This window comes from Butyricimonas faecalis (genome assembly GCF_003991565.1).
GTDB lineage: Bacteria > Bacteroidota > Bacteroidia > Bacteroidales > Marinifilaceae > Butyricimonas > Butyricimonas faecalis.
In genome coordinates this window covers 57,672-288,357 of the sequence record NZ_CP032819.1, presented here as the reverse complement: position 1 = coordinate 288,357, position 230,686 = coordinate 57,672, and the positions used below count along the sequence as shown (strand labels likewise).

The 230,686-nt window shown below is 41.9% G+C and carries 196 protein-coding genes, 1 tRNA gene, 3 rRNA genes and 1 pseudogene (1 of these 201 running past the window's edge); 99 read left to right on the top strand and 102 right to left on the bottom strand.

The window, feature by feature from the left end; genetic code table 11:
• The 9 genes in view from D8S85_RS01190 to D8S85_RS01155 are tightly spaced (at most 20 nt apart) and all read right to left on the bottom strand, a layout consistent with a single transcriptional unit that may run on beyond the window.
• Positions 1-234, bottom strand: the 5' end (the start) of a protein-coding gene (locus D8S85_RS01190; RefSeq protein ID WP_106624444.1) for a TolC family protein. The gene continues 1,233 nt to the left of window position 1, outside the view; 234 of the gene's 1,467 nt are visible here — the first part of the coding sequence; the start codon lies at positions 232-234; its stop codon lies off the left edge, out of view.
• 20 nt (positions 235-254) lie between these two features.
• Entirely contained in the window at positions 255-1,427 is a 1,173-nt protein-coding gene (locus tag D8S85_RS01185; protein ID WP_106624443.1) for an ABC transporter permease, read from the bottom strand.
• A complete protein-coding gene (locus D8S85_RS01180) occupies positions 1,424-2,647 on the bottom strand; it encodes an ABC transporter permease (protein ID WP_106624442.1) in 1,224 nt (407 codons plus the stop codon). The genes D8S85_RS01185 and D8S85_RS01180 overlap by 4 nt, the downstream gene beginning before the upstream one ends.
• Positions 2,635-2,766 carry a hypothetical protein gene (locus tag D8S85_RS22075; protein WP_262495456.1) on the bottom strand — a complete coding sequence of 44 codons (132 nt, stop codon included), beginning with the start codon at positions 2,764-2,766 and terminating at the stop codon, positions 2,635-2,637. The genes D8S85_RS01180 and D8S85_RS22075 overlap by 13 nt, the downstream gene beginning before the upstream one ends.
• A gap of 14 nt (positions 2,767-2,780) precedes the next feature.
• The gene (locus D8S85_RS01175; protein WP_106624441.1) at positions 2,781-3,950 is read right to left on the bottom strand and encodes an ABC transporter permease; all 1,170 of its coding nucleotides are present in this window, start codon (positions 3,948-3,950) and stop codon (positions 2,781-2,783) included.
• Positions 3,947-5,167, bottom strand: coding sequence for an ABC transporter permease (locus D8S85_RS01170; protein WP_127074720.1), 1,221 nt, complete (start codon positions 5,165-5,167; stop codon positions 3,947-3,949). The genes D8S85_RS01175 and D8S85_RS01170 overlap by 4 nt, the downstream gene beginning before the upstream one ends.
• 12 nt (positions 5,168-5,179) lie before the next feature.
• Positions 5,180-6,340 (bottom strand): ABC transporter permease, encoded by a 1,161-nt coding sequence (locus D8S85_RS01165; protein ID WP_158641677.1) that lies wholly within the window; start codon positions 6,338-6,340, stop codon positions 5,180-5,182.
• Positions 6,337-7,563, bottom strand: coding sequence for an ABC transporter permease (locus D8S85_RS01160; protein WP_127074719.1), 1,227 nt, complete (start codon positions 7,561-7,563; stop codon positions 6,337-6,339). The genes D8S85_RS01165 and D8S85_RS01160 overlap by 4 nt, the downstream gene beginning before the upstream one ends.
• Entirely contained in the window at positions 7,560-8,225 is a 666-nt protein-coding gene (locus D8S85_RS01155) for an ABC transporter ATP-binding protein (RefSeq protein WP_027201205.1), read from the bottom strand. The genes D8S85_RS01160 and D8S85_RS01155 overlap by 4 nt, the downstream gene beginning before the upstream one ends.
• 230 nt (positions 8,226-8,455) lie before the next feature.
• On the opposite strand from D8S85_RS01155, the gene D8S85_RS01150 reads away from it, so the two are divergent.
• Together D8S85_RS01150 and D8S85_RS01145 are read left to right on the top strand one after the other, a co-directional pair.
• Positions 8,456-9,658 (top strand): sensor histidine kinase, encoded by a 1,203-nt coding sequence (locus tag D8S85_RS01150; protein WP_106624436.1) that lies wholly within the window; start codon positions 8,456-8,458, stop codon positions 9,656-9,658.
• Positions 9,643-10,329 (top strand): response regulator transcription factor, encoded by a 687-nt coding sequence (locus D8S85_RS01145; protein WP_158641676.1) that lies wholly within the window; start codon positions 9,643-9,645, stop codon positions 10,327-10,329. Before D8S85_RS01150 ends, D8S85_RS01145 begins: the two co-directional genes overlap by 16 nt.
• Positions 10,330-10,545: 216 nt before the next feature.
• On the opposite strand, the gene D8S85_RS01140 is transcribed toward D8S85_RS01145, so the two are convergent.
• The 8 genes from D8S85_RS01140 to D8S85_RS01105 form a co-directional block, all read right to left on the bottom strand.
• A complete protein-coding gene (locus tag D8S85_RS01140) occupies positions 10,546-11,169 on the bottom strand; it encodes a hypothetical protein (protein WP_127074718.1) in 624 nt (207 codons plus the stop codon).
• 33 nt (positions 11,170-11,202) lie between these two features.
• Positions 11,203-12,135 carry a hypothetical protein gene (locus tag D8S85_RS01135; RefSeq protein WP_127074717.1) on the bottom strand — a complete coding sequence of 311 codons (933 nt, stop codon included), beginning with the start codon at positions 12,133-12,135 and terminating at the stop codon, positions 11,203-11,205.
• Between the two features lie 57 nt (positions 12,136-12,192).
• Positions 12,193-12,756, bottom strand: coding sequence for a hypothetical protein (locus tag D8S85_RS01130; RefSeq protein WP_106624432.1), 564 nt, complete (start codon positions 12,754-12,756; stop codon positions 12,193-12,195).
• A 33-nt stretch (positions 12,757-12,789) separates the two neighbouring features.
• Positions 12,790-14,619 carry an LPP20 family lipoprotein gene (locus D8S85_RS01125; RefSeq protein WP_106624431.1) on the bottom strand — a complete coding sequence of 610 codons (1,830 nt, stop codon included), beginning with the start codon at positions 14,617-14,619 and terminating at the stop codon, positions 12,790-12,792.
• A 15-nt stretch (positions 14,620-14,634) separates the two neighbouring features.
• Complete coding sequence (locus tag D8S85_RS01120; protein ID WP_106624430.1) at positions 14,635-15,891, bottom strand: DUF6175 family protein; 1,257 nt, start codon at positions 15,889-15,891, stop codon at positions 14,635-14,637.
• A 147-nt stretch (positions 15,892-16,038) separates the two neighbouring features.
• Positions 16,039-16,911, bottom strand: a complete 873-nt coding sequence (locus D8S85_RS01115; protein ID WP_127074716.1) for a hypothetical protein — start codon at positions 16,909-16,911, stop codon at positions 16,039-16,041.
• A gap of 52 nt (positions 16,912-16,963) precedes the next feature.
• A complete protein-coding gene (locus D8S85_RS01110; RefSeq protein WP_127074715.1) occupies positions 16,964-19,606 on the bottom strand; it encodes a hypothetical protein in 2,643 nt (880 codons plus the stop codon).
• Positions 19,607-19,635: 29 nt separating this feature from the next.
• Positions 19,636-19,950: a hypothetical protein gene (locus D8S85_RS01105; protein ID WP_106624427.1), complete on the bottom strand. Its 315-nt coding sequence runs from the start codon at positions 19,948-19,950 to the stop codon at positions 19,636-19,638.
• Positions 19,951-20,092: 142 nt separating this feature from the next.
• Between D8S85_RS01105 and D8S85_RS01100 the strand changes: the two genes are divergently transcribed.
• From D8S85_RS01100 to D8S85_RS01080, 5 genes are all read left to right on the top strand, one after another.
• On the top strand, positions 20,093-21,157 hold the full coding sequence (locus D8S85_RS01100) for an RNA polymerase sigma factor (RefSeq protein ID WP_106624426.1): 1,065 nt from the start codon (positions 20,093-20,095) through the stop codon (positions 21,155-21,157).
• Between the two features lie 4 nt (positions 21,158-21,161).
• Complete coding sequence (locus D8S85_RS01095) at positions 21,162-21,551, top strand: anti-sigma factor family protein (protein WP_127074714.1); 390 nt, start codon at positions 21,162-21,164, stop codon at positions 21,549-21,551.
• 357 nt (positions 21,552-21,908) lie between these two features.
• Positions 21,909-22,550, top strand: a complete 642-nt coding sequence (locus D8S85_RS01090; protein ID WP_106624424.1) for a DUF6266 family protein — start codon at positions 21,909-21,911, stop codon at positions 22,548-22,550.
• Between the two features lie 12 nt (positions 22,551-22,562).
• The gene (locus D8S85_RS01085; RefSeq protein ID WP_106624423.1) at positions 22,563-23,231 is read left to right on the top strand and encodes a hypothetical protein; all 669 of its coding nucleotides are present in this window, start codon (positions 22,563-22,565) and stop codon (positions 23,229-23,231) included.
• Between the two features lie 12 nt (positions 23,232-23,243).
• A complete protein-coding gene (locus tag D8S85_RS01080) occupies positions 23,244-24,626 on the top strand; it encodes a hypothetical protein (RefSeq protein WP_106624422.1) in 1,383 nt (460 codons plus the stop codon).
• On the opposite strand, the gene D8S85_RS01075 is transcribed toward D8S85_RS01080, so the two are convergent.
• From D8S85_RS01075 to htpG, 20 genes are all read right to left on the bottom strand, one after another.
• Positions 24,612-26,453, bottom strand: coding sequence for a Kelch repeat-containing protein (locus D8S85_RS01075; protein WP_106624421.1), 1,842 nt, complete (start codon positions 26,451-26,453; stop codon positions 24,612-24,614). The genes D8S85_RS01080 and D8S85_RS01075 overlap by 15 nt on opposite strands.
• 11 nt (positions 26,454-26,464) lie before the next feature.
• Positions 26,465-28,327: a Kelch repeat-containing protein gene (locus tag D8S85_RS01070; protein ID WP_127074713.1), complete on the bottom strand. Its 1,863-nt coding sequence runs from the start codon at positions 28,325-28,327 to the stop codon at positions 26,465-26,467.
• Positions 28,328-28,332: 5 nt separating this feature from the next.
• Positions 28,333-29,172 (bottom strand): hypothetical protein, encoded by an 840-nt coding sequence (locus tag D8S85_RS01065; protein ID WP_106624419.1) that lies wholly within the window; start codon positions 29,170-29,172, stop codon positions 28,333-28,335.
• Between the two features lie 3 nt (positions 29,173-29,175).
• Complete coding sequence (locus tag D8S85_RS01060) at positions 29,176-30,885, bottom strand: caspase family protein (protein WP_106624418.1); 1,710 nt, start codon at positions 30,883-30,885, stop codon at positions 29,176-29,178.
• Positions 30,886-30,896: 11 nt separating this feature from the next.
• On the bottom strand, positions 30,897-31,676 hold the full coding sequence (locus tag D8S85_RS01055; RefSeq protein WP_106624417.1) for a DUF4384 domain-containing protein: 780 nt from the start codon (positions 31,674-31,676) through the stop codon (positions 30,897-30,899).
• 4 nt (positions 31,677-31,680) lie between these two features.
• Positions 31,681-32,193: a hypothetical protein gene (locus tag D8S85_RS01050; protein WP_106624416.1), complete on the bottom strand. Its 513-nt coding sequence runs from the start codon at positions 32,191-32,193 to the stop codon at positions 31,681-31,683.
• Positions 32,194-32,266: 73 nt separating this feature from the next.
• Complete coding sequence (locus D8S85_RS01045; RefSeq protein ID WP_127074712.1) at positions 32,267-34,366, bottom strand: KamA family radical SAM protein; 2,100 nt, start codon at positions 34,364-34,366, stop codon at positions 32,267-32,269.
• 303 nt (positions 34,367-34,669) lie between these two features.
• Positions 34,670-36,760, bottom strand: coding sequence for a thioredoxin family protein (locus tag D8S85_RS01040; RefSeq protein WP_106624414.1), 2,091 nt, complete (start codon positions 36,758-36,760; stop codon positions 34,670-34,672).
• Positions 36,761-36,914: 154 nt separating this feature from the next.
• A complete protein-coding gene (locus tag D8S85_RS01035; RefSeq protein ID WP_106624413.1) occupies positions 36,915-37,868 on the bottom strand; it encodes a hypothetical protein in 954 nt (317 codons plus the stop codon).
• Positions 37,869-37,891: 23 nt separating this feature from the next.
• A complete protein-coding gene (locus D8S85_RS01030) occupies positions 37,892-39,451 on the bottom strand; it encodes a RagB/SusD family nutrient uptake outer membrane protein (RefSeq protein ID WP_127074711.1) in 1,560 nt (519 codons plus the stop codon).
• A gap of 10 nt (positions 39,452-39,461) precedes the next feature.
• Positions 39,462-43,094, bottom strand: a complete 3,633-nt coding sequence (locus tag D8S85_RS01025; protein WP_228423310.1) for a SusC/RagA family TonB-linked outer membrane protein — start codon at positions 43,092-43,094, stop codon at positions 39,462-39,464.
• A 131-nt stretch (positions 43,095-43,225) separates the two neighbouring features.
• On the bottom strand, positions 43,226-44,389 hold the full coding sequence (locus tag D8S85_RS01020) for a FecR family protein (protein ID WP_106624409.1): 1,164 nt from the start codon (positions 44,387-44,389) through the stop codon (positions 43,226-43,228).
• A 58-nt stretch (positions 44,390-44,447) separates the two neighbouring features.
• Positions 44,448-45,035, bottom strand: a complete 588-nt coding sequence (locus D8S85_RS01015; protein WP_228423309.1) for an RNA polymerase sigma-70 factor — start codon at positions 45,033-45,035, stop codon at positions 44,448-44,450.
• Positions 45,036-45,114: 79 nt separating this feature from the next.
• Positions 45,115-45,588: a nucleoside deaminase gene (locus D8S85_RS01010; RefSeq protein WP_106624408.1), complete on the bottom strand. Its 474-nt coding sequence runs from the start codon at positions 45,586-45,588 to the stop codon at positions 45,115-45,117.
• A gap of 79 nt (positions 45,589-45,667) precedes the next feature.
• Entirely contained in the window at positions 45,668-46,507 is an 840-nt protein-coding gene (gene lgt / locus D8S85_RS01005; RefSeq protein WP_106624407.1) for a prolipoprotein diacylglyceryl transferase, read from the bottom strand.
• A 78-nt stretch (positions 46,508-46,585) separates the two neighbouring features.
• Positions 46,586-49,876, bottom strand: coding sequence for a preprotein translocase subunit SecA (gene secA / locus D8S85_RS01000; protein WP_106624406.1), 3,291 nt, complete (start codon positions 49,874-49,876; stop codon positions 46,586-46,588).
• Between the two features lie 99 nt (positions 49,877-49,975).
• Complete coding sequence (locus D8S85_RS00995; RefSeq protein WP_106624405.1) at positions 49,976-50,302, bottom strand: hypothetical protein; 327 nt, start codon at positions 50,300-50,302, stop codon at positions 49,976-49,978.
• Positions 50,303-50,383: 81 nt separating this feature from the next.
• On the bottom strand, positions 50,384-51,040 hold the full coding sequence (gene upp / locus D8S85_RS00990) for a uracil phosphoribosyltransferase (RefSeq protein WP_106624404.1): 657 nt from the start codon (positions 51,038-51,040) through the stop codon (positions 50,384-50,386).
• A 97-nt stretch (positions 51,041-51,137) separates the two neighbouring features.
• Positions 51,138-51,752: an HdeD family acid-resistance protein gene (locus D8S85_RS00985; RefSeq protein WP_106624403.1), complete on the bottom strand. Its 615-nt coding sequence runs from the start codon at positions 51,750-51,752 to the stop codon at positions 51,138-51,140.
• Positions 51,753-51,845: 93 nt separating this feature from the next.
• Positions 51,846-53,897 (bottom strand): molecular chaperone HtpG, encoded by a 2,052-nt coding sequence (htpG, locus tag D8S85_RS00980; protein WP_106624402.1) that lies wholly within the window; start codon positions 53,895-53,897, stop codon positions 51,846-51,848.
• Positions 53,898-54,109: 212 nt separating this feature from the next.
• Here htpG and miaB point away from each other — a divergent pair, with 212 nt between their 5' ends.
• Positions 54,110-55,441: a tRNA (N6-isopentenyl adenosine(37)-C2)-methylthiotransferase MiaB gene (gene miaB / locus D8S85_RS00975; protein ID WP_106624401.1), complete on the top strand. Its 1,332-nt coding sequence runs from the start codon at positions 54,110-54,112 to the stop codon at positions 55,439-55,441.
• A gap of 16 nt (positions 55,442-55,457) precedes the next feature.
• Entirely contained in the window at positions 55,458-56,003 is a 546-nt protein-coding gene (locus D8S85_RS00970; RefSeq protein WP_106624400.1) for an RNA methyltransferase, read from the top strand.
• A gap of 1 nt (position 56,004) precedes the next feature.
• Here the strand turns inward: D8S85_RS00970 and folP are convergent, their stop codons facing one another.
• Entirely contained in the window at positions 56,005-56,841 is an 837-nt protein-coding gene (folP, locus tag D8S85_RS00965; protein WP_127074710.1) for a dihydropteroate synthase, read from the bottom strand.
• A 102-nt stretch (positions 56,842-56,943) separates the two neighbouring features.
• Between folP and D8S85_RS00960 the strand changes: the two genes are divergently transcribed.
• From D8S85_RS00960 to tpiA, 3 genes are read left to right on the top strand one after another with little or no spacing between them, the layout of a single operon-like run.
• Entirely contained in the window at positions 56,944-57,483 is a 540-nt protein-coding gene (locus D8S85_RS00960; protein ID WP_106624398.1) for a DUF1599 domain-containing protein, read from the top strand.
• A gap of 24 nt (positions 57,484-57,507) precedes the next feature.
• The gene (locus D8S85_RS00955; protein WP_106624397.1) at positions 57,508-58,752 is read left to right on the top strand and encodes a BT_3928 family protein; all 1,245 of its coding nucleotides are present in this window, start codon (positions 57,508-57,510) and stop codon (positions 58,750-58,752) included.
• Between the two features lie 26 nt (positions 58,753-58,778).
• Entirely contained in the window at positions 58,779-59,549 is a 771-nt protein-coding gene (gene tpiA / locus D8S85_RS00950; protein ID WP_106624396.1) for a triose-phosphate isomerase, read from the top strand.
• 80 nt (positions 59,550-59,629) lie between these two features.
• Here tpiA and D8S85_RS00945 read toward each other — a convergent pair whose 3' ends face one another.
• The 6 genes from D8S85_RS00945 to D8S85_RS00920 all read right to left on the bottom strand — a co-directional run bounded on the left by D8S85_RS00945 (position 59,630) and on the right by D8S85_RS00920 (position 64,554).
• Entirely contained in the window at positions 59,630-60,709 is a 1,080-nt protein-coding gene (locus tag D8S85_RS00945; protein WP_106624395.1) for an Mrp/NBP35 family ATP-binding protein, read from the bottom strand.
• Between the two features lie 133 nt (positions 60,710-60,842).
• Positions 60,843-61,379 (bottom strand): NUDIX domain-containing protein, encoded by a 537-nt coding sequence (locus D8S85_RS00940; RefSeq protein ID WP_106624394.1) that lies wholly within the window; start codon positions 61,377-61,379, stop codon positions 60,843-60,845.
• A gap of 244 nt (positions 61,380-61,623) precedes the next feature.
• Complete coding sequence (locus tag D8S85_RS00935) at positions 61,624-62,337, bottom strand: M48 family metallopeptidase (RefSeq protein ID WP_228423308.1); 714 nt, start codon at positions 62,335-62,337, stop codon at positions 61,624-61,626.
• A gap of 54 nt (positions 62,338-62,391) precedes the next feature.
• The gene (locus D8S85_RS00930) at positions 62,392-62,682 is read right to left on the bottom strand and encodes a hypothetical protein (protein WP_106624393.1); all 291 of its coding nucleotides are present in this window, start codon (positions 62,680-62,682) and stop codon (positions 62,392-62,394) included.
• 83 nt (positions 62,683-62,765) lie between these two features.
• Positions 62,766-63,845, bottom strand: a complete 1,080-nt coding sequence (aroC, locus tag D8S85_RS00925; protein ID WP_106624392.1) for a chorismate synthase — start codon at positions 63,843-63,845, stop codon at positions 62,766-62,768.
• A 160-nt stretch (positions 63,846-64,005) separates the two neighbouring features.
• Positions 64,006-64,554: an FKBP-type peptidyl-prolyl cis-trans isomerase gene (locus D8S85_RS00920; RefSeq protein ID WP_106624391.1), complete on the bottom strand. Its 549-nt coding sequence runs from the start codon at positions 64,552-64,554 to the stop codon at positions 64,006-64,008.
• 296 nt (positions 64,555-64,850) lie between these two features.
• Between D8S85_RS00920 and D8S85_RS21725 the strand changes: the two are divergent.
• Positions 64,851-65,408, top strand: a pseudogene (locus tag D8S85_RS21725) (plasmid pRiA4b ORF-3 family protein).
• Here the strand turns inward: D8S85_RS21725 and D8S85_RS00900 are convergent.
• Positions 65,397-66,662, bottom strand: coding sequence for an ATP-binding protein (locus D8S85_RS00900; protein WP_106624388.1), 1,266 nt, complete (start codon positions 66,660-66,662; stop codon positions 65,397-65,399). The pseudogene D8S85_RS21725 and the gene D8S85_RS00900 sit on opposite strands and share 12 nt — an antisense overlap.
• A gap of 210 nt (positions 66,663-66,872) precedes the next feature.
• Between D8S85_RS00900 and D8S85_RS21385 the strand changes: the two genes are divergently transcribed.
• Positions 66,873-67,043 (top strand): hypothetical protein, encoded by a 171-nt coding sequence (locus tag D8S85_RS21385; RefSeq protein WP_158641675.1) that lies wholly within the window; start codon positions 66,873-66,875, stop codon positions 67,041-67,043.
• A 79-nt stretch (positions 67,044-67,122) separates the two neighbouring features.
• Here the strand turns inward: D8S85_RS21385 and D8S85_RS00895 are convergent.
• Positions 67,123-67,195, bottom strand: a tRNA-Lys gene (locus D8S85_RS00895).
• 734 nt (positions 67,196-67,929) lie between these two features.
• On the opposite strand from D8S85_RS00895, the gene D8S85_RS00890 reads away from it, so the two are divergent.
• From D8S85_RS00890 to D8S85_RS00855, 8 genes are all read left to right on the top strand, one after another.
• Positions 67,930-68,424, top strand: a complete 495-nt coding sequence (locus D8S85_RS00890) for a ComEA family DNA-binding protein (RefSeq protein WP_228423307.1) — start codon at positions 67,930-67,932, stop codon at positions 68,422-68,424.
• A gap of 295 nt (positions 68,425-68,719) precedes the next feature.
• Entirely contained in the window at positions 68,720-69,247 is a 528-nt protein-coding gene (locus tag D8S85_RS00885; RefSeq protein ID WP_106624386.1) for a sigma-70 family RNA polymerase sigma factor, read from the top strand.
• 71 nt (positions 69,248-69,318) lie between these two features.
• Positions 69,319-70,368 (top strand): FecR family protein, encoded by a 1,050-nt coding sequence (locus tag D8S85_RS00880; protein ID WP_106624385.1) that lies wholly within the window; start codon positions 69,319-69,321, stop codon positions 70,366-70,368.
• A gap of 365 nt (positions 70,369-70,733) precedes the next feature.
• Positions 70,734-74,090, top strand: coding sequence for a SusC/RagA family TonB-linked outer membrane protein (locus D8S85_RS00875; RefSeq protein ID WP_127074709.1), 3,357 nt, complete (start codon positions 70,734-70,736; stop codon positions 74,088-74,090).
• 11 nt (positions 74,091-74,101) lie between these two features.
• Positions 74,102-75,571, top strand: a complete 1,470-nt coding sequence (locus tag D8S85_RS00870; RefSeq protein WP_106624383.1) for a RagB/SusD family nutrient uptake outer membrane protein — start codon at positions 74,102-74,104, stop codon at positions 75,569-75,571.
• 19 nt (positions 75,572-75,590) lie between these two features.
• A complete protein-coding gene (locus D8S85_RS00865; protein ID WP_106624382.1) occupies positions 75,591-76,289 on the top strand; it encodes a DUF4843 domain-containing protein in 699 nt (232 codons plus the stop codon).
• 25 nt (positions 76,290-76,314) lie between these two features.
• A complete protein-coding gene (locus tag D8S85_RS00860) occupies positions 76,315-77,916 on the top strand; it encodes a PKD-like family lipoprotein (protein WP_172726463.1) in 1,602 nt (533 codons plus the stop codon).
• Between the two features lie 446 nt (positions 77,917-78,362).
• Positions 78,363-80,867: an AsmA family protein gene (locus D8S85_RS00855; protein ID WP_106624380.1), complete on the top strand. Its 2,505-nt coding sequence runs from the start codon at positions 78,363-78,365 to the stop codon at positions 80,865-80,867.
• A 128-nt stretch (positions 80,868-80,995) separates the two neighbouring features.
• Here the strand turns inward: D8S85_RS00855 and D8S85_RS00850 are convergent, their stop codons facing one another.
• From D8S85_RS00850 to D8S85_RS00840, 3 genes are all read right to left on the bottom strand, one after another.
• Positions 80,996-81,802, bottom strand: a complete 807-nt coding sequence (locus D8S85_RS00850) for a hypothetical protein (protein WP_127074707.1) — start codon at positions 81,800-81,802, stop codon at positions 80,996-80,998.
• An 11-nt stretch (positions 81,803-81,813) separates the two neighbouring features.
• Positions 81,814-83,490, bottom strand: coding sequence for an energy-dependent translational throttle protein EttA (ettA, locus tag D8S85_RS00845; protein WP_106625216.1), 1,677 nt, complete (start codon positions 83,488-83,490; stop codon positions 81,814-81,816).
• 123 nt (positions 83,491-83,613) lie between these two features.
• Complete coding sequence (locus D8S85_RS00840; RefSeq protein ID WP_228423306.1) at positions 83,614-86,391, bottom strand: sensor histidine kinase; 2,778 nt, start codon at positions 86,389-86,391, stop codon at positions 83,614-83,616.
• Positions 86,392-86,638: 247 nt separating this feature from the next.
• On the opposite strand from D8S85_RS00840, the gene D8S85_RS00835 reads away from it, so the two are divergent.
• Positions 86,639-87,190, top strand: a complete 552-nt coding sequence (locus tag D8S85_RS00835; protein ID WP_106624377.1) for an RNA polymerase sigma factor — start codon at positions 86,639-86,641, stop codon at positions 87,188-87,190.
• Positions 87,191-87,220: 30 nt separating this feature from the next.
• On the opposite strand, the gene D8S85_RS00830 is transcribed toward D8S85_RS00835, so the two are convergent.
• The gene (locus D8S85_RS00830) at positions 87,221-87,634 is read right to left on the bottom strand and encodes a hypothetical protein (protein ID WP_106624376.1); all 414 of its coding nucleotides are present in this window, start codon (positions 87,632-87,634) and stop codon (positions 87,221-87,223) included.
• Between the two features lie 266 nt (positions 87,635-87,900).
• Here D8S85_RS00830 and mce point away from each other — a divergent pair, with 266 nt between their 5' ends.
• From mce to D8S85_RS00790, 8 genes are all read left to right on the top strand, one after another.
• Positions 87,901-88,305, top strand: coding sequence for a methylmalonyl-CoA epimerase (gene mce / locus D8S85_RS00825; RefSeq protein WP_106624375.1), 405 nt, complete (start codon positions 87,901-87,903; stop codon positions 88,303-88,305).
• 35 nt (positions 88,306-88,340) lie between these two features.
• Positions 88,341-89,900 carry an acyl-CoA carboxylase subunit beta gene (locus tag D8S85_RS00820; RefSeq protein ID WP_127074706.1) on the top strand — a complete coding sequence of 520 codons (1,560 nt, stop codon included), beginning with the start codon at positions 88,341-88,343 and terminating at the stop codon, positions 89,898-89,900.
• 5 nt (positions 89,901-89,905) lie between these two features.
• Positions 89,906-90,250, top strand: a complete 345-nt coding sequence (locus D8S85_RS00815; protein WP_106624373.1) for an OadG family protein — start codon at positions 89,906-89,908, stop codon at positions 90,248-90,250.
• Positions 90,251-90,262: 12 nt separating this feature from the next.
• Positions 90,263-90,697 (top strand): acetyl-CoA carboxylase biotin carboxyl carrier protein subunit, encoded by a 435-nt coding sequence (locus D8S85_RS00810; protein WP_106624372.1) that lies wholly within the window; start codon positions 90,263-90,265, stop codon positions 90,695-90,697.
• Positions 90,698-90,719: 22 nt separating this feature from the next.
• Positions 90,720-91,985, top strand: coding sequence for a sodium ion-translocating decarboxylase subunit beta (locus tag D8S85_RS00805; RefSeq protein WP_106625215.1), 1,266 nt, complete (start codon positions 90,720-90,722; stop codon positions 91,983-91,985).
• Between the two features lie 100 nt (positions 91,986-92,085).
• Positions 92,086-93,114 carry a threonine aldolase family protein gene (locus D8S85_RS00800; RefSeq protein WP_106624371.1) on the top strand — a complete coding sequence of 343 codons (1,029 nt, stop codon included), beginning with the start codon at positions 92,086-92,088 and terminating at the stop codon, positions 93,112-93,114.
• A gap of 3 nt (positions 93,115-93,117) precedes the next feature.
• On the top strand, positions 93,118-93,780 hold the full coding sequence (mnmD, locus tag D8S85_RS00795) for a tRNA (5-methylaminomethyl-2-thiouridine)(34)-methyltransferase MnmD (protein WP_106624370.1): 663 nt from the start codon (positions 93,118-93,120) through the stop codon (positions 93,778-93,780).
• A gap of 82 nt (positions 93,781-93,862) precedes the next feature.
• On the top strand, positions 93,863-94,645 hold the full coding sequence (locus D8S85_RS00790; RefSeq protein ID WP_106624369.1) for a TIGR02757 family protein: 783 nt from the start codon (positions 93,863-93,865) through the stop codon (positions 94,643-94,645).
• 27 nt (positions 94,646-94,672) lie between these two features.
• Here the strand turns inward: D8S85_RS00790 and D8S85_RS00785 are convergent, their stop codons facing one another.
• Positions 94,673-95,224, bottom strand: a complete 552-nt coding sequence (locus D8S85_RS00785) for a DJ-1 family glyoxalase III (protein ID WP_106624368.1) — start codon at positions 95,222-95,224, stop codon at positions 94,673-94,675.
• A 282-nt stretch (positions 95,225-95,506) separates the two neighbouring features.
• On the opposite strand from D8S85_RS00785, the gene D8S85_RS00780 reads away from it, so the two are divergent.
• A complete protein-coding gene (locus D8S85_RS00780) occupies positions 95,507-95,818 on the top strand; it encodes a hypothetical protein (protein ID WP_127074705.1) in 312 nt (103 codons plus the stop codon).
• A gap of 53 nt (positions 95,819-95,871) precedes the next feature.
• Here D8S85_RS00780 and D8S85_RS00775 read toward each other — a convergent pair whose 3' ends face one another.
• Together D8S85_RS00775 and D8S85_RS00770 are read right to left on the bottom strand one after the other, a co-directional pair.
• Complete coding sequence (locus tag D8S85_RS00775; RefSeq protein ID WP_026207779.1) at positions 95,872-96,732, bottom strand: sigma-70 family RNA polymerase sigma factor; 861 nt, start codon at positions 96,730-96,732, stop codon at positions 95,872-95,874.
• A 98-nt stretch (positions 96,733-96,830) separates the two neighbouring features.
• On the bottom strand, positions 96,831-98,300 hold the full coding sequence (locus D8S85_RS00770; protein WP_228423305.1) for a trypsin-like peptidase domain-containing protein: 1,470 nt from the start codon (positions 98,298-98,300) through the stop codon (positions 96,831-96,833).
• 271 nt (positions 98,301-98,571) lie between these two features.
• Between D8S85_RS00770 and D8S85_RS00765 the strand changes: the two genes are divergently transcribed.
• From D8S85_RS00765 to D8S85_RS00750, 4 genes are all read left to right on the top strand, one after another.
• Complete coding sequence (locus D8S85_RS00765) at positions 98,572-101,121, top strand: FtsK/SpoIIIE family DNA translocase (RefSeq protein ID WP_106624365.1); 2,550 nt, start codon at positions 98,572-98,574, stop codon at positions 101,119-101,121.
• 79 nt (positions 101,122-101,200) lie between these two features.
• A complete protein-coding gene (locus D8S85_RS00760; protein ID WP_172726461.1) occupies positions 101,201-102,136 on the top strand; it encodes a CPBP family intramembrane glutamic endopeptidase in 936 nt (311 codons plus the stop codon).
• Positions 102,137-102,263: 127 nt separating this feature from the next.
• A complete protein-coding gene (locus D8S85_RS00755; protein WP_106624363.1) occupies positions 102,264-103,469 on the top strand; it encodes a C1 family peptidase in 1,206 nt (401 codons plus the stop codon).
• A gap of 120 nt (positions 103,470-103,589) precedes the next feature.
• Positions 103,590-104,786: an FprA family A-type flavoprotein gene (locus D8S85_RS00750; RefSeq protein WP_106624362.1), complete on the top strand. Its 1,197-nt coding sequence runs from the start codon at positions 103,590-103,592 to the stop codon at positions 104,784-104,786.
• Positions 104,787-104,856: 70 nt separating this feature from the next.
• Here D8S85_RS00750 and D8S85_RS00745 read toward each other — a convergent pair whose 3' ends face one another.
• Positions 104,857-107,157, bottom strand: coding sequence for a bifunctional dihydroorotate dehydrogenase B NAD binding subunit/NADPH-dependent glutamate synthase (locus D8S85_RS00745; RefSeq protein WP_106624361.1), 2,301 nt, complete (start codon positions 107,155-107,157; stop codon positions 104,857-104,859).
• Positions 107,158-107,543: 386 nt separating this feature from the next.
• Between D8S85_RS00745 and D8S85_RS00740 the strand changes: the two genes are divergently transcribed.
• On the top strand, positions 107,544-107,882 hold the full coding sequence (locus tag D8S85_RS00740) for a translation initiation factor (protein ID WP_087422320.1): 339 nt from the start codon (positions 107,544-107,546) through the stop codon (positions 107,880-107,882).
• Positions 107,883-107,992: 110 nt separating this feature from the next.
• Here D8S85_RS00740 and glgP read toward each other — a convergent pair whose 3' ends face one another.
• The 5 genes from glgP to D8S85_RS00715 form a co-directional block, all read right to left on the bottom strand.
• Entirely contained in the window at positions 107,993-112,237 is a 4,245-nt protein-coding gene (gene glgP / locus D8S85_RS00735; protein WP_106624360.1) for an alpha-glucan family phosphorylase, read from the bottom strand.
• A gap of 44 nt (positions 112,238-112,281) precedes the next feature.
• Positions 112,282-113,586 (bottom strand): glycoside hydrolase family 57 protein, encoded by a 1,305-nt coding sequence (locus tag D8S85_RS00730; protein WP_106624359.1) that lies wholly within the window; start codon positions 113,584-113,586, stop codon positions 112,282-112,284.
• A 25-nt stretch (positions 113,587-113,611) separates the two neighbouring features.
• A complete protein-coding gene (locus D8S85_RS00725; protein WP_317128933.1) occupies positions 113,612-114,895 on the bottom strand; it encodes a glycosyltransferase family 4 protein in 1,284 nt (427 codons plus the stop codon).
• Between the two features lie 36 nt (positions 114,896-114,931).
• Positions 114,932-116,890 (bottom strand): amylo-alpha-1,6-glucosidase, encoded by a 1,959-nt coding sequence (locus tag D8S85_RS00720; RefSeq protein ID WP_240648782.1) that lies wholly within the window; start codon positions 116,888-116,890, stop codon positions 114,932-114,934.
• Between the two features lie 80 nt (positions 116,891-116,970).
• Complete coding sequence (locus D8S85_RS00715) at positions 116,971-118,953, bottom strand: alpha-amylase family glycosyl hydrolase (RefSeq protein ID WP_106624357.1); 1,983 nt, start codon at positions 118,951-118,953, stop codon at positions 116,971-116,973.
• Between the two features lie 328 nt (positions 118,954-119,281).
• Here D8S85_RS00715 and D8S85_RS00710 point away from each other — a divergent pair, with 328 nt between their 5' ends.
• The 5 genes from D8S85_RS00710 (at position 119,282) to D8S85_RS00695 (ending at position 121,657) form a co-directional block, all read left to right on the top strand.
• On the top strand, positions 119,282-119,899 hold the full coding sequence (locus tag D8S85_RS00710) for a WbqC family protein (protein ID WP_106624356.1): 618 nt from the start codon (positions 119,282-119,284) through the stop codon (positions 119,897-119,899).
• Between the two features lie 193 nt (positions 119,900-120,092).
• Positions 120,093-120,605 carry a hypothetical protein gene (locus D8S85_RS00705; protein WP_127074703.1) on the top strand — a complete coding sequence of 171 codons (513 nt, stop codon included), beginning with the start codon at positions 120,093-120,095 and terminating at the stop codon, positions 120,603-120,605.
• A 13-nt stretch (positions 120,606-120,618) separates the two neighbouring features.
• A complete protein-coding gene (locus D8S85_RS21380; RefSeq protein ID WP_172726454.1) occupies positions 120,619-120,933 on the top strand; it encodes a hypothetical protein in 315 nt (104 codons plus the stop codon).
• Positions 120,876-121,109 (top strand): DUF4253 domain-containing protein, encoded by a 234-nt coding sequence (locus D8S85_RS22195; protein WP_106624354.1) that lies wholly within the window; start codon positions 120,876-120,878, stop codon positions 121,107-121,109. Before D8S85_RS21380 ends, D8S85_RS22195 begins: the two co-directional genes overlap by 58 nt.
• Positions 121,088-121,657, top strand: coding sequence for a hypothetical protein (locus D8S85_RS00695; RefSeq protein ID WP_106624353.1), 570 nt, complete (start codon positions 121,088-121,090; stop codon positions 121,655-121,657). Before D8S85_RS22195 ends, D8S85_RS00695 begins: the two co-directional genes overlap by 22 nt.
• 97 nt (positions 121,658-121,754) lie before the next feature.
• On the opposite strand, the gene D8S85_RS00690 is transcribed toward D8S85_RS00695, so the two are convergent.
• The 3 genes from D8S85_RS00690 to D8S85_RS00680 all read right to left on the bottom strand — a co-directional run bounded on the left by D8S85_RS00690 (position 121,755) and on the right by D8S85_RS00680 (position 123,713).
• Positions 121,755-122,420 carry an SMI1/KNR4 family protein gene (locus D8S85_RS00690; protein WP_106624352.1) on the bottom strand — a complete coding sequence of 222 codons (666 nt, stop codon included), beginning with the start codon at positions 122,418-122,420 and terminating at the stop codon, positions 121,755-121,757.
• A gap of 91 nt (positions 122,421-122,511) precedes the next feature.
• Complete coding sequence (locus D8S85_RS00685) at positions 122,512-122,727, bottom strand: hypothetical protein (protein ID WP_106624351.1); 216 nt, start codon at positions 122,725-122,727, stop codon at positions 122,512-122,514.
• Positions 122,728-122,927: 200 nt separating this feature from the next.
• A complete protein-coding gene (locus D8S85_RS00680; RefSeq protein ID WP_127074702.1) occupies positions 122,928-123,713 on the bottom strand; it encodes a C40 family peptidase in 786 nt (261 codons plus the stop codon).
• A gap of 90 nt (positions 123,714-123,803) precedes the next feature.
• Between D8S85_RS00680 and D8S85_RS00675 the strand changes: the two genes are divergently transcribed.
• Positions 123,804-124,490 (top strand): SIR2 family NAD-dependent protein deacylase, encoded by a 687-nt coding sequence (locus D8S85_RS00675; RefSeq protein ID WP_106624349.1) that lies wholly within the window; start codon positions 123,804-123,806, stop codon positions 124,488-124,490.
• A gap of 133 nt (positions 124,491-124,623) precedes the next feature.
• On the top strand, positions 124,624-126,027 hold the full coding sequence (gene rlmD / locus D8S85_RS00670) for a 23S rRNA (uracil(1939)-C(5))-methyltransferase RlmD (RefSeq protein ID WP_106624348.1): 1,404 nt from the start codon (positions 124,624-124,626) through the stop codon (positions 126,025-126,027).
• Positions 126,028-126,171: 144 nt separating this feature from the next.
• On the opposite strand, the gene D8S85_RS00665 is transcribed toward rlmD, so the two are convergent.
• The 10 genes from D8S85_RS00665 to D8S85_RS00620 form a co-directional block, all read right to left on the bottom strand.
• Positions 126,172-127,548, bottom strand: coding sequence for a TlpA family protein disulfide reductase (locus tag D8S85_RS00665; protein WP_106624347.1), 1,377 nt, complete (start codon positions 127,546-127,548; stop codon positions 126,172-126,174).
• Positions 127,549-127,564: 16 nt separating this feature from the next.
• Positions 127,565-128,527: a hypothetical protein gene (locus tag D8S85_RS00660; protein ID WP_127074701.1), complete on the bottom strand. Its 963-nt coding sequence runs from the start codon at positions 128,525-128,527 to the stop codon at positions 127,565-127,567.
• 8 nt (positions 128,528-128,535) lie between these two features.
• On the bottom strand, positions 128,536-130,062 hold the full coding sequence (locus D8S85_RS00655) for a RagB/SusD family nutrient uptake outer membrane protein (RefSeq protein WP_127074700.1): 1,527 nt from the start codon (positions 130,060-130,062) through the stop codon (positions 128,536-128,538).
• Positions 130,063-130,073: 11 nt separating this feature from the next.
• On the bottom strand, positions 130,074-133,760 hold the full coding sequence (locus D8S85_RS00650; protein ID WP_228423303.1) for a SusC/RagA family TonB-linked outer membrane protein: 3,687 nt from the start codon (positions 133,758-133,760) through the stop codon (positions 130,074-130,076).
• A 91-nt stretch (positions 133,761-133,851) separates the two neighbouring features.
• Complete coding sequence (locus D8S85_RS00645; RefSeq protein ID WP_106624344.1) at positions 133,852-135,018, bottom strand: FecR family protein; 1,167 nt, start codon at positions 135,016-135,018, stop codon at positions 133,852-133,854.
• Positions 135,019-135,101: 83 nt separating this feature from the next.
• Positions 135,102-135,653 (bottom strand): RNA polymerase sigma factor, encoded by a 552-nt coding sequence (locus D8S85_RS00640; RefSeq protein ID WP_106624343.1) that lies wholly within the window; start codon positions 135,651-135,653, stop codon positions 135,102-135,104.
• Between the two features lie 70 nt (positions 135,654-135,723).
• Positions 135,724-137,301 carry a lytic transglycosylase domain-containing protein gene (locus D8S85_RS00635; RefSeq protein WP_106624342.1) on the bottom strand — a complete coding sequence of 526 codons (1,578 nt, stop codon included), beginning with the start codon at positions 137,299-137,301 and terminating at the stop codon, positions 135,724-135,726.
• Positions 137,302-137,311: 10 nt separating this feature from the next.
• Positions 137,312-138,031, bottom strand: coding sequence for a DUF5683 domain-containing protein (locus D8S85_RS00630; protein WP_228423302.1), 720 nt, complete (start codon positions 138,029-138,031; stop codon positions 137,312-137,314).
• 8 nt (positions 138,032-138,039) lie between these two features.
• A complete protein-coding gene (locus D8S85_RS00625; RefSeq protein WP_106624341.1) occupies positions 138,040-138,933 on the bottom strand; it encodes a ParB/RepB/Spo0J family partition protein in 894 nt (297 codons plus the stop codon).
• A gap of 98 nt (positions 138,934-139,031) precedes the next feature.
• Positions 139,032-139,799, bottom strand: a complete 768-nt coding sequence (locus D8S85_RS00620) for a ParA family protein (protein ID WP_106624340.1) — start codon at positions 139,797-139,799, stop codon at positions 139,032-139,034.
• Between the two features lie 143 nt (positions 139,800-139,942).
• On the opposite strand from D8S85_RS00620, the gene D8S85_RS00615 reads away from it, so the two are divergent.
• Positions 139,943-140,656 (top strand): DNA alkylation repair protein, encoded by a 714-nt coding sequence (locus D8S85_RS00615; RefSeq protein WP_106624339.1) that lies wholly within the window; start codon positions 139,943-139,945, stop codon positions 140,654-140,656.
• Between the two features lie 111 nt (positions 140,657-140,767).
• Positions 140,768-142,633: a ribosomal protection-like ABC-F family protein gene (gene abc-f, locus D8S85_RS00610; RefSeq protein ID WP_106624338.1), complete on the top strand. Its 1,866-nt coding sequence runs from the start codon at positions 140,768-140,770 to the stop codon at positions 142,631-142,633.
• A 191-nt stretch (positions 142,634-142,824) separates the two neighbouring features.
• Here abc-f and D8S85_RS00605 read toward each other — a convergent pair whose 3' ends face one another.
• Positions 142,825-143,214 carry a response regulator gene (locus tag D8S85_RS00605; RefSeq protein ID WP_228423301.1) on the bottom strand — a complete coding sequence of 130 codons (390 nt, stop codon included), beginning with the start codon at positions 143,212-143,214 and terminating at the stop codon, positions 142,825-142,827.
• Between the two features lie 164 nt (positions 143,215-143,378).
• On the opposite strand from D8S85_RS00605, the gene D8S85_RS00600 reads away from it, so the two are divergent.
• A complete protein-coding gene (locus D8S85_RS00600) occupies positions 143,379-145,163 on the top strand; it encodes an O-antigen ligase family protein (RefSeq protein WP_106624336.1) in 1,785 nt (594 codons plus the stop codon).
• Positions 145,164-145,307: 144 nt separating this feature from the next.
• On the opposite strand, the gene D8S85_RS00595 is transcribed toward D8S85_RS00600, so the two are convergent.
• Positions 145,308-146,015: a response regulator transcription factor gene (locus D8S85_RS00595; RefSeq protein ID WP_106624335.1), complete on the bottom strand. Its 708-nt coding sequence runs from the start codon at positions 146,013-146,015 to the stop codon at positions 145,308-145,310.
• Complete coding sequence (locus D8S85_RS00590) at positions 145,991-147,328, bottom strand: sensor histidine kinase (RefSeq protein WP_158641670.1); 1,338 nt, start codon at positions 147,326-147,328, stop codon at positions 145,991-145,993. The genes D8S85_RS00595 and D8S85_RS00590 overlap by 25 nt, the downstream gene beginning before the upstream one ends.
• Positions 147,329-147,481: 153 nt before the next feature.
• Here D8S85_RS00590 and D8S85_RS00585 point away from each other — a divergent pair, with 153 nt between their 5' ends.
• From D8S85_RS00585 to D8S85_RS00395, 41 genes are all read left to right on the top strand, one after another.
• Positions 147,482-147,712: a hypothetical protein gene (locus tag D8S85_RS00585; protein ID WP_106624333.1), complete on the top strand. Its 231-nt coding sequence runs from the start codon at positions 147,482-147,484 to the stop codon at positions 147,710-147,712.
• A gap of 7 nt (positions 147,713-147,719) precedes the next feature.
• Entirely contained in the window at positions 147,720-148,742 is a 1,023-nt protein-coding gene (locus D8S85_RS00580) for a BF3164 family lipoprotein (protein ID WP_106624332.1), read from the top strand.
• A gap of 10 nt (positions 148,743-148,752) precedes the next feature.
• Positions 148,753-149,172, top strand: coding sequence for a DUF1573 domain-containing protein (locus D8S85_RS00575; protein ID WP_106624331.1), 420 nt, complete (start codon positions 148,753-148,755; stop codon positions 149,170-149,172).
• 210 nt (positions 149,173-149,382) lie between these two features.
• Complete coding sequence (locus tag D8S85_RS00570; protein WP_127074699.1) at positions 149,383-149,682, top strand: NVEALA domain-containing protein; 300 nt, start codon at positions 149,383-149,385, stop codon at positions 149,680-149,682.
• 38 nt (positions 149,683-149,720) lie between these two features.
• A complete protein-coding gene (locus D8S85_RS00565) occupies positions 149,721-150,749 on the top strand; it encodes a BF3164 family lipoprotein (RefSeq protein ID WP_106624329.1) in 1,029 nt (342 codons plus the stop codon).
• Positions 150,727-151,287, top strand: a complete 561-nt coding sequence (locus tag D8S85_RS00560; protein ID WP_205702817.1) for a redoxin domain-containing protein — start codon at positions 150,727-150,729, stop codon at positions 151,285-151,287. Before D8S85_RS00565 ends, D8S85_RS00560 begins: the two co-directional genes overlap by 23 nt.
• An 11-nt stretch (positions 151,288-151,298) precedes the next feature.
• Complete coding sequence (locus D8S85_RS00555) at positions 151,299-151,577, top strand: hypothetical protein (RefSeq protein WP_106624327.1); 279 nt, start codon at positions 151,299-151,301, stop codon at positions 151,575-151,577.
• A 59-nt stretch (positions 151,578-151,636) separates the two neighbouring features.
• Positions 151,637-152,716: a 6-bladed beta-propeller gene (locus D8S85_RS00550; RefSeq protein ID WP_106624326.1), complete on the top strand. Its 1,080-nt coding sequence runs from the start codon at positions 151,637-151,639 to the stop codon at positions 152,714-152,716.
• A gap of 40 nt (positions 152,717-152,756) precedes the next feature.
• Positions 152,757-153,779 (top strand): BF3164 family lipoprotein, encoded by a 1,023-nt coding sequence (locus D8S85_RS00545; protein WP_106624325.1) that lies wholly within the window; start codon positions 152,757-152,759, stop codon positions 153,777-153,779.
• 66 nt (positions 153,780-153,845) lie between these two features.
• On the top strand, positions 153,846-154,877 hold the full coding sequence (locus tag D8S85_RS00540; protein WP_127074698.1) for a TolB-like 6-bladed beta-propeller domain-containing protein: 1,032 nt from the start codon (positions 153,846-153,848) through the stop codon (positions 154,875-154,877).
• Positions 154,878-154,952: 75 nt separating this feature from the next.
• Positions 154,953-156,017: a BF3164 family lipoprotein gene (locus D8S85_RS00535; RefSeq protein ID WP_106624323.1), complete on the top strand. Its 1,065-nt coding sequence runs from the start codon at positions 154,953-154,955 to the stop codon at positions 156,015-156,017.
• A 230-nt stretch (positions 156,018-156,247) separates the two neighbouring features.
• Positions 156,248-157,405 carry a 6-bladed beta-propeller gene (locus tag D8S85_RS00530; RefSeq protein WP_127074697.1) on the top strand — a complete coding sequence of 386 codons (1,158 nt, stop codon included), beginning with the start codon at positions 156,248-156,250 and terminating at the stop codon, positions 157,403-157,405.
• A gap of 126 nt (positions 157,406-157,531) precedes the next feature.
• Positions 157,532-158,563: a hypothetical protein gene (locus D8S85_RS00525; RefSeq protein ID WP_127074696.1), complete on the top strand. Its 1,032-nt coding sequence runs from the start codon at positions 157,532-157,534 to the stop codon at positions 158,561-158,563.
• A gap of 20 nt (positions 158,564-158,583) precedes the next feature.
• Positions 158,584-159,618, top strand: coding sequence for a BF3164 family lipoprotein (locus tag D8S85_RS00520; protein WP_127074695.1), 1,035 nt, complete (start codon positions 158,584-158,586; stop codon positions 159,616-159,618).
• 40 nt (positions 159,619-159,658) lie between these two features.
• A complete protein-coding gene (locus tag D8S85_RS00515; protein ID WP_127074694.1) occupies positions 159,659-160,660 on the top strand; it encodes a BF3164 family lipoprotein in 1,002 nt (333 codons plus the stop codon).
• A gap of 20 nt (positions 160,661-160,680) precedes the next feature.
• Entirely contained in the window at positions 160,681-161,817 is a 1,137-nt protein-coding gene (locus D8S85_RS00510) for a 6-bladed beta-propeller (RefSeq protein WP_127074693.1), read from the top strand.
• Positions 161,818-161,858: 41 nt separating this feature from the next.
• Positions 161,859-164,000 (top strand): hypothetical protein, encoded by a 2,142-nt coding sequence (locus D8S85_RS00505; RefSeq protein WP_127074692.1) that lies wholly within the window; start codon positions 161,859-161,861, stop codon positions 163,998-164,000.
• 195 nt (positions 164,001-164,195) lie between these two features.
• Positions 164,196-164,321 (top strand): hypothetical protein, encoded by a 126-nt coding sequence (locus tag D8S85_RS22070; RefSeq protein ID WP_262708592.1) that lies wholly within the window; start codon positions 164,196-164,198, stop codon positions 164,319-164,321.
• Positions 164,322-164,499: 178 nt separating this feature from the next.
• Positions 164,500-165,132: a DUF6266 family protein gene (locus D8S85_RS00500; RefSeq protein WP_127074691.1), complete on the top strand. Its 633-nt coding sequence runs from the start codon at positions 164,500-164,502 to the stop codon at positions 165,130-165,132.
• Positions 165,129-165,827 (top strand): hypothetical protein, encoded by a 699-nt coding sequence (locus D8S85_RS00495; protein ID WP_127074690.1) that lies wholly within the window; start codon positions 165,129-165,131, stop codon positions 165,825-165,827. The genes D8S85_RS00500 and D8S85_RS00495 overlap by 4 nt, the downstream gene beginning before the upstream one ends.
• Positions 165,824-166,129, top strand: coding sequence for a MerR family transcriptional regulator (locus D8S85_RS00490; RefSeq protein ID WP_127074689.1), 306 nt, complete (start codon positions 165,824-165,826; stop codon positions 166,127-166,129). The genes D8S85_RS00495 and D8S85_RS00490 overlap by 4 nt, the downstream gene beginning before the upstream one ends.
• Positions 166,126-166,497, top strand: coding sequence for a 3TM-type holin (locus tag D8S85_RS00485; protein WP_127074688.1), 372 nt, complete (start codon positions 166,126-166,128; stop codon positions 166,495-166,497). The genes D8S85_RS00490 and D8S85_RS00485 overlap by 4 nt, the downstream gene beginning before the upstream one ends.
• Before the next feature lie 55 nt (positions 166,498-166,552).
• Complete coding sequence (locus D8S85_RS00480) at positions 166,553-167,164, top strand: N-acetylmuramoyl-L-alanine amidase (protein WP_127074687.1); 612 nt, start codon at positions 166,553-166,555, stop codon at positions 167,162-167,164.
• A gap of 84 nt (positions 167,165-167,248) precedes the next feature.
• Complete coding sequence (locus D8S85_RS00475) at positions 167,249-167,884, top strand: DUF6266 family protein (protein WP_127074686.1); 636 nt, start codon at positions 167,249-167,251, stop codon at positions 167,882-167,884.
• A 104-nt stretch (positions 167,885-167,988) separates the two neighbouring features.
• Complete coding sequence (locus tag D8S85_RS21375; RefSeq protein WP_172726460.1) at positions 167,989-168,153, top strand: hypothetical protein; 165 nt, start codon at positions 167,989-167,991, stop codon at positions 168,151-168,153.
• A 535-nt stretch (positions 168,154-168,688) separates the two neighbouring features.
• Positions 168,689-169,831, top strand: a complete 1,143-nt coding sequence (locus tag D8S85_RS00470) for a 6-bladed beta-propeller (RefSeq protein WP_127074685.1) — start codon at positions 168,689-168,691, stop codon at positions 169,829-169,831.
• A 10-nt stretch (positions 169,832-169,841) separates the two neighbouring features.
• On the top strand, positions 169,842-170,981 hold the full coding sequence (locus tag D8S85_RS00465; protein WP_127074684.1) for a 6-bladed beta-propeller: 1,140 nt from the start codon (positions 169,842-169,844) through the stop codon (positions 170,979-170,981).
• Complete coding sequence (locus D8S85_RS00460; RefSeq protein ID WP_127074683.1) at positions 170,978-172,162, top strand: 6-bladed beta-propeller; 1,185 nt, start codon at positions 170,978-170,980, stop codon at positions 172,160-172,162. The genes D8S85_RS00465 and D8S85_RS00460 overlap by 4 nt, the downstream gene beginning before the upstream one ends.
• Position 172,163: 1 nt before the next feature.
• Entirely contained in the window at positions 172,164-172,757 is a 594-nt protein-coding gene (locus D8S85_RS00455; protein WP_127074682.1) for a hypothetical protein, read from the top strand.
• Between the two features lie 114 nt (positions 172,758-172,871).
• The gene (locus D8S85_RS00450) at positions 172,872-173,999 is read left to right on the top strand and encodes a 6-bladed beta-propeller (RefSeq protein WP_172726459.1); all 1,128 of its coding nucleotides are present in this window, start codon (positions 172,872-172,874) and stop codon (positions 173,997-173,999) included.
• A 13-nt stretch (positions 174,000-174,012) separates the two neighbouring features.
• Entirely contained in the window at positions 174,013-175,140 is a 1,128-nt protein-coding gene (locus D8S85_RS00445; protein ID WP_127074680.1) for a 6-bladed beta-propeller, read from the top strand.
• A gap of 128 nt (positions 175,141-175,268) precedes the next feature.
• The gene (locus tag D8S85_RS00440; protein WP_127074679.1) at positions 175,269-176,303 is read left to right on the top strand and encodes a BF3164 family lipoprotein; all 1,035 of its coding nucleotides are present in this window, start codon (positions 175,269-175,271) and stop codon (positions 176,301-176,303) included.
• On the top strand, positions 176,300-177,424 hold the full coding sequence (locus D8S85_RS00435; protein WP_127074678.1) for a 6-bladed beta-propeller: 1,125 nt from the start codon (positions 176,300-176,302) through the stop codon (positions 177,422-177,424). The genes D8S85_RS00440 and D8S85_RS00435 overlap by 4 nt, the downstream gene beginning before the upstream one ends.
• A gap of 496 nt (positions 177,425-177,920) precedes the next feature.
• Positions 177,921-178,175 (top strand): NVEALA domain-containing protein, encoded by a 255-nt coding sequence (locus D8S85_RS00430; RefSeq protein ID WP_127074677.1) that lies wholly within the window; start codon positions 177,921-177,923, stop codon positions 178,173-178,175.
• 62 nt (positions 178,176-178,237) lie between these two features.
• Positions 178,238-179,425, top strand: coding sequence for a 6-bladed beta-propeller (locus tag D8S85_RS00425; RefSeq protein ID WP_127074676.1), 1,188 nt, complete (start codon positions 178,238-178,240; stop codon positions 179,423-179,425).
• 4 nt (positions 179,426-179,429) lie between these two features.
• The gene (locus tag D8S85_RS00420; protein WP_127074675.1) at positions 179,430-179,990 is read left to right on the top strand and encodes a hypothetical protein; all 561 of its coding nucleotides are present in this window, start codon (positions 179,430-179,432) and stop codon (positions 179,988-179,990) included.
• 107 nt (positions 179,991-180,097) lie between these two features.
• The gene (locus D8S85_RS00415) at positions 180,098-181,162 is read left to right on the top strand and encodes an efflux RND transporter periplasmic adaptor subunit (RefSeq protein WP_127074674.1); all 1,065 of its coding nucleotides are present in this window, start codon (positions 180,098-180,100) and stop codon (positions 181,160-181,162) included.
• A 30-nt stretch (positions 181,163-181,192) separates the two neighbouring features.
• The gene (locus tag D8S85_RS00410) at positions 181,193-184,423 is read left to right on the top strand and encodes an efflux RND transporter permease subunit (RefSeq protein WP_127074673.1); all 3,231 of its coding nucleotides are present in this window, start codon (positions 181,193-181,195) and stop codon (positions 184,421-184,423) included.
• 9 nt (positions 184,424-184,432) lie between these two features.
• Entirely contained in the window at positions 184,433-187,474 is a 3,042-nt protein-coding gene (locus D8S85_RS00405) for an efflux RND transporter permease subunit (RefSeq protein WP_127074672.1), read from the top strand.
• Positions 187,471-188,325 (top strand): signal peptidase I, encoded by an 855-nt coding sequence (lepB, locus tag D8S85_RS00400; protein WP_127074671.1) that lies wholly within the window; start codon positions 187,471-187,473, stop codon positions 188,323-188,325. The genes D8S85_RS00405 and lepB overlap by 4 nt, the downstream gene beginning before the upstream one ends.
• Positions 188,326-188,533: 208 nt before the next feature.
• Positions 188,534-188,812 carry a DUF5684 domain-containing protein gene (locus tag D8S85_RS00395; protein WP_127074670.1) on the top strand — a complete coding sequence of 93 codons (279 nt, stop codon included), beginning with the start codon at positions 188,534-188,536 and terminating at the stop codon, positions 188,810-188,812.
• A gap of 113 nt (positions 188,813-188,925) precedes the next feature.
• Here D8S85_RS00395 and D8S85_RS00390 read toward each other — a convergent pair whose 3' ends face one another.
• Both D8S85_RS00390 and D8S85_RS00385 read right to left on the bottom strand, forming a co-directional pair.
• Positions 188,926-189,414 (bottom strand): low molecular weight protein-tyrosine-phosphatase, encoded by a 489-nt coding sequence (locus tag D8S85_RS00390; RefSeq protein WP_205702816.1) that lies wholly within the window; start codon positions 189,412-189,414, stop codon positions 188,926-188,928.
• Positions 189,415-189,546: 132 nt separating this feature from the next.
• Positions 189,547-191,085: a hypothetical protein gene (locus tag D8S85_RS00385; protein WP_127074668.1), complete on the bottom strand. Its 1,539-nt coding sequence runs from the start codon at positions 191,083-191,085 to the stop codon at positions 189,547-189,549.
• Between the two features lie 204 nt (positions 191,086-191,289).
• Between D8S85_RS00385 and D8S85_RS00380 the strand changes: the two genes are divergently transcribed.
• Positions 191,290-191,649 (top strand): NUMOD3 domain-containing DNA-binding protein, encoded by a 360-nt coding sequence (locus D8S85_RS00380; protein ID WP_127074667.1) that lies wholly within the window; start codon positions 191,290-191,292, stop codon positions 191,647-191,649.
• Here the strand turns inward: D8S85_RS00380 and D8S85_RS00375 are convergent.
• From D8S85_RS00375 to D8S85_RS00355, 6 genes are all read right to left on the bottom strand, one after another.
• The gene (locus D8S85_RS00375) at positions 191,605-192,240 is read right to left on the bottom strand and encodes a hypothetical protein (protein WP_127074666.1); all 636 of its coding nucleotides are present in this window, start codon (positions 192,238-192,240) and stop codon (positions 191,605-191,607) included. The two genes, D8S85_RS00380 and D8S85_RS00375, sit on opposite strands and share 45 nt — an antisense overlap.
• A gap of 114 nt (positions 192,241-192,354) precedes the next feature.
• Positions 192,355-192,975, bottom strand: coding sequence for a hypothetical protein (locus tag D8S85_RS00370; RefSeq protein ID WP_127074665.1), 621 nt, complete (start codon positions 192,973-192,975; stop codon positions 192,355-192,357).
• A 53-nt stretch (positions 192,976-193,028) separates the two neighbouring features.
• Positions 193,029-193,268 carry a helix-turn-helix domain-containing protein gene (locus D8S85_RS21720; protein ID WP_240648780.1) on the bottom strand — a complete coding sequence of 80 codons (240 nt, stop codon included), beginning with the start codon at positions 193,266-193,268 and terminating at the stop codon, positions 193,029-193,031.
• Positions 193,265-193,435: a hypothetical protein gene (locus tag D8S85_RS21715; protein ID WP_240648776.1), complete on the bottom strand. Its 171-nt coding sequence runs from the start codon at positions 193,433-193,435 to the stop codon at positions 193,265-193,267. Before D8S85_RS21715 ends, D8S85_RS21720 begins: the two co-directional genes overlap by 4 nt.
• A gap of 354 nt (positions 193,436-193,789) precedes the next feature.
• Positions 193,790-194,197: a hypothetical protein gene (locus D8S85_RS00360; RefSeq protein WP_127074664.1), complete on the bottom strand. Its 408-nt coding sequence runs from the start codon at positions 194,195-194,197 to the stop codon at positions 193,790-193,792.
• 170 nt (positions 194,198-194,367) lie between these two features.
• A complete protein-coding gene (locus D8S85_RS00355; RefSeq protein ID WP_127074663.1) occupies positions 194,368-194,601 on the bottom strand; it encodes a hypothetical protein in 234 nt (77 codons plus the stop codon).
• 131 nt (positions 194,602-194,732) lie between these two features.
• Here D8S85_RS00355 and D8S85_RS00350 point away from each other — a divergent pair, with 131 nt between their 5' ends.
• The 3 genes from D8S85_RS00350 (at position 194,733) to D8S85_RS00340 (ending at position 196,050) form a co-directional block, all read left to right on the top strand.
• A complete protein-coding gene (locus D8S85_RS00350) occupies positions 194,733-194,990 on the top strand; it encodes a hypothetical protein (protein ID WP_127074662.1) in 258 nt (85 codons plus the stop codon).
• A 25-nt stretch (positions 194,991-195,015) separates the two neighbouring features.
• Positions 195,016-195,351 carry an SH3 beta-barrel fold-containing protein gene (locus D8S85_RS00345; protein ID WP_127074661.1) on the top strand — a complete coding sequence of 112 codons (336 nt, stop codon included), beginning with the start codon at positions 195,016-195,018 and terminating at the stop codon, positions 195,349-195,351.
• A 111-nt stretch (positions 195,352-195,462) separates the two neighbouring features.
• Positions 195,463-196,050, top strand: coding sequence for a tyrosine-type recombinase/integrase (locus D8S85_RS00340; RefSeq protein ID WP_106624320.1), 588 nt, complete (start codon positions 195,463-195,465; stop codon positions 196,048-196,050).
• Between the two features lie 227 nt (positions 196,051-196,277).
• Here the strand turns inward: D8S85_RS00340 and D8S85_RS00335 are convergent, their stop codons facing one another.
• The 7 genes from D8S85_RS00335 to D8S85_RS00305 form a co-directional block, all read right to left on the bottom strand.
• The gene (locus D8S85_RS00335; protein ID WP_158641668.1) at positions 196,278-197,792 is read right to left on the bottom strand and encodes a site-specific integrase; all 1,515 of its coding nucleotides are present in this window, start codon (positions 197,790-197,792) and stop codon (positions 196,278-196,280) included.
• A 242-nt stretch (positions 197,793-198,034) separates the two neighbouring features.
• The gene (ftsY, locus tag D8S85_RS00330) at positions 198,035-198,985 is read right to left on the bottom strand and encodes a signal recognition particle-docking protein FtsY (protein WP_106624318.1); all 951 of its coding nucleotides are present in this window, start codon (positions 198,983-198,985) and stop codon (positions 198,035-198,037) included.
• Positions 198,986-199,101: 116 nt separating this feature from the next.
• Positions 199,102-199,212 (bottom strand): 5S ribosomal RNA (gene rrf, locus D8S85_RS00325).
• 193 nt (positions 199,213-199,405) lie between these two features.
• Positions 199,406-202,290 (bottom strand): 23S ribosomal RNA (locus D8S85_RS00320).
• A 306-nt stretch (positions 202,291-202,596) separates the two neighbouring features.
• Positions 202,597-204,121 (bottom strand): 16S ribosomal RNA (locus D8S85_RS00315).
• Together the 16S, 23S and 5S rRNA genes form the textbook arrangement of a ribosomal RNA operon.
• A gap of 700 nt (positions 204,122-204,821) precedes the next feature.
• Positions 204,822-205,610 carry a diadenylate cyclase CdaA gene (cdaA, locus tag D8S85_RS00310; RefSeq protein ID WP_106624317.1) on the bottom strand — a complete coding sequence of 263 codons (789 nt, stop codon included), beginning with the start codon at positions 205,608-205,610 and terminating at the stop codon, positions 204,822-204,824.
• Positions 205,611-205,692: 82 nt separating this feature from the next.
• A complete protein-coding gene (locus tag D8S85_RS00305; protein ID WP_106624316.1) occupies positions 205,693-206,559 on the bottom strand; it encodes a DMT family transporter in 867 nt (288 codons plus the stop codon).
• Between the two features lie 119 nt (positions 206,560-206,678).
• On the opposite strand from D8S85_RS00305, the gene D8S85_RS00300 reads away from it, so the two are divergent.
• Positions 206,679-207,314: a LolA family protein gene (locus D8S85_RS00300; protein WP_106624315.1), complete on the top strand. Its 636-nt coding sequence runs from the start codon at positions 206,679-206,681 to the stop codon at positions 207,312-207,314.
• Between the two features lie 15 nt (positions 207,315-207,329).
• On the opposite strand, the gene D8S85_RS00295 is transcribed toward D8S85_RS00300, so the two are convergent.
• On the bottom strand, positions 207,330-207,788 hold the full coding sequence (locus D8S85_RS00295; protein ID WP_106624314.1) for a hypothetical protein: 459 nt from the start codon (positions 207,786-207,788) through the stop codon (positions 207,330-207,332).
• A gap of 71 nt (positions 207,789-207,859) precedes the next feature.
• Here D8S85_RS00295 and D8S85_RS00290 point away from each other — a divergent pair, with 71 nt between their 5' ends.
• Both D8S85_RS00290 and D8S85_RS00285 read left to right on the top strand, forming a co-directional pair.
• Complete coding sequence (locus D8S85_RS00290; protein WP_106624313.1) at positions 207,860-208,369, top strand: calycin-like domain-containing protein; 510 nt, start codon at positions 207,860-207,862, stop codon at positions 208,367-208,369.
• A 78-nt stretch (positions 208,370-208,447) separates the two neighbouring features.
• Positions 208,448-210,538, top strand: a complete 2,091-nt coding sequence (locus tag D8S85_RS00285; RefSeq protein WP_228423300.1) for a M3 family metallopeptidase — start codon at positions 208,448-208,450, stop codon at positions 210,536-210,538.
• 186 nt (positions 210,539-210,724) lie between these two features.
• Here D8S85_RS00285 and D8S85_RS00280 read toward each other — a convergent pair whose 3' ends face one another.
• From D8S85_RS00280 to D8S85_RS00230, 11 genes are all read right to left on the bottom strand, one after another.
• A complete protein-coding gene (locus tag D8S85_RS00280; protein ID WP_106624312.1) occupies positions 210,725-212,068 on the bottom strand; it encodes a TlpA family protein disulfide reductase in 1,344 nt (447 codons plus the stop codon).
• Between the two features lie 32 nt (positions 212,069-212,100).
• The gene (locus tag D8S85_RS00275; RefSeq protein ID WP_106624311.1) at positions 212,101-213,465 is read right to left on the bottom strand and encodes a TlpA family protein disulfide reductase; all 1,365 of its coding nucleotides are present in this window, start codon (positions 213,463-213,465) and stop codon (positions 212,101-212,103) included.
• Positions 213,466-213,467: 2 nt separating this feature from the next.
• Positions 213,468-214,253, bottom strand: a complete 786-nt coding sequence (locus D8S85_RS00270) for a TlpA family protein disulfide reductase (protein WP_240648962.1) — start codon at positions 214,251-214,253, stop codon at positions 213,468-213,470.
• Positions 214,250-214,777, bottom strand: coding sequence for a hypothetical protein (locus D8S85_RS00265; protein ID WP_127074659.1), 528 nt, complete (start codon positions 214,775-214,777; stop codon positions 214,250-214,252). The genes D8S85_RS00270 and D8S85_RS00265 overlap by 4 nt, the downstream gene beginning before the upstream one ends.
• A gap of 81 nt (positions 214,778-214,858) precedes the next feature.
• On the bottom strand, positions 214,859-216,265 hold the full coding sequence (locus tag D8S85_RS00260) for a hypothetical protein (protein ID WP_127074658.1): 1,407 nt from the start codon (positions 216,263-216,265) through the stop codon (positions 214,859-214,861).
• 48 nt (positions 216,266-216,313) lie between these two features.
• The gene (locus tag D8S85_RS00255; RefSeq protein ID WP_106624308.1) at positions 216,314-217,210 is read right to left on the bottom strand and encodes a hypothetical protein; all 897 of its coding nucleotides are present in this window, start codon (positions 217,208-217,210) and stop codon (positions 216,314-216,316) included.
• A gap of 18 nt (positions 217,211-217,228) precedes the next feature.
• The gene (locus tag D8S85_RS00250; protein WP_127074657.1) at positions 217,229-218,689 is read right to left on the bottom strand and encodes a RagB/SusD family nutrient uptake outer membrane protein; all 1,461 of its coding nucleotides are present in this window, start codon (positions 218,687-218,689) and stop codon (positions 217,229-217,231) included.
• Positions 218,690-218,701: 12 nt separating this feature from the next.
• Positions 218,702-222,325, bottom strand: a complete 3,624-nt coding sequence (locus D8S85_RS00245) for a SusC/RagA family TonB-linked outer membrane protein (protein ID WP_172726457.1) — start codon at positions 222,323-222,325, stop codon at positions 218,702-218,704.
• 174 nt (positions 222,326-222,499) lie between these two features.
• Positions 222,500-222,853 carry a FecR family protein gene (locus D8S85_RS00240; protein ID WP_127074655.1) on the bottom strand — a complete coding sequence of 118 codons (354 nt, stop codon included), beginning with the start codon at positions 222,851-222,853 and terminating at the stop codon, positions 222,500-222,502.
• Positions 222,846-223,658 (bottom strand): FecR family protein, encoded by an 813-nt coding sequence (locus D8S85_RS00235; RefSeq protein ID WP_127074654.1) that lies wholly within the window; start codon positions 223,656-223,658, stop codon positions 222,846-222,848. The genes D8S85_RS00240 and D8S85_RS00235 overlap by 8 nt, the downstream gene beginning before the upstream one ends.
• 68 nt (positions 223,659-223,726) lie before the next feature.
• A complete protein-coding gene (locus D8S85_RS00230; protein ID WP_240648773.1) occupies positions 223,727-224,374 on the bottom strand; it encodes an RNA polymerase sigma factor in 648 nt (215 codons plus the stop codon).
• Positions 224,375-224,430: 56 nt separating this feature from the next.
• Between D8S85_RS00230 and crcB the strand changes: the two genes are divergently transcribed.
• The 4 genes from crcB to D8S85_RS00210 all read left to right on the top strand — a co-directional run bounded on the left by crcB (position 224,431) and on the right by D8S85_RS00210 (position 230,672).
• A complete protein-coding gene (crcB, locus tag D8S85_RS00225) occupies positions 224,431-224,808 on the top strand; it encodes a fluoride efflux transporter CrcB (protein WP_106624276.1) in 378 nt (125 codons plus the stop codon).
• A gap of 240 nt (positions 224,809-225,048) precedes the next feature.
• On the top strand, positions 225,049-226,188 hold the full coding sequence (locus tag D8S85_RS00220; RefSeq protein ID WP_106624275.1) for an efflux RND transporter periplasmic adaptor subunit: 1,140 nt from the start codon (positions 225,049-225,051) through the stop codon (positions 226,186-226,188).
• On the top strand, positions 226,185-229,283 hold the full coding sequence (locus tag D8S85_RS00215) for an efflux RND transporter permease subunit (protein WP_106624274.1): 3,099 nt from the start codon (positions 226,185-226,187) through the stop codon (positions 229,281-229,283). The genes D8S85_RS00220 and D8S85_RS00215 overlap by 4 nt, the downstream gene beginning before the upstream one ends.
• A 30-nt stretch (positions 229,284-229,313) precedes the next feature.
• Complete coding sequence (locus tag D8S85_RS00210; protein ID WP_106624273.1) at positions 229,314-230,672, top strand: efflux transporter outer membrane subunit; 1,359 nt, start codon at positions 229,314-229,316, stop codon at positions 230,670-230,672.
• Positions 230,673-230,686: the final 14 nt, after the last annotated feature.

The following is a 230,686-nucleotide window of genomic DNA, read 5'->3' as shown; positions in this document are numbered from 1 at the left end:
CGTCCTGTTAAAACTCGGTAATGTTCCCGTCAACGTCACGTTGGGTAACAAATCTGCCCTGTAATTTCGATATTGCCAATATGCCGACCGTAACTGACTCTTTGCCACCATCGCATCCAGCGACTGCTCCCGTGCCAGACGAATCGCTTCCCCCAAAGAAACAACCTTTTGCTCCTGTTGAGCCGCAACAGGTAAAACAATCAGTAAACACCACCACACGAACAATCCTTTCATAACACTTCCATTTTTACTGTTTACACTTCTCGCATCGCCTCCACGGGATTCACCCGTGCCACTTTATAAGCCGGCCACCAAGCACTAAACACCGAGAACAAAATCATCACCAAGCAAGCACACCCTAACGCTGACAAATGAACCGGGTCGAACGGATAAACAAAACAAAATAAAACCATCCCCGGCAGCAATGCCAACACTGAAAGCAACAGGCTCTCGCTTACCACAAAACAATATAACCCTCGGGGCGTGGAACCTACCACAATTCGTAAGGCAAACTCTTTCCGCCGCTTGGAAGAATAAAGCCAAAATAATCCCAAAGTCCCGATAAACGTAAATACTAGTAGAAACAACACGGGAATAATCATTGCTCCCATATTTACAATATCACTCAACATCGTGGTAACTTTCAAACTTTTCAAAGAAAACAAACTAATCTCTTGATTTGAGCCCATAAATAAACGAGCAAACTCTCTATCCAACAATTTACTGAAAGTTTTCTCTTTACCTTCCTGTACCCGAACCACAAATTCCGGCCACCCCGCATACCCACACTCCTCATAAGGTAAAATCAGTACCGGATGAGACTCTTCTCGAGCCTCCTGCTTCAATCCGGCAATCACCCCTACTATCGTATACACTCTCCCGTTAAGAGAAATACACCTTCCAAGTATTTCATGCCAACCAAACTGCTCTGACAACTGCCGGGTAATAACAGCCGAATATGTCCCATTTTCTAACATCCCGTTTGACAACCATTCTCCTTCCTCCATTTCGATTTTAAACAATTCCGCCGTATACTCATCTGCACCCTTCACGTAAATTTGTATTCTCTTTTCCCCGTATCCCAAAGAATCTTTCGGGTTCATTCCTTCCGGACGAACATAGGGAACAAAAAATGCACATTCACTAACCGCCTCCACAACAGAATGTTTTCTCAACCTCTCACACAAACCTCTCATCATCTTTTCCGTTTCTTCCGGTGTAAGTGAATCCCCATCCAATTTACTCTCCGTTCCAAAGCATAATACATTTTCCGTATCCAGCATTCCAGGGGTATAATATCGAGATAAAGTTTTACCCGAATTCACGAAACAAAACAACAAAACGATAAAAACCACAACTTGCTCCACAAACATCCCTCCGTATTTCCTTTTTTGATTCCAAAATAAAGTAAAAATATGAACCATCATTTCACGCCTCCTTTCAACATATCCGTTATCGGGTATTTCACAACCCAATAGGCCGGTAGGCCACCGGAAATAATAGAAAATAACAGAGATAAAGGCAGAACCTCTCCAAAGATCACACCGAGATTCATATCCGCCAAAATAGTCTGAGCCCCAAGAATCATGTTTTCAAAAAGTAATTTATCGAAAAATTGACACAAGGGAACAAACAAAATAATACCCAACAATGTTCCCCCAATTACCAATATGACATTCTCCACTAATATTTCAAAGAAAACTAAATTCTGTTGTGCCCCTAACGCCCGTTTTATACCAATTTCAACAACCTGTATATTTGTATTTGCCAAACTTAAAAGAATAATATTCAATATTGGAATTGCCAGCAACAACAAGATCACCCCCAACACGCCTATCACCCAAAAATCACCTCCCAAAAACTCGGATCGAACTTCCTGTACCGTACGTATAGGCTCAGCCAAGTTATTAACATTCACATGTTTCATCTCTGCAACACGATTTACGGCATGAGTCACCATCTTTTTAGCGTTTTCCATATCTGCCTCTTCCGGGAACAAAATAAAAGTATTCACCCAATCATTACCCGATACCCCCCGGTCAAAATGTTCGGGAAGCCACAAGGAAAGATTACCATCCTGTGCAAATAATGAAACATTAGCAACCACCCCGATAATCTGATACTCGTTTCCTTGAAAATATAACTTTTCTCCAATCACGCTCTCTTTCGTAAAGTACGTTTTTGCAATCCCTTCATTCACAACTACCCACCGATCACGTGCCTCCTGCTCTGTAAAAGGACGCCCTTGCACGAAATCAAACTGAAACACGTTCCAATAATTGTAATCCGTATAGACAGCCATGCTCATGCCAAACTGACCGTTAGTACGAATATTGCCCGCTTCATCATGATAACAAGTATAATTCTCGTATCCCTTCAATTGTCCCATTAATAATTGTACATCTTTTCGGTTCCATCGGTTCGTAAAATTATTCCCCCTTTCATCTAATATATAAGTTGGAACCTCTATGATTCTCTCGGCATGAAAAGCCGGGGGCATATTCCCACGTACGACATGAACAATTTGCAATAATATCGTGATAAATACAAACGTCAGCATCGTCCCGAACACGCAAAACCCAGCATACGCCTTATGACGTACGATATTATACCAGATTGGCTTGAAATATATTCTTATCCTTTCCATATGCTTTCCGAATTCTGCATAAACAAGCCAAACGTACCGACCACGCAAAACAAAGCGTACACCCTATTATGCCTGATACTACACAACGCTAATCTTAAATAATTCTTCCATTTATCCATAATCTTTTTATTTATTATTCCTCCCGCATCGCTTCCACGGGATTCACCCGTGCCACTTTATAAGCCGGCCACCAAGCACTAAACACCGAGAACAAAATCATCACCAAGCAAGCACACCCTAACGCAGACAAATGAACCAGGTCGAACGGATAAACAAAACAAAATAAAACCAATCCCGGCAGCAACGCTAACACCGAAAGCAACAGGCTCTCGCTTACCACAAAACAATATAACCCTCGGGGCGTGGAACCTACCACAATTCGCAAGGCAAACTCTTTCCGCCGCTTGGAAGAATAAAGCCAGAACAATCCAAAAGTCCCGATGAATGCGAATAAAAAAAGAAAAATCGTCGGAATCCCAATACCAAGTAAGGTAATAAAAACATCTCGCATATCATTCAATTTCCACTTTTCGATATTTCCAAAAGACAATCTTACATGCTCCTTTCCCATCATCAGATTAAATTCTTTGCTCATCAAATTCCGAAAAATATCCGTCTCACCCTCTTTTACACGAACCATATATTCAAACCACTGATCCGGCTGTACACGATTGGGTACGATCATCGTAGGCCGAGAAGCCTTTAATGGTTCCTGCTTAATTCCCGTCACTATGCCTACAACCGTAAACACTGTTCCTTTATAATGTATCCTCTTACCGATCCCTCGTGACCAACCAAGTTCCTGCATCAACTGACTGGTTATCACAGCCGGGCAGGTTCCATCTTCCAACAGTTCATCCGTCAACCACTCCCCCTCTTCCATTTGTAATTGAAAAACTTGATTCATATATTTATCCGCAAATTTCAAAAAAACATGCATTTTTCTCGTTCCTATTTGGATAGAATCACTCAAGTACATCTCTTCAGGACGAGTATAAGGAACCAACCATTTACTTTTTCCAAAAGCAATCACAGTAGGAGATTTTCGAACCTTTTCAACAACACGATCCATTTTTTGCTGCACTTCCGAAGGCGAAAGATATTCCGAGGGTGAAACGGGAAGTAGCATACAGTTAAACGTATTCTTCGTATTCAATACCCCCGGTGAAAAATATTGAGCAATCTTCTCTCCAACAACAACAAAACAAAATAATAATACAAAAAACACAAGCATCTGCTCCGCAAGCATTCCCCCATATCTCCTTTTTTGATTTAAAAACAACGTGAAAATATGTTTCATCATTTCATACCTCCTTTCAACATATCTATAATAGGACGTTTCACTGTCAAATATGCGGGAATTCCCCCTGACAGGAAAGAAAACAACAAAGCCAAAGGCAATACGCTGATGAAAATAATGGTCCAATTCAATCTCGGTAATAACATCATCTGCCCCTCGATACTATTCGAGAACACGATCCAGTCAATTCCGCGACACACGGGAACCGTCAACAGAATACCCAAAACAGTACCCGTAATAACCAGTAAAAGATTTTCTACCAGAATAAATAAAAAAGACGTTCTTTTACTGGCGCCTAACGCACGTTTAAGCCCTATTTCTCTTGTTTGTACATTTGTATTGGCCATACTCAACAAAACAATATTCAAAACGGGTACGACCAAAAGTATAAAAATCATCACCCCCACCCCGGAGAGAAATAAATCACCTCCGTACATTTTCCGAATAAACTGTTTCTCCGTGCTAATCTGCTTCACGGAGACACTCTTATCTATATTATAATATGTCTTAACAAAAAATTGATAGGCATTAGTTACACTTCGAACCATTGTTTCCGCCTCCATATTTTCCGGATAAAGAATATAAGTTTCCACCCAATCATTTGATTCATTTTTACTAAACTTCTCAGGGACCCATAAAGAAGCCTTTCCCTGTGGAGCAAAATAGGAAACATCTGCCACCACACCGGTAATCCTATACGTGTTACCTTCAATCTGAATTTCCTTGTTGATAACCGATTTATCCGGGAAAAAACTTCTCACGAAATTCTCATTCACGATCACACAAGGCATCTGCATCTCGCCTTCCGTGAAAAAATGGCCTTGCACAAACTCAAACTGGAACACGTTCCAATAATCGCGATCGACAAAATAAATACCATACTCCTCATATCGTCCATTCACCATAATATCTACCGCTTCATAATGATAAGACGTGTAACGGACATCCTCTCTCACATTATTCATCAACGTTCGAATATCCGACCTGTTCAGACCTTTCACGGCCTCTCCCTTGTTATCTCTCAACACGAAAGGAACACTTACAATTCGATCCGCCGCAATAGCCGGAGCCGTATCACACAATATAACGTACGCCACTTGCAACAATATCGTGATAAACACGAATGTCAGCATCGTCCCGAACACGCAAAACCCGGCATACGCCTTATGACGTACTATATTATACCAGATTGGCTTGAAATATATCCTTATCCTTTCCATACACTTCTCCTTTTACTTCAAAGTCACCGCCGGGTTTACCTTCGTCACCCGGTAAGCCGGATACCAAGTACTCAACATCGAAAACACAACCATAACAAGTATCGTTACGCACACTCCTATCCATTCCGGTAAAGTATAATCATAAATAAACACGGACAAAAGCCCCCCGGGCAAACAAGCCAGTAAAGTAACGACAACACTCTCCAGCATCACGAACACGAGTAACCTGCGGGGAGTCGCTCCCACGGCCAACCTCAAAGCATACTCACGTGCCCGCCTTTCCGAATTCTGCATAAACAAGCCAAACGTACCGATAAACGCAAAAACGAACAGGAATATCGTGGGAACGGACTGTAACATAATACTCACGAAAGTGATGTTACATGTACCTCTTTTCGCTAACTCCATATTTATCGCAAACGGCTGGGCCTCTTTATTAGGAATCAATCGTTGAAACTCCTTATAATAAGCCATAATAAACTCTTTCTCCCGCCCCGGCTCTACACGGGCACAAAGTTCCCGGAATGTATCATCATACTTTATCGCACGGCATGGTACAATAACTGCCGGTTCGGCAAACAAAAGTACCTTATGTTTTATTCCAGATACTACTCCCACCACCGTAAAATCATTTCCTCTCACGAAAAGTTTACGACCAAGAGGCTGCGTCCATTTCAATTCATCAACAAATTGTCGTGTAACGACACAAGTAAACGAACCATCCTCCAACTTATTATCCGAAAGCCATTCCCCCTCTACCATTTCCGGACGAAAAACCTTATAGGCCTCCTCGTCAGCACCCTTGTAATTCACTCTATACATCTTTCCCTCAATACGAACACTATCGCCATACCTAGCATAATTTCCCACATAAGGAGTCATCGCCATACTCCGTGTAATCTCAACCACATAGTCCAACTTTTTCAAATTATCCGCTACAACGTCAATCTGTTTACCGACCTTTTCTTTATTACAGACTTCATCCCCAAGCACGAAACCGAAACAAACAGTATTATCTGTATCTAGCAATCCCGGTGAATACATCTTACTCAAAGTTACAAAAACGGAAACTACCACCAGCATCAATACAACACAAACCACCATTTGCTCTATAAAAATCCCACAAAACGATTTCCATGAATTTCGAACAATTTTAAATACATGTCCTATCATTTGATACCTCCTTTCAGTACCTCCGCCAAATTTTTCTTTACGGCCACATAAGCCGAAAAACCTCCTGTCAGTAAAGTAAACACGAGCATCAATGGCAAAATACATCCTAGAATCACCCCGAAATTAATGCGTGTAACTAAAAATTCCATACCTCCAATTACTTCCTTGATACACACCTCTTCAATTACGTGAACCACCGGAAACAATAACAATAACCCCAAAAACACCCCTATCACCACAAGCATCAGATTCTCTATCATAATTTGAAAAAAAAGGGCTCGACGAGAGGCTCCAATCGCTCTTCTTATCGCAATCTCCTCGGATTGTTTATCTGAATTTGCCACGCTTAACGTCATGATATTAATCGACGGGACAAACAATAAAATCAAAAGTGCAACAGGTACCCCATACAACAACAACTGAACTCCTATCTGGTGAACCTGACTTTCTTTCATCGTGTATAATGTCTCTGCCGAAATGATGGCTATTTCTCCCCGACGGGCATAATATTCCTTTACCACCCGCACGATCTCCTGTTTTGCCGTGCTAACCGAAACCCCATCCGGAAACAAAACATAAATCTCATGATAACGACTCCCGCTAGGAGCAAAAGTATTATACTTATCCGACAACCAGACCTTTCCGGATATTCCTGTTGTAAAAACAGAAACATCTTTCACCACTCCTGTAATCGTGTAAACAACCTTCTGGCACTCGATATTCTTACCCACAGGACTCTCCCCTTTGAACAACATATCCGCCATACTTTCACTTATTACGGCAACAGGCTGCTTGTTCTCAAATTCCTCTCGCAAGAACGCACGTCCCTCCACGAATTCAAATCGGAAAACATGCCAATAATCTGCATTCACGTAATCTACTGAATTGGTCACAAACGTGTACTCACCAAAGACATCCGTAACCTCTGTGTGACTAACGGCACACAACTCACATCCCCGTATACTTTCCATAAAACTAGCCGTTTCCTCTGCGGGAATCTTATCTAATAGACACCCTTGTCCATCCCGAAATTCATCAACACAAACAATCCGGTCCGCATTAACCATCGGCGGCTCATTACCAACAACAGAATAAACGAGTTGCAGCACGATCGCAATAAACACGAACGCCAACGCCGTACCCAACACGTAAAAAATCGCGAACGATAAGTTGTGTCGGATATGGTAGAACGCCGGGATAATATAATTTTTCCACCGATTCATAACACTAATTTCCCGTCAAACAAACGAATAATCCGCCCGGTTTCCTCTGCCAATCTCTCATCATGCGTCACCATCACGATCGTCGTTCCCTCTCGGTTCAGTTGCACGAGCAAATCCATGATCTCCGCTCCCATCTTACTATCCAAATTTCCCGTCGGCTCGTCCGCCAGAATCACTTTTGGCTGCCCGATCAACGCTCTCGCTATCGCCACCCGCTGGCACTGTCCCCCGGACAACTGCGAGGGGAAATGTTTCAACCGATGTGTCAGCCCCACCTTTTCAATTAACTCCAGCGCCCTTTTCCTATTGGCCGATGCAGAACTTCCCCGGCGATACAACATCGGCAGCAACACGTTATCCAACACGTTCAACGACGGAATCAAATGAAAACTTTGGAAAATAAACCCCAGCTTCTGGTTACGAATCCTCGCCATATCCCTATCGTACAAAGAATCCGCCCGGACATCATCAATAATCACCCAACCACTCGTCGGCTTATCCAACAACCCCATAATATTCAACATCGTACTCTTTCCACACCCCGAAGGTCCCATGATAGCCACAAACTCACCTTTCTCCACCGTCAGGTTAATATCTTCCAATGCCCGTGTCTCCACCTCGCTCGTGTAAAACGTTTTATTAATATTCTCTAAAGTTATCATACGATTTAAGTATTAGTTGATTCATGATTTATTTTACCATTACAAACATAACGAACTCCATTCTAGAAAACCTCCCCGAATTATTGTAAAACTATTGTAAAATTTCACATCTTGCATATCGCTCGGATACAACTCCTTGTTAAATCAATTCTAAATACGTAATTTCGTCTCGTCCACATGACAGCAACCATTCAACAAACGTGCATGCTGGAAAGGCAAAAGGAAAGTGAATGAAACACGATTTAAGAATAATAGGCTACATCACGTTCACGATATTCATTTTATTGTGGATCAACCAATTATTCTCCGGAATTAAATTATACGAAACCGTCAAAACACGTTGGCAAATACACATGGATTCTATAATAGAATCCGTTATTCCCCCGTACATGGAACTCCTGCAAACAGATTCTGTCCAAAAACAAACCCATCTTTTATCGACACTGGACAGTGCGTTACGTGTCCAAACTCCCAATGCCGTCCATTTCGCCATCGCACAGTTAGACAGCACACGTCAAACGATTGCCAAGTTCCGGGGCAACCAAACACGCACATCCGACATAACACGGGGAAAAATTTACCCGATAAATAATTCTTCCCGCGAATCCTTGGCCATTTATTACAATTTTCCGATCTCCTTCTTTTTAGAGAGATCGTGGCAGGACCTTCTCACCATAGTTGCGCTAACCCTACTGCTCATTCTGGGCTTACTATACCTGTCCCACGCACAACAACATCTATCCCGCCTCCAGGAAGAAATGATCAAACAAGTCGTGCATGATTGGAAAACACCCCTCGCAAGCATCATAACCTTGACTGAACTTATTGAAAAGAAATCCATCGCCGAGGATGACGAAAAAGGACGAATGAAAATCCGGCTCATACAAGAAGAAGCCAGCCAACTGAAAACCAGTTCCCAGCAATTACTTAAAACGTTAAGCGGATTGGCCCACCTGAACATCAACCGGGACGAATTTAACTTGAAAAACGAGATCCTCTCGTTATTCGAGAAGCAACACCTCGCCAACCACGGACAAAAAAACATCCAGCTAAACTTGCGCTATCTCGTTGAATCCGAAACCATTTATGCGTCACATTTCTACCTACTCGGAGCCCTTCAAAATATTTTGGATAATGCCGTGAAATACAGCGGAGACACGCCACAGATCACCGTCATCTGTTATCAAAAAAGAGGAACCTTCGTTATCGAAATAAGGGACAACGGCCCCGGTATTCCCAAAAAACAACAAAAATATATTTTCAATAAATACTATCAGGCAAACAAAAACTCTACCGGCAAAAAAGGATACGGACTAGGCCTTAACTACGTCTACAACGTTATCAAAGCCCACAAGGGAAAAATCACGGTAGACAGCCCGCCGGGAAAAGGATGTACATTCACTATATACTTACGCAAATGGAAGAAAAAATAAACATACTCTATGCCGAGGACAACACCACGGCCGCCATGATATACATGGAAATCCTGGAAGAAGCCGGGTACGCGGTAACCCTTGCCAAGGAGGGGGATAAGGCATGGCAACTATACGAAACCGGCACGTGGGACCTCTTGTTGCTAGACATGGATTTGCCGGAAAAGGATGGTCATGAACTGATTCGCCTTGTGCGGGAAAAAGGAGACCAAATCCCGATCGTGATTCTTAGTTCCGTCAACCACAACCATGCCCTATACGAAGGTGCCGACGATTATCTCGTGAAAGGTTGTAGCGTGGACGACGTGAAGGCACGCTTGGATAAGGCTATCGCCAGAACCAAATGCCTAAACACGGAAAAAGTACAAGGCCTTTTCCGTATTTCTCCCGACACCACGTTCAACAAAAACAACCGGATACTCTCCATCTCCGGCAAAAAAGAAGAGCTGAAAAGCATGGAATCAAACATCTTATGGTTATTCTGCCTGCGGATCAACGAGGTGATTTCCACCGTGGAAATGTGCGAAACACTCTGGGGCATCTATACCTCGGACAAAGAAAAAGCCCTCACAAGATACGTCTGCCTGCTGAACAAAAAACTGAAAGCAGATAAAAGTATAGCCATTCAAAACGAATTTGCACGAGGTTACAAACTCGTGAACGGCTTGTAACACAAAATTTATTCCGGATTAAAAAACAAATAACAACCGAAAATCACTCTTCCAACAGAATAATTCACCAAAGCAGCAATTTCTATAACTTTACAAGCCTCATCCATAATTACGTCTTTCACACACCCCCGTTTACCACACAATTAACGTGAGCTCGATATAGCTCACGTCAATTTAACATTTCAACGTATTATTCAGCAAAGCCCGATTAGAACCTCATATGCGATAAAACTTATCACCTCTCCGTATATAGGTATTCCCAGCAGAATCGGAATACGTCCCATCCATATTTTCATGCAAATTCTTTTCCCTTGAAAAAAGCCCCGTGGTCTTGACCTTGACACTCCTTCCAAAAGCAATATTCAATGCAAAATAGATCACACAAAGAGCCAAAAACACATATATTGCGAGTATAGCCAAATATATTGAAATAGCAACAGCATAAATCGACAACACGGCATATATCATTTCCCACACGGCTTGACGTTTCGAAATCGCACGTTTACTCACCCGATAACGAACGTATAGATAAGCATAAACAAAAACACCTCCAAAATTAAGTACCATAAAAAGAATCCCCCAAATTGGAGATAGCTCATTTGTAGGTGTGTCTTTATTCACAAAAATAGCAGTCACTAACAAAGAAAACAAGGCAACAAGCAGCGAACTTCCTACTACGGCACCAACACCGTGAAGTAAAAGTTTATTCCAACGTTTCTCGGGAACAAAATCAACCTTGGCCCATTTATTAAACCATCGTACAATCAACTCGTACTTAAACACCCAAAAGATTGCGTATAACAATCCAACAATCCCCAATATGATAAAAAGAATTCCCATAAATTTAGTTTTATTGAAAAATTAATAAATCATCTAATTAAAACTACCTACCACACGCCAATCAATCCCCAAACGATTATCTCGAACATAACATCCATCCATAAATACGCGAACACAATCCTTCACGACCTCTCGCTTCAATTCCTTGATTTGCGAGCCATATATTTCCCCCGTATTTTTCACGTTGATAGCATCAAACACATGTTCTGACAAAACAAACAATAGCGACTCCAATTGCGCACACCAAAAACTATTTTGCATACACCTCCCTTTTTCTTGATCCTCCCCGGGTGGATAGCCTCTATAACGATAACAATCCTTAGGGAAATACAAAAACTCATCATTTATTCGAGACACAATCCGACACACATCAACATTCCCACTATTCAAAAAAAATGTACTGTCAACAACATCAAACATAGAAGCTTTCATATTTAGCAAAATTCGGTATCCCGTATCAAACTTATCATTTTCCTTCACCACCTGCATAAACTCACTAACGCCAGACAAACATCCGGTTCCAGAAGTGTCTTTCCTAACCGTGATTGCGACATAAACTTCCCCGTACCGGGAATTGTGCTGGTGTAACACCTCGTAAACAACCCCCTCGACCTTAAAATTCAAGGAAAAGAGTAACATTAATTTATTACTCTGCTTATCTATTCCGTAATCCGTCTCGGTCACTAGAAAATAATCCTGCAACATCCGAACCTCAACCCCTTCCCGCAAAGCGTACAAAAACAAGGCACGCTGCAAAGCTTGTTCTCTGGCAACATCCGGAACCAAATAAGGATCAGACACTCCCCAAAAGAACGAATCTTGACAACCAAACAACCATTCCGGCAAATCCTCCTGGTAATCCGATCTCCATTCATGCACTTGGGAATATGTCCTCCTTTCTTGAGCTTCCGACAAAGTCACCCCAGACAACAACAACGCACACGAGAAAAACTTGAAAAACTTCATATAAAACACGTTAACATCGGCGGAAAGAAAATTTCCTTCCGCCGACCACATTCAATCCTACTTCTGCTCCTTTTCCAAATTAGCCATCTCCTCGTCAAAAACTTTTTTAAATTTTTCATACTCATAGTCGATGCGCAACTTCTCATCACTCTTTATTCGCGAATCCATGGCCTTGGCAATCTCTTCTCCGGCAAGCTCTATCGCCACGTAAGCCTTGTACTTCCCGTCAGGAGTTTTCATCATTTTTTCGCAAATAACACGAGTCCCGGTTAATTTTTCATTAACAACAATTCTTGCCATGTCCTCAAAACGACCTTTCGCCTCTTCTTGTTCCCCAACCTGATATGAAGAGCCGTAATTATCCGTTACTCTCTTCACTGTAGCGTTCATCGCTGTCGCCAACTCTGCTCTAGCCTCAGCCAACGCTTTCTTCTTGGCCATCATCATATCCGTACTCAACGCGTAAGCATTCGCCCTAAAATACTCTTTTGAACTCTGATACTCCGGGCCGGAACAAGGAATATTAACCTCGGTTTCAGCCTCTTTAAGCAACTGTTTCTGACCTCCACATCCCACGGCAATCAATGCTGCCAACGACAACACATAATAAATTCTCTTCATAACATTTCGTTTTTAAATAATAATTATCTATGTTTATTTCAAATTTCTCAACTTTACAGTTCCTTTCGAATCCGATATTTGAATCAATTTAGCCGACTGTATCTTTTTCATTTCCAAAACCAATGACATCTCAACATCCGGAACAATCGTGGCCGATACCCGATGACTATCTTCAGAAGATCCCAACCTCATCCGCTCGATTTTCACCTCTTCCCCTTTTTCGTTAACAACCTTCACGTCATAACGAATCAAGTTCATGTTGTAATCATCCCCCAATCTGTTTATGACCTTCAAACTCAAAATTGTCTTATCCCCGTAATCCTTTTTTCCCACGTAACGCACGAACAAATTCGGGATCAACTCCCCCTCCGCGTACTCGGGTTCCTTACTTGCGGGCTTTTTCACCACGATGACAGGCTTTTTCTCGTCCGGCTTCGCATCAACCTTCACGTCCGGCTTCACATTCGCCACGGGCTTTTTCTTCAAACGATCGGGATTAGGATTAATATCTCCCAACATATCGATATTCATTCTTTTCAGTTCCTTCTCCAACTCCTGGCGCAAACGTTTTGAAACACTCGTCATCGCTGCATTTCTGGCTGCCGTCAACGAATTTTTAGCCGGAGCCAAACTCCTCATTTCATCAATCCCGTAATGCAAAATATCCGCGTTACTCCGGTTATTCACGATATCAATATTCACCGTCGTGTAATATGCCGTGAGATTATACATCTCCCCAGGGATTTCCTCCCCCTTACGGAATTCAGTCTTTACCAACACCAAAACATCCGCTTGAGAGGGTGATTCTGCCAAATCAAAATAACTATTCGTCAACAAACTGGAAACCACTCGTTTCAACACCTGATCCGCACCATCTTTTACTTCCAAAAAAGCTTTCACCGACATTTTCTTGACACTCACGTTCACCCGCCCTTGGGGCATAACCTCCTGCACGCTCTTCAACATCCCCTTGTACACGCTTTTCTCCAACGAGGCAAACAACGACTTGTTCAAAACAATAGCAATTTCTTGACCCGGTTCCTTGGAAGTTATATTTCGAATGTATAAATCCGCGTTACCGGACTCATCCGTCACCAGTTCTTTTGACAACACCCCGTCTCCTGAAACAAATTGGCAAGACAACGCCACGTTCCTCAAAGGAACACCCTCACGCTCCACGTGTACGGAAACCGGAGCGTCTACTCCTTGAAAAGCCCTTCCCTCCACCGTCCCGGGAGTCGTCCTGATAGTTATTCCTCGAAATAAATTCAACAAAGAATTATAAAGTTCGTGCCCGACATCCATATCCTTTCCCTCCACGCTGCAAATCAAATCTTCGTTAATTGCCGGGCGTATCGCCTCTAAACCTTTCAAATAACACGCTAACGCTATCGTCAAATCCCCCCTGTTTCGCGAAGATTCACCCTGCCACCAATAATCAAATCCTTCCCGCACCGCTTTTTCCCTGCGCTTCTCAACCATCTCCTCGTAATCGAACTTGTTCAATTCGTAATACACCCAATACTCTGTATCACTTTGCCAACTACCTCTCATCTTGAAGTTTTCCACGCTCTCTCTCGCCTCCACCCGAATACTTTCCTCGTACTCCGACCAGACTCGATCATTTTCCTCCAACGTATGCAACAAAGAAGTCGACGCCACGTTCACTTTGATTTCCGAGATCAAATCATTCAACGCCTGCTGTTTCGCCTTCTGCATGTAATCCTTCTCACTCTTCGACACACACGCTATCCCAATGTAGTGCATGGACGACACCGGACGCTGCTTCACCCAATCCGGACGCTCTTGAGCCTCCAAATTTCCAAGCAAACAAAATAATAACACCCCCAGCAAATACCTCATAGCCACAATTTCATTTTATTTAATAATCTTGATATATATCGTATTCCCTTCAACTTTTTTCTCGCAATTCACATTTTGCTTCTTTAAATAGAGAAAAAGACTCAAAGCAAAATCATTTGCATCCATTACTTCCTCACGATCCGAACGGTTAGGTACTTGCACCCTATCAAAAATCACACTCTCGGCCGTGGCTCCCTGTATATGATAACTACCACCTTTAGCATTTTTCTTTACCCACATCCGTAACACGTCACTCAACGGGAAACCCATATCTCCCACTTCTGTATCAAAATCTATCTCAGCCGTCCCGGACAAAGAAAAATCCAACACCACGGCATTCCCTTTGCTCTCCTTTTCCGCCAAAGCGGCTACGACCTGCTTTAAAAAACTATCTTCCACATCCTGAATCGCGTAATAACACAACTTATCCGTCGCGTTCGTCTTAAAACGATTGGATATATAGGTTTCAGAGGCCAAGGTTGCTCCCGAAGAAGTCTCGTATGCCTTTAAATTCATCGTAACGCGAGCACCTTCCGCCGTAATATCTTTAATAAGATCAACTTCCACGTAAACATCCGAACCTGAATTTTTCAACAATTCCGCGTCAGGAGAAGTTCGAGAGTCTGCCTGATGCAGAGCTCTACGCTCAATACTCCGGTACTTAGCTTCGAAATCATTCGTATTTACCCCCTTGTTAATAAAACTCTTTTGGATCACGGATACGGCCACCCGACGATCCGAATCACCTTGTAACAAATCGGCAAAAGTTTCATTTCCTTTCCGATAAGGAACCACCATAATCGACGGTAATTCTATCGTTTTCGGCACTACATCCGTCCGGGTCAACACGACCTGATTCATCTCCATATCCCGCAACAAAGCATCATTCGAGAATGTCAACCGGACAACTGCTTTATAAGCTTTCGAACGCAACCTCTCCGGCTCTTCCATCAACTCCTCCTTACGAACAAAATTAAAATACCTTCCCCCTTCAAAAAAACGGCTGAAATAATCTTTAAACTTCTCTTGTCCACCCTCTCCTATTAACGGAAGCCCGTTATTCAATCCCGATATACCCGAGAAAAAATAAGCATAAAAAGCCGACTTGATAGCCATCTCCGAAGCCTCCTTCTTCTTCTCGTGAATTCCGGTCGCACGCACGACAATCACCCCCTGAATATTACTCAAAAATTCCACATCTCCCGAATAAGATTGTCCTTTCATGCCATAAAACACAAACAAGAACAATAATGACAAATACCACTTTTTCATCTGAAACGCGATTTACCGTTTTTACCTACCAACAAAATTTCACTCGTACATAATTCAAGATTTCTGCTTCCCAAAGGGACAACTCGTGAATAAACACATCCTTTCCCTTTGAAAAACAAAAATCGACTGACGAGTATTAAAATAGTATCACTTAAGCCCCTCCTTAATAGAAGATCCAACCCCATCAAGAACAGATGGTTTATAAGTTACAACCATTTTTTTCTTATCTTGATCCGCTTTTTGAATCTCCACCCCACCTTTGGTTACTTTACACAAAGACATGTCATCCCCTTGAACTTCATCAACTTTAACCCTGCCGATTTCCGTGTAAAGCGTTTTTCCCGCCACCTGTTTCTCAACCCTCACGATAAACGTGTGACCTTTTTTCACCCCCATAGATTCACCGCAATCAATATAGAGAGATACAGCACCTTTCTTCTTATCCACATTCTCGATAGCAACAATACTTGCTTTCAAATCAAAATTATCATTCACGAATTTTTTCATGGATATCTTCACGTAATCGATGGTAGCTGTAATAGCGGCCTCCTTCGTGTCCCCGTATTTTGCGTTCAAACCTGCATAATTAAAAGGCTTGCTCACTTTCACCGTACCATCCTCCACGTTTACCAAAGTCAACGTGAAATTAATCAAACCGCTATACCACGTGGAACCGTCATCCTTCTTTTCCTGGGAAGCATCCATTTGCGTCACATGAATCTTCAACATGTAATTAGCCCCCAACTTTTTCATCTCGCTCCGACGAGCCGTCGCATCCCCCATCGCCTCTTCCGAATTACGTCGATCCTTCTCCAACTTCAAACCGGACTCTGCATCAGCATCAATAATCACCAAACGCCCGGTTGCCTGCAAGCCCCCAATGACAGCATGCCGCAAAGTCGTCGGATAAGAATCACCAATACTTTCCGTATACGTGAAATAATCAACTAAAATAACATCCTTACCCGATCCTTCTTGAGCAAACAAACCAAGGTACGCGCACATACACATGGCTAACATTACGATTTTTTCATCTCTTCCAAATTTTAAATTAAAATAACCATTTCATGTTCTATTGTAATATATCTCTCCCCAAATTAAACGTCTTCAACGTGTGATCCCGATCATAATCGAAAACCAAATCCCCTGTATCCCGATGCAACTTCACGCTATTCAATTTAAACCAGATAAACGCCTTTCCCACCGACATGCCATCCACGACCTCAACCAACACGTGCCCCTCCGGCAACTCGGAAAACCGAATCCTACTTCCGTTATTCAATCGCATTTTATCGATCGTGATCGATTTCCCGTCCGTGGTCTTTATATCCACGAATCCATGCTCACCCTTCACGAAATCAACGCGCTTGATATTTTTATAAATATTAGGACACTTACTCTTGAACGAAGAATTATATCGATCCAGGGCCCGTATGAACTCTTCACCCCGGATGATCTCGCTCCCGTCACTCATCAACGAAACAACAGCCAGCAAGCCGGCAATCGTCGAATGAACATTCTCCTGCACCAGAACATCGTTGATCGCCTTCAACCGATCAGCCATCTCCAACACGCCGCGCTCGTGCTTTGCCTCGATCCGATTCTCCTGCACCAACGGGCGAACAGGCGTGTACATCCCGCTAATCATCCACTTGTTATCGCGCACCACGCTGATCTCCTCTCCTCGCGCCTCCGGCATCATCGGGCGAAACTGGCTATCCAACACCTCTCCCCGATCATTAAATTTCATCATGTAAGAATACCCCTCGTCAACCAATTCACGAGGAACCGCCACGGTCGAAGTCCATTTCACGTTACCGCTCCTGCCCACGTTTACCACAAACATACCTTGTCCCTCTTCCGCCTGCAAAACCCGTCCCCCAACGCGTGCCGTCCCTTGAAAAGAACCGGAAAGAACCACATCCTCGTCATGCCTTGCCAGATGGCGGGGCAAATCATTTTCACCGCTACCGTCCAATGCCAACGCCCACGCGAACCGATCCGACTTGTCCAGTTTCGCCAAGAAAACCCGGTTCCCCTTCGAGGTATTTTTCAACACCTCACGCCCGGCACGAAAAACATCATCGAAAACCCCGGTCACGTAAACCTCCCCGTCTTTACCTTTCACCAACCCCGTGCTGACATTCAACACATTTCCCCCGGCCTCCTTCACCCTTGCCAACACACGATCCTCCCGCTCCCTGGATATGCCACACCCCTCCTCCTGCTTGATAACCACGGCCGACTGATTCGCGTAACGCGGCATCGACATCCCGATCGATGCCCCGATATACGTGGGATCGCATGACAAATAACGCTCCCCGTCAAGCAAAAGATAATTTCCGACATTCACGCTGTCCATTTTCACCGCCGCCGCGACGTGTCCCGGGTAACTCAATCCCACGCAGGGCAATCCCGCCACCAACGTCACCAACGAGGAAAAAAACGCCGCGCGATCCTCGCAATCACTATACGGGTAAAACAACACCTCCTCCGGGAAAAAATACTTCTCTTGACCGAATTGCTCTTCATCCGTCATGTAAGGGAACGACTCGTGCAAAAACGACAACAACTTGCTCACGCGTGTTTTCGAATCACACCCCTGCAACCCGGCATACAAACTTTCGGATAAACTCTCTTTCGCCACGTTGGAAAAAGGCGTGTTAAAATAAACACTCAATTCCGTAGAGGGATAATCCCCATAAAAATCAACCACATGCGCGTTATACAATAATTTCACCTCCCGGCCATCGAAAACAACCGATCTCGCCTGTACACGATCGACTGAAAAATTCAACGCCGTCTCGAACCCCAAATCCAACAACCGGTTACTCCCGGCAAAATTCTTCTCGTACGTTGCCAACCGCTTCAAATCCGCCATGATATAATAATGAAGTCCACCCCGCGAAATATACGACCGCCCGTATATCGCTTGCCGTGCCGGAAGTAAAATCGACACCTTTCCCTCCCCGAATCCCAAGCTTGCCATGTAACCGGACTTATTCATCAAAAACCAGCACAACAAATGTCTGGAATTATCTCCCTTCAAAAAATGATCGGCAAACGCCCTTACCAACATGTAATATCCCCAGTCATTCAACCCCAATGCACTCTTGTACGCGAACAAGCAGTCGAGCAACTCGTCATAATTCGACTGGCTTGCCCGCAACCAGTAAGAAGCGAAATACTCCTCGTTCACCTTTTCACACTCCAATTTCAAGGCCTCGTCAACAGGCAACACGACCTTATTCCCGTAAAAAACATAACAGACCTGCAACTCCCGCACCTGCTTCGAACCGCTTTTTTTCGTGCGAAGAACCGGACTGGCGTCCCGGACAACCAAACGCCCCTCGTCCGGATTCTCGACACGCAATAAAACTGTTTTCACGTCCTGCTTCGCCGATGCCACGGGAGACACTTTCGGCTTCGGCACCCCGGCATCCCGCTTCTTCCCGGCAAACATCTCGTACTCCTTCCACCTCTGCTTCAAAAACTCCGAAAACTCCTTGTCGCGAGCTTCCACGAAAGCATCATACTCCTTTTGGAGTTTCTGCAAACCGGCCTTCTCCTCCTTCGCGAACTTCTCCCTCTCGGCCCTCTCCCTCTTCAACCACGCCTCGTAATCCTGCCCGTACAAACACCCACCTGTAAACAAGACCACCAACAAAACAAAATACCCTTTCATTTTCATCTTTCCTACTTTATCATCATCCATCTATTTTCAATCACGATTACATCTCCCGCTCATTCGCGCTTCTCCAACAACTCCCCCAACACACCCCTCAATTCCATCTTCAAACGCCTCATCTCAACGATAGCCCGGGCTTCGAGCAACGCGACCCGCTTCTTCAAAACCACCCCCTTCAACTCCGGCTCACCCTTCAAAACAATCTCCTTGAACGACACCCCCCGGGCGTAATGCGCGACAATAGCCGTCACCAGCTCATGGTCCGTTATCTGCAAATACCCCCGCAAACTACTCTCCTCGTCATAGAGAACCACCGCCAACAACTTGGCCATCTCGTCGTCATCATTTATATCCAGTAATATACTTTCCATGTATATCGTTTTATATAATAGTGTCACAAAAACCTAAACGTGACACGAACCAGCCATTTTTTTCAAAAAATAATTATCGCTAACCGTCCGCATTCATCCATTTTAACTACATTTGCCCAAAATTATATACGGTTGCTAATACATGATACAAGACAAAGAATGCATCATTCGTGAGTTCTTGATGAAAGACAACGAAAACTATAATCTCACTTCGCTCGGCTTCATACAAGACTTCGAAAAAGAAATCTCGTTTCTTTTAGAACTAAGTCAAGACCTCCCGATGACGACATTCAGCGCGTGGAAACACCAACTTCTGAACACCTACTACGCGGAACGACAATTCCCCGCTTTCGTGCAATCCAACATAAATGTCCCGCTTTTCATCGAAAACATTTACAGCAAAGCACAAAACATGGTAGAAACCAAATACTGGAAGGAGTCGCCCGCCGAAGTCAACACTTACATCGCCGCGTTCAAAGACTCGCTCGCCTACCTGCTACCCCGCGACCTGTTTCTCAAATACTATCATTACTACTTTACAACCGATCTCCGGCTAAACACCCCGGAAGAACTATACTACTACTGCCAGCAAATCACGGACACCATATTTCCCCTCTCCAGCACCGAAATACTGGAACACGTCAAGAACGCGCACCCCGTATTCTGCACGGGTATCTCGAAATGGCTCAAAAAACTGATACGACAAGACCTGCCCGAGCGGGAAGACATTCACCATGAAACATACATCGCGTTCATCGAGGCCATCAAAAAAAACCGGCTGGCCGCCCCCGAACAACCGTTGTCCATCAGAAATTACGCCATCGGGATCATCAAAAACAAATTCATGGAATCCTATCGCCAACGGAAAACACTCGTGTTAAAAGAAGAAAACCAACTAATCACCTTGCTCGATCAGAAAAACCCCGAAACCGAGGAGTGGCTGGTAGAAAAAGAAAAAATATTAAACATCCTGCAAGACCCGGACAACCCCTTGCAGAAAGAACTGTTCCGGGGAATAGAAGACAAAATAGAAATATTCATACTCCATTTCGTGAAAGGCCTCTCCTACGAGGAGATCGCCATCCAGAAATACGGCAACCTCGCCCCGAAAGAATTGAAAAGGAAAACGGATAAATTTCGGCAAGACATTTGTCGGGTAAAAGCCCCGTTATGTTCCCACATCGAAAAAATCATCTCTAAACTATAGACCCATGCAAGAAAAAGAATGTACATACACGACCGCCCAAGTTGGACGCTACCTGATGAACAAAATGTCCCCGGAAGAAGAAACCCTTTTCCAGGAGCACCTTATTTCCTGCCCTGCCTGTTGTCGGAAACTGCAAGAAATGCGAAATCTTGCCGCCGCGTTATCCGCGAACCGCCCCCATTCACTCGCGAAGAGAGAATGCAAGAAACGCCACTTCGTGAAAATACTCGTCTCCATCGTTCTCTTTTTCTCCGGGAGCTACGGCATCTATTGGTGGCAATTCCACTCCACGGAAGAAGAAGTCTTTCCACCCGCATCACCCGACATTTTTCACCACGCGGACACGCTCAAAACTCCGGACACGCTTAACATCACGAGAGAAACCGTGAAGTAAACCTTCACCTCCCGCACCTGATTTTTCCACCCACTCCCCAAGCGAAAAACGGGATTGCCGGCCGGACAACCTGTTGTCGAATCCTACTATCGGCACGTACAGCAACAAACGATCAATATTCATTCCGATTTACTAGCTGAAAAAGCGATCAAAATGCTAATTTATTGCCATCAAAAAGCGAGCCGCTCCCATTCCGCTCCCATTCTCCTCCCATTCCGCTCCTAAAATAATTAAAAAATATAGGATTTAATTTGTAATAACAAATAAATAGATATACCTTTGATTCATATTTAAACGCTGCTAAGTAGCTACGCATTCAATTAACAGTGCTTTAATACCACCTTTAAAAAAACACAAATGGCAACAGTAAACAATTCCTCTCTCCAAGGTGCCTCCGGAAAAATCGACGGGCACGTGGCTTACACCGTGGGTAACAAAACTTACCTGCGCAAGCTTGCCGTAAGCATTAGTAACCCACGCACCGAAAAACAAACGGCACAACGAGTCAAGCTTACCGCCGCGCAAACCATGTACAGGGCCATCCGGGGAAGCCTCCTCGAAAAAGTCCACGCCATCGCGGCGAAAGAAGAAGAACGGAGGTCCGGCTACCACGGTTTTCTACACGCCAACATGAACATGTTCGGCCAGGACGATTACATCGATTACCCCCGGTTGGTCATATCCACCGGCAGCCTGCAATTACCCTTCGGCACGAAAGCCACGAGGTGTACCCCCGAGGAGTTGGAACTGGCGTGGCTCGACAACTCGTCAACCGTCACGGCTCAACCCTCTGACCGGCTACTCGTTGCCGCCATCTTCAACACCGAACCCTACCAACCCGAGGTGCTGGAAACGAACGTTTTTTGCCGGCAAAACGGCCAGGCCTCCGTTCTTTTGCCGGAAGGAGAATGGGAAACTGCCCATTTATACTGCTTTTTCAGCGCGGAGAACAGAAAACGGTTTTCCCCGTGCATGTATTTCACCGTTTCAAAACTTTAATACCAATTTATCATGGCTATTTTCAATCCAAGCATATACAAGGATATCTCCGGTTCAGTGGGAAACGTAACTTCCTACAAGATAGGCAAAACCCAGATTGCCCGGGCAAAAACGAGATTCATGAAAGACGCGAAAACCCCGAAACAGCTGCAGCAACGCGCCCGGTTAAGACTGATCACGAGATTGCGCCGCAATTTTATCGCGATTCTAAAAACAGGCTACTGCACCTCGTCCGGCAAAACATGTACCAACTGCTTCACCCGGGACAACATCGGCAAGGTGAACGCGGAGGACTGGGATCATCCCACCCTGGATTTGCTGACCCTCTCGCTATCCGACGGTAACTTGCGGCTTCCCCTGATGGAGGCGGAAGTGAACGCGGAAAAACGCTTGGTCGCGTTCCGGTGGAAAAAACAACCGCTGATGCCGTTCATGGCAAAGAGCGATCAGTTGGTGGGTGCGGTATACGAGCGGAAAGAAGAAAGAAGTCGTCTTGTAAAACTAGGCTCCCGGGGAGAAAGCGGGGAAAAGACATGGACCCCTCCCGCGGACTGGGACATGAGCCAACTGGTCGTGTACGGCTTCGCTGTCAGTGAGAACGGGCAGGACGCGTCGGGTACGCTGGGGCTTATTGAAACAGAAAAGACGGATACCTCGGTCTTTGATACGGAAAATATCTAAACAACAAGGGAAATGAGAGTAAAAATACTTACGGTGATAGTTTTGTTATTAATGTCCATGGTTTCTCGGGCACAAGAGGAAGAATTCGAACAATTTGTGGATAACATTTTACACGAAATACAAAACACTGACTCCACGTTTCACCTTAATTTTCATATCTTTAGAGATAGCATTGCGAAAGAATTTTCGAATTTCAGGGATAGTGTAAACCGGGAATTTGCCAAGTTTTTGGAACAATCCTGGGAAACGTTTCCCATCATCCCTCCCACCACTCCCGTTCGCTACAACCAAGTTCTCTTCTCCCGCAACCAAACCACCTCAAAAATATACTCCCCTGAAACAGACGAGAAAAATTTTTTTGGCATAGAAATCGATATCCATCTTCCCGAGAATATACCAACAGAAACCTCAGAAATATCAGAAAAATCCGTCGGGCAGATTTGGCTCGCCTTAGGGAACTCGGATTTTTCAACCTGCTTGGCTGAATGTTTGTTGCTATCATCCCACTTGAACTTAAACACGTGGGGATATTATCAATTAATCTGCCACATAACCCGTCAGCAATCCGTTTCGCCCGATATACGCATCATCATGCAATGTTTTCTCATGAACCATCGGGGATATAAATGCCGAATGGGAATTATCAATAATCGAGAACTCGTGTTATTACTCCCCTTTAACACAAAAGTCTACAGTTTCTATCACATTCTCATTAACGATATTCCCTATTACATCCCGGAAAAGAAAGAATTTGCAGTAAATAAGCTGAAAACATATTCCCGGGAAATCAAATTTGCCACGCAGACCCCGGATCTATTCCTACACGCCCCGCTGAAATTAGGACAAAACAAGTTTAACCGTAAAGAATTTATATTCAACAAGAAAAAAATCATTCTCCCGGTAAACGAACATCTCATCGACTTTTACGCGACTTATCCCGCTTGCGACCTCCGCGTGTACGCTTCCGCCCCCATAGACACAGCCTTGCTGGCCCCCTTACGGGAAATGTTGCGTAAAGACTCTTCCGAGTATACCCACACCTATGAAATATTACGTTTCATGCACACCTGTTTCAAACATCAATCGGATTCCATCGTATGGGGACGGGAACGCTATTTTTTCGCAGAAGAATCCCTATACTATCCATACCTAGATTGCGAAGACAGTGCCATCCTGTTCCGCCATCTCGTCAATCGCCTGACAGGGCTGAAAGCAATTCTGGTCGTTTATCCCGAACACGTTGCCGCAGCGGTAGACCTTCCCTGTCGGGGAATGGAAAAATGCGTGATACATCACGATAAAAAATACATGATCTGCGAACCCTCGTACATCGGAGCCCAACCGGGAAAACAAATACCCAGTATGGAAAAAACCAGGGAATTATTCTGCTACTAGTTCGCAGTCCACGTCCTCTTCCGGAAAATATTGCCAAATATGCCGCCCACAAAGGACATATCCTCCTTCTACCACGGAATATCCATCAGATCTGACATCCACTACACCCCCCTCTTCTATAGGGCAATCAGCAACACGAATCCATTTATTCATTTCCGGTTCATAATAAAAAGTAAGTGGTACCCCCTGTAAATCAAATGACTCATAAGGATACATACCTCCAAATAAATAAAATCGACTATCAATTTCTGTAACGAAAGGCGTCCACATAAAACTTTCAATAGGAAAATCAGGTAACCTATCCCAAGCATAAGAACGAAAAGGGAAACGGGCAAAATTGGATCCACTCCCCACGTACAACACATTATCTATAATAAACAAATATTGTCCCCCGTTAAACAACTGATTATAACCGAAAGGAATAATCGTGTTATCACTCACGTCAAATCTTCGTAAGGCTGAACCTCTTGATTTATAATAGATATACCCCTCATAAAACACTCCGGAATAAACTTCATCTTCTGCCAAAACATTCAATAATTTCTCCCAAGTATGCTTTTCAACATCATATTTCCACAATTCCGAGTAGCCGACAGTCCTTTGTGAACAATAAAAACAATTCCCCGCGGTGACAATCAAAGGAAAGAACACCTGCCCCAGTATCTCTTCACGACGTAACCATTCTCCGGAATCAAGATTGTATTCCCATAAAGCCTGACTCCCGAACAGGAATAAACTCCCGTTACAAGCAGCTAATGTTCCAACCTCCACCACCCGATCGGGCAAGGAAACAATCTTTTTCCAAGGCTGTTTTCCCAACTGACCTGATGGCCGGGTCTTAAACTTATAGGTTTCCCCATAAGCAATACCTCCAGCATTCTCGATAAAAGCACGGGCATAATAGGTGGTCGAAGGTCGTAGATCGTGCAAATATATCTGTTGATATTCCGTGATTTTACCCGTTACAAAACTTCCCGTTTCCCCAAGACTATCCAAACGCACCCGAGGGGAATCACCCCAACATATTCCCATTCGCTTAATATTCGTGGCACTCTTCTCCCGAATCATATACCCCGTCCTGGCCGAACGATCGGAAACCTCGCAAACCGGAGAAGTTGAAATTTTCCCAACACCGGCAACCTTCGTTTGGACACTTTTCACCTCACTATAATATACCTTTCCTTCTTTTTTCGCAAAAGAACGACAATAATAGGTCTGACCATACTCAAAATCATATAGATAAGTACTAAGATTATTTTTCGAACGAATCGCACAAATCGAAGGATAGTGACCGTTTAATCTAACGTAAGGATCAGTTCCCCAAACAAGTCCCACGGAATCAGGCTCTCCTTCCGTGTATTCATGCATAAAAATGTGTTGATACGTCTGGGCTGAAATAAATGATAGCATTCGTACACTCCCATCAGATGAAGGAGTATTGAATACAAACTCCGGAGAAACACCGGTAAATTCCGCATTTTGCACGATCGCTTGGCAATAATAAGACAAGTCAGGAATTAAATTAAACAACCTTACTCCATAGGTTGTATCGTTTGCCAAGGTCAACACGATTGTATCTCGATACTCTTCTCTTAAAAGGCTATCCATGCTGTAAACAAACAAAGCTTTCACTATTTTCCGTTCTCCTGTCGACTTTAAACATACCCGGAGATACACATCATTAGGTAAACAGGTATCCATTTCTATTTCCGAAACAGGAACTCCTGCCTGAGGTGAATAGGAACCACTTCCCAACGGAGAATTACTTTCCCGCACGCAAGCTTCCAAAACGAAAAACAGACAAATCGAAAAAAACAACACCTTCATATTATCTCCAATTAATCAACCGTTATTAATTGACAATCTATATCTTCTTCCGGGAAATATTGCCAAATACATCCCTCACACACCACATAGCCATCGTCTATTATCGCATCGCCACCGGAAAACATATTAATAAAACCTACACTTTCTACAGGACAATCTGCCTTACGCTGCCAGCTATCTCTGACCGCATCATAACGCAATAAAATCGGCAAATATCCTTGCGCACTTGTTTGATAAGCAAACATACCTCCACAACGATACAAATAACCGTCTTTCTGAAAAAGATAGGGAAGACTTCCCGCATAAGGCGCATCCGTACGTGATCTCCAAACCCCACTCGAAAGAGAATATTGAAGTATGCCACTACCTCGTCCCACATAAATACTAGAATCTACCGAAAATATGTAATAAGGCCACGGGAACACGTGACTCGACCCCAATATCTCATATTTTTCTTGCTGCACATCATACGCTATCAAACCAGACCTCGATCTCAGTATGTAATATATTGTCCCGTCACACAACACCCCTCCACGAAAATCACAGGAATTCAACGAATCAATTAATGAGCTCCATTCGTCCCTTGCAATATTATAACAGGCCAAACCATAATTATTCTCTTGGGAATTATAATTACAATAAAGGACACTATCCACGGAAGTCAATGCCAATCGTTCATGCTTAAGTCCTGGTAAATCCGCACATTTTTTCCAAGAGAGCGTGGATAAATTGTATTTCCACAAATTTTGCCAGGAATCCGCTAAAAAAAGGTTTTCGCCGGCTCGCACCAATATTGCATTCTCCGAAACTCGTTCTGGCAATCCCGTTACTTTCTTCCAAGGTTCATTGACTTTTTCCCCGGGAGTTTTTGTTGTAAAGGAATACTCCTCTGCATACGCAATTCCACTAGCATTTTCCACAAACGCTCGAAGATAATAAGTCGTTCGGGGAAGTAAACCGGTCAATTCAATTTGATTGTAATCCATAATGCTTTCCTCAATCACCCGATCGCTTTCCTCTCCTCGTTCTACCGTCGGATGTAACGAGGTCCCGAGACAAAAGCCCAAACGTTTTATCTTCGAAGAACTCCTACCCAATAGCATGAAACCGGTCTTTGCCGAGGATGAAGAAACATTCGTAACGGGAGATGTACTGATTTCCGCCAGAACCATCTTTGCCGTTTTGGCACTAAGCACTGAACTATAATATAATTCTTTTCCTTTAAAGACAAAAAAACGACAATAATAAGTGGTATCCAATTCATAATCCGTGATGTAGATTCCATACTGATGATTTTCTTGAAATTTCTCTATTTCCTCCGAATAGGAAGAATTTCTTCGCAAATAAGGATCTTTTCCATAAACAAAGCCGATAGAATCAAAACTACCATTTACTTGCGCATAAAAATCAACATAATCATAAGCCTGAAATTTCGCCCCTGTATAAAATTTAATCTCTGAATTTGCATTATCTTTTGTGGTAAACACGAACTTCTCCAAACAAGACTCCCATTCCTCATTTTTCACCGAAATACGACAATAATAGTCCTCTCCCGGTATCAATCCCGCCAATTTGGCTATATACACCGAATCTCCTTGCAATATCATAGGTATGGAGTCTCTATATTCGAGTCGTACCAAGGAATCCAAACTATAATAACAAATTCCTCCCACCACCTTCCGCCCTCCAGCAGATTTTAAATTCACCCGAACGGTTGCCCCATAACAAGTTATCGAGTCAACTGCAGAAAGTGCAATCTCGGGACGATAGGCTTCTTCAGCAAAAGAATTCTCTCCAACCGGGATACCGGTCTCCCGCACACAAGCCGTCAATATACCCAAGAGCCACAACAATATAGCAATCTTTTTTTTCATAGCCATTAAAAGATAATCCCTAACCCACCGGATAACTCCCAAAATTTACCATTAATACCCGACATCCCAGCTGACAGGCACAAACGGCGATAGCGGAATATCCCCCCTCCATCGAGTTCCACTCCGGAAAAAGAATCCGGTTCACATTGTAGCCATAAATCCCGCATTTTACTATCATCCACGTACTTATAAAGCGAAGCCCGCCATTGCACCCGGCGTTGCCCGTAACCTCCACCAACAAAGAAATAAAAACTATGCGAAAGCCGGTAAACGATTCCACCGGAGACTCCGAAACGGGATTTTCGCTCTTCGTCCTCCACCCGGTAATACGTCTCCCTGAGATCCCGGTTTATTATCCCGCTGCGGTTACACTCGTAATCGGAACCTCTACAGGAACGCACATCTGTTTTTAAACGCACGAACCATCCCCAACGACAAACCCGGGCAAACATAAGCCCCAAAGGAGCTGTTTCCGATAAACTGTACAACAGGATGTTCTCTCCACGCTCCTCCTTTTCTTCAACAGAGGCTCGTACTTCAAAAGCCAAAATGCCATTGATTTTTTCCAGCTCACTGAACACGTCCCACTCAACCCGTTTTTTGCCCCCGTATTCAACTCTTCCCACATCACCCGCAATCCTTTTGAGAGGGCCTTGCCAATTTTTCCCGTCATCAAGACTATAATATATCTCAATCCAAGTGTATTGCCGGGGAGGTAAATGTTGTAACCGATAGCAAATCTCGATCGTATTACCGACTCTCTTGAACGTCACATCCTGCACCTCTTGGGCATGAAGCGAGATACAAGCTAACAAACAAAAAAATATAATAACGACTTTCCTCATATACTAATTGTACTCGATTAATACTTTATCCGGACGTCCAAACAATTGGGGAGTCTGTTCCCCCCGAATCTTTCGGGAGACTTCCTCCACACGGGAAGAGATGTAATCGGACAATTCCCCGGTCGTGATTTTTCCGTCTCCATCCGCATCGGCAGCTCCCTTCAACCCCAATGCCAAATAATAAGTAAATAGTCCCGTACCGGACTGATCAAAGGCTAGGGAAGACTGGTCATTGCGCGAGGATGTGAACACAAAGAAATTCCGGTTCGTGTGCCACGGGGCTTGTCCTATCCGTCTGACAACCACCCCTTTGGTTCCCGAAATATTCCGCGAAACATAGCTTCTTGAATATTTCGTATCACCCATGAAGCAGGCATCCAGAAAGACCACCACGTTACGGGCCTTCAAGCTATCGAGGTCCCGGTAAAAGCGACTCAACCCGTAGCCACAAGAAGAGGCATTCATAATTTTTCCGTCTACGGGGAAAAGATAAGCCTCCTCTCCATTCTTTTCGGGTACGCCATGGCCGGAATAATAAACATAAACATCCGTCTTTCCTTTTTTTACCATTTTGCTCAACTTACCGTTTACCGGATCGAATAATTTTTCGAAGAAATCACCCCGCACTTCACTGTCATAAAAAGTCAACACACGATTTACGCCAAAAGTGTATTGCAGATACTTAGTCATGAGCATCGCATCCTTACAGGCATAGGGAGCAATCGGAAGATAGCGATAGTTTTCTACCCCAATCACGATGGCTATAGCCTCCTCGTTCGGTGTCTTTCCCCGGGGAATCCGAAGGATATCCTCACTCTTGGGCATCCCCCTATCTTGAAGAGTCTTCATCCGCAACACGTTTTCCAAAGTCGGATGCGACGGAAACACGGCATAACGCACTGGAGGTTCGTTGATCCCTAAAGGTATTCTCAATCTCCGGATCATAACATCGTTACTATAAACAGCCACGAAAACAGGCAAATCCTTGACAACACCCAACTGACGGTCGGAGGTAATTTGAAATTGCAAACTAACCGATTCTCCGATGGGCAACCGATCTTTCCCCTGTTCCGAGGTATATTTTATCAAAACATTCGCATCTGTTGACGAGACTCGATAGTTACACCCTTCCAAACTTCTACCCAAGTTGCGCAACACGACCTTTACATCTGCCGTCTCACCAGCCCGCAGTATTCCGGCATCATTCAACACCTCAACACCCATGCAAACGAGATCCGGCTCTAAACGCTCGACCGAATTAAAATACACAACGCTGGTATCCGGTTGTACCCCGAAATACTCCGATACGGAAAATCGCAACGAGTCGATTCCCGTACGCAAATCTTCACTGGCAAGAAGTGGGATGACAAGCATTCGTTCCGCCCCGGCTTTCAACTCCGAGAGGTAGATATTCTCCCGACAAATCAACGTGTTCCTAGAGGTATCTAATCTTTCAACCTTAATCCCGAAAGCACTTCCTTCCCCACTATTCTGAAAATACACGTACAGCTTCACCGGCTCTGCAGCCTCGATCAATCCATCCTCATTTCGATCCTGCAAACGCATGGATACCGATAACCTTGAAGGTTTCGAAAATTCGTACACGGGTTCTATCTTCACCCTTTTCCCTTCCGACTTTCCGGAAACGACACGCTGTCCGAAAAGTAGAGCGGGTAATAAACATATCCACAAAAGAATGACCACATACCTCATATATCAACACATTACTCGATTACAAAATTATGCCACACTTCAACACGATCCCGTAAAGGTATTTCGAACAACCATTCCAGAACAGACTCGTAATCCGCCTTCCCAGTATAAGGAATTTTCTCCCGCGTTGCCACAATAAGCATCACGTTATTCTCCCAATTATCCCGCCCGTTTTTTGTCAACACGTATTCCACATCACATTCACTGGGGAAATGGAACACATCGCCACTCCGAAAACAACGGTCATCTTCATAGCGATTCGGGTATACCCGAAAGCCACACGACGGGTCAAACACAAATATCTTCAAATAACAATCTTTAAACACCCGACAAGAAAACGAGAGTATCTCCCCCTGCCGATAAGTGTTATGTAATCCCTCCAATTCTATTTTAAATCCGGGATCCCGTTGCTGGGTCTTTTTTACTTTAGCCCGGATTCGCACCTCCACGAAGAGACGATCCGTAGCTTCTTCGTATATCTTTCTCACGGTTTTCTGGCTTACCTGCACGATTCCTTGAATCTCTCCACGCCCGATGTAATTGTACACCTGTTTATAAAACGAGGTATCTACTCCCTGTATTGCCAAAAAGGAATAGGCTATTTCATCCTCGACTCCCGCCTGTCGTAGGGCATCCCGCTTAGCCTCAAACAAGGCCTTTTCTTCCGCTTCTGCCAAGGAAATATCCTTTGTCACTTCCCATCGACCTGTGGCCTCCCGAACCTTTACCTGAGTATATCCCCCGATGTGACAGAACAATAAAAAAGTAAACACGAATATAAATTGCCGCATAATATTATTGTTTATATCCCAAAACCAATACAACTTCCGTTTCCCCACTTTTTAACACACGGAATAGTTCCATGATATAAACAAGATTTTTCAGAGAAGATGAACCGACAATTTTACTCTCTACGGTAGTTTGATGCTCTAATCTTTCCCCGTATTCTCCTTCATTCACAATCTCGGTATTGACTTTCGATAAAGTAGCAACCCGAGAAGCCAAACGCCCCGTCAATTCTATTTTCGCTTGATTTTCCGCCTGGAGCTTAGCGATGTTATAACTATTTCCTTTAGCTGTCACAGGAATTAATATACACGAAGTATCCCGTTCCCACCGTCTCAACATTGCGATCTGTTCCCGCATTTCAGACATTCCCGGTAATACCTGATATTTATTCCTAACGTAATCACGACATAACCGATCTATCGTATGTTGTTCTTCATTTTCTGAAGGGACACGTACCGCACAACCACCAAATAAAAATATACAATAAATACCAAGTAAAGTTATAAGGTTTTTATTCATAGCAACCAAGACCTTAATAATTCCACAAATCTAGTAATTATTTCAGAATTTTCACATTTTACAAGTAAACAAATTAAGAATCTATCCCCAGATTCGTGAAATCCCCCGTGATTTCAATTCTCGGCTCCGGGTATTCAAAAAGGGCAAAGCGGGATTCCGTGCGCCCTTCAGCATAATCCCACAACGAACTGTAATCCTCCACCCGTTCCCCCAACGCTTGCAATTGGCGCAAATAAGCCGCTATCGACTTGCTTTCCACGATATAAATACTCCCCTCGTGATCCACTTGGGGGCTATGTCGTCGTCCCACATCCAGAGAAAAATGTAAAATACGTTTTCCCTCCTTGGTCATTCCCACCGTCTGGTACGTCATGCTCTTCCCGATTCCCGGCAAGTTCATCACGTTTCTATCCGTGGCTAAAAACGGTTGCCGAAATTTATCCAATAAAAGCGGTAATTCGGCGGGAATCCTTTCCGGGTATTCGAGCAATTCCAAGACCTCCTTTTCCAACTCCATGGATAAATCCCCACCCGCTTTTTCCTCCGACATCTCTTGTACCGAACGACTATTCGGGGCAAACAAGGCATAATTTTCCTCGAATCCCTTCACGGAAAACGTGTAATACGTCAAAATACCGATTCGATTCAACACCTCTCTCAACCTCGCCGTATGCCCCCGTCGCGAAGCTGCCACGGTGAACACGGCCTGATTGGTGATCATCCACCCAGCCTCCAGCAGGCGTCGGGCAGCATGAATCGCCTCTTCCGTCACCTCCAAAGGCGACTCGAAATGAGTTTGTATGAAAAATTGTTGAATCCCGACCTGTTCCGCCTTCTCCCGGAATCTTTTCAACACCTCGATCAACCCGTCATTTACACGATTCGGCAGATAAGCCAATAATCTCGACCCCAATCTCACCCGTTGTATCTCGGCGTATTTTTTCCCTTTTCCTCGCCGCTTGTTCAATTCCCGCTTGCGCACGGCCATACGGAAAACGGCATCCAAGATTTTCTCCAACGTCTGGTTCTGACTCATCAGGGCATCGCCTCCCGTGATCAAAATATCCCGCAATTGAGAATCATGCTCGTAATACATCATCAGGCGTTCCATCTTGACTTCCCACCCGTCCGTCGGTTTCAGCCGATCCAAGTTAAAATTCAAGTGTCCTTTCTGAAAGTCGTACATGCGCTGGCATAAAGCACACAACCCGCCACAGGCCCGTCCCATCGAATCCGGGATAAAAATGGCCACCTCCGGGTAGCGACGATGAATATTCGTGGCATTGGGCAACAACCAACCGGCGGCATTCGGTTTTCCCGGCTCCACCACGTCCTCTTTCTCCCACGCCCGAATCTGCCCGAAATTTTCCACCAGCTCTTCGGAATAGATCACGTAACCGCGGATCGTGGAGTCATCGTACCCATCCGTCCGAATGCTTAACAAGGAAAGATAATACGGGGTCACGAAGAACGGGATTCCTTTCTGTTTCGCCCGGTGCAAAAGTTCCATCAATTCCGGCGATAACGTGTTACCCATGAACAGGTTCAACTCATCCGGATCCCGAACGGCCAGAGCCAAATGAAACTTGTAGTCCCCCCACCATTCACCCACTAACTCCCGTTTTCTTTCCGGGCTCATCTCCCCCTCGAAACGATAACGGGTATTCAATTTACCCCGCTTCTCTATTTTCCCGATTAACAAACCGCATATTCTCTCCCGGTTTTCCCAACGCTCCCGGGCAACATCTTCATCCATCCCGGTTTTCCAGCGTTCCCGCCATTGGTCACATCGCGCCCGATCGGGCAAAACGACTTCGTCTGTCCGGTATTTCTTGAATAGATAATACCAATCCAACAAAAAGTCCGGATGTATGCCATCCCCCTCTCCCCGTAAAGCTTGCCACAACCATTTGATCGGTTCGTAACGAATTTTCTGCCCCGTGGAAAAATCCCGAATATGCCGGGCCTCGTTCATGAACATCTTGAAAAATCGTTTTATAGACGAAGAAGTAGAATGCTTTGCCAAAGCAAGGCGCACGTACCCCCTCAAAAATTGTTCAAATTCTTTCCAATCCTTACTAAGGTTTGCACCTTGCACGATACTCGGGAACTCCCGCTCAAATAACGCCACCAATTCTATACACGAAAAACTCAATACATCTTTCTCCTTCACACTTTCTCTTTATCTTAGATTAAACAAATACGACAAACGGATATCGCCCAAACAAGTCCCCGGAAGTCAGGTTTTAGAATATTTATATAGGAAATAAATATCTGATGTTTACAAATATAAGGAAAAAAGAGAAAGTTCGCAACTAATAAACAAAAAACGCCAGAAGGTATTCGAAAAAAAGAGTCGTGTCAAAATTTTACATTTCAACACGACTTCCTTAATGAATGAGCTGATCTTGCTGTCTCTTAACGTGTATTCTTTCTCCACGAGAAAGCTTCCTTAAGATGTTGACCTTTTCCTATATTAAAAAGAAAAATATTTGCGCGTGTAATCCTCTACAGCTTTATCTTTCTTGGCTTTAAAATCCTGCAAACGCTCTAACGCCGCTTTGCTACCATATTTACTCATCACAGAATATAAAGCTGATAAGAAAGATAAATCATTCTCCTCCACGGTAGTAACATTTTTCAAATATTTCTCGATATCCACCACCTTTTTATCCAACATTTTCTCGGCCCAATCCATTTGTAATAACAGATTGTTCGGTTTTGTGAAATTACACGTTATCACTTCTTGACGAACTTTTTTCAACATATTTCTTGCCTGCTTCTCGTCTTTCAATTGTCCACACTTGTACGAGTAAAAGAAATGTTGCATCATACTCGTGTACTCTTTCAGCATAAATTTTTCCACCTCATTCCCCACATTCCTTTTCAAAACATCGATATGCTTCAAGATAAAATCATGATACTCGCATTGGTCCTTCGAGGAGAGCAATGGCCAGTATTGCGCTTGCACCCGTTCCTCGTCGGTTAGCATGTTGTATAATTCTAATCCCACTTTTTTTGCCAAGTTTTTATCGAACGAATCACCTACCGCCAACCAATAATCCAACATTTGCTCCTTGTTGCACTTTCCTGCATTATACTGATTTTGCAAATATGACAAACAAGTTTTTTCGGAAAGCCCTTGTTTCAATTTTACGATAAAATCCTCCGTTTCACTTGACCCAACTATTTTGTGTTGCAAACTCCCGTCCGGACGTATGATCAGAAAAGTCGGGAAAGCTCTCACGCCATATTTTGCCAAGGCCGTTTTTAATTCTTTTTTATCCATATCGTACTTGACGCACAGACAAACAGGGTTGAGTATATCTCCGACGGATTTTTCCGTCAACACGTTTGCAGCCATAAATTTACACGGACCACACCACGTCGTGTAGCAATCCACAAAGATCAACTTGTTCTCCGCTTTTGCTTGTTGCAAGGCCTGTTCGAATGGCATATCGCGAAACCGCACCTGGGCAAACTCTTTTTCCAATTCGTCCAATAAATTCGATGCGGGATCAAATTCTCCTTTTCCACCGATACGGTCTTTCAAAGAAAGCAATTGTTCTTTTTCCTTTTCCGTCCCATTGTTCAGAACCATTCGAACTCCCATAGAGCGAAAATACGTGCTATGCATATCATCTCCAAATTCATTCTCTCTCAAAAATTGAAGTACCTCTCCCATATTTTCATCCAATCCGCCCAATGCTAAACAAATATCCCGGTGTAATCTTAAAGAATCTGCCAATCCAGGGAGTGATTCAACATCCTTTTTCAACTCGAAAAGTTCACTTCTATACTTTTTTCTTACTTCCGGATTTTTCTCAACATACCTCCCTACCATTTGACTCGTCACGGCCAAAAATTTATAGAACAAAAAATGATACACTCTTTTTTCTCCTATCAACTTCACATACGTGTCTACATGGCGTATGAGAAATTGGAACTCTTCATCCGAGTATTTTACGTCACTTTGCAGATACCAATAATTGCGGGATAATTTATCTTTTTCTTTCCACTTTCCAGCCCACTCCGCGTATAATTTCTCTATCTCTTCCTTTTTGAAATTATCCTTCAACGCCAAAAGATAAGCTATCTGCTGAGAAGGTTTTAGCTTCCCTGCCGCATAACGTTTTTCCAAATTCGTCAACGAAGATTTTGGATCTAACCAACGCTGTATTTTCACTAAAAAATCCTCTACCTGCGCCCCTCCGAGAGCTCTATATTGTAAGCTTCCGTCCGGATTAAAAATCAAAAACGTAGGGAAAGATTTCACCCCGTATTTTTCCGCCAATATTTTTCCCTCCCCAACTTCCATATCAAATTTGATATTAACGCAACGGGTATTCAATATATCCCCGACTTCCTTGACCGGAAACACGTTATTAAGCATCGTCTTGCAAGGACCGCACCACGACGTATAACAATCGATGAAGACCCATTTTTTCTCGGCTTTTGCTTTCGCCAACGCTTTTTCAAAAGACAAATTTTCAAAATATACTCCCGTTTGGGCAAAAACGTTCATACATAGTATGACACATACTATACATATAATACTTTTTTTCATACAGTTACATACATTTCAATTAAAACTACCCCCTCCAACTCCCCCTTACACAGGGGGAGAGTTGATTAGCAAGTGATTTCCCCTCCCGAGTAAAGGGAAGTTAGGGGAGGTAGCCGTTAAAAAATAGACTTGTTAGATGGTCTCCTCTTTGTTTTTAATTCAGACTCTCTTCAAATTTCTCGACCAATTTTTTCATTATCTCGAATTTGCGGAGAATTTTGCTATACTCTCCGTATTTCGCGGTGAATATACTTTCCTTTCCCTGGTAAGCATACACTGCCGAGATAAACTCATGGAGATCTTCTGTTTTAGATAACGTTACTTTATACTCGTTATCTTCGCATCTCCATTTCAAAAATCCAAGGTTTTCACATGGATTTTGAGCCTCCGTGGAGGATGAAGCACAATTTTGGTCATAATACGTACCGGACTTTTTATCTTCGTCGGTTATAGCATAAAATTCATCCACCTCTGTCTGGTATTTCTCAGTATACATTTCGAGCGTTTTTGACGTGATAATACGTCCCGCCCACATGGACAACTCCTCATCATCCATATTTTGAAGAGATGATAGGTCTCCGCACATCACGCCTTTCAAGCTCCGGAAATAAACGGAATGAGTAAAAGGCAAAGGACGTTCCCCAAACCATCCTTTGGGTACATTGGCATGCATATAAACAGCCTGCACCAAAAGTAATGAATGAGGACGGTACTGCCCACTTTTCGGCAAGTAAGGAATCACCCTTTCTTCTATAACTTCCAGCGCTTTAAGCATATCTTCCTCGTTCACCGATAATCTGATACTATCAAAATCCGTATAAGTTCCAAAAACATAATACCCCGGATCAAATAACTCTGTATAGATAATCGGTTCTCCATAAGCATCAACCCCTCGTTCCTCCTGTCCTAAGGTATCATTAACGAAAATTGTCAATCCATAATCCTTATATATGCGATACAATGCTTGGTTCAACTCTCCCGGCTTATCTTTCACTTCAAACCAATCCGTGATATTTTCCGTCCCATGCACATCGTTATCCTCATCTTTGCTACACCCCGTGAAAAACAACGCACATGCAACAATTCCGTACAATATATATAATTTCATATTTCTATCATTTTACCTGTAAACTATTCTTTCTTTCTATCTTCCCGAACCGGGTTATCCACCATGGCACCTTGGTCAAATTCGATCTCGTAATCCGGTATCGGCAACATCCATGCATTATCCTCCCCGTAAGGCTTCAAGATATACGTTCCGTCATAAATACCTTGCTCCCTTGACATCGCGGAAGGGGAATATATTCTATGAGAAATCGATCTCTTTTCCGGGTATTTGGGCGATACAGCATAACGACGCAAATCGAACCAACGGTGCCCTTCAAAGCACAACTCCCGGCGACGCTCTTCCCGTATAAATTTCACGAGTTCTTCCCCTTGCAGATGATCAATGGCAGGTAATTTATCTCTCGTGTAACGGTGTTTCATGAATGTTTTCAGCGTGTTGATTGCCTCGCTTTTATCCAACATGGCTTCCGCTTCTGCTTTATTCAAATAAACTTCGGCACCGCGAATAATACAAGCATCGAATATTTCCACGTAACCTCCGACGGCTCCTTTTCTCACGCAATACAATCCGTTATCGATTTTTGAACTTGCCATAAATGCATTCAGCCGTAAATCTTCTGCTTCTTCATACTTGCTGTACAATCCGATCAGCTCATCCGAAACCCGATAACGTTGTGCTACAGCCGAAGCTTGATTCTCAAACAAGGGGTACCAAGAAGTCGAGCCTTGAGTAAAAAACATTTCCGGGGTAGTTTTCGTGTAAAAATAAGGTCCTCCTTCTGCCGATATGTTCGCCCCATTCAAATCAGTCAACGGGCACCCCAACTCGATGATCTTCTCGCATTCGGCCAAAGCCAATTCCCATTCGCCCATGTAGAGATACACCCGACTCAACAAGGTATGGGCAGCCTTTTCGTTGACCCGATAAATAGTCGGTTGCGTTATACCTTTCAAATTCTCGCAGGCATCCTTCAAATCTTTCACGATCTGCTTGTACACCACCCCGATCGCATCCCGACTATAATATTTGTCTTCGATATACTCGGTTATTTTCAAGGGTACCCCCAAATCTTCGTCGGCAGTTTCCTTCACGTAAGGTGCCGCATAAAGATTCACAAGCATATAATAACAAAAAGCTCTCAAGAATTGTGCTTCTCCCCGCACCCGACGTTGATCCTCTTCCGGATCATTCGGGAACTCGTCCACGTAAGCGTTAATCACGTTCAAATAACTGATACATTGGTAAAGGCGCTTCCAGTCCCAATCGTAAAGATCATCACCATTGATTTTTTTCCATGGTTCCTTTGCCCAAATATAAAAATTCCGCATAGCAGCTACACTAGCTTGGTAAGCATTTAAGTCGGTCTTACCGGTTAAATATTCCTCCGCATCGTCATCCATCAGATGAAGATACGGCCAATAGTGAGCCCCGGAAGAGTTAATAATTATAACTTGATTATTAACATCATTTTTCAAGTACCCATTTCCTATCAGTACTTCATTTAAATCTTCGCAGGAAGAGGCATATACTTTGTCATTTGAATACTCCTCCAAAAAATCTCCGCAAGAAGCAAGTATCAAGCTTCCCACACATAATACCATCGTGTATATTAACTTTTTCATCTCGTCAAAATTAGAAAGTTACGTTTAATTGAAGCGTGTATGTCGGTCGAACGGAAATATTGATCAGACTCGATGAACCCGATTGCGACGGATCCTGTCCCTTCAACTTTTTACTGCAAATCGTGAATAAATTCGAGCCGCTCACGCTCAAATAAGCCGATTGCATATACAATTTCCGACAAATTTTTTCCGGCACCACGTACCGCAAAGAACAACTTGACAATTTCAAGTAATCACCGGAAGCCACTCGCAAATTGGAATTATCATATACCTCCCACAAATTTCCTGCAAATTTAAATGCTGAATAATCAAACCACCACGGTCTATTTGCAGCCTCCCAGTCAGCCCCTTTCAATATTCCCGGGATATTCGTGTGTAACTCATCTCCCGGACGTTGCCAACGTTCTGTCAATTCCCTGCGCAGATTTTTCTCGGAACTCGTTACGCCACCCCCATTCGGGTACATCTTAAACAAACGGATTTTAGAACCGATGCTATACGCCAAATTGAAGGATAAACCCCAATTGCGCCATCCCAAGTAATTACTAATACTTCCCTGCAAGAAAGGCTCGCGGCAACCGGAATGTTCCATCACTTCCATCCATACATCCTCCCGATCCATCTCTTTATAGATATCTCCGAGACGTACACTCTCTCCATTCACTTCCACGTATTTATCCATACCATAAAATTCAGGGGCACCCGTGTCATGATTCAATCCCCTAAAGCGATAAGAATAGAATGTATTCACCGGACGCCCAGCGACTTGCACGTTTCCGCTCAAATAATCAGTATATTTAATCTCGTCCTGCAACACTTTATCTTTCGGTTTGATTTTATCGATCAATTGGTTAAATACCGAACCGAAATTAGGGTCGAAACGCCAGATAAATCCTCTACGTTCACCGCTCACGCTTGCACTGTTCAACATCGTGTTGATCGGCACGAAATTCAATGTCAACTCGTATCCTTGATTCCTTAAATTTCCTTGATTTACCGTGTAATTATCCCTTCCGTTCACGGGCGATATGGACTTGCTAAAGAATGCATCCTTCGTGTAGCGGTAATAATAACTGATGTTACCGTTAAATTTATTATTGAATAACGAGAAATCCAACCCGATATTGTAGGTCGATGTCCGTTCCCATTTCAAATTGGGATTAGGATAATTATCGATCAAAGAATAATTTTCTCCGAAGAAATTATTTCTCCCCTTCTTTTGGATCACCAAACGATGTGAACCTAATGCCGACATATTTCCTTGCCAACCGTAAGACATCTTCAAGGCCAAGGAATTCACCCAATACACGTTCTTCAATAAGTTCTCGTCCAAATTCCATCGGAAAGAAGCAGACCAAATCGGTAATAACCGATCGTTGCTGGCATCTCCGAAAGCATTGGATGCATCGATTCTTATATTACCATTCAAGATGTAAGAATTTTTATAGGCATACGAAACACTCCCAATCAAAGCCACCTTTCTCGTCAAATTATCCTTCAATGTTCCCAACGCCTCTTCCGTCTGTGTCCACATGAAATACTGCGTATATTGAGTATTTGATGAATACGACCATCCTACTGGGTTGAAAAAATTTCCTCTATCCGGCAAATAATTCCTTTTGGTGATCTTAAAACCGTTATAAGTCGATGAACTCAATTCTCCGATGACGTTAGCTGTAAAGGCATGCTCCTGTTCCTCATCCAAGAAACGATTATATGTTAATGTTGTACGGGCGGAATAATTCTCATTTTTCGTATTATCTAAGGTCAATTGACCGCCAAACGGTGCCAATGATGTAGGGATATTAACTTCCCCAGTTTCCATATACAAATTTTTCAATTTAAGTATATGCCAAGTATCCTCCCCGTAATACTCGTTGTTATCGGTATGGGAAATACCGTACGAGAACGTAAAATCCGCCTTCAAATCTTTCAATACCTGATACCCTAAAGTAATATTCAAAGAGATCTGATCGGTATTGATCTTGTTATAAGAATTCTTCATTTCGTTAAGTATATTGAAGCTCCGGTCATAAGCACCATGATAATCTCTTTGATAAAACCAAGGCGTCCCGTCTTCATTATAAGCTTTCAAACTACGAGCCGTATTGTAAGCATAATCAGCAACACCCACTTGCTCCGGCGTGTAATCCTTTTTCATGATTGAAGCATTCAAACCAAAATTCATGGAGAATTTATTATAGTTCAAGTTCAAGCGAGTCATAGCCGTATAGCGCTTATTCTCCTCCCCTTTGGTATTTCCATGCTCATCAGTATATCCCACGGAAGCATAATAACGAATATTTTCCGTTCCCCCGGAAATACTTAACGAGTGTGCATGCGAATACGTATCTTGCAAAAGAAGTCCCATCCAATCTGTATTCACCGTTTCCATTTCCCGTACTTGGCTAATAAACTCATCACGGGTAATCTTATTGCTCAAATAATCGGAATAAGCTGCTTCATATCCCACCCAACTACTCAGCGTGGGAACTTCCTGTTTTCCATCGACCACCTCTCGAGAATAATCGATACGTTCTTGAGAATTCATCACATTCACCGCACGGTCTGTATAACGGGGAGCTCTACGAAAAGTTCCCGACACGGAATAAGAAATCGATGGCTTGCCGATTTTCCCTTTTTTCGTAGTGATCACGATTACTCCGTTCGAAGCCTGCGGACCGTAAATTGCTGTGGCTGAAGCATCCTTCAATACGTCAATTTTATCTATATCATCGGGATTCAACCCGGAAATGGCATTACCCAATAAATTCACGAAATCCAAACTATTGATATCGGCAGGATCCACGTTTACCGGATCCGTCAAAATCATACCATCCAAGACCCACAACGGAGCCTGACTCCCTAATAAAGTTGTCGTACCTCGTATTTTGATCTTAGGAGTCGCACCCACTTGACCACTATTCTGCATGAATATCATACCCGGTACCTGTCCTTCCAACATTTGGTCCACCGTGCTTATTCCCGGTTGCATAATATCATCCATTTTCAAGGTTGTCACCGCACTCGTCAAATGACGTTTGTCAACGGAATAGTATCCCAGAGCAACGACTTCATCCATTACCTGCACATCCTCTTCCAAAACGACTGACAACGATTTTTCGCTATCCTTTACAAGCACGGAGCGTTGTTTGTATCCCACGAAAGAAAAAATCAACTCCAAGCTATCCCGTTTCGGCAAATCAAAGCTGAACTCTCCTTTCATATTCGTCGCGAATCCCAAGGCCGTTCCCTTCACCCGGATAGTCACTCCCGGTAACACTTCCCCTTTCTTATCTTTCACGACTCCTTTCACCGTGACTTTTTCTGGAACATTCTTTTCTGGTTCTGGACGAACGATAATCAACTTCCCGTCAAACTCGAACACCATTCCTGTATTCTCCAACACTTTGTTTAAAACGCTTTCCACGGTTTCATCTTTGGCCTTTACGGAAAACGTACCCAAACTTTTTGCCTGTTCCGTGTTAAAAACAAAGAACAAATTCGTCTGCTTTTGAATCTCGTCAAATAACACCTTAATTGAAACATTTTTCAGATCAAGATTCACTCGCTCTTGTTGTCCCAATGTCGATGCCGATAATCCTAACGTGAAAAACAGCATCAATGAAATACAAAGTTTCATCACTAGTAAGACTTTTCGTTTTCTATGCCCCCCTAAAAGTTGGCATAACCATTTTTTTCTCATATATTTGTAATTATTTTAAATTAATATTGGCGGCAGTATGTTTTCCTAGGACTCCTGCCGCTTCTTTTTTATTCTGTCACAACTATCGTTCTATCTTTTAATGCAAAACGCACATTTACCATTTTATTTATTGCTCTCAAAATCACTTCTACATCCTCATACTTCTCCATATACCCGGTGAAATGATATGCTTTCACTTTTTCACTACTGAAAAACACATCCACGTTATACCACCGCGACAACCTCTCCAATATCTCTTCCAAGCTCGCCTCCTCGAAAACGAAATACCCATCCTTCCAAGCAGTGTAAACCAAAGGATTTACCTCTCGAATTCCTTTAAATTGTCCATCATTACTAAACTCAGCCAATTGTGAAGGCTTCATGATATACTCCTCTTTCGAATTTTTTCCTTGCACCCCAACTTTACCCGACACCAATACCGTCTGAACTCCTTGCGGTCCATACGTATTCACGCTAAATTCCGTCCCGTAAACTTTCACTCGCATCGCGTCCGTTATCACGTAAAAGGGACAATTCGTGTCTTTCGCTACCTCGAAATAAGCCTCTCCCGACAGATATACCTCTCTCTTTTGATCGTCAAATGCCACGGGATATTTCATTTTCGATGAGGCATTCAAATACACCCGCGAACCATCTGACAACGTCACCGTGTATTCACCGCCCCTCGGAGTATGTAAAATATTATACTGCAATTCGGTCTTCGCACTTTTAGTTTCATTGTAAACAATTCCAGTTTCCCCGTTTGTTACTTTAATCCTTTCATCAATTTGAATATCAACCTGTTTCGTTGGAATCAACGATATAACATTTCCCGTTGCCGTGGTTAAAGTCGCTTTACATTCACCCGGCTCTATTTTCATACCAACAGCCATCGATGAAGCATTCTCTGCCGTCTGTTCCTTTTGCAACCAATAAATACTCACCAACAATGGTAATATCAAGATCGCCGCATATTTGTACACCCGATACAAGCGATGCCTCTTGTGTTTTGCGTGAATATATTCCACATAACGACACAGTTCCTTTTCTTCTCTCTCTTTGGAAGGAAACGGGCCGCTCATAAGATTCCATGCTTTTTTCAATTGATTGAAATAAATCTCATTCGCCGGATCCTCTTCCATCCACCGGGATAACATCAAAATCTCTTCCGGGGTAGCCACCCCATCCAAAACTTTTAATATTAATTCATCTTTATCAAAATTACAAGTCATTATTTTTCCGTTTTACACACTTATAACGACTAAAGACGAATTTACCCCCAAAGATTTTTTATAAATTTTGAAAAAAAATGATACACAATAACCATTCTAACTCTTTCCGTAAACGGGAAAAAGCTATTGTCATCTGGTTTTCAACCGTTTTCACGGAGATATCCAACTTTTCTGCGACTTGTTTATTGGATAACCCCTCCATTTTACTCAATTCAAATATTTCCCGACAACGTTCGGGCAATCGCTCTACTGCCTCTTGAATCGCCCCTATCAAATCCTCCTCTACTAACAACAATTCCGCCTCTGGGGTTTCCACCACTTTCGAGAAATAAAAGTCCAACAACTCTTGATTGATATAGTTACTCTCCACCTTACGATGCTTGATTGCATCCAAACAACTATTATATACCACCTTGTAAAGATAAGGCCGCAACAACATATTCCCTTTCAATTCCTTGCGTCTCTCAAACAATCCGCAAAAAGCCTCCTGCACTACATCATTCGCCAACTCCGTATCATGTAAAATACGCCCCGCATAATTCAATAATGGTGCATAATACGTACGAAATACCTTCACAAAAGCACATTCTTTTCCCTCCCGAAGTTCTATAATCAATTGTTCCGTACCATTATCCATTTCCATCATCGATCATCAAAATCTATCCGTTTTTTCTACCGGACAAATATACAATAATCTTTTATACCAAAAATTTCACTTTCTTTTTCTAGTATCTCGTTTTATTATTGGTCGCCTGCCAAAGCCTGAATTCCTCTCCCGCACCCTCTTCTCGTTTGTTCTCAAACGGGATGCAACGCATAGGGCCATCCAACACGATTTCTTTATAGATAAAAGAATCATCAAATCCCCCGGCAGCGGCATCTTCCTTGGTGCAAGCATAATACACTCGTGCCGGTCTTGCCCAGTATATCGCCCCCAAACACATGGGACAAGGTTCACAACTGGAATAGATCTCACAATCTTTCAACTGGAAAGAATCAAGTTGCTTGCAAGCCTTGCGAATAGCGTTCACTTCCGCGTGAGCCGTGGGATCATTATCGGGAACAACCGTATTTCCGGAAGTTGCAATAATTTTTCCGTCCCGCACAACGACTGCCCCAAACGGTCCTCCCGTCCCCTTCTCCACGTTCGCCACGGCAATACGAATTGCCTCCTTCATAAATTCAGGATTATATGCCATTTAAATTTTTGATTTATGATTCCTACCACACAACGGGGTACCCATTCTGTGATTCATTCTAAATTTTAAATTCTAAATTCTAAATTTTATATTTTGTCTGTTTCCCGCTTCTCCAAATCATGTAAATCCCGACCAGCACAAATGGAATACTCAACCATTGCCCCATATTCAAGGTCATGGTGTCTTCAAAGGCTTCCTGGTTCTCTTTCACAAATTCGATCACAAAACGAGCGGTAAAGATCAGTACCAAAAACATTCCGAAAAGAAATCCTTGACGGTCTTTCGCTTTTGTTTTCCAATACAAATGCATTAAAATAGCAAAACTGATCAAGTAACAGATGGCTTCGTACAACTGTGCCGGATGACGGGGAGTCATCGGATCTGACATCCCGGAATGTACAAAACGGAATCCCCAAGGCAAATCCGTCGGTAAACCGACAATCTCCGAGTTCATCAAATTTCCCATCCGGATAAAGAATCCTGCCAAAGCAATTGGAATTACGGCACGATCCAAAATCCAGAATATTGATTTCCTACTTACCTTCTTGGAATAGTACCACAACCCGGCAATAATACCGATTGCAGCCCCGTGGCTGGCCAATCCTTGGTATCCGGTAAAACGGAATTCCGGTTGAAACCGAACCGGCAGAATAATTTCAAACGGATGAGCGCTATAATATGCCCAATCATAAAAGAAACAATGGCCTAACCGAGCCCCGATTACCGTGGCAACCGCCACGTATATCCACAATTTGTCCAACCATTGCTGGCTTAATCCTTCCGACTTGAACATCTTCTCCTCCACTTTATACCCGCACACGAAAGCCAAGGCAAATAACAACCCGTAATAACGAATCGAGAAACCACCTAAACTAATTAATTCGGGACTGACATCCCAGTTGATAAATAATGAAACCATAATTATTTACGATTTAAAATTTATGATTGACGATTACAGAAAGAATCTAAAATCATCAATCATAAATCTAAAATTATTTTATTCTTCCCCCTTCCCGTGGCAATTCTTGTATTTTTTTCCGCTTCCGCAAGGGCATGGATCATTACGTCCTACTTTGGGACCCACTTTCACGGGTTCGGTTTTACGGGGAGCTTGATTGGTCTGAGTGGCAGGAGAATCACTACGTCCGGTACGCATCTTACTTAAATCAGTCCGTTTCTCTTCCGCCTGCTTTACTTCTTCAGGGGCATCAAAAGGAATTTGTCCTTTCATCAAGGTAGACACGACATTTTTGTTAATCTTGTCCACCATGCTCTTGAATAAGTTGAACGACTCGAATTTATAGATCAACAGAGGATCTTTTTGCTCGTAAGTTGCATTCTGCACGGATTGTTTCAAATCATCCATTTCACGCAAGTGTTCTTTCCACGCGTCGTCAATATGGGCCAACATGATGGACTTTTCGTAAGCCCGAATCAATTCCTCACCTTCAGATCTGTAAGTCTTCTCAAGATTAGCCACGACATTGTAAGCCCGTTTTCCATCGGTAAAGGGCACCACGATATTCTTGAACATTTCCCCTCTCTGTTCGAAAACATTCTTGATCACCGGGAAAGCCTGTTTAGCAATAGTTTCCGTTTTGCGACTGAATGTATCCCGTACTTCCTTGTACAATCTCTCGGTCAAGTCGTTGGCAGAAGTCTTCTGAAAATCTTCCTCCTTTATATCAAAATCAACGGCAAGATATTTCAACACATCCATGCGGAAGCCTTCCAAATCATTCGCCTCTTTGTGTTCTTCCACCAAAGCCTCACATACATCATACATGTTGTTGGCAATATCCACACCGATTCTCTCTCCCAGCAAGGCGTGACGTCTTTTCTTGTAGATTACCTCGCGTTGAGAGTTCATCACATCATCATATTCCAGCAAACGCTTACGGATACCGAAGTTATTTTCTTCCACCTTACGTTGTGCACGTTCGATGGATTTGGTAATCATGGAATGTTGGATCACATCACCTTCCTCGTGACCTAAACGGTCCATCACCCGGATGATTCTCTCAGAACTGAACAAACGCATCAAATCATCTTCCAATGACACGAAGAATTGAGAAGAACCCGGGTCACCCTGACGTCCGGCACGACCTCTCAACTGACGGTCGACACGACGAGAATCGTGACGTTCCGTACCGATAATGGCCAAACCACCTGCGGCACGTACTTCCGGACTCAACTTGATATCGGTACCACGACCGGCCATGTTGGTTGCAATTGTAACCACCTGTGATTTACCTGCCTCAGCCACGATATCCGCCTCCCGTTGATGCAACTTCGCATTCAATACGTTATGCTTGATACCCCTCAATTTCAACATACGGCTCAACAATTCGGAAACCTCGACGGAAGTTGTACCCACCAATACCGGTCGGCCTTCTCCAACCAATCGGGTAATCTCTTCGATCACCGCGTTGTATTTCTCACGTTTCGTTTTGTACACGTAGTCATTAGCATCCTTTCGGATCACCGGTTTGTTTGTCGGGATAACCACAACGTCCAACTTGTAAATATCCCAGAACTCACCCGCTTCCGTTTCTGCCGTACCGGTCATACCGGCCAGCTTATGGTACATACGGAAATAGTTCTGTAAGGTGATCGTGGCAAATGTTTGTGTGGCAGCCTCTACTTTCACGTTTTCCTTTGCCTCGATAGCCTGGTGCAAACCATCGGAATAACGACGTCCTTCCATGATACGTCCCGTTTGCTCGTCCACGATCTTCACCTTGTTGTCGATCACCACGTATTCAACATCCAATTCGAACAAGGTGTATGCTTTCAACAGCTGGTTCACCGTGTGTACACGCTCGGATTTGGCAGCATAATTTTGCACCATCTGATCTTTTTTCTCCAGCTTCTCCTCCTCGGTCAGGTTCATCTTATCGATCTCGGCCAATTCAGAACCCACATCCGGCAAGATGAAGAAATTCGGATCTTCACCCGCGGCCGTAATCGTATCATGCCCTTTATCCGTCAAATCGATAGAGTTTTGTTTCTCATCAATCACGAAATAAAGTTCATCCGTAATTTCCGGCATACGACGGTTATTCTCCTGCATATAAATATTCTCGGTTTTCACCAAGGTAGCCTTGTTGCCCTGTTCGCTCAAGAACTTGATCAATGGCTTATATTTAGGCAATCCCTTATACGCTCTCAACAACAATATAGCCCCTTGTTCCTCTTGTTTCCGATCACCGCTAGCCAACAACGTTTTAGCTTCCGTGAAAATCCGGGCAACCAATTCGCGCTGCATACGCACCAACTTTTCCACACGAGGTTTGTATTCATCAAACATTTGAATGTCTCCCTTCGGAACCGGACCGGAAATAATCAACGGGGTACGGGCATCGTCAATCAACACGGAGTCGACCTCATCGACAATCGCGTAATGATGCTTGCGTTGTACCAGGTCTTCCGGGTGAATAGCCATGTTATCTCTCAAGTAGTCGAAACCGAATTCATTGTTCGTTCCGAAAGTAATATCTGCTTGATAAGCTTTCCGTCTCTCTGGGGAGTTCGGTTCCGTCTTGTCAATACAATCAACCGACAAACCGTGGAACATGTAAAGAGGTCCCATCCACTCGGAGTCACGTTTTGCCAGGTAATCATTGACCGTAACCACGTGTACCCCGCGGCCTGTCAAGGCATTCAAGAATACGGGTAAGGTAGCTACTAACGTTTTACCTTCACCGGTAGCCATCTCGGCAATTTTACCTTGGTGTAACACGGAACCACCGATCAACTGCACGTCATAGTGAACCATATCCCATGTTACTTCATTTCCTCCGGCCATCCATGAATTGAAATAAACCGCATCCTCACCGTCAATCTCCACGAAATCTTTCGTTACGGCAAGATTACGGTCAAAATCATTAGCTTTCACGACGATCTCTTTGTTCTCCTTGAAACGTCTTGCCGTATCTTTCATCACGGCAAAAGCCAAAGGCAGTATCTCGTTTAAAACATCTTCCAGTTTTGTGTTAATCTGTTCTTCCAGCTTATCGATCCGGTTATAAATCTCCTCTCTTTCCTCGATCGAAGGTTTTTCATTTTCCACTTTTGCTTTCAACGCAGCAATTTCATCTTCTTCCGCTTTCACGTGAGCATGAATCTTTGCTTTCAGATCAGCCGAAATTTGCCTCAACTCATCATGGCTCACTCCCTTGATCTTCTCCCACTCCGCATTTACTTTTGAAACAATTGGTAACAACTCTTTCATATCCCGGTCAGCCTTGTTACCAAAAAGACGTTTTAATATATCGTTAAATCCCATAGTTTATACAATTGAAAATTGAAAATTAAAAATTGGAAATGACTAAGCACAAATTTCCTTTAGTCATTCAATCATATATCTAAAATCATACATCCGAAATCATTCCATTTCCCCAGGAGCCCGGATAGGATTGGCTGCAATTTCCGGTACTTTCCAACCCGGAAGAACAACAGATGAATATGTAGTACAAACTTTTACAGTATCCTCGTTTTTCGCGTGATTCTGATTGTAGAAATCGCCATAATCAAAATCCTCCGAGGATCTTTTCTCGGTAGAAACCGTAACTACCTTTTCGGTAGAAGAAACTAACAAACGATAACAATCCGTCTTCACGGATACATTTCCCCCACGCACATTTATCGGCAGGGTTGCCACGCATCCGGCGACAACATACAAGGCTGCTATCAAATATTTGTTCATTTCCATACCGCCAAAGATAATGCTTTTCTCCTAACTTTTTAATTTTTAGCTCTTATCTTTTATGTTTTAGTTTATAGTTTTTAGTTCTTACAGTTTTTCCCCGAAAGCCAAATCTCCGGCATCACCGATTCCCGGGTCAATGTAGCAACTTTCCGTCAAATGCTCATCCAATGCCCCCGTCCAAACCGTTACCGGTTCATCTTTCAAAGCTTCCGTAAGCTTCTCAATACCTTGACGACTGGAAACAATGGCTGCGATATGCGTGTGTGCAGGTCTTCCACCTTGTTTCAATAACTCATGATAAGCCACCACGATAGAGGCTCCCGTGGCTAACATCGGATCAACCAGTAACAGTTGTTTCCCTTCTAAACTTGGTGTATAAATCGAGTCGAAACGAATTTCAAAATCGATGTGATTTTCCTTGTATTTCCTTCTTGCCGAAATAAAAGCACTCCCGGAACGGTCAAAATAATTTAAAAAACCTTGATGGAAAGGTAATCCCGCACGCAACACGGATGCCACCACTACTCCCTCGTCTGCCAATCTGACATCAGCCACGTTAATCGGAGTCTGCACCTGCCGCGTTGCATAATGAAATGTCTTGCTGATTTCGTAAGCCATTACCTCTCCCACTCGTTCCAGATTCCGACGAAAACGCAACGGATCTTTTTGAATTTCTTTATCTCTAAGTTCTGCTAAAAAATGATTACAAACCGAATCCTCCTTGTTAATAATATGCACCATTTGATCTATTTCTTTTCTTAAACTTTTCTTTCACACACACACATCCTCTAATCTATAATTTTACAATCATAAATCACAAATCGTAAATCATAAATCCTTATTCTATTTCCTCATACTCCGCATCTTCAATTTCGCTACCTCCCAGTTTTTGTTGTTGCTCAGCCTCATGCGTCTCCTTACGCAACTGATTTACCTTGTAATGATTAATCAAATCCGTTATCCCGTAAAATATCGTAACAGCCCCGAAGAAAGTAATAATTCCTTCCTTTGCCGAGAAGGGGTTAGCAAAAACGATCAATCCGGCCAACAAAATAATTACCGGATACACGTAACTCAACGGAGCGATATACCCGAATTTTCTTGCTGAAGTCAACATCACCAATTGTCCGATACCCGCAACGATCAAGATAAATCCCAACAGGTACATCAACATATTGGTAAAGAAATCAGCCATCGACCACAACAGGATACCCAGGATGATACTCCCAATCCCGTTAAAAGAGGTCAATCCCCAGGCAGAACGTTCATCCTGATCCCGCATGGATACCAGGAAAGAAATAATCCCGGTAACGCAAAATACGGCACCGATAATTTTTACCGTGTAATTCAATACTTCTGTCGGCCACAGCACGAGCACAAGACCTAAAACAATCGCCACGATCGATTTAACGACGGTCCTTTTGTAATTTCCTGAAGTATAAATAATCTGCATAACTTGTATTTTTTAATTTATACGAAATTCGTCAACGAAAGTAGTGATTATTTTTGAAAAAATTAAGCCGGACGACCTGTCCGGCTTAATTTTTTATTTAATCAGTTCAACACTTCGCTTTACAAACCTGTTCAGCGCCTCGCCTTTCAGTAGCCCGTTTGCTAACAATGCCAAGTCAATCAATTGACCCACAACTTTATTACCTTTTCCGTACTCCTCTAGCAACGAGTTCTTTTGTTTATTCAGATCAGCAATGGTCTTATGGTACTCGCTCTTCCGATCTTTATCCACTTGAGGAATCTCCTCGTCTTTCTTACCCTTGTTCAACTCGTCCAGTTCTGCCTCTTTCTTTTCCGTTTCCTTGATCTCGAAATTAATCGGCTCCAACCGGGCGCTCATTTCCTTTTTCTCGTTCTCCAAGATCGTGTTCACTAACTTATGATCCGTGTTTACCACCAAAGTGTACTGATCACCCATAGCCCCGTAGAATCCCATACCCGGATTCATGGCTGCCATCTCTTTCATACGACGCATGAATTCAGAACGTGTCACGATCACCGGATCAGCATTTTCACCCATAGCTTCGAAATTAACCATGAACATTCCTTCTTCTTTCGGCAGTTGGGAAGTAAACACGGCACGTAATTCCTCTTGTTCTTCATGACTCAAAGAGACCTCTTTCGTCTCTTCTTTCGAAATCAACTTGTCGATCACATCCGAATCCACCCGAACAAACCGATGGTCGGAATTCTTTTGTTCCAAATGGTTGATAAAGTGCGTATCCAATTGTCCATCCATCAACAGCACATCATATCCTTTGCCCTTGACTGTCTCAATATACGTGTACTGCTCTTTTACATCCGTGGCATACAGGAATACCACCTTATTATCTTTATCCGTTTGGTTAGCTTTAATCAGGTTCTCGTACTCTTCATACGTGAAATATTTCCCTTCCGTGTTCTTGAACAAGAAGATGGTCTTGGCTCTCTCGGCAAATTTTTCATCCGTCAACATACCATATTGGATGAAAATCTTCAAATCATCCCACTTTTTCTCGTAATCTTCCCGTTTATTCGTGAAAATATCACTCAAGCTGTCAGCCACTTTCTTCGTGATATGACTTGAGATTTTCTTCACGTTACGATCGCTCTGTAAATAAGAACGGGATACGTTCAACGGGATATCCGGAGAATCGATCACACCATGCAACAATGTCAGGTATTCCGGCACAATTCCCTCCACGGAATCCGTCACGTACACCTGATTGCTATATAATTGAATCTTGTTTTTCTGAATCTCGAACTTGTTATCGATCTTCGGGAAATACAATATACCTGTCAAGTTAAAAGGATAATCCACGTTCAGGTGAATATGGAATAACGGGTCCTGAGCCATCGGGTACAACTCGTGATAGAATTTCCCGTAATCTTCCTCCGTCAAGTCGGCCGGTTTACGGGTCCACGCCGGATTCGTATCATTAATCACGTTATCTTCCGTCGTATCTTTGTATTCCCCGTCCTTCCACTCTTTCTTCTTTCCAAAAATAATCTCTATCGGCAAGAATTTGCAATACTTGGTCAGCAACTCGTTCACCTTAGCATCTTCCAGAAAATCTTTCTCTTCCTCACTGATATGCATGATAATATCCGTACCTCTCTCGGCCTTTTCCGTCTCCTCCAAGGTATATTCCGGATTTCCTTCACATGACCATTTTACAGCCTTCGCCCCCTCTTTATAAGATTTGGTCACGATTTCCACCCGATCACTCACCATGAACGAAGAATAGAAACCTAATCCGAAATGCCCGATAATGGCAGCAGCGTTATCCTTGTATTTGTTCATGAATTCCTCCGCACCGGAAAAAGCGATCTGGTTGATATACTTTTCCACTTCCTCCTGTGTCATACCGATACCGTTATCTGATACCGTCAATGTTCCTGCCGCTTTGTCAGCCTTCACTCTTACCTTCAACTCACCAAGTTCACCTTTAAACTCCCCGTTCGAAGCCAACACTTTCATTTTCTGAGAAGCGTCCACGGCATTCGAAACAATCTCTCTCAAAAAAATCTCGTGATCCGAGTATAAAAATTTCTTGATAATCGGGAACAAATTCCCTGTTGAAACTCCAATCTTTCCTGTTGACATAACTTTATATTTTTAATTTAATTATACTTCAAATTTCACGACAATTGAATGACAATAGTTATGCCAAACCCTACACCCTGCCGAATTGGCAGTAATTCCATACGACCTCCTCTATAAACGAGGATGCACCCCGAAGGAGGGAGTTGGTTTGCTGTAAAGTTGTATATAACTTTCAAATTCATTACCTTTGCCCCCTGCAAATAAAATTAGGAATGAAGGTAAAGAAATTTTATATAGAGACTTACGGCTGCCAAATGAACGTGACAGACAGTGAAGTAGTTGCGGCGATCTTGGAAGATAAAGGATATCAACGAACGCAAGAAAAAAGTGAAGCAGACGTCATTCTGGTGAACACGTGTTCCGTGCGTGAAAATGCAGAACAACGGGTTCGCGGACGGGTACAAGGGTTTTCCGAAGTAAAGAAAAAGAACCCGCACGTGCTGGTAGCCATCATGGGATGTATGGCGGAACGTTTGGGCGAGGCTCTCTTCGAACAGGAGAAAAATGTGAATATCGTGGTCGGTCCCGATGCCTACATGGATCTCCCGCTTTTAATAGAGAAAGCCGAAAAAGGTGAAAAAGCAATCAACATTGAACTTTCCACCACGGAAACCTACAAAGACATATGCCCTTCCCGTATCGACGAAACTGCCATTTCTGGTTTTGTTTCCATCATGCGGGGATGTAACAATTTTTGTACCTATTGTATTGTTCCGTACACCCGGGGCCGCGAGCGTAGCCGGAGTCCCAGGAGTATCGTAAATGAAGTCCTCGATCTCCAATCCAAAGGTTACAAGGAGGTGACGCTACTCGGTCAAAATGTAAATTCTTACCTTTGGCGGGGAGATAATCTGGAAGTAAATTTTCCGGCATTGCTTGCAATGGTTGCCAAAACGGTTCCCCACATGCGTATTCGTTTTGCCACATCACACCCGAAAGATATGAATGACGACATTCTACGTGCGATCGCCACCTATCCCAATATTTGCAAACATATCCACCTGCCTTTCCAATCCGGAAGTAATTCCGTACTGAAAGACATGAATCGAAAATATACCAGAGAATGGTACCTTGACCGGATTCATGCTATCCGAGAGATTGTCCCTGATTGTGGAATTTCCACGGACGTGTTCGTCGGCTTCCACAACGAAAGCGAGGAAGATTACCAGCAAACCCTTGCCTTGATGAAAGAGGTTATGTTTGACTCCGCCTTTATGTTCAAATACTCGGAACGTCCGGGTACCATGGCTTCTCGTAACTTGCCGGATAACGTGGACGAGGAAGTGAAAGGACGCCGTTTGCAGGAACTTATTGATATGCAGGTGGAGATTTCTCACCAAAGTAATTTGAAAGATGTGGGTAAAGTGTTCGAGGTTCTCGTGGAAGGTGTTTCCAAAAAGAAATCGGATGAACTTTTCGGTCGCAGTAGTCAAAATAAGGTGATCGTATTCCCAGATAACGGGGCTAAAGTCGGAGAACTCGTTCAAGTCCGTGTCACGGAATGTACTCCCGCAACTCTTATCGGTGAAGCCATTAAAAATTGAAAAATCAACTATTACCATGTCTCGCAAACTCCTCAATGAAGAACTGAACCGACTCACCACGGAAGAGTACAAAGATGCTGAAAAACTCCCCATCGTGGTCGTACTGGACAACGTGCGCAGTTTAAACAATATCGGTTCCGTGTTCCGCACGTCCGACGCCTTCCGGCTTTCCAAGATATACCTTTGCGGTATCACAGCGACACCACCCCACCGGGAAATACACAAAACAGCCCTCGGAGCGGAAGAAAGCGTGGCCTGGGAATATTTCGAGGAAACGACCGACGCCGTCCAGGCATTGAAAAACGAGGGGTACATGATCCTGTCTGTGGAACAAGTGGAAAATAGTATTTCCCTGGAGCAATTCGCCATCGAAAGTGGAAAAAAATACGCTTTTATCTTCGGGAACGAGGTGAAAGGCGTGCAACAGGAGGTCGTTGATCTTTCAGATGACTGCATCGAGATTCCCCAATTCGGGACAAAACATTCATTCAATATATCCGTCACCGCCGGAATCGTACTGTGGCAGGTCATTCACCCGCTATTCTATAAACAACTAAAATAGTTTACGAACTCATTTTCATAGCTTCCACGATTTTCACGGCTTCCACGGCCTCTCGCACATCATGAACCCGGAGAATGCGTGCTCCCTTCAACAGGGAAATCGTGTTCAACACGGTTGTTCCGTTTAATGCTTCTTGGGGTGTGATCTCCAACAAACGCCAGATCATCGATTTCCGGGAAATTCCCACTAACAAAGGATACCCCAAATCCAAGAAAGACTCCATCTTATCCATCAATTCGTAATTATGAGCCACGGTCTTTCCAAACCCAAATCCTTGGTCCAAAATAATATTATTGAATCCCAAGGTATTCAACCGGGCAATGCGTTCCATGAAAAACTCCCGAACCTCTCTCACGACATCATCATAATGCGGATTCACCTGCATATCCTGAGGTGTTCCCTGAATATGCATCATAATATAAGGAAATCCTAATTCCGCTACCGTTTCGAACATTTTCTCATCCATCGTTCCCCCGGAAATATCATTAATTATAATCGGTCCGAGACAATGACTAATTTCTCTCGCCACATCCGCCCGAAATGTATCGATAGACACTGGAAGATGCGGATGGTATTTACGAATCAACTCTACGGCAAAACTCAACCGGGACAACTCCTCTTGAGCATCCACGAACGCCGCTCCCGAACGGGTAGAATATGCCCCCACATCAATAATCGCTGCACCTTGTTCTACAATCTCATCCACCCGTTCCATAATTTTCAACTCGCTCGTGTATTTTCCCCCGTCATAAAAAGAATCCGGTGTCACATTCAATATACCCATTACCACGGGTTTCTCCAGACTCACCTTTTCCGCTCCAATCGTTATATGTGTCATAATTTTCAACTTTCAATTTCCAAAATTCAATTATTTGAGTACTTTTACGGGACAAATTAACAATTTATTTTTCAGATTTCATTATCAAATGATAAATAGAGTATGCCAAATACAGCACAAGAATATGATAAAGTGATAGATATATGTCAGGATATCTTCGTGAAAAAAATGCAGGACTATGGAACTGCCTGGAGAATACTTCGTCCGACCTCCATCACGGACCAGATATATATCAAAGCAAACCGCATACGCAGTATAGAAGAAAAGGGAGTTACCAAAGTTGGGGAAGGGATCGTTCCCGAATTTATAGGAATCATCAATTATTCCATTATGGGACTGATTCAACTTCAACTGGGAGCGGGTAACGACACTCCCCAGGATGAAGTTCTTCGTCTATATCAGAATTATTTCCAAAAAGCGAAGGAATTGATGCTTGCCAAGAATCACGATTACGATGAAGCTTGGCGGGAAATGCGGGTCAGCTCGTACACTGACTTGATACTGATGAAGATAAACCGCACAAAACAGATAGAAGATCACCAAGGTGCCACGATTATATCGGAGGGTATCGATGCCAATTATTTCGACATGGTAAATTACGCCGTTTTTGCGCTGATTCGCCTTGTTGTAGAACAAAAGTAAGGTCTAACCTGAAAATCAATAGCCATGAAACTCGTCAAAAACCTTTGCAGGATCATTGTCGGGATCGTATTTATCTATTCCGGATTCGTGAAGGGGATTGACCCGTTAGGATCTGATTACAAATTCACTGACTATTTCAATGCCTTCGGCATGGGCTGGATGAATGCAACCACGTTGTTTTTTTCCTTTGCACTCTCTCTGGCAGAATTTCTAATCGGAATTGCCTTGTTGTTTAATTTATGGGTGTCCCGCTTGGCGTGGGGTTCCTTGTTATTCATGGCTTTTTTCACCCCGCTGACCCTCGTGTTGGCACTGACGAATCCCGTGAGTGACTGCGGTTGTTTCGGGGACGCTATGGTACTGACTAATTGGCAAACCTTCTGGAAAAATATCATTTTGCTTCTGTTGACCATCATGGTCTTCGTGTACCGGAGGGAATATAAATCATCGCTCCCCTTGATGGGACAATTTTCGATTCTCGCCCTGACTGGAGCCGGGATGTTATGTCTTTCCATTTATTGCTATCATCACCTGCCCGTGCTGGATTTTCGTCCTTACGCTGTCGGCAAGAATATCACGGAAGAAATGAGACTTCCCGAAGGAGCCGAACAGGATCAATACGAAGTAACACTAAAGTACAGGAACAGGCAAACCGGAGAAATCCAATCTTTCACGGAAGAAAACTACCCGTGGCAAGACACGCTGAACTGGGAGTACGAAAGTAGTTCGGAGCGACTGGTAAAGAAAGGATATATCACACCGATTCATGACCTCGTGATCGAACACCCCACGCTCGGAAACATCACCGACGAGATTCTGGAAGACAATAATCATACCATCCTTGCCGTAGCATACCACCTTAACCAGAGTGACACGCAATGTCAACCCGTCATCAACCGACTGGCAGAATATGCCCGAGAAAAAGGGTTCCGCTTCTATGGTTTAACCTCATCCACAGAACAGGACATTCAAGCATATAAAAAGCGGTATCACGTTCCCTACGAATTTTGTACGGCAGACGAGATCCAGCTAAAAACCATGATTCGCTCCAACCCCGGCGTGATTGTTCTTCGGGAAGGTACAATTCTTGGCAAATGGGCCGGAAAAGATGTTCCTGATGTGAAAGAATTACAGAAAACTGACTTAACAGCTTATTGTGTGCATTCAAGGGAACAAATGCAACGAATTTATTTGGTTTACTCCATTATCCTTCTTTTCTTTGTAGTATATTTACTGGTTCCACGTAAAAAAAGGAAAAGAAACTATTAAGCATAAACAATTCAAAACATAAAGATATGAGAAAAAAGATTGTAGCAGGTAACTGGAAAATGAACAAAACCTTCGCAGAAGGAGTTGAATTGGCAAGAGAAGTGAATGACTACGTGAGATATAAAGAAGGTGGAGAAGGCGTTCTCGTGGTTCTCGGCACTCCCTTTATCCATTTGGCAAAAGTGGCTCATAATATCACGGAAACTTCCCTCATGGTTGCCGCACAAAACTGCGCAACGGAAAAAGCCGGAGCCTACACGGGTGAAGTCTCAGCTGACATGATCGCTTCCACAGGAGCAAAATGCGTGATACTGGGACATTCCGAAAGAAGAAGCTACTATGGCGAAACAAGCCCTATTCTCGTGAAGAAGGTGGCACAAGCTTTAGATAGCAAGTTGGAAATCATCTTCTGCGTGGGCGAAGTGTTAGAAGAAAGAGAAGCCGAGAAACACTTCGAGGTAGTGAAACAACAGTTGACCGACGGGCTCTTCAATCTTACCCCAGAACAATTTGCACACGTGGTAATTGCTTACGAACCCGTTTGGGCTATCGGAACCGGTAAAACCGCTACTCCCGCTCAGGCTCAAGAAATGCACGCCTTTATCCGTTCAGTTGTAGCAGAGAAATATGGACAAACCGTTGCCAATGAAACTTCAATCCTTTACGGAGGAAGTTGTAACCCCGGAAATGCCGATGCTATTTTCTCCAATCCCGACGTGGATGGTGGACTTATTGGTGGAGCCTCTCTAAAAGCGGCAGATTTCTTCGAGATCATCAAGGCAAGAGCTAAACACTAAGATAAGGGCTTTTAGTCTTTAGTTAGCATAATGCTTACGTGCAAAAAAATTGAAAGGGGCCTTCTCAAGCCCCTTTTTTCTTATCTCGTTACCCGAACTCGTTTCGCAGTCTCCCCTGTTTCATCAACAGCATGAGCTACATTACGAGCCAGTTCTATAAATGCTTGTCCGGTGACACTATCTTCATCCAAAGCTACCGGGCTACCGTTCTCGCCTCCTTCCATGATACTCTGCACGATTGGAATTTGTCCCAACAAACGCAATCCTTTCTCGGCCGCAAGCTTTTTGGCCCCCTCTTTACCGAAGATATAATATTTATTATTCGGTAGTTCGGCTGGAGTAAACCAAGACATATTTTCTACCAACCCTAATACAGGAACCTGTATTCCAGGAGATTCAAACATATTGATTCCCTTCACGGCGTCAGCCAATGCCACCTGTTGTGGTGTACTAACCACAATCGCACCGCTCAAAGCCACGGTCTGAACCAACGTCAAGTGAATATCACTCGTTCCCGGAGGAAGATCTATCAACATAAAGTCCAACTCATCCCAAAAACCACCTTCCACCATCTGTTTCAAAGCATTGGAAGCCATTGGTCCTCTCCAGACAGTTGCAGAATCCGGATCCACGAAAAAACCGATTGACAACAACTTCACCCCATATTTCACAACCGGTTCTATCAACTCCTTACCTCCTACTTCTACCATGTAAGGACTGGCCTCCTCACACCCGAACATTTTCGGCATAGAGGGACCATAAATATCAGCATCCACTAGCCCGACTTTATACCCCAATTTAGCCAAGGCTACCGCCAGATTTGAGGCTACCGTTGATTTACCAACTCCCCCCTTACCCGAAGACACTGCAACAATATGTTTCACCTTCTCCAAGGCTAGAGGCTTCTCCAAATCATGTACGAATACGGTTTCAATCTCTACGGTTGCATATCCTAATTTCTCTTTCAACAGAGATTCGCATTTCTTTTTCACCGCTCCCACAAACGGGTCATTGGACTTTTGAAATACCAAGCGAAAATCCACCTTACTGTCCTCGACCTTTATATTCTGCACCATATCCAGCGCAACGATACTTTTCGATGTGCCGGGATATTTCACTTCCGACAAAACGTCACGTATCTCTTTTACTACCTCTTGCATAATATTTATTTTTTATAAATCTTCCAGACAAAATTACTGTTTATAAATTAATTTCCCAACAAACATTCCATGACTTACCGACATTCGGTTGTTAATTGCATGTACAAATCATAAGCCCTACGATTTTCAATTCTTATATTTTATCAAGAATCAAAGCCTGCAAACGCTTCAAATCAAATTTCTTGAAATGTTCATCCGGTCTCTCAATCCCGTTCAACTGCAAATAAACTTTCAATGCCAGACGATGTAATGCCACCTGTAACACGTGATCATGATCAAAAGCCAAGCAAGGAACATCCGCCAAAGCAAACCAACGGGCATCTGCCGCATCGTCATACCCGGCCACTTTCATGTCCACGGGATTCACTAAAGCATAGTAAGCCACCGTGATCGTTCGTCCCCGGGGATCTCGATCCACATCGGAGAATGCCTGTAATTGCTCCACGAACACGTTTTTCAACCCCGTTTCTTCCTCTAATTCCCTCACGGCACATTCGTCCGTCGTTTCGTCCATATTCAAGAAGCCTCCGGGAAATGCCCAATAACCTTTATAAGGTTCACCTCCCCGTTCCACTAATAACACTTTTAATATCTCACCGTCAAACCCGAAAATTACGCAATCCGTGGTCACCGCCGGACGAGGATATTGATAACAATATTGTCCTTCCATTGTCTTCACTTATTAAAAAATAACTATCAAATATAACGAATAAACCTCAAGCTAGTTTTCCCTTTCCCCATATTTGTAATATATATCCATGAAAAATGCTCGGGAACGTAACATTTAGCCACGTTTCAGCATAAAACGTATATTAAAACTTGCATCATGAAAAGAGTCGAAATGTTATTATTTATGCTAGGGATTGTGTTCATCCTCACGTTCTGGCTGGCAAGCCGTGAAGAAAAAATACCGTTCAAATTCTGGTATTATACAGACGTAACCTACGACGCATTTGCATACACCCGGGACACACTTTTTCCATCAACGCCCAAAAACTATTGGAATGATTTTTTTCAACCGTATGACATAACTCGTGCAGAATCACGTAATCAATAATCTCATCCGGCAATTTCATCAATTTCACGTTCAAACTGATATTATTATCTGCCGAACAACTGCCCCAGTTTGATATATTATTCCGAAAAGACAATGCCCGGTAACGGAAACCGAACTGCTCTGCCAATTCCTTTACTCGTCCCGGCAAATAACGCTTGCTTTCCATGCGATAAATCTCTATCAAGAAATTCTCCACGTAGGGAGCAATCTTCGAGTATGCCGTACCACGAGGAATATATAGGCGAATTTCTTTCCCCTCAATCTTGTAATATGGACGAGGTTCATCACAAGCAAGCACTTTCAGCACGTGAAACTTTGTCTTCACTTCGGAATCCATACCTAACCCCACCCCTGTGTCCTGCTCGTAAACTTTGATCTTCGCTAAATTCTGCTCAATCCAATCTCGTTGTGTATGCACGAATTCTTCTACCTGCCGTCCGCTTACCCCGAAAGGAACGTTCACCCACACACCTCTGCCCGGTGCGATTCGCACTGAGAGAAAACGGATATTCTTTCCCCGTCTTACCTTTACCTTACCGATTCCCGGTAATATAATCTCGTCATTCATCATCAAAAAAAGCTACCACAGAATATGGTAGCTCAAACATTTGGGGGCAATCATCATTTAAGCGTGCTGTTTTACCAACTCGCTTAAACGGGTAAATTCTCCGTCTACTGTTTTCAATAAATCAATAGATATTCCTTTATAATAAGCTCTAACTTCTTTCTTATCGTTAAATGATTTACGGGCAGAAATTTTAGTTCTCGTTTCATTTCTGTATTCAACCATCTTTTTCACTATGTTAACAACTTCCGACTCGCTCTTTCCCACACTAGAATTGTAATTCATACAATCGGCGATTACCGCAAAAGTCAAATAATCAACATCTTTCTTCAATCTTCTAATACTTGCCATAACACTGATATTTAATTTCCAACAAAACTAATAAAGAATATTATCCTAAACAAACTTATTCTCAAAAAAAATATTTACTTCTTTTATACCCGAGTAGGTATTTTTCCCGCCTCCAGCATCATATCCAACACCAGCATGGCAGCCATCGCCTCTACCACAGGTACCGCACGAGGCACTACACAAGAATCATGACGTCCCTGGGCCACGAAAGTCACCTCTTCCCCAAAACGATTCACGGTTTGTTGCTCCCGTCCTATCGTTGCCACAGGTTTAAAAGCAACTCGGAAATAAATATCCTCCCCACTCGTGATTCCTCCCAAAATTCCCCCGGCATGATTTGCCAAAGTCCTCACTTGCCCGTTTTCCATCACGAATGTATCATTATGCTCGCTACCCCGCATACTTGCAGCATGGAATCCCTCTCCATACTCAAAACCTTTTGCCGCATTAATTCCCATCATGTAGTATCCCAACCGAGCCTGAAAACGATCAAACACGGGTTCTCCCACACCGACAGGAACACCTCGGATAACACAACTCACCACTCCTCCCACGCTATCGTGTTCCTCCTGTACTTTTCGAATAAACAATTCCATTTCCCTCGCTACCACCGAATCAGGACAACGAACCACGTTGTTTTCCGTTTCCTCCAAATTAAACTCGTGATAAGACTCTTTCAACGCAATCGGTCCCACCTGAGACGTGTATCCATAAATGGAAACCCCTAACCTCTTTAAAACCTGACGGGCTACCGCTCCCCCTACAACACGAACCACGTGTTCCCGGGCTGAGGAACGTCCTCCACCCCGGTAATCCCGAACACCATATTTCTCCTGCATCGTGTAGTCGGCATGAGACGGACGGAACAAATCCTTTATCGCATCATAATCCCGGCTCCGCTGATCCTTGTTCCGTACGATAAAACCGATAGGTGAGCCCGTCGTCACGCCTTCAAATATCCCTGAAAGTATTTCGACACGATCTTCCTCCGTTCTCGAAGTTGTCACGGAAGACTGTCCCGGTCTCCTTCGGTTCAGCTCATGTTGAATTTCTTCCTCGGACAAGGGAATTCCCGCCGGACAACCGTCAATCACACCCCCAAGCGCCTCCCCATGTGATTCGCCAAAAGAAGTTAACGTATATAACCTACCAATCGTGTTCATAACAATTGAAAATTGAAAATTGAAAATTGAAAATGAAGGAGAGCAACACTTCAATATTCAAAGATCAACGCGGATTAAACTTTTGGTCTGTATAAAAAATGGAAAATCAAGACTTGATCATCTTCATTTTCCATTTTCAATTCTGCATTTTCAATTTTGATTAGTGGCAACAACCGTCACCACAAGAATGCTCTGAACCGCAACCGCCATCAGATCCACAACCGTGACAACCGCCACATTTGTGTGAATGTAAGTTTTCTAATTCTTCGTCAGTAGCATCTCTTACCGCCAACACTTTACCCTTGAAGAATAAATCTTTTCCTGCCATCGGGTGATTGAAATCCATAGTTACCACATCATCGCCCACGGTAACGATTGTACCATTCAGGTGACGTCCCAGACTATCCTGCATGGGTAGCACATTTCCGGGAATCAACTCCTCAGCCTCAACTTCTGCGAATATATCTTTAGGTAACTCAACAATCATATCCTCATTCACCTCACCGTAAGCATTAGCAGCCGGAATATGGAAATCGAAAGAATTTCCCGTGTTCAAGTTCAACAGGTTCATCTCGAAATATTCCAGCGTTTGCCCTTGGCCGCAAATAAACTCCAAGGGAGTCTTCTCATCAGCTATCTCAATGGGTTCTGCATCCGCTGCCGTTCTCAACTCGTAACTCACGGTTACAAACTTATTCTTTGTTATCATTTTTCTGTTTTTTAATTATTCATCTGCAAAGATACAACTAATTAAGCGAAATGCTTAAAGCGAAAAGCTAAAAGTTCAGAAAAGCTTAAATGAAATCCCAATTATATATGTTCGTTAACCATATTTAGTTACGAACAGTAGATGGTGGCACCATTTCATTATCAAATGAACCAGTAATTTTATCCATCATTTTAATGACTATTTTTCAATATGAACGAAAATTTCACATTCTATATATCAACACATCAAATTAATATTATATTTTTGAACGTGTATATTAGTTCCACAAAAGTATCATGGTATATCAATTCAAGGTTCAACTTAAAAACATATCCAAGCCTCCGGTATGGAGAAAAATTATTATTCCGGCAGATTTTACATTTCAGAGGTTTCATGATGTGATACAAACCGTTTTCGGTTGAGAAGATTATCATTTATTCGAGTTCCAGGATAAGGAATATCAATGTACAATTCGGATCGCAGTCCCTTCTGAAGATGATTTTGATTTTGAAGCCAAGACTCTAGATGCTTCAAAAGTTAGGTTATCTGACCTATTCATAGGCAATTTTCGTAAACTTTTATATGTGTATGATTTTGGAGATAATTGAGTACATGAAATAACTCTGGAAAAAATTTTTGACGACAAACGGAAAGAGGCTTTTTGCCTTTCAGGCAAGGGCAATTGTCCTCCGGAAGATTGCGGCGGCCCCTATGGATACGAGGATATGAAAAATATTTTCCAGACAATGCCTGACAGTAAAGCCACTGATAAATATCGAGATTGGCTAGGATTGGACAAAGATGAAATCTGGGACTCCACCACCTTTAATATCGATAAAATATTACAAACTTAACAGCCATTTCCATACCGGAACGACTTCAATTGTTTTACCGTTCATTTCTACCACCCGTTCCGTATCACGGGTAATAATCAGCAGCTTCTTGCATTCTAATACTTCGGTAATTTTTAGCAAAGCTTTTACTTCCCTATCAAACGTGCCGTCGCTATTGTCGAGATTGTAGCATACCTGAATCGCTGTGTAATCATCAGGAATGTAGAAGTCTACTTCAATGCTTTGATTATAGAAATAAACAGCATCATTTCGCCCGTATTTACGCAATAGATTTACGGCTACCATGTTCTCCAACAAAGAAGTGTTTCCATCCAATAAAAAGAGGTTGAGAATACCGTTATCCGTGAAGTAGTACTTCGGTGAAGTTTCCTTATCGACCAATTTACCTGCTATGTTTTGCACGGGATTGATAAGCCAAGCATCTTTGGCGTATTCCATATAATTAATAACGGTCTGTGTTCCTACCTTTGCTCCGGTTGAAGATACGATATTCGCTATGCGGGTAAACGATAAGGGTTGTTTTACGCTTTCAGCCAGTTTCTTGAACATGATACGCAAAGCGAACGTATTATCTACTGTATGACGGGCTGCAATATCTCCCAAATAAATTTTCTGATAAACACTGGTCAGGTAATCCCGCTTGGCAGAAAACTCTGCTCCTTCCGGGAATCCACCAAAGTAGAAATAATCGTTGAATTTTCGTAATATTTCGGCTTTGCCTTCCGTAGATAGGAGATGATTAGCAGTTGCAGGAACATTGTTTGCTGTCAAAAATTCTTTGAAAGAATACGGATAAACATCTACTGGGATATAACGTCCTCCTAAAGTCGTTTGGATATCCTGACTTAACATTTTGGCATTACTTCCCGTGATGTAAACCCGATGTTTGGTGTCAGCCATTCGACGGGTAAATTTTTCCCATCCGGAAACGTTTTGTATCTCATCCAAAAACAGGATAGGCTTCTTTCCGTACATTTCCAGATGAACTTCTAACAGCAGATTCAAATCCTCCGCTTTCATTCCTGTAAGGCGTTCATCTTCAAAATTGATATAAAGTATTTCATCCCACGGCACACCTTGCGCCAGTAGTTGTTGCATCCGTTGATATAGCAGGTAAGACTTTCCCGCTCGCCGGATACCTACAAAAACGTAGTTCCCAAATTCCTCAAAAGTGAAATCGCGAGGAATTACCTTGTATCTTGGGACTTCCAGTTGATTGTCGGCTATAACCACTTTCAGAATATTCTTGTCCATATCTTCCCGTTTTTATTCTACTAACAGCACAAAGATAGCGTATTTTTATTTTGTGCGCAAAACAAAAATGACAATTTATCATTTTATTTGCAGAATAAAAAATCTTCTATTCTAAAGTTGGTATGTCTTAAAAAGAAGGATAGTGTTTCAAAAAGTGTGTAAATCCCAAATTTTTTATTTTTGTGATGCAACTTTCAAAAATGAATATTTATGGAATTTACACATGAACAAATCTCGGAAATAATTTCAGAAATTACAAACGGCGAATCAGGTCTTCAAGGCTTGGTATCACAAGCGATGTCACATTGGTATCACAAAAATGTATCTGCACAGATTTTCTTTGGAATCAAGTGGACTATTTATCGCTTTTTTTGGCGGTAACCCCACTGAGAGAAAGATATTTACAACGTAATATCCTGTTTATAAGAAAAAAGGGAGAACCTATAAATTCCCCCTCTAGTGATCCAGCTGGGACTCGAACCCAGGACCCCAACATTAAAAGTGTTGTGCTCTACCGGCTGAGCTACTGAATCCTTCAATCGTGTTTCACAATTGCGGTTGCAAAGGTACATCTTTTTGTTTCTCACACAAATTTATTTTGAATTATTTTCACGCATTTTCTACATGAAAAGAGTAAAAACCTCATTATGATTTAATTGAGTCTCTCATTCCCTCATCGTAAATTCGGACAAAAGATTGAAATGATCAGTATATGTTACTTGTTTTACCAAATAATTACAAAAAAATCATTCATGAACACACCTAAATAACGTGAGTTCGAAATAAATCAGCATAAAACAAGAAGAGCGCCCACACAAGGATTTGGAAAGAATTAGAAGAGATAGTTATGGAAAAATAATCCGGTATTTAGTCCGATTTAATACACGAAATCAAGATTGAAATATGATTACATCTGGATCACTACCGTGTAAAACGCTATTAGAACGCTATTAAAACCCTATTAAAACGCTATATAGAATAGCGTTTTAATAGCATTCTAATAGCTTACTAAAAATTTTATACACGGTAAAGATCTGCTAGTGACCATGATTTGTTATACTTTTGTTGTTTTAATAGGGGCTCTATATAGTTTGATCACTCTATGACGTCAAAAGCAACCGAATTATTCATACAAATAACCATCGCCATATAGCAATTATTCCGAAAAAACTTCATACATTGTGATGGCATTTATACAACTTAAATCACAACTATGTTTATCAGGAAATCGGAGAAAAAAGGAATCATCACCCTGGGCATCCTTATCATGGCATTATTCGTGCTGCCACAGGCTATTCATAAAAACGAATGCCCCGTTTTCTTGATTCCTTATTCACAATTTTCTGATACAACACACTCTCTTCCCCCAAAACGCCTTGCAATTGAACTCAATTCGGCAGATAGTGCGACATTGGTCAGCATTCGGGGCATTGGACCGTATTACGCAAAAAAGATCATGCGTTACCGGGAACAACTGGGTGGTTTTCACTCTACACGACAGCTCAAGGAAATTAAATTTCAACACCTGAATATAGATTCATTATTATCCTGTTTCTCCGCAAATCCCGCACTGATCAAGAAAAAGGATCTGGACACCATGAGTTTTAAATCCGTTCTGCATCATCCTTATTTAGTGTATGAAGATGTTCAACTCATCTTCAATGCCAAACGAAAATTCGGTAAAATCAACTACTCCATCCTAGAATCCCAAAAAATTTTACCATTATTTAAACTCAAAAAAATAAAACCTTACTTTAAATAATTTTTATTTCACGTCTGTAGTTTATTTATCTGTGCGAAAAATTATGAAGGAAGCGAATATTCCGATTGTCAAGAACCTCTAAACACGAAATTAAAAAGTTCCCATCAAGAAAACAATAAGTTTTGGGCAAAATTTTTCCAATGGTTTACGTAGAAAAGGAAAAATGGAAATCACCTCCCTCATAAATCAAATTATTCTTCAAATCTCACACAAAATCACAGACATACACTAAATGAAAATTATTGTTCATTAGAGAAAAAATTCTAATTTTGTCAAAAATATATCACACAAAAACATGGAGAAGGATCAAATCATACTACTAGAACAACTTTTCAATCGTTACTTTAGTCATCTGGTTCTTTATTCTAGAAAGCTAATTGGAGCACAAGAACCAGCGGAAGACATTGTTCAAGACGTATTTCTGCACTTGTTCGAGAGCAAACGTCTGAAGTATACGACTCCTTCATTTTTATTTACTTGTGTGAAAAACGCTTCTTTAAATTACATAAACTTCTCAAAAAAGAGAATGATTAGCCTCTCTCCCATTCAAGAATTCATCCCGGATAAAGATATACAAGATGAAATCATCCATATGCAACAACTGGAACGACTGGATACTGCCATTGAATCATTACCAACCAAATGCAAAGAGATATTCAAGCGGGTATATCTACAAGGTCAACGTTATGAAGATGTCTCCATGCAGTTAGGTATCTCTTATCATACCGTGAAAGCACACATGACATCTGCTTTTAAGCATTTACGTAAACACCTTCTGATATTACTTTTCTTTCTTCGAAATGTTAAATTCAAGAGAAAATGAAAAAAAGTTAAGGAAATGACTAGGTATATTCTGCATCATATTTGTTATTATTACAAACAATACACAGAACTATGCCAAACGAGCAAGAAAACAAAGATGAACAGATTATTCAAGAATGGATTGAAATTAAAAAACTTCAGCATCCCAAATATTGGATGCAAATGAAAGATAAACTTCAAATTGTCATTCATCAGAAACGTAAAATACGAATAATAAAGTGTGTTGCCATATTCACACTACCTGTTTTGGCATGTGGGTTTTATCTCTTACAGAATAATCTCTATCACACTCCTTTGCGAACCGAACAAATCTTGGCAAAGATATTACCGGGTGATAAAAAAGCTATTTTACATACATCAAATGGTAATTCACTTGTTCTTTCTGGAGATACATTCTCGTTGACTGAAATCAATGGGACCCAGATATCATCCACGCAAGACGAAGGAATCGTCTATACCCCACAAACAACGAACAACACAATAAAAATCTATAACACACTTGTAGTTCCTCTTAAAGGAGAATATAACATCACACTCTGCGATGGAACCCAAGTATGGCTAAACTCCTCTTCCTCATTGAGGTATCCCGTTATCTTTTCAGATTCCGTCCGGGAAGTACACTTGGAAGGTGAGGCTTTCTTCATCGTAACCGAGAATAAAGAAAAACCGTTTATCGTAACAACAAAAGATTACTCCATCAAAGTACTGGGAACAGCTTTTAACGTGATGGATTACAATGATGACAATTATTCTCACACGACGCTGGCAAAAGGAAAAATCGAAATATTACACGGGGACAAACGCCAAATATTAATCCCAGGCGAGCAGGCAGTTCTGAAAGACGGGAAAATATCCATAAAGAAAGTAGACCCGCACTATTATACCACGTGGATGAACGACCGTTTCTACTTTGACAGCGAATGCTTGGAAAACATCATGAAAAAATTATCTAGATGGTACGATGTACAAGTTACATTCAAGGATGAAGCAGCAAAACAATATCATTTTGAGGGAAGCGTACCTAAATACAGTAGCATCAAAGAAATTTGTAATATTATAGAATTAACGACACACGTGAGGTTTGAACTGGAAAAGAATAATATAATTGTTAAACTAAAGTAATAGAGAATGTAAATGTCATTTTTGTATCTTGATATCAATCTGAAATGACACGATAAACGAATCATTAAAAAACTCAATACCGAACTGAAAAGTATCGGTAAAGGGGAGGATCATACAATGAAGTATAACTATCTAAAACGAGAATGTATATCATTAATCCAACGTTTATTACTTGTTTAAAGGCACGCTTTAAAACGCCACGCAAATAATAAACTATCATCTATATATCAAGTGATTAATATTTTGTCGCAGTTCCATAAAAAGATTTTTCTCTCCTTTTTACGCTCATAAAACGTTCGTTTATTGAGTGTAACTTTTATGATAATTAATACTTAAAATAATTAACATAAACCATAACACAACTTATGAAAAGAAATATCAATAACCCACTAAAACGGTATCTGTTAATAACATTTACCCTATGCTTTGTCTCCCTCTCGTTTGCAGGGAACAGAACTCAAATTCAGGACAAGATCATCAGTGTCGATTTCAAAAATGAAACTTTGGCAAATGTCCTCAAAGAACTAAAAAACAAAACAGGTTACGAATTCCTGTATAACTTGGAAATAGTTAATAAAGCCCCGCTCGTCACCGTGAAAGTGGAAGAGAAACCTTTCACGCAAGTTTTAACACTCTGCCTTGAAAATACAGGTTTCACGTATCAGATTATCGACAATACAATCGTTATAAAATTAAAGGAAAAAAATGATAATACACCACAGAATAAAGAAATCAGCGGTGTCGTACTTGACGAGAATAACACCCCTTTACCCGGTACAACGATCATGATAAAGGGAACACAAATAGGTTCTGCCACGGGTAAAGATGGCAAATTCAAACTGACACTTCCGAATATCAAAAACATCACACTAGTGGTTAGTTTTCTTGGTTTTGAAACACAAAATATCGAACTATCAAACCAGAAAGAGCTCAAGATTATTCTCCAGGAGAAAAAAGAAAGCCTGAAAGATGTTGTGGTTACCGGTTACGCTAACGTAAAAAAATCCAGTTTCACGGGCTCAGCTATCCGGGTAGAGAAAAAAGAATTATTAAAGGTTGCTTCACGAAATGTCATATCGGCATTACAGGTCTTCGATCCTTCTTTACGCATCATGAAAAATAACGACATGGGGTCCGACCCGAATACAGTCCCCGAATTTTACATCCGCGGGCGCTCTGGTGTGGGCGTTATGGAACTCGACAAAAATTCCGTATCCAAAACAGCCTTACAGAATAACCCCAACTCACCCCTGTTTATCATGGACGGATATGAAGTCAAAATAGATAAAGTGTACGACTTCGACCCTAACCGGATAGCGAACATCACGATTCTGAAAGATGCTGCCGCAACAGCCTTGTATGGTTCCCGTGCCGCCAATGGTGTGATTGTGATTGAAACCGTGGCTCCGCAACCCGGCAAACTTCGTGTTTCCTACGATTTCATGGGAGAATTAACTGTACCGGATATCTCTGGCTACAACTTGATGAACGCAAGTGAGAAGTTGGAGGCTGAACGCTTGGCAGGCTTTTTTGACTCTGAAGCACCCGTAACATACCAAAGCTTGCAACAAGAATATACCGAAAAAAGAAACAACATCATGGCAGGCGTAAACACTGATTGGATTTCCTTACCATTGAGAAATCCCTTTAATCACAAACACAGTCTGTTTGTCGAAGGTGGTTCCAACAATTTTCGATTTGGTATCACCATGCGTTACGACGTACAAAACGGAGTAATGAAAGAGTCTGGGAGAACTCGTATCGGCTCTTCTTTTATGCTGGATTACCGGGTAAAGAACTTACAATTGCGCAACGAAGTCAATTATGATGTTACCAAAGGTACAAACTCTCCTTACGGGGATTTCAGTGAATATACTCGCCGCCTGCCTTACGTGTCTTACAAAGATATTGAAGGGAACTACGTGAACGACTTAAAATGGCATATTAACGATACACGTTTAAATCCTTATTACGAGGCAAAACTAATGAAGAATTTCAGCCACAATAATTATAGTTCATTGACTGATAATCTGGGGGTGAACTGGTATATCATGGATGGATTCCAAATGAAAGCCCAATTTTCGATCACGAAAACAAACGAATGGTCTTCCGTTTTCGTCGACCCGGAATCTGCCACGTTCAAAAGTAGTACAGAGGACTTAAGCGTACAAAAAGGGACGTTGGACAAAAGCGATTCCGAAACAATAAACTGGAACTTCAAAGCATTCGCCAATTACGTAAAGACCTTAGGCTATCACAATATCAATTTCTCAGTTGGAGTCGAATTAAACGAGAACAAATACAGCTACGAAAGTACCACTTTCCGCGGGTTCCCTTCTGGAGAGCTAAGTTCCCCCATGTACGCTGAAAAATCGGATGCTCCTACATTCTCCGATAATCATACCCGTTTATCCAGCGTGTATACCGCTTTAAACTATTCTTTTCAAGATATTTATCTACTGGATGCCTCCTATCGAATGGACGGTTCTTCCGAATTCGGGACAGATAATAAAACAGCTTCATTCTACGCTATCGGTGCAGGAGTCAATTTCCACAAATACGATTTTATACAGAAATTGGATAAAATCAGCCAACTAAGATTAACCGGCACTTACGGACAAACCGGTAAAGTAAACTTTCCCGCCTACGCCGCAAAACACACGTATAAAATCTCGGACAAGTATTATGGCACGGGTAACGGACTGATGCTATTCTACATGGGTAATGATAAATTAACATGGGAAAAGACAAATGAATTAAATCTTCGTCTGGTTCTGGGATTATTTAACGATAACATCACATTGGAAGTCGATTGGTATAACAAATTGACTAAAGATTTAATCACGGACGTAACTATTCCTGTATCCACGGGATTCGAGTCTTACAAGGATAATCTTGGAGAAGTACGAAACCGAGGATATGAAATAATCCTACGTGCCAACATATACAAAACGCAAAACTGGGATGTTATTCTATACGGGAACATGGCACATAACAAGAACCGGATCATGAAAATCTCCGAGTCATTAAAAGCATACAACACCCGTGTTGACGAGGAATTCGCCAAATTTGAACACGATAAAAAGAACTTAACCTATGCCAAACCGCTTATAAAATACGAGGAAGGCGGTTCGTTAACAGCTATTTGGGGTATGAAATCCTTGGGTATCAACCCAAGTGATGGAAAAGAGATATTTGTAAACCGGGACGGAACAATTTCTTATGATTATGTTTCCTCACAACAACAGATTCTCGGAGACAAGGAACCGGATGCACAAGGTAGTTTCGGGGTAAACCTGCGTTACAGGAATTTCTCATTGTTCGCTTCCTTCATGTATGAATTCGGCGCACAAGTATACAACACGACTCTCGTGGAAAAAGTGGAGTGCGTTGACCTGCGTTACCAAAACGCAGACAAACGCGTACTAACACAACGCTGGGAATCAGCCGGACAACGTACCACGTTAAAAGATATCAAGGATAGAAGCGAAACGACACGCCCGACATCCAGATTCGTGCAAGACTACAACGCAATAGATTTCACCTCATTGAGTTTCAGTTATGATTTTAATCGTGAATTAATCCATCGTTTCGGTTTGAGTATGCTCCGCCTGCAATTTCAAATGGGTGATGTCGCTCATATCTCGAATGTGAAACAAGAAAGAGGACTATCCTACCCTTTCAGTCGTACATTTAATTTCTCTTTAAATGCAACTTTCTAAATCATAATGCTATGAATAAAATAAAATACTATATCATTCTGGCAACCATCACTTTATTTACCTTGAATGGTTGTGGAAACTGGTTAGATGTTTCTCCTAAAAATCAAGTAACGGACGAAAAATTATTTGATGACTATTCTGGCTTTCGTAATGCATTGAACGGAATATACCGGGAACTTTCTCAACAAAGTCTATACGGGCGGGAACTCTCGTGGGGATTGATAAGCGTACTCGCACAGGATTACGATGCCGATAGGCTGAATAAAGCTTACCCGGAAGTCGCAACTTACAACTACGATCTGGCAGATACCAAAAAAATGATCGACAATCTATGGATACAGATGTATAATGCCATTGCAAACTGTAACAAATTAATTGAAGAGATTCAAAAAAAAGACGGAACATTCTTCCCGTTGGGAAAAGCAGAAAAAGACTTAATCGAGGGAGAAGCCCTTGCCTTGCGCGCATTCATTCACTTCGATTTATTACGTTTGTTCGCCCCGTCCCCAAAAGTGAATGCAACTGGTACGTACTTACCTTATTTTACGACTTACCCGTCAAAATATGAACCGAAACAAAAAACATCCGATTTCTTGCAACTCGTGATCGGTGATCTGTTGAAAGCTAAAGATCTGGTAGCCTATTTTGATTCTACTCATGTAACAGAAACTGGTTTGTATTCTGCAACATGGAGATACACCCCGCAAAATATAAATTTAGGTCGCTTTTTCCATTCACGTGGTATCCGACTAAATTACATGGCTATTCACGGTTTGCTCGCCCGGGTATACATGTATGCCGGAGATGAAACTAATGCTGAAAAAGAAGCTCGTTTCGTTCTGGAACATTTTGTAGCATCAGAAGGTGGTGAAGATGCGTTACGTTTTGCCACAACAAGTGAATTAACTTCAGGTAAAGGATTGCATACCAAGTACAAATCGGAAATTATGTTTGCCCTGTATGATGACAAATTAACGGACTTATACGACGAATTTAAAACCACAAACAACACACGTTTTGCACTAAAGGCATGGACGGACTTCTTCACGGAAGACGGGGACGATTCGAGAAAGAATCTGGGTGAATATAATTATGAAACAGGATTATACAACTTACTAAAGTGGCAATCTTTCGACACGGAAGTTCCTGATGTCACTCCGAATTTTAACCTGATTCCGGTATTGCGTCTATCTGAAATGTATTATATCATCAGCGAATGTCGCTATAATACCAGCGACGCAACGAACGCCCAACTATACTTACAAAAAGTCAGGGACGCATACAAAGCCGACAACCGGACAGTTGACATGAATCGTTACCAAAAGGAATTAACGCTGGAAATGAAAAAGGAATATTTAACGGAAGGTCAACTATTTTTCTTTTACAAACGCCTGAACATATCCATCGAAAATGGTGGAGAAACCGTAAACGTGGGAAATAAATTTATACTTCCCATCCCGGAGAAAGAAGATGTATTCTAAACAATAAAGGAGAACAACTATGAAAAGAATATTACTATTCGGTTTATTAGCAGGGTTATTGAACGCTTGCAGCAAAGAAAACATCCCTTTATATGACTCACAGCATTACGTGCAATTCGTGAATGATTACACAGATTCAATGGAGATATCGTTCTTCTTCTACGGTTCGGTACAACAAATAGAAATACCGTTGCCCGTAAAACTTGTGGGTATGCCCTTAACCGAGGCAAAAGAAATAGTATTAAAAGCAAACAGTCAATACACAACAGCATCATCCTCTCAATTTGCACTACCGGACAAAGCTTTGTTTAAAGCCGGTCAAACAATGGACACGCTTTACATCACGTTAAAACGGGAAGGCTTGAATCAAAAAGTACGGCTAGTTGTCGATATCGCTGACGGTACGGAAATACTTAGCGGGCAGAGCCTGTATTCCCGACAAATTATATGGTTCAGCACGGAGATATCCCGTCCAGCATGGTGGGATAATGACGTAGAAGATGTTTTCTTGGGAAAATATTCCATACCTAAATTCCAAAAATTAATTGATGTTACAGGTACCGGTAACTGGGAAAACAAAAACTATGACGAGCGTAGAGCCCTTGCTTTACAATTCAAACGGGAATTATTACGGTTACGTTATGCAGGAACACCTTATCCGGACGAAGAATTGGGATTAGACGATATGTCCACGGATATCCCTGTATTAGGTTATTAACCATCACATGAAAAGAAAGAATATTATGAGAAAATTAATGATATTATTTGGGGCATGGTTCATCTGCGGATTAGATGCATGTGTGAACGACGACGGGAATTACAATTATTTGCCTCAAGATTTAGTGACAATAGAATTACCGGGAAGCTCAAACTTTGGCTCATCCTGTATCGAAGGAACAGAATTCGTTCTCGAACCCAAAATTACTTGGAAAAATCCAGAAGATGAAGTCTATTTCACTTACACGTGGATCGTTGACAAGGACACAATTTCACATGATAAGGTGTTGAAATATATTTTCCCAGAAATCAAAGACTTCTACGTGTCATTATATTTGACAGACGAGAGAACAAATATTTCCTATAAGAACAGTGGAATATTTATTCTCCGCGTGGAAACTCGTTACAAGACAGGATTCATGGTACTTTATAAAGAAAGTAGCGGGACTTCCCGTCTTGGATTCATAAAAGTACCTGGTAACGGTGAAACACCAGATGGATTTAAATATTGGAATGAAAAAGAATTATACAAACAATTCCACGAGGGAGAAGACATGGGAAGCAATCCCGTGAGATTAATTCAACATTTTTCTTCAGGTATCAGTGCAAACGATCAAATTCTCGTTATTCAACGCGGTGGACAAGGCTCCTTAGAATTGGATGGGGTAACTCTAAAAAAAGTTATTTTAACGAAACATGAATTTGTAAATGAAGAACTTCCCACAATATTCGACCCGTTGGATGTTTGCTACAACGAGAGAATAAACCTGTTGTTAAACAGTGACGGAAGTCTATACAATCGCATGATTACCATTTCGGATGCATTTCAATCCAATGCTTATAGTAATATACCTATGAATATTGACGTGGATAACGGTGTCAGTGGTGGTAATATCACACTATTGGCACAACCGGCAAACTCCTCGATGACAAACACGATTTTAGCGTATGACGCTACACCGGAACACAAACGTTTTATTCTAGTTTCCATGGCAGGAAACAACCGTGCAGGAATGGCTGTCGTATCCTCAAGTGCAGGAGAATGGCCGGCAAACTATGTACCGCTGGACAATCTGGGGGATTACAATCTGGTATACGCTTGTCCTTATAAAGACGACCTGATGACCAGTTGGAACGATGCCTATTTTTACTTCATCTTAAAAGATGCAAACGGAAAACACTGGATACAATCTTGCTACATGCCATCTTCATCTATTGGGAAATTACAAATTAACCCCGTTAGTGATATATTAAAAGAATTACCTCAAGGAGATCAGATCACTGCTAAAACAAAGTTCTTATGTCATCGCTCCGGTGATTATCTGTTCTTCACTGGCGGTATAAATAACGACATACTATATTGTTATCAAGTGAATACAAACAAAACAACCGTATTTTTCAATGCAAAAGCTACAATCACGGCTTTAAGTTTCAATGAAGGATACACGATGTTCGGTTATACAGGAATTGCTATCGGAACCACAAACGGAAAAGTTCATTTTGTTGATGCTTCCAGAAATTCCATTATATCAGAGGGCAACCCGACTATATACAAAGAGTTTGAAGGATATGGCGAAGTTGTTGATATTATCTACAAACACACATCAGCCATGATGCAATATAATTAATTTAAATATACACATAGTGAAAAAGCTGGCTATAATCCAAAATAGTCAGCTATTTTTTATATTTATTCACTCATATCCGTGCTTCTACTACATCTAGGCCCCAAAATTTATTGGATACATTATTTCGACATCTGTGATGTTTCCTTCTTTATTTTACTAATCTATACTCAAGATTCTCTGAAGCGGCACACGAAACTATATTTCAAGCAATAAACGAACCATTTTTCCTTCAATATCAAATTGTCGAACACGGAAACATTATAACATAATATCTTTACACCATTAAATTATTCCCAAAAACACTTTTTTCATCCATTTCTATTCTGTTTTAGATTCTTCATGCTTAATTTTGTATAACTTTGTATAGAACAATACATGATAGTCTGTCGTAAATGATTTACGACACTATCATTTACGATGCAAACAACACACATAACTTATAGCGTATGAAAAAAGTATTTGTAACACTAGCAATTATTATCGTGCTAATTATTGTCACTCTGATGGTTATACCCACCTTTTTCAAAAGTGACATACTACGATTAATCGAGGAGAAGTCCTCAAAATACATCCAGGCCGAACTGGCTATCGAGGACGTGCATCTAAGCATGTTCAAGAACTTCCCGAACTTAAGCGTTTCACTAGAAAACGTGGTCATTTCCAAGCAAGAAACGGACACTCGGGACACTTTAATCAATATTCCTCTTTTCGAAGCATCCGTAAATTTACGTTCCTTAATTTCCGGTAAAGAGATCATAATCAATAATATTTTATTAAAAGATTGTAATTTTATGCCTAAAGTCAATGTCGATGGAAAAGCCAACTGGGACATCATGGTTCCCTCCGACACGACAGAGGTGAAAACAGAAGAAACACCCACGGAAACCACAGAAGAGTCCGGATCGGAAACCGCCATCGCTTTCAACAACATCGAAGTACGTAACTTGATGTTAAATTACCAAGACGAGCAAGCACAGATGTTTGCCCGGATTGATGCCGTAAACATGGCATTGCAAGGAAATTTTTCCGAAACGAACACCATACTAAACGTGTTATTGGAACTGAAAAACATATATTTACGTCAAGGAAAGAGCGTATGGGTTAACAACACCGATTTCAACTGGCAGGCTGAAATCGCTGCCAACTTGAAAGAACTCCAATTCGACATCAAGAAAAACGATATGTCATTGAATGACTTGAAATTAGATTTAACCGGAAATATCGATATTGATGACGATAAATACACGATGGACTTGAATCTAAATGCACCCGACACGAAATTCGAAAGCCTGTTAGCGTTAATTCCCAAAGACTTCCAGAAAGAAATCGAGGGTGTCAAAACTTCCGGAGAATTCCAACTTAGCCTATCTGCAAAAGGGGAATATTACGAGAACCACCTTCCCACTTTTGACTTGCGTTTCAACATTTTAAACGCGAATCTGAAGTACCCGGACCTTCCAGAATCGGTTGAAAAAATCAATCTAAAACTGGCTGTCACCAACCCCGGTGGACCCATTGCGCAAACCAGGGCTGATTTAAGCACTCTGACTTTCACGGTTGCCAACAACCCGTTCAACATGAACCTGCTTGTAGTAAACCCGGACGACCCGACATTAAAAGGGGGAATGAAAGGCATTATCAATTTCGAGAGTTTAAAAAAAGCTTTACCATTAAAAGATATCACTTTAAATGGAATTTTAACAACGGATCTCTCTTTTGATGGAAAATATCAATATATCGAGAAAGAACAATATGAAAAATTCACGGCAAACGGTAAGATCGCCTTACAAAACGTGTTATTCAAGAATGCAGACTATCCTGCCGGAATTTCCGTTCCATCCGGAGAGGTAACCATCACCCCTGCCCGGTTGAATTTGAAAGACCTGAAAGTAAAAATCAACTCTTCAGACTTCGCCTTGGCCGGTTATCTTGCCAACTACCTACCGTACATGTTCAAAGATCAGACTTTAAAAGGCAACTTCACTTTGAATTCAAACAAAATAGATTTGAATGAATTCATGGCAACCATGACGACTTCAGAGTCCGACACGACGCAGGCTACAACAACACAAAGTTCTGCCCCGGCAGAAGAAACTTCAAGCGTATTGGCTATTCCCAAAAATATCGAACTGGCCTTTGGTACGAATATCAAAGAAATCTTGTTTGACAGTCTCGTGATAAACTCCATCAAGGGAAATATCGAAACATCCGGTGGTATTGCCACGCTAAAAAACCTAAGCATGGACATGCTGAACGGCAACCTGATCATGAACGGGGCCTACAACACGGCAAACCCGGACAAACCCTCCGTGGACTTGAATTTGCGGGTTACCGACATGGATATTCACTCGGCATACAACGCCTTCTCTTTCATCAAGCAAAGCCTACCGATCGCCATGAACTGTAATGGTAAAATATCCGCTGCCATGAAATTCAGTTCGGAATTAGACAAGGAAATGAGCCCGATCATGACGACGGTCAATGGTGGAGGTAGCCTCTCAACCAAGGGATTTGTTCTGAATGATAATCCAGCTATGACCCAACTAGCCAGCCTGCTGAAAAATGACGAGTTAAGCCGTTTAAGCATTTCCAACTTGAAAATAGATTTCAAGATAGAGCAAGGAAATATTATCGTGGATCCATTTACTACTAATATCGCGGGTAATCCAACCACATTCTCTGGTAATCAAACCGCTGATGGCAAAATGGATTACACGATGTCTATGAACATTGCCCGCAAATATTTCGGAAAAGACATTGACAACGTACTGAAGTCCATCCCCGGAGCCAATAACATTCAATCCCTGGACGTTGATGTCAAACTTGGTGGTACATTGGATAAACCGACAATTACTCCCGATCTGTCCAAAGCATTGAAAAAAATAGAAAAAGAAGCTGGTAAAGAATTAAAAAACAACCTTTTGAAAGGATTGGATAAACTATTCAAATAAAAGAAATGGAGGAGCGTAAAACTATTCTAAAAGAATTACCACGCTCCTCCTATATATTTTCCATCAATATCTCCGGCATAATCATCAGACAAAACGGTATTTAAACATCAACGCCCCTCGTCAATTTATTAACAATCAAAACCGGGTCGCTTAAAATAACGGGCTTTCGGGAAAAAGTGATCAATCTCCAATCCCAACTGTTCCAAAACCACGATCAAATGAGATATACTCGTTTCAAAGTTTGACAAACACGTTCTCAAAACCATCCACGCATTTTGAGAAATCTCGACAGCCAATAATGCAACCTTTGCCGATCCATTATAATCATCCTCTTCCTGTGTGGCATTAATTTTATCCGAATAGATATAATACCCGTACAATGCTCTTCTAATCTTAGCGTGGATTAAATCCAAATACCAATTTACCTCTAACAATGCATCCTTGACTTCTTTCGTTCTGGGTGCATCACCCTCTTTTATATTGGCCTCATCAAACCATTGATAAATACTTTCCTGACACTTCTCTGCCAATGTCTTATAGATCCGATCACATTTCACAAGATCTTCCCGTTCTATCTGCCTACCCGCCTCTTCATCCTCATCTTCCAAATCCTCGTAATCCTCTCCCCAGAATCCCCGATCCACCTTCTCCGAGGAATAAATATCTTCTATCGCCATTCCTCTTTCTTCCGCCAACTCTCGCAACACGTCAAAAGTAGAATCAAAAATATTTTTCAGACGAGCCAACGCCGACTCGTCATCATCCGGCATCTCCTCACCCAAGTTTACTTTCGTCCGTTCCTTCAATTTCTTCCCCATCATGAAACTCATGCAACGAAGCTGCAATGGACAACGTTCACACCATCTGTCGCAATAATTATAGATACCCGGTACGAAACCAGTATCTATAATCTTTTTTTCTTTTTTCTTAGGCACGCTCTATAATCTTAACCGATTAATTTTTTATAACGTATGCGTTTCGGGGTAACATCTCCCAAACGTTTTCTCTTACTTTCCTCATATTCAGAGTAACTCCCCTCAAAATATACCACTTTAGAATCACCCTCGAAAGCCAAGATATGGGTTGCGATACGATCCAGAAACCAACGATCATGCGACACGACCACGGCACATCCCGCAAAGTTTTCCAATCCCTCCTCCAAAGCACGTAACGTGTTCACGTCAATATCATTCGTAGGCTCGTCCAGTAGCAGCACGTTAGCATCTTCTTTTAATGCTAAAGCCAAATGCAGGCGATTACGCTCTCCACCAGACAATACCCCGCATTTTTTTTCCTGATCTGTCCCGGAAAAATTAAATTTGGAAACATAAGCCCGGGCATTCACTTCTCGTCCTCCCAAATTTATCAAATCACTTCCTCCCGAAATTACCTGATAAACCGTCTTCTCCGGATCTATTGCTTTATGCTGTTGATCTACATACGCAATCTTCACGGTTGAACCAACTTCAAATGTTCCTTTATCCGGTTGCTCCATGCCCATAATCAAACGGAACAAAGTAGTCTTTCCCGCCCCATTTGGGCCAATTACCCCAACTATTCCGGCCGGCGGCAATTTAAATTCAAGATCATCGAACAACACCTTATCCCCAAAGGCCTTCGCTACATGCTCGGCTTCAATCACCTTGTTGCCCAAACGAGGACCGTTTGGAATAAATATTTCAAGTTTTTCTTCTTTCTCCTTCACATCCTCATCCATCATCTGATCATAAGCCTTCAAACGAGCTTTACTTTTTGCTTGACGAGCCTTAGGGGCCATACGCACCCATTCCAATTCCCGTTCCAGTGTTTTCCGGCGCTTACTTGCCTGTTTTTCCTCCTGTTCCAAACGCTTGGCTTTCTGTTCCAACCAAGAAGAATAATTTCCTTCCCATGGAATTCCCTCTCCCCGGTCTAATTCCAATATCCAGCCAGCCACATTATCCAGAAAGTAACGATCATGTGTCACGCAAATCACCGTACCGGGATATTGATGCAAATGTTGTTCCAACCATTCCACAGACTCGGCATCCAAATGGTTCGTCGGTTCATCCAATAACAAAATATCCGGTTCCTGCAACAACAAACGACACAAGGCGACCCGACGGCGTTCTCCCCCGGAAAGGAACTTCACTTCCGCATCCGGTTCCGGACAACGCAAGGCATCCATTGCCCTCTCCAACTTCTGGTCAATCTCCCACCCACCATGATGCTCAATTAATTCCGTCAACTCCCCCTGACGAGTCATCAACTTATCCATCTCCTCATCACTCATCGGTTCAGCAAACTTCATGTTCACCTCCTCGTACTCTTTCAACAAGTCCATCACCTTCTGGACACCCTCCTGCACGACCTCTTTCACGGTCTTGGAATCATCTAATTGAGGTTCCTGAGGCAAATAGCCGATAGAATGCTCCTTTGACCAGATTACTTTACCCTCGTAATTCGGATCCAATCCGGCAATAATTTTCAATAATGTCGATTTTCCAGAACCATTCAAACCGATCACCCCGATTTTCGCCCCGTAAAAAAAGGAGAGATAAATATCCTTTATAATTTTTCTTTGAGGTGGTATTGTTTTACTCACACCCATCATGGAAAAAATAATTTTCTTCTCGTCTGCCATACCCATTAACTTACATGATATTATGTTTCACTTCTAGCACACAACTGATTATCCTTAAAATGGATACAAAGATATATTATATCTTCAAATTTTAAAAATATACTTTATTTATTATACGAAGTTTCAAAACGGATGTGTGAACCAAAAGCGTGAACCATTCCCAAACTCCGAATTAACCCCGATATGTCCACCTATCTGCTCCACGATACTCTTACAAATAGATAACCCCAAACCTGTTCCATGAGCAAAACTATTCAATTTCACAAAACGATCAAAAATCTGTTTCTGCTTCCCTTTTTCAATACCCACACCCGTATCCGTCACAGATATTTCAACCTCCCCATCCCTCAACATATATCCCACGGTAATTCTCCCGGAAGGTGTAAACTTGAAAGCATTATTCACAAAATTGGAAATCACCTGACGTAATCGATTCTTATCGCTGTTTACCCAGCATTCCGGCAAATTTGGTACTATACACAAATCCACCCCGGACGGAACTTTCACTCGGAGTGACGTCACGATATCCTCACACAACTGACGCACATCTACCCGATCATACACGAAGTCAAAAGTTCCCGCCTCAATTTTCGACAAATCCAGTATATCCGAAATTAATTGCAACAACAATTCGTTATTCTCCTCCACGATACCGATATATTGCGCACGCTCTCCCTCCTCCTGGGCATAAGCCAATAAATTGGAAAAACCGACAATAGCATTCAACGGGGTCCGAATTTCATGGCTCATATTCGCCAAAAATGCCGACTTCAAACGATCCGACTCCTCCGCCTTATCCTTTGCCATGATCAACTTTGCCTCAGTCTCCTTCAATTCTGTAATATCATAATTAATGCAAATCATCTCGATCATGCCCTCCTGCGGACTATAATTCCTCACTAACACGTTTACCCGAGTCCACGTGTAATGTCCATCAGCCCGTCTAATACGCATATCGTTCCGTAAATGCGTCCGTTTCCCCGCAATTACATCTGAGAAAAAAGCAAGCATCAAATCTCGATCTTCCGGATGAAAATGCGAATACACCCCAATAATCTGTGACAATGGCGTCCCGATTTCTTCTCCCACGTTTTCATACCAACTATCCAGACCGTACCCTTCATAAGTCAAGGCGTTAAAATGCGCATACCCGACTTGTGCATAATCTCCCACCAACGTGAAAAAATTCTTGAATTCCTGGATTTGGTTATATGCCTCCGTGGCTTCCGTCCGGTCCAGACTAATCAATAAATAATTGATCAAATTATTCTGTGCATCGTACAACGTTGTCACCTTTGTCAATAAATTCAAACTCCCACTCTTTTTAGAAGTATAAAGGCCTTTTAATTTTGAAAAATCATATATCAGAGAAAAACTTACATCCTCTCTTTTCCTCATTTTTTCTCTCATTTTCTCCGGTATCAGATGATTTTCAAACATATTAATTCCCAAAACATCCTCTTTCTTTGCCACCCCGAACATCTCAAGATTTCGATCATTCAAGTCGACCAAATACCCGTCTTTATCATATAACTCTATCCCGACCGGAATATTTTGATATATATTACGCAACAAACGTTCACTCCGGTCCAACGCCTCATGAGCAGAGAACGTATCGGTCATATCTGAAAACATCAACACAACCTCATCCGCACAAGGAGAATACATCACGGCATGAAAATATCTATTCTTATCCTCCAGATAATAATTTACATTCCGTGCACCCCCATTCTGCATCACTCGTTCCAAATCCGGCAACCGCTCCAAAAAATGCGGATCGACCTCACTAGCATATTTCCCGATCCAACTATTTCCCCTCGTACTGTAAAGAAGTTGGGCCATTGCATTTGAATCCATGAAATAATAATCCTTCACATGTCCATCCTCAGTATAATACAATTTCATCCGCACATACCCCACCGGCATATGCTTAAACAAATCGGACAAGAACTTCTTCTCCTCTTGCGCCTTCTCTTCCGATTTCCGGAGTTCTATACAAATACTGATAATATTTACCATCGAGGCAAACCACTGGTAATCCTCATTTTTCCACACGTGAGACTTATCCAAAATATCGATACCGGCATACCCGGACACTCCATTTTTTGAAAACATCGGGATAACAATGAGCGATTTCACTCCCTGTTCCGTCAAGCGTCTTTTTTCCTCACTTGCCTCTTCCGGCAACTCGTCCAAACTCGTCAAAATAATCGGGGATGCCTTTCCTGCCAACTGCTTCGTCCACCAAGGAATATTACTCATCGGAAATTTTTCCATGTAACTCTTTTTCTTAAAAGACTTGTAATTTCCCGCTTCGTAACGACATATCTGTGTACGATCTTTCCAATCATACTCAATAATATAAGTACATCCCTCCGGATAATGCTGTATAATATCGCCCAAAATCTTATTGATAACACCGCTCACATCCCCGGAACGAAGCAATGAAAGCAACGATCGTGAGATACTATTTTGCTGGGCGAACAAATTATTCACACGCACCATTGCTGTTTCCTCCGTATCCACGTTCTCCGGAAGATCAAGACACTCCATGAATCCGTAGGTTTTCATGTTCCCCTCCGGATCCACCTCCTTGGAACACAATTTCACTCGTATCCACACTACTTTTCCTTCCACCTCAATCGGGTAAATTTGGTCATATATATTCTGGGTTTTTCCAAAACGAAATTCATTCACCGTTCGCAAACGATAGTCCTCTCGGATCAATTTACGAAAATCGACAAAACTAATTACCCCATCTTCCCCCAAATTTAACAACTCTCGAAGAAAATCAGAACAAACATACTGCTTTTGGGAGAAATCGGCTTCCCACCAACCCATTCGTGCCTTATTCAACAAATCTTGAACATGCCCACTATCGAATCGACCATTATTATCCACGACCTTACAATTTTGATTTACACTAACGCCTAATTTTACAAAAGTAGTAAAATATCATTCACCCTTGGTGCATTTTCAAATTAAAATAGGTTATTAAATTTTATTTTTCAATGCTTCTCATATTTTAGTACAAACTTCTTTTTTAATGCCACACTGATTTATTTGAAACCCCATCTCGTTCATTTCAACCAAGAAGATTTTCGCTTTTAAACTTTTCACCCTATATTTGTCTGTATAAATTTTCGATATGAGTGACTATATTAACGGTATCGATACATTTAAAGAATTGTACACGGATCACTTTCAAGCCGTGTGGGGATTTTGCAATTCCTACCTGAAAGATAAGGAACAAGCTATGGATGCCACGCAGGAGGCATTCTTCAAATTGTATGAACGTTTGAATGATTCGTACACCAAACAAAACGCAGTTGCATTCATTTACATCACGGCAAAAAACATCTGCATGGACATCCTGAGACGAAATAAATTCACGATCGAAGACGCCGAAAAACTAAAGGAAGAATTACCCTCTGAAGACTCGTTTCTAGAGGAAATCGCTACCCAAGAAATGATCCGTTGCGTACATGCCGCTATCAGCCAACTCTCCGGGCGTAGTCTCGAAATCGCCACCCTCGCATTAGAAGGCAAATCCAACCCGGAAATCGCAACCATATTGGGAATCTCCCTTAATTCCGTGAAATCTCTCAAAAAAGGAATGTACACCCAATTACGCAAGATCATCGGGCACAAATACATCATACTTTTCTTCGCTTGTATTTCCCTAAAAAAGTTCACTTAATCCGGCATTCAGAAAAATACAGATGGATTCTTACCTTCTTTTTCTATCGCGGAAAAGGAATGCTCCGAACGGCAAACAGATTCCGGCAATAACGACCTGGTAGGCCCCGTATAAAACACGCGTATCGTTAGCCAGGGCGTTGCCAACAACCGACATACTTCCTCCTTCCTGATCCAATCCGAGCGTGATGATCTGCCACAAGACCACGAAAGCAGCAAGCAGTGAAAAAAATGATCCGAGATACAATAAGCCCGTGGACATATCTTGCTTTACTCCTTTTCGCAAACCGAAAAGAAATACCAGTGCAAACATGACAAACGTAAACCACCCAACAGTCCGATACCCCATGATCATCCCTAAACTACCTATTTCATACCAAGGTAAAAATGTCGCGATCATACCAATGATAGCGATCAAAAAAATGACAAATCTTTGTTTACTCATAACATTCTATATTTTTATTTTTCATTCAAATTTCACTCCTTCTCGATAACGTTTACGAAACAAGTAATGATGAAGTTATCACCTCTTTATTTAAAACAAGTATAAACTTGTTTTTTTTGAAATTATTTACCGTTTTTACTTGAAAATCGCAAGAACAATGAGTAGTTTCGCGCTTTAATAATTAAACAAGGAAAATTCTCACAAATATTGCGTCTACATATGCTAAATGATTATAATATAATATTTAACTTTAATGTTTTTTTGTTATGAAACCGACACATATTGAACACATCGGCATCGCAGTTGCCAATTTGGAAGAAGCCATTCCATTTTACGAAAAAGTATTAGGATTGGAATGCTACGCTATTGAAGAAGTAAAAGATCAAAAAGTAAAAACAGCTTTCTTCAAAGTAGGACAAACGAAAATCGAATTATTGGAATCCACGGATCCAGAAGGACCTATTGGAAAATTCGTGGAAAAAACCGGTGGCGGTATGCACCACATGGCATTTGCCGTAGAAGACGTTCAAGCTGCATTGAATGACGCTAGTGCTGCTGGTTGTCAGTTAATCGACAAAGCTCCGCGTGGTGGCGCTGAAGGTTTAAGAATCGGATTCCTTCACCCGAAATCAACCTGCAGAGTATTGACCGAACTTTGTGGAACAAAATAATTCTCAGACAAATAGCCTATATAAATTATCATATTATGACAAATCAAGATAGAGTCAAGGAGTTAATCGAATTACGAGCTCAGGCAAAACTTGGAGGGGGAGAAAAGCGTATTGAATCTCAACACAAAAAAGGGAAATATACGGCTCGGGAAAGAATTGCCATGTTACTAGACGAAGATAGTTTCGAAGAGTTTGACATGTTCATCACACACCGTTGCTACAATTTCGGTATGGAGAAAACCAAATTTTTGGGAGATGGAGTAGTCACTGGTCAGGGAACAATCGATGGACGTCTCGTATTTGTTTTTGCTCAAGACTTCACCGTTTTCGGAGGAGCACTTTCCGAAATGTTAGCTCAGAAAATCTGCAAGGTAATGGATAAAGCCATGACCGTAGGAGCCCCCATTATCGGATTGAATGATTCAGGTGGTGCCCGTATTCAAGAAGGAGTTAACTCGTTAGCCGGATATGCCGAAATTTTCGAAAGAAACATCTTGGCCTCTGGAGTAATTCCTCAAATCTCAGCCATATTCGGTCCTTGCGCGGGAGGTGCCGTATATTCTCCTGCCCTAACGGACTTCATTCTGATGACCGACCAATCATCTTACATGTTTGTAACCGGCCCTAAAGTCGTGAAAACCGTAACGGGAGAAGATATCACAACCGAGGAATTGGGAGGTGCAGAAGTTCACTCCACGAAATCCGGTGTTTCTCATTTCTTGGCAGAAAACGAGGAAGAGGGTATCGCTATCATTCGCAATCTGCTTTCTTACTTACCTTCCAACAACTTGGAAGAGGCGCCGATTGAGGTATGCAATGACCCGATTGACCGTCTGGAAGACCAGTTAAACGAGATCATTCCTGATAATCCGAACTTGCCATATAACATGATGGATGTCATTGAAGCCATCGTGGATAATGGAAAATTCTTGGAAGTTCACAAACGTTATGCCCGTAACATTATTGTCGGTTTCTGCCGTATGGGTGGACGTTCTGTCGGTGTTATCGCTAACCAACCGAATTTCTATGCCGGAGTTCTTGACATTGAAGCATCTCGTAAAGCAGCACGTTTCGTTCGTTTCTGCGACTGTTTCAACATTCCGGTGTTGACGTTGGTTGATGTACCGGGATTCTTACCGGGACGTGTACAAGAATATGGTGGTATCATCACTCATGGAGCAAAATTAATGTTTGCTTACGGAGAAGCAACCGTTCCAAAAGTAACCGTTACTTTACGGAAATCTTACGGAGGTGCACATGATGTGATGTCATGTAAACAATTACGTGGAGACTTTAACTACGCATGGCCCACGGCACAAATTGCCGTTATGGGAGCCAAAGGAGCTATTGAAGTATTGTACGGTAAAGAATTAGCTGCAATCACTGATCCAGAGGAAAAAGCTAAATTCATTGCCACGAAAGAGGAAGAATACAACTCGGCATTCGCGAACCCGTACAAAGCCGCTTCGTATGGATACATTGATGATGTAATCGAACCGCGCAACACGCGTTTCCGCATTATCCGTGCCTTCCAGTCTTTGCAGACCAAGCGCGTTGTTAACCCGATGAAGAAACATTCAAATATACCGTTGTAAGCCATATGATCACATTAGCAATAAACTGGGGTTACGCACTCCTCGTTACAGGCGTAGGGATGCTGACAGTATTCCTGTTATTGATTCTTTTGATCTGGGTTATTAACTTACAGACCAAATTGACGAATCAAGTAGAAGATCATGCGGAAACAATTCAAGACGTGGAAAAAGCTGTAGTGACGACGGATGCTCATCCGACACCTCACGAACAAGCAGCCATCGCCATGGCTATGCATCTATATTTTAACTCTCATGATGAAGAACCTCACGTGATCACGATCGAAGAAGTTGAAAAACGTTATTCCCCGTGGAGTTCTAAAATTTACGGCATGAGAAACCTTAATAAGTAAAATAAACAGATTATGAATAAATTCAAAATCACCATAGACGACAATAACTTCGATGTAACTGTGAATATAACGGATCATGATAAGGCTACAGTTGAGGTGAACGGTATATCTTATGAAGTATCATACGAAAGCAAAAACACGGTTGCAACCACTGCTCCTCGTAAACCTGCTGCCATACCGACTTCAACCACTTATAAAAGTTCCACTCAAAATACATCTGCTACAAACAACAAGACGACCAGCATTAAAGCACCGCTTCCCGGAACTATTTCCGCTATTAGCACAAAAGTTGGCAGTCAAGTAAAACGCGGTGATTGTCTGGTAGTCATGGAAGCCATGAAAATGGAAAACAATATCGTGGCAAGTGTTGACGGTCAAGTGAAAGCAATACATGTAACAGTTGGTCAGAGTGTTTCTCAAGATGATCCGCTTGTTGATTTGGTTTAATTCTACTGTAAAACAATTGAAAATGAGACAAGTGGAAAAATACCTGTTAAAAATAAGCTTATTACTCGGAATATTTATCATGCCTTTTGCCGCTAGTGCAGAAGAAATTGATATGGGCGAAAAAGTATCTAAATTCTTAAACGATACAGGATTTGCTCATCTGTATTCTGGAAATTGGCTGTGTTTAGTCATGATAGTTGTGGCTTGCGTGCTATTTTATTTGGCTATTGTGAAAAAATTTGAGCCGTTGTTATTGTTACCTATAGCCTTCGGTATGTTATTGACGAACTTACCCGGAGCCGGATTATTTCACCCGGAATTATTTGACGGAGGACACGTTCATTGGGCCAACTTCACGGATTCCAATAACGTTGGTTTGCTAGACTATCTTTACCTGGGAGTAAAATTAGGAATCTATCCTTGTATTATCTTCATTGGTGTTGGAGCTATGACGGATTTCGGTCCATTATTAGCAAATCCTAAAAGTTTTCTTTTGGGAGCTGCAGCCCAACTCGGAATCTTCGCCACGTTCTTGGGAGCTCTTGCATTAGGCTTTACTTATGCTGAGGCAGGATCTATCGGAATCATCGGAGGTGCTGACGGACCGACAGCCATTTACCTGACGTCAAAATTAGCACCAAGTTTACTTGGTCCTATCGCAGTGGCAGCCTACTCATACATGGCTTTGGTTCCCGTGATCCAACCGCCTATCATGAAAGCGTTAACAACCCAGAAAGAACGGGAAATCGTAATGCAACAATTACGTAAAGTATCTAAAAAAGAGAAAATTGTATTCCCGATCGTTGTAACCATATTTGTATCTTTATTGTTACCTTCTGCAGCTCCTCTAATCGGGTGTTTGATGTTAGGTAATTTGATGCGTGAATGTGGTGTAGTTGAGCGTTTAAGCAAAACGGTTCAAAATGAGTTAATGAACATCTGTACGATTTTCCTAGGTATCTCCGTTGGAGCTACCACCACGGCAGCTGCATTCTTGAACTTCCAAACGCTAGCTATTTTGATTATCGGTGTTCTGGCGTTCAGTATTGGTAGTGCCGGTGGTGTATTACTGGCAAAATTCATGAACTTGTTCACCAAGAACAAGATCAATCCATTGATCGGTTCAGCGGGAGTTTCTGCAGTTCCGATGGCAGCCCGCGTATCACAAAACGTGGGACAAGAAGCAAATCCGGGAAACTTCTTGTTGATGCATGCCATGGGTCCGAATGTGGCAGGAGTTATCGGTTCTGCCGTTGCAGCCGGTATATTATTGTCATTCTTAGGATAACTAATATTTCAGACTACCTCAAAATTTACTTTGGGGTAGTCTTTTTTTCTTTCTATTTATACATCATTTTCCTTTAACTATTACCAATTCATTTCAATTCATGGGACTTAGAGGTTTCGGTAGCGACAATTTTTCCGGTGTTTTACCGGAAGTATTCAAAGCACTAGAAGAATCCGCCTTCGGACATCAACATTCTTACGGGGAAGACAAATACACGGCAAAAGCCATCGAGGATTTCAAACAACTATTTGGAGACAACATTGACGTGTACTTCGTTTATAATGGAACAGGAGCCAACATATTAAGTCTTTCAGCCTTTACGCATTCATATAACGCGATCATTTGCGCGGAAACAGCTCATATCAACGTGGACGAATGCGGGGCTATCGAGAAACAAACCGGCAGTAAATTGTTGACCGTTCCCACATTTGACGGAAAACTCACCCTAGGATTGATTCACAATCACATGCATGGATTTGGTGACCAACACCACGCCCAACCCAAAATCATTTCGTTAACGCAGTGTACGGAACTCGGAACAGTTTACACGCGTGATGAACTAAAAGAAATTTGTGACTTCGCTCACGCTCACGATATGTACGTCCACATGGATGGAGCCCGCTTGGCAAATGCTGTTGCATATTTGGGGTGCACTCCGGCCAGCATCACCAAAGAAGTGGGAATTGACGTTTTAAGCTTCGGGGGAACCAAAAATGGTATGATGTTCGGCGAAGCCGTTGTTTTCTTTAATACCACGATGTCGAAAGAAGTTAAATATATCCGGAAACAGCTGATGCAGTTACACTCTAAATCGCGGTTTATTGCTGCCCAGTTTTCGGCTGTTCTAAAAGACAATTTATGGTTGAAATCAGCCGCACACGCGAATGCCATGGCACAGAAGCTCGCTAACGCGGCAGAGCAAATTCCTTCCGTGAGTATCACGCAGAAAGTTGAGGCAAATGAAATTTTCGCCATCATTCCGCGAGAAAAGATTAGCAAACTTCAAGATGAATGCTTCTTTTATGTATGGGATGAAGATGCGGCCGAAGTTAGATGGGTTTGCTCGTTTGACACCACGGAAAATGATGTCATCGAATTCGCAAACCTATTGCGTCAGGAATTGTGTTAGAAGATGAATAGAGAAATTATTATCACAGAAGACGGAAGTACTACCCTGTATATACCGGAACTAAACGAACATTACCATTCTATTCACGGGGCCATACAGGAATCTACACATATATTTATAAAAGCAGGCATTGAATATTACGGGCAAAAAGATATCCGGATTCTGGAAGCCGGTTTCGGAACAGGACTGAATGCCTTCCTTACACTGCTTGAAGCCCGAGAGAATCAACGGAAAATAGTATTTCATACTTTCGAGAAATACCCGCTGACACCTCAGGAAGTGGAAAAGATTAATTATTCCGACCTTTTTACCCCGGAAGATGCACCCTTCTTTCAACAATTACACAACGCCCCCTGGGAAGAAGATGTTATCATTACCCCTTACTTCACGCTCCACAAGCACCAAGCAGATTTCGAAGAAGTCAATTTTCACGAATATTTCGATATCGTCTTTTTCGATGCTTTTGCCCCCGACGTACAGCCTCGCCTATGGACGGAAACTATGCTTTCCAAATTTTACAAAGCGCTTAAACCGGAAGGAATTCTCACGACTTATTGCGTGAAAGGAACCGTGAAACAAGCCCTCCGTAATATCGGTTTTAACTTGAAACGCCTTCCCGGTCCCCCGGGAAAACGGGAAATGTTGAGAGCGGTGAAACAATTTTAGATTTTAAATTTCAAATCCCAGCCGCACGGAACAAACGCTTTTTCAATCGTAAATCGGAATTCATAAATTGTAAATTATTCGAATGTTTTCCAAAGACTTAAAACAATTACTTGACGAGAAGTATTTAGAATACAATAAATCGGAATTCTTTATAGAAACCGATCCGATCCAGATACCAAAGTGTTTCGAGGAAAAAGAGGACATCGAAATTGCCGGATTCCTGGCAGCATCATTAGCATGGGGACAACGCCCCACGATTATCAAGAAATGCAAGGAGTTGATGCAATTAATGGATTATGCACCCCATGATTTCGTGATGCAGGCGGAAGATCAAGACTACGAACGTTTCTGTAATTTCAAACACCGCACATTTAATAGCTACGATTGTGTTTACTTTTTGAGATCCCTAGCGAATATTTATCGCCATCACGGAGGCTTGGAAACCGTTTTCACACGGGCTTACCAAAAACATCAAGATATGTTCGAAGTACTAAAAGAGTGGTATTCTGTTTTCACCTCTTTACCTGCCGAAGCAAGAGTACTGCGACATATTGCTAACGTGGAGAAGGGGTCAGCAGCGAAGAGGGTAAATATGTTTTTGCGCTGGATGGTGAGACACGACGGAGAGGTGGATTTCGGCCTGTGGAAAGATATTCCAACCTCTGCCCTATTGATTCCACTAGACCTACACACGGGTAACGTGAGTCGTCAACTAGGCCTGCTTACCCGTAACCAGAATGACCGGAAAGCCGTGGAAGAACTTACTGCACGTCTCCGGGAAATGGACCCTATCGATCCGATTCGCTATGATTTTTCACTTTTCGGGTTGGGGGCTTTCGAGAAATATAACCGTTCTAATCTTTAGATTCAGAGGGATATACAACTTCTCATGTTAATCCAGTAACATTCCGGCCGCCACCTCTTCAGCCACTTGCTTGGATGTTATTTGTTCCAGAATAGCCAACCCGAATTTAAAAGCGTATGCCGGACCTCTACCCGTGATCACGTTACCATCAACCACCACGCCATGAGGTTGCATATCGGCATCCGGTAAATATCCTTCAAATCCCGGATAGCAGGTCATTGTATGCCTTTTATTCATTTTTATTTTACTCAACACCAAAGCCGGTGCCGCACAAATAGCTGCCACGTAACCACCTTTGTCATAGTACTCTTGAATTAATTGCACCAATGCCGAGCAATCTCCCAAATTCTTGGCCCCCGGCATTCCTCCCGGACAAATCAAGAACTCTGCCTCCTCTTCTTTCACGTCATTCAACAAAAGGTCAGCCACCACAGAGATTCCATGTGCACCCGTAACCTCTTTTTTATCGGAAATAGAAACCGTTTTCACCTCAATCGTTCCCCGACGCAAAACATCCACTGTTCCGAGAGCTTCAACCTCTTCAAAACCATCTGCTAAAAATAAAAATGACTTCTTCATAATTCTTATAATTAAAATGATTCTTCAAAATTACGAAAAATATGGCAGGATTCAAATTCCCAATTGCGGATATCAGTTCCCGCAAATCCATCTCGCATCATGCACCTCATCCTATCAAGCTGCAAGAGCAAAGAAATCGTTATCCAATCCTTACACACAATTAATCTACGACAGAGCAGGGTATTAAAACTTTACAAAACTCGTCTGCCATTACAAAAATTTCCATAACTTTGTTTTCAATGAGCATAGCGATTCAATCAAACACACGTTAATATTATTATCATGAAATTCTTTGTCTTCTTATTATTTACATGTGCAACGATAGCTTGTAGCAATTCAAAAAGAATAGTCGAGAATTTAAGATGGGAAGAAACATCTGTATCTCACTTTATGGATGAAAGAGATGGATATAAAGGTGTTTCTTTACTATATTTATCATCTGTATTTTGGCTAGACATGGATGCAAAAGGATATAAAAAAACTTTATCTGTCTTGAATTATAGCCTCGAAAATTCAAAACCGATCAAAGTTGGTCTTAAAAAAGTTAATGATAAAATAGAAATCGTAGCAGCAAAGAAAATCAATACCAAATAAGGTGAAGTAATAATAACCTACAAACAAAAAAGCGCCGACCGGCGCTTTTTCATTTATCCTAGATAAGTTTTTAATAGCTTACTTCTGGAAGAGTGTCGCAGACGGCGAATAGCCTTTTCCTTGATCTGTCGAACACGTTCGCGGGTTAACCCAAACTTCTCACCGATTTCTTCCAATGTCATCTCTTGGCAATTAATCCCGAAGAACAGACGAATAATATCACGCTCTCTTTCGGTCAACGTGGCCAATGCCCTCTCCACTTCCGTCGACAAAGACTCGTTAATCAACGTCTTGTCCGCAACAGGAGAATCATCGTTTACCAACACGTCAAGCAAACTGTTATCCTCACCCTCAACGAAAGGTGCATCCACAGAAATATGACGGCCGGACACCCTCAACGTATCGGCAACCTTTTCTGCCGGTAAATCCAACGTCTCTGCCAGCTCTTCCGGAGACGGACGACGCTCATGCTCCTGTTCGAAACGAGAAAATGCTTTATTGATTTTATTCAAAGATCCAACTTGATTCAATGGCAAACGTACAATACGCGACTGCTCGGCCAATGCTTGCAGGATAGACTGACGAATCCACCATACAGCGTATGAAATGAACTTGAAACCCCTCGTTTCGTCAAACTTCTCTGCTGCCTTAATCAAACCCAAATTCCCCTCGTTGATAAGGTCCGGAAGACTCAAACCCTGATTCTGGTATTGTTTTGCAACAGATACCACGAAACGAAGGTTTGCCCGAGTCAGTTTCTCCAAAGCCCGCTGATCCCCTTTCCGGATTCGTTGGGCAAGCTCAACTTCCTCTTCAACCGTAATCAAATCCTCCTTACCAATCTCTTGCAAATATTTGTCAAGAGAAGCACTCTCTCTGTTTGTTATAGATTTTGTTATCTTTAGCTGTCTCATAGTCTTCTAATATTCTCCCCCAAATATGTCGCAAAGGTAGAACAATTTATCCATAAACCAATATGTTAAAATCGACACCTTTTCAATATTAACGTTTTTTAATTTTGCAAAGATAAAGCATAGTATTCGACACGTCCGCGCGGCGAAACAGTCGTCACAAGAACGCCCTCATTTTCTGCTGCTTTCAATGCCCGAACCAAATCGTCCTTATCATAAATTACCGTGTTATTAATTTTCACAATAATATATCCTTCTCCCAAACCAATCGCTTTAAACGGGCCATTCTTTATATCTACAATTTTCACGCCCCCGTTCAAACGATAGCGGTAACGATCCTCCCGACTCAACGGTTCCACCGTGGCTCCCAGTATTCCGGTATAGTTTTTATCCACTAAAGCCACATCACCATACGTGTTTTGAAGCACCACGTCAAAATCCTTCAATTTTCCACCGCGGCTCACGGTCACGGAAATCGTGGTTCCCGGATGATATTTAGCCAACTGCCCTTGAAACTCCGGCCTTGTCTTTACCTCTATACCATTAATACGTTTGATCACATCTCCTTTCTTTATCCCCGCTTTGGCTGCCGCCCCGTTAGGTACCACGTCATAGACATATATTCCGCTCACTTCATCCGTTCCCAGTTCTTTCGCCACGGCCGGAGTCAACTCTTCCCTCCACATGGATATTCCCATCATGGCTCTCTGCACCGTACCGAACTCCTTCAAGTCCCCAACCACCTTCCGGGCAATATTAGAAGGTACTGCAAACGAATACCCCGAATAAGAACCCGTCGGAGATTCGATTGCCGTATTTATTCCAATCAACTCTCCCTTGGCATTCACCAACGCTCCCCCACTGTTACCGGGGTTCACGGCAGCATCTGTCTGCAGGAATGATTCCAGACTCATCTGGCTCCGGTTAATTCCCAACTCTCTCGCTTTGGCACTAATAATTCCCGCCGTAACCGTCGAGGTTAAATTATACGGGTTACCCACGGCCAAAACCCACTCTCCCAACTCCACGTCGTCCGAATTCGCGTACTCCAGGTAAGGAAGTCCGCTTGCTTCCACTTTTAATAAAGCAATATCCGTGTTGGGATCCGTCCCGATCACCTTGGCCTCATATTCCGTCTTGTTATCCAAAGTCACGGTAATCTTGTCGCTCTTGTCGATCACGTGATTATTCGTGATAATATACCCGTCCTCGGAGACAATGACACCCGATCCTATACCCATCCGTTGTGGAGTCTCCCGCGTACGCGGGGCGTAACCGTAGAAAAATTCCAATAGCGGGTTACCTATATATTCCCGTCCCATTTGTACCGTTTTGACATGAACGACAGCCGGAACTGTCTTTTTGGCAGCTTCCCTCAAATCCACGCTACCCGCTCCCCCAACAGGAAGAGCCGTGTTAGTCGCACGTAAAACCGGACGAACTGCCGCTGGAGATGCTATTTCCAATTGTGAAACCGGAGCGGCACTTTCTCCTCGCATGGCATCTATTGCCACGAAAGCAAGGCAACCGCCAACAACCCCAAGCCCTAAATTCAAAAATGATTTTCTCATTGCCATATCTTTATCACCTTTATAGATTAAACGTAAACTATCCACATTTTGTTTGTGTACTACAATAGTAGCAATATCCTTGCCAACTGATTATTAAGAAATTCTTAATTAATATACCTTAACTATGTTTCTCCTTGGGCTAGCGACAAGCTGTTACCCATCTTTTTAACTCCCCTTTATCGTGATCACGGAATCTTTTCATTCTAAATTCTAAATTCTAAATTTTACATTTCGTATATTTGTACCTGCGATTTCGATAATTTCAATTTACATGATAACACGTATAAACAATAAAAAGAGTGGTAAAACACGTACCTCCTACTCCTTTCATTTTCTGAAAGATCCCCGGACACGTGTCGTTGTAGGGTTGATTTTTATGCTATTTTCCATTTACCTGTTGGTATCACTGATCGGGTTCTTTTTTACCGGCGGCATGGACCAAAGCCTGGTTGACAAAACAACCCGGGAATTAATGACCAACCCGGATATCGTTGTCAAGAACCCGGGACGAAAACTGGGAGCATTTCTTTCCGATTTGCTCATAAACCGATGGTTTGGAGTATCGTCATTCATATTTTGCTACCTGTTATTTATCATCGGACTACGTATTGCCGGACGCAACATAAAAAAATTCGGGAAAAAAATCATCATCAGCTTTGTCCTGATCATCTGGCTCTCCTTGCTGTTCGGATATATTTTCACCTTCCTACCCACGGGATATGTATTCCCGGGTGGGGCTCACGGCTACTTCGTATGTTTTTGGCTAAACTCCTTTATCGGAGAAATCGGTTCATTCTTCCTATTGATCGTTTCATTTGCCGCCATTCTTTTCTTTGGCTTTGAAAACGCCTTCAACAAATGCGTGGCCATGCTCAAAAATTATCTCGCCCGCCGAGCCCAACTCAAAGAAGAGAGAACCTTAGCTCGTGAAGCCGCTCTTGTCCGGAAACGGGAAGAAACGGTAAAAACCGAAAAAACGGAGAACCTGCAAGAAAAAGAAATAGACGTTGACATCAAAGAAAAAGACGGGTTAAACCTAGAAACGGTTCCACCCGTTGAAAATGAACTTTTCTCCTATCACGAGTTCGATATTACCGATCCGGATAAAATAGAAACATCGGAATCACACGATACGGAAGAAGACTTCACGACGGAACATCATTTCGATTTACACGCGGACAAAAACCATGAAAATCAAGAAGAGCACGGAGGAGATGACACCCCGCACGCCAATAACGATATCGAATTGACCGTCATGGCCGACAAACTGGAAGAGCAACTAACCAAAAACTTGCTGCCGGACACCGACTATGACCCGACACTCGATTTATCGAATTATCAATACCCCCCGCTGGAATTACTCGAAGAACACTCTTCCGGTTCGCAAAAAGTAACCGCAGAAGAGCTCGAAGAGAATAAAAACACGATTATCGAGACATTACGCCATTACAAAATCGAGATCACCAAAATCAAAGCGACCATCGGACCGACAGTCACGCTGTACGAGATCGTCCCCGCCCCCGGTATAAAAATCTCGAAAATCAAAAACCTCGAAGACGACATCGCGTTAAGCCTGTCTGCCTTGGGGATACGTATCATCGCCCCGATACCCGGAGCTGGGACCATCGGCATCGAAGTGCCGAACCAGAATCCGGAAGTCGTTTCCATGCGGGGCATCATCGCGTCCAAGAAATTCCAAGAATCCAAATATGCCCTTCCGGTAGCATTGGGACGAACCATCTCGAACGAACCTTACACGTTCGACTTGGCCAAAATGCCCCACTTGCTGGTTGCCGGAGCCACGGGACAAGGTAAATCCGTCGGATTGAATGCCATTATCACCTCGCTCCTATACAAAAAGCACCCGTCACAACTAAAATTCGTGATGGTGGACCCCAAAAAGGTAGAGTTAAGCATCTATTCCGTCATTGAAAAACACTTCTTGGCGAAACTACCGGATGCCGAGGAAGCCATCATTACCGATAACGACAAGGTCGTCGCCACGCTCAACTCCCTCTGTATCGAGATGGATAGCCGCTACGATCTGTTGAAACAAGCTCACGTGAGAAACATCAAAGAATACAACGAAAAATTCGTGAAACGGCAACTGAACCCGAACAACGGCCATCGTTACCTACCTTATATTGTAGTAGTGGTAGACGAGTTCGCCGACCTGATCATGACCGCTGGCAAAGAGGTGGAACAACCGATTGCCCGTATCGCCCAATTGGCCCGTGCCGTGGGAATTCACATGATCATTGCCACGCAACGACCTTCCACGAACATCATTACCGGAGTCATCAAAGCCAACTTCCCGGCACGAATCGCCTTCAAGGTGGCCTCCATGATTGACTCCCGTACCATTCTGGACTCACCGGGAGCCAATCAACTGATCGGCCGCGGGGACATGTTGATCTCCAAGGATAGCGAAATGGTGCGCGTACAATGTGCCTTCGTCGATACGCCGGAAGTAGATGCCATCACGAAATTCATCGCCGACCAACAGGGATACCCGGAGGCATACGCCCTTCCCGAATATGTTTCCGACACGGAAAACGGGGTGAGTGGAGATATGGATCTTGGAGTAAAAGACCCGTTATTCGAAGAAGCCGCCCGTTTGGTTGTAAACACCCAACAAGGCTCAACCTCCTCCATCCAGCGACGCTTCTCTATCGGCTACAACCGGGCAGGAAGAATCATCGACCAACTGGAAAAGGCCGGAATCGTGGGACCGTTCGAGGGGAGTAAAGCCCGCCAAGTGCTTATTCCCGATGAATATAGCCTGGAACACATTCTTAAAACCGTAGATGAAAAATTTTAAGAACGCAAAATTTAAAAACGCCAGCCCTGTGCGGCTGGAATCTAAAATCTAAAATTTAAAATCTAAAATTAATAAGGTTATGTTTTTAGAAAAATCGTACAGAGGCAACAACAAATGGTATTTTTACATTCTCACGCTCATCATCGTGTTTGCAGCGGTTCAAGTAACGTCAATTCCGTTAGCCGTTTATAGCATCATCATGCATCCCGAAATGCTCAGCGGCGGAACGAATAATCTGCTGGCCGTCACGAACACCAACCTAGGCTTGGCCCTCCTGCTATTCACGTTTGCCGGGGGTGTTGTCGCCCTCCTATTATGCGTGAAATTTCTTCATCACAAAAAAACAACGGACATACTCACGGGCAGAGATCGCTTTGACGTGAATCGGGTATTTTTCGGTGCCGCCGTATGGGGCCTTTTAACGCTTGTCCTGCTGGGAGCACAATACGGATTCGGAGACACCTCCCATCTTGTATTCCAATTCCAACCATTCAACTTCATCATGATGTGCATCGTCATTTTGATCTTCATCCCCTTCCAAGTGGCATTCGAAGAATTCATCTTCCGGGGCTATCTGATGCAGGGCTGTATCCTGCTTTTCAAATACAGATGGGTAGCCCTGCTGCTCACCGGCTTGGCCTTCGGGTTACTCCACGGCACCAATCCCGAAGTAGATCGCTTCGGCTTTTGGGTTGCCATGCCGCAATACATCTTGATGGGTTTACTCCTCGGACTGGTAGCCATCTGGGACGACGGGCTGGAATTGGCCTTGGGACTACACCTGGCCAACAATGTCATCTCTTCCCTCGTGGTAACACACGACGCCTCTGCTTTACAAACACACGCCCTGTTCAAAGACATGGCCCCCACCGCTTCCCACACGGATACCGTGGTAATGCTCGTTTGCGGGATCATTTTCCTTTGGATTTGCAACCGGAAATACAAATTTTTCTCCAAAATCAACTTGTGGAGAAAAGTAGAACGGGAAAGTATAAAATGGGAAGTCATCGAGTAAACGAAATTCTTAAAATTTTCTTAATACTCGTGACTCTTTCATAACATTGCCAATAAAATAGTATCTTTGACCGAAAGCAAAAATGCGATAACAAATACATTAATTTATAAATCGAAGTTTCAAAAAAATGAGAAAAATTACATCTTTAATGTTCGCTCTCATCTTTGGGCTATCTTTCTTAGCTAATGCTCAGGATGTTCAAAACAACCAACCGAAAGGTTACCAATTCACTGATATCAAGAGATTACCGGCAAATTCCGTAAAGGATCAAGCGCGTGCAGGTACCTGCTGGGCCTGGTCAGGGATCTCCTTCTTTGAGTCAGAAATGATCCGTATGGGTAAAGAACCTATCGATCTTTCAGCCATGTATATCGTAAGACACGCTTACAGCGACAAAGCAACCAAATTTGTTCGTTTGCACGGAAACATGAACTTCGCTGTCGGTGGAGCTTTCTGCGACGTGATGCACGTAATCCAAAACTACGGTATCGTTCCGATGGACGTGTACAAGGGATTGAACTACGGTGAACCCAACCACGCTTTCGGTGAAATCGATGACGTGTTGGCCGGTTACATTAACGCTGTTATCAAAAACTCAAACAAAAAATTAAGTACCGCTTGGAAAAAAGGCTTTGACGGCATTCTGGATGCTTACCTTGGAGAAGAGCCTGAAAAATTCGAGTATAACGGTAAAGAATATACCCCGAAAACCTTCGCTGCCGAAGTAGTCGGATTAAACATGGATGATTACGTGAGCTTGACTTCATTCACTCACCACCCCTTCTACTCACAATTCGCGATCGAAGTTCCGGATAACTGGTTGTGGGGCATGTCTTACAACTTACCGCTAGACGAACTGGCACAAGTGATGAGTAACGCCATCGACAACGGCTACACTTTTGCTTGGGCTTCCGACGTGAGCGAAAAAGGTTTCCAGACCTCTCACCCCGGAATTGCCGTGGTTCCGACAACCGACACGAAAGAAATGAGCGGCGCCGAGATCGCTAAATGGGAAGCAATGCCTAAAGGCAACCAAAACCCGGATGCTTTCAAACAAGGCCCGGCTCCCGAAAAAGAGATTACTCAGGAAATGAGACAACAAGAGTTCGACAACTACCTGACTACCGACGACCACGGTATGCACGTGATCGGTAAAGCAAAAGACCAGAACGGTACGGTTTACTACATCGTGAAAAACTCTTGGAATAAATACAACAAATTCGGCGGATACTTCTACGCTTCCGAACCTTTCATGAAATACAAAACGATGAACATCATCGTCCACAAGAATGCCATCCCGAAAGATATTCGCAAAAAACTTGGAATCAAATAAATTCACTCTATCAAGGGATAGAGAAAAACGATAAAAAAAGGCCGTTGATCCATCTGATTAACGGCCTTTTTTTCATAATTTTGCGAGAAAGAAAAAGAAATATATAAAATCATAACCGATATGAATCTAGCGAGAGAAATCAAAAAAGACATTTACTGGATTGGAGTCAACGACAGAAGAACACATATCTTCGAAAATTACTGGCCTCTTCCCAAAGGTGTTGCTTATAACTCTTATATCATCGTGGACGAAAAAGTAGTAGTCATCGACACGATCGAAAGAAGCAAAATGGATGACTACGTGGAAAACATCGAACAGCTACTGAACGGAAGGAAAGTCGATTATCTCGTGATTAATCACATGGAACCGGATCACACCGGAGCCATCAAAGCTTTATTGTGCCACTACCCGGATGTAAAAATCATCGGTAACGCCAAAACCTTCCCCATGCTGAAAAACTTCTACGGGGTTTGCGAAAACTTGATGGAAATAAAAGAAGGCGATTCTCTCGACCTTGGAAAACATAAATTGAATTTCTACATGGCCCCCATGCTTCACTGGCCGGAAACGATGGTTACTTTCGAATCAACCGAAGGCATCCTATTCAGCGGTGACATTTTCGGAGCATTCGGAACGCTTGATGGAGGCATCTTTGACGACGAGGTAGACCTGGATTACCTGGAAGAGGAAATCAGCCGTTATTACTCCAATATTGTTGGAAAATACGGCCAACCGGCTCAAACCGCACTGAAAAAACTCGGTGGCCTTCCGATCCAGATGATATGTGCAACCCACGGACCGATCCGTCGTTCTCACATTGCCGACATCGTGGCCAAATACGACAAATGGAGCAAGTACGACACGGACAAAGGAGTCGTGATCGTGTTCAGTTCCATGTACGGGAACACGGAGAAAATGGCAGACATCATCGCCCGTTTCTTAGCTGAGAAAGGCATCAAGAAAATCCGTATCCACGATGCCTCCAAAACTCACCCGTCATACATCATCAACGATATCTTCCGTTACAAGGGAGTTATTCTCGGAAGTTGTGCTTACAACGGCAACGCCTTCCCGACCATGGAAACCCTGCTATTCGAACTGGAACACATGGGCGTGAAAAACCACGTGGTTGCCTTCTTCGGTGGCAAAGCATGGGCTGGCGGTGCAATGCCCCGTTTCAACCAATTCGCGGAAAAAATCAAATGGGAAGTTGTTGCTCCTGCTTGCGAAGCTTACGGTTGCCCGAAAGACGAAGATTTCGAAACGTGTCGTAACATCGCTTACGCCATGGCAGATAAACTGGATGAAATCTGTTGATTTCAATAAATATGAATAAATAAAAATAGGGATGAAAAATTTCATCCCTATTTTTTTATTCCTGTTTATTCTATTTTGCTTTAAACATCTCGTCAATATGTTTGGCAGCCCGACGACCGTCACCCATAGCCAAAATCACCGTTGCTCCACCTCTCACGATATCTCCCCCGGCAAAGAACTCTGACAAGTTTGACTGCATCGTTTCATCGTTTACCACGATTGTACCCTTGCGTGAAATTTCCAGTCCTTTCACGGAATTCGGAACAATCGGGTTAGGAGAAACTCCGACGGCCACAACCACCACGTCGGCATCAATCGTGTACTCGGAACCTTCCACCGGCACGGGACTGCGGCGTCCGCTGGCATCCGGTTCACCCAAAGCCATCTTCTGCACCCGTACCTGTTTCACGCGTCCCCGTTCATCGGCAATATATTCCACCGGATTCGTCAACGTGATAAACTCACATCCCTCTTCCTTGGCATGCTTTACCTCTTCCAGACGGGCAGGCATTTCCTCCTCGCTCCGACGGTAAACGATCATGGCACGCTCCGCGCCCAACCGTTTTGCCGTACGCACGGAATCCATCGCAGTATTACCACCTCCCACGACAACCACGTTCTTGCCGCGGTACACCGGGGTATCGGAATCCTCGCTATCGGCACCCATCAGATTTACCCGGGTCAGGTACTCGTTGGAAGAAAGAATACCGTTATAGTTTTCTCCGGGAATATTCATAAACCGGGGAAGTCCGGCACCCGAAGCCACGTAGAAAGCCTGGAAACCTTCCGCTTTCAAATCCTCCACGGAATCCGTCATACCCACGATAAAATTGGTAACGAACTTCACGCCGATCTTCTTCAGGTTCTCGATCTCCACGTCTACCACGCTATTCGGCAAACGGAATTCGGGAATACCGTATTTCAATACACCGCCGATCTCGTGCAACGCCTCGAACACGGTTACATCGTAACCCAATTTTGCCAAATCGCCCGCACACGACAACCCGGAAGGTCCGGAACCGATAACGGCCACTTTAATTCCATTGGCATGAGCGACTTCCGGCACGGCAATATGCCCGGATTCTCTCTCGAAATCCGATGCAAAACGCTCCAGATAACCGATGGCAACCGATGGCTTCTTCAATTTTTGTAAATAAAAACACTTGGATTCACATTGTTTTTCTTGAGGACAAACCCGACCGCAAACTGCCGGTAAAGCACTCGTGCGTTTCAGCACGGCCGCGGCCTGCAAAAATTCTCCTCGCTCAATGTTTTTCACGAATCCGGGAATATCAATACCCACGGGACAACCTCCCATGCAAGTCGGGGTCACGCAATCCATACAACGGGTAGCCTCCCGCATAGCCATATCGGCCGTCAAACCTTGATTTACCTCGATGCGCTGGCTCTTGATACGTTCCTCTGGGGTTGCTTCAGGCATACGAACGCGTTCTATCGAAGTACGATCTTTACCTGCCACCCGCTGACGCAATTCCTGACGCCAGGGAGCGTTCCGGTCGCTCACGCCATGAGCGTGTTCAGCTTCCTCCTGCTTCTCCTCCACCTCATGCAACTTAGCCACCTCGGCATCCTTGAATCCGCCTAACCGGGACAATATCTCGTCAAAATCAATCAAGTGTGCATCAAACTCCGGTCCGTCAACGCAAGTAAAGCGGGTCTTTCCTCCCACGGTCACCCGGCAAGCACCACACATTCCGGTTCCATCCACCATCAACGCGTTCAAACTGGCCACCGTCGGGATATCGTATTTACGAGTCAGTTTCTCGCAAAACTTCATCATGATTGCCGGCCCGATGGTCACGGCCAAATCCACTTTTTCACGCTTGATCACGTCTTCCATCCCCTCCGTGATCAAACCTTTTTTTCCATAGCTTCCGTCATCCGTCATGATAATCACTTCGTCCGAAGAAGCCCGTATTTCGTCCTCCAGAATCACTAAATCCTTATTACGTCCGGCAATCACTGAAACCACCCTGTTTCCGGCTTCCTTGAAAGCTCGCACGATGGGCAGTAAAGGAGCCACGCCAACACCACCACCGCAAGCCAACACGGTCCCCACCTTCTCGATATGAGTCGGTTTACCGAGGGGTCCTACCAAATCCGTGATATAATCCCCCACTTCCAAAGCGCACAATTTACGGGAAGATACTCCCATCACTTGTACCACTAATGTAATACTTCCTCTTTCCAAATTAGCGTCAGCAATGGTCAACGGCATCCGCTCGCCCTTCTCTCCCACGCGTACAATCACGAAATTACCCGGTTTACGGGACTTTGCTATCAATGGAGCCTCAACTTCCAGCTTTACAACTTTTTCTGAAAAATAAGCCTTACTTAAAATTTTATTCATAGTCTATAGGTTAATCTATTCTACTTATTTCAACCCCGCTATCGTTTTCGATTTCAAGCCGCAAAGATAACGAACCCCTCGGAAAAAACAACTTTTATTTCGATTAATGGTAAGATCCGTTAGAAGTAGGCAACAGACCGGACACGCACCGAATGACATCGCCATGTTCCCTAAATAGCAATGCCAGTTACCAAACGGCTATGAACCGGAGAGGACACGTCTGTCCCTCGTTTGTCGTCCCTTATTTCCCACTTAACTTGCACCAAACTGGTCGCACAAAGTAAAGCAACTTCCCACGAACCAGCACTTCGGAAAACTCATGTCATTTCGTGACAATCCGAGTAATATTGCTATTTTTGTTCCCGAAAACAAATTACACAGAGATTATGGGCAATAAAAACGATAAAAAGGAACGGATCAACGTGGTTTACTCCACGAACCCCAATTACCAGTACGAATACAATCAAGAGGAGGAACAGGAAACCCTGGCCCCGGAAAAACAGAACCTGCGGGTAACCCTCGATTCCAAACAGCGCAAAGGCAAAACCGTCACCCTCGTACAAGGTTTCGTGGGCACGGAAGAAGATCTGAAAGAACTGGCTAAATTACTGAAAAACAAATGCGGCGTGGGTGGTTCCGTGAAGGATGGAGAAATTATCATCCAAGGGGAAGTAAAAGAAAAAGTGTTGACCATTCTCCGGGACAATAAATACCGGGCAAAATAAAAAAAGAAACTTACCCCCTCCCACTCCCCCTTACACAGGGGGAGTGTTGATCACCAAGCAGTTCACCATCCCGTGTAAGAGGGGTTAGGGGTAGTCGTCTTAATACAACACTACACCCATTTCACCAAAGCAAAATCCTGCCTGTGAGGAAGTAATGTATTTTTCGGGAAGATTCTCAAACCCAGCATGAAGATTCCGGGATCATCGGGTGTCACTTCAATGGAATACATGGCTTTTCCGTTCTCGAAGGAGACGGGTAAGAACTCCTGCGTGAAACAAACCTCGATTTTCTCGTCCTTTTTCATCATGGCAACCAGTTCTACCCCGATGTCATCAATCGATAACTCACCCAAATCAAGTATCACTTTTCCTTGGTAAGATCTACCTAAAGAGATGATCTGTTTCGATTTATCGGGAAGAATCAAACCATCCACCTGCACGGAATCCCATTCCCGGCTGACCTTTCGTTTCCACTCCGCAATCTGCGCGGCTAAAGCATAATGATTGTCACTCAAACGGTGAAAACGGCGAGACATCGGTATATAGAACTTGTCCTCGTAGTCCGTCAGCATCCGGTTAGTCGTGAAGTTTGATGCCACTTTAGCAATCGTGTTCTTGATGTATCCAGCCCATTTACCGGATAAACCATTCGCATCCCGTTCATAAAATGCCGGGGCAATTTCCGATTCGATGATATTATAAATCAACTCGGCATCCAATTCATTTTGGAATTCCTGATTCTCGTAAGTCCTTTCCATCGGTAAGGCCCAACCGGCATCCTTTTGGTAGCCTTCAACCCACCAGCCGTCCAGCACGCTGAAGTGCATGACACCATTCATGGCGGCCTTCTCCCCGCTCGTACCGGAAGCCTCCTGCGGGCGAGTCGGGGTGTTCATCCACACGTCCACGCCTTGCACCATGTGACGGGCCAAGTCCATGTCATAATTCGGGAGGAACAATATCTTACCCAAGAACTGCGGGTATTTGGAAATCTCCACGATCCGCTTGATCAAATCCTGACCGGCCTGATCCGCCGGGTGAGCTTTTCCCGCGAATATAAACTGAACGGGACGCTCCGGGTTATTCACGATCTCGTTCAACCGATCCAGATTACTGAACAGCAAATGAGCTCGCTTGTACGTGGCGAAACGACGGGCAAAACCGATGGTCAGGATATCATCCCGCAAGGTGTCTTGAATCTCCACGATTTGCCGCGGCGTGAAGTAAGCCGTGCTCTTCTCGTTGGCCAAACGATGCTTTATATGACGGATCAGCCGACTACGCAGAATCATTCGCACCTCTCTGATCACTTGATCCGGTACCTGGTAAATTCCTTCAAAACAGGTTTTATCGTAATGATGCGTTTTGAATTTCTCTCCAAACACGCTCAACTGTATTTTCTTCCATTCCGGGGCCGTCCACGTCGGGTAATGCACGCCATTGGTTACATAACTGATATGCAACTCTTCCGGCATGTATCCCGGCCATAAATTCTTGAATATGTCCCGACTCACCTTTCCGTGTAACCAGCTCACCCCGTTTATTTCCTGCGACAAGTTGGCGGCCAAGAAACTCATGGAGAATTTCTCGTTCGGGTCATTCGCGTTTACTCGTCCCAGCCCTAACAATTGTTCCCACGTGATCTTCAAGCGATCGGCTTCAAACCAGAAATAGTTTTTCAACAAGTTTTCGGTAAATGAATCGTGTCCTGCCGGAACCGGCGTGTGTGTCGTGAAAAGCGAAGACGCCCGAACGACTTCCATGGCCTCGGCAAATGAAAGTTGGTCGTCCGCCACGTATTCCCGTAATCTTTCCAACCCGGTAAATGCCGCGTGTCCCTCGTTACAATGGTACACGTCTGCTTGAATGTTCAATTTCCGCAAGGCCCGGATACCTCCAATGCCTAACAAGATTTCCTGCTTCAAGCGATTTTCCCAATCGCCTCCATAGAGGTAGTGCGTGATGCTCCGATCGCCTTCCTGATTATCCTCGAAATCCGTATCCAACAAGTACAACTCGACCCGTCCGACGTTTACCTGCCAGATTCGAGCATACACTTCACGTCCGGGGAATGAAAGACTGATTGTCAACCAATTTCCTTCCGCATCCCGTGCCGGAGATACCGGTATTTTCGTGAAATCCTGTGCCTCGTATTCCGCCTCTTGATTTCCCGCGGCGGAGAATTTCTGCGTGAAATAACCGTAACGATACAGTAATCCGATACCCGTGATTTTTGTTTTTTTATCACTTGCCTCTTTCAGATAATCGCCGGCCAACACGCCAAGACCTCCCGAATATATTTTCAGTGAAGCGTGTAATCCGTACTCCATGCTGAAATAGGCAATGGAAGGGCTATTCATCTGTTTCTTTTCTTCCATGTACTCGGAGAATTTAGCGTACACGGCGGCCAGACGAGCCACAAATTCCTCGTCATTTTCCAGCTCCTTGTATCGATTTAAAGAGATTTTGTCTAAAAGAGCTATCGGGTTATGGCGGGTCTGCATCCATTGTGAAGGATCGATGCTTTTGAACAGATCAACGGCCTCCTCGTTCCAACACCACCACAAGTTATTCGCCAATTTTTCCAAGGCACTTAATTTGGCAGGAATGGAGCGATGGATGATCACGCTGATCCAGTTCGGAACATTCGTTGCCGTCTTCTTCTCGATAAACGACCATTGTTCTTCTTCTATAACCGGAATTTCATCCACCCGTTCGTTCACTTTATCGAGTGCAATTTGGTAAGCCTTTTTGTAGTACGAGATCAAGTTTTCCCAAAGTGCAATTTTCGATACCTCTTTGGCATTTTGGGCCACGGCCTGATACTCTTGGGGGTTCAGGGCAGCAATCGCCTTGATTTTATCGGCGATTTTCTCGACCACCTCTTCATTATTCCGGTCATCCCGTGCAATGACTTCAATGCCCGGATGTGCTTTTTTATAATAGGATTCTACCCATAAACCGAAACCAGCCAAGGTAGTCGTGATTGTTGGCACTTTAAACGCCAAACTCTCCAGAGGTGTGTAGCCCCAAGGTTCGTAGTAAGAAGGGAAAACCGTTAAATCCATCCCCACGAGCAAATCGTAATAAGGCATATTAAACACGCCGTCATTTCCATTCAAATAACTCGGTGAGAAAAAGACTTTCACCCGATCCTCCGGTCGATTCGACAAGCGTTGTTCCCCGATTTTGCACAACACCGGATCGTTTTGCGGGTCAGACAATTCATGCGTCACGTAAGGATGCGTGATTTCGATTGCCTGGTAGGGACGTTCCAGGTTATTCAGCAATTCTCCATTGACGCCCTTGTGACCGGCCGGAACCAAAATAAATGCCAAGATATCCCGTTTGTTATCCGCGTCGCGGTTCAGACGTCCCAACGCCTCGATAAATACGTCCAGTCCTTTGTTTTTAAATTCGTAACGTCCACTGATTCCCACGATCAAGGCATCTTCAGCAACCGTCCGTCCCAAAAGGGCCTGAGCCACTTTCAACAATTTTTCCCGTCCTTGTTGACGTTTCACGGGATAATTTTCCTCGCTGGGCGTGAAACTGTTCTCGAATCCATTCGGTGTTACGAGATCCACTTGCTTACCCAAAAAGTGCTCACACTCTTTCGCTGTAATGTCACTGACCGTCGTGAAGCAATCCGCCCACTCTGCCGCCTTACTTTCCAGGGATTGTTTGGAATCCACCCCGAAACGATGGGCCGTTTCCCGCGGGTTATACTCTTTCATCGGGTCATAAAGGGGCAGGCCGTTCCCGGCAATACTACGTCCTAACACGGTGGCATGAGTGGTGAACACGCATCCCACTTGCGGAAGGGCATTTTTCAAGTACAACATACCACTTCCCGTCATCCACTCGTGGAATTGGGCTATAATACGCTGACGAGGAGATATATGGTAACGAACAAAGCTCTCGATCACTTTTCCTGCCGCATAACCGAATAACACGGGTTCGATGTAATCCCATTGTCCGGTCAACGAATCCACTTGAAATTTCTCCCAAAAAGAGGTCAATATCTGATTCTTCTGGGGTATAAAAGAGGTGAAATCGACCAATATAGCCACGGGGTTACCAGCCACGTTCCATCGCCCGACCTTTATTCGCAAACCCTCCTGCGCCGCTTTCACCCGCCATGATTTAAACAAATGGGCATCTTCCGTGAATTCCGGGTTCGGCTCATTGTACCGCCACACGTCCGGACCGATTAATATATGATTGTTTTTGAATTCTCCGGCTAAACTCAACACTTTTGTCGAAATTACCGTGTGAATTCCTCCAACCTTGTTACATATTTCCCAACTTACCTCGAACAAATAGGCAGGATCTTTCAATTCCAAATTGCTCATATTTAATGTTTAATGTTTTGACTTAACTTGTTTCTCCCCGGCACTCACCTTTTCGTTGTCTTCGCAGCACTCCCCTCATTCTTTGCACGAGGAGCCCGTTTCTTTTTTTCTGGACTTTTTTCTTCTTCGGTGATGTTGTCGCTCGCGATATTACGCATTTTTTCCATATCTTCCACACGTGCTATAAAGTCACTCAGCACATTCATATAGTTTATGAATGCTTCGTACGGGGTTTCATAAGGTGAAACATAACGATGATAGTCGTTATCGGAGAACAGTTTCGTCCGCATATAGTAGAAATGGTCGCTAGCCTGCAGGCGAGAGTAGTCTTCGTTCAACTCCGGATCATTTAATGCTTCCACTTTAGGCTGTATTTTGAACAACTCTTCAAAGGCTTCATTTTGCAATTCATTTCCCAGCCACCCGGTAATATCTTTTTCTTCATCCGCCCAAGAAATGGGGTAAGGCACATGCAAAGGAGCCACCGGCTGATGTTTTTTCACCGCCTCACCGGGGGTCAGGAATTCAAAATCGGTGGTCGAGAATATGTATTCAGGCAGAGAACGCATAAACTCGAAAATTCCGGTTTCCGCCAATTGGTTTTCACCAAACGTCTCGTAGTTCATAAACAAATTCACGATCTCGCTATCCCGCGTACTATCTTTTAACCAACGGGCATATTTATCTGCCGTAAGAGGCCATTCATGCCAGCTATGATCTGAAAAACGCAGGGTCAAGTCGTCGCTTAACCGGGAATTTTTCAATAACAGTTTCAACCGGGGATTCATCACGTTCGTGTAAACGAAATTCGGACTCTTCCACCCCAACACATGCTTTGCCCCATCGGTCAGCATGGACTCAAAGCCCATGGCAGCCACACGTTCCCCGATCTGATCGGAATATATCAACGAACTATTTCGCAACGTCACGGGTTTTTGCCCGAACAACTCTTCCATTTTAGCGGCATGTCGTCGTACTTGCCTCTCGAATTCATCGGTATCCGACAAAGATGCCAAAGAATGGGCATAGGTTTCCGCCAAAAATTCCACGCAACCGGTCTTTGCCAATTCTTGAAAACTTTCAATCACTTCCGGGGCATGAAGAGCGAATTGTTCCAATGCCGAGCCGGATATGGAAAAACTCACTTTAAAATTCGTTCCATAGCGCTTGATCAAATCCATGATCAAATGATTCATCGGCAGATAACATCTTTCAGCGATTCGCCGTATGGTGGAACGATTCACGTATTCGTCAAAGTAATCATGACGTTTACCTATATCAAAAAAACGATACCTTCTTAATCTTACGGGTTGATGTATCTGGAAATAAAAACACAATGTCTTTTTCATAATTTTACATTTTAAATTTTACATTCTACATTCCCAAAACGTCCTTGTACACGTTCTCCACTTTCAACGCTGCATTCTCCCATTTCAACTGGTTCACCTCGTCCAATCCTTCTTTTCCGGCCATTTTGCCTAAAGCGGGATAAGTCAGCAGCCCATATATGGCATCAGCCAGCGCGTCAACATCCCAGTAATCTACTTTTATGGAATGTTTCAAGACTTCCGCCACCCCGGACTGCTTGGAAATAATGGTGGGTACCCCCGCACGCATCGCCTCCAACGGGGATATCCCGAAGGGTTCGGACACGGAAGGCATCACGTACACGTCACTATACGAGAACATTTTCTGGACATCATCACCCCGTAAGAACCCGGTAAAGTGAAACTTCGTGGCGATTTTTAACTGTGCCACACGTCGAACCGAGCGATTGAATAAATCCCCGCTACCGGCCATCACGAATCGGACATTCGGGTAACGTTTCAACACCTTGTTCGCCGCTTCGATAAAATATTCCGGTCCTTTCTGGAATGTAATTCTACCCAAGAAAGTAACCACTTTTTCTTTCACGCCACGATCAACTTCAATGTCCTCACGCGTTTGAAAATCCACGGCATTATGAACCGTCACCACTTTGTCCGGATTGATCCCGTAACGATTGATCACGATGTTTCGTATCAGGTTGCTCACGGTAATGACCCGGTCGGCAGCTTCCATGCCGCGTTTCTCTATATCAAACACCTGCGGGTTGACATTTTCCCCGCTCCGGTCAAATTCCGTGGCATGTACATGGATGACCAACGGCTTTCCCGAAACTTTTTTCGCCACGATCCCGGCCGAATAGGTCAGCCAGTCATGCGCGTGGATAATATCAAAATCCTGTTGTGCCGCTATTGTCCCCGCCACCATGGCGTAACGGGCCACTTCTTCCATCAGGTTGCTCCCGTATTTACCGGAAAATTGGAACTTGTTACGAAAAACGATATGCTCGGAATGTTCGCCCGTCTTGATCGTCTCCGTTACCGTTCTTTCGAAGGTTTCCGGATCCAGATAAGGAACAAGATTCGAACCGATTTCCATAAAGTTTACATTCTGCCAGTATTCATCCAAGGTGGAATACTCGCTCATCATTTCGACATCACTCGCATTAATGATTTTCACGACACTTTGATCTTCATCACCCCCGGCTTTCGGCATGACGAACATCACTTTGACTCCATGTTTAGCCAAGCCTTTCGTCAACCCGTAACTGGCCGTTCCCAAGCCCCCTGCAATATGCGGTGGAAATTCCCACCCAAACATCAATACTCTTATGCTCATAATATATTCATTTGCAAATTCGGAAATGGTCTAATTCGATTCATTTTCATATTTCCTGATTAATTTCATACTTCGAAGTACCTCCCCGACACTCCAGGCCTGAGAAATACTTCCATTCGGATGATGTGGTGGATCGCCATCATACACTTCTGCAATTGAACACAGGCCGTAAAGTGTCATGTCATCCTCGTATCCATCCAATAATTCTTTAGCTTCCGGCAAGAACTGCTTCCCGTAAAGTTTAAGGTTAGCCTCGATATATGCCCCGATCAACCAAGGCCATACGGTTCCTTGATGGTAAGCGTTATCCCGCTCCTCCTGATTACCCTCGTAATGCCCGCGATATTTCGGATTTTTGGGAGATAATGTCCGTAATCCTTTAGGCGTGAGCAGCTCTCTGGTAATCACTTTCAGCACCCGTTCCTTCATATCATCCGTGACCGGAAAATAAGTTAAAGAACAGGCAAACACCTGATTGGGTCTCACATCCAGATTCTGTCCTTTCTCATCCGCGTAGTCTGCCAAATACCCCTTCTCATCATTCCAGAACGTTTCCACGAATGATTTACGAATCAATTCGGGCATATCCTGCCATTCTTGAATGAAAGCATTGTCTTTTGCCTCTTCAGCCAACCTCAGCATGTAACAAACCGCATTATACCAAAGAGCGTTGATCTCCACGGCATATCCCGACCTCGGTGTCACGGGTACTCCCCGCACGACGGCATCCATCCATGTCAGTGCTTTTCCAGGTTGTCGGGCCCAGATCAATCCATTCGGATCCATTCTCAAGCCCGGGTTCACGCCATCCCGGAAAGCGGTCAAGATTGATTTCATTTTACCGCCATAATTTTTCCATACGACGCCCGGCTCTCCCTGGGCTTTATCGTACTCCTGAACGGCCCAGAAGAACCACATCGGGGCATCTATCGAATTGTAGGCCGCCTTATCGCCTTTACCGATGTTCGGGAACAAACCGTTGTGCAGTTGGCGAGCCATGGTATCAAGCACCTCTTTACAGGTTTTCAGATCCGACCCGGCAGCCAGCGTCAATCCCGGCAAAGCAATGAATGTGTCGCGACCCCAGCGTCCGAACCACAGATAGCCGGCAACAACTTCCGTATCTTTACCTTCATGCACGATAAACTGGGAGGCAGAATAGGTCAAACAACTTTCGAAGTCATCCCGACGCTCCCGTTTATTTTCCATTTGCTGAAATTTACGTTTCAACGCGGATGTCTTTACCTCTTCGGTTGAAGCTGAAAATATGATGCTTTCTCCTTTTTTAATCGGGACTTCGAAATAACCGGGAACAAACAGATCTTCCTCGTAGTCATAGCCCCGGTTCTTTTCCTCCAAGTATTCTATATTATAATACCAATCAGGCACAGGCACAAACTCGTTCTCCTTGCTCAACTGCATGTTCAATGCCGGAAAACCGACATACAATTTTGAACGGATGCCATTCTCCACGTGGTCGAATTTGGTGTTTGCCATCATGTTCGCCTTGCTTAAAGCATGAACATTGCGATAAGCCAAAAACGGTTTCAACCGCAAGAATGTCTCCGAATGAGCGTCCTCCAATGTATAACGAATCATTAATTGAGTTTCGTTGTGCACCAACAAAATTTCTTTCTTCAGCACAACTCCCCCCACCCGGTAAGTAAGCGTGAACAAGGGATCATAGGCCAGATCCACGATATATTTATGTCCTCTAGGTTCATACACCCCGGGATATTTATGGATTCCCAAATTAAAAGATTGCCCGTGTTGAACGATCGTCTCGTCCAAAGAGGATAACAATACATGATTCTCTCCCCCGAATTCCGAAATCGGTAATACAAGTAACCCGTGATATTTCCTCGTGTTGCAACATACAACCGTTGTCGAAGAATATCCCCCGGCTCTATTGGTTGATAAAACTTCTCGCTTCAAAGAATATTCCAGATTTACCAACTCTTCTTTGTTGAATTTCAAATAACTCATCATCTAATTTTAGATTTTAAATTTTAGATTTATGATTAACCATTATCTCTATACCTAAATCGTAAATCACAAATCGTAAATCATTAAGAACGCTTTAATACAAATCCCGTCCTCGCGGGTATATACAAACTCAGTTGTCCCCTACCCGGAGAAACGTATCGGGTAAAGTGTTCCATTTTCTCGTCAATTCTACCCAGCCCGTCAAAATTCTTGCTATCCGTGTCCAACAGCATCGTGTATTTTCCGGAAGGAGCGTCAAAAACGTAATCCGGGAACGACTTTTCCGGGTTAAAGTTGAACACGAACAGATAGTCTCCGCGGGTAAAAATCAACACCTGACGCTCGTTGTCCCGCACCAACGGTTCCGGACGCCAGTGAAATACACGTGTTTCATTCACGGTCTGGATCATCGACTTGTCGAACGCGTTCAAAAAGCGGAAACGAAGATTTTCATCATCCACCAAACTCCATAAACGCCGGGCATGGTCGTAACTCCACCCGTTACCCTCTCTCGGAAAATCGATCCATTCAGGGTGCCCCCATTCATTTCCCATGAAGTTCAGATAACCGTCGGCCGCGGTTCCGATAGTCACCAAACGGATCATTTTATGAAGTGCCATTCCCCGCTCGATAAGTATATTCTTGTCAAACACGCCCATCGAAGTATATATGGCCTTATCTACCAGACGAAAAAATATGGTCTTGTCTCCCACCAATGCCTGATCATGACTTTCCGCGTAACTGATCGTATGCTCTTCTTCCCGTTTGTTGGTCAACTCGTAAAAAAGATCGCCGACATGCCATTCCTCATCCCGTTTCTCTTTCAGTAATTTAATCCAGTAATCCGGTGTTCCCATGTTCATCCGGTAATCGAATCCCATGCCGCCATCCTCTATCGGGCTGGCAACACCCGGCATACCGCTCATGTCTTCGGCAATCGTGATTGCCTCCGGATCAACCTGGTGAATCACCCGGTTAGCTAGTGCCAGGTAAGTAATTGCATTCTCATCTTGATTCCCGTCATAATACAAGTTATATTCCGTGAAGTCTTTGTCGAGGCCATGATCCCAGTATAACATACTGGTAATCCCGTCAAAACGATAACCATCAAAATGAAATTCCTCTAACCAATATTTACAATTCGAGAGCAAAAAATTAAGCACTTCATGTTTTCCATAGTCAAAGCATCGAGATCCCCACAAGGAATGGAATCCCCGATTTCCGGGGTAGAAGTATTGATCGTAACTACCGTCAAAACGACTTAAGCCTTCCACTTCATTATTTACCGCATGAGAATGAACAATGTCCATAATCACCCGGATACCCATGCCATGAGCCGTGTCAATCAAGGCTTTTAACTCATCCGGAGTCCCGAAACGCGAACTCACGGCGAAGAAATTTGCCACCTGATAGCCAAAGGAACCATAATACGGATGTTCCTGCACGGCCATCAATTGTATGGTATTGTATCCCAAATCAACAATACGCGGCAACACGAACAAACGGAATTCCGTGAAAGTTGACACTCTCCGATGCTCCGTGGACATGCCGATGTGGGCCTCGTAAATTAACGGATATTCTGATCGTTTGGGGCTTTCGTGACGCATCTGGTAAGGATTTAACGGATCCCACACCTGCGCGCTGTATATTTTCGTGTATTCATCCTGAATGACCCGTCGTACATGGGAAGGCAAGCGTTCCCCACTTCCCCCGTTCCACTCCACGAGCAAACGGTAAAGCATTTTATGCTCCAACGTCTCTTGAGGCAGTTTGATTTCCCAATTTCCGTTCCCCACTTTGGTCAATGCATAGTCAGGATGTTTCCTCCAGTCATTAAATTCCCCTAACAGGTAGATGGCCGTGGCATTCGGTGCCCATTCCCGAAACACCCATCCCTCATTCGTTCGATGCAACCCATAATACAAATAAGAATTACATGAATCGGACAAGCGAGTTGTCCGGTAAGTAAATTCCCGTTCCATCGCCAACACTTGCCGGTGTCTTTTTTCTATAATTCCAGCAAATGGCCTTAATAATTTATCGTCTTCTACGAGTTTTAGCATCATATATCTATTTTATTTCTATTCTTCATCTAATAATATATATCCCAAATGAACTATTTTTATGTTACGTTCCGGTTGTGATACTATTACTAATAAGTTACGTAGAATCGCGGCTTTTGTTCTCTTGCAGGTCTATAAATCCTCCCCCTTTCTATAAAATCGACCTACAGTAGTTTGAGTCGAATACAACAACCTTCTATTCTGCTACAATATACAACTTTTGAACCACAAATCATTCTTTTTGAATATAAATTTGTTAATCATGTAAAATATTACAATTTTTCAATCTTTTGAAAATTTCTTATCTTTGCTCACCTAATGCAAATCGAGTATGAGCAATATATTAGTTAACACGGCATATTTCCCTCCCGTTCAGTACGTTGCAAAAATAGAGGAGTGTACTGAAATATGGATTGAACAATACGAAAGCTATGGTAAACAAAGCTACCGTAATCGATGTGACATTATGACTGCCAACGGGGTTATGACGCTATCTGTACCTGTCATGAAAGGCTCGTCTGTAAAGATGTTGACCAAAGACGTGCAAGTTGACTATTCCACGAACTGGCAAAAGCTCCACTTCAAAGGGATCGAGTCGGCTTACAAAAATTCCCCGTATTACGATTACTACATCGACAACTTCATGCATTTTTTTGAACGGAAGGAGAAGTTTCTGTTGGATCTCAACACCAAAATTCTACAAGAGCTCATGGATAACCTGCAACTCCACCGCCCGATCAAATTCACGGAAGATTATTACCCGACATACGACACGCTCACCGATTTGCGGGATGTTATCCACCCGAAACCTTCCCGCCGCCGGGCTGAAGACCCGTTTATCGCCAAACCTTATCACCAAACCTTTGCCGAAAGATTCCCTTTCGCTCCCAATCTTAGCATCCTCGACCTATTATTCAATATGGGGCCGGAAAGCCTAGAATATTTATGATTTATGATTGGTGATTGGTGATTTGCGATTCTATCAATGCTTTAGTTCCCTGAGGGGCTTTAGCTATTGACGTGGGGAATTTTATTTTCATCTAAAATTATTAAAGTATAATCACGGCTATAAAGCACTATCTTTGTTAATAATCTAATCTTTCAGTATTATGCCGATCAACAACTCTAAAAATTATCAATCTATGCATGAAATCGTAAAATACTCCCCTCTTTTTTACGATGCCAATGGTGTGTTCCATAAAAATGAATGGACTTCTTGTAGTGAAATCGGGAAAAGTTTTGATGGTAAGAAACTAACTACTGAAGAATACTTCACAACAGAAAATAATTATATATTAGCTATGTGTGAGATAATTCGTGTAACAGGCTCTGCTCACATGACAGTGGAATATCTTGAAAAAGATGAACTATGGATAGAACAACGGATGAAGACTTCAAAAATAAGAGAGCAAGATTTGTTACTTTTGCCAACAGCATTAAAGGTGAAACAAGGAGACAGGTTAAGTATAAGCGAGTTTTCCGAAGTTGCGAGATTATGCTTAAGAGAATATCTTTATGGAGAATTTGTTGACATAAATTATCGGCTGCGAATCATTTTCGGGTATGATTATTACATGAGTATTGAAAGTGATTTGGATAATGGGATGTTAAAGAGCATTGCCAACAAACATTCTTTGTATCTTGACCCAAGATAGAACATATTAAAACATGGTAGAAGATATGAAATTCATAGCACTTAGCATTTTGTGCTATCTTATGGCATGTGTATTTACACCATTCTACTATTTTGGTATGGCTGACGATGATTATTTCTTAGGTAGCATATTTTGTTTACTCTTCGGATGGGCTGGAATACTATTTCATGAAGGATTTTTGAAAATATACTTCTTGGCATGGTATTCTAATATAACATACGTTTTTGCGATTAGGCGTTTAATAAAAAACCAATATAAGCGTTTCTTAACATGGAGTTTTGTTACAATTGGATTGGGCTTTATGTTTGCATTTATGGTGCATGTATAGCGTATATTTCAAATGATGTGATTGAGTATTATCTGTCAAGTCCTGTGACAGGTGATACAATGTCCATTGCAGAGGAGCATTTGGGATATAGTGAAGATATTTTACAAGGTAACAATCTCACATCACTTGCTTCTCAACTTAAAAAATCTTCAATATGGTATTTTTGGTGGAATTAAGTATGTTTATGAAACGCATTCGGAAGAATAAGATATACAGGTGGTTATCATATATCATTTGTGCAGTTGCTTTTTTCACGACGTATTGTTATATTCACAGTATCATTGCACATACCATCATTCACTTCCCTGTGTGGATGTGGGGTGTCATTCCAGTGATAACAATTATCGTATTATTGCTGAACAATAGAATTAAGAGAATAACTGTATTTTTGAGTATTATTTTGGGAGGTTGTTTGGGAATTCTTATTACAGGTATAATAATCGTTTTATTCTATACAACAAATTATTGGTTCGCCAGTTCCCAGGAATACCGTCTTGACGCATACGTTATAGGAAAGAAATATCATAAGGGAGCTACGGGTGGTCGTCGCCATTTTAATCTTCCAGAATACAATGTGTACTTAAAATTTTCAAACAGCAAAGAATTATTTGATTTGGATGATCCAAAAGCTTACAAAAAATTCAATCAAGGTGATATGGTAAGAGTTTCCATAGTTAACGGTCTTTATGGTATTCCTATCATTAAGAATTTATCTTCAAAATAAATCGAAGAAACCATATGATGTTGAAAGAAACAATATTATTGTTTAATTGAACCAAATCCACCAAAACCGTGTTCCCACTAAATATACACCTTCAATTTTAACAATCAATTTTTCTAGAACAAGAATCTGTAATTAATATCTCCTCAAGAGAAGAATTTAATAATTTTATCTCGTATGGATCATGAGTTATACAATATACATTTTTACTCAAATCAATAGCAATAAAATCTCCATTTTCTAAATCAACTAAATGATAAAAGGTCTTTTGCTCCAATTTAACCTCATAAACATTTGAGGGAATAATCAACTTTCGTTCTTCAAATGTAAGTAATTTTTCTATTCGAAAATAATCATTAGAAACTATCATCTTTTTTTTAAAATATCTAGTATCAATATTAACTACATCAATATCAAATTCATTATCACAATTAATAGAGTAACCAGCTAATGTACCTGATGTACATCCGATCGTGTACTCGAGATACTTTCCTGATTTTTTATCAAAAACTTGAATATTAACTAATAAATATGAAGCTTCATCAGGTTTATCATACCTATCCACTATTTTCGAATTATAACCAAAAGTTTTCCAGTGTGGTAAATCCCCCAAACCACTCAAAACTGTTTCTAATAGATTTGCATCTATTTGTTCTAACAAATAGTGATATTGACAAGGTAGTTTTTGTAGTGTATTTTTCAACAAATCCATTTCCCATTGTTCTATTCTCCTCCTTCCTTTCCTACGAAACAATCTTTTCCACATAATCAACTAAAAATTTGTAAACCAATTATATTGTTTAAACCAACCTACTTCAGATTTTATACCTGCACGCAAGAATCTAAATCTATAAGAATCAAGTAAGGTAATCGTACCTCGCTTTCAATTCCCCGCCCGTGGTCTTGACCTCACTCAACAAATTTAAGACATTGTACGATAAATTCAAAGCACGGCGACTATCATTTGTCAAGTTGCCGTTTTTGTCGTAAGTATAGGTGGAAGTTGCCGTGGAACCCGGTAAATAAATATCTCCCGTGGGGGATGTCCGGATATTCTCGGTTAATCCCGTCAACTAGTTACCCATGCACCCACAACATCCAACCAAGTACACCCTTGATTTGTCAACATTTTCGCAATCGAATCCATAAAACCGAGCTACAGCGTATTCCAAAGAGAAGTTCACGCTTTTGATTTAACTCTAAACGTCAATTTTTAAACTTGTAACTTTTAATGAACTTGTAACCTGCAACTTTTTAATTCGCTGAAGACGAATTAAAAAATCTGTTTCACCACCTTCAGCGTATGCGTGTAACGCTTTAAATCTTCATTGAAAATACCGTGATGATCGATTTTATCCACCCGGACTTTTCCGGAGGCATGGATAATTCGCCCCTGTTCCCATAAAATACCGACATGAGTAACGGCACCTAAAGAATCACCGAAAAATGCAAGATCTCCCGGCTGTGCCTCTTCTAAAAAGGACAACGTCAGCCCTTCACAGGCCTGTTGCTCGATATAGCGCGGAAGCGTAATCCCCGCCAGACGATACACCATTTGTACTAATCCGGCATTGTCGACACCATTGGGAGTCCGTCCCCCCCAACGATAAGGAGCATTGTAATACATCAACGCGTATTGAATGAGTAATTCCCGTAGACTTTCAATCCCGACCTCCCGTAAAAAGCCCTTCACAGCATACTCCTCCTCCCCGATCATCAACTTTTTCGCGTAGGCATCATAGAACGGCAGCACACTCCCAGCCACCACCAACTTGTTTTCCCAATCTCCCTTTTTAACCACCAGATTAAAAACCTCACTCATGACCATTTGATCGGAGGCCTGATACTTTTTCACGAACTCTTCACTTACCTCCTTGTATATTTTACGATCAATCCACCCACAAGTATTATCATGTAACAAGCGGATATTAAGCCATTTATCCTCCTCTTCCAGTACCTCGTACACCTCCCCGAACAACAACTGAGAAACCATTTCGCTCCGTTCCGATTTTTCCCGTCGCATGGGGATAACACTTAAATCCGCTATACCAAAAGTCATACCGTACAAAATTGAAAATTGAAAGTTACGAAAATAGAGTTTTTTTATCTAACTTGCAATCGAATTCAATGATTAAAATACAATCTGATTATGAAGAAGTTAGTCGTTTTAACAGGAGCCGGGATGAGTGCCGAAAGTGGAATTCGTACCTTCAGGGACAGCGACGGTCTATGGGAAGAATACAATGTCATGGACGTTTGTACCCCGGAAGCATGGCAACGTGACCCGGAATTAGTGAACCGATTTTACAACGAGCGTCGCAAGCAGCTCTACGAAGCACAACCCAACGCCGGACATTTTGGACTCGCGGAACTCGAAAAAGACTTCGACGTCCAGATCATCACGCAAAACATCGACGACTTACACGAACGTGCCGGAAGTACGAAGGTTTTACACCTACATGGAGAACTCAAAAAAGTCAGAAGCAGCCGGAACCCGAACTTGATATACGACCTTGACGGTTGGGAATTAAAGCTAGGCACGAAAGCCGAGGATGGAGCCATCCTACGTCCTCACATTGTTTGGTTTGGTGAATCCGTTCCAAATATCGAACCGGCCATAGAGCTCGTCCAACAAGCCGACATTCTCGTGATCATCGGGACTTCGCTAGCCGTGTACCCGGCAGCCAGCCTGTTGCATTATGCACCTGCCGGTTGTCGTATCCTACTAATCGATCCGAAAATACCAGAAAGTGTCAAAAACAGCAAAATTGAATTCATTGAAAAAGGAGCCTCCGAAGGAGTTAAAATCCTGAAAGAAAAACTGAGTAATTTATGATTTATGAATTACGATTTACGATTGCCCAAAAGCGTCCGCCCGTGCGGCAGGAATCTAAAATCATAAATCGTAAATCTAAAATTCGTAAGTGACTGGAATCTAAAATTTAAAATCTAAAATCTAAAATTAATTTATGGCCCGCGGTAAAAAGCCCCTACTGGAAAATATAGAAATCAAAAAAATCGCCGCAGAAGGCAAATCCATCGCTTACGTGGATGAAAAAGTATTATTCGTGCCGAACACCGTACCCGGTGACATCGTCGACGTACAAGTCACCCGGAAACGTAAAAGTTTTCTGGAAGGCTTTATCGTTAACGTGCGAAAATTCTCTGATATCCGCACGGAACCTTTTTGCGCGCATTTCGGAGTATGTGGCGGATGTAAATGGCAAAACCTCCCCTATCAGTTGCAGACTGAATTTAAACAACAGGAAATCGTTGACAACCTGCAACGAATCGGTAAGGTTGAATTGCAAAATGTATCCCCGATTATCAGCTCACCCAAGACTACCTACTACCGGAATAAGCTGGAATATACCTTTTGCAATAAACGCTTTCTGACACGGGAAGAAATCGCCAACGGTCAAGACATCGACCGGACTCCGGCCGTAGGTTTTCACGTCCCCGGACTATTCGATAAGGTGATCGACATAAAGAAATGCTATCTGCAAGCCGAACCGTCGAATGCCGTGCGTAATTTTATCCGGGACTATGCCATCGAGCATGAATTCAATTTTTATGACATCCGTGAACAAGCCGGATTTTTACGCACCTTGATCATCCGTACCTCTTCCACGGGAGAAGTCATGGTCATCGTTACGTTTGGTGAAGAGAATAGAGAGGCTCGGGAAGGTTTATTGAATGCCCTCGTGCAACAATTCCCCGAAATCACCTCTCTCATGTACGTCATCAATGAAAAGATGAACGATACGATCACCGATCAGGAAGTGATCTGTTTCCATGGGAACGACCACATTTTCGAACAAATGGAAGATCTAAAATTCAAGATCGGCCCGAAATCCTTCTACCAGACCAACTCCGAACAAGCTTACAACTTGTACGCGAGAACAAGAGAGTTGGCAGGATTAACCGGAAACGAGGTAGTATATGACCTTTACACCGGGACCGGAACCATAGCCAACTTCGTGGCCCGTAACGCACAAAAGGTCATCGGGATCGAATACGTTCCGGAAGCCATTGAAGATGCCAAAATCAATTCGGCTCTCAACAATATCCACAACACGCTATTCTATGCTGGAGATATGAAAGACGTGCTAAACGAAGAGTTCATCCGTCGCCACGGTCACCCCAACGTGATCATCACCGATCCTCCCCGGTCCGGTATGCATAAAGATGTCGTGGATACCATTCTAAAAGCAGCTCCTGAACGCATTGTTTACGTGAGTTGCAATTCTGCTACCCAAGCTAGGGATTTAGCCCTTATGGATGCAGATTACAAGGTTATGGCCGTACAAGCCGTAGATATGTTCCCGCACACGCATCACGTGGAGAATATTGTATTGCTACATCGCAGATAATAATATTCACCTAAAACAAAAAGATTCCCTCTCTTGTGCGTAAAGAGAGGGAATTATCTTTATAACTAGCTATTTTCTTTGGAACTTATATACAAGTTTAAGTACATGACAAAAATTTGAATACAGCGGCACCATCATGAATAACTATCGAATAACCTCATCAAGAAGCATGCTCAAATTTTGCATATCAACTTCTATCGGTTTATACGCAAAAGTCATTCGAATTTTAAAATCTTTATCTATCAACAAAAAACGCGGGATACTTGAAATTCTATATATCTCTAAAAATTCCTTATTCGTACAAAGCCATTCCTCCACATTCTCATGCTTTCCGTCTTGCTTCACATAATCCCGCCATACTTTCACGTTTTTATCTATTGAAATTGCGATAAATTTAATATTTTCCTTCTTATATGTTTCAGCTAATGCGGCAAAATTAGGCGCTATCGCTTTACAGGGATTACACCAAGTTGCCCAAATATCCAAGTAAATCGGCATTCCTTTATAATCCGACAAGCGATGTTTTTCCCCGTCGACATCTTCGAACTCAAAATCTTTCATCTCAACCCCCTCTGTCACATATCGATTTTTATCCACAACATCCAACATGAATTTTTGTAAACGAGGATCCGACAACTGGTGTGCATATGCTTTCACTGCTGCACTATATTCAAAATTAGGATCTTCCAACTTTGTCCGATAATAATCATATAACTCTAAAAACCGGTCAAAATGCAGACGGCTCAAACAACCCTCTTGTAAATTTTCCAAAACGATCAATGCCGTTTGTCCATGGACATACTGGATAATTTCATTTTCAGCATATTTTCCTAACACATCAGTCATTTTACAAACAATCTTCGGGACGATCTCTGCCATTCTTTCACTTTTCCATTTTTCAAAATCCCCTTGACTTTCAAAAGATTCACCGTATCGCTGTGAATTTAAAATTCGGTCCACATACATACTATAAGCCGTAGCCCGTATTAATTCCAAACGCACACGAGTATCGTGAATAAATTTTCGATTTTTACTCACTTTATCCAAATCCAACCTCAACGAATCTGCCACGCGATCTACTTGTTTGCAATAGTCTTCAAATGAAAGAAATTCCCAAAACGTCACAGGCGATAATATATTCCCTCCTCTTAACATCTTTTGATTCAACCAAGAATTTTCATTCTTTACCCCTCCTTCAAACACGGAATTGTATTTATGGCGATGATTACATTCTACTTTCAATTTTTCTCCAGGTTTTAAATATAAAACCATATCTTGTAAGTAAAAAAATTCACCCTTATTATCTCGTACTTCAACAGAAAAATGCCAATCCCCATTATCCAAACGATAATCAGGCTGAATGGTATCTGCTAAATTAACCAACAAATATTCCGATTCCCGACTCAAAACCGGCATATAACGTTCAAATGTATAATGATCTTTCAAAACGACCTCTGCCTTTTCTGATGTATTACAAGCATAAAGACAACACAAATAAAAAAAGACAAATAATATTTTCATTTATCTGATAATTACATTATTCCACAATTCCTTGATCGACAAGAATTTCTCGCATTAAAGTATATTTTTCTTTTACTTTAGGATACTCTTGATATTTTATTTCAAATTCTTCTGGCGTATATGTCAATACAGCTAAAACAAAATCCTCTATATCAGCATCAACATCAGGTAACCAATACCACCATTCTTCTATGGGATTCGGTTCCAATTTTGAATATTTCGAATGATCATAATCCAAAAATCCGTATGTTTCCCATCGAGCCGACGGAAGATAGGTCTGTCCCGGATAACTAGGGGCAGGCTTCACATTAACCTTATAATACGTCCACTGTTGTTCATGATTGTAGCTTACTTTCTGAAAATCATTCATTTTTACAGGAGTTTTCGTTGCCAGATAATTTGTTGTTAGGTAAACAAGAATCCGATTAACAACTTCTTCACATTCACCCTGCCCCATTTCTGCAATCGCAGGAATGTTACCTATAGCCAAGGTTTCCATTCCTTGATAAACTTCAAGAAGGGGAAGTACCGGCATTCCATATTGAAAATTATATAGCGAATCCAATAACAGTATAGAAGTCTGGTGAAAAACTTTCGGCATTTTAGGCAACAACATTTCATCGACAAATCGAACACCTGCCAATAAATTTTCCTCAGATTTAATTAACGAAATTCGTTTTTCAACAAAATTTGTATTATTCGCACCATTTATCGAATAATTCAAATCCAATACGCGATAATAAATAATAGGATTTCCATCATAATCCACCCCCCGCTCTTCCCGACCAATCGTATCATTATAAAAAACAGGTATTCCCCACTTTTTATATAAACTGTAAACAGCCTGATCTACAGAAAAATCCGAATCATCTGTAATTACAAACCAATCTCTATCCTCTTTTGAAGGATATAAATTATCCTCTTTACCACATCCGGTAAAAAAGAAACATAAGAACATTAAATATATTACGCTTCTCATCGTTATTCCTATTTATTATAAAAAACTTCAATTTCCGGTCGGGGATCATTATCTTTTATTTCCCCCCGGTTAAATTCTATAACATGTTGAGGTACGGGCAAAACGTAAGATGCCGAATTTTCATTATACCGTTTCAAACGATAAGTCCCTTGGTATTCTACTTCCCAATTAGCATTTACTTCGTACTTGTCATGCAATACCTCTGTCTGGAAAGGACAACGTGAATTTACCGCGTAACGACGCAAATCAAACCAACGATGCCCTTCAAAACACAACTCCCGACGACGTTCATCCCGAATAAAATGAATCAATTCATTTCCCGAATAATTGACCGGGGTATAATTTGCTGCAACGATTCTTTTTTCCCGTAATCTCTCAAGTACGGCCCGAGCCTCCACATCTTTTCCTATCAATGCCAACGCCTCTGCTTTATTCAACAACACTTCGGGTAAACGAATCAAACACTCGGAAGAAACCATTCCATCTTCTGGTTTCGCCAATTTACGGGGAACATATAACGTCTCATAGTACATCGTTTCATATATACAAAACTTCTGTCGTAAATCATTAGCATCTTTCTGAAACAACTCCAACAAATCGGTAGAAATCTGATACATATCTCCCTTCATCAAATCATTGATTGCATTTCCTCCTTGGGAAAATATGATCTCGGGAGAATCCTTATAGGTTGTACTCGTTGGTTGAAGCGTACCCCATGTATCCGTTGACAAGCTAAGCGTATTATAATCCAACAAACCATAATTCGCAGCCAACACACTATCTGCAGCAGAAATAACGTTATCATACTCTTCCATGTAAAGATAAATACGGCTTAAAAAAGCCTGTACGGCATGATAATCTGCCCGATACACGGTTTTCTTTTTCTTTCCTTGCAATAATCTTTTGGCCGACGCTAAATCCTCTAAAATTTGTTTGTAAACTTCTGCTACCGTATTACGAGTAAAATATATATCCTCAATATATTCAGTTGTCTTTATCGTTACTCCCAAATCAGTATCAGCCGTTGCTTTCGCGTAAGGTTTTGCATAAAAATTTACCAGATAATAATAATACACCGCACGCAGGAAGTAACATTCACCTTGAATCCGCTCTATCTCTTCGGGAAAATCATGAATTCCTTCACTCTTTTTCAAGATCACGTTAACCACACTGATATGTTTGTATAAACGCTCCCAGGTATTATCTTTTACCATTTCACCCTCTTCGTTCGTATAAGGATAAGGAGCCCAAGTATAAAAGGCACTTAATCCTTCCCGCTGAAGATTACCATAATACACATGCTCCAACACATCATCTGTCATCAAATGAATCCAAGGGAAATAATAAGCTCCTTGTAAAGAGACAAGCTCACTCTGTTTTGCTACAGGCATATACCCTTCCCCCACCAAAATCTCATCTAAATCTGCTGCAGTCCGCGCATAAGTCAAATCTTGTGAATACTCTTCTAAAAAATCACTACAAGAAGCACATCCAAACAAGATCACACAACATATATATTTACAAAATTTTCTCATATTGTCTCTTTTTAAAATGAAACACGTAAACTTATAGAATAAGACGGACGTAAAGAAAGATTCAATTTATCCGACGATCCGGATTGTGAGGGATCTTGTCCTTTCAATTTAGAATTACACCATGTATGTACATTATGTCCCGTTAAACCGATACTAGCCGCTTTCATGTGCATTTTCTGACACAATTTTTCTGACAAGGAATAATTAAACGAAAAAGACTGTAATTTCAAATAATTACCACTAACAACCCTCAAATCAGAATTATCGTACATTTGCCACAAATTATCAGCAAAACGGATTGAAGCATAATCATTGCCATTCCACCATAATCCATATCCTATTGTCTCGTGATACGAATTATTGGGTAACAATCCGGGAATATTAGTATGCTTTTCATCGCCCGGTCGTTGCCAACGATGCACGAACTCCCGACGCACATTATTCTCCGGAAGGGGTGCTATCGTAGAACTGTTTTGATTACCATATAACTTCAACAAACGAATTTTAGACCCGATAGAATACCCTAAATAAACATTCAATGAAAAATGTTTGTAAGAGAAAGTATTCGAAATACCCCCCTGAATCACAGGAACACGCGTACCGGAATGTCTCATTACCTCCATATATACTTGTTCGCGATCCATCTTCAAATATTTTTCTGCTACCTCGTCTTTGTTAATTCCTTTAAACATTGGACGTCCGTCTTCCGGAGACAATCCATCAAAACAATACGAGTAGAACGTATTCAATGGTTTCCCTTTCACCAAGGCCGTACCGTTCAAATAATCCGTATAAAATATTTCATTTTCTGTCTTCTCAAAGTTATTCCCATTTACAGCTTTCGTTAATAAATTATTCACAACCTGCCCTAACTGAGGATCTATATCCCAACGAAATGCACCAATTTCTCCTGAAGACTTGATTGGAGTAAAATTAAAACTCAACTCAAATCCTTTATTTTCAATAGTTCCTGAATTAATAACATATTCATCTCTTCCGTTAATATCCGACACTTGTTTAGAAAGAAAAGCGTCTTTCGTCTTCTTATAGAAATAAGAGACAGTACCTCTCAACCGATTTTGAAAAAGTGAAAAATCAAGCGAAACATTCAACGTACCGGTTTTCTCCCAACGTAAGTTCGGATTCGGGTAATGAGCAATCGTAGACATATATTCTTCGAAATATTCATTCATATCCCCTTTCTTGATAATCAATTCCGGTGTTTGGGAATCCAACATATTTCCTTGGTATCCGAATGAAGCACGAGGAGAAAGAACATCTATCCAATGCACATTCTTCAATAAATTAGCTTTCATATCCCATGTTCCAGACACAGACCACACCGGCAGCAATTTTTCATTACTGCGACTTCCAAATTTATTAGAAGCATCCGCCCGCGTATTAAAATTAACCGTGTAAGCATTATTATAAGTATAAGATAAGGTAAAATAACCGGAAAGTTCGTTCGTGACATTATCCGTCATTATCCCTTTAGCTGTCTCATTTGTTAATGCCCATTCTGCATAAGCCGGGAATTGGTTATAATCCACGGAAACAAACATTTTTCCCCGTTCGGGAATATATCCCCGAGCTGTTCGTTGAAGTCCCTTATATGTACTTGAAGAAGCCTCGAAACCAATTGCAGCATTTATCAAATGCTTCTGATCCTTATCTAAAAATTTATTAAAATCCAGTTGTAACCGGGTTGTATAACTTTCGTTACGCGTGGTTGTCTGTCTATATTCACCTCCATAAGGCATCTTCGAAAAAGCCTTCGTCGCCAAGAGCATCTCTTCCCCATAATTCGTTCCCCTCAAGTTAGCGGCATACCATGTATTTGCAAGTAGAAAACTCTCCTGCAAATTGTTGTTGATAGCATACGAAAATATAAACTGCCCTTTCAAACTTTCATTCAAACTGTAATTTAAATTTGACGTTAATGTAATACCCGAGTTCGTGTATTCATCCCGACAATTATTCATCTCATTCAAGGCATTAAATGCCAGTCCGACCTTTGTACTTCCAGGACCACCTTCCCTATTATAATAGAATAGTGTTCCATCCTCATTGTAAGCTGGAATTGCCCTGGAAGTATAATAAGCATAATTCAATATATCTATTTCACTATTGGCATAATTTCGCTCGCCTTTATTAGCAGTTAAAGAGAACTGAAAAGAAAATTTATTAAACGTACCATTTATATTCATATTCGTCGTGTATCGCTTGTTTCCTTCTTTCCGAATAACGCCCACTTCATCTGAATATCCCAACGAAGCATAATAACGAATATTATCTGTTCCCCCGGAAAGACTTAAAGTATGGCTATGAGAAAAAGCATCACGCATCATCAAATCAAACCAATCAGTATTAACGGTTTCCAAGCGATCGATTTCCTGTAGCATCTGTTCCCCGGTAATATTCCCCTGGTAAAAATCGTTCAAAACACCTTCATATCCCACCCAATTCGTAATAGAAGGATACGATAGTCCTTTTTCCATAATTTCTCGGGAATAAGCGATACGCTCCTTGGAATTCATCAAATAAATACTTTTATCCGTATATCTCGGACGAGCCGTAAAAGTTCCAGACATACTATATGACAAAGCCGGGGTTCCCACTTTACCTTTCTTCGTTGTGATCACGATAACTCCATTAGCGGCCTTAGCTCCATACAGCGCGGTGGCTGATGCATCTTTTAAAATATCGATTCGCTCAATATCTTCCGGATTAATACCGGAAATCGCATTCCCTACCAAATTTACAAAATCCAGACTATTCGCTAGAGAAGCATTCACGTTCACGGGATCATGCAATACAATCCCATCTAACACCCATACCGGCTCTTGATTTCCCAACACGGTAGAAGTCCCTCGTACTCGAATTTTCGGAGTTGCTCCCACTTGTCCCGAATTTTGCATAAAAATCATTCCAGGAACTCTCGACTCCAATAACTGGTCAACCGTTTGTACTCCTGCCACTCTTATTTCATCCATTTTCAACGTCTGTACGGCACTCGTGTTCATCCGCTTGTCAATATTTTGGTATCCGGTAACAATCACCTCATCCATCGATTGTATATCCTCCTCCAAAACAACCCGAATCGTATCCCTCATGTTGGTTGCAAAATCAATTTTTCTTGATTTATATCCCACGAAAGAAAACTCCAACATTCCATTCTGCGCTGGCAACTGTAATGAGAAAAATCCTTTTACATTAGTAGCCGTACCTATAGAAGCACCGACCAATTTCACCGTAACTCCCGGCATCGGAATCTTATTTTTATCAGTAACCACTCCTTTCACATTAATCATCTGCATTGAAGTTCTCGCGTCTTTTTGAGGAACAATTAAAATAACTTCCCCATGAACCATAGCCTCCAAACGAGAACCATTCAATACGGCTCGCACTGCAGTCAACACTTTCACATCAGTCAAATTCAATGTTACTTTCTTGACTTCCTTTTCCAACTCCTCCCGCTTGTAACTAATCGAATTGTCACTTAATAGATTAATTTGCTGAATAGCTTCCAAAACCGAAACTTGATTCACGTTTAAAGAAATCAATTTTTCAGATTGTTGTCCATAAACATTTGGCAGGACCACGATCATCCAGATCAACATGTTCATGCTAATCCATAGCCATCGCCTACCGAAAGTAGAAAACATCTTCAGATGTTCCATTTTACGATTCTTTTTCATAGATTTGTAAAACATTTAATTATTAAATATACCTTGATCTATCAAGGTTTGAATGACCGGAAACATCTTCCACATGTTTTCGGTTATTTTTTTAAAGAATATAAACCACCGTTCCTCTTATTTCAAATTTGGGTCCTCCCAACAATGTCAACGTTTTCAACACACTCTCCAAATCCTCATTCCGATCAATTTTCCCTGTAAAAGTATGCTTTACACTCCGATCTCCTTTAAATTTATACGTCACATTGTACCACCGAGCCAACATCCTCATCACATCGTCCAACTCATCATCATCCAGCATGATAATTCCATCCCGCCACAAAGCCTGTGTTGCCACATTTACCTTCTTCACGGTAATCTTATCCGTCCCTTTCGTCCAACTAGCCTGCAATCCCGGCTTCAATGTTTCCGTTAAAGACAAATGATTCACGCTCACCAGCACTCGTCCGGTAAGCAATGTAGTCTTTGTTGTCAATTCATCCGGATAAGCTTGAATATCAAACGTAGTTCCCAGTACATGGGTCTCCATATCCCGCGTGTGTACTATAAAAGGATGCAAAGAATCCGAAACCACCTCGAAAAAGGCTTCTCCACTCAATTCCACCCTCCTGTCCTCTCCATTAAACGTTACCGGATACTTTAACCTAGAATCGGAATTCAAGAAAACTTTTGTCCCATCACTCAACACTAACGAATAAATACCTCCACGAGGGACTTCTATCGTGTTATATTCAACCTCAACACTTTCCGTCGGTTTTACATCATACTTCACCAATCCCGTCTGAATATTAATACTTGAGGATTTCGTGTTCACCAGAGTATCACGATCTTTTAAGGCAATCTTCTCGCCATCGTTCAAGATCAATACAGCTTGTGCCGTACCCGGTTCAATTACGGCCATTCTCGTAACAGGCTCTTCCACCTTTTCCCGTTGTATTCCCCACCAGAGTCCAACAGACAGCAACAAAGCAACTCCCGCGGCATAAGCACTCCATTTCCTCCACCCGATATGCTTCCGTTCTTTCGTCAATTGATCTAATTTTTGCCATTGCTCCTTTACATCTGAAATCTGCACGACCTCCTCAAACTCACCCAACGGCAATTTCTCCCGGTATTCCCGAAACCACGCCCGATGTCTTTCAGACTCTTCCAGCCATCCCCGTAGCGCCGCTTCCTCCTGCTCCGAAATTTCTTCTCCGACAAGTAATTTCCGGGTAATAACGTCAGCAACCTTTATCTCTTTTTCTATATGATCCATAACACACTATTTTCTAAACTACATCCTATAATTTCACAAGTCTAGAAAACGGGTGAATAAAAAAACGATTTTTTGCAAAAAAATTATCCGACAAATAAAAATGGCAATAAAACCCGCAAGTGTTTCAATTTCTCTCTCAGAACTTGATATCCCGCTTTTTTCAACGTCTTAACCGTGTTGGGAGAAATTTGCATGGCAACAGCGATCTTTTCCACGGTCATATCCTCCATGCTTAACTCGATAACTCGACGAGTTTGGGCAGGCAATCCTTTCACGGCCTGTTGCACCTCCCCACAAATTTCCGCAGAGACCAACAAATGGTCCTCCACTTCATACTCATCCCATTCCATTGCCTCTAAAATACGCTTATGAATAGCCTCGTCCCGGAGTTGAACCATAACCTTATTTCTGACAACTGTAAACAGGTAGGTCTTCACTGCCAACAAATTATTAAAATTCACACGATTCTTCCAATATAGAACAAAAGCTTCCTGAATAACATCTTCCGTCTGCTCTTTATCATGTAGCATCTTGTACACGTAGTAAAACATTCGTTGATACAACTCCTCGTGTAACTCCTTAAAAGCTACACGATCTCCTTTAGCCACTCGTTCTATATGCAAATTATCGAGCATGAATCATCGATATTGGGTTATACCAACACAAATATAAAAGAAAAGTGAGATAAAATCTCACTTCCTATTATTAAATCTTAATCTTTAACTTTTGCCCCGGTTTCAAATTACTTGCCGATCGATCTGTCAAACCATTCCACTTCATGATATCCCGGTTAGACACGCCCGGGTATTTCTTGGCAATCGACCACAAATTTTCACCCCGTTTAATCGTGTAGTAAAAAAACTCTCCTTCAGCCAAAGGTTCTGCCTCCACCTCCGCATTTGCGGCCACCCCCGCATATTTGGCATTCACTTTCGACTTGTAGTAATCCACCTTGTTATGAGGCACGTAAACCGTAAGTTTCTGCCCGATATTAATACGATCTCTCGTCATCCCGTTCCAGTATTTCAAATCGGACAAACGCACGTTAAACCTCTCGGCAATCTTCCCGATCACATCCCCGCTCTTCACCGTGTAAACCAATTTGGCTTTATTGCTGGGAACAGCGTGGGCATGGGCGTATTTCTTAAAACGGCTTTTCGGATCGGCCGTACGGTCACTATCATTAAAATACGTCTTCCGGTTATAAGCAAAAATCGTATCTTGTTTATCGATAAACTCTCCTACATAATTATAAGGAACCCGCAAGGCATAACTCTTTCCAAAACCGGCAGGTACGATATCCGAACGATACTGCGGATTCAAATCCCGGATTTGTTCCACGGATATATCCACCAACTTAGACACCTGCTCGAAATGCAAGGCATCGGAAATCATGATCGTGTCGCACATTGTGGGTAATTCATTCTCCAACGGGAAAATATTATGCTCTTTGTGATAATTAAACGTGTACATGGCAGCGATAAAAGCCGGTACATAACCGCGGGTCTCTTTCGGCAAATGGAAATAAATATCCCAATAATTCTTTTTACTTCCCGACCGCCGTATGGCCTTGTTCACGTTACCCGGTCCGCAATTATAGGCAGCGATCACCAGAATCCAATCTTCGTAAATACTATACAGGTCCTTCAAAAAACACACGGCAGCCTCCGTGGATCTCACCGGATCACGACGTTCGTCAATGAAAGAATTGATTTCCAATTTGTACATCTTTCCTGTCCCGTACATAAATTGCCACAATCCGCAAGCCCCCGCACGGGAAAACGCCCGCGGGTTCAAAGCGCTCTCGATCACGGGCAAAAACTTCAACTCCTGCGGTAATCCCTCCCGATCCAGAATCTCTTCAAAAATAGGGAAATAATAAGAACTCAAGCCCAACATCGTCCCCACTTGAGCACGACGTCTCACGGTATATAATTCAATATAGTTTCGCACAATATCGTTATAGGAAAGCTTTATCGCAGAATTCAATCTATCCAAACGCTGCAAATAAACAGAATCAGGCACGGAGGGCCCTGTCACCATCTCTGTCAAATAAACCGAATCCACATAATCCCCTTCTCCCAGCCTGTTAACATACCATTTACTATACAACTCATCCAATCGCTCGATGAAAGCCCCCGGAATAGAATCCGTCAACAACACCGGAGCCCCGGTATTCAAGCGGGGAGCACCCAATCGCACTTTCAACGAATCCCGATCGCTCTCTCCATATACTACATCTGAAAATAAAATCACACAAAGCCACAAAAACACAAAACGCATGTTCACTCCTTTAAAAATTAAAAGTTAATGTTAAACCTACGGTTCCCCCACTGACGGGCGAGAATCCGGTTGAGGGACGAAGATTCATAGACAAATCGTCGTTGATCTCAAAATCATAAAAATGTGCAAATACCGTAGCATCAATGATTTGTATCGCATATATAGCACCGGATACGATATACAACAAATCCCGATTCCGTTTATAATTATCTTTCTTCGTTTTCAACTGTTCCTGTAAACGCTTTCGCATGGACGCGTTGTAATTCTCTGCCGTTTTACCCGGCAACATCAAATTGTCCCAGCTCGAATGGGCCGGGTAAGGCGTTTCCGGATCAGCCTCCAAAGCGTTCAGATAAGCCGTGTAGTCCACGAATGCCGTACGGTATTTCTTGTAATACTTCATATTCCACGACAACCCGTACACGGTAGCCCCGATACCCCCGTACAAAATCGGCAACTTCCACCATTGCCGGTTATAAATCTGCCCGGAACCCGGTAAAATCATCGCCATGATCGTGGCCCGATGGGGAGAATGAGGTTTTTCGTTATCTCTTTTTCTAGCTCTCCTTTTCAACACTTCCTCTTTCCCCGTGAATGTCAAAGAATCCGAATGAATGATCGTGTCTTGCAAAAATACAGGAAAGTCCGAACGATATTCCGATGCCGTCACTCCCGTACAAACAAGCAAAACCGGGATAATCAAAACTATTTTCACTAAAATATTTCTCACTACAAAGTCTATTTCTTATCCACTTTATCCAATAATTCAACAATTCGTTCCAGATCACTATCCGATTTAAAAGAAATCACGATCTTTCCCCGTCCCTTCTCGTTTCGTTTCAAGTCGACCTTTGTGCCAAAATAACGAGCCAAATGAGTCTGTAACTCCATGTAATCCTCAATAGGCTGACGTTTCCTCTCGGCCTTCTTCTCTTTTTCCTCTTCGGGCTTCATCAACTCACGAACGATTTCCTCGACCTTCCGCACGGAGAAATCGTATTTCATGATCTGCTCGAAAACCATGTATTGGGTTTCCGGATCTTCTATATTAATAATAGCACGGGCGTGTCCCATACTGATTTTCCGTTCCTTGATCGCTAACTGTATCGGAGCGGGCAATTTCAACAAACGCAAATAATTAGAAATCGTCGTTCGTTTCTTACCGACTCGTTCACTCAACGCGTCCTGCGTCAAGTTACACTCGTCGATCAAACGCTCGTACGAAATCGCAATCTCGATAGCGTTCAAATCCTCCCGCTGGATATTTTCAATCAATGCCAATTCAAGCACGGACTCCTCTTCCACTTTACGAATATAAGCGGGAATAGTTTCCAATCCTGCTAACTTAGATGCCCGGTAGCGACGTTCCCCGGCAACAATCTCATACTTCCCGTCTTCCACTTCCCTCACGGTAATGGGTTGCACGATACCGATCGCCTTGATTGAAGCTGCCAGTTCGTGCAAGGCTTCTTCATCAAAAACGGTTCTCGGTTGGCTCGGATTCGGGCGGATATCACTTAATTTCAATTCCTCCTGTAACGCCGACGAGGCCGTCCCTCTTGGCTTTGCCTCCTCTGCCGCATCCGACAACAACGCACCCAAACCTTTACCCAATGCACTCTTTTTCGCCATCTCTTATTAATTTTAGATTTAATGATTTTAGATTTTAGATTTCAGCCGCACAAACACCCCCTCTTTCCTACTCTAAATTCTAAACTCTAAATGCTAAACTATTTCTTATTTTTCTCCAATAATTCGTTTGCCAAACTCAAATAATTCACGGAACCGCGACACTCTGCATCATAAAGAACAACCGGTTGCCCATAACTCGGGGCCTCTGCCAGCTTCACGTTCTGTTGAATCAACGTGTCGAAAACCATATCCTCGAAATGCTTCCGGACCTCGGCAACCACTTGGTTCGACAGACGAACACGCCCATCATACATGGTCAGCACGAACCCCTCAATTTCCAGAGACGTGTTCAGCCGTTTCTGGATAATCTTGATCGTATTTAACAATTTACCCAATCCCTCCAATGCAAAATACTGGCATTGCACGGGAATCATCACCGAATTGGCCGCGGCCAATGAATTCACGGTCAACAAACCCAGTGAAGGCGAACAATCGATTAATATATAATCGTAGTCGTCTTTCACCTTTGACAACACCTTTGCCATGACACTCTCCTTCTCCTCGAAATTCAACATCTCCAACTCGGCTCCTACCAAATCTATATTGGAAGGCAACAAAAACAATTTCTCGATATCCGTTGACAGAATCGCCTCTTTCGGCTCCAATCCATCCACCAGACATTCGTAAATAGTCGCCTTCAATTCCTTTAAATCATATCCTACACCTGTTGTCGCGTTTCCTTGAGGATCAGCATCAACCAACAACACCTTTTGTTCCAGTACAGCCAAACTAGCCGCCAAGTTCACAGACGTCGTTGTCTTTCCAACACCTCCTTTTTGGTTCGCGATAGCTATAATTTTTGACATAAATTCACGTTTTTCGATTATGTGGTAAAAATACAATTAAAAAGAATACGTCCCCCATTTTTGTTCAATTTTTTAATAACAACGCCTACTTTTTTACTAACAATAATTACCTTTACACCGGGAACTAAAGAACCGAGGGTAAGATGAAAAATTCAACGAAAGAAATTATAAATGAAATAAATACATACCGGGACGAAGCGAAAGCGGCTTTTCTGCCCCGTTTTTTTAAAACGGGTAAAGGAGAGTACGGTGAAGGGGATCTATTCATCGGGGTGGTCGTTCCGAATTTACGCGTCGTTGCTAAAAAACACTTCGACGCGGACTTCGACACGCTCCGGGAACTGCTCGCCTCCCCGTACCACGAGTATCGCCTGACGGCACTTCTAGCCTTGACCTATCGTTACGCCAAATTCAAAGACCTCGCGTCCAGAGAAGCTTGCGTGAATTTCTACGTGAGTCAGGTGGATGCCATCAACAACTGGGATCTCGTAGACCTTAGCTGTTACAAGATTCTGGGCCACTGGCTCTTCGACAAGGACAAACAACTCCTTTACGACTGGGCAAAAGAGAATCACCTCTGGAAACAACGCATCGCCATGATCACCTGTATGCATTTCGTGAAACAAGGCGAATTCAAGGATGCGCTCGCCATCGCCGACCTTCTTCAACACCACCCTCACGATCTGATCCACAAAGCCGTGGGCTGGATTCTCCGTGAAATCGGCAAAGAGAACGAGCAACTCCTCGTCGATTACCTCACACCTCGCTACAAGGAGATGCCCCGTACCATGCTACGGTACGCCATCGAACGTTTCGAGGAAGGGAAACGGAAAGCCTTCCTGCATTCAAAAGTTTAATCAATTTACAATCTTATTCATTTTTGATTTATGATCTATCATCCAAAAGCGATTGTTTCAAGCAGGAAAATCTAAAATCAAAAATCAAGAAATCCAAAATCAACAAATAGCATGATTAGTTTTTTACAAGTCGAAAATCTTAGTAAACGCTTCGGGGAACAACTCCTGTTTGAAAATATAACTTTCGGGATCGGCAAAAATCAAAAGGTCGCTTTAATTGCCAAAAACGGGATGGGCAAATCCACCCTGCTACGTATCATAGCGGGCAAAGACTCCGCCGACACCGGAACCGTCATCTTCCGCAATGACATTTCAATCGGTATTCTGGACCAAGACCCGGAACTCGATCCGGAAAATTACGTGTTCGAAGAGGTCTTCAACTCGGAGAACCCGACCTTGAAATTAATAAAAACATACGAACAAGCCGTGAAAGACAATGACACGTCGGCACTCGAAGAACTCATCCCGCAAATGGATGCCCTCGCCGCGTGGGACTATGACACGCAAGTGAAACAAATCCTATCGGAACTCAAGGTGGACAAGTATAGCCTGCGTATCAAGGAACTATCCGGGGGACAGCGCAAACGAGTCGGGCTGGCCAAGATATTGATCAGCAACCCCGATTTCCTGATCCTTGACGAGCCGACCAACCATCTGGACGTGGAAATGACCGAATGGTTGGAAGAATACCTCGAAAAAACAAATGCCACGTTGCTCATGGTGACACACGACCGTTACTTTCTGGACCGGGTATGCGACAAGATCATAGAGATCGACGATTTCGGGTTGTTCGCTTACGAAGGAAACTACTCCTACTATCTTGAAAAAAGAAACGAACGAATCGAAGCCCGCAACGCCTCGATCGACAAAGCCAAGAACCTGTTGCGCACGGAACAGGAATGGATGCGCCGGATGCCGCAAGCCCGCGGACACAAGGCAAAATACCGGATCGACAACTTCTATAAAATAAAAGAAGTGGCCTCACAAAACACGACGGAGCAGCAACTGGAACTCGACATTAAAGGCCAACGCCTGGGTAAAAAGATTCTCGAACTGGAACACGTGAACAAGAGCTACGGTGATTTCTGCGTGCTACGGGATTTCTCCTACAAATTCATTCGGGGAGAAAAGATTGGGATTATCGGGAAAAACGGGGTTGGGAAATCGACCTTCCTGAACATCATCACCCGCCAAATAGAACCGGACAGCGGAACCATCGAAATCGGTGAAACCGTGGTTTACGGTTACTATAAACAAGACGGGATCAGCTTCAAGGAAGACGACCGTCCCATCGACATCGTGAAAAACATTTCCGAGAAAATCGACCTTGGTAACGGACGGGTGATGTCGGCATCGCAATTCCTCGAGTACTTCCTTTTCCCGGACAAACTACAATATTCCCTCGTGGCAAAACTTAGCGGAGGCGAACGCCGGAGACTTTACCTGCTGACCGTCCTCATGAGCAACCCCAATTTCCTGATTCTTGACGAGCCGACGAACGACCTCGACATCATGACACTGAACGTGCTGGAAGATTACCTGAAATCTTTCCAAGGCTGCTTGATTATCGTGTCGCACGACCGCTTCTTCACGGACAAAGTGGTGGATCGGGTGTTCGCTTTCGAGGGGAACGGCGTGGTGAAAGACTTTCCCGGCAATTACACCCAGTATAAGAACAAAAAAGAAGAAGAGGAACTATTGCGGAAACAAGAAGAGAAGAAAATCCCTGCTACCCCCAAACCCGTGAGAGAAAAGGAGAAAATCCGCAAACTGACCTTCAAGGAAAGACAGGAAATGCAACAACTGGAATCAGACATGGAAAACCTGAACACGGAAAAAACAACCCTGGAAACCGCCTTGAACTCCGGAACACTGGATACGAACGAGCTGGTGAAATCTTCCCAACGAATAGCCGAGATTATTGACCTCCTGGACGAAAAGGAAATGCGCTGGCTGGAACTCAGTGAAATCGAATAAAAAGAGATAAAAAACTCCCTCTAGGAGAGCAATCACTACCGCATCCAAGAGGGAGTATCAAAACTCTATATTCCAACACCCTCCCCCTTCGGGGCAGGACTGTTAAGTTCTACGAAAAAAGATACAACCACTAGTTCTTTGAAATAATTATCTTTGCCACAAAAACAAGAATGATTGATCAAATCCATGCATCAAATTAAATACTTGACAATCGTTTCCTTTAACAAAGGAGCCGACAACGGCTTAGTCAAATAATCATTACAACCGGCCTCTAATGCTTTTACCCGATCATCATCAAAGGCAAACGCTGTTAAAGCAATAATCGGAATTTCACGGGAAATTTCACGAATGATTCGAGTTGCCTCTAGCCCGTCCATTTCCGGCATTTTTATATCCATCAGGATAAGATCAGGTTGGGATTGTTCATACATCTCAACAGCTTCCCTTCCATTCCAAGCGTGAAGCAACGTGTAAATCTTCCCGATAATTGCTTTCAATAAAAGAAAATTACTCTCCACATCCTCCACCACTAAAATTGTTCTCCTTGCGCTTATAGTTTCTTTCGTCTCGTTATTTTCCATATCATATCCCCCATTTTCTCTACAAGTATTTTCGCACATCCTAAGCTAGAATTTTGAGCAAAGGTATTCAATTTTGTAAAACAATCAAAGATTCTCACAATCTTCTCAGAATTCCCTGATACAGTTCATAACATATTACGTACATTTGTGAAAAATAATAAGATATGCAACTCCGGAAAAACCTCACTCTCTACTTATCAGGCATCGCGGTCTTCACGCTGCCCCTGCTTTTGTTATCAACGGCATTTGTCCTGGACGAGAGTTTGGGTAACCGGGTAGCTAAAATTTTCTGGTTCTACAAAGTCATCATCGTGGCCGGTATAGCCTGCATCCCGCTGGCGTGGACACGTCCTTTTCGTTTTTCGGTGCCTGACCTACTGGTTCTTCTATACGCGGGCTACTCCCTCTGCAACGATCATTACACAGGTTCGATCACTCCCACCCGGACGGGTCTCTTCCTATTGATCATCGTCACGTATTTCATATTCCGACGGCTGACCACCTTCGCCCCTGTCGGTTTCACGCACGCGGCACTTCTTCTCTCCGGGGCAATAGAAGCCCTCTGGGGACTCACCCAGCTCTACGGCTTCGCCCCCTCCCAACACAGCCGCTTCGAATTGACCGGATCATTCTTTAACCCCGGCCCCTATTCCGGCTTTCTTGTAGCCATCCTACCGTTAGCCTTACACTACACGCTTACCGCCTGCCGCACAGCCCGCATCCTGTCAGGTGCGGTACTCGTACTTCTCCTACTCGTCCTGCCTGCCACGTTAAGCCGCGGGGCATGGTTAGCCGCCCTCGCGGGATGTGCCATCGTACTAGGCAACAACTTCCATCTATACAGCCGACTAAAAGCCCTGTTTCAAAAACACAAACTCACACTTTCCATCACAACCGCCTGCATGCTCCTTCTTACAACCGGGACACTCATCGGGATATACCAGTTAAAAAAAGAATCTGCCGACGGACGCTGGCTCATCTGGAAAGTTTCCTCCACCCTCGTTGCCTCCCACCCGATAACAGGTGTCGGGTTCGGACATTTTGCCGGAGCATACGGGGATGCTCAAGCGACCTATTTTGCCGCCAAGCAACGTCCAGCGGCAGAAGAACTCGTGGCCGATGCTCCCGAGGCGGCCTTCAACGAATTCGTGCAAATCACGACAGAAACCGGAATCATCGGTTTATTACTTTTCCTGACAATCATAATTGGAGCCTCCCAAGCTGCCCGGCACTCCAACAACAAGGCCGCGACGGGGGTGCTCGGCTCGTTAGCCGCCTTCCTCGTTTTTGCCTGCTTCTCCTACCCGTTCAACGTGTTGCCCCTTCTCGTCCTCTTCACGTTACTCTTGGCCCAATGCATACCCGCCCAACCCGGTTCCCGCTGGCTTTCCGGCATCTTCTACGCGCTCCTGTTTCTCCCCGTCTATTTCCTTGCCACCGGACAACAGGAACAAGAACAAACCTATAAACGCTGGCAATCCGAGCAAATCTACTTCAACATGCAGATATTCGAACGTACCGTCGATAATTACAAAAAACTCTACCCTCTCTTGAAGGACCAACCCGCCTTTCTCTTTGAATACGGTCAATGCCTCTCCCGCACGGGACAACCCGCGGCCAGTAATCTCATCCTTGAAGAAGCCTCCCGCCTGTCTTCCGATCCGATGATCCGCAACATCATGGGCAAAAACTACCAAACCATGAAACAATATACCCAAGCGGAAGCCTCCTTCCTCAAAGCCGCCCACATGGTTCCCAATCGTCTCTACCCGCTCTACCTACTCGCCCAGATGTACAACGAAAGCGGCCAAATTGACAAAGCCATCACGACCGCCCGCCTACTGCTCGAAAAAGCCCCCAAAGTCCCCTCTTCCGCCACCGAAGAGATGAAACGAGACATGCAAAAACTAATTAGAAATCTTCAAAACCCCTCCTCATGCAACGAATAAAATTCATCTGTTTCGCTTTAACGCTCCTATTGGGAGCCTGTTCAACCTCTTAAAGGAATTAGTGTATAGCGCAAGCCGCCTTCCCTATTTGGCTCTATACGAGAAAAAGGGCGGTACGAAATATAACCCCGTTATATTATATTTTCAATCCGCCATAATACTCAAAATATAATTCCCACCCCGTATCTTTTTCAATTTTATTCTCGGGTCCTTTTCTAGAAGTTTCCTTATGTACGAGATATATGAACGAAGTTCTTCTAATAAACGATTATTTTTTTCTTCATGCAGGTTTCGATTCCATAGCTGCATACACAAATCTTCCGGGGAAACGCCTCTATCTTTATTAGCACAAATGATAGATAAAATACATCCGTGCATATAATTTAAGAGATGAGCTTTACCATCGATGGTCAATATATAAGTCTGCCTGTTAAAACTTACTCGATCTGTCAGTTGGTCCTCCATACCATTTCCCCAAGCTCGGCACAATACTTTTTTCAAACGAATTTCAAACTCGCTGTTAGAAATCGCTTTATCAATATATTCATCCGCCTCGTATCCTTCATCTGTCAACAGGGTATGTCTATTTGTTGAACTTAATATCACGACCGGAGTTCGATCTCCTCTTGACCTCATCCATCTTAATATTTCATCCCCCCGTTTACCGGGTAAAATCACATCCAACAATAACAAATCAAAATTTCCATATTTACACATTCTTACGGCTTCATCTCCATCATTAACCGTACACACGTCATACCCCATCGCGATTAGAATATCCAGATAAAGTTCCCTGGTCTCAGCATTATCCTCCGCGTACAAAATCTTTATTTTTCGTCCTTCTTTTCCCATATAGGTATCAATATTTTAAAACAACTACCTTTTCCCAATTCACTTTTAACTTCTATCTTGCCCCGCATCTTTTCTACAATTTCAATCACATAAGGTAAGCCTCTCCCACATCCTTTCTTTCCAGTCCCTTCCACCCGGTAATATTCGTTAAATATAACCTTCTGGTCTTTATCACTTATTCCTATCCCGCGATCTTCCACTTCTATCACCATCTTATTGTCTGCTTGGTATGCACGCACCCACACCCGGATTTCATCCTTCGAATACTTCACCGCATTATCCAACAAATTACGAACAATCAATGTCAAACATTCCGCTGACGAGTAAACCACATAATTCGGCAATCGATAATCCAATTCTATTTTTGGAACCTTTTCCCCTTGATGAGCTTCTCTCTGCTGATCTATCAAATCCAACAACAATGTCTTCAAATTTACATCCGTCAATTTTAACTTTGTCTTATGCAATATAGAACAGGCAAGTATACACTCATCCATATTTTGTAAAATTTCATTTAAACACGCACAAGCCCGTTCCGCTTTTATTTTCCCATACGCCGGCTCCGAACATTTCAGTTCGAACCATTGCATAATACCGCCTAGTTGTTCCACCGGAGTCTTCAAACTATGCAAGTCATCCCCAATCCATTTTATCTGACATTTCCGTCTCTTCTTTTGCCGGTGATAAGCCAACACAAACATAATAGCAAACCCGGCCAAAACCGCTCCAACTATAAAAATCCATACGACCAATTCTATATATTGTTTATAATACCCACGAGGAAACAAATAGTAGATATTTATACTCTCACCACTAAGAAACCCCAATTGAATACTCCAGACCCAATTCATTCTTTCGGGCAGACGTCCTCTATCGGGAAAAACTTCCAAGACCTTTCCCGTGGAATCCACACGTTGGAAAACAATCAACAATTCACTCAATCGGCTATTTAAATTCAGCCCCACCATGCTATCCAATATCTGCAAAGTTATTGGTTTCAACACGTTCAAGTCGCAAGCAATCCTCAAATAAACATCATCCATCACATTTTTCGTATCCACTTTAAAAACATACAAAGAATCTCCCAACATCAACACCAACTCACGTCCTCCTTCTTGAAAATAATAGGCACGCACGCCTCCACCACAAAGCATAAACCCTTTATGATTCCAATCCTCGACCTGCCATCGAACATTGTCATACAATTCTTTTTCTATCAAAAATTTATCTTTCTGATAAACAGATTTTATACTCCAAAATTGTAAAATAAGAACAAGGACAATAATCACTATTATTGCTATTACCTCACTCATATTGGATAACTTTTCCCGTATATTTTTCAATTGTTCTATCATTCTATTTTTCTCATTTTATTAGCATAAAAGTTATTGTTTATACAACACCCACACCCTAACTTTGTTCAAGGAAGAAATACTAATTACAATATTAATTAAAATAATGATCACATGAAAACAATTTTCAAAAAAAATGCGAAATTCGTATGCTTGTGCATAATATTATGCTTACTTTACAGTTTTATTTATCAGGAAAAAGAAAATGATTTAAAACTCCGCAATATCGAAATGCTCTCTCGGGGAGAAAACGAGACAAAACGGAAATGTGTAGAAGGAGGTGGATTTTGTGTTGACAATGATGGAATTGCATATGGAGGAATGCGTGTAAACACAAATAAATAAATCTATTATGAAGAAAATAATCTATATCGCTATATTTTTTGCAGCATGTTCCAAGACCAACGACTTGAACATACCACAAGAATTTCAAACTTCCGGTAACGAAGTCCATGTTGATTTCGTTGCAGACCTTTCCGACTATGGTATTTCTCGGCCGACCAAAATAACCAAACACGGAGATATCCTTGCCATAGGCCAACCGCATGGAGAAGCCAATGTCAGCCTTATTGATTTAATCACACATACAACGAATCAGTGGTTACCCTTCGGCAGTGGTCCAAACGAGGCCTATTCCATTTACAATCTTTCTGTAAATCAACGGGGAGAACTTGCAGCTTTCGATTTCTATACAGGAATACTCCATCGCCACAACCCGACTACATCGAGTCGTTCTGCCACACACCCCCTTGCATTAACCGGAGAAGAAAAACATCTTTCCGTCATACAAGGAGATAATTTTATCATCTCAACCGGGCTCTACAAACAAGGTCGTTACCGATTCTATTCTTTAGACAATAATCAGACGACCTATTTTGTCTCGTATCCCGAACATCCACAGTATCCTGACCTATCCCAACACCTGCAAAGTATTCTTTGGGCCAGTACGGTTTTATGTCTTCGCCCAGATAATAAAGCATTCGTCTGTACTGACATTCGTAGCGGACAAATCGATATTTGCAACATCGAAGAACACTCCATTTCATTAGTTTGCCGTCATTGTTATTATTACCCTCATGTCGACATAGACCCAAAGGCTCATGGCCCAGTGGCATACTACATGGATAACCTCGCAGGATTTCAGGATGTTGCCGTTTCAAATGACCGCATTTTTGTGCTTTATTCCGGAAAAACATACAAAGATGAAAAACAAAACATAGCAAACTGTTCAACCCTGCTCGTTTTCGATTGGGACGGTACATTACTCGAAACTCGCACTCTCCCTCAAATGGCAACATTCATCTCTTACGACCTGGAAGAAAACGCACTCTACGGGACAACTCCCGACGCTCAACTAGTTCGCTATAATATATAGGCATAGAATCATGAAAAAGAAACACTTCATATTATTCATCGTGTTACTGATAACCTCTTTGGGTATTATCGCCACTTGGTTCGCGTTCGCCACTCAACCTGACAACTTTAGCAGTGCGCCCCTCACGACCATCGAAATCCCACAAGATTCTATCAACCTGAAAACAATCCGTTATGACGAAAAACCACAGGCTATATTTACTCTAAAGAACACGGGTTCGCATCCCCTCCTCATAAAAAACGTGCTTACCACCTGCGGTTGCACCAACCCACAATGGGAGAAACGCCCCGTCCTACCCGGACAAACAAGAGAAATCATTGTCACGTTCAAGCCCAACTCGCTAGGACGTTTTACGAAAAAAATACAGGTGTTATGTAACACCACGCTCAAGTTGCACGACCTAAGGCTAGTAGGTTTCGTGACAGAATAAGAAAGTTTAACCCTATAAAAATAATAAAAGGGAGAAAAATGGCGGTGCCGGAACAATCCTTGCAAGAAAACCTCCGACACCACCTCCTCTCCTAAAAAGAAGAAAGTGTAAAGATAAAAAATTTTGAGACACACGTCATCTCTCTCGTTGAAAGGATATATACTTGAAAAAGGACGGAAAGAATTTAAAATTATAAAAATAATAACAGCTATGAAGAAGAGTATTTTCGTACTATTAGCAAGCATTTGTATTGCATTGTTTTTTGCAATGAACGTGAGTATCAACCTATCTAAAGATCAGTCCAAAAGTGGACTTGCTTTGAAAAACATCGAAGCACTGGCAAGAGGTGAAACTCCTGGTGGAGATAAATCAAAGCCTAAAGGCACATATGGTTGTACGCCTAGAGCGGGGTTTACTGCTTACAAAATATATGATGATGCTGGTTGTAAATGTTCCAAATGGCCCAATTATTACCCTGCATCAGAAGTGTGTACTTGCAGTAATTATTAAATCAGAGGGGAGTTTTCCCCTCTTCTAATAAATAAATTATGAAATATATATTACTATTTTTTACACTCTCTTTCACTTGTTGTACAACAAGTAATTTTTTCAATAGTAAGAACATTATTATTGATAAATTTCCTAAAGACACCACGCTCTTTGGAGAAAAAATTAATATTGAAAGTATAGGTACGAACTATTTAATAATTATAGACACTTTACTTATATGTTTTAAAGCTCAAGGAGTAGATAATTATTTCGACATATATAGTACAAACACCCTAAACAAACTTGGAGCTTGTTTAACTACAGGAAGAGGTCCAAACGAATTTCTTTCGATACAATATAATGGCCAATATTTCAATGATTCTTTAGGCATTCGCATGTGGCTCAAAGATGATGCAAATTTAAGAATAAGTTTATTCAATCTAACTGAATCAATTAAACAAGAAAAAACCATAATAGATTCTTGTATATATCTAGACAGGGTTCAAGAAGGATACGGTTTTCTAATTAACGATACATTAATAAATATTGACCCATATCCCGAAAACGTGTTTTTCAAAACATACGAATTATCTACTGATAAACTTTTAGAACCGATCAAAATGTTCAAAAACCCATATCCCAATCATAGTTATCAAGACCAAATATTCGCCATGACAACAACTTTGCGTCCTAATAATAAACGCTTTGCATCTTCAATGATTTTTTTTAATCAAATAAATATTTATTCGTCAAATTTTAAATATAGAAAATCTCTTTCTATATATACTCCAACTCCTTCCATTAAACAAGTTCTAAATACCCCCCGTGAAGAACGAATAGTATATTATTCTTTGGTAGGATCTACCATGAAATATATATATGCTTTATATATCAACCAACCCAATTCCTCTTGGGACACACCTAGAAAAATTGAAATACATATTTTTGACTGGGATGGTATATCCATCCAAAAATTAATAATTCCCCAAAATATCATATACTTTACAATAGACGAAAAACATAAACAACTATTAGGAATCACATCCGATGAAGAAATATACAAATATGATATTAGCATGTGTATATAATATGATGATCTACATTATATTATTCTCCTGTTCTTACCTAGAATCAAAAGAAGATGCAAGAACAATTGTAAAAAGGTGGCTTAATCAAGAAATTACATTTCCTGATTCAATCAATACAACAAGTCAAGATTCTCTTTGGCAATTTATGTTAAAAAAAGAATTCAAAATTCTAACAGTAATAGATACAAATATATGTACTGAATGTAGATTAAAATTATATGATTGGGGAAAATTAATTCGAGAAATAGATACGATCTCTCAAAACACGTCTTTTCTTTTCGTTGTACATGCTAAAGATTACGATATTGTCAATTCATGGATCAAAAAGAATAAATTCAGTTATCCAATATTTTATGACTATACAAATAAAATGAATACATTAAACAAATTTCCTAAAAATCCTCAATATCAAACATTTTTGTTAGATAAGGATAATAAAATTCTATTAATAGGATCTCCTATCGGCAATCACCACATTTGGAATCTATACAAACAAATTATAAAAAAAGAATCTGAAATATGTCCTTATAATACATAAAACTCTTCACCATGAAACCCATTTTATACACCATCTTAATTTGTACCTCAATACTCGCCTGCTCCCGTTACCCGGCAGGAGTGGAAGAAACCCTATCACAAGCCGGGAGAAACCGGGGAGGACACTGGCAATATTCCTACGTAGTCCGGCAAAAGGTAAAATACATATTCAATGTGTTCACCCTGAAACAGAACCTACTTGTACTCCACAAGAATGCTAAATTTCAAATGGATAATTTTAGAGCTTGTCACAAACACTTCCCCTCTTTTTTCAAGAGGGGGAGGATATGAAATACCCAATCACTATCCAAACACAAAAAGTATATTAAACATCCCCCTAAAAAGTAATCATGAAATTCTACCATTTATTATTCATCATAATCACACTTTCATGTTCAAACTCTTCCACGAAAGATATCAACACCATTATTATCAATTATGATAAAACTTGTAATTACCCACTATCAAATTTTATTACCAATTGCAATATTGTTAAACTAGAAACATCAGATTCAATTCTAACTGGAGATATCTCTGATATTGAATTTCATGAAAATAATATTATAATACTCGATAAAAAAAACAATACCGCTCAAGTATTCAATCAAAAAGGAGAGTTTATTCACCAATTATCTAATTTAGGACGTGGCCCTGGAGAATATTTATACCTTAACGACATAGCAACGAACTCACAAGGCATATATCTTTTAGATTACACCCAACAAAAAATTCTTCATTACGATTACGATTGGAAATTCCAGAAAGATCTTTATTTCCCGTTTTACGTTTCTGAAATAAACTGTATTCATGACAAAATAATGCTTTATACCGAAAGAAATGGAGAAAAAGAAGATTATCAATTTTATCTCGCAGACAACTGCGGTAAAATTCTAAACAGATATCTACCAAGGAACAACAATTGGGGGAATAACACATTTATAACCTCCAATGTTTTCACCCAAAACAATAATTCATTCATTTTTGCACCAAGATTCAATAATACATTATACACCCTACACGATACAATCGCAACTCCCATATATACTCTTAACTTTAGAGACAAAACATTTCCAGAAGAACGAACAAACATCACAAAATACGATATTAATGACAACAAATTCCCTTACATCGTAAGAAGAAATATATTCTTATGCAATAATTATCTGCTAATCGATTACGTGTATCAAGATAAACGCAATTTTTATTTGTATGATATGAACTCGCACAAGTCTCAAAACGGATATATCACAAATGATTTAATAACAGACTTTCGCTTTTTCCCACAAATTGTAAAAGACAATAAAATCATCGATTGGATAGATGCTGCATCACTTATAGAATACTTTCCACATGTTGTTCAAGAAAACCCTATATTACACGATCTAAAAGAAACAGATAACCCCATTCTTTTCATATACAATTCTAAATAAACAATGACATATAAGAAATAACAACATTAATAATCTCATTATGAAACTAATAAATACATTTTTATGGTTATATTGCATCCTAACATTTTCTGCTTGCAAAAATAACTCTTCCAAAGTTCAACATTTATCCCTAACTCCTTCATCTATCATCCAAGATACTCTTTTCACACAGATACCAGGAGCATTAATTTTGTGTGGCGATCATTATCTAGTTTGGGAAGATCCTTTTAATCCAGAAAAATTTTTACACATTATCGATATAAATACTAGAAGAGAAATTAAAGCTATAGGAGAGTTTGGACGAGGTCCAAAGGAATTTATCACCCCTCTATCCATTAAGTCTATAGGAAATAAAATATTCACCTATGATCTTAATCAAGACAAACAAGCCTACTACTCTATTGACAGCTTACTAGTAATGAAAGATCCTTTCATTCTACTTCCGTCTTTACCCATCGAAGATTGCCTAGATATCGTTCAAATAGCAGAAGGAGAATTTATTTCAACACATCCTCAAAACGAACAACTCTTTCAATGGATTCATCAAGATTCAACTGTATCCTTTTTTGGCAAGAGTCCAATAAAAGAAAAACTCAAAGACTACTATAACTCTCGACAAGGAACTTTATCTTATAATCCATATAATCAAAAATTAATTTATAGTGCAAGATTATTCCCTTACATTGCTTTATACGAAAAAGAAGGAAATAATTTCCAATTAAAATGGGAAAAAACATCTTCTAAAAACTTTTATGAAATCAAAAACGGAGATATTCACTTTATTGAAGAAGCTCTAGTTCCTCACGAAATAATTCTTACAAAAGATTATATTATCACATTACAAAAGGAAGAAAATGCTCCTTCCTCTACCAAACGTACAGCAGGTATTCGGGATCTTTCTCAAGTTCCTAATACAATATTTGTATATGATTACGATTTTAATCTTAAAAAAATCATTGATATGGGAATGCCTATTTTGCGTATCGAAACTAAAGGAAACTCTAACACAATATATGCAGTAGGCATTGATTTAGATTTCTGCATTGTGACATACGAAATATAATACTTCTTTTTGGAAATCCTATTATGAATAAACAAGTATGGAATCTCTACAAACAATAATGAATAAATGAAATCGTTAATTTGCCCCATCATCATTTTAATCATCATATCCTGTACCCAACAAGATATAATGATTGGGAGGAATATTCTCATAAAAGAGTTTCCCCAAGAAATCAATCTTAGCGGGGAAAAACTCGATATTACAAGTATCGGGGTAAACAATATATTTGTTGTCGATACATTTCTTATATGCTATAAAGCAATGGGACTTGATGAGTTTTTCGATATTTATAGTACAAACACTTATCAATCTCTAGGAAAATTTCTCTCCCCGGGCAGAGGTCCAAATGAATTCTTAAACGCAACATACATGGGCCAACATTTCAAAGATTCATCAAATACCTATATGTGGATAAAAGATGAAGCCTTAATGAAACTTACCTTATTTAATCTAACGGAATCCGTAAAACAACAAAAAACAATTATAGATAGTTGCATATATTTATCTAACTCTTGTATTGGTAATAATTATATTATTGGAGATACACTCATAAGTATTGTAAATTCCTCTTCAGATCTATTTTTGAGTTCTTACAATTTACAAAAGGATTCCCCTTTAGAACAGCCAATTATAATGTTTCGTGATCCTTTAAAAAATATCCAAGAATACATTTTTGGTATGAATATTCAAATACATCCTAATCGCACAAAATTCATATCAGCAATGTCAAACTTTAATCAAATAAATATATTCTCTCCCAACTTTACAGATATTACAACTTTATCCATTTATAAACCAACCATATCAATAAAAGAAATTAGTTTAACTCCTGATATTGAAAGAATTCGATATTACTCTAATGTTTTTGTAACGAATTCATCGATCTACGCTTTATATATCAACAAACCGACATTAATATGGAGAGAACACGAAAAGAGTATTGAGATACAAGAATTTACATGGAATGGCACTCCTGTTCGTAAATTCACAATACCTAATGATATTATTTATTTTACTTTAGACCAAAAACATAAATACATATATGGTTTTAAAGACAATGAAGAAATCTATAAATATGATATCAGCAATTACATTTAAAGTATTAATATATAATGAAAAAGAAACAGATAACCCCATTCTTTTATAGTACAATTATCATATCAAATAAATAAAATGAAAAAAATCATATACATCATACTAATATTAGTATTAGCATATAATTGCCAAAATGAAGGAAAAAGTAATGAAAATATTTTTATTGGCGAAACTATTTTTATTGACAAGTTTCCTTTAGATCTTTCTCTGAAAGGAGAATACATTTCTCTCACTAGCTTAGGGGCTGAATCCATGTATTCTATTGATACATTTTTAATATTCATTAGTTCTAAAATAGATACCTTTTATTCTGTTTATTCCACAAAAACGGAGAAACATATTGTAAATCTCTTACCTAAAGGCCGTGGTATTAATGAGTTTAGTAATGCCAATAGTCCTTTATTTAATTGTATTGATTCAAATTGTATGAAAATTTATCTTTTTGATAGAACCCATTCATGTATAAGTACTTTGAATCTCACAAAATCACTTCAAAACCTTACTACGATATTAGATAGCAATACAATCGATCTGAATATTGAACCAGAAATAAAAGGAGCTTTTTTACTTAATGATTCTTCATTATTTTATCATTACTTCAGTTTTAGTAATAGAAACGAATATTATTCTATTTACAATAGAAAAACCAATACATTCATACAACAAGATTCTATTTATAGACATTCAATAAATAATATTGGAAATATTTTCCTATGGACTACCCATAGTTGTTACAATTTAAGAGAACAAAAATATGCAACAGCCATGGAATTTTTAAATCAAATCAATTTATATTCCTTATCTCAAAAGAAAGCGATCAGTTTAGTATATAATGGCAATATATCTGATCTAAAAAAAGTAGAAGAATGTCCTATGCCTGAAAAGTATACCTATTATGTGGATTTTACATCTACAACGAAACTACTTTTCGGACTTTATGCAAATCAAACACGAAAAGATTGGGCTCTAAAAGACAATATCACAACAGAAATTCATGTTATTGACTGGGAAGGAATTCCTAAATTTAAACTAAACATTCAAGAAAAACTTTCTAAAATTGCCATTAATGAAAAAGAAAAAATAATGTATGGCTTAACTCTAGAAGAAGAAGTTTATAAATACAATCTTGAAGAAATATTATAATTATGATATCAGCAATTATATTTAAAAGTATAAAACAAACTGGAGGAATTCGAGATTTATCAAAGGTTCCTAATACCATATTTGTATATGATTATAATTTCAATTTAAAAAAGATTATAAACATGAGTATGCCCATCCTACGCATTGCAGCAAAAGGAGATTCTAATACATTATATGCAATAGGGATCGATTTAGATTTCTGCATTGTGACATACGAAATATAAAACACTATGCAAATACACTATATATTAATTTCAATGTGTCTAATCTTTTTTTCTTCATGCCAAAAAGGAAAAGTAGAAAATATCAAGTTCAGAAAAACATTATCAATAGATTTCGATAAATATAAAAATCAATCACTTGAATTATCAAATTCTATCGATAGCATAAAAATAGTTTCACTAAAAACAGATTCAATTTTTATAATTGGAGGAATAAATAATTTATATTTTAATGATCCATATTTCTTTTTAAATGATCCTCTATCTCAATGTATATATATATATGATATACATGGAAATGGAATATCTAAAATAGCAAGGAAAGGACGAGGACCGGGAGAATTTCTGTCTATTACAGATTTTACGACATTAGAAGACAATACTATCGTGATATTAGATAACCTGGGAGGAAAAATCATCTTCTACAATCTTTTAGGAGATCTTATTCAAGAAATTAAAATTGATCGAAATATTAATATCGATAACATTTCAAATATCGATAATGATCATCTCGCCCTATTCACAGGATATTCAGATAAAAATTCATGCATTTCTATCTTAAACATCGGAAGTCATGAAATAAAAAAATTATTATTAAATATTCCCCATTACGCCCAACACAGCCAGTCGGAATTAAATCAAACATTTACAAAATATAAAAAATCCGTGTTGTTTAAATCCATATTTGATTACAACGTGTTTCAAATAACACCGGATAGCATCATCCCGCAATATCAGTTTGATTTTAAAAAATACAATATTTCATTTGAATCTTTTGATGGAAAAATCGAAACTAGCATCGCTTATATCCGACGAGACAATTACATTTCTGAACCAGACTATTTACTTGAAAATGATAAATATATTTACTGCAATTTTTTTAAAGGAGGGAAATTTTACGAGTTATACTATAACAAACAACAACAACGACCTTATCTATTTAACGCAGAAACTTTACCCGAAAAATTCGCATCTATATATTCCAATCCCAAATATGCAAAAAACAATTATTTCATTTTTACGATTGCTGATGAAGATCATCTTCATACACTTTTAAAACTTCATCAAGATACTACGAATCATATCAAATTAATATATACGCCATTAGTCTCTCAAGAAAATCTTGAAAACAATAATCCACATTTATTATTCATTTATACAAAATAGCCATGAATACATTAGGTTCCACTATATTATTTATTTGTATTACAATTCTTTTTTTTAGTTGGAAATCCAAGTATGAAAAAGAAAACAGATACCCTTCTTCAAAACAATGACATATAAATAACAAATATGGAAAAAACTATATATACATTTTCTTTATTTTTTCTATTAGCATGTGGTAGAAAAGAAACAATCACACCATTGAACATCTCACGAGATATTCAACCATCAAGAAAAATTCAAATACAAGAAAAATGTTTCTCAAATGGAATATATCGTGATTCTGTTTTATTTTTTATTGCAGAATGTTCTCCTGAAGATCGTTACATTTACATGTTCAACGATTCTCTCCAAGAAATTTCCCGTTATGGAGAAAAAGGTCGGTTATTCAACGAATTCAACATGCCTTTTTTTTACAGGAACTGTAAACTACACGAAAAAGATTCGCTCATTCAGATATATGACCTTAACCTATTCCATGAAAAATATTTGAATGAACAACTTGTCAACACGGCTTATGATTTCATCAATGGGAGAAACCTTCCATCAAAGTTATATTTTTCAGAAAATCTCAACCAAATTGATAATAATACCATCATTGGCAATACGATAGAAATAAATGATGGCATATTCTTCATTTACAACTATGACACAGATTCCATACATTGGGTTAATTATAATACAGGACTTTATTTTAAAAATCCCGAGATTAGATTTGCAGCCCATAAAAACATCACCTGCGCAAATTCTCAAAAAAAAGTTTTATATGTTGGATATAGATTCCTCGATCTTATCCAATTATATGATACAAATGGAACATTATTAAAAAACATTCAATTTTCCATGTTGAAAAAACCATTCCAATCCAAGCAACATACAGGGATATCATACGACAATCCCATCTATATCATAGATATGTATGCAACCCCTGAATATTGTTATTTATTAAGAGCGAACATGCCCATCGAACAACTTAATGCTACCCAAGATCATCCTTGTCAAATTCTTATTATGGATTGGGAGGGAAACCTAAAGAACGTATTGCAAATACCATTCTTTATAACTCCTTTAGTTGTCAATGAAGACAACACGAAATTATTTTCTATATATCCTAACACCAGCGATCCGGAATATGCCTATTTAGTCGAATTTGATATCTAAAACATGAAAAACATATTATAATGAAAAAAATAATTACAATAATTCTTTGCACTATTTCTATAATAGCATGTAAAGAAAGAACCATTTTTACGAATGAGCCCATACAAATATCACATTTTCCTAAAACAATCACCCCATCAGCTGAAAAAATAGATATCGAAATAATAGGTATTAATAATTTGTACATCGTAGACACCATTTTACTCGGTTTCAAAGTAAAAGGAGAGGATGGATTCTTCACGTGTTATTCTTTACCTAATTTCAAATTCTTAGGAAATTATATATCTGCAGGAAGAGGTGCCGATGAGTTTTTAACCTTAACCTATAACAAACAATTTGCAATCGATTCGTCAAACGCGAAAATATGGATATCGAGCCATCTAACCCGTGAAGTGTCCGAAATAAATTTAACATCATCTATAAAAGAACAAAAAGTCGTGTTTGAAAAAAGATTTTTTTTAGACTCTATCACTGATTCATACTGGTTCAATATAAATGACTCCATTTTCGCCACCTACCCGTCAACGGACAATCTTTACTATACCGTATACAATTTAAAACAACAACAACTTGTAACGCAAAAAAATATCTTCACTAAAGATATAAAATTTGATGCTTCAATTTACGACATAATCGGGACAATATCGCCGGATAAAACAAAAATGGCACTAGCCATGTTTAATATGAATCACATCATTATTCATTCAACTAACGGTGATGAAATTATCCCCTTAACAATATACCATACATCAAATACACCACACGAAATTTCACAACAGGATTTCATGGACAGGAAAATATTCTATTCAGACATTAGAACCGTAGATAAATTCATTTTTGCTCTATACATAAATCATTCAACAAAAGAAATTCGAGAGGCAAACAAAAGTGTTGAAATACATGTATTCGATTGGAATGGAGAACCTATATACAAAATTATCATACCAAACTATATCCGCTTTTTTGACATTGATCAAAATAACGGATACATCTATGGATTAAATCCTTATGACGAAGAAATTTATAAATACGATATTCGCAATTATCTCAAATAAACCATATATATAAAACATAACACCCCTAATTACCCAACTTATGAAATTAATCTATTTACCCTTTATCATTTTCTCCATCCTATCTTGCAAAAATCAGTCAACAACTCAAATTGAAAAATTACACATCGATAATATCATTCAAATAAAAGGAGAAACCATTTCTCAAATCCCGGCAGGATGTTACATGGAAGGAATCATAAAAGATACATTCCTGTGTTTACAAAATAGCTGCTCTGAAAAACAATTTCAAATCTTCAGCAATAACTCCAAAAACATGCTATACGAATTTGGTGCTACCGGCAGAGGACCTAATGAATTTCAATTTCCGTTGATCATCAAGAGTGATACAAACACCTCGTCCCTATTAATCCATGATTTAATACATAATCGTTTAACCCGGTTTTACTTAAAAAACGACACCTCTATCCATAACACGATATTACCCCCCGAACTAACCCGCTCGCAAAATTTAAATATCATAGATTCAACCTTTGTCCTATCTCCCATAGGCGAAGACAGCGTACTATTTTACCTTTACGACAAACACGCCAAGATTATAAAAAAAATTGATTACGAACCTCAATTTTACGTATCAAGAAGAGGGAATAAAAGTGATGCCTACGCCCATATACTTTCAGCAAATGCCCAACATAACAGCATCATTGCGGCATTCAAATATATTAATTTGATTAATTTTTATCACTCTGACGGCTCTCTACAAAAAAGCCTTTCCCTTGACCTCGCAAATGATGAAATTGACTACTCCGAATTTCAATTATCAGAGGATATGCTTGTCACGTCATATAAAATGTATAGTACCCCCCATTTTTGTTACATACTATGGACAGGCTTCCCAGCAAATAAAATATATAACCACCATCCTTATCTCCTAGTATTTACTTGGAATGGGATGCTGGAAAAAGTTTATCAATTTGACTTTTTTGTAAACTTTATCATTGTTGACGAAGCAAATAGACAATTCCTAGGCGGAGTAGATTCCCCCAAAAGTGAATTGGTTGAAATTAAAAGATTCAACTATTAATACCTATAAAATCACCCCTTATGAACAACAAAATACAAATCATCATTTTACTAGGTTACCTTCTTTCCGCTTGTAACGTCACGCCTAAAAATCAAAACAACACGCTTGTTCCATACCTACTGACGGACAACGGGGTAAACTCTAAAATAAAACTATCCGAAATAATTACCCGACACTACCGCGTCATCCCTCTCGAAACAAAAGCAAAATGCCTGGTTGGCAAGATCGACAAGATCATAAAACGGGACAGCGTATTCTATATATTATCAAACGAGAGAAAAATAGAAACATTCAACCAGGAAGGCAAACACTTGTCCACGTTGGAAAAAATAGGACGAGGGCCGGACGAATACACGTACATCGGGGATTTTGATGTTTACTCGAAAAACGGCCAGAAAGAGATATGGCTATGTGACATGAATTGCATCAAAATATACAACGCCGAAACCATGCAACACGTGAAAAGCATCTATTACCCGTTTGTTGTCAACAAGTTCAAGAAAACACCGGATAATTACATACTACTTATGACGGGACAGAACAAAAGCCTCATCTCCCTATCCGACCCGTCTGGAAATATCATCGATTCATGCGTAAACACGAAAGTAACCAACACGATGCTCAAACCCGTGCAATTCATCCCTTACAAAGATAAATTCATCTACCAAATCGACCTGACAAACAGTTGCGTATCCTACGATCCGGAACACAAACAATTTCAGGAAAAATTCATCGTCAACACGGAAAATAACTGGTTGAGCGAGCTACAATATGATGCACTGTTCCAAGAGCACGAATATGGTTTCCTTAAATACCTGAAAAACTACACTTTCATAAAAACCCTCCGGTACATGAACAAAAAACTATATATCGTGTCCCACAAAGACAAAAAACGTTATTTACACATCCTCTCTAATTCAAAACAACAAACCATACAATTTGCACCTAACACCAGAATCATAAATGATATTTTTTCATCTGACAATAACTTGAATTTTATCTCATCACTAAATATGGGAGAAAGTGATGATAGCATACTTCTTATCTTGGAACCTTCGGTCCAAGACATTCGACAAATAAAAAGAGGAAGTGATTCTCAAAGAATCATCTCCAAGATAAATGAAAATGACAACCCGGTAATTCTGGAATATTATTAATCACACCCCCAACCATAAATAACAATATATAATCTATCCCCATGACAAAATCAATACTATACTTTTCCCTCATCTGCACCCTAATACTCGCCTGTACCCGCTATCCGGCGGGAGTGGAAGAAACACTCTCACAAGCCGGGAGAAACCGGGGAGAGTTGAAAAAAGTGCTGAACCACTACCTGGAACACCCGGAAGACTCCTTGAAATACCAAGCCGCCTGCTTCCTGATTGATAACATGAAATGGCACCTATCAACCGAGCAAGCCGTTTTTCCCGACTCCTCCCTGTTCGAATGGCACACCCGTTTTGACAGCCTGTACACGAACATGATGCTCGGAATCCCGGATTCCTCCTTGCACACCGATCGTAACCGGGAGAGATACTGGCAACATTCCTACGTGGCCCGGCAAGTGGCAAGCGTCTTTCCACCCGACACCCCCACGATCGTCAAAGGAACATTCCCCGACCCGCGATGTATTTCTTCAGCGTTTTTGATCTCGCACATTGAAAACGCTTTCCGCGCGTGGCACACCTCCCCTTATGCCTCCTACCTCACGTTCGAGCAATTCAAGGAAATGATCCTCCCCTACCGGGCCGTAACCGGGTATCCTTTTTACGAAAACGGGCAAAGGTTAAACGATATGTTCCGTAAACACCTTGACCAAAGCGACGAGAAAACCTATGCCAAAATCATCAATCGCTACAACCTTTACAAAAACGGCATCCATCAGATGTTCCCCTACTACCGGCAAATACAACACGTGGGGACCTATGACATGTTTATCGGACAAAACTACGACTGCATATCCATGGCGGATAACTTTTGTCACGTGTTCAGGGCCTACGGGATCCCGACCGCCGTCGATTGTAACCTTTCTTACCGGGAAAAGAGCGGGAGACATTTCCACTGTACCCTGCTGGACAGCACCGGAAAACGTTCCAAATACAACCAAACCACGAACCACGCGGCCAGCGAACCTTCAACCTCCGCTTCTCCCAGCTTCTTCAGAAACACGTTCGGCGCGCAAGACGACAGTCCCTTCATGCTAAAAGCGGAAGGAGAAACCCTGCCGGACTATTTCGACACCCCCTGCATCCGGGAAGTGACCGACGAGAACTACCGGGTAACCCCGGTACAACTCCCGATAGGGAAAGAACTATCCAACAACCTGGTCTACCTGTACACGTTCAACGCCTCGCAAGGCCTTATCCCGGCCACGTGGGGAACCGTGGATCATCAACACCGGAAAGCCCGGTTTAAAAACGCGGTTTATAACGTCCTCTATTTTCCCGTCTACCTGAAAGGCGACAGCATCATCCCGTTTGCCTCCCCCTTCTACATCACCTCCCCCGACACGCTCTACACGTCCGCCACGCTCGTACCCGTTTCACCCGAACAGCCGGAAAAAAGGGGACAACTCCTCTTGCAACGCAAATACCCGGAGAAAAAAGCTTTAAAATACCGGGCAAGCCAGATGATCGGGGGACGTTTCGAAGCAGCCAACCGGGAAGATTTCAAGGACTCCGTGTTACTCGGCACGATCACCACCACCCCCATCCTCAACGTGCAGGAAATAACCCCGGAAACGTGCAGGCCATTCCGCTACTACCGGTACGTGGCCCCCGACTCCTTCCCCAGGAGCAACATGGGACTCCTGGAATTCCTCACCGACGAGTACACACCCGAAGATTCCTTGAAACCGGCCACGGCACTCCCCGTACGCTCTCCCGGGGAAACCGACCGCGAGCGGACAGAAATACGCTATTGCAAATTACAGGCCGACACCAGCAAATACCGTCGCCTACGATACACCTACGCCTACTATGCCAGCATGCAATACTCCTCACACGAAAAAATCGACCTGATGCCCTTAAAACGCCCCATGAAAGTGAAAAAGATACGCTACGCCCCGGCAAACGCGGAAAACCACATCGTCGCGGGTCATACCTATCAACTCATGTACTGGGATAACGGCTGGAAAAACGCGGGCATCCGATCGGCTCGCTACAATTTCCTGCAATTTGACAACGTGCCGCTTGACCGCATCTACTGGCTGCGAGACCTAACCGCCGGAAGAGAAGAACATCCCTTTTTGTACAAGGACGGGAAACAACTATTTATCTACCACGATACCATCGTGCCACGGGATACAGAATTTTATCACGTTAAAACTCATTTTTAATCACACGATATTACTCCCTTTTCAAATATAGTGACCCGGCGGGCTTACCCCCATTCTGCCTTCCCCTGCCGGATCACTACATGTACCATAGCAACACCATCCTCCACGTCTCCTCATCACCCATTTACCTCCACATCCATCAAATTTCACAATATCATATCAACTATTTCATTCAAACAGCAAAATTGTCTCACTTTGGCACGAATTGTCAGCACGTTACCGTCATGCTACCCGCCCCGGTACGCCTTACCTTTGTCAACAGAAAATCACGAGATACCCGACAACCCGAAAAGAGTTAAGCGGGAATTCAAGGAGAAATAAGGCACGACAAAGGAGTGGTTGACGCATCGCCCTCGTTTCATAGCCGTTTGGCAACTGACTATGATCCCCCGGCACCACGTCAGCACGAGATGCGGGATAGCCTTTTTCCCGCCGAATTGACCCCGCGATTTCGCGAATTTCAAGATAAACAAATAATGAACTTTAAAATTTTAATAACATGGCAAAACATTACAACTCGCTACTAAGAGGCCTGAGCGGCCGGATCGGTAACACGATTTTCTACAGAAACGGCAATCAAGATTGCATCCGCTCCTACCCGCTGGAATATCACGACGCGAACACCCCCGAACAGCAAAAGAACCGGAAACGGCTAACCGTGGCCCTGCGCTTCTACCAGCAACTCAAAGAGACCTTGCTCAAAGAGGTGTGGAAAAACGAGGGACATCGCCAGAAAACAAACGGGTACGCCCTCTTCATGAAGAGAAACATCCACGTGTTCACCCCCGAAGGGAAAATCGCCGACTTCTCCCGCTTGCAAATCGGGATCGGCAGACGACAAGATGTCAATAACATGGCGTACTCCGTCAGCCCGGAAGATAAGGTTACCCTGCAATGGGACGACAACTCGGGTTCCCCCACCGCCAAGGCTACCGACCGTCTGATCGTGGTCGTGCTGTACGGCAACCGATCGTTCACCCCGGTTGTTCTCGACCATCTCCCGTTCCTGCGGGAAGACGAGATCGCCACGTTTTCCCTGCAACGCAAAAAAGGGATCAAAGCACATATCTATTGCTTTTTCGCCTCGCAAGACTATACCCATTTTTCAAACGACAAATACTTTAAATTATGAATCGACACGAAACATTAAAAGAGTACCTAACCGCTCTCTACCGGGCTGAAGCCGTGGTTACAGACAACCCGTCGGCACCTCTTTATTTCAACGGGAGCCGCTCCCTGACCGATTACCGCATCCACTTGCTTGACGTGGAACTACCCATCATTACCTGCCTAAGAAGCATCCGGCAGGAAGAAGAAAAGGATGACGCGCTGGCCATTTCCGTTCGGGTAACCCTGTTGGAGCTGCAAACCCTTTTCGGGGAAGAGAACGGACAGTCCACCCACCGCTACTTGACGATCACGCGCGAGGGCATACCCATCGAACGGAAACTCCTGGGTGCTTCGCAACTGGAATTGCTCGAAGAGTATCTCCGTTTGCAACAAGCCTCCTTTCTACGACAAAAGAAATGGTTTGATTCCCGCCCGATCCCTTTACCGTTTCCCGGCACGTTACGGGGCAACGCCACGGACATCGCCGAGCTCATCGCCTTGCATATCCACACGTCGCTGGCGATCGTCCCTGCCAACAAGTACCGGATCAAGGAATTTATCCTATATTTCTGCCAAGCATGGAACCTGCCCGCGGAGAAAGATTACCACACGCTGATCAGCCACACGCTGGCCCGCCCTCACCCGACAGCTTATATTGAAAAACTGCTGAATGAATTACAGAAACATGTCGAACAACTAGATTGTAAAAGAAAATGATACAAATAGAAAACAACACGGACATCACGGAAAAAATCGTCACGATCCTCCACCGGCTATCGGAACATCTTCAGGGGTTCACGCAAGAGCTAACGGAAATCCGGGAGTTCATGAAAAAAGCCACCGGGGACATCTCCCCGCCATTGCTTGACAAGGAAGCACTGTGTCGAAAGTTGAACATTGCCGAACGCACCTTGTACCGGGACATTAAAACCTACAACATCCCCGTTCACAAACTCGGCAGCCGGCTCTATTTTTACTGGGAAGAAGTGGAACAATCCCTAAAACGCGAAAAAGTATGAGAACGGTCACGAACCTGGTCAGCGCGGTAGGTGACATCGTCAACCGCCTGACACTCCCCGGAAGGGAGAAGAAACAACTGGAAACAGACATTCTGCGCCTGCTGATTGCCGTCGAGGAAAAAACCATTTCGGAACAGGCTGCCGCTATCCGTGAAGAAGCCCGGGGCAACTGGCTGCAACGGTCGTGGCGACCGATCGTGATGCTGGTCTTCACCGTGATCGTTCTTGCCGGAACGTTCCTGAATCTGCCGATACTCTCCGATACCTCCCGTTTTTGGGATTTACTGGAAATCGGGCTTGGCGGATACATCATCGGTCGAGGCGGCGAACAGCTCGTCAGTTCCCTCTTCAAACGTTCCCAGAAATAACCCGCGTACTCATTCTAAATTTTAAACTCTAAATTCTAAATTCCCCATTCACCCCGTGGATATTCTAAACCACCGTCTGGTTGACTGCGAGGCAGTTCACCTGACATGCTCTAAAAATACCCGACCGCTCGCGCCCCCGGACACCATCGTCCTGCACTACACGGCAGGTTCAAACGGTCTGGCATCCGCTCACTACCTGACCCGCCCCGACGTGACGGCATCCGCTCACTACCTGACCCGCCCCGACGTGACGGCATCCGCCCATCTCGTCATCGACCGGAAGGGTGACATTATCCAGCTCGTGCCTTTCAACGTGGAAGCGTGGCATGCCGGGAAAAGTTTTCATCTCGGAAGAATTAACCTGAACCGCTACTCCATCGGCATCGAACTTGATAATCTCGGCAAACTTCGCCGGGAAGGTGAAAGATTCATCGCCGAATGTGGCAAGGATGTACAACCGTCGGACGTGTTCGTCGACGAGGCGAACGGGCAACCCACCTATTGGCACCGCTACACGGACGAACAGCTTAAAACGGTGGTCCTCGTGTGCCTGTTACTGATGGACCGTTACCCGATCCGTTATCTCCTGCGCCACTCGGACATCACGCCCCGGAAAATCGATCCGGGGCCGGCCTTCCCGCCGGAGCTTCTGGAACTAAACCGATAATTCAATAACAACGACCTGCACCTCGAACGAGGGCCCGCGGGCGAGAGGCAAGGTCTATTTATTCATTTTAAAATTTCAAACCGTATGGCAAAATTCAATTCTTACCTTTTAGGTAAAGTCAGAAAATCAGTGGGCAACATCACCACGTGTATTTTCAACAAAGAGAACATCGCGAAAGCCAAAATTTTCACCCGGAAGGACGTGAAAACCCCGGAAATACTGGCGCAAAGGGCTAAAATGAAAGCCATCGTCAGCATCGCCCGCAAGTTGCTCCCCGTTATCCGGAAAGGCTTTGTCGGCGTGGGACGAGGCACAACCTCGAACGCTTTCACCTCTCTCAACATAAGTCTGGTTGAGGTTGACGAGCAATATAACACCACGGTAGATTTTGAACGCCTGCTCTGCGCGTCCGGTCCGTTGTACACGCCGAAAGTCGGTGTCAGTTACAACGAGTCGAATAAAACGTATGCCTTTTCCCAAGAGATGCAAGACGACGAAGGCGACGGTTTCTCCTGCGCCAACGACAAGGTGTACGCCGCCCTGTACGAAACCGCACTCAACCAGACAAGGCTCGTGACACTCCGGGAAAGAGCGGGAAGCGGGGACACGAGCGTCGATCTCCCGGAAGACTGGGATCCGACCAAAGTACACGTCTACTGCTTCGCCACGTCAAAAAACGGGCGCATGGCTTCCGACAGCCGACACTTGGCAATTGCTTGATTTATGATTTCAGATTAGACGATTTCCACCCGCTAATCAACGTTTTCAAACATAAATCGTCATTTTCATTCTAAATTTTAAATTCTAAATTCTAAATTATTACTATGAACATTTATTTTTTAATCGGTATGTTTTCCACCTTGAGTCTGAACACGTTCCTCACGCAAGTATCCGACAGTTTGCTGGCCGGAAGCGTGAGCCTGCTGGGCGGAGTGTTAAGTTCCATCATCGTCGCCTGGCTGAAAAATCGCTGGCACATGAAACGTTAACACCCGTACTGTAGCGGCTACCCGCTAAAAGGAAGATCCCGAAAAGTTTTAATCGACTTTTCGGGGTTTACTTTTCCGCGTCAATAAGTAGCTTTGTTACACTTATACATTTTACGAACATGACAATAAACGACATAAAGGCTTTGATTGGTTCCGGTGAGTCACAAACTCTAGAGCTGAAGAATTACTCCTGCAACCATCAAGGAACCTCATGAATCATATCCATACAATCTGAAAATTCCATCAACAGGTCTCAAGCATGACCTAAGTACGACCTAAGTACAACAACTAATTGAATTTATGGGCGATGACTATATGGATATGAAAGAAATAGTACCACGTCAAGCGCCACTGAAAATTCTCATAATCTTATCATGTTTCCTTTGCTTTTTCTCCATTTTTTAGTATATATTTGAGGCATTATCCACTTGGGGAGAAGCGTGAAACATCTGTATGGTAACTACATGTTATTTTTACTCCTGAATACGTGAAACACGGGATGAAACTATATTAATCTTATACAAATTTATCACTTATGAAAAAAGTTGTCTTCAATATAATCACATTCTTGTGTATTGCCGCATGCTCGTCAAACAAAGAACAAGATAATCTCATCACAATTCACCTAGATCCGACATCCCGTCAAACTGTAAACTGGGAACAATTATTTGACACGGCATCTATGCAAGTAATTCCTCTTGAAACAACAGATCAATCTTTATTAGCATGGGTAGATAAAGTGATAATAACAGACACGGTGTATTCCTTTTCTTCTAACAATAGCATATATACATTTAATCAAAATGGGAATTTTTTATTCAAAATAGCCCATCAAGGAAGAGGTCCCGGGGAATATCTTGTACTAGATGACTTCTACATAGATGAAGACAATCATTATTACATACTTGACAATAACAGTTTTAAAATCATAGAATATTCCTCAAAAGGAGAGTTTATAAATGAAATAAATACAGGACTATTCGGTCTCGCATTCACAAAAGTATCCAATGATTTATGGGCTATATATATCGGTTCATCAAAATCTCCTGATTCCCACTGTCGTTTAAATTATTTTTCTAAACAAGAGAAAAAAATCATACATGAATTTATCGAGATTTCAGACAATGAATTAAACTGGAGACATTTTAAAGATAACAATAACTTCATACACAGGGATGCAAAAAATTTATTTTTTACCTATTCCCTAAATGATACAATCTACCAATTAACAGAAAAAGAACTCATCCCTTGTTATCGATTTGAGTGTGGGAAATACCAAATACCACAAAAGGTGCTAAAAGAATCGTACAATGATGTTTCCGATTTTATCGAAATGATTAAAAATCATGATTACGTGACCCGTATTACCCCGGTACACCTCACGGACAAAGAAGTCATGTTCGGCTTTCAATATCAAGACGATTACCTACATTCGCTTTATCAACGTCATACAACAACAATCATAAATCACTATCAGAATTTTCTTGGAATTCCCCATTTTTCTATTTCAACCCAAGAGGCTATTTTTCCCTCCGGATATCAAAACGATTATTTCTATTATCTGATCGACCCCGCCTTTATTCCCGACAAATTTAAAAATACATTTTCACATATGCACAAATTGCCAAAATTAGAAGACAATTCAAATCCCATATTATTGAAAATTAAATTATTATAAAATTTAAAACATGTTTGAGAGAATACATATTATAATCTTTTTAATGATATTTGTTTCATGTAAAACAAATTCTCAACAAGGTAATATCAATAAAAAAACACTTTATTCCGATTTAGACCACGAACATTCTATTCCTACAGAAAAGTTTTTTTCTAAAATAGAAGTTATTCCTTTAGAAACGCAAGAGAAATCCATCATACGAGGTATTGATAAAATCATGGAATACCAGTCTTGCATCTATATTTTAGATCGACGACAAAAAGCCGTTTTGATATTTGATGGTCACGGGAAATTTATCTCAAAAATAAATTCTATCGGTAGGGCTCCTGACGAATTTTACATTCTAGAAGACATTGAAATTAACACGTTTAGAAATACATTAGAATGTTTAGATCCCATGGGAAAAATTTTAACTTACGACCTTATGGGAAATTACCTCTCCACCATTTATTTACCACATCCTCCCATGGCATACCATTATCTACATGTATTGAATCAAGATTCCATTTTGTTGTACACGAACCCGACAAGAGATAACGACTACACGTTTAGAATTTTTTCTCGTCAACAAGATACGATTATAACCCAATTTTCAAAGCAAAAGAAAATTATCACCGGAGAATGTAAGTTGCCCGTACAAATATACAAGGAGAGGCTATATTTCACACAAGCATTCAACAATGAAACCTACCAAATCTCTAAAGATACGCTTTTATTCGCTTACGAGTGGAATTTTGGGAAATACACCTACAATCTATCAAAAATGAAATTACCCGATTTAACAACTCCTGAAGAACAGATCAAGTTTTATAACGAAGTTATGTATTCTCCCAAAATTCCATACACGTTCAATCTCAATAGTCAAAACGATCAATACTATTATTGTTCGCTTTTTATGAAAAATAAAATGCTGCATGTTTTCTATAACAAAGCAACAAAAGAAACTACCGTTTTTTCTACAACAAAGGAGAAAATTGGTATTTATCCATTTTATATGGATAACGAAAAAATCATCGGAATGACCGATGAAGATTTGATGCCTATAGCATCGCTAATTGATGCAAAAAGTGCATGTATTACAAATCCGGAAGCATTAACGGATAGAACGGAAAATTCCAATCCCGTGCTTGTAAAATACTATTTCAAATGAAACCCACTCACAATCTTAAACGGAGACCAATAGAAGCATTGACAAGAGGAAATTCCAGCAACATGAACGTACTCTATTTCATTGTATGTTTTGTACTTCTATATCAATGCAGGAACGCCCAGCATATAAAAGATCAAACCATCATTCATTCTGTTATAAAAGAAGATTTTCAAGGAATTGTTGCCGATTCTCTTTTCTCTTCTGTAACATACATTCCATTAGAAACATCAAAAAATTCTTTACTTGTAAGTATAAACAAAATCCATATTCAAGATAGCACTATATATATACTAGATAAAAAACAGAAAGTCATTTTTGCCTTCGATTTAGAAGGAAAATATAAGAATAAATTAGATAAACTCGGTAGAGGTTATGGTGAATATCTTTCATTAGATGACTTTTTCATCACGGATAGTACGATTTACATTTTGGCATCTGATCAACAAAAAGTTTCCGTCTACAATTTAAATTTCGACTTCAACTTTGATTTCCCTATTGCTACACATGGGACATCCATTACATTCAACAATGACAGTCTATTTATTTTTACGAACTACTGTTCTACAGAATTACAAAATTTTTATATATACAACAGGTTTACAGGAGAATATTTAAACAAATTCGGTCCATTTCCCAAGAAACAGCTAGGAATTGCATATAGACAGACGACCTTTGCTAAATACCAAAATTCCGTGTATTGCTTTTTCCCGTACGACTACTCTATCTACAAGTGTCATGAAAAATTAGAAAAAGTCTGTAATATCAATTTTGGAAAAGATTACATGTATCCAGAAAATTTTAAAAATTATTCAGACGAGGAACGTATAAACCATATTATGCGGTATTCTGATCCCCTTCAACAACCCATTGGGAGAATAGATAATTTATTTATATGCGACAATTTTCTCTTTTTCACTTTCGTGAAAGGCATCTTTCCCTACATTTATTTCAAACACACGCAACAAGATGGCGCTCACGTTGGAGGTATTATTAATTCTCGTCAATTCCCACTAATAAATAATGATTTCATTTATATTGACGAAAACACGTATATATGCTTTTGTCAAGCAGAAACAATATTTTCCCTTGATAAAAAAGGAATTCAATTACCTTCAAATTTACGACCTATAAAAATAGATGACAATCCTATTTTAGGTTTATACAAATTAAAAAAAAACTAACATGAAACTGATAATTATCATAGTAATACAATGTATCTTATTAAGTATTGTCATAGCTGGACAAATTAAACTACATCAACAAAATCATTATTTACTACAACTAGAAGAAAAATACATCGAAACAGAAAAAACAAAAGACCTATTTCAGAAAATAATTGGAAATTTTTACACTTTTGAAGGATACTCAGAGCAAAACTATTCGGGTAAAGATGAGAATGGGAATGACCTTGAGCTTTCTAAGATAATTAATAATGATCAGCCTATATTAATTTTCAAATATCAAAATACAGATTGTTCACATTGTATTGAAAAAGTATACGAACAAATACAAGATGCTATATTAAGCATAAAGGTTCTATTCATTTCAGATTTTCAAAACTTTACATCAATGAAATATATAAAGGAGAAATATAATCTGAAAAATGTTATGTTCTTAAGAATTGAAGATATGCCAAATACAACAATTACACCTTGTGTCTATCTAATTAACAAAGATATGAAAATAACACATTTTCTTTCTATAACTACAAATGATATAATTCTACCCTCTTATTTAAAACAAATAAATTTATCAACAGGAAACATTATCAATTAAAAGATATAACTCAATAAAATATTGAATCAAAATTCTCACAATCTTATCATGTTTCCATGCTTATTTCCAGAAAGTTTTCCTCAACTTTGGGAAATAATAAAAAAGAACCCCGAGATGATTAAAATTGAATGTGACAATAGCGTTGAAAAGCAAAAAATACTCCTTACTCTATTACCTTGCACTATATTCCTATTATTATCCGTTATTACCTCTTGTAAATCATATCCTCCACAAGAGGCAGAGAATTCTATAGTCTGGAAAGTTGACCCACACACCAAACTATCCTCCTACATTGATTCAGTAGAATATATCGTGTTGGAAACACATCCGGACGGTCTATTTAACATGATCGAAAAACTCGTCGTACAGGATGATAAAATATTTATTCTCGATTTCCGAAATCGGAATCAAGTATTGGTATTCGATACCACCGGAAAATTCCTGTTCCCGGTTGGAGCCTTAGGACGAGCCCCAGGAGAATTTCTTGAAACCCGCAATTTCACGGTGGATTCAAACCACATCTATATCATCGACAACTACCAATCCCGTTTATTACTATACGACCTGAATGGGGCCTACATTGAAACCAATCAATTACCAGGCGTCTTCTACGACATCGCCATTCTGGGAAATGGCGACTACATGTTCAGCTGGCAACCACTCAAAGATCTGCCCGTGAAAAAAGAGAATAAAATCACCATTACGGACAAGAATCTAAACATGAAAAAGGAATTATTACCGACGAATGAATCCGATTGCTGCAACTTGTCCAAACTCTATTTCTTTACACAAAACGATGACAACATCGTGTATCACACCCTATTATCCGACACGATCTACCTGTTTGACCGTCACGATGCCTTCACGTTCTCAACCTTGACGATAGATTTCACCGCCCATTCCATCCCCATGAAATGGAAACAGGACTATTCGAAAGTCACGGAAAACCATCAATACCTGTACACGACACCTTTTGTTACCCCTAAATATATCCTTGGAAGTAATGACTCCGAACCATATCTTATCGATCGGAAAAATAAAAAAGTCATCGTGAATAGCAGGGAAAAAGACGATTATTTTCTATTAGAGCCAGAATTCGCGGAAGGAAACAACGTTTTCTCCTATCTCTTAAACGACACGTACCAAGTCATGATAAAAGACGGCATGAAAAGAGCCCCGGAAGAAATAGAGGAAAAATTGGAAAAGGATCATTATGTCCTAATCAAGTACATTCTCAAATAAAAAATTACTATCTATGAAAGCTCCAATTTACATTTTACTTATAGTCTTGGTAACCTCATGCAATAAAACCATTGATATAAAGGGTAAAACACTTTATACCGATTTAGACCATGCCCCATCTATACCTACAGAAAAACTTTTTTCTAAAATAGAAGTTATTCCTTTGGAAACGCAAGAGGAATCCATCATACGAAGCATTGATAAAATCATGGAATACCAGTCTTGCATCTATATTTTAGATCGACGACAAAAAGCCGTATTGATATTTGATGGGCACGGGAAATTTATCTCAAAAATAAATTCTATCGGTAGGGCTCCTGACGAATTTTACCTTCTTGAAGACATTGAAATTAACACGTTTAGAAATACATTAGAATGTTTAGATCCCATGGGGAAAATTTTAACTTACGATCTTACAGGGAATTACCTCTCCACCATTTATTTACCACATCCTCCCATGGCATACCATTATCTACATGTATTGAATCAAGATTCCATTTTGTTGTACACGAACCCGACAATAGATAACGACTACACGTTTAGAATTTTTTCCCGTCAACAAGATACGATTATAACCCAATTTTCAAAGCAAAAGAAAATTATCACCGGAGAATGTAAGTTGGCACCACAAATATACAAGGAAAGGCTATATTTCACACAAGCATTCAACAATGAAACCTACCAAATCTCTAAAGATACGCTTTTATTCGCTTACGAGTGGAATTTCGGGAAATACACCTACAATCTATCAAAAATGAAATTACCCGATTTAACAACTCCCGAAGAACAGATCAAGTTTTATAACGAAGTTATGTACTCTCCCAAAATTCCATACACGTTCAATCTCAATAGTCAAAACGATCAATACTATTATTGTTCGCTTTTTATGAAAAATAAAATGCTGCATGTTTTCTATAACAAAGCAACAAAAGAAACTACCGTTTTTTCTACAACAAAGGAGAAAATTGGTATTTATCCATTTTGCATGGATAACGAAAAAATCATCGGAATGACCGATGAAGATTTGATGCCTATAGCATCGCTAATTGATGCAAAAAGTGCATGTATTACAAATCCGAAAGCATTAACGGATAGAACGGAAAATTCCAATCCCGTGCTTGTAAAATACTATTTCAAATGAAACCCACTCAAATACCTCGCAATTTACAGTCCATAAAAATAGACGATAACCTAATTTTGGGAATATACAAATTAATTATTTCAACGAATTAATCATTATTCATCCATCACAAAATACCATATAAAACTATGAAATATTTAATATACATATCAACTATTTTATTTTTGAGCTGTCAGTCTCTTCCTCCTCAAGTCCATATCATAAGTAAATTTCCACGTACTCTAAATGTGGAAGGAGAACCGATAACATCATTTGATAAAGAGCTTGGAATCATGAGTTTGCATGTTACAGACAATTATTTCTTATGCGGCTCACACAGAACGGATCATCATTTCTCTGTTTATTCTAAAAATAATATTTCAAAAATTACGGATTTATGCAAAAAAGGCCGTGGACCCGGGGAATTCATTGCTCCAGCCTATTTCTCTCAATATAAACTCGAAAACGGGGAGACTAAAATATGGATACTGGACAGAGGTAACTCCATGTTTCACTTAATTAATATTGAAAAAAGCATACATGAAAAAAAAACATATATAGAAACCACTCTTTCTCTTGCAGACTATAATAGACAATCGTTCAGAGAGCTTTTTCAACTAAATGATTCCACTATATTCGGTACTGAAGATTTCAAAGAATGCAAGCATTTCTATATAAACTTGCGAGACTCCGGCATCAAGTATATAAATCCCATGTTCAAATTTGCAGATGATCCGGACCCATTTCCCATCGCTCAAACCATATCCACCATCAACCCTAAAAACAGATATATTGCATCCGCATATTTCAACTTTCCTCAAATTGATCTCATTAATAACACGGGGAATATTTATAAAACAATTCTGTATAATGAATACATTAATCCAAGACACGTGACACCTCTACATGCAAATGAAGAATATTATTCTACTATCAGCAGTGATTCTGACTACATTTATGCACTATATAACAGAGGAAATAGCCTTGTTGACGAGATAAAAACGACATCTTCCATTTTCGTTTTCTCATGGGATGGAGTTCCCGTGTGTGAAATTAAGATCCCTTATGCCACCTATCTATGTGTTGATCCTATAGAACACATATTATATAGCATAGATATTAATAAAGAAGATCATATCGTATCAAAACTTTCTTTACACGAATATAATTTTTCCAATCTATGAAAATATTAATTTACATTTTAGCCGCAATTTTGGTAATATCATGCAATAAAACTATTGATATAAAGAGCAAAACAATTTATTCCAATTTAGACCACGAGCATTCCATACCTACAGAAAAGCTTTTTTCTAAAATAGAAATTATATCGTTAGAAACCAATGAACAATCCTTGATACAAAGCATACGTAAAGTCATAGAATACGATTCATGCTTATATATACTTGATTCTCGTCAAAAAGCAATACTCATTTTTGATACGACCGGGAAATTTATATCAAAAATTCACACCGTAGGTAGAGCCCCTTCTGAATATTTTTTACTCTACGATATCGCGATCAACACGTATTCAAAGACATTAGATGCTCTTGATCCCATGGGAAAAATTATAACGTACGATCTTAAGGGAAACTATATTTCTAGCATACATCTACCACATCCACCCATGGCATACCATCATATTTCAATTTTAAATAAAGATTCCATCCTATTACACACAGAACCCCGCATTACAACAGATTATACATTTAGAATTTTCTCGAGAAAGGTGAATTCTATCACGAAACAATTTAATAATCAACAGGAATCTATAGCGTGGCTAATGAAAGGAGTTCTTCAAGTCTATAAAGATACTTTATATTACTCGCAAGCTATACATCATGAGGTATACAAAATTATTCGTGATTCACTACATCATGCTTATTCATGGAATTTTGGAAAGTATTCGTATGACATCAACAAAATGCAACTCCCGAATTTAACAGACCCTACAGAAGAAATGAAATTTTATAAAGAAGTCATGTATTCTTCAAAAATTCCATACACTTTTCGTTTCAGCGGGCAAAATGACCAATATTATTATTGTTCCATTTTCATGAAAGAAAAAATGGTTCATGTTTTTCATAACAAAATGTCAAAAAAGGATATTGTTTTTTCCACCATGGAAGAGAATATCGGAATTTATCCACTAGCTATTGATCATGAAAAAATAATCGGAATCACGGATGATGATTGGATGCCATTATCCGTCTTGATGAATGAAAACGCGAATATTTCAAATCCAGAAGTATTTAAAGAGTTAACCGATAATTCAAATCCCATTCTTGTAAAATATTATTTCAAATGAAACCCTCTCAAATACCTCGCAATTTACAGTCCATAAAAATAGACCATAACCTAATTTTTGGAATATACAAATTAATTATTTCAAGGAATTAATCATTATTCATCCATCACAATATAGTTTGGTGGGTATAAAATGTAAAGATCATGAATTAAAAACAACTTAACAACCTAATAGACAACACAAATCACATTTTTGTAATATATACTCAAATAAAGCTCTTGATTGAAAATTCTCATAATTCTCTCATGTTTCCTTTGCTTTTTCCAAAATTTTTAGTATATATTTGAGGCATTGCTTTTACTGCTAAAAGATATAAGCAAATTTATAAACCCGAGAGTAAAGGCGATGCCGGAAAAGTTCTTCGCAAAAACGATCCCGACAATCGCCTACCCTCTCCTAAACAATGAAAGGAGGTCGAAAAATGTAAAAAAATATTGAAAAAATAGTCATATAATATTTTTAAGTAACATAAGTATAACAATTAAAATTCTTAATAATGAAAAATAGTATTATTATTTTAGCGTCAATTCTTACACTTGCTATTATTATCAGTGTCGGAATGAATTTTAGCATAACTACTAAAACTACAAATCTTTCAATGAAAAACATTGAAGCATTAGCTGATGGAGAATCCTCTCTCACGGGATATCAAAATGCAAAACGAATCTATTGCGTCGTACCTGCTGGCAAAACAGGATGTATATCACAATTTGGAAGACGATGCAGTGAAGACATATTCTGTACACATTGAAAATATAAGGTGCCCTTTGAAAGGCACCTTATAAAACATTCTATATAAATAAAAAATATACAATGAAATATATTATACCTTTCATATTATTTTTATCTATTTCAAGTTGTAAATCAACCAATAAACAAGCAAATGAGGTTGTGAATAGTTCAAAAATAATACCACAAAATAACATTTTAACTTTAAGTTCCATTTTCAATAGTTACAAACTTATTCAGTTGTCTGGAATTACCTTTACAAGTATACAAAAGGTTGAATTCATAGATTCATTATTAATTATAAAAGGGAAAGCAGCTGATTCAGAGCTTCATATTTTCAATGCAACAGGGGAATATATCCAATCTATAATAAAGACAGGACGAGGTTCTGAAGAGACTTTAAATATTCAAGATTTTATTATAGATTACGATAAAAGAAATGTTGATATTCTATGTGATTATGGAAGAAAAATTATCACCTATTCTTTAGAGAAAAGAAAAATTATCAATACAACCGAAATCTGCTCCGAAATATTTTCAGCTCAAAATTTACAAAAAATAGATTCTAATAGATATATTTTATATAAACAATGTGGCTTTACAAATGACAAAGAATATAAAATCAATATTTATAATATACAAAAAAACTTTTTGGAAAATGGTTTCTTACCAATAAATAAAAAATCTAGTGAATATATTTCTTTTTCTCAATACAATAACCTATATAAAAACAACAATAACTTTTATTTTTACGAGACTTTCATCGATACTATATACCAATGTACATCCCAAAAAATAGAAGCATATTGGTATTTTGATAAACAAAAATATACTTTCCCTCAAAAATTATTATATAAAGGGTATCAAGGGCTAAATGAATTCATTGATATTTGTAGAAACAATCAATATATATGGGGACATATTAATGTTTTTGAATACAAGGATATGTTCTTTTCTCTCTTTAATTACAACAAAGCACTATATCTTAATATTACAAATAAGACAAATAAAGAATCTACATCTTATACAAAGATATATGATGACCTTGTAACAAATGAAAAATTAGAGTTAACACAATTAATTCAAATAGGAAATAATACTAAATACTGCTTTTTTTATATAGAACCATTCGAATTACTTGAAATCATAGATACCAAAAAACAAAAGAATACTTATGCAGAATATAGAGAAAAATTTCAAAACAATTGTCACTTTATTGAAAAACTGAACTTAGACTCCAATAGTATTTTAGTTTTATTAGAAAAAAAATAATCTTATGAAAAAAATATATTTTTACATATACTACTTTATATTACTCATTGTCATTATAATGCTATTTATCAATTTTTTCGAATACAAAAAAATAATCAAGCAATATCATTCTTCCTCAACAAATGAAATCATTCTTCAAGAAACAATTCAAAAAATTCCTACATTTGAGGCATATCAAATTCGAGATAGTATTTTATCAAAAAAAATCGAAAATAAAATAATTCTTTTATTCCCATATGATATTTGCGACGTATGTTTCCAAAGTATTTTTCAAGCTCTTTCCGAGACAGATTCTATAATTAAAAAAAACGTCACAGCTATTGTTTCAAATAAATTCGCTCGGAATTATAAAATTTATGATTCAAAATACAATTTAAGACTTGGGAATGTTTTCTATTCTAATAGTTTAGAAGATCTCTCCAAACAGATAGATAATCATATTCTAATTTTCTATTTTAATGAAAAACAGCAAGTCATGGCACCATTATTAATCAACCAAACAACTAGCTTTTTCACAAAATATTTAAAAAAAATGTACGTTTCATTCATAAAGAAACCGTTATAATTGAATTACGATAAAATTTTTATACTCTTATCATATTTCCATGCTTATTTCTAGGAAGTTTTTCCTAAACTTTGAAAAATAATAAAAGATCAAAATGTTTATTTTATATGTATTATAGATTTATACTACCATTAACCCTCCTCTTATTGGCATGCAACGGGAAAGAGAAACAAAAAAAAGAAGACGAGCAATATGCCAGAATCGAACAGCAGGACGAGAAGACCATCGTGAAAGCACAAGTAGCCCGGGAAGATCGGTTTAACTTGGAATTAGTGAGTAACGGAAAAGCAGAAGCTAATCGAAAAGCAACGCTCAATTTCGATGTGGCAGATGTTGTGAAAAAGGTGAACGTGAAAAACGGAGATCGGATAAGAAAAGGGGATATTATCGCGGAAGTGGATGATGAAAAAGCAAAACAAACGTTGGAAGATGCTCTGTTATCACTAAAAAAAGCCGTTCTTGATTTGAAATTATCTATTATAAACGAAGGATTTAAGACATTGGATGATACGATAAAGTTAACCGCATTGCGCAAAGAAGCCATGTACTTGCAATGCGGTTATACATCTAGTTTAAAAGCTTTCGAAAAAGCGGAAAAAGAGTACACGCTCATAAAAACCAGGGCTCCCTTTGACGGAATCATTGCCGACTTAGAGGCAAAACCCTATAATCAAACCTCTGTCTACAAATCTCTATGCACGCTTATTGACGATTCAAAAATGGAGGTCGTATTTAACGTACTGGAAACCGAAATCGGAAATCTCCATTCGGGCATGGAAGTAGAGATCACCCCTTACGCCAATCACAAATACACGCTGACCGGAAAGATCACGGAAGTAAATCCCCGCATTGACGAGAACGGCATGGTGAAAGTGAAAGCTGTCACAGATAACCAACAAAGGATACTGGTGGACGGAATGAACGTGAGCATATTGATCAAACGCCAGATCGATCACAAGATCATCATCCCCAAATCGGCCGTTCTCCCCCGACAAGGCAAAAAAGTTGTATTTGTATATCAAAAAGGAAAAGCCATGTGGCGATATGTCACCACAGGATACGAGAATAGCACGGAAGTCAGCGTGGAAGAGGGTATTTCCCCCGGTGACACCGTGATTTACGACAATAATCTCGGACTGTCACACATGAACACCGTTGTAATTGAAAATTGAAAATCATAAATCATTAAATCTAGAATTAACATGCGTTTATCCGCTTTTTCGATTAACACGATATTTGTTGTCATGATGCTTCTGGGTATCAGCTTAATCCCGAGGTTGTCATTACAATTGGAACCGTCATCCAGATCGAATAAGCTGAATGTTTCGTTTTCGTGGAACAATGCGAACCCAGAACTGCTGGAAACAGAAGTCACCACAAAACTGGAAGGTGCGTTTGCTCGAATACGAGGACTAAACGAGATACATTCCACCACGGGAAACGGCTACGGAGCTATCGAATTGACGCTTGACCCAAAAGAAAATATTGATGCCGTGAAATTGTACCTCTCCTCGATCATCCGTTCGGTTGCACCGGGCTTACCGGATGGAGTCCGCGTTTCAGGCGTTAGCGGCGGGGAAATACATGATGGACGGATACAGGAAACGGAACGCAGGTTATTGATGACATACGTGTTGACAGGCCCGGGAAACTCGAAAGAAGTGGGGAGTTTCGCGGAAGACCGGATCGTCCCGATTATTTCCACCATGCCCGGAGTCGAAAGCATGAACGTTACCGGAATCGTCCCGTTTGAATGGATCATGCAATACGACCGGGAATTATTTGCCGATATCGGTCTTTCGGCAAACGATATTTCCAATGCCGTTTCGGAGTACTATTTCCGAAAAGACGGCGGAAAGATTCTCACGGAAACCGTCCCCGAGAAAAAATATTCGTACCTCGTGTTTAAAGGCAATTCCGATGATGACAAAACAAACATCATGAACTTGCCGATCAAGGTGATCAACGGCAAAATCATCTATCTACACCATATCGTCGCACTCGATTACCAAGAAAGTGATCCCGGATCATACTACCGGATTAACGGGCTGAACCGGATAAACCTAAATGTATATGCCGAGAAAAATGCAAACATGATTGAACTTGCCGGACGGGTCAAAACAGAGATGGCACAACTGACGGAAGGTTTTCCTGAAAATTACTCGGTCAAGCTCATCCGGGACAACAGCACCGAAATCAAGGACGAGCTATCGCAAATTCTCAACCGGACAGGGGTGACCATCTTAATCCTACTCCTTTTCGTGTACCTCGTGAGTCGGGATTTCCGTTACCTTGGCATTATCACGATCTGCCTGCTTGCCAATTTGTCGATCGCCCTCGTGTTCTACTATTTTTTCAAAATAGAACTCCATCTTTACACCCTGGCCGGCATCACCGTGTCATTCGGTATCATCATTGACAGCGTGATCGTGATGACCGACCATTACCGCCACTTTCACAACCTGAAAGCCTTTCTAGCCGTACTGGCAGCCACGCTAACAACCGTGGGAGCGTTAACGGTAATTTTCAACATGGATAACACCATCATGAGGAACATGTGGGACTTTTCGGCTGTCATCATCATCAATCTGGGAGTATCCCTTGCCGTGGCTCTCTTTTTCGTGCCGGCACTCATGGAAAAAATTCCGCTAAAACGACAGAATCGTAAACGCAAGATACACCGCCAAAAACGAATTGTCCGTTTCAACAGAAGATATTTGCGTTTTGCCCGTTTCACGAGAAAGTATAAAAAGATTGCCATCATCATCACGCTTCTCGGTTTCGGATTTCCCGTGTTCCTACTCCCGTCGAGCATAGATCGGGAGAAACGGTACAGCGCGGCTTACAATACCGTTTTCGGGAGTGAAACCTATCTCACGATTAAACCTTATATAGATAAAGCCTTGGGGGGATCGCTCCGTCTGTTCATGGAAGGAGGCGGTGATACATGGTTACAAAGCCGAAAGGCCACAGAAAGCCAGAAAACACGATTAACCTTGAGCATGAACATGCCGCATGGCGCCACGATCAAACAAATGAACGAGGCCTTCGAGAAATTGGAAAACTTTCTTTCCGGATTCGAAACGATTGCCACGTTTACCTCCGATGTTTCCTCTGCCAATCGAGGTGAAATGGTGATCACCTTCCAGGAAGAGCACGAGAAAGACGGCTCCCCGGAACAGGTGAAAAACGAGCTGATACGCTTTGCCAACACGATCGGAAACGGGGATTCGGAGGTGAACGGCGTGGGACGCGGATTCTCGAACCGGACAAACGATGAATATCGAAGTGAAAGCATCAAAGTAATCGGTTACAATTATCGCAAGGTTCTGCAATACGCCGATATATTGAAACAACGTCTGGAAAAGAATATCCGGGTCAAGAAACTATACATCGGTAGCAACCGCTCCCCGAAAGCCAAAGCATTCGCCGTGGAGGTTGACAAAGGAAAACTGGCTCGCAATAACTCGAATATCAGTAACCTGCTGGGTAATTTACATTCGCTGACCTATTCCGGGATCTCTTCCACCCGGGCATACATAAATAATGAATACACCACGATTGACATCCGACCGGAGAAAAAAGTGGAGGCCAGCGTGTGGGACGTGAGAAACCGTCCCCTGCGGGGAGACAAATCGGTATTCCGCCTGGAAGACGTGGGAGACATCACGGAAGAAAAGAATTTCGAGAATATCACGAAAAGAAATCAAGAGTATGAAGTCGAAGTGCAATACGATTTTATCGGGGCTTATCGCCTGTCGGAGAAAGTAAAAGAACGAGAAATGAAGGCCATGAACCAGATGATGCCCGTCGGTTTTCGGGTGAAAGAAGGTAACGACTGGAAAAACTACTGGCAGAGAGATATTGGGGGAATTGATGCCCGTATCCTGTATATATTACTGGTCATCGGGATCATCTATTTCATTTGCGCCATTTTGTTGGAATCTTTGCGTCAGGCTGCAACGGTCATCTGTATCACTCCCATCTCGTTTATCGGTTGCTTTCTGGGAGGGTACTTTTTCGGCATCGGTTTTGACGAAGGTTGCCTAGCAGCCTTTATCTTGTTAAGCGGGCTATCGGTGAATGCTGTACTTTACATCTTAAACGATTACAACATCAAGGTCCGGGAAGGCGCTCCCCGGGGAATACGAACCTACATAAAAGCCTATAATGCCAAAATCATCCCCATTTTCCTAACGATTGCCTCTACCCTGTTGGGATTTATCCCCTTCTTGATCGGGGACATCAACCCCTTCTGGAAAAGCCTGGCCATCGGAACGATGAGCGGCCTGACCTTCTCGCTCCCGGTGTTGATCATTTATTTACCGATGACATTCCGTTCGCCCGTGGCGAGTTACAAGTTAATAGGTTGTAAGTTACAGGGTAAAAAAAAGTGTTGGTTTGTGGGGCGAAATTTAAAATCTAAAATCTAAAATCAATCTATGGTAAAGTTTTTATTACAACGCCCGGTAGCCGTCATCATGAGCACGATAGCCTTTATCGTACTAGGAATCGTGGCCTCTTTCCGATTGCCCGTGTCGCTCATGCCGGAAATCGATATTCCGGAGATTACCGTACATTATACTTGGGACAACGCTTCGATTAACGAGGTAGAGAATACACTTACCTCCGGGCTACGGGGACAGTTGCAACAGATACCGAAACTGACGGAAATACAATCGGAATCCAAGGAAGGGAGCGGCTTGATCACGATGAAATTCGAGTATGGCACCTCACTGGATTATGCCTTTATCGAGGTGAACCAGAAAGTGGATGCCTGTGTGAATAACTTCCCGAAAGAGGTGCAACGTCCGACGATCATCAAAGCCTCCACTTCCGATCTGCCTGTATTTTACATTCATATCAACCTGAAAGAATATGATTCGGAAGAGAAATTCTTGGAATTCTGTGAATTTACCGATGCCGTACTGAAAAAAAGGCTGGAGCAGTTGCCGGATGTTGCCATGGTAGACATCAGCGGAATGTACTCTCCCGAACTCTATATACTCCCGGATGAAGCCAAGCTGAGAAGCCTGAAAATCACACAGGATCAACTAAAATCAGCCATCGACAATAACAATCAAGTTTCGGGAAGTCTTTCCGTAAAAGACGGGTATTACCTGTACAGCATCAGTTTTGCTTCCCAAATCACCTCCCCGGAAGAGCTGGAAAACGTTTACTTGAACATCAACGGCAGACTTCTGCAAATCAAGGACATTGCCCATTCCGGTATTCGCCCGAGAGAAAAAAGAGGCATATTCTTTCACGAAGACAAGCAATCCCTCTGTTTGGCGGTGATCAAACAATCCAATGCACGGATGTCGGCCATGAAAGAGAAGGTCACGGAACTACTTGACCAATTTCGGGAAGAGTATCCGGACGTGGAGTTTTCCGTCTCCCGAGATCAAGCACTATTACTAAACTACTCGATCGACAATCTTGTACAGAGTCTCTGGCAAGGAATATTACTGGCCATCGTGACCATGCTGTTTTTTCTGAAAGATGCCCGGTCACCTGTAATTATCGCAATCAGTATTCCCGTTTCGGTCGTGATCAGCATGTTATTTTTTCAACTAGCCGGCATCTCGATCAACACGATTTCACTATCGGGGTTAATACTCGGGGTCGGGATGATGGTGGATAATTCCATTATCACCATTGATAATATCAACCAGCACCGGACGAGAGGAAAATCCCTGTTCCAAGCCTGTTTGGACGGAACAAACGAAATCATCACACCCCTCCTTTCTTCGGTACTGACTACCTGTGCTATATTTGTCCCGTTAATTTTCATGAGCGGTATTGCCGGAGCCCTGTTCTACGATCAGGCAATGGCCGTGGCCATTGGATTATTCGTTTCGCTGGCCGTTTCGATCACGATCGTCCCGGTCGTGTTCCACTTGTTATTCATACACGCCAAGGAGGGGAAAGCAACTCGCTTTATCCAACGCATTAGTTTCAAGCACCTTGAAGATTATTACACGAGTATATTTCATTTTATCTTTCGTCACAAGTTGATTGTCATGAGTGCTTGTCTTTTGATTCTCGTGCTCGGTTTCGTGCTGGCATTTCAATTACGTTTGGAGCGTATGCCGACAATCGATACGAATGAAATGATCCTACGGGTAGATTGGAATTCCAGTATCCACATGGACGAAAACGAGCTCCGGGTGAAAAATATTATTGAACGATTTGGTAATACATGTGAAGAAATCAGTTGTCACGCGGGAGAAAAGATGTTTTTCCTTAACCGGGAAAAGAACCAGAACATCAACGAGGCCGAATTTTACATACGTACCCTCCATGCCGAAGAACTGGAACAAGTTATCTCCTCCATCCGGGAATACATCAAGGCGGACTACCCGGCGGCAAAGGTCGATATTGCCAAGGTGGACAACCTGTTCGAACAATTGTTCAAAGACAATGACGTCCCACTAGTCGCGTACTTTAGCGGAGAATCCCGTCGGGGCGGCCCGGAACTGGATAGCGTGAACACGTTCATCGAATACCTTGATTCGATTATGCCGACACTACAACTAGACAAACCTTCAACGTCCGAACGCATCGTGGTTGAAATTCTACCGGACAGGCTAGCCCTGTACAAAGTCAATCAAGGAGCCTTGATTAACGTGCTGGAAAAAAACATCAGTAAAATGAATATCGGGAAATTAAACACGGGTAGCCGATATGTCCCGATCGTTATCACGGGAGAAGAAAAAACTATTCTCGACATTATCCACTCCTCTTTCGTGAGCAATAGCGACCAATTGGATATTCCCATCTCTGCCCTAACCCGTATGGAAAGGAAATTGGATTACAAGAGCATCATCGGACGTAAAGAGGGGGTTGTTGTCCCGCTAAACATCTATCATGTCGGTGATTCCACGGCACAAATCATACAGAGGATTAAAAAAGAAGCCGGTAATCGAAGTTTAAATACCACGTTTGACGGACAATATTTTTCCGGTCAGGAAACCCTTTGGGAAATGGTCGTCGTGGTCATCGTGGCCATTCTCATGCTCTATTTTATTCTTGCCGCACAATTTGAATCGCTGACCCTACCGATAATCCTTCTCGTTGAAATTCCACTGGACGTGGCTTTCACGCTACTTATCCTGTGGTTGTCCGGAATCTCTCTCAACCTGATGTCCATGATCGGAATCGTGGTGATGAGTGGTATCGTGATCAACGACTCGATCTTAAAGATTGACACGATCATACGCCTACAGCGGTCAGGTCTCGCGTTGGAAGAAGCGATTCACGAAGGAGGTGTACGGCGGTTAAAACCCATTCTAATGACCAGCCTGACCACCATTTTCGCCCTCGTTCCCATGTTGTGGGGGAATGACATCGGAACACAACTACAACGCCCCATGTCCATCACGCTGATTGCCGGAATGACGGTCGGGACCTTTGTCAGTTTATTTATCATTCCCTTGTTTTACTACTATTTAGAACGTATTTTTATCTCAAGAAAAAAATGAAAAAAGTAATCAAATCCATATTCCAGTACGTGGGAGCTATCTTGCTAGCCATCGTGATTGCTGCCCTGTTGCGCTTTTTTATCGTGGACTTTTACAGCATCCCTTCCGACTCGATGTACCCCACCATCGAACCGGGCGATTTTATCGTGGTAAACAAATTGTACATGGGAGCCCGTTTTTACAAAAACTTCGACTTTTTGGACGGCTCACACCCGGAAACCGTACGGGTATCTGGATTTGCTTCATTGAAACGCAATGACGTGATCGTTTTCAATTTCCCCACACACACGAATGGTCGCTGGGACATGGATTTAGGGACATTTTACGTGAAACGATGTATTGCTCTGCCGGGCGACACGCTATCAATCATCAAAGGTATCAATCACGTCAACGGCAAGACGGGGTTCGGAAACATGGAAGAGCAGCAACGCTTACATCATTACCACGGGGAGTACGCCCCGGGAATTTACAACGCTTACCCCTTTGATTATTGGCATCGCTGGAATATTCAGGACTTCGGTCCCCTGTACCTTCCTGCCGCAGGAACCACCATCCTGATCGACACGCTGAATTTCTCGCTCTATCGTCACCTGATCGCCTACGAAACCCAAATTCCCGTACATGTGCAACAGCGCCAGCTCTACATCCGGGATTCCCTAGTTCGGGAATACACGTTTCAAAAAAACTGGTACTTCGTGGCCGGAGACCAAGTCTTCAACTCCCGGGATTCCCGTTATATCGGTCCCATCCCTGAAGACTTTATCGTGGGCAAAGCCTCGTTCGTCCTCACCTCAAAAGATCCGCACACGAAGGACTACGTGTGGCGGAGATTTTTCAAGAAAATAAAATAAAGGGGAATTATATCTTTAAGCAATAAAAACATAGATAATAGAAGAGGAAAACTTTGATAATCATATAGATTTTTATACATTTGCGGATGAGAATGCTGAGTGTATACTAAAGGAAAGAATGAGTTCATTTATAAATATTTAATTAAAAAATCAGAACTATGTTAGGATCTATATTTACTTGCTCATTGTTGTGTTATTACTTGTTTCTATGTGGAAAGTATACGAAAAAGCAGGAAGACAAGGCTGGGAAGGTATTATTCCTATTTATAATCTTTACGTGATGCTTCAAATCATCAATAGACCGTGGTGGTGGCTTTTGATCATGATTTTTGTTCCTATCGCGAATATTATCTTCTCCATTATCGCTTTAAAAGAGTTTTTGGAGAAATTTGGAAAAGGCATTGGATTCACCATCGCAACTATTTTCTTCCCTTATATCACCTTCCCGATACTAGCATTCGGAGATGATCAGTTTAAGAATGAATAATTCGCTACATATATGCAAAATAAAAACCGGCAAAGTGCCGGTTTTTTTACGAATATCTCTGGACATGACCTATTAGCGATCATAATTGTTTTGAATTACTTCTATAATATGACTTAACCTTTATAGTCTTCCCCGTTTAAATAAATTAGTAACCCTTCCACAGCATCTTCCAATAAATCCAACACCAACTCAAACCCGGAATCCCCACCATAATAAGGGTCGGGAACGCTATCCCGGTAAGAGAAACGCTGACAGAAATCTGTCATCTTGTGTATTTTATTTCTTTCTTCTTCGGAAGTAGCCATACGTTGCAAGTCACGGATATTCTGGTCATCCATGCCGATAATCATATCGAAATCAGAAAAATCAGCATCCGGATAAAACTTTCGAGACAAACTGGTCAAATCATAACCTCTTCTTATCGCATGACTCTGCATCCGTCTATCTGCCGGATCACCGGAATGATAGCCACTAATACCAGCCGAATCAATGTAATATTGTTCTTCTAATCCTCTTTCCTTCACGTAATATTTCATAATCGCCTCTGCACTCGGAGAACGGCATATATTACCCAAGCAAACAAACAATATTCTTTTCTTCATATTGATTATAAAATAATTAAAATATTATCATTTAAAATAGTTTACTATATAGTTTACAAAAAATATCATGATTTATGGAACAAAAATAAAGAGTTTACTCATATTCTCCCTATTACAAATTCAGCTTACTATTCAAATTTCACGAAAATCAATACTAAAACTTGGAACAAGTCCATATTTTGCATAACAATTTCTCATTATTTCGACAAGTTTTTCTGACGTAATATTAATATTCCCTTTTGTTTCGGGAACAATTACTGCATCATGAATATGGACAGCCCGGATACGCTTGGCATATAAATTTGATAGAATATCATGAAATATTACTGATTCCAATTTCATCATTGCGACAGAAAGAGATGCTGTTTCCTTGTCAGCGTGAATATCATTTTCCTTGATATAGCTAGAAATTTTTTTATCCTTAGCCGGATTCTTCCATCTGGCGATTAACTTATAAACACTTGGATATTCCCCGGCAAACTCTTTTCCAAATTTTTTCCACGCCAAACCAACTTTATTGGAATAAAACACCTCGGCAAACATTATTTGCTTTAGCTCGTTTCGGTCAACCTCTGTATGTCTTGCTAGAAACTCGTCCCAAAATTGCCCGGTTGATGTCATGTAGATGTAAGCTAGTTCGTCCGGTGACAACTTTGTAATTTCATCTAACTCTATATTATTGTTTTTTAATTCGTTATAAAGATATTTACCAACATAATGATTAGATTGTGTCTCAATTTCTTCTTTCTTTGATAATATGAAATTGATTATGCTATTTGATGAAGATATTGATATGTTCTTGTAATTGAAAATGAAATATATGAATAAAACAGGATGTGAATTACGTGCATCAATTTGGTATTTTATATTCAAGTACTGTTTTAACTCTCTTTGCAAACTTGTTAAAACATGGTAAATTCTTCTTGACTTGTCAATATTAAATATCGAGTAATGACCTCGGGATATATAGTCTATCACGTAATTGTAATAGTTTCTTTTATCCGGGTTTTGTTTAATTTGTTCTCGCACGTAAGATTGTAAGCCTTCTTTATCCTTTATTTTCACCATGTTCAAGGATTTCATGTAGTTTTCCTTGAATCTAGCGCCATAAAGGTCTTCCAGTTGCTTTTCCTTGTACTGGTAATAGTTCTTCAATAGACTTTTCAATTTTTCGATATACTTGATAATTGTTCTGTTAGAGGTTTGAAATAATTCCGTTTTATGGAGAAGTTGGTAATTTGTAGAGTAATAACCGGCCAAATAATCTGGAGCATTCTCGTAATGTATTCGTTCTATTAAATTCATTTGTATTAGGACATCCAGCATGTTTCTGTAATCCGGACCTAACACAGCCTTCAATATTTCTGCATTTACCGGGGCATGTCCATGTTCGTTTGTTGAACATCTATATATTATAGCGTGACACAAGAACACACCTTTCCATGTTATCTTTTCTTCTGATTGCAGGGGCTTTCTTGGTTTAACTGGAATTTTTACTGGTTCTAAATCTTTGATTTGTACTTGGTCTTCTTTAGATACAGGAATGTTTATATCATTATAAGATTCTGAATAATCTAAAATAAAGGTCTTGGTACAAGATTCCCTGTATAATTCTATGAATTTATCATTGTCAAATTCCTTAAATCGATATATAAAGTAGTTCTCCGGCATACTCGTCTTTTTTTCAAATATACTATAAATATAATAATACATCAAGTAGTTCAAATGTAGTTCAACTATTTGAACTATTTAATAAAAAAAATAGCCCCCACTCTATCAGTACGGACGAGATGGTGTGCGAAAATTTTTCCAGTGAAAAAATGAATTGATGTAACATTTTTAGTTCAACCTATATTTATATATAAACTAAAACAAATGAATAACCAAGTGAAATACGACTTAGACAATTCGACCCGAGAAAAAATGCGACAAAAAAAATTAGGAGCTAACAATCCAAATTATGGTAAACCACGAACCCCTGCCACAAAAGCAAAGATTGCTTTATCACAGCGCAAAAGTTGGACGCAACGAAAAACTGGCCAGAACCATGAAAAGGATAATGCCTATTTTGGAAATATTGAATTCAATAGCAAAGAGGAAGCAATTGATTTTTTTGAAGAATTGAACCGAAAACATGGTAAAACGATAATCATTTCAGAGAGTAAATTCGAGGCCTTGATTGACTTTTTACTAGAAAAATGCATTTGTGTTGATAGTAATGTATGCCATTCTTAAATCTTTATATGCCTCATTCAATATGATTATTACCTTTGAAAGAGCATCAATATAAGCATTCATTTCTATATCCCTCACATATAATCTATCGGTAGTGGGGTGTATGTTTTCAAAATTCTTTTCATTTTCAGGGATTGGTTTTAGAATCCGATATGAATTATTTAATTGATACACGACAAAAGCAGCGTAATCTTTAATAACAACTTCTATATAGTTTTGATTTATAGAGCATTTATTAGTATCTTTATTATAAAATTTGTCATCATACCATTCAATTCTTTTATATTTTCTTTTTTTAGTAATTAACGTAACATCATCCCACCTGTCAGAATAATATATTGTGTCATTTTTCTGTTTGTTTAAAATTAGCGAAACCTCTGTTGTTTCTCCCTTATATATCTTTAAATCAAAACTATCCATTGCATTTAATTTATGCATGCCTATATAAACGTACGCATAATCACTAAATGCAGGAGTATATATTGCCAAGATTTTGTTTGTCATGGGAATTTTGTAATAAAATGTTGTTTCCTCGCATGAACTAATTAGTACTATAAATAAAATTAGGAGTAACGATTTTTTTAATTTCATACTATATTATAATTAAAAATTCCGCTAAAATAAACCAAATAGCTTAAAATAAGCAATTTAGAATTTCTTATCAATTACGTTTCATCAAATACAATAAGATAACTTGAATCATACCTATTCTGTATGCAAATCCTTGATAATAGGTATGTCATAAAGGCCTTTACACAAGGTAACTTTTACTGTGTCACCTTGGTCGCATTTTTTATAGATGTCAGAATCATCCAAGCAATAGTATTCATTGTTATCTAAAAATATTAAGTTCACATTATACGTTGAAAAACTAATATGCTTAGCATGACTATCTCTTTTATTATATTTCTTGCCCATAACATATGCGTCTCTATGGTATGATTCAGAATTAGCAAACCAATAATTAGTTGTTACAAACAATGTAATCAATATGCCCGTAATAACGATGCCGATACAGCCCCCGAACAAGATGCTCAAAAATATTATTATTTTCTTCTTTATTCCTACAACTAATAATAAAACAATAATTGTTATAACAGGAATGATTCCCCATAGCCAAAATGGGAAAGCGATGATAGTATGTGAAAAGATACTCTGAATATAATGGCATATCATTATGAATACAAAAGCATAAATAATTGATGATATCCACTTCATAATCTTATTTTTCCTTATGCACTCGGCTAAGTGTACAAGACGATTGAACCAATCACTATTTGAGACCTGTTCAAAAGTATTAAATTTTTCTATCTTTCTACTTGACATAATAATCATATTTCTATTTTTCTGTTAACCAATTGGTACGTTTTATTCCGAAATTATTCCAATCCCAATGCTGATAAAAAACATTTGAACGTTGAGTCGCTCGCCTCTTTGCCAGAGGCTTGCTCCCATGCCGCCCTTGCCTTGCTCACGCTCTGTCTGTCTTGTTCTATTGCACGGCACACTGCTTCCTCGTCCGAACTGTCAATGATAGGTTTCCGACCTCTGCCAAGACGAGTTTTCAACCTATCGATGCCTTCGGACTTGAAACGTTTTACCCAAGCGTTTACACTCACGTGCTCATTTTCGTCTGCGCTCCCGCCGCTGCCGAAGACAGTCCGTCTGCTTTCAGTAACACAGCACGACAACACATACGGAAACAATGCTTTTCGCCTAAGCGAAATCCTTTTTCGAGTGCGAGGCGTTTCGCCTCTGTCAACTCCAATACTTTTGGCTTTCCCATTAATCATAAAACGAGAAATATCAAGAAATATTTTGTATAAACTAAATTTGTTTACTTATGGTGAAATGCTCTATTTGGGAGACTCTTCTTCACTTATATTAGTTGAAGATATATTTTTGCGGTGTTAACCTACGATATACTCTATCGGAGTAAAAAGCTCAATATCATTGTTCTCAACTAATTCTTCTATTGAAGATTTTACAATTTTCCAAAGTTTGGATGTCTCATATTCTTCATATGGATGTTTCATTTTTTGTTCTTATTTTTAGGACCATTAGGCCAAATTTGTTGTTCATTATAATCAATTTCCTTAACCTTCTATCAGAATTTATTATTATTTTATATTTTTTTACGCTACATATTTGTCGACTTGATACATGTTTTGCGCAAAATGAAAGAATAAACAATATACGAGAAGATAATGGGTAATATGTTGAATATTCCCAGCCATACAAATGCAATGATGCTAAAAGACAGAAAACCGCCATTGGTTATAGTCAAAGAAATGATGACAAGCAAAAGCAACACGACACAACCATTCAATCCTAAGTGCCATTTCAGCAAAGCATTCTTTCCGTTTGACTTCACTAAAATCCAAGCAAGCACAGCAATGTTTACATTCAACAAGGATATACAAGCAGAAAGGATTACGCCCCCATAACCTCCCAAATATAAAACTATAGAAGGGACTATGTAAGCGATAAATGTAACTATGGCAACTGAGAGTAAATATGTCTTAATACCTTTATTTCTTAGTTTCATTTTATATCAATTTTTAACCAGTAAAACACTCATTAAAACATCATGAATGTACAGCAAATGAACAATTGTTTCAATAAATTAAACATCCTTTTCACGTATTCCATAGCTCTTTTGGATTAAAAAAAACGAATGAATTGAAACACAACAAAAACAACGGTGTGTTGTGTTTCTCATTGGTCATTTTTTTTAGAAATTGTCAATAAAACACCTTTCCGGATAATACAATGTTTATTTTGATATGGTTTTTCGTGAGATAAACCAAAGTTGCGCAACGAACCATAACTAATCCCAAGGGTTTTACTATCGAAAAATTGATAAATTGCAGCCAAGCTACCCAAATAATAATGTTCTCCATTCATTTCTAGATGAATAACAGTTCTCTCTTGTTTCCCTTTTTTCACCACGTGTTCAATTTTTATGCAAAGATAATTAAATATGACGGATACTCAATATTTGTCATATTTTTCTTATTGAAAACTTGCATATATTAAATATATGTCATATATTTGTTATGTAATCAAAACAAAAAAAGAACATGAAAACAAGATATGATGCAGATTGGATTATAAAGACTGCGATGGGAATATACAACTTGACCGTAAAATACAACTCTCGTTTCACAATGGAAAAAGCTATTACAAGGGCAACAGAAAGAGCACAAAGATTAAATGAAGCACTTGCCGACCCGACGTGTGAAATAGATGAACATGACCATATCATCAAAGTATACGATTTCAAAAACATCCAATCACTTGACTCAATTTACGGGTACAAAATGTATTGTGGAGATTAATTTTGTAACGCATAAATAATAAGGCATGAAAGCACTGACTATTAATACGAACAACATTATTATGAACACCGTTAAATGTGTTCACAATAACATGGACATAGCAACAGCGATGAGAAAAGGGCTTATGTTAGAAATCCTGAAAAAGCGCATGATGCGAGGTGAGGTTGTTCGCTTCTGTTATCAAAAACTTAATAGCAGTATTCGCTTTGCGGTTGGAACACTACAAGCTGAAGCAGTACAATCCAAAATAACAGGAAATGGACTTTCGAAACGTTATTTCAACATGTTCGTCTATATTGATTTACAAAAAATGGCATGGCGAGGATTTAAGCCAGAAAAGCTAATCGGAATTATAGATTAAAATAATATTCACTTCCATGAAGTCTGAATATGAATTGATTATCAGTACAGTAATTTAAAATAGGCTATAAAGTATTTCAGAAATAAAGAAAAAATCTAAAAAGTGAATGTTATGAGTTTGAAAAATAGTTACACAACGAGCGATTATGTGGAGTGGAACGCAATGTTGAATCTTGTTAGAAGGCTATACAGGGATGGGAACATTCGAATGAGCCTCTTGATTTCTTGCGGCTGTTTTTTTGGTCTTAGAATTAGTGACCTTTTATCTCTAAAATGGGAACAAATACTCAATAGCAGTACTTTAGTCATTATCGAGAAGAAAACGAGAAAAAGGCGAGTAATTAAAATCAATTCTCAACTACAAGGGCATATCAAAGATTGTTATGACCAATTAAATATCTCGGACAACACCGAGCCTTGTTTTCTTAGCCGAAAGAAAACGATTTACACCATACAGAGAATTAATGTGGTATTTAAAGAAATAAAGAAGAAGTATAATTTAAAAGTAGACCATTTCTCCACACATTCAATGCGAAAGACTTTTGGACGCCAAATTGTAACAATGGCGGGAGAACAAGCAGAATTCGCATTGATAAAATTGAGTGAATTATTTAATCATAGCGATGTCATGACTACTCGACGGTATCTAGGATTAAGAACTGAGGAATTGTTAGAAACTTACGATTTGTTAAATTTCTAAAATAATCAACTCATTCATTAAATTGTTAGAGTCCGATATTACAATTTGCGGCTACCCAAAGAAGTCATATTTTGTTTGACGTTTGATATATACCGTAGCAACATAGACAAAAAAACACTCATGAACATTTTCTAATTTTATAAAACGTAAACTTTTACATGGCATCGTTTTTTCGATGCCATTTTTTAAGAAATACATAAATGCAAGATTTTACGCCTTTACGCACATTACGCATTACTTCTATTTTTCAGTGGATTTTTAGGGTCTACTACATTCCAAATTAAAGAATTGGCATTAATAATTTGACTTTCATCAAACTCCTTCAAATATGTTTCAATATTCGTAACATCACGCCCCATATTTTGGGCTATAAGACTAATTGATACACCTCCATGATAAAGCATTGAGGCATACGTATGCCTTGCAGAATAGAATGTAATATTCTCATCAATACCTATCTTCTTAGCTATTCTTTTCAAATTCACGTTTACCAAATAAGTCAAATATGCCATTCTAGAAAATTTTATCCCTTCATCTGTACAATTCTTTTCAAATATTCCAAAAACATAATTTTCTCTATTAAACTCATTTACAGAAGGTAAAAATGGAGATAAATACATAGTAAAAACATACGCATCAATGATTATACGTAAAGGCTTAGAAGTTTTTCTACGTACAATATTAATTTCATAATATGGTTGAAAAAGCTTATGATTTTCAGCATATTCATACCCTTTTTGCTGCACATCATTATAATACGTATTATTATCTGGAATTTGAAGAATCCGAATATCTTTCCATTTTAAATTTGCTAAATCAATCAATGCTAACCCTTGCATCAAATAAGAAGATAAAAAAAGAGATAAAGCTACACATTCACTATTTAAAAGTGGATGAACCTTATTAACTCCTCTTTTCTTAAAATATGCATTCCAATATTTCCTCACATCAATATCTTCATCATCATCCGTATGAATAGGTTTTACATTTTTAGGTGGTAAAATCAATCCTTCGTGTATCTCAAAATCAGAAGGATAAACAAAGGAATATTTATTTTGAAAATAAATCATAAGTTTCAAGATTTCCGCAAAGGTCAAAGCTCTTTTTTTCGTACGTCTATCAAGATGTTGCTCAAAATTTTTAAATGGATTCTTATCCTCATTTAAAAGTCCCTCTTTTATCGCAAAATTAAAAACAGCCTTTAATGTACAAAAATGCTTATAAATACTTGTTTCTCGTTTATTAGTTTTTCTAATAAAATTTTCAAAATCTTTCAACCAATCTCTATTCACTTCAAACAGTTCTATATCTCTTAAGACATATTTCTTTACTAGATTATATAATGTTCTATATCCTGTAGCTGTATTATATTTCCCTTTTTCATTTTTAAAGTACTGAACTCGTTCATCTATTAATTGTAATAATGTTTTTGTTACAAGTTGAGGTTTAGATATTTTTTCAACTAAAATTTTTGCTGAATAAGGTGTCCCAGTTCTTTCATAATCTAACACTAAAGCCTTTAATGATGAAAGTTCTTGATTTATTATAGCATTCATATTTATACTATAAGGATGTTTAGACTTCACTTCTGAAGTTTCTTCATTCCAAAACTTCATAGAACAGGATAACTTTAAACTTTTATAAGCACGCTTTCCATTATAACAAACACGTAACATTATAGGATGTTCTCCATTTGCTAATACCTTAGACTTATACAAAATTGCAGATACTGAAGCTTTCATGTACATTATATTTGGTTTACTATATAGTTTACATTTTTATTACAAAAAAAACATATAGTTTACATTACAAATATAATTAAATTTACACATAGCACTATATATCAATATAATAAAAATAATATAACATATTCTATTTGTTTCCTAAACAGATAAATAATATTCTTTTCTTCATATTTAAACACTAAAAAACGGTTATCATGACTTCATTTGCCATAATAACCGCTCTCAAAGATTATAATCTATTAATTAAATAAAGAGTCTACAAACTCTTCACGATTGAATACTTGTAAATCATCAATTTTTTCACCGATACCAATGTATTTCACCGGAATCTTGAATTGATCGGAAATACCGATTACAACCCCACCTTTTGCCGTTCCATCCAGCTTAGTAATCGCCAAGGCATTCACTTCCGTAGCCAAGGTAAATTGTTTAGCCTGTTCGTAAGCATTCTGTCCAGTAGAACCGTCAAGTACTAACAATATTTCATGTGGAGCATCCGGAATCACTTTTTGCATGACTTTCTTGATTTTTGTCAACTCATTCATCAAGTTTATCTTGTTATGTAAGCGTCCTGCCGTATCGATAAGTACCACGTCTGCATTTTCAGCCTTCGCCTTACTCAGTGTATCAAAAGCCACAGAGGCTGGGTCTGCACCCATTCCCTGTTTCACGATCGGCACACCAACTCGTTCAGCCCAAATCACCAACTGATCCACCGCAGCAGCTCTAAAGGTATCTGCAGCCCCTAAAATAACTGATTTTCCTGCTTCTTTAAATTTATGAGCTAATTTACCGATTGTTGTTGTTTTTCCCACTCCATTAACACCAACCACCATGATCACGTAGGGCCCGTGTCCCTCCGGTAAAGTCAATGCATCATAATCAGTTGAATTATTCTCTTTCAACAAATCTACGATCTCTTCTTTCAGTACCCGGTTTAACTCATCCGTACCCACGTATTTATCCCGTTGCACTCTTTCTTCTATGCGCTCAATGATACGGAGAGTTGTATCAACTCCCACGTCCGAAGAAATCAATACCTCTTCCAAATTATCCAGAACCTCGTCATCAACCTTGGATTTACCAACAATTGCCCGGGAGAGTTTCTTAAATACACTTTCTTTCGTCTTCTCTAAACCTTTATCAAGGCTTTCCTTTTTCTTTTTATTAAATAGACCGAATAATGCCATTTTCACATAAATTGATTCAGAACGCTAAGGTAGGTAAAACAATTGAAAATTAAAAGTTGAAACTTGAAAACGAGAAAATAAAAAAAGAGCGAGTCGTGTTGACTCGCTCTCCCTAAATTCGGCATCGACCTACTCTCCCACCCGGGGGCAGTACCATCGGCGCTAACGGGCTTAACTTCTCTGTTCGGGATGGGAAGAGGTGGATCACCGTAGCTATAGATACCTTTTAATAAGTTTAGAATTTAGAACGTGGAATTTGAAATGACCTCTCGTCACCCAAAAACACCTTCCAGATTCCCGTCACTTCTCGCGGCCCTCCGGCCGGCGTGACAAATACCCTTGAAGATCGTTTATTCATGCTTTTCTCGCGATTGCCGCTTGACAATCGCCGGGAACGTTAACCGGATCATCTCACCCGCCGAACGTCAACTTTCGGGTGATTAGTACCACTCGGCTTTGCCGTCACCGGCTTTACACCTGTGGCCTATCGACGTCGTCGTCTACGACGACCCTGCAAGGAGATCTCATCTCGAGGCAGGCTTCGCGCTTAGATGCTTTCAGCGCTTATCCCGTCCGCGCGTGGCTACCCTGCCGTACGACTGGCGTCATAACAGGTTCACTAGCGGCGCGTCCAACCCGGTCCTCTCGTACTAGAGTCAGGACCTCTCGAATCTCCAACGCCCACGACAGATAGGGACCGAACTGTCTCACGACGTTCTGAACCCAGCTCGCGTGCCACTTTAATCGGCGAACAGCCGAACCCTTGGGACCTTCTCCAGCCCCAGGATGTGACGAGCCGACATCGAGGTGCCAAACCGCCCCGTCGATATGAGCTCTTGGGGGCGATCAGCCTGTTATCCCCGGAGTACCTTTTATCCTTTGAGCGATGACCCTTCCACGCGGGATCACCGGATCACTATGCCCTGCTTTCGCACCCGATCGACTTGTAAGTCTCCCGGTCAAGCACCCTTGTGCCATTGCACTCCAAGGTTGATTACCAACCAACCCGAGGGTACCTTTGGAAGCCTCCGTTACGCTTTTGGAGGCGACCACCCCAGTCAAACTACCCACCACGCGGTGTCCCCATCACATGGGTTAGATCCCAGACAAGAGAAGGGTCGTATTTCAACGATGGCTCCACGATTCCTGGCGAAACCGCTTCATTGCCTCCGACCTATCCTACACGTCCCGTGCCCGGGAACAACGCGAAGCTGCAGTAAAGGTTCACGGGGTCTTTCCGTCCCGTCGCGGGTACCCGGCATCTTCACCGGAACTACAATTTCACCGAGCTCATGGTCGAGACAGTGCCCAGATCGTTACACCATTCGTGCAGGTCGGAACTTACCCGACAAGGAATTTCGCTACCTTAGGACCGTTATAGTTACGGCCGCCGTTTACCGGGGCTTCAATTTGAACCTTCGGGTCACCCCTGAGCTCTCCTCTTAACCTTCCGGCACCGGGCAGGTGTCAGGCCATATACGTCATCTTTCGATTTGGCATAGCCATGTGTTTTTGGTAAACAGTCGCCTGGGCCATTACTCTGCGGCTCTATCACTAGAGCGTCCTTTTTCCCGAGGTTACAGGACTATTTTGCCTAGTTCCTTGACCATGAATCACTCGAGCGCCTTGGTATGTTCTACCCGACCACGTGTGTCCGTTTACAGTACGGTTCCTCGTCACTTGAAGTTTAGCGGGTTTTCTCGGGGGTAAATTGCCTGGACGCTATCCCCTCGGCCGAGGCCTCGAGGTACTATCGACTTTCGCCTCCGGTGGCGTGCTTGACTACCACCGTCAAAGGGTACGGTCTTCAACGCGCTATTCCGTCAGCGCGCGGTCCATTCATCACCCCGTCACCGCGTCACGGTGACGAGAAGCACGGGAATGTTAACCCGTTTCTCGTCGGCGTCCCCCTTCGGGTTAGCCTTAGAGGCCGGCTGACCCCCGGCTGATTGACATTGCCGGGGAATCCTTGGTCTTGCGGCGTGGGGGGTTCTCGCCCCCATTATCGTTACTTATGCCTACATTTGCTTTTCATGCCGCTCCAGTCACTCTCGCGGGTGACCTTCAACGCTGGCAGGAATGCTCTCCTACCGGTCAGTTCAACACTGACCCCACGGCTTCGGTTGACAGTTTGATGCCCGTGTATTATCCACGCGGGATCGCTCGACTAGTGAGCTGTTACGCACTCTTTAAATGAATGGCTGCTTCCAAGCCAACATCCTAGCTGTCTCCGCGATCCCACCTCGTTTGATCAACTTAACTGTCCATCCGGGACCTTAGCCGGTGGTCCGGGTTCTTTCCCTCTCGTCCGCGGACCTTAGCACCCGCGGGCTCACTCCATGATTTCGTGTTCCAGCATTCGGAGTTTATCCGGATTTGATAGGCGGTGAAGCCCTCGCGTCCAACCAGTAGCTCTACCTCTGGAACAGAACATCACAGGCTGCACCGAAATGCATTTCGGAGAGTACGAGCTATTTCCCAGTTTGATTGGCCTTTCACCCCTACCCGCGAGTCATCCGAAAACTTTTCAACGTTTACCGGTTCGGTCCTCCATCACGCGTTACCGCGACTTCAACCTGCTCGTGGGTAGATCACAAGGTTTCGCGTCTAGCGCCACCAACTCGTCGCCCTGTTAAGGCTCGCTTTCACTTCGGCTAACGGGCCTGAAGCCCTTAACCTCGCTGGTGACGACTAACTCGTAGGCTCATTATGCAAAAGGCACGCCGTCACCATATTTCATGGCTCCGACCGCTTGTAGGCGCGCGGGTTCAGGGTCTATTTCACCCCCCTGCTCGGGGTACTTTTCACCTTTCCCTCGCGGTACTGGTTCACTATCGGTCTCTCGGGAGTATTTAGCCTTGCCAGGGGGTCCTGGCGAATTCAGGCAGGATTTCTCGTGTCCCGCCCTACTCGGGATTCCGCTATCTTCGATGGGGCTGTCGTGCACGGGGCTATCACCCTCCGCGGCTTACCTTTCCAGGTAATTGCACTTCGTCCATCGTCGAATGGCGCGGTCCCATGACCCCGGTGTCGCCGAAACGGCACCGGTTTGGGCTCTTCCCCGTTCGCTCGCCACTACTGGGGGAATCACTGTTGTTTTCTTCTCCTGCGGGTAATGAGATGTTTCAGTTCCCCGCGTTCGCCTCCATTGCTGGATGACCGTCATCTAGACGGCCGGGTTGCCCCATTCGGAAATCCACGGGTCAAGGGTTACTTGCACCTCGCCGTGGCCTATCGCGGCTTATCGCGTCCTTCATCGCCTCCGAGAGCCTAGGCATCCACCGCGCGCCCTTGATCGTTCACGTTCGTTAGCGTCGTGTGTCTTTAATCATTTCACCTTTGCCGTCGTCTCCCGACGACGGCGGCTCTGTGTTATTCTACTACATTCTTATACTTCGCGGATCAAATGATCCGTTAACGTTCCAGCATGTCAAAGAACTTCTCGAATTCCAGATTTAAAGATTCTAGATTCTAGATTGACTAGATTCTAAATTTTAAATTCTAAATTCATGATGTCGGGACCGGGGCAACGAGCCTCGTCGTGAAGATCCCTCGAGGGAATCCCGTTGATGATGAACTTGCTGTAGCGAGCCGCATGACTCCAGCTCCAGAAAGGAGGTGTTCCAGCCGCACCTTCCGGTACGGCTACCTTGTTACGACTTAGCCCCAGTTACCGGTATTACCCTAGCCCGTTCCTCGCGGTCACGATCTTCAGGTACTCCCGGCTTCCATGGCTTGACGGGCGGTGTGTACAAGGCCCGGGAACGTATTCACCGCGCCATGGCTGATGCGCGATTACTAGCGAATCCAACTTCGTGGAGTCGGGTTGCAGACTCCAGTCCGAACTACGACCGGCTTTAGAGATTCGCTCCGGGTCGCCCCGTGGCTGCCCTCTGTACCGGCCATTGTAACACGTGTGTCGCCCCGGGTGTAAGGGCCGTGCTGATTTGACGTCATCCCCGCCTTCCTCGCACCTTACGGTGGCAGTCTCGACAGAGTGCCCGGCCGAAACCGATGGCAACTGGCGATAGGGGTTGCGCTCGTTATGGGACTTAACCCGACACCTCACGGCACGAGCTGACGACAACCATGCAGCACCTTGCAGGTGGCCCCGAGGGGAAGAGGTGTTTCCACCTCATGCAACCTGCATTTAAACCCGGGTAAGGTTCCTCGCGTATCATCGAATTAAACCACATGTTCCTCCGCTTGTGCGGGCCCCCGTCAATTCCTTTGAGTTTCATCGTTGCCGACGTACTCCCCAGGTGGCTCACTTAATACTTTCGCTTGAACCCTGGCCGTGTATCGCCAAGATCCAGTGAGCATCGTTTACGGCGTGGACTACCAGGGTATCTAATCCTGTTCGCTACCCACGCTCTCGCGCATCAGCGTCAGATCGAGCCTGGGAAGCTGCCTTCGCTATCGGGGTTCCAAGTGATATCTATGCATTTCACCGCTACTTCACTTGTTCCGCCTCCCTCGTCTCGTCTCCAGGTCGACAGTTTCAACGGCGTGCTACAGTTTAGCTGCAGTCTTTTACCGCTGACTTGCCGTCCCGCCTACGCGCCCTTTAAACCCAATAAATCCGGATAACGCTCGCATCCCCCGTATTACCGCGGCTGCTGGCACGGAGTTAGCCGATGCTTATTCGTCAAGTACTGGCAAGGTGGCACTCGTGCCGCTTATTCTTCCTTGACAAAAGAGGTTTACAGGCCATAGACCATTCTTCCCTCACGCGACTTGGCTGGTTCAGGCTCTCGCCCATTGACCAATATTCCTCACTGCTGCCTCCCGTAGGAGTCTGGACCGTGTCTCAGTTCCAGTGTGGGGGACCTTCCTCTCAGAACCCCTAGACATCGTCGGCTTGGTGGGCCGTTACCCCGCCAACTACCTAATGTCGCGCGTGCCCGTCCCGTACCATCGGGATTTTAAACTCTCCCCCATGCGGGGGAAAGGTGTTATGGGGTGTTAGTCCACGTTTCCGCGGGTTATCTCCCGGTACGGGGTTGGTTGCACACGTGTTACTCACCCGTGCGCCGGTCGCCACCGGGGTATTGCTACCCCGTGCTGCCCCTCGACTTGCATGTGTTAAGCCTGTCGCTAGCGTTCATCCTGAGCCAGGATCAAACTCTTCATGGTAAAAGTTACTTTACAGAAATTTTATCTGGCAGGGTCATGTGTATGAATCTCGACTCCCGTCGATTCCGATTCACGCTCGCTACGTTTTGTTCATCTCAATATCTTAAAGAACTCTTGTTTTCTTGTTTTCGCATCGCTCATTTTAGGAGCGAAAGCGGATGCAAAGATAAAACCTTTTTTCGTTTCCCTCCAAATCTTTTTCAAAGTTTTTTCAAACTTTTTTCTTTAGCCTTGTAATTCAATGTTTTTCAAACTACCCGACTAATAGAAGGAAGGTTTATCTTTTCAGCATTTCAAGAACTCTACAGAAAACTACCTTTCTAGCCTCATTCCCACTTGCGTTGTTTTCTGTTTTGCGGGTGCAAAGATAAGGCAAAGATTTCCCCGTTTCCAAATATTTTCGCCATTATTTTTCAAGTTTTTTTCTCATCCTTCTACAAAGACGTGATTGGCAAAACGTTAAGGGAAAAACTTTTCTCACCTCCGCCCGATAAAAAGGGCCAAGCCTCCCCAGTTCCCCGGGATCAAGACGGGATGTAACGGAAAAAACAACCGACAAAGAGATAGTAATACCTAAATATACACCTTTCAAAGACACCCGTGAACGTCTTTGAAACGTCTTTGATACGGCAATGATTCGTCTTTAACACCTGTATGCTACAGGAAAACTACGGGTATTATCCTAGAAAAGTCACTATAATTACTTATTCACGACAAAACCGGTAAAATCATTGTGTAAAAAACTATTCAGCTCCTGAGGCGTGATACGAACTTTAAAATGTCCATCCTTCACAAAAGATATATTTCCGGTTTCCTCGCTGACTACTATGATATGAGCATCGGTTACGGCACTCATTCCTATTGCCGCACGATGTCTCAACCCCAAACTCCCGGGAATATTCGTATTGTCGGAAACCGGTAGAATACATCGCGCTGCCAAAATCTTGTTATCCGTAATAATTACTGCTCCATCATGCAACGGTGAATTTTTAAAGAAGATATTTTCAAGCAATTCCTCCGACACGATGGAACGGATCAACACGCCTGTTTGCGCGTAATTATATAACTCCGAGTTTTGTGACAACACGATCAAAGCACCTGTTTTTGTTTTAGAAAAATAATCACAGGCCTGCACGATAGCAGCGGCCACCTCATCTTTTATGGAAGTCTTGGCAAAAAGCCGCTCCAGATTAAATATATTTTGCAGATTATATTTACTACCTAATAATAATAGGAAACGTCTAACTTCTTGCTGAAACACAATCAATAAGGCGATCACTCCCATACCGATAAACTGTCCCAATATTCCAGAAACTAACTCCAGATTCAAAGCCTTCACCAGCAACCATGCCACGTAAAAAGTAAAAATACCGGCAAATATATTTATAGCAACCGTTCCTTTCACCAGCTTATAAACCTGATAAAATATAAAAGCGGCCAACAATATATCGGTTATAGTGTAAAAATTTATAGTTATAAACAACAGCATATGATATTCTTAAAAATCAATTTCACCCGCAAAAATAGCCAAAAAATAAATAGGTTGCATCATAATAATAGAAGTTTCCCCCTTATTTTTTCATCTTGCAGATCACGACAAGAACGGCAACAAGCACGACCAATAATCCCAAGTAATTCACGTAGGTCAATTGTTCATTAAAATAAAGCACCCCCACGACGATTGCTGTTATCGGCTCCAACGTTCCCAGCACGGAACTCGTCACGGAACCGATCAGTTTCACGGCCGCGACTAGCAAGCGGGCAGAAACGATCGTACTTAATACGGCCAACTGCCCCATATCCATCAAAAACCGGGGTCTCGTGATAATCTCCATCTTTCCTCGCGCCACGGCCACGATCAAATAGAACAGGGCGGTAAATAATAACACGTAACAAGTCAGCACATCCGGGTTTATCCGTTTCAACACGGGCCGGTTCAAGGCGGTAATATAACATCCGTAAGTAAGCGTTGACATCAATACAAAAAACAATCCCATCCATTTCACCTCACCGGGAGTCCAAGACAACAGGTACACCCCACATATAGCCAACACGATTCCTGCCCTTACGGCCAAGGGTAAACGTTCTTTATAAAAAATAGCCATAAGCAATGCCACTACCACGGGATAAAAGAAATGAATCGCTGTCGCGACCCCCGTGGGCATATAATGGTATGACCACATCAGGAAAAAGGCCGTAATTCCATATCCCCCCACCCCTGCAATCGTCACCTCCTGCAATTCTCCACGACTTAACCGCATATTGGTTCCTCGAAACAATAAATAGATAGCGTATAAAACTCCCGCTATCCCGTAACGATACACGAGTATTGTTTCATTATTAACCCCATCCAGTATAGCTTGGTTTGCATACAGCGGAATCAACCCGAAAGTAGCTGCAGATAATGCCGCAAACAGAATTCCTTTAAGCTTATCCATTTCCTTTTTTTAAAACGTGCGAAAGTAGCAATTTTTCCAATATTTTTTTGCTTCTGCGGGATAATCCCTATATTTGCTCTTGATTTAAAGAAAAAAGACAACATAAAACAACACATGGTATGAAGTATATTCTAACATTTATGATTCTGGCGTTATGCGGTACCTTCGCTTCCGCCCAGACCGACGAAAAAGCAAAGGCAATTCTGGATAAAACTGTTGGACAGATCAAGTCCTACCCGGCAGTAGAAATCGTTTTTGACCTTTCCATGATCAACAAGGAGGAAAATATTCAAGAAACGCACCCCGGGAAAGCGTATATGAAAGACAACATGTACCGTATCGACGTGATGGACGTGATTAATTATTTCGACGGAGAGGTGATCTACACGTATATGCCGGATCAGGAAGAAGTAAATATCAAAAACCCGGATGAGAATGAAGAAGAAATGCTAAATCCTTCCATCCTGTTCGATATTCACAATCAGAAGTTTACTCAAAAGCTAGTGGAAGACAAGGACGGCAAGGCTTACATCGAGTTAACTCCCAAAAAAGAGCACAAGCAAATCTCCAAAATCGGGGTATGGATCAACACGAAAACCAATACGGTTGAAAAAGTCTCCTCCTTCGGTAAAGACGGAAACGACGTGGTAATAACCATTAAAAGCCTAAAGAAACCGGAAAAAGAATTGGATATAAACTTTTTCCGCTTTGACAAAGAAGCCCATCCTGAAGTGGACATCGTTGACTTGCGATAGTATAAAGGTGACTTACTAGGCTTTCTTCGCCTTGTAAGTCACTTTTGTTTCCATGGCATCCATGATCGTGGCCTTCACCAAAGAATCAAGCTCCCCGTCTTTTATCGTCCCCGTGGCTGTCACTTTCATGGGCATTCCATTATACATGTAAGTGAACGAGATATTCAATTTATACACGGTTTTACCATCCTTTACTTCCGGCTTCACGGAAACACCCGTGGAACGATAATTGAACTTTTGCCCCGTGGGTAACACAAAATCTTTCACCACCACGATCACGCTATCCCGGTGAGTCCGTTGCAATTCAAGCTTCAACTTCATTTTCTGCTGCATGATCTCGACAAAAGCCTCCCCGTTATATGTTCCGGCAACGGCTGCCGCGTGATCTTTTTTATTCGTGTTATTCGCCGACATGGCCTTCATCGATCCCCCTACCGCAAGGCATAAAAAAAGAAGTAATCCTACAAATTTCATAATCCTGATGGTTTAATTGATAAAAGTTTATATTTTTAGCCGTCGAAAGTACAAAAATAAATCAATAGTTCATGAAACGGAATATTTTCTTTATCGGAATATTATTACTTATTATTCCAATCACGTCATTATTAACCTCTTGCAATAGCTGTAGTGATCGTCGGGCACATGATATTTCCTCGTTACCCGGTCTATACGAAGGCGAAGCCACGATTATTCTGCCTGACCACGTGAAAGCCATGCTCAAACCGGATGCCGAAGGTAAAACACTGGTCCCCGAAGGTCCGATTCCCTGCAAAATCAGCATCACGGCGGATACCAGCAAGAATGTCAAGTTGAATCTCGTGGACTTTACCATGCCCGTGAAAGGGATCACGGTCAACCCGGCGCTAGGCAAAGTAACCGAAACGGACTCCACTTTTAACCTAGAAGGTGACGGTAAAGTCTCTGTCGGACAACAAACGATCTCTTACACCCACAAGGGAAAAATCACAAAAGATCAACTAAACCTTGATATTACAGTTTCAATTATCCCAATGATCGTAGAACCTAAAATCGTGTTTACAGGAAAAAAGAAATAAATCATATAAGTTGCAATTTAGCTTTTTAGTAATCTTGAAGTGCAATTTCAATTACAAAATTAGAAAACAAATTAAACAATGAGAAAAACGACTTTTATGGCTGCACTGATCCTTCTTGTGGCATCCTGCGGAAAGACAGAACAAAATCCGCTATTATCGAGTTTCGATACACCCCACCAGACACCTCCTTTCGATAAAATCAAAGCAGAACATTACGAACCAGCTTTTGATGTAGCTATCGAAGAGGCTAAAAAAGAAGTAGAACAAATCGCCTCTTCTAAAGCATCCCCGACATTTGAAAACACTATCGCGGCTCTGGACAACGTGGGCGAACGAATGAGTACTATCTCCGGAATATTTTTCAATTTAAACGCCTGTCTCACGGACAGTTTGATGCAGGATATCGCTCAAAATGTGTCGCCGAAACTAACTTCATTCAGTCACGATATTTACATGAACCCGCAACTTTTCGAACGGGTAAAACAAGTTTATGCCCAGAAAGCGACATTAAACCTGAACACAGAACAAACCCAGTTGCTCGAAAACACGTGGAAAGCGTTCATTGACGGAGGCGCGAACCTAGAAGGAGCTGCCCGCGAACGTTTCAAAGAAATCTCCATCGAGCTGGGTAAATTAAGCCTAACTTTTGACAAAAACGAATTGGAAGAGACCAACGCCTTCGAATTACACGTGACAGATGAAAAAGATCTTTCCGGTTTACCCGAAGGCGCCAAGGAAATGGCAGCCATGACCGCCAAACAGCGTGGCAAGGAAGGATGGGTGTTCACCCTCCATTATCCCAGCATGGCACCACTGATGAAATATGCCGACAACCGGGCCCTGAGGGAAAAAGTATATCGTGCAAATTCTTCACGGGCATATCACGATAACGAATACAACAACGAGGGCGTGATCAAAAAGATTACTGCTTTACGTTTGGAAAAAGCAAAGCTCATGGGTTACCCGACCTATGCCGCCTACGCCCTGACCGACCGTATGGCCAACACCCCGGAAATCGTGAACAACTTCATAGCCGAACTACACGAAGCTTCTTACCCCCATTCTCTTAAAGATAAAAAAGAAGTTGAAGAATTTGCTCGTAAATCCGGGTTAAAAGGAGAACTGCAACGTTGGGACTGGAGTTATTATTCCAACAAATTGATGCAGGAAAAATACGCGCTCGACGACGAGATGCTGAAACCCTACTTCAAGCTTGAAAACGTGCAAAAGGGAGTCTTCGATTTAGCCACACGTCTTTATGGCATTACCTTCAAGGAGGTCAACAATATCCCGTTATACCATCCCGAAGTGAAAACCTACGAAGTGTACGACAATGACGGATCATTCCTTGCCATCCTATACACGGACTTCTTCCCACGGGAAAGCAAAGGAGGCGGTGCCTGGATGACTCAATTCCGCGGACAAAAGATGGTTCATGGTAAAGATCAACGGCCATTGGTATCCCTCGTGATGAATTTCACGAAACCGACGGATACGAAACCGTCTTTGTTGACCTTCAACGAAGTTACCACGTTCCTACATGAATTCGGTCATGCCCTACACGGTATGTTCAGCAAATGCACTTATGGCTCCACCTCTATGGACGGCGTGTCTCGCGATTTCGTGGAACTCCCCTCGCAATTCATGGAAAACTTCGCTCTCGAAAAGGAATGGCTCGACACATGGGCTGAACATTATCAGACCGGAGAAAAAATTCCTCAAGAATATATCGATAAAATCAAAAAGTCATCCAATTTCCAGGCCGGATATGCCAGTGATCGCCAGTTAAGTTTTGGCATGGTCGATATGGCTTGGCACACGATCACTGAGCCCGTTACCGAACCTCTTGTAGATTTCGAACAACGTGCCATGGGTAAAACCGAAATCATGCCTGTCGTGAAAGGTAGTGCCTTCTCTCCCGCTTTCGGACACATTTTTGCCGGTGGATACGCGGCCGGATACTACGGCTACAAATGGGCAGAAGTACTTGATGCGGATGCATTCTCCCTATTCAAGCAAAACGGTATTTTCGATAAGGCAACTGCCGAATCATTCCGTCGCAACGTGCTGGAAAAAGGAGCATCTGAAAAGCCGATGACCCTTTACAAGCGTTTCCGGGGCCAAGAACCGACTGTTGACGCATTGTTGGAAAGAAGCGGTTTGAAGTAATTTTACAATAACCATAGACTGTCTAACAAGTCTTATCAGTATCACAAACTACCCCTTCCAACTCCCCCTTACACAGGGGGAGGGTTGATTACCAAGCGATTTTCCCTCCCATGTAGGAGGGGGTTAGGGAAGGTGGTTGTAAAAAATAGACTTGTTAGACAGTCTCCTTCAAAGTTTGAGAGAAAGTCAGAAACTATTCTTCCAACGTTCTGCTAACATTCCTAAATATTCTATTGTCATAGGATCAGACGGACGGGTCATATTAGCATTCTCAATGCGTCCTTCTGGATTGATCAATATAAAACGAGGAATTCCCTTTACACGGAATGCATTCAAAAAATCTTCATCTCCACCAGTATGTAACTGTATTCCACCCATTTTTTCATCTTTCACTGTTTGTTTCCACTTGGCTTCATCCTGATCGGTAGAGATACTTACAAAACTGATATTCGTTCCCTGGAAAGCTTTTTCCAACATCTGCAAATGCGGGTATTCTTCTCTGCAGGGGGCACACCACGTAGCCCAAATATCAATATAGACATACCGTCCTTTGAAATCATCAAGACTCACTTCCTTACCATTTATATCCAAATATTTAAAGCCATGTGCCTTGCTTCCCTTAGCCACGGAGGATCCCTGGGCATAAAGACTATTGAAGGCAGCTTGCATTACCGAGTTCGTCACTTCTTTATTGAAGATAGCCTTCACCTCTTCGGCATCGTCAACCCCCTCGCTATCAATATAAGAAATGGAAAAACTTGCCACCAGATATTCCTTCACAGCCTGACTTTTGATATTACTCAATACATAATTCAAAACATTCAATGTTTTCTCTTTCACGGAAGCATTTTCTTGATTTTCCAACGCTTTACCAGCGAAATAAGCCACAGCCCCTTCCATAAAATTTGTATAAGAGTCTAATTGCAACAACCAATCCTCTTCTACCATCAAAGATTTCATTTTTGCAATATACTCCTCCGAACAATCACGATTTTGGGCATATTGCCACAAGATACCACACACGTCATACAGCAGTCGAGTTTTCTCTTTCTCTTGGAAAACCTTATCAAAGCCTTTGCTTTCCAAAACCTTATTATTATCAGCGATGTATTGATCTATTTTTTCCAAAAACTCATCTTCTTTCAACCCGAAGTCCCCCATTACCGGAACTCGAGTTTCTTTCCCGTTAATAAAATTATTCTTATCAGCACCATCTCCCGCGAACTCTATCTCCAATCCGGAGGGCCTCATATCCCAGATTACATCCAACCCTTTCCCCGGTTCCAAGTAAATGGCTTTTGTTTTCCACTTATATTTCACAATACCATATTGCGGTTCATCCACGGGCAAAACCACGGAGGCTTTCCCTTCGGCATTCATCTGCAACATCGTATCCATCTTCATCAGTCCAAAATATACCCCTTCAGCAATATTTTTATCTTTCACGGTTACATTCACTGACACGCTCTTTTCTTTCTGGCAAGCAAACGCCAACAAAGAAATGAATAACATTACAACTAATTTTCTCATAATCTAAATTTAATAAATACGTTTTTTTGAAACTATATTAAAAACAACTTCTGCAATCTCTCTTCCGTTTCCGGATTGGAAGGGGCCGTCATGTATGCTTCCACGATATTCCCCTCCGGATCCACCAAAATAAACCGCGGCAAGTTGCTCACCATATACGCTTTAGCAAACACAAGGTCGTCACCCATGTACAACTGGATACCATCCAACCCCTCGTTTTGCATTGCCTTCAACCAAGCCTCCTTATCCGTATCACAAGAAATACCCACGAAAACAATATTCTTCCCAGCGAATTTTTTCTCCAGACGTTTCAAAAAAGGAATCTCTCGATGACAAGGACCACACCACGATGCCCACAAATCAATATATACGAATTTTCCACGCATTGCCTCCAGTGACATCATCTTTCCGTTCGCATCCGGTAAGTTAAACACGGGGGAAGGCGTACCCGGGCACAAGCTTAGCCACGTGTTACACATCTGTTCGAAAAGCATCAACTTCGCCGCACTCTTCACGTTTTTTTTATATAACTCCACAAGATCCTCCTGCCCCTTCAGTCCATACTCCAAAATATACTCGTACACGAAATCATGCATCAATTCTTCCACGAGGATGGAATCCTTGTAATTTTCCACGATATATTTTACCTCCCGACGGATCAGATCATTCGGGGAAAGCTCCTCCACCCCCTTGCTCACCAAGGTTGCAATCGACCTACGCACGTAATTGTAATATGCCATCATCCCGACCAAATTCTTACGCTCCTTTGCCAATTCCCGCAAGGTCTTGTAATACGCCTCTCCCGGTTCAAAAGTCTCGTCCCCCGTCATCCAACGATGATTCATCCGGTAAGAATACCACGAACCATACGCCTCGTAACGCAGACGCTCCTTTTCCACCGCAACGAAATCCTCCGGCAATCCTTTTCTTTCTAGATTTTTCCAGTTTTTTTCCAATAATTTTTTCGTATTCTCGCTCAATTTTTCCTCATTATCGGAAAAATACGACGACTCGAACAAGGAAATCGATGAAGACAAATAATCGTTGATCGCCTTCGCTCCTCCCGAAAACTTACGGTTCCAATTATCCTCGTTCCCGTCAAATGCCATCTCCATGGGTTCTCCTCCTACCAAGTAAACGGGATAAACCTTCCGTCCGTACATCACCTCCGAGTACTGTGGGGCAATCCGGGATGCCTTGATCTCCACCACGCCGTTCTCCGGCACTTCAAAAACCTGCTCCTTCCCGTTGATACTTACGCGTATCACTTCATCCTCCACTGGATTCGTAATCACGCATTTAAACATCAAATCTTTCAATTCTACTTTTTTCCCTTCTTCCGGACCACATCCCCAAGCAAACAAGGTTAAAAGCAAACAACATAAACTCCCTCTCATTTTTATTCATTTAGCTTTTTACTATAATCCGTTTTTTCCATCGGAGTAGCAGGGCAACGTAATCCAGCCTCTTTCAACAACCCATCGATCAAATCAGCCTTATGATAGGGAGCAGAGAAAGGATCCACTCCATTATACCGCACATTCCCCTCAGCATCGATAATCACGATATGTGGAATATCCAGTACCCCGTACTCCATGTTCATCACATTCTGTTTCGTGAAAGCCACCCGCCAGTTTATATTCTGATCCTTCATGAAAGTTCTCATCAACTCGAACTCATATTCCGAATTTCCTTTCGTCTGGATTGTCTTTCCATTCTTCACGTCCACGTGGTAGCCCATGACGGAAGTCACTCCGATAATTTCCACGGGATACCCCACATACCTCTTCGTCAAGACTCTCATGTTCGGCATAATCCCGATACATGGACCACACTTTGTCGCCCAAAAATCGAGTATCACCACTCTTCCCTTCAAATCGTCCAAACTTTTCTCTTCCCCGCTACTCATCCACAAGAAATCCAGCTCCGGTGCTTTATTTCCAACCAATGTGCCCGTGGCATAAGGTCCTTCTAAATACTGAATAGCTAATTCTACACGTGCTCGACGACGTCCCTCACTGTAGCGTTCGGTAGATAACAAACCTGTATATTGTTTTAAAACTTTTTGTCTGATCTCCTCTTTTTCCGCGGTAGAAATTTTTTCCGCCACGAATGCCGCGTTAAACACTTCCATGGAAGCAAAAACAGCATCATCCGACAACGACATATCCAGCAAGGACTTCACGTTGTCCAAAATACCGGACTCCATCCAAGAGTCCCCCCCACACGAGCCGCACCTTTCAGCACGTCTACCAATATCTTTTCGTTACCGGACAAGACTCCGCCTATCGATGCGTTGGTAAGCATCAGCTTGTACAATTCCGCTTCTTTAGCAGCCATTTCCTCAAATCTTGTCGTCAGCACATATTTCCAACGATAATAAGAAGCAAGTGCCCCAGCTTCGCCAGATTGCTTCGATTGTGTTTCCAATATCGGGGCCAACCATTCACGTAAATAACTATCTAATGACACCCCTCCCGCATCAAATAATAACTCTACTTGCGACGGACTGATTTTTTGTATATCATAATTCTGTGCATTCTTTGTCACTACCTCTTGAAAGGCCTTACCCTTATCACCTTCCTTCAAATTGTTTATCGCAAAAGCAGCATTTCGACACAAATCCTCCAATTGCTCATCCGTCGGAGCCTTCGGACTGCAAGCAATACAAAAAAGTGCGAGTGATAAATAGTATAAGTATTTCATCATAATTTCATTTTTAATTGGATGGAGTGTCAAAATTTCACATGAAGTGTTTTGACACACCATCCACTTTTAATCGTTCACTTTTTACTCGTCGTAATAATAAATCATAGACTGCTCTTCTTTATTCTCGTCTGTCCAAGATATAACTTGTTCCAATCCCCTGTCACCCATTGTAATGTCTGAAATATTATAAGATATTAACACGGTATCACCGTTTTTCATGGAATCAAAGAAATAACGATTATAAACATATTGACTAAACGTCATTCCATACAAATCCAACGGAAGTAATGCCGGCAGATTTTCCATGTATAACGGATTTACTTTATTCTTGTCAGTAAAGTCAAAAGAATTCCCGGATAACGCTTTGTCCATATTATCTACTCGCACCATTTCACCCTCTTTCTCTGCATATTGGGGTGTGTACAACTTACCATCAATCTTGAAACTCTTGATAGAACCACTCTCGTAAACAACATCTGTTACATAATCAGTCCCATCTTTAGTTACTTTTACTACTTCTTCGCCATTATAGTCGAACACGTAAGTCTCTTTAGTTTCCTCTATATCATAAGTCTCCTCATTCACACTTTGTACTTTTTTCTCGAGTTTAACGACTCTATCATTCCCGTCATAATAAAAATCAACGATATGATACCCTTCCATCGTTTCTGGATCCAGTGCAGCTAATCGATATATCTTATCTGCATCGGAATATTTCTCAAGGGCCTCCATATCCGGGTGATACACACCATCCATATCCCCGCGATTGATCATGAGTTTATTGACATTAAGCACTTTCTTAAATGTCATTCCCTCTTTCCTCTCAACAGCAACCGATTTCGCAAACTCTTGTTTTTTCTCGTCAACCACAACAACCGTTACATCATTATTCCCAAGTACCAATTTTTCAATACGAACATTAAAATCATATTTTTCCTGTTCCGGATCCATAGACAAATCGAACTTAACATCACTTTTCCCCTCTACTTTCACGATCATCTCTTTTAATGGAATCAGCCCTCGAATAACTGTCAATTTCAAGTTACAATTTTCAGAGAAAGTTACGATCCGGTCTGCCGTAAAACGCACATCCAATTCAGAAAATTTCTTAATATTCAATGTGATATTTTGAGTCACCTTTTGTCCTTCGCGATCTTCGATTGTCAAAGACAACATCAACATCGTGTTCTCTGTGTAGGAAGTCAAATCCACGTCATAAGTATACGTGAAAGCATTCGGATCTGCAAATGAAGTTTGCTCATCCAACACTTTATTAGAAGATTTATCCATCAAAGTAATCTTAGCAACTCCCTCTTCCGAAACAATCGGCAAGCTAATCTTGTACGTATCAGCCGTGTCACGTTTCAACTCCAATGTTACATTTCCATCACCTCCGATTACCGGAGCCATCCCCGGATTATCATCAGAACAAGCTACAAAACCGGCCATCACCAACAAGGCCAATAAGTAATTCATCATCTTTTTCATAATTCATTCATTTAAAGTTTGTACTTCATTACGTTATACATATTTTGCTTATAAGAAATCTACCGCCAACGGGTTGATTTTCTCGACATCTACACCCATGGCTTTCAGGGAGCCAGCCACGTTCTGCATTTTGGTTTTCATCAACTCGTATTCCATTATCGTATCATGTGTCGCCTGATCCATCTTCACCAGATTCTCCACGAAATCTATCAAGTCATCCAATTCTAGAGGGTAACTGTACTCCTCAATATCCGTGATCGGGAAGAAACCCAATTTCAAGTAATCTTCTGCTGGCAATTGTACATTTTTATCCCGTTCCACCTCGGTACCGTAAAGTGTTTTACAAGGATCAAAGAAAGTATCCTCCACGAACATCAAACGGCGTACATTCACCACGTAGCCTGCCAAGAAAATATAGTGCAACTGCCGCACATACTCCTCCAACCGTTCTTCCGACATTGCCGTCAAGTTGGCGTTATCCAATCCCGCCACCGTGAAACTATTCATATTGGCAGCCGCATCGTGATCACCAGGATCTCCCCCTTTCGGGATTGAAATACCCAACTGACGAGCTTTTATTTTACAACACATCAGCACCTTGCGCGGTAAATAATTTACCTTCACCGAATCCCCGTAGCACGCCATAAAGCGATTTATCAAGAAATCTACCGCTCCCACGACCTCCTCCTTCTCCAGATAAGTCAACTCCGCAGCTCTCCAACTCGCCGCCTGGTCAAACTGGTAAGCGAAATCCAACAACTGATCAAATTGATACAAAATATAGGTACCGTATTTTTCCTTGAAATCCATGATCGTCTTGTTCGACTTGTCTATCAACTCTTCCAAACGATCCGTGTCCTTCAAGGACGGAGTTGTGTCCTCATCTTCACTACAAGCAAAGAAACAACATGCTCCCACTAGCATATATACAAATAACTTCTTCATTACCATCACTTTTCACTATTAATAATCTTCCTTTATCGGTAACTTATCCACTCTCTCGTTCTGTTGTATCACGTTGTTCACATTCAACTCATTTTGTGGAATAGGATAAATATAATTCGGGTCATTGGGAGCCAACATATAAATCTCCGTACCCATAGTTGTTCCTGTATTGTTCACCTCCGTAAACTTGTGATTAATCTGCTTGGCAAACAATTTGGTTCGCTTCAAGTCATACCAGCGTTGCCCTTCGAAACAGAACTCCCGACGCCGCTCGTCAAAGATAAAACGCTTCAATTCCACACCGCTCTCCGCAATATTTCCCACGCTAGCCATATCCTCCACACGATTCTCTACCACTTTCACCACATCGGCATACGCCTCTGCATCCATATTTTTGAACGCATACGCCTCTGCCCGGTTCAAATAAGCTTCTGATACCCGATAAGTGAACGCCCCCATATCCGTGAACGCATTCAACCACTTCGTCGGTACACTTGTGCCGGACACCACTTTCATGTACTTGCCGGCACGCAGATCTCCGGTCAAAAATGTTCTCAACAAATCGATAGAAACCCCGTAAGTCACCGCCCCGGTCGACGATTCATAAATACTCGGAACAGCCGTCTCGCCACTATCACCACACAATGACGATCGATCCCCGTAAGTATGCAAAATCTCCGGATTCGTCGTGTTCACGAATGTTCCTTCCCGATGTTCTTTCAAATTCCACAATCTTCCCCCATTAGCGTCAATCACCCGAGTAGCATAATCAATGCAATTATCCCAATCCGACTTATACAAATACATACGGGATAGTAGCAACATCGCCGTCTCTGCATTCGGATGCCACAAAGATTTCTTCAACCCGCTATTCGAGAACTGCCGGATAGCCTCTTTCAAATCCGCTTCAATCAAATCATAGATTACAGCCACGGAGGAACGCGTATAAGTATCCTCCACACCGGTACCCAAGTGACGAGGTACACCCGGTTCCGTGGCCGCCGTTTCCACGTCATAATGTTTAGCATACAAATTCACCAGTTCAAAATAACTACGAGCACGCACAAAATAGGCCTCTCCCCGCACAAAATCCTTTTCATTCTCCTCTCCAATAGCATCGTCAATATTCTCCATCACGTAATTACAGATCAGGATCAACCGATAGGCCAACTCCCAAGAAACATTCACGTTAGCATTATCGCCATTGGCATCCAACTCCAGATTTCGCTGCCAAGTATATAGATTTTTGTAAACATTCTTATCCTTAGATGAAGTTCTCGCCCTCTCCTCGATATCGTCCGTCATAAACTCCGTCAAATAATTCATTTTGTTCGTGATAAAAGCCTCCCGATGCATAATCTGCAAAAAATGATCAACAGTACGCGGTATCACCTTATCCTTGTCCTCCTCCTTCAAAAAATCACTGCAGGAAGAGAGCAAAGCGAAACAAAGCGATATAAATAAAAATACTTTTTTCATATTATCTAGACATTAGAAATTCACGTTCAAACTCAAATTATACGTAGGCAACGTCGGCATTCCAACTGATTGCACCTGATCCGGATCCTGTCCCTTCAGTTTCTTATCAAACACGATCACCCCGATATTTTGAACAGAGAAATCCAAACGGGCACCTCCGACTCCCAATTTCTTCAACCAGTTACCGCCCAACGAATATCCCAATGAAATAGAACGCACACGGATATTATCAGCCTTAGCTACACGCAAATTCGAGTGATCGTACATGTACCACCCCGTGTAGGTCGATGGTCCCACAATGTTACGGAAAGCCACATCCACCATCGTGTATTTGTACGCCACACTCTCGCTCGGCATCACATCGCCCTCTGGTACAGCCAACTCCTCGTTGGACAATCCCGGGATATTCGTGTAAGCCTCGTCACCCGGCTGACGCCAGCGGTTCACCATAACTTTTGTCATATTGTCCTCCGGTGCGGGCAATGCATTCTTATCATTCTGGTAAAGCCTCAACATCCGCACTTTGTAACCAAACTTATAAGAAAACTCTGCACGCAAAGAGAGTTTTTTGTACATAAACTCGGTAGAGAAACTACCATACGCCGTCGGCGTACGAGTCCCCGAGTAAGTGAAGATCGTGCTCAAAAACTCCTCGTTTGTCATGTTCGATGAATTTCCCGTCAAATTCTTGAAACGCGGCAATCCATACTCGTCCAAACGATCGAACTGGTAAGAGTAGAAACCATCCACAGAAGATCCTTCCTTGATCACCGAGCCATTGACATAATTCATATAAGTATTTACCGTCCCCTCCACCGTCTTGGCTCCTCTCGTCACTTTATTTTTCGTGTGAGAGAAAGAAAGTGACGTTCTCCACTTGAAATCTTTCGTCTCGATATTTTTAGTCGAAATATTAAAATCAATACCACTGTTGGTAAGTTTTCCGTCATTCACCTTCAAAGAAGAAATACCGTTTACCAACGACACGGGACGCTCCGTGATCAAATCCACCGATTTACTATAATAGTACTCCAATGCACCACTGATGCGTCCACCAAAAAAGGCCCAATCCAACCCGATATTCACCGTAGAAGTTTTCTCCCATTTCAAATTTGCATTCGGGAAAGCTTGCACAAGAGCTCCTAGCTCCCCGGAAACCGTTTGTTTTCTCGGGCGATCAATAATCATATACGGGCTCTCGCTCGGCACGTTTCCCCGATAACCGTAAGACATTCTCAAGGCTAGACTCTCGATCCAACCACTATTCATAAAAGCCTCATCACTCAAATTCCAACGCCCGGAAACAGACCATACGGGATTAAACTTCTCATTCTTATACTGACCGAAACGGTTGGAACCGTCATTACGGATATTGAAATTCAATGAATAAAGATTCTGGTAAGAATAGGTAAACGTTCCGTAAAACGACAATGAGTTTTCCCGTCTATCCGTGATTACCGGAAATACCCCATCACTGGAACTCAAAAACCACCTTCGGATTGCTGTCGGGTATTCGTAAATATCCCCCGGGCTGATCATTGGAAACATACTAAACGTTTTTCCCTCATCCGGCATATATCCCGGAAACACACTACCCTGTGCCCCTTTGTAAATCGTAGATTTAGCCTCTTGTCCCAAATCAATGTTAAAATTATGCACTTCGTTCAGCGTGAAATTATAATTGATTTGGTTTCGCACCGTCCAATCATACTGATTCATCATGCCGTTGGAATAAATTCCCCCGTCAAGAATCCCCTTCATGGCAATATCTCCCGCTGGCTTGTCTCCATAATCCCAACCGCGCAAATTAGCAATATAGAAACTTTTCTCACCCATCCAGCTCTCTGTCAAATTCGTCGTCGTTGTCAATCCCACTGTACCCATGTAACGCAAGTTGGGCAACAATTCCCAATTCAAAGCGGCAGTCAAATTCAAACTCTTATTTATAATACTTTGTCCTCCGTTTGCAAACTCATTCATGATGTTATATCGAGCCAACACTTTCGTCTGCGTGATATGTTCATCATTCACCTCTTTGTCCACATAATACAACGAACCATCGGCATTTCTTGCTGGGATCGTACGATTCGTGTAATACGCTTCGTCAAAAGCCGAGTAATATCCCGGGTTATAATCGGCATCCTGTAAAGAACCACTCAAACGCACGTCGAGCAAAATATTCTCTCTCAACCGGGAAGAAAGGTTCATACGAGCCGTCAAACGAGACAAATCAGCACCTTTCTCCGCACCTTTGCTATTCGTGTAACCAAAAGAAAAATAATAACGCGTCGTCTCGTTACCCCCGGAAAGACTCAAGTTATGTGACTGACTGAAAGAATTGCGGTACAACTCCTTGAACCAATCCGTATTTTGACTCTCCATCCGGGACACGCCCGCTTGAAATTCCGCAAAAGAAATCTTTTTATCCCAATAATCCATCATCAACCCCTCGTATCCCATACGTTGAGGCGTATTCTCAAAATACAAACCTCGCTCCATAATCTCCCGCGAAACATCAATACGCTCTTTGGAACTCATCAACTCGAAATCATTGTATGTCGGCCGCTGGGTCACTGAGGCATTAAAAGAATAGGAAAGCAAAGTACCACCCACTTTACCCGTTTTTGTTGTCACCACAATCACGCCATTAGCCGCACGCGTACCATAAATAGCCGTTGCCGAAGCATCTTTCAACACATCAATACGCTCTATATCCTGCGGATTCAATCCCGTGATTGCATTACCAATTAAATTCACATTATCCCAACTATTAATCTCGTCGGCAGTCAACGGCACCGGATTCTCGTAAATCACCCCGTCAATCACCCACAAAGGTTCACGCGTACCGGTAAAGGTACTTGTTCCGCGCAAACGCATCTTCGTGGCTGCACCAGGTGTAGTACTTAACGTCATCGCCAATAAACCGGGAACCTTACCTTCTAACATCTGGTCCACGGTCAACGCTCCTTTGTACGTCAAATCCTCCTCGCCCAAAGAAGATATAGAACTCGTCAACTTCCTCTTATCAATAGTTTGATAACCGGTTACCACCACCTCTTTGATATTCACGCAATCATCATTCAACAACACATCCATCGTTCTCTGCCCGTTCCACACAACCTCTTTCGTTTCTATTCCGATAAAGGAAAACTTCAACACTTGCTTCTTCTTCTCTAACAAAATCCGAAACTTTCCATTTACATCCGTTGCCACCCCGATCGTCGTCCCCTTGATCACTACCGATACTCCGGGAAGTGGTTCTCCCTGACAATCCTTCACCACTCCCGTCACTTCCATTTGCTTAGGCAGAGAATCCTGCACTTGCATTCGAATTTTTTCCAGAATAGGCTTGATCACGACCATATCCGAGAGCAATTCGTAAGAATAGGGCAATCCCCGTAACACTTCATCCATAGTCTGAACCAACGTACGATCATGTATATCCACGCTCACACGATGTGTTCGATCAATTTCTTCCTCGTTAAAAACGAAAAGATACCCCGTCTGCTGTTTCAAAGATCGAAATACCTCCCGCAAAGGCGTATTCTTACATTTCAGATTCACGATTTGGGAATTCACGGTCCCAAACACGTTCATTGTCAAAAGAATTGTTAAAACGATTGTTAATCTCATCATCAAAAAATAATTACTATCCCGCTTTTCTCTCAAAAGACAGCGGAACATGCGTTTTTTTTCCATAACTTTGCCTAATCAATTTACGTTATTCCACATCAACTTATATTTTATGGAGAGAATACAACCGTGGGGAATGCTGGTACCATTTCCCACTTTTTGTTTCTCCTCTTGTTTCTATATTTCATTTTTAAGTGACTTTACGAATACGTGCCGTCCCGAAACTTTAAAAACCACATTTGTCGTTTTCTCCAAAATATCCAACGATTGATTCAAAGGAACGTACTTCTTTATACCTCCCGTAAAACGCCGCTCGGCACAACTTTCATCTTCAAACTGGAAAGAAACACCGTACCACCGTGACAATTGCCGAGAAATTGCCAGCAACGACATATTCTCAAACTCGAAAACACCCTTTATCCACGAGGTAAAAAGTGACACATCCACCTCCTTCACCTCTATAAACCTTGCTCCTTTCCCACAAATAGCCTGCTCTCCCGGCTTCAAATACACCTTAGATACTTTATCCATTGACCTCCACTTTTCCTTCTGCCAATGTCGTTATAGTACGTTCCCCGGGATACGCAGACAAATTAAACTCCGTACCCAAAACCCGCACACAAGCCCCCTCTGCATGAACTATAAAAGGGTGTGCCGAATCCTTACACACGGAAAAGAAAGCTTCCCCTTCCACGTACACCTCCCTGTTTTTCCCGGTAAAACGAGTGGGATAACGCAACTTTGTCGCCGAATTAAGCCATACCCGCGTACCATCAGCCAATACCATGTCGAACTCTCCTCCCACAGGCACCTCCAACGTGTGCAAAACACTCTTTTTCTCCGTATTACTTGCCGCATAGACCAATCGATTCATCGTATCTTTATGAATCTCCGTTCCGTCTTTTTCCACCAGTCCTATTGTCTCGTTCTCCTTCAATGATACACTCTTTCCATCAGCCATTCGCAATATTACCGTAGCCTTTCCCGGTATTTCTGAAAACACTTGCACGGAAGAATCATTCTCCCATTCCGGTAACAACAGAATACCACCCCCGACAACCCCCGCGAGCAAAATAGAAGCCGCAACGATCCACCTCGTCCACGTCAAACGATGTCTTCTGCCCAATTTTCTCTCCAAACTCTTCCATGAACACTCCTCATCCATGGCACTCAGAAAACCGATTTCTCTCCCTTCCTTGTAAAGGCGGAGTGTTTGCTCGAACAAAACCCGATGACTAGGAGATGCTTCAATCCAGGCTTTCAATCGCTCAAAATCCTCTTTCTCGATCACCCCCAAACTATAGTCCGCAATCCATCTATATATAATTTCATCCATAATCAACGTTACTTTTTACTACATATTGCAGTTTTAACTGATATGGGTGAAAAAAAGAAAAGAAAAAATTACTTTTTGATACTAAAAAATAGTAACGCAATGATATCCAAATGCTCCCGCAACTGTTTTAACGCACGTGAATAGTGTGTTTTCACGGTATTAACAGAAACATTCAACTTTTCTGCCACCTCTTTATAAGACAAATTTTCCAATACGATCGCAACAAAAACCTCTCGACATTTTTCCGGCAATGCCTCTATTTCCCGGAATAACTTCTGCTTACGTAATGCTATATCCTCGTCACTCTCCGGCATCTCCTCTTCCATCAATTGATTAAGATGCGTTTCAAGTCCCTCAAAGACCATTCGATCAGAATTTCGTAAATGATAAAGAGCCGCCTTGTTCACCGCTCCAAAAAGAAACGATCGCAACGAACCCGAAAACTCGCACCCCTTCTTTTTCTCCCAAAAATTAACAAAAACCTCTTGTACAACATCCTCGGCATCCTCGAACGAATTCAAAAAACGTAAAGCAAACACACATAATGCCCGGTAATAGTTATCAAACAGCATCTTAACACACGCCACGTTCCCTTTTTTCAAGAGATCGATTATATCTTCTTCTTCATGTTTCATTTGCCGTTCCTTGAAATAACACCCGCGAATATAAAAAAAAGAAGCAACAATAGCTCCTTTCATACGCCCAATAAAAGTCATATATTTGCGTCCAATTCATAATCATGATATCGAAAATCATCAAACAAGCGTAGCATATGTTTAAAACACTATTGATCATCGGTTTGGGAAGCTTCTGCGGGGGAATATTTCGTTTCCTTCTGACTCGTTTTGTACAACACCACTTCCTTTCAGCATTTCCTTTCGGCACCATGGCTGTTAACATCGCGGGATGCTTGCTGATCGGAATCTTCTACGGCTTGTTCGAGCGAGGCCACCTCTTCAACGCGGACATACGCTTATTCCTAACCGTGGGTTTATGCGGAGGTTTTACCACCTTCTCCACCTTTATGAACGAGAACTTCGTTTTACTGAGAGAACAAAACTATTTATATTTTATCTCCTACACCGCCCTCAGCGTCATACTGGGATTAACAGCCATTTACGCGGGACACCTCATTGCAAAAGCACTATAACCTCATTTCAGTAACAAAAAAACGTGGTGAGCATGCTATAAACTTGCTTCTTCCACAACCTGTGGTATTATTCTACACGAAAAACACGCCGTTCGTGAAACAGGCAATGCAACAGGATTTACAAACAACACTGTATTACAACGACATGCCACATTTTTACACCATCACGCGAAAATATAGCATGCTATTTTCATAGCATAAAGAAGAATTAAGACAGAAACGTATACAAAATCAACTCATATGAAAAAATTAGGAATAGCAATTACACTCGTGTCATTCATACTCCTGTCCGGTTGTAAAGACAAGCACGAACCGGAGCGACAAGTAGTGGCCGTCGAGAAAGTAGGAGTAGAGAACATGGAAATATACGGAGAATACGTCGGGCAAATTCGAGCAAAAGGATTCGTCGAAGTGAGAGCTCGCGTCGAAGGCTACCTGGAACAGATGCTTTTCGAGGAAGGAAAGCGCGTGAAACGGAACCAGCCGCTCTTCAAAATAAATAGTGACCTTTACCAGGCTCGTGTTGACAAAGCGAAAGCACAACTGGCAAAAGATCTGGCACAAGAAGCAAAAGCCGAACGTGACGTGGAACGCCTACGCCCCCTTTACGAGCAAAAGGCTGCCAGCCAACTCGATCTCGATAACGCCGTGGCGGCTTACGAGAGTGCCAAGGCGAACGTCGCCATGAGCAAGGCAGACTTGGCACAAGCAGAACTCGAATTAAGTTACACCACCGTGCGCTCCCCCATCGACGGATACATCAGCGAACGGTACGCCGACATCGGTACCCTAGTCGGTCCCGGCGGGAAATCACAGCTAGCCACGATCGTGGAAAGTGACGAAGTACTCGTGGACTTCAGCCTTACTGCCCTCGACTACCTGCGCAGCCAACAGCGGAATGTAACCCTTGGCGAAAAAGACGCCAACCGGTCATGGCAACCCAGCGTGACCATCACCCTGGCCGACAACTCGGTTTACCCCCTGACCGGAATCGTGGACTTCGCCGACCCGCAGGTAAATCCCCAAACGGGTACATTCGGCGTACGTGCCGAACTCCCCAATCCCGACAGGAAACTATTGCCGGGACAATTCACTAAAGTAAAGTTGTTACTCGACGTGCGTGAAAACGCCATCGTCGTTCCCAGCAAGGCAGTCGCCATTGAAAAAGGCGGCGCCTACATATACGTTGTCCGCCGTGATAGTACAGCCGAGAAACGCTTTATCGAAACCGGTCCCGAAGTGAACAACCATATCGTGGTAGAGCGCGGGCTTGGTCCCGACGAGCTGGTTGTCGTTGAAGGCTACCACAAACTAACCCCGGGAGCACTCGTGAAACCCGTGAGCCCCGAAACGATTAAAGAAAAGGAGGTTACCCTATGAAACCCGGGTTCTTTATTGACAGGCCGATATTCTCGGCCGTACTATCCATCCTCATCGTACTGGTAGGATTCATCGGGTTATATTTACTCCCCGTGGACCAGTACCCGCGCATCACCCCGCCCGTCGTGAAAATATCCGCGTCCTACCCGGGAGCCAGTGCCGTTACCGTTTCACAAGCCGTAGCCACTCCCATCGAACAGGAATTAAACGGAACGCCGGGCATGCTATACATGGAATCGAGCAGTTCTAACTCGGGAGGCTTGTCGATTACCGTGACATTCGACATATCCACGAACGCCGAACTGGCCGCCGTCGATATCCAGAACCGCGTGAAACTGGCAGAATCCCGTCTTCCGGCAGAAGTCGTGCAAAACGGAATCAAGGTAGAAAAACAATCTTCCAGCCAGTTGATGACACTCACGCTGACCTCATCCGACCCTCGTTTTGACGAGATATACCTCAGTAACTTCGCCACCATCAACGTGCTCGACGTGCTGAAGCGTGTTCCCGGCGTGGGGCGAGTTTCCAACATCGGTAGCCGTTACTACGCCATGCAAATCTGGATCCTCCCCGACCGTATGGCCAACTTCGGGCTAACGATCAAAGACTTGCAGAACGTACTGAAAGACCAAAACCGGGAATCCGCGGCCGGAGTGCTCGGCCAGCAACCGATGAGCGGAACGGACATCACCATCCCCATCACGGCCCCGGGGCGTCTCTCCTCCGTGAACGAATTTGAAGAAATTGTCGTACGGGCAAATCCCGACGGTTCCATCATCCGTTTGCGCGACGTGGCCAGGGTATCGCTGGAAGCCAGCTCCTACAACACGGAGAGTGGATTGAACGGAGAGAATGCCGCCGTACTCGGCATCTACATGCTCCCCGGCGCGAATGCCATGGAAGTGGCCAAGAACGTGGTGAAAGCCATGGAAGAAATAAGTAAAGACTTTCCGGAAGGAGTAAGCTATAACATCCCTTTCGACATCACGACTTACATCTCGGAATCCATCCGCGAGGTATACAAGACCCTGTTCGAGGCCCTTTTCCTCGTCATCTTCGTCGTATTCCTCTCCCTCCAAAGTTGGCGTGCCTCCTTGATACCCTTGGTTGCCGTCCCCGTGTCCCTGATCGGAACTTTCGGGTTCATGCTGGCCTTCGGATTCTCGCTAAACATGCTGACCCTGTTGGGACTGGTACTTGCCATCGGTATAGTCGTTGATGATGCCATCGTGGTCGTCGAGGGTGTTGAACGCATCATGGAAGAAGAGGGATTGTCGCCCTACAAGGCTACCCGTAAAGCCATGAAAGAACTGACGGGAGCGCTGGTTGCCACCTCGCTCGTGCTAGGAGCCGTGTTTGTACCCGTGAGTTTCCTGCCGGGAATCACCGGTATGCTCTACCGTCAGTTTGCCATCACGATCGTGGTGTCCGTGTTAATCTCGCTGGTTGTGGCACTGACTCTAAGCCCCGCCATGTGTGCCATCCTGTTACGCCCGTCTAACGGGAAGAAGAACTTCGTGTTCCGTAAAATCAACGAGTGGCTCGCCCGCGGGAACAACAAATACGTTCATTTTCTGCAACGGGCTCTTGCCAACCCCCGACGAATCATCGCCGGGTTCGGAATGGCTATCATCTTCATCATCGTGTTGAACCGGGTAATCCCCAGTAGTTTCCTACCGGAAGAAGACCAAGGATACTTCAAAGTAGAACTGGCTTTGCCCGAGGGAGCCACGCTGGAACGCACCCGCAAAGTAACGGAACGTGCTGTCGATTACCTGAAGGAACACCCTGCCGTGGCATACGTGCAGAGCGTGGCGGGAAGTAGTCCCCGTGTCGGGACAAACCAATCCCGCTCGGAATTGACCGTTATCCTCAAACCGTGGGAAGAGCGTAAGAAAGGCGGCATGTCTCTGAAAGAAGTCATGGACGACGTTCGCGCCGAATTCAAGCAATACCCGGAGGCCCTTGTATTCCTCTCCACCCCGCCCGTAATTCCCGGGTTGGGAACGTCGGGAGGATTCGAACTACAAGTGGAAGCTCGTAACGGGGCCACCTTCGAGAACTTGGTAGATGCCGTCGACACGCTGGTAAAATACGCTGCAGGCAACAAGGCCCTTTCCGGGGTATCTTCTTCATTGCAGGCCGAGATTCCCCAATTGTACTTTGACGTGGATCGCGACAGGGCACAATTCCTGGGAATCCCTTTGGCCGACATATTCTCCACGATGAAGGCTTACACCGGCTCCGTGTATGTCAACGACTTCAACATGTTCAACCGGGTCTACAAAGTGTACATGCAGGCGGAAGCCCCCTACCGGATGCAGAAAGAAAACCTCAACCTGTTCTTCGTGAAGACATCCAAGGGAAACATGGTCCCACTGACAGCCCTCGGTAAAGCGGAAAACACCACGGGCCCCGGATCGATCAAGCGATTCAACATGTTCACGACCGCAATCATCAACGGTGAAGCCGCCCCGGGCCATAGCTCCGGTGAAGCCATGAGAGCCGTCGAAAAACTGGTTCGAGAACACCTGCCCGACAACATCGGCACCGAATGGAGCGGTCTCTCCTTTCAAGAAAAGAAAGCGAAAGGACAAACCGGGATGGTAATGTCACTCGTTTTCCTCTTCGTCTTCCTCTTCCTTGCCGCCTTGTACGAGAGTTGGTTCGTGCCCGTTGCCGTGTTACTATCCCTGCCGGTTGCCGCCCTCGGGGCTTACCTCGGCGTGTGGGTATTCGGGTTGGAAAACGACGTCTACTTCCAAATCGGACTGGTAACACTGCTCGGGCTGGCAGCCAAAAACGCCATCCTCATCGTGGAATTTGCCAAAGTAGAGGTCGACAAAGGAGTCGATGCCGTACAAGCAGCCATCACCGCCGCGCGAGCCCGCTTCCGCCCGATCTTGATGACCTCCCTGGCCTTCGTTCTCGGCATGTTGCCCTTGGTACTCGCCTCGGGTCCCGGGTCGGCCAGCCGTCACTCCATCGGTACCGGCATCTTCTTCGGAATGATTGTTGCCATCACCGTCGGCATTGTCCTTGTACCCTTCTTTTTCGTACAAATTTACAAGGTGAAAACGTGGAGGAAAAAGTAGTCTATGACCCCATTATTAAAACCTATAGTCATGAAACATTATCACATCGTATTCATCGCCGCTCTTATCGGAAGCCTATCGACTTCTTGCAAGATCGGCAAGAAATATACCCGTCCGGAACTGAATCTGCCGACAACAATAATCGACACGAACCGTACGGACACGACAACCGTGGCCGATATCCAATGGCCGGCGATCTACACGGACACCGTGTTACAGCGTTTGATCAACACGGCACTCGCTTACAACAAGAACCTGCTGGCTGCCGCGGCCCGGGTGAAAGAAAGCCGCTATGCCCACCGCATGGAAAAAGCAAATCTTTTCCCCGGAATTGACGCTGACGCCCTTGGAGCAAGAGAATACGACCGTTCTCCCGGCAATACATTCAATATCGAGGCTACCCTCTCCTGGGAACTCGATCTTTGGGGCAAACTTCGCTGGAGTTCACAAGCCAGCCTGGCAGCCTATCTCCAAACCGTGGAAGGACAAAGGGCCTTACACGTGACACTAATTTCCCAAGTGGCACAAGCCTACTTTGAATTACGCGCCCTCGACATGGAATTAAGCATTGTCAAACAAACCCACGAGGCTCGCGTAGAGAGTGTTCGCCTGGCCAAACTACGTTTCGAAGGAGGACTGACATCTGAAACGGCCTATCGTCAGGCTCAGGTGGAATTAGCTAAAACCACGACACTCGTTCCCGACCTTGAACGACAGATCCGCTTAAAAGAAAATGAAATATCCTTACTCACGGGCCAATACCCCGGGGATATCCCCCGCGGGGCAAACATTGACCAGCAAATGTTACTACCGGAACTCCCCGTGGGATTACCCTCTTCCCTGCTTGAACGCCGCCCCGACATTCGGCAAGCGGAATACAAACTGAAAGCGGCAAACGCCAAAGTCGGTGTTACCTACACCAATCTATTCCCTCAAATCACGCTAACCGCCAGATATGGACGGGAAGATAGCGAACTCGGCGACTTCCTGAAAGCCCCTTACTTTTACCTGGGAGGCAAACTCCTCGCCCCCGTGCTTAATGCCGGGAACAAGCGAGCACGTCTTAAAGCTGCCCGTGCCGCCCTGGAAGCCGAAACGTACAGCTATCAACAAACCGTGTTATCTGCCTTCAAAGAAGTCGATAACGCTTTAACCACCTTCTCGAAAGTACGGGACATGCGGGTATCAAAAGCCCGCCTGGAAGAAGCCGCCCGCTCGTACATGGAACTAGCCAACTTGCAATACATTAACGGGGTCGTCAGTTACCTGAACGTGTTGGACGCCCAAAGAGGTTACTTCGACGCTCAAATCGGACTGAACAATGCCGTGCGGGACGAACTACTTTCCATCGTTAATCTTTACAGGGCTTTGGGTGGGGGATGGCAATAAAAACAGGAGAAATA

What these genes read in the sequence shown, in the direction of transcription:
- D8S85_RS00475 (WP_127074686.1), top strand. Translation starts at nt 167,249, where the DNA reads ATGGCAAAATTCAATTCTTACCTTTTAGGTAAAGTCAGAAAATCAGTG.
- D8S85_RS00390 (WP_205702816.1), bottom strand. Translation starts at nt 189,414, where the DNA reads ATGAAGAAAAGAATATTGTTTGTTTGCTTGGGTAATATATGCCGTTCT.
- D8S85_RS01070 (WP_127074713.1), bottom strand. Translation starts at nt 28,327, where the DNA reads ATGAAAAAAAAGATTGCTATATTGTTGTGGCTCTTGGGTATATTGACG.
- D8S85_RS00970 (WP_106624400.1), top strand. Translation starts at nt 55,458, where the DNA reads ATGTCTCGCAAACTCCTCAATGAAGAACTGAACCGACTCACCACGGAA.
- D8S85_RS00220 (WP_106624275.1), top strand. Translation starts at nt 225,049, where the DNA reads ATGAAAAAATTAGGAATAGCAATTACACTCGTGTCATTCATACTCCTG.
- D8S85_RS01055 (WP_106624417.1), bottom strand. Translation starts at nt 31,676, where the DNA reads ATGCGGCAATTTATATTCGTGTTTACTTTTTTATTGTTCTGTCACATC.
- D8S85_RS00550 (WP_106624326.1), top strand. Translation starts at nt 151,637, where the DNA reads ATGAAATTCTACCATTTATTATTCATCATAATCACACTTTCATGTTCA.
- D8S85_RS00815 (WP_106624373.1), top strand. Translation starts at nt 89,906, where the DNA reads ATGATCACATTAGCAATAAACTGGGGTTACGCACTCCTCGTTACAGGC.
- D8S85_RS00260 (WP_127074658.1), bottom strand. Translation starts at nt 216,265, where the DNA reads ATGAAAAAGATGATGAATTACTTATTGGCCTTGTTGGTGATGGCCGGT.
- D8S85_RS00900 (WP_106624388.1), bottom strand. Translation starts at nt 66,662, where the DNA reads ATGGACAAGAATATTCTGAAAGTGGTTATAGCCGACAATCAACTGGAA.
- D8S85_RS01120 (WP_106624430.1), bottom strand. Translation starts at nt 15,891, where the DNA reads ATGAAAAAGTGGTATTTGTCATTATTGTTCTTGTTTGTGTTTTATGGC.
- D8S85_RS00715 (WP_106624357.1), bottom strand. Translation starts at nt 118,953, where the DNA reads ATGATGCTAAAACTCGTAGAAGACGATAAATTATTAAGGCCATTTGCT.
- D8S85_RS00875 (WP_127074709.1), top strand. Translation starts at nt 70,734, where the DNA reads ATGAAAAGAAATATCAATAACCCACTAAAACGGTATCTGTTAATAACA.
- D8S85_RS00335 (WP_158641668.1), bottom strand. Translation starts at nt 197,792, where the DNA reads ATGAAAGCTTCAGTATCTGCAATTTTGTATAAGTCTAAGGTATTAGCA.
- D8S85_RS00805 (WP_106625215.1), top strand. Translation starts at nt 90,720, where the DNA reads ATGAGACAAGTGGAAAAATACCTGTTAAAAATAAGCTTATTACTCGGA.
- rlmD (WP_106624348.1), top strand. Translation starts at nt 124,624, where the DNA reads ATGGCCCGCGGTAAAAAGCCCCTACTGGAAAATATAGAAATCAAAAAA.
- D8S85_RS21375 (WP_172726460.1), top strand. Translation starts at nt 167,989, where the DNA reads ATGAACATTTATTTTTTAATCGGTATGTTTTCCACCTTGAGTCTGAAC.
- lepB (WP_127074671.1), top strand. Translation starts at nt 187,471, where the DNA reads ATGAAAAAAGTAATCAAATCCATATTCCAGTACGTGGGAGCTATCTTG.
- D8S85_RS00585 (WP_106624333.1), top strand. Translation starts at nt 147,482, where the DNA reads ATGAAAACAATTTTCAAAAAAAATGCGAAATTCGTATGCTTGTGCATA.
- glgP (WP_106624360.1), bottom strand. Translation starts at nt 112,237, where the DNA reads ATGAGCAATTTGGAATTGAAAGATCCTGCCTATTTGTTCGAGGTAAGT.
- D8S85_RS00830 (WP_106624376.1), bottom strand. Translation starts at nt 87,634, where the DNA reads ATGAGTAAACAAAGATTTGTCATTTTTTTGATCGCTATCATTGGTATG.
- D8S85_RS00280 (WP_106624312.1), bottom strand. Translation starts at nt 212,068, where the DNA reads ATGAGAAAATTAGTTGTAATGTTATTCATTTCTTTGTTGGCGTTTGCT.
- D8S85_RS00395 (WP_127074670.1), top strand. Translation starts at nt 188,534, where the DNA reads ATGTGGAAAGTATACGAAAAAGCAGGAAGACAAGGCTGGGAAGGTATT.
- D8S85_RS00255 (WP_106624308.1), bottom strand. Translation starts at nt 217,210, where the DNA reads ATGAAGAAGTTATTTGTATATATGCTAGTGGGAGCATGTTGTTTCTTT.
- D8S85_RS01175 (WP_106624441.1), bottom strand. Translation starts at nt 3,950, where the DNA reads ATGATGAAACATATTTTCACGTTGTTTTTAAATCAAAAAAGGAGATAT.
- D8S85_RS00855 (WP_106624380.1), top strand. Translation starts at nt 78,363, where the DNA reads ATGAAAAAAGTATTTGTAACACTAGCAATTATTATCGTGCTAATTATT.
- D8S85_RS01095 (WP_127074714.1), top strand. Translation starts at nt 21,162, where the DNA reads ATGCAAGAAAAAGAATGTACATACACGACCGCCCAAGTTGGACGCTAC.
- D8S85_RS00415 (WP_127074674.1), top strand. Translation starts at nt 180,098, where the DNA reads ATGTATTATAGATTTATACTACCATTAACCCTCCTCTTATTGGCATGC.
- D8S85_RS01085 (WP_106624423.1), top strand. Translation starts at nt 22,563, where the DNA reads ATGGCTATTTTCAATCCAAGCATATACAAGGATATCTCCGGTTCAGTG.
- D8S85_RS00810 (WP_106624372.1), top strand. Translation starts at nt 90,263, where the DNA reads ATGAATAAATTCAAAATCACCATAGACGACAATAACTTCGATGTAACT.
- D8S85_RS00540 (WP_127074698.1), top strand. Translation starts at nt 153,846, where the DNA reads ATGAAATCGTTAATTTGCCCCATCATCATTTTAATCATCATATCCTGT.
- tpiA (WP_106624396.1), top strand. Translation starts at nt 58,779, where the DNA reads ATGAGAAAAAAGATTGTAGCAGGTAACTGGAAAATGAACAAAACCTTC.
- D8S85_RS01065 (WP_106624419.1), bottom strand. Translation starts at nt 29,172, where the DNA reads ATGAGGAAAGTCGTTATTATATTTTTTTGTTTGTTAGCTTGTATCTCG.
- D8S85_RS00350 (WP_127074662.1), top strand. Translation starts at nt 194,733, where the DNA reads ATGAAAACAAGATATGATGCAGATTGGATTATAAAGACTGCGATGGGA.
- aroC (WP_106624392.1), bottom strand. Translation starts at nt 63,845, where the DNA reads ATGAACACGATTGGTAGGTTATATACGTTAACTTCTTTTGGCGAATCA.
- D8S85_RS01165 (WP_158641677.1), bottom strand. Translation starts at nt 6,340, where the DNA reads ATGATAGGACATGTATTTAAAATTGTTCGAAATTCATGGAAATCGTTT.
- D8S85_RS00765 (WP_106624365.1), top strand. Translation starts at nt 98,572, where the DNA reads ATGATAACACGTATAAACAATAAAAAGAGTGGTAAAACACGTACCTCC.
- D8S85_RS00600 (WP_106624336.1), top strand. Translation starts at nt 143,379, where the DNA reads ATGCAACTCCGGAAAAACCTCACTCTCTACTTATCAGGCATCGCGGTC.
- D8S85_RS00580 (WP_106624332.1), top strand. Translation starts at nt 147,720, where the DNA reads ATGAAGAAAATAATCTATATCGCTATATTTTTTGCAGCATGTTCCAAG.
- D8S85_RS00960 (WP_106624398.1), top strand. Translation starts at nt 56,944, where the DNA reads ATGCCAAATACAGCACAAGAATATGATAAAGTGATAGATATATGTCAG.
- D8S85_RS01030 (WP_127074711.1), bottom strand. Translation starts at nt 39,451, where the DNA reads ATGAAAAAGTTAATATACACGATGGTATTATGTGTGGGAAGCTTGATA.
- D8S85_RS00440 (WP_127074679.1), top strand. Translation starts at nt 175,269, where the DNA reads ATGAAATATTTAATATACATATCAACTATTTTATTTTTGAGCTGTCAG.
- D8S85_RS00290 (WP_106624313.1), top strand. Translation starts at nt 207,860, where the DNA reads ATGAAACGGAATATTTTCTTTATCGGAATATTATTACTTATTATTCCA.
- D8S85_RS00565 (WP_106624329.1), top strand. Translation starts at nt 149,721, where the DNA reads ATGAAATATATATTACTATTTTTTACACTCTCTTTCACTTGTTGTACA.
- D8S85_RS01025 (WP_228423310.1), bottom strand. Translation starts at nt 43,094, where the DNA reads ATGAAACTTTGTATTTCATTGATGCTGTTTTTCACGTTAGGATTATCG.
- secA (WP_106624406.1), bottom strand. Translation starts at nt 49,876, where the DNA reads ATGGGATTTAACGATATATTAAAACGTCTTTTTGGTAACAAGGCTGAC.
- D8S85_RS00215 (WP_106624274.1), top strand. Translation starts at nt 226,185, where the DNA reads ATGAAACCCGGGTTCTTTATTGACAGGCCGATATTCTCGGCCGTACTA.
- D8S85_RS00820 (WP_127074706.1), top strand. Translation starts at nt 88,341, where the DNA reads ATGACAAATCAAGATAGAGTCAAGGAGTTAATCGAATTACGAGCTCAG.
- D8S85_RS00645 (WP_106624344.1), bottom strand. Translation starts at nt 135,018, where the DNA reads ATGGATCATATAGAAAAAGAGATAAAGGTTGCTGACGTTATTACCCGG.
- D8S85_RS00490 (WP_127074689.1), top strand. Translation starts at nt 165,824, where the DNA reads ATGATACAAATAGAAAACAACACGGACATCACGGAAAAAATCGTCACG.
- D8S85_RS00935 (WP_228423308.1), bottom strand. Translation starts at nt 62,337, where the DNA reads ATGATGAATGACGAGATTATATTACCGGGAATCGGTAAGGTAAAGGTA.
- htpG (WP_106624402.1), bottom strand. Translation starts at nt 53,897, where the DNA reads ATGTCAACAGGAAAGATTGGAGTTTCAACAGGGAATTTGTTCCCGATT.
- D8S85_RS00945 (WP_106624395.1), bottom strand. Translation starts at nt 60,709, where the DNA reads ATGCAAGAGGTAGTAAAAGAGATACGTGACGTTTTGTCGGAAGTGAAA.
- D8S85_RS00770 (WP_228423305.1), bottom strand. Translation starts at nt 98,300, where the DNA reads ATGAGAAAATCATTTTTGAATTTAGGGCTTGGGGTTGTTGGCGGTTGC.
- D8S85_RS00880 (WP_106624385.1), top strand. Translation starts at nt 69,319, where the DNA reads ATGCCAAACGAGCAAGAAAACAAAGATGAACAGATTATTCAAGAATGG.
- D8S85_RS01020 (WP_106624409.1), bottom strand. Translation starts at nt 44,389, where the DNA reads ATGACTTGTAATTTTGATAAAGATGAATTAATATTAAAAGTTTTGGAT.
- D8S85_RS22075 (WP_262495456.1), bottom strand. Translation starts at nt 2,766, where the DNA reads ATGGATAAATGGAAGAATTATTTAAGATTAGCGTTGTGTAGTATCAGG.
- D8S85_RS00560 (WP_205702817.1), top strand. Translation starts at nt 150,727, where the DNA reads ATGATATTAGCATGTGTATATAATATGATGATCTACATTATATTATTC.
- ftsY (WP_106624318.1), bottom strand. Translation starts at nt 198,985, where the DNA reads ATGGCATTATTCGGTCTATTTAATAAAAAGAAAAAGGAAAGCCTTGAT.
- D8S85_RS00240 (WP_127074655.1), bottom strand. Translation starts at nt 222,853, where the DNA reads ATGGATAAAGTATCTAAGGTGTATTTGAAGCCGGGAGAGCAGGCTATT.
- D8S85_RS00890 (WP_228423307.1), top strand. Translation starts at nt 67,930, where the DNA reads ATGGCATTATTCGTGCTGCCACAGGCTATTCATAAAAACGAATGCCCC.
- D8S85_RS00625 (WP_106624341.1), bottom strand. Translation starts at nt 138,933, where the DNA reads ATGGCGAAAAAGAGTGCATTGGGTAAAGGTTTGGGTGCGTTGTTGTCG.
- D8S85_RS01040 (WP_106624414.1), bottom strand. Translation starts at nt 36,760, where the DNA reads ATGAAAAAAAGTATTATATGTATAGTATGTGTCATACTATGTATGAAC.
- D8S85_RS00860 (WP_172726463.1), top strand. Translation starts at nt 76,315, where the DNA reads ATGAGAAAATTAATGATATTATTTGGGGCATGGTTCATCTGCGGATTA.
- D8S85_RS00750 (WP_106624362.1), top strand. Translation starts at nt 103,590, where the DNA reads ATGAATCTAGCGAGAGAAATCAAAAAAGACATTTACTGGATTGGAGTC.
- D8S85_RS01130 (WP_106624432.1), bottom strand. Translation starts at nt 12,756, where the DNA reads ATGAAGAGAATTTATTATGTGTTGTCGTTGGCAGCATTGATTGCCGTG.
- ettA (WP_106625216.1), bottom strand. Translation starts at nt 83,490, where the DNA reads ATGGCAGACGAGAAGAAAATTATTTTTTCCATGATGGGTGTGAGTAAA.
- D8S85_RS00295 (WP_106624314.1), bottom strand. Translation starts at nt 207,788, where the DNA reads ATGAAATTTGTAGGATTACTTCTTTTTTTATGCCTTGCGGTAGGGGGA.
- upp (WP_106624404.1), bottom strand. Translation starts at nt 51,040, where the DNA reads ATGGTGCATATTATTAACAAGGAGGATTCGGTTTGTAATCATTTTTTA.
- D8S85_RS01160 (WP_127074719.1), bottom strand. Translation starts at nt 7,563, where the DNA reads ATGAATCGGTGGAAAAATTATATTATCCCGGCGTTCTACCATATCCGA.
- D8S85_RS00410 (WP_127074673.1), top strand. Translation starts at nt 181,193, where the DNA reads ATGCGTTTATCCGCTTTTTCGATTAACACGATATTTGTTGTCATGATG.
- D8S85_RS01180 (WP_106624442.1), bottom strand. Translation starts at nt 2,647, where the DNA reads ATGGAAAGGATAAGAATATATTTCAAGCCAATCTGGTATAATATCGTA.
- D8S85_RS00420 (WP_127074675.1), top strand. Translation starts at nt 179,430, where the DNA reads ATGAAAAAAATATATTTTTACATATACTACTTTATATTACTCATTGTC.
- D8S85_RS01125 (WP_106624431.1), bottom strand. Translation starts at nt 14,619, where the DNA reads ATGAGGTATTTGCTGGGGGTGTTATTATTTTGTTTGCTTGGAAATTTG.
- D8S85_RS00555 (WP_106624327.1), top strand. Translation starts at nt 151,299, where the DNA reads ATGAAACCCATTTTATACACCATCTTAATTTGTACCTCAATACTCGCC.
- D8S85_RS00520 (WP_127074695.1), top strand. Translation starts at nt 158,584, where the DNA reads ATGAAAAAAATAATTACAATAATTCTTTGCACTATTTCTATAATAGCA.
- folP (WP_127074710.1), bottom strand. Translation starts at nt 56,841, where the DNA reads ATGACACATATAACGATTGGAGCGGAAAAGGTGAGTCTGGAGAAACCC.
- D8S85_RS00210 (WP_106624273.1), top strand. Translation starts at nt 229,314, where the DNA reads ATGAAACATTATCACATCGTATTCATCGCCGCTCTTATCGGAAGCCTA.
- D8S85_RS00250 (WP_127074657.1), bottom strand. Translation starts at nt 218,689, where the DNA reads ATGAAAAAAGTATTTTTATTTATATCGCTTTGTTTCGCTTTGCTCTCT.
- D8S85_RS00405 (WP_127074672.1), top strand. Translation starts at nt 184,433, where the DNA reads ATGGTAAAGTTTTTATTACAACGCCCGGTAGCCGTCATCATGAGCACG.
- D8S85_RS00545 (WP_106624325.1), top strand. Translation starts at nt 152,757, where the DNA reads ATGAAACTAATAAATACATTTTTATGGTTATATTGCATCCTAACATTT.
- D8S85_RS00465 (WP_127074684.1), top strand. Translation starts at nt 169,842, where the DNA reads ATGTTTGAGAGAATACATATTATAATCTTTTTAATGATATTTGTTTCA.
- D8S85_RS00785 (WP_106624368.1), bottom strand. Translation starts at nt 95,224, where the DNA reads ATGAAGAAGTCATTTTTATTTTTAGCAGATGGTTTTGAAGAGGTTGAA.
- D8S85_RS01015 (WP_228423309.1), bottom strand. Translation starts at nt 45,035, where the DNA reads ATGATGGAAATGGATAATGGTACGGAACAATTGATTATAGAACTTCGG.
- D8S85_RS00450 (WP_172726459.1), top strand. Translation starts at nt 172,872, where the DNA reads ATGATTAAAATTGAATGTGACAATAGCGTTGAAAAGCAAAAAATACTC.
- D8S85_RS01185 (WP_106624443.1), bottom strand. Translation starts at nt 1,427, where the DNA reads ATGATGGTTCATATTTTTACTTTATTTTGGAATCAAAAAAGGAAATAC.
- D8S85_RS00340 (WP_106624320.1), top strand. Translation starts at nt 195,463, where the DNA reads ATGAGTTTGAAAAATAGTTACACAACGAGCGATTATGTGGAGTGGAAC.
- D8S85_RS00710 (WP_106624356.1), top strand. Translation starts at nt 119,282, where the DNA reads ATGAGCAATATATTAGTTAACACGGCATATTTCCCTCCCGTTCAGTAC.
- D8S85_RS00385 (WP_127074668.1), bottom strand. Translation starts at nt 191,085, where the DNA reads ATGCCGGAGAACTACTTTATATATCGATTTAAGGAATTTGACAATGAT.
- D8S85_RS00375 (WP_127074666.1), bottom strand. Translation starts at nt 192,240, where the DNA reads ATGAAATTAAAAAAATCGTTACTCCTAATTTTATTTATAGTACTAATT.
- D8S85_RS01135 (WP_127074717.1), bottom strand. Translation starts at nt 12,135, where the DNA reads ATGAAGTTTTTCAAGTTTTTCTCGTGTGCGTTGTTGTTGTCTGGGGTG.
- D8S85_RS01155 (WP_027201205.1), bottom strand. Translation starts at nt 8,225, where the DNA reads ATGATAACTTTAGAGAATATTAATAAAACGTTTTACACGAGCGAGGTG.
- D8S85_RS00500 (WP_127074691.1), top strand. Translation starts at nt 164,500, where the DNA reads ATGGCAAAACATTACAACTCGCTACTAAGAGGCCTGAGCGGCCGGATC.
- D8S85_RS00620 (WP_106624340.1), bottom strand. Translation starts at nt 139,799, where the DNA reads ATGTCAAAAATTATAGCTATCGCGAACCAAAAAGGAGGTGTTGGAAAG.
- D8S85_RS00595 (WP_106624335.1), bottom strand. Translation starts at nt 146,015, where the DNA reads ATGGGAAAAGAAGGACGAAAAATAAAGATTTTGTACGCGGAGGATAAT.
- D8S85_RS00230 (WP_240648773.1), bottom strand. Translation starts at nt 224,374, where the DNA reads ATGACTTTTATTGGGCGTATGAAAGGAGCTATTGTTGCTTCTTTTTTT.
- D8S85_RS00790 (WP_106624369.1), top strand. Translation starts at nt 93,863, where the DNA reads ATGTTTTCCAAAGACTTAAAACAATTACTTGACGAGAAGTATTTAGAA.
- D8S85_RS00720 (WP_240648782.1), bottom strand. Translation starts at nt 116,890, where the DNA reads ATGATGAGTTATTTGAAATTCAACAAAGAAGAGTTGGTAAATCTGGAA.
- D8S85_RS21380 (WP_172726454.1), top strand. Translation starts at nt 120,619, where the DNA reads ATGGTAGAAGATATGAAATTCATAGCACTTAGCATTTTGTGCTATCTT.
- D8S85_RS01140 (WP_127074718.1), bottom strand. Translation starts at nt 11,169, where the DNA reads ATGGGAATTCTTTTTATCATATTGGGGATTGTTGGATTGTTATACGCA.
- D8S85_RS00745 (WP_106624361.1), bottom strand. Translation starts at nt 107,157, where the DNA reads ATGAATAAAATTTTAAGTAAGGCTTATTTTTCAGAAAAAGTTGTAAAG.
- D8S85_RS22195 (WP_106624354.1), top strand. Translation starts at nt 120,876, where the DNA reads ATGGAGTTTTGTTACAATTGGATTGGGCTTTATGTTTGCATTTATGGT.
- D8S85_RS00300 (WP_106624315.1), top strand. Translation starts at nt 206,679, where the DNA reads ATGAAGTATATTCTAACATTTATGATTCTGGCGTTATGCGGTACCTTC.
- D8S85_RS00265 (WP_127074659.1), bottom strand. Translation starts at nt 214,777, where the DNA reads ATGATGAAATACTTATACTATTTATCACTCGCACTTTTTTGTATTGCT.
- D8S85_RS00655 (WP_127074700.1), bottom strand. Translation starts at nt 130,062, where the DNA reads ATGAGAAAATTTTGTAAATATATATGTTGTGTGATCTTGTTTGGATGT.
- D8S85_RS00530 (WP_127074697.1), top strand. Translation starts at nt 156,248, where the DNA reads ATGCAAATACACTATATATTAATTTCAATGTGTCTAATCTTTTTTTCT.
- D8S85_RS00380 (WP_127074667.1), top strand. Translation starts at nt 191,290, where the DNA reads ATGAATAACCAAGTGAAATACGACTTAGACAATTCGACCCGAGAAAAA.
- mce (WP_106624375.1), top strand. Translation starts at nt 87,901, where the DNA reads ATGAAACCGACACATATTGAACACATCGGCATCGCAGTTGCCAATTTG.
- D8S85_RS00435 (WP_127074678.1), top strand. Translation starts at nt 176,300, where the DNA reads ATGAAAATATTAATTTACATTTTAGCCGCAATTTTGGTAATATCATGC.
- D8S85_RS00665 (WP_106624347.1), bottom strand. Translation starts at nt 127,548, where the DNA reads ATGAAAATATTATTTGTCTTTTTTTATTTGTGTTGTCTTTATGCTTGT.
- D8S85_RS00760 (WP_172726461.1), top strand. Translation starts at nt 101,201, where the DNA reads ATGTTTTTAGAAAAATCGTACAGAGGCAACAACAAATGGTATTTTTAC.
- D8S85_RS01090 (WP_106624424.1), top strand. Translation starts at nt 21,909, where the DNA reads ATGGCAACAGTAAACAATTCCTCTCTCCAAGGTGCCTCCGGAAAAATC.
- D8S85_RS00940 (WP_106624394.1), bottom strand. Translation starts at nt 61,379, where the DNA reads ATGGAAGGACAATATTGTTATCAATATCCTCGTCCGGCGGTGACCACG.
- D8S85_RS00690 (WP_106624352.1), bottom strand. Translation starts at nt 122,420, where the DNA reads ATGTGGAAAAGATTGTTTCGTAGGAAAGGAAGGAGGAGAATAGAACAA.
- D8S85_RS00430 (WP_127074677.1), top strand. Translation starts at nt 177,921, where the DNA reads ATGAAAAATAGTATTATTATTTTAGCGTCAATTCTTACACTTGCTATT.
- D8S85_RS00865 (WP_106624382.1), top strand. Translation starts at nt 75,591, where the DNA reads ATGAAAAGAATATTACTATTCGGTTTATTAGCAGGGTTATTGAACGCT.
- D8S85_RS00455 (WP_127074682.1), top strand. Translation starts at nt 172,164, where the DNA reads ATGAAACTGATAATTATCATAGTAATACAATGTATCTTATTAAGTATT.
- D8S85_RS00800 (WP_106624371.1), top strand. Translation starts at nt 92,086, where the DNA reads ATGGGACTTAGAGGTTTCGGTAGCGACAATTTTTCCGGTGTTTTACCG.
- D8S85_RS00515 (WP_127074694.1), top strand. Translation starts at nt 159,659, where the DNA reads ATGAAATTAATCTATTTACCCTTTATCATTTTCTCCATCCTATCTTGC.
- abc-f (WP_106624338.1), top strand. Translation starts at nt 140,768, where the DNA reads ATGATTAGTTTTTTACAAGTCGAAAATCTTAGTAAACGCTTCGGGGAA.
- D8S85_RS00460 (WP_127074683.1), top strand. Translation starts at nt 170,978, where the DNA reads ATGAAACCCACTCACAATCTTAAACGGAGACCAATAGAAGCATTGACA.
- D8S85_RS00275 (WP_106624311.1), bottom strand. Translation starts at nt 213,465, where the DNA reads ATGAGAGGGAGTTTATGTTGTTTGCTTTTAACCTTGTTTGCTTGGGGA.
- lgt (WP_106624407.1), bottom strand. Translation starts at nt 46,507, where the DNA reads ATGGTTTCATTATTTATCAACTGGGATGTCAGTCCCGAATTAATTAGT.
- D8S85_RS01010 (WP_106624408.1), bottom strand. Translation starts at nt 45,588, where the DNA reads ATGGCATATAATCCTGAATTTATGAAGGAGGCAATTCGTATTGCCGTG.
- D8S85_RS00680 (WP_127074702.1), bottom strand. Translation starts at nt 123,713, where the DNA reads ATGACTTTTGGTATAGCGGATTTAAGTGTTATCCCCATGCGACGGGAA.
- D8S85_RS00695 (WP_106624353.1), top strand. Translation starts at nt 121,088, where the DNA reads ATGGTATTTTTGGTGGAATTAAGTATGTTTATGAAACGCATTCGGAAG.
- D8S85_RS00345 (WP_127074661.1), top strand. Translation starts at nt 195,016, where the DNA reads ATGAAAGCACTGACTATTAATACGAACAACATTATTATGAACACCGTT.
- D8S85_RS00635 (WP_106624342.1), bottom strand. Translation starts at nt 137,301, where the DNA reads ATGCGTTTTGTGTTTTTGTGGCTTTGTGTGATTTTATTTTCAGATGTA.
- D8S85_RS00755 (WP_106624363.1), top strand. Translation starts at nt 102,264, where the DNA reads ATGAGAAAAATTACATCTTTAATGTTCGCTCTCATCTTTGGGCTATCT.
- D8S85_RS00920 (WP_106624391.1), bottom strand. Translation starts at nt 64,554, where the DNA reads ATGATAACAAAGAATAAGTTTGTAACCGTGAGTTACGAGTTGAGAACG.
- D8S85_RS00285 (WP_228423300.1), top strand. Translation starts at nt 208,448, where the DNA reads ATGAGAAAAACGACTTTTATGGCTGCACTGATCCTTCTTGTGGCATCC.
- D8S85_RS01150 (WP_106624436.1), top strand. Translation starts at nt 8,456, where the DNA reads ATGAAACACGATTTAAGAATAATAGGCTACATCACGTTCACGATATTC.
- D8S85_RS01105 (WP_106624427.1), bottom strand. Translation starts at nt 19,950, where the DNA reads ATGGAAAGTATATTACTGGATATAAATGATGACGACGAGATGGCCAAG.
- D8S85_RS01035 (WP_106624413.1), bottom strand. Translation starts at nt 37,868, where the DNA reads ATGAAATTATATATATTGTACGGAATTGTTGCATGTGCGTTGTTTTTC.
- D8S85_RS21385 (WP_158641675.1), top strand. Translation starts at nt 66,873, where the DNA reads ATGGAATTTACACATGAACAAATCTCGGAAATAATTTCAGAAATTACA.
- D8S85_RS01100 (WP_106624426.1), top strand. Translation starts at nt 20,093, where the DNA reads ATGATACAAGACAAAGAATGCATCATTCGTGAGTTCTTGATGAAAGAC.
- D8S85_RS00955 (WP_106624397.1), top strand. Translation starts at nt 57,508, where the DNA reads ATGAAACTCGTCAAAAACCTTTGCAGGATCATTGTCGGGATCGTATTT.
- D8S85_RS00445 (WP_127074680.1), top strand. Translation starts at nt 174,013, where the DNA reads ATGAAAGCTCCAATTTACATTTTACTTATAGTCTTGGTAACCTCATGC.
- D8S85_RS00245 (WP_172726457.1), bottom strand. Translation starts at nt 222,325, where the DNA reads ATGATGAGATTAACAATCGTTTTAACAATTCTTTTGACAATGAACGTG.
- D8S85_RS00780 (WP_127074705.1), top strand. Translation starts at nt 95,507, where the DNA reads ATGAAATTCTTTGTCTTCTTATTATTTACATGTGCAACGATAGCTTGT.
- D8S85_RS00885 (WP_106624386.1), top strand. Translation starts at nt 68,720, where the DNA reads ATGGAGAAGGATCAAATCATACTACTAGAACAACTTTTCAATCGTTAC.
- mnmD (WP_106624370.1), top strand. Translation starts at nt 93,118, where the DNA reads ATGAATAGAGAAATTATTATCACAGAAGACGGAAGTACTACCCTGTAT.
- D8S85_RS00615 (WP_106624339.1), top strand. Translation starts at nt 139,943, where the DNA reads ATGAAAAATTCAACGAAAGAAATTATAAATGAAATAAATACATACCGG.
- D8S85_RS00570 (WP_127074699.1), top strand. Translation starts at nt 149,383, where the DNA reads ATGAAGAAGAGTATTTTCGTACTATTAGCAAGCATTTGTATTGCATTG.
- D8S85_RS00360 (WP_127074664.1), bottom strand. Translation starts at nt 194,197, where the DNA reads ATGAAACTAAGAAATAAAGGTATTAAGACATATTTACTCTCAGTTGCC.
- D8S85_RS00650 (WP_228423303.1), bottom strand. Translation starts at nt 133,760, where the DNA reads ATGAAAAAGAATCGTAAAATGGAACATCTGAAGATGTTTTCTACTTTC.
- D8S85_RS00870 (WP_106624383.1), top strand. Translation starts at nt 74,102, where the DNA reads ATGAATAAAATAAAATACTATATCATTCTGGCAACCATCACTTTATTT.
- D8S85_RS00370 (WP_127074665.1), bottom strand. Translation starts at nt 192,975, where the DNA reads ATGTCAAGTAGAAAGATAGAAAAATTTAATACTTTTGAACAGGTCTCA.
- D8S85_RS01050 (WP_106624416.1), bottom strand. Translation starts at nt 32,193, where the DNA reads ATGAATAAAAACCTTATAACTTTACTTGGTATTTATTGTATATTTTTA.
- D8S85_RS00495 (WP_127074690.1), top strand. Translation starts at nt 165,129, where the DNA reads ATGAATCGACACGAAACATTAAAAGAGTACCTAACCGCTCTCTACCGG.
- D8S85_RS01115 (WP_127074716.1), bottom strand. Translation starts at nt 16,911, where the DNA reads ATGTTAGCCATGTGTATGTGCGCGTACCTTGGTTTGTTTGCTCAAGAA.
- D8S85_RS01080 (WP_106624422.1), top strand. Translation starts at nt 23,244, where the DNA reads ATGAGAGTAAAAATACTTACGGTGATAGTTTTGTTATTAATGTCCATG.
- D8S85_RS00675 (WP_106624349.1), top strand. Translation starts at nt 123,804, where the DNA reads ATGAAGAAGTTAGTCGTTTTAACAGGAGCCGGGATGAGTGCCGAAAGT.
- D8S85_RS00590 (WP_158641670.1), bottom strand. Translation starts at nt 147,328, where the DNA reads ATGAGTGAGGTAATAGCAATAATAGTGATTATTGTCCTTGTTCTTATT.
- D8S85_RS00575 (WP_106624331.1), top strand. Translation starts at nt 148,753, where the DNA reads ATGAAAAAGAAACACTTCATATTATTCATCGTGTTACTGATAACCTCT.
- cdaA (WP_106624317.1), bottom strand. Translation starts at nt 205,610, where the DNA reads ATGCTGTTGTTTATAACTATAAATTTTTACACTATAACCGATATATTG.
- D8S85_RS00235 (WP_127074654.1), bottom strand. Translation starts at nt 223,658, where the DNA reads ATGGATGAAATTATATATAGATGGATTGCGGACTATAGTTTGGGGGTG.
- D8S85_RS00835 (WP_106624377.1), top strand. Translation starts at nt 86,639, where the DNA reads ATGAGTGACTATATTAACGGTATCGATACATTTAAAGAATTGTACACG.
- D8S85_RS00705 (WP_127074703.1), top strand. Translation starts at nt 120,093, where the DNA reads ATGCATGAAATCGTAAAATACTCCCCTCTTTTTTACGATGCCAATGGT.
- D8S85_RS00660 (WP_127074701.1), bottom strand. Translation starts at nt 128,527, where the DNA reads ATGAGAAGCGTAATATATTTAATGTTCTTATGTTTCTTTTTTACCGGA.
- D8S85_RS00485 (WP_127074688.1), top strand. Translation starts at nt 166,126, where the DNA reads ATGAGAACGGTCACGAACCTGGTCAGCGCGGTAGGTGACATCGTCAAC.
- D8S85_RS00930 (WP_106624393.1), bottom strand. Translation starts at nt 62,682, where the DNA reads ATGGCAAGTATTAGAAGATTGAAGAAAGATGTTGATTATTTGACTTTT.
- D8S85_RS00535 (WP_106624323.1), top strand. Translation starts at nt 154,953, where the DNA reads ATGAAAAAAATCATATACATCATACTAATATTAGTATTAGCATATAAT.
- D8S85_RS00740 (WP_087422320.1), top strand. Translation starts at nt 107,544, where the DNA reads ATGGGCAATAAAAACGATAAAAAGGAACGGATCAACGTGGTTTACTCC.
- D8S85_RS21715 (WP_240648776.1), bottom strand. Translation starts at nt 193,435, where the DNA reads ATGGGAAAGCCAAAAGTATTGGAGTTGACAGAGGCGAAACGCCTCGCA.
- D8S85_RS00510 (WP_127074693.1), top strand. Translation starts at nt 160,681, where the DNA reads ATGAACAACAAAATACAAATCATCATTTTACTAGGTTACCTTCTTTCC.
- D8S85_RS00470 (WP_127074685.1), top strand. Translation starts at nt 168,689, where the DNA reads ATGAAAAAAGTTGTCTTCAATATAATCACATTCTTGTGTATTGCCGCA.
- D8S85_RS01060 (WP_106624418.1), bottom strand. Translation starts at nt 30,885, where the DNA reads ATGAGGTATGTGGTCATTCTTTTGTGGATATGTTTATTACCCGCTCTA.
- D8S85_RS01110 (WP_127074715.1), bottom strand. Translation starts at nt 19,606, where the DNA reads ATGGATGATGATAAAGTAGGAAAGATGAAAATGAAAGGGTATTTTGTT.
- D8S85_RS00525 (WP_127074696.1), top strand. Translation starts at nt 157,532, where the DNA reads ATGGAAAAAACTATATATACATTTTCTTTATTTTTTCTATTAGCATGT.
- crcB (WP_106624276.1), top strand. Translation starts at nt 224,431, where the DNA reads ATGTTTAAAACACTATTGATCATCGGTTTGGGAAGCTTCTGCGGGGGA.
- D8S85_RS00775 (WP_026207779.1), bottom strand. Translation starts at nt 96,732, where the DNA reads ATGAGACAGCTAAAGATAACAAAATCTATAACAAACAGAGAGAGTGCT.
- D8S85_RS00505 (WP_127074692.1), top strand. Translation starts at nt 161,859, where the DNA reads ATGACAAAATCAATACTATACTTTTCCCTCATCTGCACCCTAATACTC.
- miaB (WP_106624401.1), top strand. Translation starts at nt 54,110, where the DNA reads ATGAAGGTAAAGAAATTTTATATAGAGACTTACGGCTGCCAAATGAAC.
- D8S85_RS00995 (WP_106624405.1), bottom strand. Translation starts at nt 50,302, where the DNA reads ATGGAAATGAACAAATATTTGATAGCAGCCTTGTATGTTGTCGCCGGA.
- D8S85_RS00305 (WP_106624316.1), bottom strand. Translation starts at nt 206,559, where the DNA reads ATGGATAAGCTTAAAGGAATTCTGTTTGCGGCATTATCTGCAGCTACT.
- D8S85_RS00640 (WP_106624343.1), bottom strand. Translation starts at nt 135,653, where the DNA reads ATGCTCGATAATTTGCATATAGAACGAGTGGCTAAAGGAGATCGTGTA.
- D8S85_RS00730 (WP_106624359.1), bottom strand. Translation starts at nt 113,586, where the DNA reads ATGAAAAAGACATTGTGTTTTTATTTCCAGATACATCAACCCGTAAGA.
- D8S85_RS00605 (WP_228423301.1), bottom strand. Translation starts at nt 143,214, where the DNA reads ATGGAAAATAACGAGACGAAAGAAACTATAAGCGCAAGGAGAACAATT.
- D8S85_RS01145 (WP_158641676.1), top strand. Translation starts at nt 9,643, where the DNA reads ATGGAAGAAAAAATAAACATACTCTATGCCGAGGACAACACCACGGCC.
- D8S85_RS01075 (WP_106624421.1), bottom strand. Translation starts at nt 26,453, where the DNA reads ATGAAGGTGTTGTTTTTTTCGATTTGTCTGTTTTTCGTTTTGGAAGCT.
- D8S85_RS01170 (WP_127074720.1), bottom strand. Translation starts at nt 5,167, where the DNA reads ATGGAAAGGATAAGGATATATTTCAAGCCAATCTGGTATAATATAGTA.
- D8S85_RS00425 (WP_127074676.1), top strand. Translation starts at nt 178,238, where the DNA reads ATGAAATATATTATACCTTTCATATTATTTTTATCTATTTCAAGTTGT.
- D8S85_RS00985 (WP_106624403.1), bottom strand. Translation starts at nt 51,752, where the DNA reads ATGCAGATTATTTATACTTCAGGAAATTACAAAAGGACCGTCGTTAAA.